Source organism: Shinella lacus (assembly GCF_010994755.1).
Classification (GTDB): Bacteria; Pseudomonadota; Alphaproteobacteria; order Rhizobiales; family Rhizobiaceae; genus Shinella; species Shinella lacus.
On record NZ_WHSB02000003.1, the window covers coordinates 57672 to 286303 of the forward strand.

At 64.4% G+C, this 228632-nt stretch carries 211 protein-coding genes (2 of these 211 cut by a window edge); 112 read left to right on the top strand and 99 right to left on the bottom strand.

The window, feature by feature from the left end; all coding sequences use genetic code 11:
* From ada to GB927_RS08430, 6 genes are all read left to right on the top strand, one after another.
* A protein-coding gene (gene ada / locus GB927_RS08405; RefSeq protein ID WP_256116262.1) for a bifunctional DNA-binding transcriptional regulator/O6-methylguanine-DNA methyltransferase Ada crosses the window boundary here: on the top strand, positions 1–1027 show its 3' portion. The gene continues 56 nt to the left of window position 1, outside the view; the window shows 1027 of its 1083 coding nt (coding positions 57–1083); its start codon lies beyond the left edge, outside the window; the stop codon is at positions 1025–1027.
* 37 nt (positions 1028–1064) lie between these two features.
* Complete coding sequence (locus GB927_RS08410) at positions 1065–1730, top strand: hypothetical protein (RefSeq protein WP_256116264.1); 666 nt, start codon at positions 1065–1067, stop codon at positions 1728–1730.
* A gap of 42 nt (positions 1731–1772) precedes the next feature.
* Positions 1773–3014: a tetratricopeptide repeat protein gene (locus GB927_RS08415; RefSeq protein WP_256116265.1), complete on the top strand. Its 1242-nt coding sequence runs from the start codon at positions 1773–1775 to the stop codon at positions 3012–3014.
* Positions 3015–3100: 86 nt separating this feature from the next.
* Positions 3101–3322, top strand: a complete 222-nt coding sequence (locus GB927_RS08420; protein WP_256116266.1) for a hypothetical protein — start codon at positions 3101–3103, stop codon at positions 3320–3322.
* A 175-nt stretch (positions 3323–3497) separates the two neighbouring features.
* On the top strand, positions 3498–3824 hold the full coding sequence (locus tag GB927_RS08425) for a DUF1236 domain-containing protein (RefSeq protein WP_256116267.1): 327 nt from the start codon (positions 3498–3500) through the stop codon (positions 3822–3824).
* A 131-nt stretch (positions 3825–3955) separates the two neighbouring features.
* On the top strand, positions 3956–4759 hold the full coding sequence (locus GB927_RS08430) for an alpha/beta fold hydrolase (RefSeq protein WP_256116268.1): 804 nt from the start codon (positions 3956–3958) through the stop codon (positions 4757–4759).
* A 3-nt stretch (positions 4760–4762) separates the two neighbouring features.
* On the opposite strand, the gene GB927_RS08435 is transcribed toward GB927_RS08430, so the two are convergent.
* A complete protein-coding gene (locus tag GB927_RS08435; protein ID WP_256116270.1) occupies positions 4763–5641 on the bottom strand; it encodes a LysR substrate-binding domain-containing protein in 879 nt (292 codons plus the stop codon).
* A gap of 108 nt (positions 5642–5749) precedes the next feature.
* Between GB927_RS08435 and GB927_RS08440 the strand changes: the two genes are divergently transcribed.
* The 5 genes from GB927_RS08440 (at position 5750) to GB927_RS08460 (ending at position 11870) form a co-directional block, all read left to right on the top strand.
* Positions 5750–7273, top strand: coding sequence for an ABC transporter substrate-binding protein (locus GB927_RS08440; protein WP_256116272.1), 1524 nt, complete (start codon positions 5750–5752; stop codon positions 7271–7273).
* A gap of 71 nt (positions 7274–7344) precedes the next feature.
* On the top strand, positions 7345–8010 hold the full coding sequence (locus tag GB927_RS08445; RefSeq protein WP_256116273.1) for a dimethylsulfonioproprionate lyase family protein: 666 nt from the start codon (positions 7345–7347) through the stop codon (positions 8008–8010).
* On the top strand, positions 8007–8960 hold the full coding sequence (locus GB927_RS08450; RefSeq protein WP_256116274.1) for an ABC transporter permease: 954 nt from the start codon (positions 8007–8009) through the stop codon (positions 8958–8960). The genes GB927_RS08445 and GB927_RS08450 overlap by 4 nt, the downstream gene beginning before the upstream one ends.
* Positions 8957–9844, top strand: coding sequence for an ABC transporter permease (locus tag GB927_RS08455; RefSeq protein WP_256116275.1), 888 nt, complete (start codon positions 8957–8959; stop codon positions 9842–9844). Before GB927_RS08450 ends, GB927_RS08455 begins: the two co-directional genes overlap by 4 nt.
* 1 nt (position 9845) lies before the next feature.
* Complete coding sequence (locus GB927_RS08460; protein ID WP_256116276.1) at positions 9846–11870, top strand: dipeptide ABC transporter ATP-binding protein; 2025 nt, start codon at positions 9846–9848, stop codon at positions 11868–11870.
* On the opposite strand, the gene GB927_RS08465 is transcribed toward GB927_RS08460, so the two are convergent.
* On the bottom strand, positions 11867–12655 hold the full coding sequence (locus GB927_RS08465) for a pseudouridine synthase (RefSeq protein WP_256116962.1): 789 nt from the start codon (positions 12653–12655) through the stop codon (positions 11867–11869). The genes GB927_RS08460 and GB927_RS08465 overlap by 4 nt on opposite strands.
* 106 nt (positions 12656–12761) lie before the next feature.
* Between GB927_RS08465 and prmB the strand changes: the two genes are divergently transcribed.
* A complete protein-coding gene (prmB, locus tag GB927_RS08470) occupies positions 12762–13679 on the top strand; it encodes a 50S ribosomal protein L3 N(5)-glutamine methyltransferase (protein WP_256116277.1) in 918 nt (305 codons plus the stop codon).
* A 3-nt stretch (positions 13680–13682) separates the two neighbouring features.
* Here the strand turns inward: prmB and GB927_RS08475 are convergent, their stop codons facing one another.
* Positions 13683–16133, bottom strand: coding sequence for a GcvT family protein (locus GB927_RS08475; protein ID WP_256116278.1), 2451 nt, complete (start codon positions 16131–16133; stop codon positions 13683–13685).
* A gap of 88 nt (positions 16134–16221) precedes the next feature.
* Positions 16222–17004 carry a DeoR/GlpR family DNA-binding transcription regulator gene (locus GB927_RS08480; protein ID WP_256116279.1) on the bottom strand — a complete coding sequence of 261 codons (783 nt, stop codon included), beginning with the start codon at positions 17002–17004 and terminating at the stop codon, positions 16222–16224.
* A 183-nt stretch (positions 17005–17187) separates the two neighbouring features.
* Between GB927_RS08480 and GB927_RS08485 the strand changes: the two genes are divergently transcribed.
* Positions 17188–18204 (top strand): GlxA family transcriptional regulator, encoded by a 1017-nt coding sequence (locus GB927_RS08485; RefSeq protein WP_256116280.1) that lies wholly within the window; start codon positions 17188–17190, stop codon positions 18202–18204.
* Between the two features lie 147 nt (positions 18205–18351).
* Here GB927_RS08485 and GB927_RS08490 read toward each other — a convergent pair whose 3' ends face one another.
* From GB927_RS08490 to GB927_RS08515, 6 genes are all read right to left on the bottom strand, one after another.
* Positions 18352–20358: a putative 2-aminoethylphosphonate ABC transporter permease subunit gene (locus tag GB927_RS08490; RefSeq protein ID WP_256116965.1), complete on the bottom strand. Its 2007-nt coding sequence runs from the start codon at positions 20356–20358 to the stop codon at positions 18352–18354.
* A 2-nt stretch (positions 20359–20360) separates the two neighbouring features.
* Positions 20361–21524, bottom strand: coding sequence for a putative 2-aminoethylphosphonate ABC transporter ATP-binding protein (locus GB927_RS08495; RefSeq protein WP_256116281.1), 1164 nt, complete (start codon positions 21522–21524; stop codon positions 20361–20363).
* An 80-nt stretch (positions 21525–21604) separates the two neighbouring features.
* On the bottom strand, positions 21605–22615 hold the full coding sequence (locus GB927_RS08500) for a putative 2-aminoethylphosphonate ABC transporter substrate-binding protein (RefSeq protein ID WP_439655484.1): 1011 nt from the start codon (positions 22613–22615) through the stop codon (positions 21605–21607).
* A gap of 266 nt (positions 22616–22881) precedes the next feature.
* A complete protein-coding gene (gene phnY, locus GB927_RS08505) occupies positions 22882–24336 on the bottom strand; it encodes a phosphonoacetaldehyde dehydrogenase (RefSeq protein ID WP_256116283.1) in 1455 nt (484 codons plus the stop codon).
* Between the two features lie 10 nt (positions 24337–24346).
* On the bottom strand, positions 24347–25609 hold the full coding sequence (phnA, locus tag GB927_RS08510; RefSeq protein WP_256116284.1) for a phosphonoacetate hydrolase: 1263 nt from the start codon (positions 25607–25609) through the stop codon (positions 24347–24349).
* A gap of 18 nt (positions 25610–25627) precedes the next feature.
* Positions 25628–26830 (bottom strand): 2-aminoethylphosphonate--pyruvate transaminase, encoded by a 1203-nt coding sequence (locus GB927_RS08515; protein ID WP_256116285.1) that lies wholly within the window; start codon positions 26828–26830, stop codon positions 25628–25630.
* A 198-nt stretch (positions 26831–27028) separates the two neighbouring features.
* Between GB927_RS08515 and GB927_RS08520 the strand changes: the two genes are divergently transcribed.
* Together GB927_RS08520 and GB927_RS08525 are read left to right on the top strand one after the other, a co-directional pair.
* Positions 27029–27904 carry a LysR substrate-binding domain-containing protein gene (locus GB927_RS08520; protein WP_256116286.1) on the top strand — a complete coding sequence of 292 codons (876 nt, stop codon included), beginning with the start codon at positions 27029–27031 and terminating at the stop codon, positions 27902–27904.
* A 203-nt stretch (positions 27905–28107) separates the two neighbouring features.
* Positions 28108–29193, top strand: coding sequence for an acyl-CoA dehydrogenase family protein (locus GB927_RS08525; protein ID WP_256116287.1), 1086 nt, complete (start codon positions 28108–28110; stop codon positions 29191–29193).
* Between the two features lie 27 nt (positions 29194–29220).
* Here the strand turns inward: GB927_RS08525 and GB927_RS08530 are convergent, their stop codons facing one another.
* The gene (locus GB927_RS08530; RefSeq protein WP_256116288.1) at positions 29221–29685 is read right to left on the bottom strand and encodes an RrF2 family transcriptional regulator; all 465 of its coding nucleotides are present in this window, start codon (positions 29683–29685) and stop codon (positions 29221–29223) included.
* A gap of 475 nt (positions 29686–30160) precedes the next feature.
* Between GB927_RS08530 and tauA the strand changes: the two genes are divergently transcribed.
* From tauA to GB927_RS08545, 3 genes are all read left to right on the top strand, one after another.
* On the top strand, positions 30161–31165 hold the full coding sequence (gene tauA / locus GB927_RS08535; protein ID WP_256116289.1) for a taurine ABC transporter substrate-binding protein: 1005 nt from the start codon (positions 30161–30163) through the stop codon (positions 31163–31165).
* 94 nt (positions 31166–31259) lie between these two features.
* The gene (locus tag GB927_RS08540) at positions 31260–32066 is read left to right on the top strand and encodes a taurine ABC transporter ATP-binding protein (protein ID WP_256116290.1); all 807 of its coding nucleotides are present in this window, start codon (positions 31260–31262) and stop codon (positions 32064–32066) included.
* Positions 32063–32908: an ABC transporter permease subunit gene (locus GB927_RS08545; protein WP_256116291.1), complete on the top strand. Its 846-nt coding sequence runs from the start codon at positions 32063–32065 to the stop codon at positions 32906–32908. Before GB927_RS08540 ends, GB927_RS08545 begins: the two co-directional genes overlap by 4 nt.
* 15 nt (positions 32909–32923) lie before the next feature.
* On the opposite strand, the gene GB927_RS08550 is transcribed toward GB927_RS08545, so the two are convergent.
* From GB927_RS08550 to GB927_RS08570, 5 genes are all read right to left on the bottom strand, one after another.
* On the bottom strand, positions 32924–33559 hold the full coding sequence (locus GB927_RS08550; RefSeq protein WP_256116292.1) for an RBBP9/YdeN family alpha/beta hydrolase: 636 nt from the start codon (positions 33557–33559) through the stop codon (positions 32924–32926).
* Between the two features lie 170 nt (positions 33560–33729).
* Complete coding sequence (locus GB927_RS08555; RefSeq protein ID WP_256116293.1) at positions 33730–34386, bottom strand: methionine ABC transporter permease; 657 nt, start codon at positions 34384–34386, stop codon at positions 33730–33732.
* Positions 34367–35437: a methionine ABC transporter ATP-binding protein gene (locus tag GB927_RS08560; protein WP_256116294.1), complete on the bottom strand. Its 1071-nt coding sequence runs from the start codon at positions 35435–35437 to the stop codon at positions 34367–34369. Before GB927_RS08560 ends, GB927_RS08555 begins: the two co-directional genes overlap by 20 nt.
* 82 nt (positions 35438–35519) lie before the next feature.
* Complete coding sequence (locus tag GB927_RS08565) at positions 35520–36368, bottom strand: MetQ/NlpA family ABC transporter substrate-binding protein (RefSeq protein WP_256116295.1); 849 nt, start codon at positions 36366–36368, stop codon at positions 35520–35522.
* Positions 36369–36613: 245 nt separating this feature from the next.
* Positions 36614–37441, bottom strand: a complete 828-nt coding sequence (locus tag GB927_RS08570; protein ID WP_256116296.1) for an SDR family oxidoreductase — start codon at positions 37439–37441, stop codon at positions 36614–36616.
* 129 nt (positions 37442–37570) lie between these two features.
* Between GB927_RS08570 and GB927_RS08575 the strand changes: the two genes are divergently transcribed.
* A complete protein-coding gene (locus GB927_RS08575; RefSeq protein ID WP_256116297.1) occupies positions 37571–38488 on the top strand; it encodes an AraC family transcriptional regulator in 918 nt (305 codons plus the stop codon).
* Here GB927_RS08575 and GB927_RS08580 read toward each other — a convergent pair.
* Positions 38485–39300: a MerR family transcriptional regulator gene (locus tag GB927_RS08580; RefSeq protein ID WP_256116298.1), complete on the bottom strand. Its 816-nt coding sequence runs from the start codon at positions 39298–39300 to the stop codon at positions 38485–38487. The two genes, GB927_RS08575 and GB927_RS08580, sit on opposite strands and share 4 nt — an antisense overlap.
* 201 nt (positions 39301–39501) lie before the next feature.
* On the opposite strand from GB927_RS08580, the gene GB927_RS08585 reads away from it, so the two are divergent.
* Positions 39502–40779 carry a 4-aminobutyrate--2-oxoglutarate transaminase gene (locus tag GB927_RS08585; protein WP_256116299.1) on the top strand — a complete coding sequence of 426 codons (1278 nt, stop codon included), beginning with the start codon at positions 39502–39504 and terminating at the stop codon, positions 40777–40779.
* A gap of 96 nt (positions 40780–40875) precedes the next feature.
* Positions 40876–42357 carry an NAD-dependent succinate-semialdehyde dehydrogenase gene (locus GB927_RS08590; RefSeq protein ID WP_256116300.1) on the top strand — a complete coding sequence of 494 codons (1482 nt, stop codon included), beginning with the start codon at positions 40876–40878 and terminating at the stop codon, positions 42355–42357.
* 35 nt (positions 42358–42392) lie between these two features.
* On the opposite strand, the gene GB927_RS08595 is transcribed toward GB927_RS08590, so the two are convergent.
* Genes GB927_RS08595 through GB927_RS08610 form a run of 4 tightly spaced genes read right to left on the bottom strand, consistent with a single transcriptional unit; the run spans position 42393 to position 44750 of the window.
* The gene (locus GB927_RS08595; RefSeq protein WP_256116301.1) at positions 42393–42788 is read right to left on the bottom strand and encodes a type II toxin-antitoxin system VapC family toxin; all 396 of its coding nucleotides are present in this window, start codon (positions 42786–42788) and stop codon (positions 42393–42395) included.
* Positions 42788–43027, bottom strand: coding sequence for a type II toxin-antitoxin system VapB family antitoxin (locus tag GB927_RS08600; protein ID WP_256116302.1), 240 nt, complete (start codon positions 43025–43027; stop codon positions 42788–42790). Before GB927_RS08600 ends, GB927_RS08595 begins: the two co-directional genes overlap by 1 nt.
* A gap of 57 nt (positions 43028–43084) precedes the next feature.
* On the bottom strand, positions 43085–43729 hold the full coding sequence (gene maiA / locus GB927_RS08605) for a maleylacetoacetate isomerase (protein ID WP_256116304.1): 645 nt from the start codon (positions 43727–43729) through the stop codon (positions 43085–43087).
* A gap of 4 nt (positions 43730–43733) precedes the next feature.
* Positions 43734–44750, bottom strand: a complete 1017-nt coding sequence (locus tag GB927_RS08610; RefSeq protein WP_256116305.1) for a fumarylacetoacetate hydrolase family protein — start codon at positions 44748–44750, stop codon at positions 43734–43736.
* A 113-nt stretch (positions 44751–44863) separates the two neighbouring features.
* Here GB927_RS08610 and GB927_RS08615 point away from each other — a divergent pair, with 113 nt between their 5' ends.
* Positions 44864–45424 (top strand): DUF2585 domain-containing protein, encoded by a 561-nt coding sequence (locus GB927_RS08615; protein WP_256116306.1) that lies wholly within the window; start codon positions 44864–44866, stop codon positions 45422–45424.
* A gap of 8 nt (positions 45425–45432) precedes the next feature.
* On the opposite strand, the gene hmgA is transcribed toward GB927_RS08615, so the two are convergent.
* Complete coding sequence (gene hmgA / locus GB927_RS08620; protein ID WP_256116307.1) at positions 45433–46773, bottom strand: homogentisate 1,2-dioxygenase; 1341 nt, start codon at positions 46771–46773, stop codon at positions 45433–45435.
* Positions 46774–46858: 85 nt separating this feature from the next.
* On the opposite strand from hmgA, the gene GB927_RS08625 reads away from it, so the two are divergent.
* From GB927_RS08625 to GB927_RS08650, 6 genes are all read left to right on the top strand, one after another.
* Positions 46859–47317, top strand: a complete 459-nt coding sequence (locus GB927_RS08625; protein WP_256116309.1) for a MarR family winged helix-turn-helix transcriptional regulator — start codon at positions 46859–46861, stop codon at positions 47315–47317.
* An 88-nt stretch (positions 47318–47405) separates the two neighbouring features.
* Positions 47406–47654 (top strand): WGR domain-containing protein, encoded by a 249-nt coding sequence (locus GB927_RS08630; RefSeq protein ID WP_256116310.1) that lies wholly within the window; start codon positions 47406–47408, stop codon positions 47652–47654.
* Between the two features lie 226 nt (positions 47655–47880).
* Positions 47881–49086 carry a plasmid partitioning protein RepA gene (repA, locus tag GB927_RS08635; protein WP_435266073.1) on the top strand — a complete coding sequence of 402 codons (1206 nt, stop codon included), beginning with the start codon at positions 47881–47883 and terminating at the stop codon, positions 49084–49086.
* Between the two features lie 2 nt (positions 49087–49088).
* Positions 49089–50114 carry a plasmid partitioning protein RepB gene (gene repB, locus GB927_RS08640; RefSeq protein WP_256116312.1) on the top strand — a complete coding sequence of 342 codons (1026 nt, stop codon included), beginning with the start codon at positions 49089–49091 and terminating at the stop codon, positions 50112–50114.
* 156 nt (positions 50115–50270) lie between these two features.
* Complete coding sequence (repC, locus tag GB927_RS08645; protein ID WP_256116313.1) at positions 50271–51593, top strand: plasmid replication protein RepC; 1323 nt, start codon at positions 50271–50273, stop codon at positions 51591–51593.
* Positions 51594–51687: 94 nt separating this feature from the next.
* Positions 51688–51981, top strand: a complete 294-nt coding sequence (locus tag GB927_RS08650; RefSeq protein WP_256116314.1) for a DUF6074 family protein — start codon at positions 51688–51690, stop codon at positions 51979–51981.
* Positions 51982–51983: 2 nt separating this feature from the next.
* Here the strand turns inward: GB927_RS08650 and GB927_RS08655 are convergent, their stop codons facing one another.
* Complete coding sequence (locus GB927_RS08655; RefSeq protein WP_256116315.1) at positions 51984–52565, bottom strand: LysE family translocator; 582 nt, start codon at positions 52563–52565, stop codon at positions 51984–51986.
* Between the two features lie 147 nt (positions 52566–52712).
* Between GB927_RS08655 and GB927_RS08660 the strand changes: the two genes are divergently transcribed.
* From GB927_RS08660 to GB927_RS08695, 8 genes are all read left to right on the top strand, one after another.
* Entirely contained in the window at positions 52713–53213 is a 501-nt protein-coding gene (locus GB927_RS08660) for a heme-degrading domain-containing protein (RefSeq protein WP_256116316.1), read from the top strand.
* A gap of 89 nt (positions 53214–53302) precedes the next feature.
* Positions 53303–55126 carry a sensor histidine kinase gene (locus GB927_RS08665; protein ID WP_439655476.1) on the top strand — a complete coding sequence of 608 codons (1824 nt, stop codon included), beginning with the start codon at positions 53303–53305 and terminating at the stop codon, positions 55124–55126.
* The gene (locus tag GB927_RS08670) at positions 55123–56478 is read left to right on the top strand and encodes a sigma-54-dependent transcriptional regulator (protein ID WP_256116317.1); all 1356 of its coding nucleotides are present in this window, start codon (positions 55123–55125) and stop codon (positions 56476–56478) included. The genes GB927_RS08665 and GB927_RS08670 overlap by 4 nt, the downstream gene beginning before the upstream one ends.
* 198 nt (positions 56479–56676) lie before the next feature.
* Positions 56677–57660 (top strand): tripartite tricarboxylate transporter substrate-binding protein, encoded by a 984-nt coding sequence (locus GB927_RS08675; RefSeq protein ID WP_256116318.1) that lies wholly within the window; start codon positions 56677–56679, stop codon positions 57658–57660.
* Between the two features lie 94 nt (positions 57661–57754).
* On the top strand, positions 57755–58216 hold the full coding sequence (locus GB927_RS08680) for a tripartite tricarboxylate transporter TctB family protein (protein ID WP_256116319.1): 462 nt from the start codon (positions 57755–57757) through the stop codon (positions 58214–58216).
* A 9-nt stretch (positions 58217–58225) separates the two neighbouring features.
* Positions 58226–59731 carry a tripartite tricarboxylate transporter permease gene (locus GB927_RS08685; RefSeq protein WP_256116320.1) on the top strand — a complete coding sequence of 502 codons (1506 nt, stop codon included), beginning with the start codon at positions 58226–58228 and terminating at the stop codon, positions 59729–59731.
* A 132-nt stretch (positions 59732–59863) separates the two neighbouring features.
* Entirely contained in the window at positions 59864–60748 is an 885-nt protein-coding gene (locus GB927_RS08690) for a helix-turn-helix domain-containing protein (RefSeq protein ID WP_256116321.1), read from the top strand.
* Positions 60749–60912: 164 nt separating this feature from the next.
* A complete protein-coding gene (locus GB927_RS08695; protein ID WP_439655485.1) occupies positions 60913–63108 on the top strand; it encodes a TonB-dependent siderophore receptor in 2196 nt (731 codons plus the stop codon).
* A gap of 100 nt (positions 63109–63208) precedes the next feature.
* Here the strand turns inward: GB927_RS08695 and GB927_RS08700 are convergent, their stop codons facing one another.
* From GB927_RS08700 to GB927_RS08740, 9 genes are all read right to left on the bottom strand, one after another.
* On the bottom strand, positions 63209–64231 hold the full coding sequence (locus GB927_RS08700; RefSeq protein ID WP_256116323.1) for an LLM class flavin-dependent oxidoreductase: 1023 nt from the start codon (positions 64229–64231) through the stop codon (positions 63209–63211).
* A gap of 135 nt (positions 64232–64366) precedes the next feature.
* Positions 64367–64726: a cupin domain-containing protein gene (locus GB927_RS08705; protein ID WP_256116324.1), complete on the bottom strand. Its 360-nt coding sequence runs from the start codon at positions 64724–64726 to the stop codon at positions 64367–64369.
* A gap of 19 nt (positions 64727–64745) precedes the next feature.
* Entirely contained in the window at positions 64746–66131 is a 1386-nt protein-coding gene (locus GB927_RS08710) for an NAD(P)/FAD-dependent oxidoreductase (protein ID WP_256116325.1), read from the bottom strand.
* A gap of 20 nt (positions 66132–66151) precedes the next feature.
* Positions 66152–67267: an ABC transporter ATP-binding protein gene (locus GB927_RS08715; RefSeq protein ID WP_256116326.1), complete on the bottom strand. Its 1116-nt coding sequence runs from the start codon at positions 67265–67267 to the stop codon at positions 66152–66154.
* Between the two features lie 2 nt (positions 67268–67269).
* Positions 67270–68055: an ABC transporter permease gene (locus GB927_RS08720; protein ID WP_256116327.1), complete on the bottom strand. Its 786-nt coding sequence runs from the start codon at positions 68053–68055 to the stop codon at positions 67270–67272.
* A gap of 5 nt (positions 68056–68060) precedes the next feature.
* Positions 68061–68882 (bottom strand): ABC transporter permease, encoded by an 822-nt coding sequence (locus GB927_RS08725; protein WP_439655486.1) that lies wholly within the window; start codon positions 68880–68882, stop codon positions 68061–68063.
* Positions 68883–69014: 132 nt separating this feature from the next.
* The gene (locus GB927_RS08730; protein ID WP_439655477.1) at positions 69015–70091 is read right to left on the bottom strand and encodes an extracellular solute-binding protein; all 1077 of its coding nucleotides are present in this window, start codon (positions 70089–70091) and stop codon (positions 69015–69017) included.
* A gap of 39 nt (positions 70092–70130) precedes the next feature.
* A complete protein-coding gene (locus GB927_RS08735; protein ID WP_256116331.1) occupies positions 70131–70748 on the bottom strand; it encodes a helix-turn-helix domain-containing protein in 618 nt (205 codons plus the stop codon).
* Positions 70749–70831: 83 nt separating this feature from the next.
* Positions 70832–72790, bottom strand: a complete 1959-nt coding sequence (locus tag GB927_RS08740) for an oxidoreductase (protein ID WP_256116332.1) — start codon at positions 72788–72790, stop codon at positions 70832–70834.
* 214 nt (positions 72791–73004) lie between these two features.
* On the opposite strand from GB927_RS08740, the gene GB927_RS08745 reads away from it, so the two are divergent.
* The gene (locus GB927_RS08745) at positions 73005–73607 is read left to right on the top strand and encodes a helix-turn-helix domain-containing protein (protein WP_256116333.1); all 603 of its coding nucleotides are present in this window, start codon (positions 73005–73007) and stop codon (positions 73605–73607) included.
* Positions 73608–73614: 7 nt separating this feature from the next.
* Here GB927_RS08745 and GB927_RS08750 read toward each other — a convergent pair whose 3' ends face one another.
* Both GB927_RS08750 and GB927_RS08755 read right to left on the bottom strand, forming a co-directional pair.
* Positions 73615–74313 carry an LrgB family protein gene (locus GB927_RS08750; RefSeq protein ID WP_256116334.1) on the bottom strand — a complete coding sequence of 233 codons (699 nt, stop codon included), beginning with the start codon at positions 74311–74313 and terminating at the stop codon, positions 73615–73617.
* Complete coding sequence (locus GB927_RS08755; RefSeq protein WP_256116335.1) at positions 74306–74680, bottom strand: CidA/LrgA family protein; 375 nt, start codon at positions 74678–74680, stop codon at positions 74306–74308. The genes GB927_RS08750 and GB927_RS08755 overlap by 8 nt, the downstream gene beginning before the upstream one ends.
* 326 nt (positions 74681–75006) lie before the next feature.
* On the opposite strand from GB927_RS08755, the gene GB927_RS08760 reads away from it, so the two are divergent.
* The 4 genes from GB927_RS08760 to GB927_RS08775 all read left to right on the top strand — a co-directional run bounded on the left by GB927_RS08760 (position 75007) and on the right by GB927_RS08775 (position 79099).
* The gene (locus tag GB927_RS08760; RefSeq protein ID WP_256116337.1) at positions 75007–76116 is read left to right on the top strand and encodes a phytanoyl-CoA dioxygenase family protein; all 1110 of its coding nucleotides are present in this window, start codon (positions 75007–75009) and stop codon (positions 76114–76116) included.
* A gap of 63 nt (positions 76117–76179) precedes the next feature.
* Positions 76180–77124, top strand: a complete 945-nt coding sequence (locus tag GB927_RS08765; RefSeq protein WP_256116338.1) for a sugar ABC transporter substrate-binding protein — start codon at positions 76180–76182, stop codon at positions 77122–77124.
* 77 nt (positions 77125–77201) lie between these two features.
* The gene (locus tag GB927_RS08770; RefSeq protein WP_256116339.1) at positions 77202–78323 is read left to right on the top strand and encodes an ABC transporter permease; all 1122 of its coding nucleotides are present in this window, start codon (positions 77202–77204) and stop codon (positions 78321–78323) included.
* On the top strand, positions 78323–79099 hold the full coding sequence (locus GB927_RS08775) for an ATP-binding cassette domain-containing protein (RefSeq protein WP_439655478.1): 777 nt from the start codon (positions 78323–78325) through the stop codon (positions 79097–79099). Before GB927_RS08770 ends, GB927_RS08775 begins: the two co-directional genes overlap by 1 nt.
* A gap of 195 nt (positions 79100–79294) precedes the next feature.
* Here the strand turns inward: GB927_RS08775 and iolE are convergent, their stop codons facing one another.
* Positions 79295–80194 (bottom strand): myo-inosose-2 dehydratase, encoded by a 900-nt coding sequence (gene iolE, locus GB927_RS08780; RefSeq protein ID WP_256116340.1) that lies wholly within the window; start codon positions 80192–80194, stop codon positions 79295–79297.
* A 115-nt stretch (positions 80195–80309) separates the two neighbouring features.
* Between iolE and GB927_RS08785 the strand changes: the two genes are divergently transcribed.
* From GB927_RS08785 to GB927_RS08810, 6 genes are all read left to right on the top strand, one after another.
* On the top strand, positions 80310–81422 hold the full coding sequence (locus GB927_RS08785) for a Gfo/Idh/MocA family protein (protein ID WP_256116341.1): 1113 nt from the start codon (positions 80310–80312) through the stop codon (positions 81420–81422).
* 20 nt (positions 81423–81442) lie between these two features.
* Positions 81443–82426, top strand: coding sequence for a Gfo/Idh/MocA family protein (locus tag GB927_RS08790; RefSeq protein ID WP_256116342.1), 984 nt, complete (start codon positions 81443–81445; stop codon positions 82424–82426).
* Between the two features lie 135 nt (positions 82427–82561).
* A complete protein-coding gene (locus tag GB927_RS08795) occupies positions 82562–83998 on the top strand; it encodes an NAD-dependent succinate-semialdehyde dehydrogenase (RefSeq protein ID WP_256116343.1) in 1437 nt (478 codons plus the stop codon).
* A 10-nt stretch (positions 83999–84008) separates the two neighbouring features.
* Complete coding sequence (locus GB927_RS08800) at positions 84009–84824, top strand: HpcH/HpaI aldolase family protein (RefSeq protein ID WP_256116344.1); 816 nt, start codon at positions 84009–84011, stop codon at positions 84822–84824.
* The gene (locus GB927_RS08805; protein ID WP_256116345.1) at positions 84825–85814 is read left to right on the top strand and encodes a hydroxyacid dehydrogenase; all 990 of its coding nucleotides are present in this window, start codon (positions 84825–84827) and stop codon (positions 85812–85814) included. It abuts the gene before it with no gap.
* A gap of 108 nt (positions 85815–85922) precedes the next feature.
* Positions 85923–86834 carry a MurR/RpiR family transcriptional regulator gene (locus tag GB927_RS08810; RefSeq protein WP_256116346.1) on the top strand — a complete coding sequence of 304 codons (912 nt, stop codon included), beginning with the start codon at positions 85923–85925 and terminating at the stop codon, positions 86832–86834.
* A 2-nt stretch (positions 86835–86836) separates the two neighbouring features.
* Here the strand turns inward: GB927_RS08810 and iolG are convergent, their stop codons facing one another.
* Positions 86837–87838 (bottom strand): inositol 2-dehydrogenase, encoded by a 1002-nt coding sequence (iolG, locus tag GB927_RS08815; RefSeq protein ID WP_256116348.1) that lies wholly within the window; start codon positions 87836–87838, stop codon positions 86837–86839.
* Between the two features lie 111 nt (positions 87839–87949).
* Between iolG and GB927_RS08820 the strand changes: the two genes are divergently transcribed.
* The 5 genes from GB927_RS08820 to GB927_RS08840 all read left to right on the top strand — a co-directional run bounded on the left by GB927_RS08820 (position 87950) and on the right by GB927_RS08840 (position 94225).
* The gene (locus GB927_RS08820) at positions 87950–89143 is read left to right on the top strand and encodes a Gfo/Idh/MocA family protein (protein ID WP_256116349.1); all 1194 of its coding nucleotides are present in this window, start codon (positions 87950–87952) and stop codon (positions 89141–89143) included.
* A gap of 89 nt (positions 89144–89232) precedes the next feature.
* A complete protein-coding gene (gene iolD / locus GB927_RS08825) occupies positions 89233–91074 on the top strand; it encodes a 3D-(3,5/4)-trihydroxycyclohexane-1,2-dione acylhydrolase (decyclizing) (RefSeq protein WP_256116350.1) in 1842 nt (613 codons plus the stop codon).
* A gap of 44 nt (positions 91075–91118) precedes the next feature.
* On the top strand, positions 91119–92171 hold the full coding sequence (locus GB927_RS08830) for a sugar phosphate isomerase/epimerase family protein (protein ID WP_256116351.1): 1053 nt from the start codon (positions 91119–91121) through the stop codon (positions 92169–92171).
* Between the two features lie 53 nt (positions 92172–92224).
* Positions 92225–93358, top strand: coding sequence for a Gfo/Idh/MocA family protein (locus GB927_RS08835; protein ID WP_256116971.1), 1134 nt, complete (start codon positions 92225–92227; stop codon positions 93356–93358).
* A gap of 60 nt (positions 93359–93418) precedes the next feature.
* Complete coding sequence (locus GB927_RS08840) at positions 93419–94225, top strand: SDR family oxidoreductase (protein ID WP_256116352.1); 807 nt, start codon at positions 93419–93421, stop codon at positions 94223–94225.
* A 16-nt stretch (positions 94226–94241) separates the two neighbouring features.
* On the opposite strand, the gene GB927_RS08845 is transcribed toward GB927_RS08840, so the two are convergent.
* Positions 94242–95306 (bottom strand): helix-turn-helix domain-containing protein, encoded by a 1065-nt coding sequence (locus tag GB927_RS08845; protein WP_256116353.1) that lies wholly within the window; start codon positions 95304–95306, stop codon positions 94242–94244.
* Positions 95307–95687: 381 nt separating this feature from the next.
* Here GB927_RS08845 and GB927_RS08850 point away from each other — a divergent pair, with 381 nt between their 5' ends.
* Positions 95688–96353, top strand: a complete 666-nt coding sequence (locus tag GB927_RS08850; RefSeq protein ID WP_256116354.1) for a hypothetical protein — start codon at positions 95688–95690, stop codon at positions 96351–96353.
* Between the two features lie 213 nt (positions 96354–96566).
* Here GB927_RS08850 and GB927_RS08855 read toward each other — a convergent pair whose 3' ends face one another.
* From GB927_RS08855 to GB927_RS08875, 5 genes are read right to left on the bottom strand one after another with little or no spacing between them, the layout of a single operon-like run.
* Positions 96567–97358, bottom strand: coding sequence for a shikimate dehydrogenase family protein (locus GB927_RS08855; RefSeq protein ID WP_256116355.1), 792 nt, complete (start codon positions 97356–97358; stop codon positions 96567–96569).
* Positions 97355–98869 (bottom strand): aldehyde dehydrogenase family protein, encoded by a 1515-nt coding sequence (locus tag GB927_RS08860; protein WP_256116356.1) that lies wholly within the window; start codon positions 98867–98869, stop codon positions 97355–97357. The genes GB927_RS08855 and GB927_RS08860 overlap by 4 nt, the downstream gene beginning before the upstream one ends.
* Positions 98866–100479, bottom strand: coding sequence for a GMC family oxidoreductase (locus GB927_RS08865; protein ID WP_256116358.1), 1614 nt, complete (start codon positions 100477–100479; stop codon positions 98866–98868). Before GB927_RS08865 ends, GB927_RS08860 begins: the two co-directional genes overlap by 4 nt.
* Before the next feature lie 55 nt (positions 100480–100534).
* Positions 100535–102103, bottom strand: a complete 1569-nt coding sequence (locus GB927_RS08870) for an acyl CoA:acetate/3-ketoacid CoA transferase (RefSeq protein WP_256116359.1) — start codon at positions 102101–102103, stop codon at positions 100535–100537.
* Between the two features lies 1 nt (position 102104).
* Positions 102105–103139 (bottom strand): LacI family DNA-binding transcriptional regulator, encoded by a 1035-nt coding sequence (locus tag GB927_RS08875; RefSeq protein WP_256116360.1) that lies wholly within the window; start codon positions 103137–103139, stop codon positions 102105–102107.
* Positions 103140–103298: 159 nt separating this feature from the next.
* Here GB927_RS08875 and GB927_RS08880 point away from each other — a divergent pair, with 159 nt between their 5' ends.
* The 5 genes from GB927_RS08880 (at position 103299) to GB927_RS08900 (ending at position 108740) form a co-directional block, all read left to right on the top strand.
* Positions 103299–104363: a sugar ABC transporter substrate-binding protein gene (locus GB927_RS08880; RefSeq protein WP_256116361.1), complete on the top strand. Its 1065-nt coding sequence runs from the start codon at positions 103299–103301 to the stop codon at positions 104361–104363.
* 36 nt (positions 104364–104399) lie between these two features.
* Complete coding sequence (locus tag GB927_RS08885) at positions 104400–105905, top strand: sugar ABC transporter ATP-binding protein (RefSeq protein ID WP_256116362.1); 1506 nt, start codon at positions 104400–104402, stop codon at positions 105903–105905.
* The gene (locus tag GB927_RS08890) at positions 105893–106882 is read left to right on the top strand and encodes an ABC transporter permease (RefSeq protein WP_256116363.1); all 990 of its coding nucleotides are present in this window, start codon (positions 105893–105895) and stop codon (positions 106880–106882) included. The genes GB927_RS08885 and GB927_RS08890 overlap by 13 nt, the downstream gene beginning before the upstream one ends.
* 3 nt (positions 106883–106885) lie before the next feature.
* Positions 106886–107638, top strand: coding sequence for an enoyl-CoA hydratase/isomerase family protein (locus tag GB927_RS08895; RefSeq protein WP_256116364.1), 753 nt, complete (start codon positions 106886–106888; stop codon positions 107636–107638).
* A 67-nt stretch (positions 107639–107705) separates the two neighbouring features.
* The gene (locus GB927_RS08900; RefSeq protein ID WP_256116365.1) at positions 107706–108740 is read left to right on the top strand and encodes a zinc-dependent alcohol dehydrogenase; all 1035 of its coding nucleotides are present in this window, start codon (positions 107706–107708) and stop codon (positions 108738–108740) included.
* A 234-nt stretch (positions 108741–108974) separates the two neighbouring features.
* Here the strand turns inward: GB927_RS08900 and GB927_RS08905 are convergent, their stop codons facing one another.
* Positions 108975–109208 (bottom strand): hypothetical protein, encoded by a 234-nt coding sequence (locus GB927_RS08905; protein WP_256116366.1) that lies wholly within the window; start codon positions 109206–109208, stop codon positions 108975–108977.
* A 251-nt stretch (positions 109209–109459) separates the two neighbouring features.
* Between GB927_RS08905 and GB927_RS08910 the strand changes: the two genes are divergently transcribed.
* Positions 109460–109861 carry a hypothetical protein gene (locus tag GB927_RS08910; protein ID WP_256116367.1) on the top strand — a complete coding sequence of 134 codons (402 nt, stop codon included), beginning with the start codon at positions 109460–109462 and terminating at the stop codon, positions 109859–109861.
* A gap of 43 nt (positions 109862–109904) precedes the next feature.
* Positions 109905–110240, top strand: coding sequence for a nuclear transport factor 2 family protein (locus GB927_RS08915; protein ID WP_256116368.1), 336 nt, complete (start codon positions 109905–109907; stop codon positions 110238–110240).
* Positions 110241–110326: 86 nt separating this feature from the next.
* Here GB927_RS08915 and GB927_RS08920 read toward each other — a convergent pair whose 3' ends face one another.
* Positions 110327–111286, bottom strand: a complete 960-nt coding sequence (locus GB927_RS08920) for a sugar phosphate isomerase/epimerase family protein (RefSeq protein WP_256116369.1) — start codon at positions 111284–111286, stop codon at positions 110327–110329.
* 11 nt (positions 111287–111297) lie between these two features.
* Entirely contained in the window at positions 111298–112311 is a 1014-nt protein-coding gene (locus GB927_RS08925) for a Gfo/Idh/MocA family oxidoreductase (protein ID WP_256116371.1), read from the bottom strand.
* 351 nt (positions 112312–112662) lie between these two features.
* On the opposite strand from GB927_RS08925, the gene GB927_RS08930 reads away from it, so the two are divergent.
* The 10 genes from GB927_RS08930 (at position 112663) to GB927_RS08975 (ending at position 126482) form a co-directional block, all read left to right on the top strand.
* Positions 112663–113688 (top strand): LacI family DNA-binding transcriptional regulator, encoded by a 1026-nt coding sequence (locus GB927_RS08930; RefSeq protein ID WP_256116372.1) that lies wholly within the window; start codon positions 112663–112665, stop codon positions 113686–113688.
* Positions 113689–114199: 511 nt separating this feature from the next.
* The gene (locus tag GB927_RS08935) at positions 114200–115228 is read left to right on the top strand and encodes a sugar ABC transporter substrate-binding protein (RefSeq protein ID WP_256116373.1); all 1029 of its coding nucleotides are present in this window, start codon (positions 114200–114202) and stop codon (positions 115226–115228) included.
* Positions 115229–115325: 97 nt separating this feature from the next.
* The gene (locus tag GB927_RS08940; protein ID WP_256116375.1) at positions 115326–116282 is read left to right on the top strand and encodes an ABC transporter permease; all 957 of its coding nucleotides are present in this window, start codon (positions 115326–115328) and stop codon (positions 116280–116282) included.
* 17 nt (positions 116283–116299) lie between these two features.
* The gene (locus GB927_RS08945) at positions 116300–117073 is read left to right on the top strand and encodes an ATP-binding cassette domain-containing protein (RefSeq protein ID WP_256116376.1); all 774 of its coding nucleotides are present in this window, start codon (positions 116300–116302) and stop codon (positions 117071–117073) included.
* A gap of 137 nt (positions 117074–117210) precedes the next feature.
* The gene (locus GB927_RS08950) at positions 117211–118047 is read left to right on the top strand and encodes an ABC transporter permease (RefSeq protein ID WP_256116377.1); all 837 of its coding nucleotides are present in this window, start codon (positions 117211–117213) and stop codon (positions 118045–118047) included.
* 172 nt (positions 118048–118219) lie between these two features.
* A complete protein-coding gene (locus tag GB927_RS08955; protein WP_256116974.1) occupies positions 118220–119503 on the top strand; it encodes an efflux RND transporter periplasmic adaptor subunit in 1284 nt (427 codons plus the stop codon).
* 10 nt (positions 119504–119513) lie between these two features.
* The gene (locus GB927_RS08960; RefSeq protein WP_256116378.1) at positions 119514–121451 is read left to right on the top strand and encodes a MacB family efflux pump subunit; all 1938 of its coding nucleotides are present in this window, start codon (positions 119514–119516) and stop codon (positions 121449–121451) included.
* A gap of 68 nt (positions 121452–121519) precedes the next feature.
* Entirely contained in the window at positions 121520–123382 is a 1863-nt protein-coding gene (locus GB927_RS08965; RefSeq protein WP_256116379.1) for a sigma-54-dependent Fis family transcriptional regulator, read from the top strand.
* A 161-nt stretch (positions 123383–123543) separates the two neighbouring features.
* Positions 123544–124617 carry a 2,3-butanediol dehydrogenase gene (locus tag GB927_RS08970; RefSeq protein WP_256116380.1) on the top strand — a complete coding sequence of 358 codons (1074 nt, stop codon included), beginning with the start codon at positions 123544–123546 and terminating at the stop codon, positions 124615–124617.
* A 65-nt stretch (positions 124618–124682) separates the two neighbouring features.
* On the top strand, positions 124683–126482 hold the full coding sequence (locus GB927_RS08975) for an NAD(P)/FAD-dependent oxidoreductase (RefSeq protein ID WP_256116381.1): 1800 nt from the start codon (positions 124683–124685) through the stop codon (positions 126480–126482).
* Between the two features lie 48 nt (positions 126483–126530).
* On the opposite strand, the gene GB927_RS08980 is transcribed toward GB927_RS08975, so the two are convergent.
* The 3 genes from GB927_RS08980 to GB927_RS08990 all read right to left on the bottom strand — a co-directional run bounded on the left by GB927_RS08980 (position 126531) and on the right by GB927_RS08990 (position 130015).
* The gene (locus GB927_RS08980; RefSeq protein WP_256116382.1) at positions 126531–127904 is read right to left on the bottom strand and encodes an aspartate aminotransferase family protein; all 1374 of its coding nucleotides are present in this window, start codon (positions 127902–127904) and stop codon (positions 126531–126533) included.
* Between the two features lie 11 nt (positions 127905–127915).
* A complete protein-coding gene (locus GB927_RS08985) occupies positions 127916–129412 on the bottom strand; it encodes an NAD-dependent succinate-semialdehyde dehydrogenase (RefSeq protein WP_256116383.1) in 1497 nt (498 codons plus the stop codon).
* A gap of 120 nt (positions 129413–129532) precedes the next feature.
* Positions 129533–130015 (bottom strand): Lrp/AsnC family transcriptional regulator, encoded by a 483-nt coding sequence (locus GB927_RS08990; protein ID WP_256116384.1) that lies wholly within the window; start codon positions 130013–130015, stop codon positions 129533–129535.
* Positions 130016–130117: 102 nt separating this feature from the next.
* Between GB927_RS08990 and ehuR the strand changes: the two genes are divergently transcribed.
* The 10 genes from ehuR (at position 130118) to doeB (ending at position 139833) form a co-directional block, all read left to right on the top strand.
* Positions 130118–131503 (top strand): MocR-like ectoine utilization transcription factor EhuR, encoded by a 1386-nt coding sequence (gene ehuR / locus GB927_RS08995; protein ID WP_500809270.1) that lies wholly within the window; start codon positions 130118–130120, stop codon positions 131501–131503.
* Positions 131504–131623: 120 nt separating this feature from the next.
* Entirely contained in the window at positions 131624–132409 is a 786-nt protein-coding gene (ehuA, locus tag GB927_RS09000; RefSeq protein WP_256116385.1) for an ectoine/hydroxyectoine ABC transporter ATP-binding protein EhuA, read from the top strand.
* A 56-nt stretch (positions 132410–132465) separates the two neighbouring features.
* Entirely contained in the window at positions 132466–133317 is an 852-nt protein-coding gene (gene ehuB / locus GB927_RS09005; RefSeq protein ID WP_256116386.1) for an ectoine/hydroxyectoine ABC transporter substrate-binding protein EhuB, read from the top strand.
* A gap of 209 nt (positions 133318–133526) precedes the next feature.
* Positions 133527–134186, top strand: a complete 660-nt coding sequence (ehuC, locus tag GB927_RS09010; RefSeq protein ID WP_256116387.1) for an ectoine/hydroxyectoine ABC transporter permease subunit EhuC — start codon at positions 133527–133529, stop codon at positions 134184–134186.
* 2 nt (positions 134187–134188) lie between these two features.
* Positions 134189–134851, top strand: coding sequence for an ectoine/hydroxyectoine ABC transporter permease subunit EhuD (ehuD, locus tag GB927_RS09015; RefSeq protein ID WP_256116388.1), 663 nt, complete (start codon positions 134189–134191; stop codon positions 134849–134851).
* The gene (gene eutA / locus GB927_RS09020; RefSeq protein ID WP_439655479.1) at positions 134851–135627 is read left to right on the top strand and encodes an ectoine utilization protein EutA; all 777 of its coding nucleotides are present in this window, start codon (positions 134851–134853) and stop codon (positions 135625–135627) included. The genes ehuD and eutA overlap by 1 nt, the downstream gene beginning before the upstream one ends.
* A 3-nt stretch (positions 135628–135630) precedes the next feature.
* Complete coding sequence (gene eutB, locus GB927_RS09025; RefSeq protein WP_256116389.1) at positions 135631–136632, top strand: hydroxyectoine utilization dehydratase EutB; 1002 nt, start codon at positions 135631–135633, stop codon at positions 136630–136632.
* Positions 136629–137621, top strand: coding sequence for an ectoine utilization protein EutC (gene eutC / locus GB927_RS09030; RefSeq protein ID WP_256116391.1), 993 nt, complete (start codon positions 136629–136631; stop codon positions 137619–137621). The genes eutB and eutC overlap by 4 nt, the downstream gene beginning before the upstream one ends.
* A gap of 34 nt (positions 137622–137655) precedes the next feature.
* Positions 137656–138837 carry an ectoine hydrolase DoeA gene (gene doeA / locus GB927_RS09035; RefSeq protein WP_256116392.1) on the top strand — a complete coding sequence of 394 codons (1182 nt, stop codon included), beginning with the start codon at positions 137656–137658 and terminating at the stop codon, positions 138835–138837.
* Between the two features lie 3 nt (positions 138838–138840).
* Positions 138841–139833 carry a N(2)-acetyl-L-2,4-diaminobutanoate deacetylase DoeB gene (doeB, locus tag GB927_RS09040; protein WP_256116393.1) on the top strand — a complete coding sequence of 331 codons (993 nt, stop codon included), beginning with the start codon at positions 138841–138843 and terminating at the stop codon, positions 139831–139833.
* A gap of 3 nt (positions 139834–139836) precedes the next feature.
* On the opposite strand, the gene GB927_RS09045 is transcribed toward doeB, so the two are convergent.
* The 9 genes from GB927_RS09045 to GB927_RS09085 form a co-directional block, all read right to left on the bottom strand.
* Positions 139837–141150 (bottom strand): aspartate aminotransferase family protein, encoded by a 1314-nt coding sequence (locus GB927_RS09045; RefSeq protein WP_256116394.1) that lies wholly within the window; start codon positions 141148–141150, stop codon positions 139837–139839.
* Positions 141151–141165: 15 nt separating this feature from the next.
* Complete coding sequence (locus GB927_RS09050; RefSeq protein ID WP_256116395.1) at positions 141166–141834, bottom strand: cysteine hydrolase family protein; 669 nt, start codon at positions 141832–141834, stop codon at positions 141166–141168.
* A complete protein-coding gene (locus tag GB927_RS09055; protein WP_256116397.1) occupies positions 141831–142859 on the bottom strand; it encodes a branched-chain amino acid ABC transporter permease in 1029 nt (342 codons plus the stop codon). The genes GB927_RS09050 and GB927_RS09055 overlap by 4 nt, the downstream gene beginning before the upstream one ends.
* A 12-nt stretch (positions 142860–142871) precedes the next feature.
* A complete protein-coding gene (locus tag GB927_RS09060; RefSeq protein WP_256116398.1) occupies positions 142872–143762 on the bottom strand; it encodes a branched-chain amino acid ABC transporter permease in 891 nt (296 codons plus the stop codon).
* A 3-nt stretch (positions 143763–143765) separates the two neighbouring features.
* Positions 143766–144473, bottom strand: a complete 708-nt coding sequence (locus tag GB927_RS09065; RefSeq protein WP_256116399.1) for an ABC transporter ATP-binding protein — start codon at positions 144471–144473, stop codon at positions 143766–143768.
* On the bottom strand, positions 144466–145200 hold the full coding sequence (locus GB927_RS09070; RefSeq protein WP_256116400.1) for an ABC transporter ATP-binding protein: 735 nt from the start codon (positions 145198–145200) through the stop codon (positions 144466–144468). Before GB927_RS09070 ends, GB927_RS09065 begins: the two co-directional genes overlap by 8 nt.
* Before the next feature lie 54 nt (positions 145201–145254).
* Positions 145255–146427 carry an ABC transporter substrate-binding protein gene (locus GB927_RS09075; RefSeq protein WP_256116402.1) on the bottom strand — a complete coding sequence of 391 codons (1173 nt, stop codon included), beginning with the start codon at positions 146425–146427 and terminating at the stop codon, positions 145255–145257.
* A 124-nt stretch (positions 146428–146551) separates the two neighbouring features.
* Positions 146552–147202: a cysteine hydrolase family protein gene (locus GB927_RS09080; RefSeq protein ID WP_256116404.1), complete on the bottom strand. Its 651-nt coding sequence runs from the start codon at positions 147200–147202 to the stop codon at positions 146552–146554.
* Positions 147192–148007, bottom strand: a complete 816-nt coding sequence (locus GB927_RS09085) for an N-formylglutamate amidohydrolase (RefSeq protein WP_256116406.1) — start codon at positions 148005–148007, stop codon at positions 147192–147194. The genes GB927_RS09080 and GB927_RS09085 overlap by 11 nt, the downstream gene beginning before the upstream one ends.
* Before the next feature lie 147 nt (positions 148008–148154).
* Between GB927_RS09085 and GB927_RS09090 the strand changes: the two genes are divergently transcribed.
* The 3 genes from GB927_RS09090 to GB927_RS09100 all read left to right on the top strand — a co-directional run bounded on the left by GB927_RS09090 (position 148155) and on the right by GB927_RS09100 (position 150663).
* The gene (locus GB927_RS09090; protein ID WP_256116407.1) at positions 148155–149051 is read left to right on the top strand and encodes a MurR/RpiR family transcriptional regulator; all 897 of its coding nucleotides are present in this window, start codon (positions 148155–148157) and stop codon (positions 149049–149051) included.
* Positions 149041–150354 carry a type I glutamate--ammonia ligase gene (locus GB927_RS09095; RefSeq protein WP_256116409.1) on the top strand — a complete coding sequence of 438 codons (1314 nt, stop codon included), beginning with the start codon at positions 149041–149043 and terminating at the stop codon, positions 150352–150354. Before GB927_RS09090 ends, GB927_RS09095 begins: the two co-directional genes overlap by 11 nt.
* Before the next feature lie 75 nt (positions 150355–150429).
* Positions 150430–150663, top strand: coding sequence for a DUF2171 domain-containing protein (locus GB927_RS09100; RefSeq protein ID WP_256116410.1), 234 nt, complete (start codon positions 150430–150432; stop codon positions 150661–150663).
* A 46-nt stretch (positions 150664–150709) separates the two neighbouring features.
* Here GB927_RS09100 and GB927_RS09105 read toward each other — a convergent pair whose 3' ends face one another.
* Positions 150710–151471: a DeoR/GlpR family DNA-binding transcription regulator gene (locus tag GB927_RS09105; protein ID WP_256116412.1), complete on the bottom strand. Its 762-nt coding sequence runs from the start codon at positions 151469–151471 to the stop codon at positions 150710–150712.
* Positions 151472–151704: 233 nt separating this feature from the next.
* On the opposite strand from GB927_RS09105, the gene GB927_RS09110 reads away from it, so the two are divergent.
* From GB927_RS09110 to dmeF, 7 genes are all read left to right on the top strand, one after another.
* The gene (locus GB927_RS09110) at positions 151705–152670 is read left to right on the top strand and encodes an ABC transporter substrate-binding protein (RefSeq protein ID WP_256116413.1); all 966 of its coding nucleotides are present in this window, start codon (positions 151705–151707) and stop codon (positions 152668–152670) included.
* A 98-nt stretch (positions 152671–152768) separates the two neighbouring features.
* Positions 152769–153785, top strand: coding sequence for a quaternary amine ABC transporter ATP-binding protein (locus GB927_RS09115; RefSeq protein WP_256116414.1), 1017 nt, complete (start codon positions 152769–152771; stop codon positions 153783–153785).
* A 4-nt stretch (positions 153786–153789) separates the two neighbouring features.
* Complete coding sequence (locus GB927_RS09120; RefSeq protein WP_256116415.1) at positions 153790–155820, top strand: ABC transporter permease; 2031 nt, start codon at positions 153790–153792, stop codon at positions 155818–155820.
* Positions 155820–156731: a choline/ethanolamine kinase family protein gene (locus GB927_RS09125; RefSeq protein WP_256116416.1), complete on the top strand. Its 912-nt coding sequence runs from the start codon at positions 155820–155822 to the stop codon at positions 156729–156731. Before GB927_RS09120 ends, GB927_RS09125 begins: the two co-directional genes overlap by 1 nt.
* Complete coding sequence (locus tag GB927_RS09130) at positions 156728–159169, top strand: GcvT family protein (RefSeq protein ID WP_256116417.1); 2442 nt, start codon at positions 156728–156730, stop codon at positions 159167–159169. Before GB927_RS09125 ends, GB927_RS09130 begins: the two co-directional genes overlap by 4 nt.
* Positions 159170–159255: 86 nt before the next feature.
* Positions 159256–159528 carry a metal/formaldehyde-sensitive transcriptional repressor gene (locus GB927_RS09135; protein WP_256116418.1) on the top strand — a complete coding sequence of 91 codons (273 nt, stop codon included), beginning with the start codon at positions 159256–159258 and terminating at the stop codon, positions 159526–159528.
* 28 nt (positions 159529–159556) lie between these two features.
* On the top strand, positions 159557–160468 hold the full coding sequence (dmeF, locus tag GB927_RS09140) for a CDF family Co(II)/Ni(II) efflux transporter DmeF (protein ID WP_256116419.1): 912 nt from the start codon (positions 159557–159559) through the stop codon (positions 160466–160468).
* Positions 160469–160477: 9 nt separating this feature from the next.
* Here the strand turns inward: dmeF and GB927_RS09145 are convergent, their stop codons facing one another.
* The gene (locus tag GB927_RS09145) at positions 160478–161119 is read right to left on the bottom strand and encodes a class I SAM-dependent DNA methyltransferase (RefSeq protein WP_256116420.1); all 642 of its coding nucleotides are present in this window, start codon (positions 161117–161119) and stop codon (positions 160478–160480) included.
* Positions 161120–161199: 80 nt separating this feature from the next.
* On the opposite strand from GB927_RS09145, the gene GB927_RS09150 reads away from it, so the two are divergent.
* The 10 genes from GB927_RS09150 to GB927_RS09195 all read left to right on the top strand — a co-directional run bounded on the left by GB927_RS09150 (position 161200) and on the right by GB927_RS09195 (position 174308).
* Complete coding sequence (locus GB927_RS09150; protein WP_256116422.1) at positions 161200–162105, top strand: choline/ethanolamine kinase family protein; 906 nt, start codon at positions 161200–161202, stop codon at positions 162103–162105.
* A gap of 203 nt (positions 162106–162308) precedes the next feature.
* Positions 162309–163337, top strand: a complete 1029-nt coding sequence (locus GB927_RS09155) for a substrate-binding domain-containing protein (protein ID WP_256116423.1) — start codon at positions 162309–162311, stop codon at positions 163335–163337.
* 66 nt (positions 163338–163403) lie between these two features.
* A complete protein-coding gene (locus GB927_RS09160; protein WP_256116424.1) occupies positions 163404–164930 on the top strand; it encodes a sugar ABC transporter ATP-binding protein in 1527 nt (508 codons plus the stop codon).
* A 22-nt stretch (positions 164931–164952) separates the two neighbouring features.
* Positions 164953–165942, top strand: coding sequence for an ABC transporter permease (locus GB927_RS09165; RefSeq protein ID WP_256116425.1), 990 nt, complete (start codon positions 164953–164955; stop codon positions 165940–165942).
* Position 165943: 1 nt separating this feature from the next.
* Positions 165944–166951: a sugar-binding transcriptional regulator gene (locus GB927_RS09170; protein ID WP_256116426.1), complete on the top strand. Its 1008-nt coding sequence runs from the start codon at positions 165944–165946 to the stop codon at positions 166949–166951.
* The gene (locus GB927_RS09175) at positions 166948–167943 is read left to right on the top strand and encodes an aldo/keto reductase (protein ID WP_256116427.1); all 996 of its coding nucleotides are present in this window, start codon (positions 166948–166950) and stop codon (positions 167941–167943) included. Before GB927_RS09170 ends, GB927_RS09175 begins: the two co-directional genes overlap by 4 nt.
* A 12-nt stretch (positions 167944–167955) precedes the next feature.
* Positions 167956–169704, top strand: a complete 1749-nt coding sequence (locus GB927_RS09180) for a glycerol-3-phosphate dehydrogenase/oxidase (RefSeq protein ID WP_256116428.1) — start codon at positions 167956–167958, stop codon at positions 169702–169704.
* Positions 169677–170519: a class I fructose-bisphosphate aldolase gene (locus GB927_RS09185; protein ID WP_439655480.1), complete on the top strand. Its 843-nt coding sequence runs from the start codon at positions 169677–169679 to the stop codon at positions 170517–170519. Before GB927_RS09180 ends, GB927_RS09185 begins: the two co-directional genes overlap by 28 nt.
* Positions 170520–170547: 28 nt before the next feature.
* Positions 170548–172077, top strand: coding sequence for an FGGY-family carbohydrate kinase (locus GB927_RS09190; RefSeq protein ID WP_256116429.1), 1530 nt, complete (start codon positions 170548–170550; stop codon positions 172075–172077).
* Between the two features lie 221 nt (positions 172078–172298).
* Positions 172299–174308, top strand: coding sequence for a putative bifunctional diguanylate cyclase/phosphodiesterase (locus GB927_RS09195; RefSeq protein WP_256116430.1), 2010 nt, complete (start codon positions 172299–172301; stop codon positions 174306–174308).
* Positions 174309–174322: 14 nt separating this feature from the next.
* On the opposite strand, the gene GB927_RS09200 is transcribed toward GB927_RS09195, so the two are convergent.
* On the bottom strand, positions 174323–174985 hold the full coding sequence (locus tag GB927_RS09200; RefSeq protein WP_256116431.1) for a GntR family transcriptional regulator: 663 nt from the start codon (positions 174983–174985) through the stop codon (positions 174323–174325).
* Positions 174986–175226: 241 nt separating this feature from the next.
* On the opposite strand from GB927_RS09200, the gene GB927_RS09205 reads away from it, so the two are divergent.
* From GB927_RS09205 to GB927_RS09225, 5 genes are read left to right on the top strand one after another with little or no spacing between them, the layout of a single operon-like run.
* The gene (locus GB927_RS09205) at positions 175227–176489 is read left to right on the top strand and encodes an NRAMP family divalent metal transporter (RefSeq protein ID WP_256116432.1); all 1263 of its coding nucleotides are present in this window, start codon (positions 175227–175229) and stop codon (positions 176487–176489) included.
* 13 nt (positions 176490–176502) lie between these two features.
* Positions 176503–177270 (top strand): LamB/YcsF family protein, encoded by a 768-nt coding sequence (locus GB927_RS09210; RefSeq protein ID WP_256116433.1) that lies wholly within the window; start codon positions 176503–176505, stop codon positions 177268–177270.
* A gap of 9 nt (positions 177271–177279) precedes the next feature.
* A complete protein-coding gene (locus GB927_RS09215; protein ID WP_256116434.1) occupies positions 177280–178089 on the top strand; it encodes a putative hydro-lyase in 810 nt (269 codons plus the stop codon).
* Between the two features lie 6 nt (positions 178090–178095).
* The gene (locus GB927_RS09220; RefSeq protein WP_256116435.1) at positions 178096–179691 is read left to right on the top strand and encodes a 5-oxoprolinase subunit B/C family protein; all 1596 of its coding nucleotides are present in this window, start codon (positions 178096–178098) and stop codon (positions 179689–179691) included.
* 4 nt (positions 179692–179695) lie between these two features.
* Positions 179696–181417 (top strand): acetyl/propionyl/methylcrotonyl-CoA carboxylase subunit alpha, encoded by a 1722-nt coding sequence (locus GB927_RS09225; RefSeq protein ID WP_256116436.1) that lies wholly within the window; start codon positions 179696–179698, stop codon positions 181415–181417.
* Positions 181418–181442: 25 nt separating this feature from the next.
* On the opposite strand, the gene GB927_RS09230 is transcribed toward GB927_RS09225, so the two are convergent.
* The 19 genes from GB927_RS09230 to GB927_RS09320 all read right to left on the bottom strand — a co-directional run bounded on the left by GB927_RS09230 (position 181443) and on the right by GB927_RS09320 (position 197828).
* The gene (locus GB927_RS09230) at positions 181443–182288 is read right to left on the bottom strand and encodes a cupin domain-containing protein (protein WP_256116437.1); all 846 of its coding nucleotides are present in this window, start codon (positions 182286–182288) and stop codon (positions 181443–181445) included.
* Between the two features lie 16 nt (positions 182289–182304).
* Positions 182305–182868, bottom strand: a complete 564-nt coding sequence (locus GB927_RS09235) for a TetR/AcrR family transcriptional regulator (protein WP_256116438.1) — start codon at positions 182866–182868, stop codon at positions 182305–182307.
* 30 nt (positions 182869–182898) lie between these two features.
* Entirely contained in the window at positions 182899–183984 is a 1086-nt protein-coding gene (locus GB927_RS09240) for a Gfo/Idh/MocA family protein (RefSeq protein ID WP_256116440.1), read from the bottom strand.
* Between the two features lie 14 nt (positions 183985–183998).
* Entirely contained in the window at positions 183999–184838 is an 840-nt protein-coding gene (locus GB927_RS09245; protein ID WP_256116442.1) for a carbohydrate ABC transporter permease, read from the bottom strand.
* 1 nt (position 184839) lies between these two features.
* Complete coding sequence (locus GB927_RS09250) at positions 184840–185742, bottom strand: carbohydrate ABC transporter permease (RefSeq protein WP_256116443.1); 903 nt, start codon at positions 185740–185742, stop codon at positions 184840–184842.
* 1 nt (position 185743) lies between these two features.
* Positions 185744–186817, bottom strand: a complete 1074-nt coding sequence (locus GB927_RS09255) for an ABC transporter ATP-binding protein (protein WP_256116444.1) — start codon at positions 186815–186817, stop codon at positions 185744–185746.
* Positions 186814–187737 carry an ROK family protein gene (locus GB927_RS09260; RefSeq protein WP_256116446.1) on the bottom strand — a complete coding sequence of 308 codons (924 nt, stop codon included), beginning with the start codon at positions 187735–187737 and terminating at the stop codon, positions 186814–186816. Before GB927_RS09260 ends, GB927_RS09255 begins: the two co-directional genes overlap by 4 nt.
* On the bottom strand, positions 187734–188519 hold the full coding sequence (locus tag GB927_RS09265) for a 6-phosphogluconolactonase (RefSeq protein WP_256116447.1): 786 nt from the start codon (positions 188517–188519) through the stop codon (positions 187734–187736). The genes GB927_RS09260 and GB927_RS09265 overlap by 4 nt, the downstream gene beginning before the upstream one ends.
* Positions 188516–189391: a sugar phosphate isomerase/epimerase family protein gene (locus tag GB927_RS09270; RefSeq protein ID WP_256116448.1), complete on the bottom strand. Its 876-nt coding sequence runs from the start codon at positions 189389–189391 to the stop codon at positions 188516–188518. The genes GB927_RS09265 and GB927_RS09270 overlap by 4 nt, the downstream gene beginning before the upstream one ends.
* Before the next feature lie 28 nt (positions 189392–189419).
* On the bottom strand, positions 189420–190688 hold the full coding sequence (locus GB927_RS09275) for an ABC transporter substrate-binding protein (protein ID WP_256116449.1): 1269 nt from the start codon (positions 190686–190688) through the stop codon (positions 189420–189422).
* A gap of 104 nt (positions 190689–190792) precedes the next feature.
* Positions 190793–191968: a glycerate kinase family protein gene (locus GB927_RS09280; protein WP_256116450.1), complete on the bottom strand. Its 1176-nt coding sequence runs from the start codon at positions 191966–191968 to the stop codon at positions 190793–190795.
* Positions 191969–192112: 144 nt separating this feature from the next.
* Positions 192113–193513, bottom strand: a complete 1401-nt coding sequence (locus GB927_RS09285) for an SLC13 family permease (RefSeq protein WP_256116452.1) — start codon at positions 193511–193513, stop codon at positions 192113–192115.
* A 111-nt stretch (positions 193514–193624) separates the two neighbouring features.
* Positions 193625–193996 carry a hypothetical protein gene (locus tag GB927_RS09290; RefSeq protein ID WP_256116453.1) on the bottom strand — a complete coding sequence of 124 codons (372 nt, stop codon included), beginning with the start codon at positions 193994–193996 and terminating at the stop codon, positions 193625–193627.
* A 178-nt stretch (positions 193997–194174) separates the two neighbouring features.
* Entirely contained in the window at positions 194175–194891 is a 717-nt protein-coding gene (locus tag GB927_RS09295; RefSeq protein ID WP_256116454.1) for a DUF6065 family protein, read from the bottom strand.
* A gap of 85 nt (positions 194892–194976) precedes the next feature.
* Positions 194977–195270, bottom strand: a complete 294-nt coding sequence (locus GB927_RS09300; RefSeq protein WP_064329371.1) for a DUF6958 family protein — start codon at positions 195268–195270, stop codon at positions 194977–194979.
* Positions 195263–195799, bottom strand: a complete 537-nt coding sequence (locus GB927_RS09305; protein WP_256116455.1) for a GFA family protein — start codon at positions 195797–195799, stop codon at positions 195263–195265. Before GB927_RS09305 ends, GB927_RS09300 begins: the two co-directional genes overlap by 8 nt.
* A gap of 1 nt (position 195800) precedes the next feature.
* Entirely contained in the window at positions 195801–196433 is a 633-nt protein-coding gene (locus GB927_RS09310; protein WP_256116456.1) for a TetR/AcrR family transcriptional regulator, read from the bottom strand.
* Between the two features lie 130 nt (positions 196434–196563).
* Positions 196564–197289: an anti-sigma factor family protein gene (locus GB927_RS09315; RefSeq protein WP_256116457.1), complete on the bottom strand. Its 726-nt coding sequence runs from the start codon at positions 197287–197289 to the stop codon at positions 196564–196566.
* Positions 197286–197828, bottom strand: coding sequence for an RNA polymerase sigma factor (locus tag GB927_RS09320; RefSeq protein ID WP_064329375.1), 543 nt, complete (start codon positions 197826–197828; stop codon positions 197286–197288). Before GB927_RS09320 ends, GB927_RS09315 begins: the two co-directional genes overlap by 4 nt.
* A 99-nt stretch (positions 197829–197927) precedes the next feature.
* On the opposite strand from GB927_RS09320, the gene GB927_RS09325 reads away from it, so the two are divergent.
* On the top strand, positions 197928–199316 hold the full coding sequence (locus GB927_RS09325; RefSeq protein ID WP_256116458.1) for a S8 family serine peptidase: 1389 nt from the start codon (positions 197928–197930) through the stop codon (positions 199314–199316).
* A 3-nt stretch (positions 199317–199319) separates the two neighbouring features.
* Here GB927_RS09325 and GB927_RS09330 read toward each other — a convergent pair whose 3' ends face one another.
* The 6 genes from GB927_RS09330 to GB927_RS09355 all read right to left on the bottom strand — a co-directional run bounded on the left by GB927_RS09330 (position 199320) and on the right by GB927_RS09355 (position 206086).
* Positions 199320–200186, bottom strand: a complete 867-nt coding sequence (locus GB927_RS09330; RefSeq protein WP_256116459.1) for an ABC transporter permease — start codon at positions 200184–200186, stop codon at positions 199320–199322.
* Positions 200187–200188: 2 nt separating this feature from the next.
* Complete coding sequence (locus GB927_RS09335; RefSeq protein ID WP_256116460.1) at positions 200189–201058, bottom strand: ABC transporter permease; 870 nt, start codon at positions 201056–201058, stop codon at positions 200189–200191.
* 5 nt (positions 201059–201063) lie between these two features.
* Positions 201064–202137, bottom strand: a complete 1074-nt coding sequence (locus GB927_RS09340; protein WP_256116461.1) for an ABC transporter ATP-binding protein — start codon at positions 202135–202137, stop codon at positions 201064–201066.
* Positions 202138–202233: 96 nt separating this feature from the next.
* Positions 202234–203310 (bottom strand): extracellular solute-binding protein, encoded by a 1077-nt coding sequence (locus GB927_RS09345; protein WP_256116462.1) that lies wholly within the window; start codon positions 203308–203310, stop codon positions 202234–202236.
* A gap of 183 nt (positions 203311–203493) precedes the next feature.
* Positions 203494–204981: an aldehyde dehydrogenase family protein gene (locus GB927_RS09350; protein ID WP_256116463.1), complete on the bottom strand. Its 1488-nt coding sequence runs from the start codon at positions 204979–204981 to the stop codon at positions 203494–203496.
* Between the two features lies 1 nt (position 204982).
* Complete coding sequence (locus tag GB927_RS09355) at positions 204983–206086, bottom strand: mandelate racemase/muconate lactonizing enzyme family protein (protein WP_256116464.1); 1104 nt, start codon at positions 206084–206086, stop codon at positions 204983–204985.
* 172 nt (positions 206087–206258) lie between these two features.
* Here GB927_RS09355 and pdxR point away from each other — a divergent pair, with 172 nt between their 5' ends.
* The gene (gene pdxR / locus GB927_RS09360) at positions 206259–207776 is read left to right on the top strand and encodes a MocR-like pyridoxine biosynthesis transcription factor PdxR (protein WP_256116465.1); all 1518 of its coding nucleotides are present in this window, start codon (positions 206259–206261) and stop codon (positions 207774–207776) included.
* Here pdxR and GB927_RS09365 read toward each other — a convergent pair.
* The gene (locus GB927_RS09365; RefSeq protein ID WP_256116467.1) at positions 207773–209389 is read right to left on the bottom strand and encodes a GMC family oxidoreductase; all 1617 of its coding nucleotides are present in this window, start codon (positions 209387–209389) and stop codon (positions 207773–207775) included. The two genes, pdxR and GB927_RS09365, sit on opposite strands and share 4 nt — an antisense overlap.
* Positions 209390–209591: 202 nt before the next feature.
* On the opposite strand from GB927_RS09365, the gene GB927_RS09370 reads away from it, so the two are divergent.
* Positions 209592–212174: an AMP-binding protein gene (locus tag GB927_RS09370; RefSeq protein ID WP_256116468.1), complete on the top strand. Its 2583-nt coding sequence runs from the start codon at positions 209592–209594 to the stop codon at positions 212172–212174.
* Here the strand turns inward: GB927_RS09370 and nadE are convergent.
* Genes nadE through GB927_RS09395 form a run of 5 tightly spaced genes read right to left on the bottom strand, consistent with a single transcriptional unit; the run spans position 212155 to position 217979 of the window.
* The gene (nadE, locus tag GB927_RS09375) at positions 212155–213129 is read right to left on the bottom strand and encodes an NAD(+) synthase (protein WP_256116470.1); all 975 of its coding nucleotides are present in this window, start codon (positions 213127–213129) and stop codon (positions 212155–212157) included. The genes GB927_RS09370 and nadE overlap by 20 nt on opposite strands.
* Positions 213126–214637, bottom strand: coding sequence for a class I adenylate-forming enzyme family protein (locus tag GB927_RS09380; protein ID WP_256116471.1), 1512 nt, complete (start codon positions 214635–214637; stop codon positions 213126–213128). The genes nadE and GB927_RS09380 overlap by 4 nt, the downstream gene beginning before the upstream one ends.
* A gap of 14 nt (positions 214638–214651) precedes the next feature.
* Positions 214652–214906: an acyl carrier protein gene (locus tag GB927_RS09385; RefSeq protein WP_256116472.1), complete on the bottom strand. Its 255-nt coding sequence runs from the start codon at positions 214904–214906 to the stop codon at positions 214652–214654.
* Positions 214907–214908: 2 nt separating this feature from the next.
* On the bottom strand, positions 214909–216864 hold the full coding sequence (gene asnB / locus GB927_RS09390) for an asparagine synthase (glutamine-hydrolyzing) (RefSeq protein WP_256116473.1): 1956 nt from the start codon (positions 216862–216864) through the stop codon (positions 214909–214911).
* Positions 216865–216869: 5 nt separating this feature from the next.
* Complete coding sequence (locus GB927_RS09395; RefSeq protein ID WP_256116474.1) at positions 216870–217979, bottom strand: hypothetical protein; 1110 nt, start codon at positions 217977–217979, stop codon at positions 216870–216872.
* A 283-nt stretch (positions 217980–218262) separates the two neighbouring features.
* On the opposite strand from GB927_RS09395, the gene GB927_RS09400 reads away from it, so the two are divergent.
* Genes GB927_RS09400 through GB927_RS09415 form a run of 4 tightly spaced genes read left to right on the top strand, consistent with a single transcriptional unit; the run spans position 218263 to position 223287 of the window.
* Positions 218263–219798: an FGGY-family carbohydrate kinase gene (locus GB927_RS09400; RefSeq protein ID WP_256116475.1), complete on the top strand. Its 1536-nt coding sequence runs from the start codon at positions 218263–218265 to the stop codon at positions 219796–219798.
* Positions 219795–220571, top strand: coding sequence for a DeoR/GlpR family DNA-binding transcription regulator (locus GB927_RS09405; RefSeq protein ID WP_256116476.1), 777 nt, complete (start codon positions 219795–219797; stop codon positions 220569–220571). Before GB927_RS09400 ends, GB927_RS09405 begins: the two co-directional genes overlap by 4 nt.
* Positions 220572–220603: 32 nt before the next feature.
* Positions 220604–222292 carry a glycerol-3-phosphate dehydrogenase/oxidase gene (locus GB927_RS09410; protein WP_256116981.1) on the top strand — a complete coding sequence of 563 codons (1689 nt, stop codon included), beginning with the start codon at positions 220604–220606 and terminating at the stop codon, positions 222290–222292.
* On the top strand, positions 222289–223287 hold the full coding sequence (locus tag GB927_RS09415) for a hypothetical protein (RefSeq protein ID WP_256116477.1): 999 nt from the start codon (positions 222289–222291) through the stop codon (positions 223285–223287). The genes GB927_RS09410 and GB927_RS09415 overlap by 4 nt, the downstream gene beginning before the upstream one ends.
* On the opposite strand, the gene GB927_RS09420 is transcribed toward GB927_RS09415, so the two are convergent.
* From GB927_RS09420 to GB927_RS09455, 8 genes are all read right to left on the bottom strand, one after another.
* Positions 223284–223490 carry a hypothetical protein gene (locus tag GB927_RS09420; RefSeq protein WP_256116478.1) on the bottom strand — a complete coding sequence of 69 codons (207 nt, stop codon included), beginning with the start codon at positions 223488–223490 and terminating at the stop codon, positions 223284–223286. The genes GB927_RS09415 and GB927_RS09420 overlap by 4 nt on opposite strands.
* Before the next feature lie 92 nt (positions 223491–223582).
* Entirely contained in the window at positions 223583–223846 is a 264-nt protein-coding gene (minE, locus tag GB927_RS09425; RefSeq protein WP_256116479.1) for a cell division topological specificity factor MinE, read from the bottom strand.
* Entirely contained in the window at positions 223843–224658 is an 816-nt protein-coding gene (gene minD, locus GB927_RS09430; RefSeq protein ID WP_256116480.1) for a septum site-determining protein MinD, read from the bottom strand. Before minD ends, minE begins: the two co-directional genes overlap by 4 nt.
* A gap of 33 nt (positions 224659–224691) precedes the next feature.
* On the bottom strand, positions 224692–225456 hold the full coding sequence (gene minC / locus GB927_RS09435; protein WP_256116481.1) for a septum site-determining protein MinC: 765 nt from the start codon (positions 225454–225456) through the stop codon (positions 224692–224694).
* Between the two features lie 316 nt (positions 225457–225772).
* Positions 225773–226621 (bottom strand): sugar phosphate isomerase/epimerase family protein, encoded by an 849-nt coding sequence (locus tag GB927_RS09440; RefSeq protein WP_256116482.1) that lies wholly within the window; start codon positions 226619–226621, stop codon positions 225773–225775.
* Between the two features lie 11 nt (positions 226622–226632).
* Positions 226633–227619, bottom strand: a complete 987-nt coding sequence (locus tag GB927_RS09445; RefSeq protein WP_256116483.1) for an ABC transporter permease — start codon at positions 227617–227619, stop codon at positions 226633–226635.
* A complete protein-coding gene (locus GB927_RS09450; RefSeq protein WP_256116484.1) occupies positions 227616–228617 on the bottom strand; it encodes an ABC transporter permease in 1002 nt (333 codons plus the stop codon). Before GB927_RS09450 ends, GB927_RS09445 begins: the two co-directional genes overlap by 4 nt.
* Positions 228610–228632, bottom strand: the 3' end of a protein-coding gene (locus tag GB927_RS09455) for a sugar ABC transporter ATP-binding protein (RefSeq protein WP_256116485.1). It continues 1486 nt past the right edge of the window; only the last 23 of its 1509 coding nucleotides appear in the window; the start codon falls outside the window, past its right edge — the gene reads right to left on this strand; it ends in the stop codon at positions 228610–228612. The genes GB927_RS09450 and GB927_RS09455 overlap by 8 nt, the downstream gene beginning before the upstream one ends.

Here is a 228632-nt window from a genome sequence, read left to right on the forward strand (position 1 = left end):
GGCGCGCATCGTCGCCCGCGACAAGGCGGCCGATGGGCGCCTGTGGTATTCGGTGGCGACGACCGGCGTCTATTGTCGCCCCTCCTGCCCGTCCCGCCGGGCCAATCCGCGCAACGTGATGCTGCACGACACGCTGGAAAGCGCACGGGCGACCGGCTTCCGGCCCTGCCAGCGCTGCAATCCCGAGGGGCCGTCGCTCGAAAGCGAGAATGCGGCGCTCGTCGCGCGCGCCTGCCGGATCATCGAGGACAGCGAGGAGGAGCCGGCCTTGGAGGCGCTGGCGGAGGCGGTCGGCCGCAGCGCCGGCTATTTCCACCGGGTGTTCAAGGCCGCGACCGGATTGACGCCCAAGGCCTATGCCGCCGCCGACCGGGCGAAGAAGGTTCGCGAGGGCCTCGAAACCGGCAACAGCGTCACCGCGGCGATCTACGATGCCGGCTTCAATTCCAGCGGACGGTTCTACGAAAAATCCACCGGCATGCTCGGCATGACGCCGACGCAATATCGCGCGGGCGGTGCCGACGAGGCGATCCGCTTTGCCGTCGGCCAGACGTCGCTCGGCGCGATCCTCGTCGCCTCCAGCACGAAGGGCGTCGCCTCAATCCTGCTCGGTGACGATCCGGATGTGCTGGTCCGCGATCTCCAGGATCGTTTTCCGAAAGCCCGCCTCGTGGGCGCCGACAAGAACTATGAGGCGCTGGTCGCCCGCGTCGTCGGCTTCGTCGAAAATCCCGGCATCGGGCTGGACCTGCCGCTCGATGTGCGCGGCACGGCGTTCCAGCGCCGTGTCTGGCAGGCGCTGCAGGAAATTCCGGCCGGCGCGCGAATCTCCTATTCCGAGATCGCGCGGCGCATCGGGTCGCCGACAGCGGTGCGCGCGGTGGCGGGCGCCTGCGCGGCGAATGCGCTTGCCATCGCCATTCCCTGCCACCGCGTGGTGCGCACCGACGGGGCGCTCTCCGGTTATGCCTGGGGTGTCGAGCGCAAGCGGGTGCTGCTGGAGCGGGAGGCAGCGCCGTCGATTTAAGGTTATGGTGGTGGTTCGAGTGCGCCAGGAAAACGCCATGCCCCTGCAAAACCGTGTCACGCCCTTCGGCGAGATCGTCGCCCTCCCGCAACGCGGCCTGTTCACCGGCAATCGCGGCATCATCCACGATCCGGCGACCAAAACCCTTCTCACCAAGCGCTGGTCGAGCAAGGCCTGGCTGATCTGCGTCTGCGAATATAAAGGCCGCCGCCGCGCGGTGATGGGCGGGCGGAGCTGGACCGAACTGTTCTTCCTCGACGAGGCCGTGGCCCTCGCCGCCGGCCATCGCCCCTGCTTCTTCTGCCGGCGGGAGGCTGCGGAAGGTTTTCGCGCCTCTTGGGCCGCCGCGCGGGGCGAAGCGCCGCCCCTGGCCGGCGTGATGGACGCCGTGCTCCATGCCGAGCGCGTCGCCCGTCGCCGCAAACGCGTGCATCCGATCGCCGGGCCGTTGGCGGCACTGCCCGACGGGGCGGTCGTCGCGCGCGGAACGGAAGCGTTTACGCTTCGGGGCGGCCTTGCCTATCGCTGGACGGTGGAGGGATATGCCGCGCCGCAGCACCTCGCCAGCGCCGATGGGCTGCTGACACCACCCTCTACGGTTGGGGCGCTCAGTGCCGGTTACAAGCCTGTCTTCCATCCGACGTTGGAAAATTGCGGGCCGGCTGCCATCGTGGATTGCGGATTGCCGGAAGTTGAAGCATAGTTCTAATTCAACTTCACCTATCGTGACAAAGGGCCGTGTCGCATGCCGGCTTACCCGCTTGGTCCCGAGCATTCCGCCGCCCGCTCGACGGGGCCTGCGTCCTTTGCCGGTGCGCCGCTTGAGGCGCCCAACCAGTTCCTGCCGAACCCGCGCATCGCCCTCCTGCCGCCACTGACCCGCAAGGCGAAGGCCGCCGAGGTCGCGCTCGCCCGTGCGCTCATCGACGACATCACCATGGGCCTGTGCGCCATGCGCACCGTTTCCGTCGTCGCGCCCCATACCGCAAGCTGCCTGCGCAACGAGCCCGACTGGCTCGACCATCTGGAGCGCAACAAGGTCCAATATATCCTGGACGCGCGCAGCACGCCGGAAGGCCTGCTGCTTCAGCTCGTCTTCCTGCCCTCCGACACGATGATCTGGGCGGCGCGGTACGCGCTGCACGTCGCGGTCCTGCCGGATCAGCGCCGGGAAATCGCGCGGGCGGTGACGGTGCAGCTCGCGCAGGAGCTTGAGCGCAACGAGGTGTTCTACGCCGATTATGTGCGAAACGCCCGCGCCTACCACCTCTATCTCCGCGGTCTGGACCGGCTGAAGGCCGTGACGCTCGCCGATAGCCTCTGGGCGCGAGAAGCCTTTTTGCAGGCGCTGGAGGAGCACAAGGATTTTGCCCCGGCGCTGAGCGGGCTGTCGCGCACGTTCACCATGGAATGGCTGCTGCGCGGGCGCGATGACCAGGCGCTGTTGCAGGCCGCCGAAAATGCGGCATGCGAGGCCATCCGACAGAACCCGCTTTCGCCGCTCGGCCATCGCGAGCGGGGCGTCGCGCGTCTCTACCAGGGCGGAGTCGAGGAGAGCGTCGAGGCGCTTTCGACATCCGTCAGCCTCGGCCCGCACTATGCGGATGCCATCTACAGTCTTGCGGACTCGCTCGTGCACGCCTCCCGCCCGCTGGAGGGGCTGGCGACCATCGAGCGGGCGCTTGCGCTCAATTTCATCCCGCCGGACACCTATCTCTGGAGTGCTGCCGGCGCCTGCTTCTTCCTCGAACGATACGAGGAGGCGATCGACTTCGTCCAGCGCATGAAGGTTTCCGCCCCTGCCGCGCGCCTTGCCGCTGCCGCCTGGGGCATGCTCGACAATGTGCAGGAGGCCGCCGCCGAGCGTCGGCGCGTGCTTCAGCTCAATCCGGATTTCGACCTGGAAACATGGCTCGCCGCCATTCCGATCAAAGAGCGGTGGCAGAAGGACATGTACCGGACCGGCCTGAAGAAAGCAGGTTTCTAGCACTAAGTGGTGCGAGAAAACAAAGAGATGGAGCCTTTTCGCGATCCCGCGAAAAGCTTCGGCAACCCGAGAGAAAGGAAAGCAATATGGCAAATACCGTTGTGATCGGCGTGGAAGGCGATGCGGCTCTCTACATGATCGACCTCGATGCGAAGACCGTCGAGCCCATCGAAGCGCTCGGCCAGGACGCCCTGTTGAAGGCGAATGCAATCCGCTCGACGGGTGCGCCCGTCATCAATGGCATCAATTTCGCCGTGAAGGTCGCGCAGGCCCCGGCCCTTTCGGCCGGCCATTTCGACGGTCACTAAGACCGGCGCGATCGGCGAACGTCCGGTCAGGATCGACAAACATCGAGACGACGGGAGGGTTTTACGACCCTCCCGTTGCACGTTTCTAGAGCATCGGTTTCGCCGGAGATGACGGTTACGGGGAACCGTAGGCGGACATTGTCGTTTCTTCTGCATCCAAAAGAGGAGAACGACGATGAAGACCAAGCTCATTCTTGCCACGGCGGCGCTTCTGACCCTGTCGGCAACGGCCTATGCGCAGGATACCGTCATTATTCAGCAGACCGACCCGGTGACCACGGAATCGACGGTCGTCGTGCCGGGTGAAGTTCGCACCTACGTCCTGGAACAGCAGGTTCCCTCGGCCAGCTATGAAGGTGACGTCTTGATCGGCCGGGTGATGCCCGACACCGTGGAAATCCACAGCGTCGATGGCCATTCCGACTATGGTTATACGGTCGTCAACGAACAGCGGGTGATCGTGGACCCGCAAACGCGCACGGTCATCCAGGTGCTGGAATAATTCAGGTGCTGGAATAATTGACAAAGCCCGGCGGTCTCCGCCGGGCTTTGTCTTTGTCTTTGTCTTTTCTCACAAGCTGTCGGAAAGCCGCCCATGCGATCGTCCTTGCCTTGAAGGACAAGGAGGCACCCATGCAGGGGACGGATGACGAGCTGGTGATGTTCGAGAGGGACGGCGCGCCGCCGCTCCCGGCCTCCACCGCAGAAGGTTTTGTCGCGAATGACGGTGCGCGCATCTGGTATGCCGTCCATGGCGCCGGCCCGGCCGTCATCCTGCTGCATGGCGGATTGGGAAATGCCGGAAACTGGGGCTATCAGGTGCCGGCGCTCGTGCAGTCCGGCCGCATGGTCGTCGTGGTCGACAGTCGCGGCCATGGCCACAGCACGCGCGATGCCGTGCCGTTCGGCTATGCCCGCATGGCGGGCGACGTGCTGTCGGTGATGGATCATCTTGGCCTTGAAACGGCGAGCTTCGTCGGCTGGAGCGATGGTGCCTGCACGGCGCTCATCCTTGCCGACAAGCACCCGCAACGCGTCTCCGGCGTGTTTTTCTTTGCCTGCAACATGGACCCGAGCGGCGCGCTTCCCTTCAAGCCGACACCGGTAATCGACCGCTGCTTCAGCCGCCACCGGCAGGACTATCAGGCACTGTCTGCGACGCCGCACGATTTCGAGACATTCGTGGCCGACGTATCGCACATGATGGAGAGCGAGCCGAACTACAGCGCCGAGCAGCTCGCCGGTATCAAAGTGCCCGTCGCCGTGGTGATCGGCGAGAACGACGAATTTATCCGGCGCGACCATGCGGATTATCTGGCCCGCACCATTCCCGGTGCCGAATTGGTGGTTCTCCCCGGCGTCAGCCATTTCGCGCCGTTGCAACGACCGGAGTTGTTCAACCGCGCGGTTCTCGATTTTCTTGACCGGATCGATTGAGGCTTACACCTGGCTCTGGAGCCATTGCACGAATTTGCGCAGCGCCTTTTCGTTGCCGCGCCGCTCCAAATGGACGAGATACCAGCCGCCGGGCTGCATGACGTCGGAGGCGAGCGGGGCGACGAGCGCGCCGCTGGCGATATCGCCTTCCACCAGGAAGGCCGGCACGACGACGAGCCCCTGCCCGTTGATCGCCGCCTCGATGGCGAGCAGGTTGCTGTCGAAGAGCGGCGAGGATTTTTGCGAGTGGGCGGTGGCACCAACGCTCGCTGCCCAGGTCGCGGCGTCCTCGGTGGTGCCGCTGACGGCGAGGAACGAGAAATGCCGAAGGTCCTCCGGCGCCTTGATCGCCTTGGCGATGGCGGGCGAACAGACGCCGACGAGCCGCTCGCGGCGCAAAAGCGTATAGGTCAGGTTCGGCCGGTTCGGCGTGCGGGTGTAGATGAAGCCGATATCGGCGCGGTCGGGATTGAACTCCCAGTCGAGCAGGCTCGCATCGAGGCTGACGGCGACTTCGGGCGAGGCTTCCTTGAAGGTTTGCAACCGCGGGATCAGCCAGCGCACGGCGACGGTCACATAGACCTGCACCGTCAGCGCGGCCGGCGTGTTGGTCTGGCGGATGAGGTCCGTGGTGAGCGCGATCCGGTCAAGCGCGTCTTGCACGACGGGAAAGTAGATCGCGCCCGCCTCGCTCAGTTCCACGCGGCCGGGCAGCCGAAGGAACAGCGGCGTGCCGAGATTGCGCTCCAGCGAGGCAACCTGATGGCTAATCGCGGATTGCGTGACGCGCAACTCCTCGGCGGCCGCCTTGAAGCTCAGGAGCCGCGCCGCCGCCTCGAAGGCCCGCAGCGTCGTCAGGGGCGGCAGGATTCGCCGGACCATTTTTGCAACCCATATGAATTTTACTCATGTAGACGTTAATTCTAATCGTTTGCAAGCCGGGCGCCCCGTTTTCATACTCCCGCCATAATCCGAAAACGGGGAACCGAAATGAAACGAGATCTTCTGAGAATCACGGCGCTCGCCGTGGCCATGGCCGCCTGCGCGCTTTCGACGGCCGCCTTCGCCCAGCAAAGCTGCGTGCGCGTGCTCGGCTACGAATCCGATGGCGAAAAGCAGACGATGGACCCGGCAGCGCTGATCGGCACCGACAGTGTTTACCACATCCGCGCGGTCTACGAGCCGCTTGTCGACCGCAGCAACACGATGCAGCCGGTGCCGGTGCTTGCCGAATCCTGGGAAGCCAATGCCGACGCGACGGAATGGACCTTTCATCTGCGCAAGGGCGTGAAGTTCCACGACGGCTCGGATTTCGACGCCAAGGACGTCGTCTACTCCTATCGCCGCCTGCTCGACCCCGCGATCTCGCCGGGCGGTTTTTCCACCCTCGCCTTCCTCGATGCAGACGGCATCACCGCCGTCGACGACCACACGGTGCGCTTCAAGGTGAAGCAGCCCGTCGTCGAGCTACCGATGTTGATCGCCACCAAATATGCGCTGATGGTGCCCGAAGGGGCCAAAGCGGAGGATTTGCGCGTCAAGGGCAACGGCACCGGCCCGTTCGTGCAGGAGACCTTCACCATCAACGGCGCGGTGCGTGTGATGGCACGCAACCCGGCCTATTGGCGCGCCGGCCTGCCGAAAGCCGATTGCCTGGAGATCACCACCAGCCTGGAGCCGACCTCCCGTCTTTCCGCGCTCTTGTCCGGCACGGTCGACCTGTCGCTGACGGTCGATCCGGCGAGCCTCATCACGCTGAAGGACAATCCCGCCGTGGAGCTTGCCGCCACGCCCGGGGCGACTTCGCTCTATCTCGCGGTGTGGACGGATACGCCGCCCTTCGACGACGTCAGGGTGCGCCAGGCGATGAAGCTGGTGATGGATCGCCAGAAGATCGTCGATACCGTGCTGCTCGGTTATGGCGAGGTCGGCGGCGATACGCCGATCCCGCTCTCCTCGCCGCTCGGCCTCGGCACACCGGCCCAGACGGCCGATATCGAGAAGGCCACGGCGCTGCTCGCCGAGGCCGGTCACGCGGATGGCATCGACTTCGATCTCTACACGTCGGATTCCTATCCCGGCATGATGCTGCTTGCCCAGGTCTATGCCCAGATGGCGGCACCCGCCGGTATCCGCGTCAATGTCATCACCTCGCCGGCCGAAGGCTATTGGGACACGATCTGGCTGAAGAAGCCGGCCGTCATTTCCTACACCAGCGCCCGCCCGCCGGCCGAAGCCCTGACGCTGTCGCTGAACAGCAAGTCCGAATGGAACGAGACGCACTGGAAACGTGACGATTTCGATGCGCTGGTCGTCAAGGCCGGGCAGACGGCAGACGAGACGCAGCGCAACGTGCTCTACCGCGATGCCCAGCGCATCGTCGCCGATGAAGGCGGCATGATCCTGCCGGTTTTCACCTCCGTCGTCGCAGGCCTGCGCAAGGGCTGCACCGGCTACCAGCCGAATGTCGACGTGAACCGCATCGACTATGCGAACCTGAGCTGCGGCGAGTAACCGCCCATTTTACCCAAGCCCAAGACAACCGCATCCACGGGGCAATCCGCCCCGTGGAAGAGGATAGCTGCATGACCACTTCCGCCCTGACCACCTTCCTCATCTGTTTCGCCGATGCGCTTGAGCAGGACGCGCGGCCCGTCTCGCGGTCGCATGCCGCCCGGCTCCGCCGCCTTGCCGAGCGCCTGCCGCCCATTCGCGACGTGGTGCCGGCCCGCGTGCCGATCCAGGCGGCCTGCGAGACCGAACTCGCAGCGACCGAAACGCCGCTTGCCCGGGCGCTTGCCGCCCTCCTGCCGGCCGTCCACATTACCCGCAGCACCAGCTATCTCGCCAACCCGCCCAGCAGCGATTTCGGCGCGAACTACGGTTACGGCGTCATCTGCGGCCCGCAGGGTGGCCCGCCGACGCTGATTGAGGATCCCGATATCGCCTTCGGGCTGATGTTCCTGGGGCCGAAGACGCATTATCCGCTGCATCACCACCCCGCCGACGAGCTCTACTATACCGTCACCGCCCCCTCTTTCTGGCGGGCGGGTACGGCGGACTGGACCCGGCGCGGGATCGATGAAATCATCCACCACCCGCCGTGGCTGCCCCATGCGACGCTTGCGGCCGAGCGGCCCCTGGTGCTGCTCTACATCTGGGAGGGCGACCTCGAGACCGATGCCGCCTTCATTCCCGACACCGTGACGGCGGACGCCGCCCTCATTTCCGTGGGATTGGATGCGACATGAGCGTTTTTCGCCTGCTTGCCAGCAGAATCCTGTTCTCCGCGCTGACCCTGCTTCTCGTCTCGGTCCTGATCTTCCTGATCCTGGAGGCGCTTCCCGGCGACGTTGCCACCCGCATCCTTGGCCGTGACGCGACCGCAAGGGCGCTGGAGGTGCTGCGCAGCCAGCTCCACCTCGATCAGCCGGCGCTGGTGCGTTATTTCCACTGGCTCGGGGATTTCCTGCGCGGCGATCTCGGCGTGTCGATCGCCACCGGCCGTCCGATCGCCGACGTGCTCGGCCCCCGCATTGTCAACACGCTGCTGCTCTCGCTCTTCGCCTTCGTGATCTATCTCGTGCTGGCATTGGTTCCGGCGATCATCCAGGCGACGAACCGCGGCAAGGCCGTCGACAACGTCATCTCGGTCATCACGCTCATCCTGCTCTCGCTGCCGGACTTTTTGCTGGCGACGATGTTGCTCTTCCTGTTTGCCGTCGCCGTGCCGATCCTGCCGGCGCTGGCGACGATCTCGGAGGCCAGCACCTGGCAGGAGACGCTGCGCGCCATGGTGCTGCCTGCCGTCACGCTCGCCATCATGATGGCGGTCTATGCCATCCGCGTGCTGCGCGACAGCCTGATCGAGGTGTTGCGCTCGGACTATGTGCGCCTGGCGGAATTGAAGGGCCTGCGCCCCCGCGCCGTGCTCTTCCGCCATGCCCTGCCGAACGCCATCGTGCCGGCGCTCAACGTCACGGCGCTGAACCTCGGCTTTCTCATCGGCGGTGTCGTCATCGTCGAGCGGGTGTTTTCCTATCCGGGCTTCGGCACGCTGCTGATCGATGCGCTGCAACTGCGCGATATTCCGCTGATCAAGGCGACCGTGATGATCAGCGCCGCCGTCTATGTCGCTGCCAATCTCGTGGCGGACGTTCTCGCCATCCTGCTGCAACCGCGCCTGAGGGCAAGCCGATGAGCACGATCACCTCTTCCCCCGCCAAGCGCTTTGCCGGATTCGATGCCGCGCGCTGGCGCGCCACGCCCGGTCCCTTCAAGGTCGGCGCGATCATCCTTCTCGCCCACGCGCTCTTCGCCATCATCGGTGTCTTCTGGACGCCCTACGGCTTTGCCGAAATGGGCGCAGGCCTGCCGCTCTCCGGCGCCTCCTGGCAACACCCGATGGGCCTCGACCAGATCGGCCGCGACGTTTTCAGCCGCTTCATGCATGGCGCGCATATCGTGCTGCTGCTCGCCTTTGCCGGCACCATTCTCGGCATGGTCGCAGGCACCGCGCTCGGTCTTCTCTCCGGCTATATCGGCGGCTGGTTCGACGAAATCACCCAGCGCATCGTCGAGGCGATGATCAGCATTCCCTTCCTCGCGCTCGCCCTGGTCATGATCATCGCCGCAGGCCCGGCGCTTGCCGGCGAGCCAGTTCTCATCGTCTTCGTCGTCGGCCTCGTCTATGCGCCACGCATCGCCCGCATCGCGCGCGCTGCCGCCATGGAGATCGCGACGCGCGAATATGTCGCCGTGGCGGAGCTGCGCGGCGAAGGCACCTGGTCCATCGTCTGGCGCGAAATCCTGCCGAATGCCGCCAATGTGCTGCTGGTCGAGTTCTCGCTGCGCCTCAGCTATGCGCCCATCCTCATCGGCGCGCTCGGCTTCCTCGGTTTCGGCATTCGCCCGCCGACGCCGGAATGGGGCCTGATGATCAGCGAGAACCGCAACCTGCTGATCGCCTCGCCCGTGACGGTGTTCGGCCCGGGCCTCGGCCTCGCCTCCCTCGTCATCGGCTTCAACCTGTTCACCGATGGCCTGTCGCGTATGCTCGGCCAGCGGGCCGTCGCGGGAGCGTAAAATGCAAAAACTCATCGAAGTCCGCAATCTCAACATCGCCTATGGCAGCCCCGCCGGCTGGACCAATGTCGTGCAGGGCGTCTCCTTCGAGATCGCCCGCGGCGAGGCCTTCGGGCTCGTCGGGGAATCCGGCTGCGGCAAGTCCACCGTCGCCTATCGCCTGCTTGGCTACGGCACCGTCAACAGCCTGGTGCAGACCGGCGAGGTGCTGTTCGACGGCACCGACCTGCTGAAACTCGACGCGAAATCGCTCAGACGAATGCGCGGCAACCGCATCGCGCTGGTGCCGCAGAACCCGACGACCTCGCTCAGCCCCGGCATGCGGGTGGGCTCGCAGATCCGCGAGATGATCGCCACCCACAAGGCCTTGCCGCCCGGCATGAGCATGCAGGCGCGCATCGCCGAGCTTTTTGCGCTGGTCGGCCTGCCGGATGTCGGCCATCGCTATCCGCACGAGCTTTCCGGCGGCCAGCAGCAGCGGGTGACGATTGCCATGGCGGTCGCCTGCAATCCCGACCTGCTGGTGCTGGACGAGCCGACGACCGGCCTCGATGTCACCACGCAGCGCCAGATCATCCAGCTTCTCGGCGATCTCAGAAGCCGCATCGGCATGGCGATGCTCTACGTGACGCACGACCTCGCGCTGCTCGCCCAGATCGCGGACCGGGTGGGCGTCATGTATGCCGGCCAGCTCGTCGAGGTCGCGCCCTGCGATCAATTGCTGGCGGCACCGGCGCATCCCTATTCGCGCGGCCTCATCGCCTCGATCCCGACCGTCGCCGGCACGGAACGGCAGGCGCGCGGCCTGCGCGGCGTGCTGCGCCGCGACCAGATGTCCACCGGCTGCAAATTCGAGCCGCGCTGCGATTTTGCGAGCGCCGCCTGTCGCAGCACGCCGCAGGTGCTGGAGCCAGTGGCGGAGACCCGCACTGTCGCCTGCATGAAATGGCGGGAGTCGGCGGTGCCGGAGACACCGGCCGTCAAGCCGCGGCTCGACGCCAAGGCCACGGCCAAGCCGGAGCGCCTGCTCTCGATCGCCGACCTCGATCTTACCTACCGAAAACCGGGCCTTTTCGACAAACTCCTCGGCCGCACCAGCCCATCCGTGGTGCGTGACATCGATCTCGAACTGCGGGCCGGCGAGGTGGTGGCGCTCGTGGGCGAATCCGGCAGCGGAAAATCCACTATTGCCCGCGCCATCAGCGGCCGCCTGCCGCCGCGTGCGGGCCTGATCAGCCTCGATGGCGGCCTGCTCGATCCGGCGCTGAAAAGCCGCTCGGTCGAGCAGTTGCGGCAGATCCAGTACATCTTCCAGAACCCCGACGTCTCGCTCAATCCCCGCCGCCGCATCCGGGCGATCCTGGAGCGCCCGCTCGACCATTTCGGCATCAAGGCCGACGTGAAGACGCTCGAAGGCGTGCTCGAAAATGTCGGCCTGCATGCCGGTTATCTCGATCGGTTCCCAGAGCAGCTTTCCGGCGGCGAGCGGCAGCGCATCGCGATTGCGCGCGCGCTGCTGGTCAATCCCAAACTGCTGATCTGCGACGAGATCCTGTCGGCGCTCGATGTCTCGGTGCAGGCGCGCATCGTCGAACTGCTGCGCTCCCTCAAGGAGAAACACGCCGTTGCCATGCTGTTCATCTCGCACGACCTCGCCGTCGTGCAGCAACTTGCCGACCGGGTTGCGGTGCTCTATCGCGGCGAGTTGATGCAGCTGGCCGAGACCGAAACCCTGCTCGCGGCACCGCTGCATCCCTATACCGAGATGCTGCTGGAAGCGGCACCCGGCCTCAGCAAGGACCATTATGTCTCCCGCCCGCCGGCCATGCCGGCCTCGAAGCCGGTGCCGGGCATCGGCTGCCCGCTCGCCGGCCGCTGTCCCCGGCAGGTCGGCAGCGTCTGCGCCGAGACGCGGCCGCCGGTGCAGGCGACCGGCAGCGGGTTCATCCGCTGCCATGTGCCGGTCGAAAAACTGGCGACCCGCGCGGCACCGCCGGTGGAAAAACGGCCGGCCGCCGTGGTCTAGCTAATACGGGACGCGACGAGTCGGCGCAGGCCCTCGACCTCGCCGTCTTCTAGCGCCCGGACCGCACCCTTTTCCAGATCGCCGAGCGCGAGATTGCCGATCGAGACGCGCACGAGCCGCAGGCAGGCGATGTTCATCGCCTCCAGCATGCGGCGGATCTGGCGGTTGCGGCCTTCATCGAGCTCGATTTCGAGCCAGGAGTTCCTGTCGCCTTCGCGCAGTTTCCGCACGCTTTTCGCGCGCAACAACTCGCCGTCATGGCGCACACCGGCCTGCAGGGCGGCGAGAAGCGTGTCGTCGGCGAGGCTGTCCATCTGGACGTGATAGGTCTTCGAAACATGGGTTTCGGGATCGAGCAGCGCCTGGGCGAATTCCGTGTCGTTGGTAAAAAGCAGCAGGCCTTCGCTCGCCTTGTCGAGACGGCCGACGGGCGAAAGATGCGCGTGGTCGAGCTGTTTCAGGCAATCGTAGACCGTCGGCCGGCCTTCCGGATCGTGCCGGGTGGTGACGAGGCCGCGCGGCTTGTTGAGCATCAGGTAGACCCGCTCTTCCGCTGCGACGGGCTTGCCATCCACGGCGATCACGGCGTTCGAAAGGTCCACCCAGGTCGCCGGATCGGTGACCAGGCGGCCGGCGAGCACCACCCGTCCCGCCAGGATCAGCTCCTCGGCCTGCGTGCGCGAACAATAGCCGAGCTTGGAGAGCGCGCGCGGCAGCGTGACCCGCTTGCCGCCCGGCGCCGGCTCGACCTTTTGACCGGCGGCCGGTTTCTGCCGCTTGCGGATGTCCTTCATGACGCCGTCCTTGAAACCTGCCATATGTCCCGGGATCGGTTGACCCGCCGGCCTTTCTGATTCTAAAGCACCGTCTTAGCAAATAAGTGAGAGTGCGTTGACCCAGGACGATATTACCCGCGAATTCGTGACGCTGCGCGATTACTGGCGCTATGCGATTTCCCGCTTCAACGCCGCCGACCTCAGCTTCGGCCACGGCACGACGACCGCCGGCGACGATGCCGCTTTCCTGCTGCTCGATTCGCTGGACCTGCCGATCGATGCGCTCGATCCCTTCCTCGATGCCCGGCTGCTGCCCTCGGAACGCAAGCTGCTCGCCGAGCGCATCGAGACGCGCGTGACGACCCGCAAACCGTCCGCCTACATCACCGGCCGCGCCTATATCCAGGGCGTGCGGTTCCTTGTCGATGAGCGGGTGATCGTGCCGCGCTCGCATATCGGCGAGATCCTGTTCAATGAATATGTGAATTCGCCGGGTTCGTCCTTCCTGCCCGACCCGATGGCGGTGATCAGTGCCGTCGACATCTGCACCGGCTCCGGCTGCCTGGCGGTGCTGGCGGCGAAGTTCTTCCCCTATGCCGCGGTCGATGCGGTGGATCTCTCCGCCGACGCGCTGGACGTGGCGCGGCTGAACCTCGCGGAACACGAGGTGGAGGATCAGGTCACCCTGCATGAAGGCGACCTCTTCGCGCCGCTTGCCGGCCGGACATACGACCTGATCATCACCAACCCGCCCTATGTCGACCACGCCGCGCTCGGCGCTTTCCCCGCGGAGTTCCGCGCCGAACCGCAGATGGCGCATGACGGCGGCGAGGATGGGCTCGATCTCGTGCGCCAGATCCTGGCGACAGCAGGCGATCACCTCAATCCCGGCGGCGGCATGATCTGCGAGATCGGTTCGGGCCGGGAAATCCTGGAAGAGGAATTCCCCCATCTGGAGTTCCTCTGGCTGGAAACGGCGGAATCCCAGGACGCGGTGTTCTGGATTTCCGCCGAAGCGCTGGGCGTTGCGTGATCGCTACGCCTTGACCCGCAGGCTTTTCGGGTCATAGGCCGGCGAAAGCCAGGCCGTGACCGCGAAGCGCTCGCCGGCCAACTCGACCTCGAAGCGGCCGCTGGTCAAAAAGTCCTTGTCGACGCCGGACGGATGTTCGATCAGGCCAAGCGCCACGGCGCGGCCGAGCGTGTGGCCATAGGCGGCCGAGCGCACTTCGCCGACCGGTTTGCCATCCCGCAGCACCAGCTCGCCACCCCACAGCATGGGCGATGGATCGTCGACCGTGAACTGCACGATGCGTCGCGTCGGGGTGCCATTGGCCTTGGCTTCCACAAGCGCCTTCCGGCCGATAAAGCCGCTCGGCTTGTCGAGCGAGACCGCGAAAGCAAGACCCGCCTCGTAAGGGTTGATATCCGGCGTCAATTCCCGGCTCCAGGCGCGAAAACCCTTTTCCAGCCGCAGTGCTTCCAGCGCGTAATAACCGCAATCCATAAGGCCGAAGTCACGACCCGCCTCCTGCAAGGCCTCGTAGACGCCGACGGCGAATTCCGTCGGCACGATCAGCTCCCAGCCGAGTTCCCCGACATAGGTCATCCGGTTGGCATAGGCTGTGGCATAGCCGATATCGATCTCGCGCACGGTCGCGAAGGGAAAGGCCTCGTTCGAGAGGTCCGCGGAGGTGAGGCGTCCGAGAATGTCGCGCGATCGCGGCCCCATCAGTGCCAGCACGGCATAGGCGGAGGTGACATCGGTCAGCGTGACATGGGCGTCGGCGGGAATGTTCTTGCGGATCCAGTCCGCATCATGCACCGCCTGCGCCGAGCCGGTGATGAGGAGAAAGCGGTCTGCCGCAAGGCGCAACACCGTCAGGTCGCTTTCATAGCCACCGCGCGCGTTCAAGAGGCCCGTATAGATCGACCGACCGATGGCGACGTCGATCTCGGCGGCGCAGATGCGGTTCAGCGCCGCGGCGGCATCGCGCCCCTGCACGAGGAGTTTTGCAAAGGAGGTCTGGTCGAAGAGGCCGGCGGCCTCGCGCGTCGCGGCCATCTCGCGCTTCACGACATCGTGCCAGTTCTGCCGGCCGAAGGCATAGTCCGTCACCGGCGTCTCGCCTTCGCCGGCAAACCAGTTGGCGCGTTCCCAGCCCATTTTCGAGCCGAAGCAGGCACCCTTTGCGGCAAGCCGGTCGTAGAGCGGCGAGCGGCGGAAGGGCCGCGCGGTGTCGAGCTCCCGGTTCGGCCAGGGCATGGCATAGTGCAGGCCGAGCGTTTCCTTGACGCGGTCGTGCAGCCAGCGCGGATTGTTGTTGAAGCCGGCAAAACGGCGGATATCGACCGGCCAGAGGTCCATGGTCGGCGCGCCGTTGACGATCCACTCCGCCAGTGCTCGGCCCGCGCCGCCGGCACTCGCGATGCCCATCGAGTTGAAGCCGGCGCCGACATAAAAGTTCTTCAGCTCCGGCGCCTCGCCGAGGATGAAGTTGTTGTCGGGGGTAAAGCTTTCGGGGCCGTTGTAGAACTTCTTCACCTCGGAGGTCGCGAGCTGCGGCACGCGTTCCAGCGCGCTCTGCATGAGGATCTCGAACTGGTCCCAATCATCCGGCAAGAGGGCGAATTCGAAATCGTCCGGAATGCCCGCCATGCCCCAGGGTTTGGCCTCCGGCTCGAAGCCGCCCATCACGAGGCCGCCGACCTCCTCCTTGAAATAGATGTAACCGTCCGGATCGCGCATGACCGGCAGGTCAGGATGCACGCCCTCGATCTTGCCGGTGACGATATACATGTGCTCGGCCGAATGCAGCGGCACCGAGACGCCGCACATCTGGCCGACCTTGCGCGCCCACTGGCCGGCGCAGTTGACGACGATCTCGGCGGCGATCGCGCCGCGGTCGGTTTCCACGCCGGTGACGGCGCCGTTCCTGGTCGTGATGCTGGTCACCCGCACGCGTTCGAAGATGCGAGCGCCGCGGTTGCGCGCGCCCTTGGCGAGCGATTGCGTGAGGTCGGTGGGGTTCGCCTTGCCGTCGCCCGGCAGCCAGACGGCGCCCGCGAGATCGTCGATCGCCATGACCGGCCAGAGGTCCTGCGCCTCCTTCGGCGAAATCACTTCGATGTCGACGCCCTGAGCGCGGGCCGAGGCGGCGGTGCGTTTCAGCACGGTCATGCGGTCGGCGGTGCGGGCCACGGAAACGGAGCCGCAATTCTTCCAGCCGGTGGCGAGGCCGGTTTCGGCCTCCAGCTCGCTATAGAGCTGCGTCGAATATTTGATGAGGCTCGTCATGTTGGCATGGCTGCGCAACTGGCCGACGAGACCGGCCGCGTGCCAGGTGGTGCCGCCGCTGAGCTGTCCCTGTTCGAGCAGCACGACATCGCGCCAGCCGAGCTTGCTCAAGTGATAGGCGACCGAACAGCCGATGATGCCGCCGCCGATGATGACGACCTGTGCCTGTGTTGGAAAATCCTGTGCCATGTGACGACCTCCCGGAACCATGGAAGGCCGCACTGTAACAAGGTGCCGGCAGATAACAAGACAAAAAGTTACAAAAGATTACATTATCTCACGTCGAGACGATCAGGCTCGGCCCTTTCCGCTCCAGCGCCTCGCAGATCGCCTCCGGTGGACGGCGGTCGACGATGACCCCGGCGGCCAGTTCGAAACGCGGAATACGCAGCGGTGTCAGGCGGCCGAACTTGGAACTGTCGAGTACGAAATAGGCTTTTCCCGCCAGTGCTGCCATGCGCGAGCGCTGCTCGGCGCCGCTGCGGGTAAAATCCGTCACCTCGCCGTCCGGCGACAGGCCGCCGCCGCCGAGGAAGGCGACATCCACCCGGAAATGGCTGATCGCCTCCAGCGCATCAATGCCGACGGCGGCCTCCTCCACCGGGTCGATCTCGCCGCCGAGCATGTGCACGCGCACCAGCGGCTGGCGGCACATCAGCAGCGCGATGGACAGCGACGTGGTGCAGATTGTCAGGTTCTTGCGCTCGATCAGCGCCTGCGCGACGGCGAGCGTCGTCGTGCCGGAATCGAGGAAGACCACCATGCCGTCGCGCACCAGATCCGCAGCCGTGCGGCCGATTGCGGCCTTGGCCCCGGCATTCTCTTCGCGCCGTTCCGTGAACGCCGCCTCGGTCGGTTCGAACAACGTGGCGCCGCCGTGCACGAGATCGAGCTGGCCGCGGTCCGCCAGGTGTTTGAGGTCGCGGCGGATCGTCTGCCGCGACACGTCGAAGAAGTCGGCGAGCGCAGTGATGCTCACCGTTCCATCCGCAGCGAGGCGGCGAAGAATCTCGCCATGGCGGCGGGGCGCGAGGGCGCGGGTGTTTTGAGACTCTGACATGGTCCTATCTGCGATCATTTTTGTCGCTTTGACAAGCAGGGCGGGAAAATCCTCGATTTGTGGCGGTTTGACGCCTTTGCAGCGCAGGAAATTCGGCCGAAAGCGCCCTCTCCACGTCCAAATATGTTGCAAAATGTAATTATTATTTGCATTATTCGCCCATACCGCATTGGGAGGAAAACGATGCAACAGGCATGTGCACAGACCGGCAGCTTCACCTTCTATCTGCTCGATGGTTATGCGCTGCATGCCTTTTCCGCGGCGACCGAGGCGCTGCGCCTAGCCAATGAAGCGGCCGGCCGGGTGGTCTATGACTGGCGGATCGTGACGGGGGATGGCGGGCCGGTCCAATCGTGCTGCGGCTCGCGCCTTGCGGCCGATGGTTCGCTCGCCGAGGCGCGCGACCGGCTGCACCAGGCCGGGCATCCGCGCGTCGTCATCTGCGGCGGACGCGCCGTGCCGCCGTCCGACCGGGCGCTTGAAGGCTGGCTGCGGCTTTGCCGGCGCTGCCGCGTTCCGCTCGCAGGCATTGCTGGCGGGCTTTACAGCCTCGCGCGGGCCGGCGTGCTCGATGGGCGCCGTTCGGCCGTGCACTGGGAGCATTTCCCGGACTTTTCGGAACGGTTTACAGCGGTCGATGCCCGCCAGACGGCGTTCGAGATCGACGGCGATCTTTTTACCTGTGCCGGCGGCAATGCGCCGTTCGACATGATGCTCGGTATCGTCGAGGCCGATTTGGGGCAGGATATCGCCAACCGCATCTGTGAGATGGCACTTTGCGAGCGCGTGCGGCCGGCCGGTGAGCGCCAGCGCCTGCCGCTTCAGGCGCGCCTCGGCATCGACAATGCGGTGTTGATCGCGGTCATCGAGCAGATGGAGGCCAACCTATCCGAGCCGCTGAAGCTCGCCGACATCTCGCCGGCAACCGGTCTCTCCCGGCGCAAGATGGAGCGCCTGTTCCGCCGTGAAATGGGGCGGTCGCCGGCGCGCTACTATCTCGACATGCGTCTGGAACGGGCGCACCTGCTGCTGCAGAACTCGTCGCTGCCCGTCATCGAGATCGCCATGGCCTGCGGCTTTTCCACCGCCTCGCACTTCTCGCGGACCTACCGGGAGCATTATGGCTGCACGCCGCAGCAGACGCGGATGGCGGAAACGGAACGGCGCCGGCTCGACCGGCCGGAGCGACGCGTTGCCTGAAAGGGAAGGTGCCGGGTGCTCCAGAGCATTTCCAGCCGAAGCGGCATCGCTTGGGCGTCGGATAATGCGGCAAAAACAAAAACCTAGAGCATTTCCGGTGAACCGAAGTTCACCGGAAATGCTCTAGCACCCGGCATGGGCCGTGTGCTATCGCCAGGCCTGGGTGCGGGCCAGCAGGCCGCGCGCGATCAGCGCGTGGATCAGCTTGGCGGCGACATTCGTGTAGAAGATCATCATGCCCATGGCCGCTGCCGGGGCGATATCGCCGGCATCGTCCATGTTGAGCACGGCGACGGAAGCGAGCTTCGTATCCGTGGCGTAGAGGAAGACAACCGCCGAGACCGTCGTCATCGCATTGACAAAGAGATAGATCGCGATGTTGAGGATCGCCGGCAGGCAGACCGGCACGGTGACCCGGAAGAACAGCCGGTGGAACGGCTGCTTGAGGGAGGCCGCCACGGATTCGAATTCCGGGTCCATCTGTTTCAGCGCTGTCAGCGCCGTCAGGTGCGCGACGGTGTAGAAGTGCGTCACCGTCGAGACGACGAGGATCGTCATCGTGCCGTAGATGGCGTTGAGCGGATTGGCCGGATTGTTGAAGAAGAAGATATAGGCAAGGCCCAGCACCATGCCCGGCACGGCCATCGGCATCATCGCGAGAAAATGGAAGATGCCGCGGCCGAGGCGGAAACCATCCGCCTTTTCCACCATATAGGCGCCGGCGAAGACGACGAGCGAGCCGAACAGCGCCGTCAGGAGGGCGAGTTGGATCGAATTGCCATAGGCCGCCCAGCCGCCGCCATCCATCAGGTCGAAGGCGAAATTCTTTGTCGTCAGCGTCAGGTCGTAGGGCCAGAATTTCACCAGCGCCGCGATCTGGCACATGGCGATCATGCCGAGGATGAACAGGCTGACGAGGCAGGCGAAGGCAAAGCAGATCGCGTCCAGCCGGGCGTTGGGCTTCGGCGAATAGGGCACGGCGCGTGCGGAGAGCAACGCCACCTGGCGCTTCTGCATGCGCCGGTCGACGGCGAAGGCGAGGATGGCCGGCACCAGAAGGATGACGGAGACGACCGCGCCCATTTCGAAATTCTGCTGGCCGATCACCTGCTTGTAGATGTCGACGGCGAGCATGCCATATTGCCCTCCGATTACCTTGGGCAGGCCGAAATCGGTGATGACCAGCGTGAAGACGACGAAGGCGGCCGAGACGAGGCCGTAGCGCGCGCCCGGCACCGTGACGGTGGTGAATGTGCGCCATTTGCTGGCCTTCAGCGAGGCCGCCGCTTCGTAATGCCGTGCATCGGCGACGGAGAGCGCGGTCAGGATGATCAGGAAGGCGTGCGGCAGGGTGAAGAAGACCGAGCCGATGACGATGCCGATCGGACCATAGATGGAGTAGCCCATCAGCCAGTCCTTGAAGACACCCTGGTTGCCGAAGAGGTAGACGAGAGCGATGCCGGGCAGCAGCGATGGCACGAGGATCGGGATCGTCAGGATGCCGCGAAACAGGCCCTTCAGCGGCATGCAGCTTCGCGTCAGCCCATAGGCGAGCGCGAAGGCGATGGAGATCGTCACCACCGTGCTGATCGCCGCCATCAGCACCGAATTGTAGATGGAACGGGCAAGGGCCGGCGTCGAAAAATAGGTCTTGAAGTTTTCCAGGCCGAGGCTGCTTGCCGGTCGCAGAACGACGCGCCGGAACGTGCCGGAATCGTATTCCCGCCATTCCGTGCCCTTTTCCAGCGTCGAGCCCGCGAGGAAAGCCGTGTCGGCGCTCGTGCCGCGGATGCGGTATTGGACGGGGCTGCGGAAGCTGAAGTCCGGGAAGAATTTCGTGGCGGCAAGCCGGCCGTCGGAACTGCTGTCGAGCTCCTCATCCGTGATGGCGCCGAGCTGTTGGTTGAGCGCCTCCGCGGTGACGACCGGACCCCAGTTGGCGCCCGTCTCGTCGCTCACCTGGAATTCGAAGGCGGCGAGGTCGAAGCGGTAGGTCGATAGCGATTTCGACAGCATGACGGCGAGCGGCGCGCCAAGTGCGATGATCAGGTAGAGTCCGATGACGGCCATGAAGCCGAGCTTGATGCGGTCGTCGCGCGAGGATTCCTGCCGGACGCGCTTGCCGGGCGGGGCGAAGTCGAGTGCAAGCGTCATCGTCATGCCCCCCTCGGAAAGAGCAGCAGGCGGTCTTGCGGGATCTCCACCTGGATGACGCCGCCCGTCTCGATCTGCAGCCGGCGCACCGCGTTGACGGAGAAATCGGCGACGAGCGTGCGCTCGCCGAGCCGCGGGGCCGTCAGCCGCGTGCGCCAGAACATGCCGAGGAATTCCATCTCGCGCACTTCGGCATCGATGAGGTTCTGCGGCGTCGTCGGCCGGTCGATGGCGTTGACGGCATGCGCATAGGCGCCATGCGGAATGATATCGACCGGGCGCACGACGGAGGTCGCGGTGTCGCCCGTCGCGAAATCCTCCGTCAGACAGCGGAAGGCCGAATGGCCGATCTCGACCTGGCCGTCAGGCAGCACTTTCGCGGGAAACTGGTTGGTCTCGCCGATGAAGTCCGCGACGAACAGGGTTTTCGGATGGCGGTAGATTTCGGTCGGCGAGCCGACCTGCTCGATGACGCCGTGATTCATCACCACGATGCGATCCGCCATGGCGAGCGCTTCTTCCTGGTCGTGCGTCACCATGATCGTCGTGACGCCGAGCTTGCGTTGCAGCGACTTGATCTCGTGGCGCAGGTGCACGCGCACCTTTGCATCAAGCGCCGATAGCGGCTCGTCGAGCAAAAGCAGGCCGGGGGAAATGGCGATGGCGCGGGCAAGCGCGATGCGCTGCTGCTGGCCGCCGGAAAGCTGGGCGGGATATTTTTTGCCATGCGCCGAAAGGCCGACCGTTTCCAGGAGTTCCGTGACGCGCGCGGTAATCTCCGCCCGGGAGCGGCCGGCGTTTTCCAGGCCGAAGGCGATGTTCTGTTCGATCGTCAGGTTGGGGAAGAGCGCATAGGACTGGAAGACGATGCCGTAATCGCGGCTGGAGGCCGGCAGGCTTGAAATGTTGCGGCCGCCCTGGAGAATTTTTCCGTGGGACTGGAGATCGAGGCCGGCGATGGCCCGGAGCAGGGTCGTCTTGCCGCAGCCGGAAGGGCCGAGGAAACAGACGAATTCGCCCTTGGCGATACTGAGGGAAATGTCGCGCAGCGCTACGAAATCGCCATAACTCTTCCAGAGATCGGTGATTTCGAGATAGGAAGCCGCCTCTCCGGGCGCGCGGTGAATGCTCGTGGGTGTCGGTTCGATCGACATGGCATGTCTCATCTGCAAGCTCCGCTGGCTGTCAGGCACGTTTCGAGAATGCGAAGGGCGGAGCGATTGGCGCCCCGCCCGGCCGATCGATCTCAGCTCTTCGGTTCCGACTTGGCGTCGTAGCGCTTCTGCCATTCCTTCAGGATGGTGGCGCGGTTGTTCGCGGCCCATTCGAAGTCGTTTTCGATCATCTTGGAGGCGATGTCGGACGGCAGGTGTTCGACTGCCTTGGCGACGCCCGGATAGGCGACCACGGCGTAACCGACATTGTACATCTCGTTGGCTTCCTTGGTGACGGACCAGTCGACCAGGGTCTTTGCGGCCTCGAGGTTTGCCGTGCCGGCGATGATCGCCGTCGCCTCGGCTTCCCAGCCCGAGCCTTCGGAGGGGAAGATGATGTCGATCGGCGCGCCGGCGCTTTTCGCCTTGGCGCCGGGGAACTCGAAGGACACGCCGATCACCGCTTCGCCGGCGCCCGCCATCTTGCAGGGTTTCGAGCCGGAATGGGTATAGGCCGAGATGTTTTCGTGCAGCTTGTCCATGAAGGACCAGGCCTTCTCCTCGCCCCACATCTGCACCCAGCCCGAGACATCGAGGAAGCCGGTGCCGGAGGAGGCCGGGTTCGGCATGACGATATGGCCCTTGTATTCCGGTTTCGTCAGGTCTTCCCAGCTCGTCGGCGCCTTGAGGCCGAGCTTTTCGCCCTCCACGGTGTTGTAGCAGAGGGCCGCGACATAGGCGTCCATACCGACCCAGCTCGGCGGGTTGTCCTTGTCGACGAATTTCTTGTCGAGTGCCTCGACGCCCTTCGGCGCATAGCCTTCCAGCATGCCCTCGGTCTTGAGGAGCAGCAGCGACGTCGCGGCCAGCCCCCAGACGACGTCGGCCTGCGGATTGTCCTTTTCGGCGAGCAGCTTTGCCGTCATGACGCCGGTGGAATCGCGCACCCAGTTGATCGTGATGTCGGGGTGGGCCTTCTCGAAGGTCGCCTTGTAGCGATCGAGATCGACGGCCTCGACGGCGGTGTAGACGGTGAGTTCACTCTGGGCGAAGGCAATGGTCGGAAAGACGGCGGACATGGCGCCGGCAAGCAGAAAAAGCATGCGTCTGTTCATGATTGAAAATCTCCTCTGAAGGCCTGGAAAAACCGGGGAAGCGCGGCGGGTGATCTAGCTGTCGCCCTTTGATGATCGGCTTCGAGAGGCATTCTGCGCAGGGGTTTTCGGTAAGTAAAATTTATTATTCTTATCGTTCGGAAGGTAGAATCTATAGGTTACGGGCCGCGAAAACGGTCCTTTTCGGCAACGAAAAAAGGGAGCCGCGCGAAGGCAGCTCCCAGAAAGGGTGATCTCGCAGGGGTTTACCTAGATCACCAGGGCAGGGAAAAGGTCTTGACGTTGGTAAAGCTCTTCATCGCCTCGATGACGCCTTCCTTGTAGCCGTTTCCGGAATCCTTGATGCCGCCGAAGGGGGACATCTCGATGCGGTAGCCAGGCACTTCCCAGATGTTCACCGTGCCGACCTTCAGCCCCGCAATGTATTTCTGCATGCGGCGGAAATCGTTGGTGCAGACGCCGGAGGAGAGGCCGAAGGCGGTCGAGTTGGAAAGCGCGATCAGCGCATCGTCGTCATCCGGCGCGCGGACGATCGGGATGATCGGCGCGAAGGTTTCCTCCATCACCAGCTCGCTTGCATGCGAGACGCGGTCGATGACGATCGGCGGCAGCAGGGCGCCCTGCCGGCCCGGATTGTACAGGATCTCCGCCCCCTCCTCCGCCGCCTTGTGCACGCGGCGTTCGAATATCTCCGCGGCCTTGGCATGCACGACCGTGCCGAGATCCGTCTTGCGGTCCATCGGATCGCCGAACCGGAGCTTCTTCGCCCGCTCCAGCACCAGCGGCACGAAGCGATCGGCGACGCGCTCCTGGCAGAGGATGCGTTTGACGGCCGTACAGCGCTGGCCGGAATTCTTCGTCGCACCCGCCACCGCGAGGTCGGCGGCTCTGGCGAGATCGTCGTCCGATAGGTCGTTGAGGATGATCAGCGGGTCATTGCCGCCGAGTTCGAGGATCTGGCGCTTGTAATGCGCATGCGAGGCGATCAGCTTTCCCACCGGCACGCTGCCGGTGAAGGTGATCAGGTCGAAATTCGGGTTGGTAATCATCTCCATGCCGATATCGCCCGGCCAACCGGTGACGACGGAGAGCATTTCCGGCGGCAGGCCGGCTTCATAGAGAATGTCGGCCAGTACCAGCGCCGTCATCGGCGTCAGTTCCGTCGGCTTCAGCACCACGCAATTGTTGGTGGCGATGGCCGGCGCCACCTTGTGCGCCACCATGTTGAGCGGATGGTTGAAGGGCGTGATTGCCGAAATGGCGGTCAGCGGCTCGCGGGTGGTGAAGATCTTGCGCGCCTTGCCGTGCGGGGTGAGGTCGCAGGAGAAGATTTCGCCGTCGTCATGGATGCACATCTGCCCGGAAAGCGTGAAGACATCGAAGGCGCGGCCCACTTCATAGAGCGAGTCCTGCTTGGAAATGCCGAGCTCCAGCGTGATGAGATCGGACACTTCCTCCTTGCGGGCGACCAGCAATTCGGCCGCCTTGAGCAGGATGCGCTGCCGCTCGTAGCGCGTCAGCTTCGGCTGGTAGGTGGCGGCAATCTCGAAGGCCTTGCGGGCATGTTCGGCATTGCCCGCCGGAACGGTGCCGATGACGGCATCGTTCCAGGGATAGTGCACCTCGACCACGCCTTCGGTATCGACCTTCTTGCCGGCGATCCGCATCGGTTCGTGGCGGATCGCGAATGTCGTTTCGACCTTGGTCATCATTCGCTCCCTATTGTGCCGGCTGCGCGGCTGCGACGAGCGCGTAGTAGAAGGCATCGAAATTGCGCAGCGTGCCGGCGGAAAGAAGCTCCGGCAGCGTGCGGTTGGCGATGAAGGGCACTTCCTGCTCGGTGAGGCCGCCATGGGAGCGCAGCGGTTCGTTGAGTGCTGCAAGGTCATGCCGGTGCTCGCTGGTGCCGAGCGTCTTGTTTTCCGAGGAGACGAGCACGATGTCGCCGATGCGATCGTCCGGCAGTTCGAAGCGCACGCAGGCTTCCGGGCGCGACAGCACCACGTCGATGCCATCGATCGCCTTCAGCCGCTCGATTATCTCCTCCTTGTCCGTGCCTTCCGGCAGATAGGCGGTGGCGAAGGAACCGAGCGCGCCATGGTGCACGACATAGGGGTCGGTGATCGGCAGGATGACGCGGGCGGCGTCCTTGCCGAGCCATTGGTCGAGCAGGTCCTGCACATAGATCACGTCCGGCGAGCCATCTGCCTTGTGCTTCGGCTTCATGCCATGGTCGGCCGTGACGATGATTGCGGCACCCAGCGCGTCGAGCTCGGTCAGGTACTTGTCGAACATCTCGTAGAAGGCATTCGCCTGCGGCACGCCGGGGGCATATTTGTGCTGCACATAGTCCGTCGTCGTCAGGTACATGACGTCCGGGCGGAACTCCTTGAGCAGCTTGACGCCAGCTGCGAAGACGAACTCCGAGAGTTCCGCGGAATAGACTTCCGGCACCGGCCGGCCAAGCCAGGCCGAAGCATTGTCGATGCCGTGTTCCGCCTTGGTCGTCGTGTCGGACTTTTCCGAGGAAAAGCAGATCGCCCTGCCCTCATCAAACTTCAGGCCGTGGCCGAGCAGCGCGCGCAGCTTGTCCTTCGCCGTCACCACCGCGACCTTGGCGCCGGCGTCGTAGAAGGCCTTGAAGACGGTCGGCGCGCGGAGGAAGCGCGGATCGTTCATCATCACTTCCTTGCCGGTCGCGGGCTCATAGAGATAGTTGCCGCAGATGCCGTGGATTGACGGCGGGCGGCCGGTGGCGATCGACAGGTTGTTCGGGTTGGTGAAGCTCGGGATGACGCTGAGCGCGGTGCGCTCGGTTCCCGTCTTGCGGATGCGGGCGAGCGTCGGCATCAGGCCCGCCTTGATGGCCTCGTCGAGATAGGCCGGCTCGCAGCCGTCGAGGCAGATGGCGATGGCCGGGACATTCGGCCAGGGATAGGTGCGCCGGTTGGCGACGACGGTAAGCTTGGACATGTGGTTCATCGGAAATTCCATCCTTATTCAGGCCGCGAGGCGGCTGCGTTCTTCAAGGGCGATGGCCGGGGGCGCGGCGTTGTCGACGCCCATTTCGGCAAGGGAGGAGCGGGCGGCGTCCACCACACGGCGCATGACATATTCGTCCATGCGGCCGATGCAGCCGACGCGGAAACTGTCGACGACCGTCAGCTTGCCGGGATAGATGATGAAGCCCTTGTCCTTCATCAGTGCGTAGAAGCGATCGAAGGCGAAGGCCGGATGGGCCGGGCTGAAGAACGTCACGATGATCGGCGACAGCCACCGGTCGGCAAGCAGCGTCTCGAAGCCGGCCTCGCGCATGCCGGCGACCATGACGTCGCGGTTGCGGGCGTAGCGGGCGCCGCGGGCGGCAACGCCGCCTTCTTCGCGATGCAGGCGTAGCGCCTCCAGGAAGGCGGCGACGACATGGGTCGGCGGCGTGAAGCGCCACTGGCCGGTCTTGTTCATGTAATCCCACTGGGCGTGGATATCGAGGCTTAGTGAATGGCTGCGGCCCTTGGCGGCCTCCAGTTCGCTCTTGCGGGCGATGACGAAGCCGAAGCCCGGCACGCCTTCGATGCACTTGTTGGCGGAGGAGACGATCGCCTCGTAGCGGAAGTCGGCGATGCCGGCGGGCACGGCGCCGAAGGCGCTCATCGAGTCGACGATCAGCTTGCTGCCGCGGGAATAGACGGCGTCGGAAATTTCCTTGAGCGGGTTGAGGATGCCCGAGCTCGTTTCGCAATGCACGACGACGACATGGCTGATGGCGGGATCGGCATCCAGCGCGGCGACGACCTCGGGGCCGCGCGGCGGCATGTAGTCGCCCTTGTCGATCGTCACATGGTCGCGGCCGAGATAGGCGAGCGTCTGGGCGATGCGCTTGCCATAGGCGCCGTTGCTCAACACCAGCACCTTGCCATCGCGGGGAACGAAGCTTCCGAGCATCGCCTCGACCGAGAACGAGCCGCTGCCCTGCATGGGCACGCAGTCGAATTCCCCAGTTGTATCGCCGGCAATGTCCAGAAGCTGGCGGCGCAGGTCCGCCGTCATGGCGCGGAAATCGGCATCCCACGAGCCCCAGTCCCGCAGCATCGCTTCCTTGACCGAATATGCTGTCGTCAACGGGCCGGGCGTCAGGAGATAGGGTTCGCCGAGCCTCGGCGTTTCCAGCGGCGCGGTGGTTCTGTCAGAAGCGGTGTTTGGCATGGTCCGTCCTCGCATTGGCGTCTCTGGAGCGACAATGCGGCGGGCAGACATATATGTAAAATCGTTCTTTTGTATGAAAATATAGGTTTAGCTTATGATCGTGTTGGCGGCGACGGCGGATGCGCCTTTTGCCCTTTACATAAGAGGAATCGTTCGGTCTGATGATTGCATCATCTTGATCGATCGAAAGACGGTTCCATGCGCTATGTCCAGCTTCGCGCTTTCCATAACGTGGCCATCCACGGCGGCTTTTCGCGCGCGGCGGAAGCGCTCTTCCTGACCCAGCCCGCCATTTCCGACCAGGTGCGCAAGCTGGAGGAGGAATATGACGTCCTGCTCTTCAACCGCAACAAGAAGCAGGTGACGCTGACCCAGGCCGGCCAGCAGCTTCTGGAAGTCACCCGCCGCATGTTCGACGTGGAGCAGCAGGCGCTCGACCTCTTGTCGGAATCGCGCGCGCTCCGGGCCGGCAAGCTGCGGATCGTCGCGGACGCCGCCCACCATCTGCTGCACATCCTCGCTGCCTTCCGCCGCGCCTACCCGACCGTGCAGGTCTCGATCGACGCCGGCAATACCGAGACGGTCATCACCAGCCTGCATGCCTATGAGGCGGATATCGGCGTTCTCGGCGAAATCCCGCAATCCAGCGACTTCGAGATCCTGAAGCTCAATTCGACGCCGATCATCGCCTTTGCCAGCCGCGATTATCCTCTCGCAGGCGAGACGGAGATCACGCTTGCCGAACTCGCCAAGCACCCCCTGGTCTTTCGCGAGCGGGGCTCCAAGACCCGTCAGAAGCTGGAAGCGATGGCGGCGCAATGCGGCGTCACGCTGACGCCGCTCATCGAGGCGGAGGGGCGCGAGGCGGTTCGCGAGATCGTCGCGGCGGGCGGCGGGGTCGGTTTTGTCTCTTCCGCCGAATTCGGCCAGGACAACCGGCTCGTCCCGATCCGCATCGATGCGCCGGAAATGCTGATGGACGAGGCGCTCATTTGCCTGCGCGAGCGCAGCAACGGCAAGCTCGTCAACGCCTTCTACGAAATCGCCCGCAAGCTGGCGCAAACGGCGGGTTGAATGGTCCACCAGCCGCGCAGTGCGGCTTCTCAAGAAAAAGCCGAGGGTTTTTCGCGAGGCGATCGCCGCTTTTTCGTGGTAGCGTGAAGGCGGTTTCATCGATCGGGTGGCGTAAAATCAATCTATACAATCTCTATAGAATGTGATCTTTTTGCCCCGGTTAAGCCTGTGCGCCTGAAACGGCATCCGCAAGGAGAGACGACATGGGTATGATCTCGTCAGCACTCGACCGCCCAACGCGAACCGCCGCCGTCATCAGCACCGAGGATGAGGCGCTGACCGTCGTCGGCACGATCGCCGGCATTTTCAGTGCCGCCGCGGGCGGCACGCTGGCAACGGCGGAAGCCCGCCTGGACCTTCTGTCCCGTTCGGGCCTGTTCGGCATTTCCGTGCCGACGGAGTATGGAGGCATCGACGTTTCCAACACGGTGCTGGCGGATGTCTGCGCCGTGGCGTCAGCGCAATCCGCCACGCTGGGCGAGATTCTCGCCGCCCATTTCGTCGTGCTCGAAGAGCTTCGCAGCCATGGCACGGACGGCCAGCGCAGCGGAGTCTTCTCGGCCGCCCTGTCGGGCGCGCGGCTCGCCCGCGCCGTCCCACGTCGCAATGGCGAGGAAGCCGAAACGCTGCCGCTCGCCGCGAGCGGCCTTGCCTGGCGGCTCAGCGGTGAAGCGCTCTGTACGCCGTGCACCCGCCACGCCGACTGGCTGCTGGTGCCGACGCGCAACGACGGCGGCAAGGCCGCAAGCCTGTTGCTGCCGACGCGTATCGACGGCCTGCACTATGTCGCCAACAATTGCGAGCCGGCAAACGGCGCGCCGCAATCGGCCGAACATGTGCTGTTCAAGGACGTGCTGATCGATGGCGATGCCCTGCTGCATGCGCCCGGCGAGGTGGCGGTGCCACAGTCTCTCGGCCTGCTTCTCGGCGCCGCAAGGCAACTGGGCGCCGGCCAGCGGTCACTCGGCCGTGTGCTGGACAAGGCGGATGGCGATATTTTCGAGGCCGGCCTGCTTTCCGCCCGCCTCGCCGCCGCGCAGGCCATGGTCGCCGAGGCGGGTCGCGCCATAGACGCGGCGCAGATCGGGATTGCCGACCAGCACAGGACGAACGCTTTCCTTGCCGCCACCGCGGCCCGCGCCGTGGCGCAGGAGGCCGCCGATCATCTTCGAGCGGCAGGTGGCGGGGCGCAGCAGGAAGGCCTGCCGTCGCATCTCGCCGAAGCGCTCAGGCAAAGTGGGAGGCTGCGGCGCGAAGCGCACCGCAACCCTGAGGACGGGGAAAACTAGTTTTTTCGCGGATTTGCGGGCGCGGCTTCAGCCGACCCGCTTTTCCAGCTCTTCGTCGTCGATCATCGCGGCAGCACCCGGCACGGCGACGAACTGTTCGAGCGTCATCGTGTCGAGAATGGCGGCGATGGCGTCGCGCACGTCGGTCATCGCGCGGCGGACCTGACAGGTTTCCGGATCGGCACAATCCTCGCAGGCCTCATAGGCGGTGCGGCTTGCGCAGCGGATGGGCGCCAGCGGGCCGTCGAGCACGCGGATGGCGTGGCCGATTCGGATTTCCGAGGCCGGATGGGAGAGCGAATAGCCGCCGCCGGGGCCCTTCTTGGAGCGCAGCATGCCGGCATTGCGCAGTTCCAGGAGAATCGTATCGAGGAACTTTTTCGGAATGTTGTTTCGAAGCGCGATCTCGCTGACGAAAGCGGTTTGGCCCGGCGCCAGCCGAGCGAGGTCCACCAAGGCCTTCAGTCCGTATTTTCCCTTTTTCGTCAGCATTTCAGCCTGCTTTCCATCAGCATATGTGCATTACCCGGATATGCCCGGCAGCGCGGACGCGCACGCCGCGTCCCGCTGTTTCCATCCGTCGTCCTCGGGAAGATCGATCGGCTCACCTTTGACGGGTGATTCTGGCTCATTCTTGGCACCGGAGTGCGAAAAACATATAAAAACAATATAATTTATTTATGAGCATAACGCCATGGAAATTGGCATTCTCCGTCAACCCCTTATGCCGATTTTTGGCCCCGGCGTGCCCATTTCGCATCATTTTTCGCGACAATCGGTATTTCTTCTGCTCGTCATCAATTTTGCGCCAGGCGCGCCGTTCCAACCGAACCGCAGAAAAAAGCAAAACCAATTGCGGCAAGGCCGGCAAATTGAGGCAAATATTTCTCTACTAAATTTATGGAATGGATAGCCTGAATTGCCGGCCCGCGGCAGACCGCGGCAACGGCAATTTGAGGAGAGGACCATGACCATCAACCGCAGAACCCTGCTTGCCGCGACCGCCGCCCTTGCCATGGCCGCGTCGTTCGGCAGCGCCTTCGCCCAGGAGGTGACGCTCAACATCGGCTACCAGCCGATCGTCGAGCCGTCCCGCGTGCCCCAGGCTGACGGCACCTATGAGAAGGTGACCGGCGCCAAGATCAACTGGCAGAAATTCGACGGCGGCGCCGACGTGATCGCGGCGATTGCCTCCGGCTCGCTCGATATCGGCTATGTCGGCTCCTCGCCGCTTGCCGCCGCCTCCAGCCGCGAACTGCCGATCGAGCTGATCTACATCGTCGGCCTGATCAGCGAGGCCGAAGCGCTCGCCGTGAAGTCGATCGAGAAGCCGGAAGATCTCGTCGGCAAGAAGATCGCCACGCCCTTCGTCTCCACCGCCCATTACAGCCTGCTGACGGCGCTGAAGCACTGGAAGGTCGATCCGAAGTCGGTCGAGATCCTCAACCTGCGTCCGCCGGAAATCGCGGCCGCCTGGGAACGCGGCGATATCGACGGCGCCTATGTCTGGGATCCGGTTCTGGCGCAGCTCAAGAAGAGCGGCACGGTGCTTGCGACCTCGAAGGATGTCGCCGACTGGGGCGGCCCGACCTTCGACGCCTGGATCGTCAGCAAGAAATTCGCGGAAGAGCATCCGGACGTCGTGACGGCCTTCGTCAAGGTGACGGGCGATGCGACCGCCGCCTACCGCGCCAATCCGGACGCCTGGAACGCCACCTCGCCGGAAGCCGAGAAGATCGCGCGGCTGACCGGCGCCAAGGAGGATGAGGTTCCCGCACTTCTCAAGGGCTACGTCTTCCCGACGCTGGAAGAACAGGCCGGCGAGGCGCTGCTCGGCGGCGGCACGGTGAAGGCCGTGGCCGACACCTCGGCCTTCCTGCTGGAACAGGGCAAGATCCCGTCGGCGCTCTCCGACTACAAGCCTTACATCTCCACGCGCTGGGTCACGGACGCGACGAAGCTGTCCTACTGATCGGCGAAAAATCCTGCGGCGGAGGTGGCCCGGCGGCGTGAAAGCGCTGCCGGGCCATCGCCGACAGATAGGCCAAGACACTTCCGGAGGTTCCATGAGCATCCTGACATTCCGCAACGTTTCGCTGCGTTATCCGCCGAGGGCGGGACGGGGCGGCGCCGCTGAAAAACTCGTCCTCGACGGCATCAACCTGCAGGTCGCCTCGGACGAACTGGTCGCCATCATCGGGCGTTCCGGCTCCGGCAAGACGAGCCTGCTCAACCTCGCCGCCGGGTTTCTGGAGCCGACCTCCGGCTCCATCACCGTCGACGGCGTGCCGATCAAGGGCCCGAATGCCGACCGGGCCGTGGTCTTCCAGGACGACGCGCTCTACCCCTGGCTCGACGCCCGCGACAACATCGCTCTTCCCTTCAAGCTCAAGGGCGTTCCGCTTGCCGAACGGCGCGAAAAGGCCCAGCAGCTTCTCGAACGCGTCGGCCTGGCGGATGCCGGCGACCGACGCATCTGGGAGCTTTCCGGCGGCATGCGCCAACGCGTGGGCATTGCACGCGCTCTTGCCGCCGAGCCGCGCTTCCTGCTGCTCGACGAGCCGCTCGGCGCGCTCGATGCGCTGACCCGCACGCGCATGCAGGCCTTCTTGCTGCGCATCAAGGCGGAAAGCGGTGCGGGCGCGCTGCTCATCACCCACTCGATCGAGGAGGCGCTGCTGCTCGGCACGCGCGTCGTCGTGCTGTCGCCCAATCCCGGGCGCCTGACGGCAGAGATCGAGGCCGGCTTCAATGCGGAGGTGCTGAACGGCACTCCGGTTGCCACCGTCAAGGCCTCGCCGCTCTTCAAGCGCATGCATGCCGGGCTCAACGGCCTCATCCAGTCCACCACTGACGAGGAGTTGGCCGCATGACGCTCTCCACTGATATCGAAGCCCTGCCGCAGCCGGTCGAGACCACCACGGAGGCCGCCCTCCCCCGCGCATCGCGCCCTGTGCCGATCGCCGTCATTTCGACCATCACCGTCGTTGCGATCATCGGGTTGTGGGGCCTTGCCTCCGCCTATGCGCTGGTCTCGCCCGTCTTCCTGCCCTCGCCGCGGCAGGTGGTCATTGCTCTCTATAACCTCGTCGTGACCGGCTTCGTCGATTCGACGCTGGCCGAGCATGTCGGCGCCAGCCTCTACCGCATTTTTGGCGCGCTGATCGCGTCCATCCTCATCGGCATTCCCGCCGGCATCGCCATTGGCACGAGCCGGGTCGGCCGCGGCATCCTCGATCCGATCGTCGAATTCCTGCGCCCGCTGCCGCCGCTCGCCTACCTGCCGCTCGTCATCATCTGGGTCGGCATCGGCGAGGCGTCGAAGATCACGGTGATCGCGCTCTCCATGCTGCCCTCGATCATCCTGTCGACATCCGCCGGCGTACGCGGGGTCTCGAAGGACCATGTCAACGCGGCCCGTTCGCTCGGCGCCAGCAAGCGGCAGGTGCTGACGGAGGTCGTGCTGCCGAGCGCCGTGCCATCGATCCTCACCGGCATCCGCATCGCGCTCGGTGCCGGCTGGACGACGCTGGTCGCGGCCGAACTGGTGGCGGCGACGAGCGGCATCGGCTTCATGATCCAGTCGGCGGCACAGTTCCTCGTCACCGACATCGTGATTGCCGGCATCATCGTGATTGCGCTGATCGCGATCCTGCTGGAATTCATCGCGCGGCTGATCGAGCGGCGCCTGGTGCCCTGGGCGTCGCACCGCTGAGAGCGATGCCGGCGCTCAGTTGAGCGCCAGCCCCATGCTCGCGACGGCCGCCGTGAACAGGCGGCCGTCCTGCGTTGCGGCGAAGGGATCGCGCTCCGCCCGCGCCTTCAGCAATTCCAGGAAGTCATAACCCGCTGTCCAGCGGCCGAAGCCGCTCGCAATATTGATATGGCCGGCATTGCCGATATCGACGAGATCGCTGCCCCAGGCCTTGGCGCTCTGGCGCAGCCGGTCGACCGGCATATAGGGATCGTTCAGGCTGCCGACGACGAGCGAGGGAAACGGCAGGCGCTTTGCCGGCATGGCGCCGAAGCGGACCACGCAGGGGTGCAGGGTTTCCGTCGTGTCGAGGTCGCAGGGGGCGACGAGCAGCGCGCCGCGGATGCGGGAAGCCAGCGGGCTTTCGGCGAACTGCGCCGCCAGCACGCAGCCGAGGCTGTGGCCGACGAGCCAGATGTCCTTGCCGATCATATCGACCTGCCGTTCGAGCTGCACAAGCCAGCTCTGGCGGTCCGGGCAGTTCCAGTCGAACTGTTCGACCACGCGGCTTTCGGGATTGTCGCGCGCCCAGTGACGCTGCCAATGATCGTTCGCGGAACCGTTGAGGCCCGGCAGGATCAGCGTGTCGACGGGGATATCGAGTGACGGCATGGCGGCGGCCTTCCTTCGCAAACCAGATCTGTCCGGAAGGATGCGCGACACAACGCGGAATGGTAAGGAAACCGCTGCTAAACTCTTCAAAATCCATAAAAATTCTTTGCATCATGGCGATGATGCAAAGCATCGGGCGGCAACTGCGCCCGATGCCTTTTAGAGGTTTCTCAGCCGCGATGGTCGAGGCGCGCGACGAGCCGGTCGCCGAGCCACTGGATGCCGCAGACGAGCACGATCAGCACGGCGACGACCGCCACCATGACCGTCGTCTCGAAGCGCTGGTAGCCGTAGCGGATCGCCAGGTCGCCAAGACCGCCGGCACCGATGGCGCCCGCCATTGCGGAGGCGCCGATCAGCGTCACGAGCGTCACGGTGAAACCCGCGACGATGCCCGGCAGCGCCTCGGGGATCAGCACCTCGCGCACGATCGTCCAGCGGTTGCCGCCCATGGCGCGCACGGCCTCGATCAGCCCGCGGTCAACCTCGCGCAGCGACACTTCGGCGATGCGCGCATAATAGGGCGTCGCGGCGATCGACAGCGGCACGATCGCCGCCCAGGTGCCGATCGACGTGCCGACGATGAGCCGCGTGACGGGGATGAGCGCCACAAGCAGGATGATGAAGGGCACGGAGCGGAAGCCGTTGACGATCGCGCCGAGCAGGCGGTTGGTCCAGAGGTTTTCCGCAATGCCGCCGCGCGCGGTCGCGACCAGCGCCAGGCCGAGCGGCAGGCCGAAGGCAAGCGAGATGACGCCGGAGGCGGCCGTCATCACGACCGTTTCCCACAGCGAGCGGACGAGAAGCTCAAGCATGATCGGCGACATGGCCGAGGACCTCCACCTGTGCGCCGAGGCGCTCTGCAAACGAAACGAGGCGCGCGGCTGCATCGGCCGGCACCGCGATGAAGAAGCGGCCGACGGCCTGCTCCTGGATATGATCGACGCCGCCATGCACCAGGCGATAGCCGCCCGGAAACTCTTCCGACAGCTTCTGGAACAGCGGCCCGGTGGCGGCGGGGCCGGCAATGTCGAGGCTGAGAATGGCCTCGCCTGCAATATCCGCCGTGAGGCTTTGCGCGATATGGGCGGGCAGTTGCGGGCGGATGCCGCTGAGCAGGCTCTTCGTCGTCTCCGCCTGCGGTCGTGAAAACACCTGCCAGACGGGACCTTCCTCCACGATGCGGCCGGCATCGAGCACGGTGACGCGGTCGGCGATGTTCCGCACCACTTCCATCTCATGGGTGATGAGCAGGATCGTGAGGCCGAGCTTGCGGTTGATGTCCTTGAGCAGCGCCAGGATCGAGCGCGTCGTTTCCGGGTCGAGCGCGGAGGTCGCCTCGTCGGAGAGCAGCAGCGCCGGGCTTGCGGCAAGCGCGCGAGCAATGCCGACGCGCTGCTTCTGGCCGCCGGAGAGTTCCGAGGGATAGGCCTTCGCCTTGCCGGTCAGGCCTACAAGGTCGAGCAGTTCGGCGGCGCGCGCCAGACGCTTGGCTTTCGCCCAGCCCTCGATCTTCAGGGGCAGCGCGACATTCTCCTCCACCGTCTTGGCGGAAAGTAGGTTGAAATGCTGGAAGATCATGCCGATGCGGCGGCGCAGCGGCTGAAGCTCTGCCTCGCTGAGGCCGGTGATCTCGCGGCCCTCGATCTCGATTGTCCCGCTGTCCGGCCGCTCCAGGCCGTTGAGGCAACGGATCAGCGTCGACTTGCCGGCGCCGCTGCGGCCAATGATGCCGAGGATCTCGCCGCGGCGCACATCGAGCGAAACGCCGTCCAGCGCCGGCGTCGCGCCAAAACGGCGGCGGACGTCCGACAGGCGGATGACGTCTTCTTCGCTGGCCGCGGTCTGCGCCGGCTTGCCTGTCACATGTTTGTTCATGCGCGGTTCCCTTCCGGAAACGGAAAGACAGCCCGCGGCGGCTGGGCGCATCGCGGGCTGTCTCTGCTGGTTGTCGAATGCCTTAGTAGGCGCTGATGCCCGTGCCCTTGTAGACGCGGTCGAATTCGGCCTTCACGACGTCGTTCTGATAGGCCTCGACCAGCGGCTTGACCCAGGGCTCATCCGTGGATTCCTCGCGAACCGCGATGAAGTTGCGGTACGGATTGTCGGCGACCGGCTCCTGCGCGATGCGGTTTTCCGGGGTGAGGCCGCTCTTCAGCGCCCAGTCGGTGTTGACGATCGCCGCATCCAGGTCGTCGACCGAGCGGCCGACGATGCCGGCGTCGAGTTCCTTGATCTCCAGCTTCTTCGGGTTTTCCGAGATGTCGGCGATGGTGGCGAGAATGCCGGTGCTGTCCTTCAGCTTGATCAGGCCCTCATTCTGCAGCACGCGCAGCGCCCGGCCCTCGTTCGACGGATCGTTCGGCACGCCGACGACAGCGCCGTCCGGCAGGTCCGCAACCTTGGTGTGCTTCTTGGAATAGAGGCCGATCGGCCAGACCGCCGTGTAGCCGACGGGTACGATCTTGTAGCTGTGTTGCTGGATCTGGTTTTCCAGATAGGGCAGGTGCTGGAAGGCGTTGGCGTCGATCTCGCCGCGGGCAAGTGCCTCGTTCGGCTGGGTATAGTCGTTGAAGACGACCGTCTCGATGGTCAGGCCCTTCTTGGCCGCTTCGGCAACGACGACGCGCCAGACATCCTCGTCCTCACCGGAGATGATGCCGACCTTCAGCTCCTTGTTGTCTTCGGCGAAGGCGGGCGCGGCGACGGAGAACGTGGAAACGGCGACGGCCGCCACCGCGAGTGCCGCAAGGGCGGAGCGGCGGGAGAAAAGCGCGCTTTCGAGGAGTTTCTTGCTGATTTTGGACATGCTGGCCTGCTTTCGCGATGGGGAGGATCGACTGCGAAACAACGTTGTTTCTACCGCTAAAATCGCAAATGCCGCTTTTGTGGACAACGAATGGCGGTTTATTAGGCAGGCGGAACGGGAACTTTCGCTCTCTGATATCGAAGCAGGGCGGAAAATATTTTCTACTGTTTTAGTGGAATACAGCGGAGGCGCCAGGAACGGCGATCCGGACCTCTCGGGAGAGGTCCGGATTAAGCTACGGTCGGCTACTCGGACGCAGGTGCGAATATTGCGCGCATGCGATCGCGATAATGGTCCTCAGAGGTCGACCAACGCAGCGCGGCGAGCATCTTGGTATCGGCACCGGCCGGATAGCGCAGCCGTTCCCCTTCGTCGGTCGCCGCCGCATAGGCAGCCTCGGCAACTTCCGCCTCGGTGCAATAGGCCGTCGGATAGTCGGCCATCCGCGCGAATGCGGCCTGGGCGAAGGCGCCGTAATCCTTCGGGATCAGGCCCTGCATGCGCGGGCCGCCATTGGCGGTGAAACTGGTCGTCGGCGCATAGCCGGGTTCGACCAGCCGCGCCTTTATGCCGAATTGCTCCAACTCATAGGAAAGCGACTCGGTAAAACCCTCGACGGCGAACTTGCTGGCGGCATAGGCCGCGACCAGCGGCATGACGCCGATCGCGACGCTGGAGGTGACGTTGACGATCACGCCGTGCCCCTGCCTGCGCATCTGCGGGATGATCTCGCGGCAGGCGTTGAACACGCCGAACGTATTGGTTTCGAAAAGCTCGCGGATCGCGCTGTCCGGCGTCGCCTCCACCGCGGATGCCATGCCGATGCCGGCGTTGTTGATCCACACGTCGATCGAGCCGAAGGCCGCGACGGCTGCGTTGATCGCGGTGCGGATCGTCTCGGGGCGGGTGATGTCGAGCGGGATGATCTTCAGCCGTTCGGCCGGGCCTTCGATAAGGCCGGCTTTCGGGGTGCGCATCGTGGCGACGACGTTCCATCCCCGTTTGAGGAAGAGTTCCGCGGTTGCCCTGCCGTAGCCGGACGAGGTTCCGGTGATCAAAACCGTGTTTGTCATCTGTATCTCCTGTCTGAATGACCCGATGATATCGGTTGGCGGGAGATGTTGAATAATTCAAAGTCCATTTTGCATTACTGATCGTCCAGATGATATAGTCAACCAAACCCACGTTATGGATCGTGCAAAATGGATGCTTTCACCGATGTCGTGCAATTGCTGCGCCCGAAAACCGTGCTGATGGGCAGCATGGTGGCGCATGGCACATGGGGCGTGCAGTTGCCACCGCAGCCGGGGCCGATGCTCTATTTCATCACGGCCGGCCAATGCTGGTTCCGCGCGGACGGCGGTGCCGCCCTCCAGGTCGGGGCGGGTGACTTCGTCCTTTCGGCCAGGCCGGTGATGGATACGTTCTCCAGCGCGCCCGGGCAGAAGACCGTGCTTTCCGACGATGGTTTCAAGGCGCGGCACATGGTCGACGGCGAGATCCATATCGGCGACGCGCATCGGGGCGACGCGACGCGCGTCCTCGGCGGCGTCATCATGTGCGATCCGACCAATGCGGACCTGCTGGCGGAGATGATGCCACGGCTCGTGCATGTCTCGGCCGAAGACGGTGTCGGCGCGCGGCTCGGCACGCTCATCGGCCTCATCCGCGGTGAGGCAGCGCTGGCGGGACCGGGCAGCGATCTCATCCTGTCCCGTCTGATCGAGGTTCTGCTGATCGAGACGCTGCGGCGCGAGGCGGCGACGCTGCCGCATCCCGGCATGCTGCGCGGCCTCGCCGATCCGCAGCTCGCCCGGGCACTCGCCGATATCCACGCCGATGTTTCCCGGGACTGGACGATCGCCGAACTGGCGCAGAAGGCGGGCATGTCGCGCTCGGCCTTCGCGCGGCGTTTTTCCGAGGCCGTCGGGCTCGCACCGGTCGAATATCTGCTGCGCTGGCGCATGGCGATCGCCAAAGATGCGCTGCGCCATCGCCAGGGAACGCTGGAGGAGATCGCCGAGCGGATCGGCTACCGCTCCGCAAGCGCCTTCAGCACGGCCTTCAGTCGCAAGGTCGGCTGCCCGCCGCGGGAGTTCGCGCGCAGCAGCGCGGCCTAGAAGGTCGGTGGCGTGTTGATCCAGATCAGGACCGTCTCGCCGTCATGGCGGTTGCGCCAGGCGTGGCGGCGGCAGCTTTTGAAATAGAGGCTGTCGCCGGGGCCGAGGTCGTGAAACTCGTGGCCGTCGAGCACCATCTCGACCCGGCCCGAGAGCACATGTACGAATTCCTCGCCCTCATGTTTGTAGGCGCCGTCGCTGGAGGCGCCGGGGGCGAGCACGAAGCGGTGGCAATCCATCATGTTGCGGCCGTCCGCCAGTACCTGCACTGTGACGCCTGGCGAGGTTTCCGGCCAGAACTTCCATTCCCCTGCCCTGACGACCGACCGGTTGGCCTCTTCCTCTTCGCCGGAGAGTTTTGAGACGGTCGTGTCGTAATAGGCCGCGAGATCGTGCAGCACGCGGAACGTCACGCCCTGCGAGGTGCGTTCGAAGGTTGAGAGCACCGAGGTCGCAATGCCGATGTCGCCGGCGACTTGCTCCAGCGTCTTGCCTGTGGCGTGGCGCAGGCTGCGCAGCTTGCGGCCGACACCCTGCGGCGCGTCGCCTTCGGAAACCGTAGTTTCGCCGGCGGGTTCCTCCGCTTCCAGCGCCTCGCGAATGGCGGCGGGGTTGAGGCCGCGCTCCGTCCTGTACCAGGCGATACGCTTCAGCCGGGCGACGTCGTCGCCGCTATATTGACGGTGGCCGGTCTCCGAGCGCCCCGGCACGACGAGGCCCTGCGTTTCCCAAAGCCTGAGCGTGGACGCGGAAACGCCGGCAAGCCGCGCGGCCTCCGCCACCTTATAGTGCACCGGTTCTTCCGAACCCATCGCGCCAATCCCTGATTCTGGTTATAGTTTCTTATAGCATTCCCGGTGGGCTGCGCCCGATCTTCGCACCCCTGAAAACCCATCGCATTCCCGTCTTAAAATGACCGTTGCATTCTTGCAGAAAAAATGTAGGAATTCCACTCAAGGCTTGCAGAAAAAATGCAAGTTATTAATTGAAGCCTCCAGACCCAGGATAGCGCCATGACCGCAACGCCCCTCACCGATCGCAAGAACGCCGCCATTTCGCGCGGTGTCGGCATGACCACGCAGATCTACGCCGACCGTGCGGAGAATGCGGAGATCTGGGACAAGGAAGGCAATCGCTATATCGATTTCGCCGCCGGCATCGCCGTCGTCAACACCGGCCATCGCCATCCGCGCGTCATTGAGGCCGTCAAGAACCAGCTCGACCGCTTCACCCACACCTGCCACCAGGTCGTGCCCTACGAAAACTATGTCGAGCTTGCCGAGCGCCTGAACGCCATCACCCCCGGCAACTTCGCCAAGAAAACGATCTTCGTCACCACCGGTGCCGAAGCCGTTGAAAACGCCGTGAAGATTGCCCGCGCCGCCACCGGCCGCCAAGCCGTCATCGCCTTTTCAGGCGGCTTCCACGGCCGCACCTTCATGGGCATGGCGCTGACCGGCAAGGTCGTGCCCTATAAGGTCGGCTTCGGCGCCATGCCGGCCGACGTTTTCCACGCGCCCTTCCCGGTTGAAATGCACGGCACGACCGTCGAGCAGTCGCTCGGCGTGCTGAAGAAGCTGTTTGCCGCCGATGTCGATCCGAACCGCGTTGCCGCGATCATCATCGAGCCGGTGCAGGGCGAAGGCGGCTTCTATCCCGTCCCGGTCGCCTTCATGAAGGCGTTGCGCGAGATCTGCGACCAGCACGGCATCCTCTTGATCGCCGACGAAGTGCAGACCGGCTTTGCGCGTACCGGCAAGCTCTTCGCCATGGAACACTACGGCGTGGTGGCCGACATCACGACGATGGCCAAGGGTCTCGGCGGCGGCTTCCCGATCGCAGCCGTCACCGGCCGTGCGGAAATCATGGACGCCCCCGGCCCGGGCGGCCTCGGCGGCACCTATGCCGGCAGCCCGATCGGCGTTGCAGCGGCCCATGCCGTGCTCGACGTCATCAAGGACGAGGACCTCTGCAACCGTGCTGAAAACCTCGGCGCCCGCCTGAAGCAGCGCCTCGCCTCGCTGCAGGACAAGGTGCCGGAAATCGTCGACATCCGCGGCCCGGGCTTCATGAACGCCGTTGAGTTCAACGACGTTTCGACCAAGCTGCCGAGCGCCGACTTCGCCAACAAGGTGCGCCTGAAAGCCCTCGAAAAGGGCCTGATCCTGCTCACCTGCGGCGTGCACGGCAACGTCATCCGCTTCCTCGCGCCGATCACCATCCAGGACGAGGTTTTTGCCGAGGCGCTCGACATTCTCGAAGCCGCGATGGTCGAAGCCCGCGCCGCCTGATCGGCGACGCTAAAGACGAAAAAAACATCCTCCCAAGGAACACCTGGAGCACATGCTCCGGGTGAACGACCTTCCACGTCCGAAAGGAACGAAATCATGGCATTCTACGATGCGCTCACGAAGCACCTGAAGTCGACCGACTTCCTGCGCGATGCAGGGTATGTCAACGGTAACTGGATCGGCGGCAACGGCGCCGAGACCTTCGACGTCTTCAACCCCGCGACGGGCGAAAAGCTCGCGACGCTGCCCGAAATGGGCGCGACCGAGACGTCTGCTGCGATCGACGCCGCATACAAGGCGCAGCAGGTCTGGGCCGCCCGCCCGGCCAAGGACCGCAGCGTCCTGCTGCGCAAATGGTTCGACCTGATCGTCGCCAATGCGGACGAGCTGGCCGCCATCCTGACCGCCGAAATGGGCAAGCCGCTGCCGGAAGCCAAGGGCGAGATCCTCTACGCCGCCTCCTATGTCGAGTGGTATGCGGAAGAGGCCAAGCGCATCAACGGCGAAACGATCCCCGCACCCTCCGTCGACAAGCGCATGCTCGTCATCAAGCAGCCGGTCGGCGTCGTCGGCACGATCACGCCGTGGAACTTCCCAGCCGCGATGATCGCCCGCAAGGTGGCGCCTGCGCTCGCCGTCGGCTGCACGGTCGTCTCAAAGCCCGCCGAGCAGACCCCGCTTTCGGCGATCGCGCTGGCCGTGCTCGCCGAAAAGGCCGGCCTTCCGGCCGGTGTCTTTAACGTCATTCTCGGCACGGACGGCCCGGCGATCGGCAAGGAGCTTTGCTACAATCCGAAGGTCCGGAAAATCTCATTTACAGGCTCGACGGAAGTCGGACGCATCCTGATGCGCCAGTGCTCCGACCAGATCAAGAAGGTGAGCCTGGAACTCGGCGGTAACGCGCCCTTCATCGTCTTCGACGATGCGAATCTCGATGCTGCCGTCGAAGGCGCGATGGCCTCGAAGTACCGCAATGCCGGCCAGACCTGCGTTTGCGCCAACCGCATCTACGTGCAGTCGAACGTCTATGACGCCTTTGCCGACAAGCTGGCGAAGAAAGTCGCCGAGCTTTCCGTCGGCAACGGTTTTGACAAGGGCATCACGATCGGCCCGCTGATCGAGGAAGCCGCCATCGAAAAGGTCGAGGCGCATATCGCCGACGCCGTTTCCAAGGGCGCGACGGTGGTTGCCGGCGGCAAGCGCGTCGAGGGCAAGGGTACGTTCTTCGAGCCTACCGTGCTGAAGGGCGTTTCCCGCGGCATGACGGTCGCGCGGGAAGAGACTTTCGGCCCGGTCGCCGCTCTTTTCCGCTTCGATACGGTCGAGGATGTCATCGCCCAGGCGAACGACACCGAATTCGGCCTCGCCGCTTACTTCTTTGCCGGCGATCTGAAGAAGGTCTGGCAGGTGACGGAAGCGCTGGAATACGGCATGGTCGGCGTCAACACCGGCATCATCTCCTCGGAAGCCGCCCCCTTCGGCGGCATCAAGCAGTCCGGCCTCGGCCGCGAAGGCTCCGCGCACGGCGCCGACGATTATCTGGAGATGAAATACGTCTGCATGGGCGACGTCGCCTGACATTTATGAAACGCCCCGCTTCGGCGGGGCGGTTTTCACGCGGTTTCGATATCCGTCTGCGAAAAGTCGTCGCCCTTGTAGAGCAGCGGGACGTTGAGGTGCCTTGCACAGGCATAGGCGAAACAGTCACCGAAATTGAGCCCGGCCGGATGGCGGCCTTTGCCGTAGCGATGGTAAGCCTCGACGGCGGCAGCGGTCGCTAGCGACGAGATCGCGATGACCTCGATTTCAAGCGGGCGAATGTAGGCTTCCACCTCACGCAATGCCGCTTTCGGTTCGACGCCGGAAATGCGGCTGTAGGCGACGGAGGCCTCCCAAAGCGCCATCGGTGACGTTGCGCGCGAAATTGCCGTCATGAGGCGTGCCGAAAGCGACGCGGCGTCGCTTTCGTTTGTCATCATCGCGACGATAGCGGAAGCATCGACGAACATCAGTCTTCGTAGAGGCTGTCGATGAAGGCCTTGTCAGCCTTGAGGCCCGTCGGGGAATACTTTCTGTTCAATTCCCGCGTCATGGCAACGGCCTTCTCCACCAGCGTCGGCTCGTTTTCCGCGCGCTCCAGCTCATGCGTCAGCGCTTGCCGCACCGCCTCGGTCTTGCTGACCTTGCGCAGCGTGGAGAGCTTTTCCGCAAGCCTATCGACCTCCTGATCTTTCACGTAGAGCGGCATGGTATATCCTTCCTCTTGTGGAGGTATATATAGCATCCCAGCCCCGCAAATGAAAGTTCAGGCAGGTTTCGCGGCATCAGGATGCGCCGCCTGGAAGGCCGGGAGGGCGCGGCAGGTTTCCGTGATGCGACGGACCCGCTCGAGGCCGGCTATGTCGGCGCCCCAGCGCTCGGCGTTGTAGACCTGCGGCACGAGGCAGAAGTCGGCCATGGTCGGCGTGTCGCCGTGGCAGAAGGCGCCGGTCGCCGGATTGTCGAGCAGTGTTTCGACGGCGGCGAGGCCTTCGCCGATGAATTTCTTCATCCAGTCGGCGCGCACCGCCTCCCCGTCCTCGATCAGCGTCATGAGATGGCCGACGACGCCGGTGTTGCAGACGGCGTGGATTTCCATGGCGATGGCATAGGAGATCGCCCGCACCCGCTGCCGGCCGAGCGGATCGGCGGGCAGGAAACGCGCCTCGGGGCGCGTCTCCGAAAGATATTCGATGATCGACAGCGATTGCGTTAGCATGTGCCCGTCGATCGCAAGCGCCGGCACGAGGCCCTGCGGATTGCGGGCGCGGTGCTCCGGCGAGCGCTGTTTCCCGTCGAGCAGGTCGACGGATTCGCGCCGATAGGCGAGACCGAGGCTTTCGAGCGCGATGCGCACGCGGTAGCTCGCAGACGAGCGCCAATAGTCGAAAAGCACGATCTCGCCGCTCATCGGTTCAGTCCTTCTCGTAGGCTTTGACGGTCTGCTCGATCGCACCGAAGATCGAATGGCCGGTCTTGTCCTTCATCTCGATGCGCACGACGTCGCCGAATTTCATGAAGGGCGTTTTGGGCGCGCCGGTGGCGATCGTCTCGATGGTGCGGATCTCGGCGATGCAGGAATAACCGGCGCCGCCCTCCGCGACAGGCTTGCCCGGGCCGCCGTCGAGCTTGTTGGAGACGGTGCCGGAGCCGATGATCGAGCCCGCGACGAGCGGCCGGGTCTTTGCTGCATGGGCGACGAGCTGGCCGAAATCGAAGGTCATGTCGACGCCGGCATCGGCCTTGCCGAAGGCCTTGCCGTTGAGCGAAACGAGGAGCGGCAGGTGCAGTTTGCCGCCGTCCCAGGCGTCGCCCAGTTCATCCGGCGTCACGGCGACGGGCGAGAAGGCGGAGGAGGGTTTCGACTGGAAGAAGCCAAATCCCTTGGAAAGCTCGGCCGGGATCAACCCGCGCAGCGACACGTCGTTTACGAGCATGACGAGGCGGATCGCCGCGCGCGCTTCCTCGACGCTTGCGCCCATCGGCACGTCGTCGACGATGACGGCGATCTCGCCTTCCATGTCGATGCCGAAGGTCTCGTCAGCTGCCAGGATTGGGTCGCGCGGGCCTAAAAAGCTGTCGGAGCCGCCCTGGTACATCAGCGGATCGGTCCAGAAGCTCTCCGGCATGTCGGCATTGCGGGCCTTGCGTACCAGTTCGACGTGGTTGACATAGGCCGAACCGTCCGCCCACTGGTAGGCGCGCGGCAGCGGCGAGGCGGCGTCGTGCTCGTGGAAGCGGGTGGTGGGCTGCGCGCCGGTTTCCAGCCCCTCGGCGACCCGTTCGAGCCGTGGCGCGACATGCGCCCAGTCGTCCAGCGCCGCCTGCAGCGTGCGGGCGATGTGCCCGACTTCCGAGCAGAGCGTCAGGTCACGCGAAACGACGACCAGGCGGCCGTCGCGGGTGGAATCCTTCAGTGTCGCAAGCTTCATGCGTCTCTCTCCCGATCTTGTTTCCGGCCGCAAGGATGTGTCATCTTCCGGCCGCCTGTCTCCACCCTCGTGCGCCGCTTTGCGCGGCGCATCGTTTTTCAAGGAAATTCCGCGTGAACCGCAAGGTCCTGAATTCCCTGCTGCTCGCCGCCGGCTTCATCGGCGCGACGGCGCTTCTCCTTTATACGATGGGTCAGCCGCTCATCTGCAAGTGCGGATATGTCAAACTGTGGCATGGGGTCGTGGTTTCCTCGGAAAACTCGCAACATCTCTCCGATTGGTACACGCCGAGCCACATCATCCACGGCATCCTGTTCTTCGGCCTCTTCACGCTGATCCTGCCGAAAGCCGGCATCAACCTGCGCCTGACGCTCTCCCTCGTGCTCGAATGCGCCTGGGAAATCCTCGAAAACACCGACATGATCATCAATCGCTATCGCGAATCGACGATCTCGCTCGATTATTTCGGCGACAGCGTCATCAATTCGAGCGCCGATATTCTGGCGATGGTCGTCGGCTTTTTCTTGGCCTCGCGCCTGCCCGTCTGGGCAAGCATCGCGATCATCGTGGTTTTCGAGGGCGTGACCACCTACCTGATCCGCGACGGCCTGGCGCTCAATATCCTGATGCTCGTCTGGCCGCTCGAAGCGGTGAAGGCCTGGCAGGGGGGCTGAACGACCGGTCACTTGATGCCCGGCGTGCCGTCGAATTTGCGCTCAAGCCCGTCCCAGCATTCGAGATAATTGTCCTGCAGCGTGTCCAGCTCGGCGGCGAATTTGGTGAGCTGCTGCGGGTAGCGGGTCTCGAACATGAAGGCCATGGTGTGGTCCAGTTTGACGGGCTTCAGCTCGCTGTTCGACGCCTTGTCGAAACCCGTCGCATCCGGCCCGTGCGGCAGCATCATATTGTGCAGGCTCATGCCGCCGGGCACGAAGCCTTCTTCCTTGGCGTCGTACTGACCATGGATCAACCCCATGAATTCGCTCATGATATTGCGATGATACCAGGGCGGACGGAACGTGTGTTCGGCCACCAGCCAGCGCGGCGGGAAGATGACGAAATCGATATTCGCCGTGCCGGCCTCTTCCGTCGGCGCCGTCAGCACGGTGAAGATCGACGGGTCGGGATGGTCGAACAGGATGGCGCCGACCGGCGAATAGGTGCGCAGGTCATATTTGAACGGCGCATAATTACCGTGCCAGGCGACGACATCGAGCGGCGAATGGCCGATCTCGGTGACGTAGAACTTGCCGCACCATTTGACGTGGACTCGGCACGGCGTCTCCTTCTCCTCATAGGCGGCGACCGGTGTCTTGAAATCGCGCGGATTGGCAAGGCAGTTCGCGCCGATCGGCCCGCGGTCGGGCAGGGTGAATTTCGCGCCGTAGTTCTCGCAGACGTAACCGCGCCAGACGTCCCCCTCGCCGAGGCGGGAGACCTTGAACATCATGCCGCGCGGGATGAGGCAGATTTCCAGCGGTTCGACATCCATGATGCCCATTTCGGTGAAGACGCGGATCGCGCCCAGCTGCGGAACGACAAGCAATTCGCCGTCGGCATCGAAGAAATAGTCGTCCACCATGTCGGCGTTGAACGTATAGGCATGCGCCGCCATGCCGACCTGGGTCAGCACGTCGCCGGCCGTCGTCATCGTGCGCATGCCGTCGAGGAAGGTGAGCGTCTCCTTCGGCGCCGGCAGCGGGTTCCAGCGCAATTGGCCGAGTGGCAGGGAGTGGTCGTCGAGGCAGGGCGCGCTCTTCCAATGCGGGTAGCTGGCGTTGGAGAAGCGGCGCGTGTGGCGCACGCTCGGGCGGATGCGGTAAAGCCAGGAGCGCTCGTTGGTGCCGCGCGGCGCGGTGAAGGGCGAGCCGGAAAGCTGCTCGGCATAGAGGCCGTAATTGCATTTCTGCGGGCTGTTCTGTCCTTGCGGCAGGGCACCGGGCAGGGATTCCGTCTCGAAATCATTGCCGAAGCCGGTCATGTATTTCAGGCTGTTGGCGATCTCCGCGGCATGGTCCGGCATGGCTTGGCCTCCTCTTGCTAAGCGCCCTTGTCGTCAGGTGGTTACAGATGTAACTGTCCATTTTGTAACCATCAAGGCGCCACCCATGGACTTCCGGCTCGAAACATTCCTGCCCTACCGCCTCAACCAGGCGGCGGAACTGGTTAGCCAGCGTTTTGCCGCGCAGTACCGCGCGCGCTACCGCATGACCCGGCCGGAATGGCGGGCGCTGGCCGCGCTCGGCTCCTACGGCCGCATGACCGCGACGGAAATCGGCGCCAATTCCAGCATGCACAAGACGAAAGTATCGCGCGCCGTGCGGGCGCTGGAGGAAAAGCGCTGGCTGAAGCGCAGCGAGGATGCCGCCGACCGCCGCATCGAACATCTCGACCTGACACCGGCGGGCCGGCGCATCTATGGTGAAATGATCGCGCTGGCGCATGAATACGAGCAGGAACTGGCCCGGCTTCTTGGCGCAGACGGCCTGGAGCAACTTGAGGCAGGCCTCGCCACGATCGAAGCGGCGCTGGCGGTGCAACCGGCGCGGCGCGGACCAAGCGACTGACGATCCATCACGCAGATGAATCGATCCGTCCGGATCGATTCAAAGCTTTCGTTGGACGGTGATTCGGGGCTTCGGCAGAATCCCGGGCATGCCGAACACCACTCCCTCCCCTGCCTATCGCTTCCGCCGCATCGACGCGACGCGCAACATGGCGCGCTTCTACATGCTCTCACTGGAGCCGACGCTGTTCGGTGAGATCGCCGTGCTGCGCCACTGGGGCCGTATCGGCACGCGCGGCCGGCAGGTGTCGAGCCTGCATGCGACAATGGCCGAGGCCGAGACGGTGCTCGCCCGGCAAATCGCTCGACGGCGGCGGCGCGGTTACACCGAGGCGTAGGAGTGCGGAAAAGGTTAATTTTCCGGAGTTTTCCCCAATCGAATCGGGGCATGCCGATAGGCGTGCGATGGTCAATACGCTAAAGTCTCATTCATGGACGTACCAGCGCCGGTCGAGCGCGGTGCGTTAACCATTATTGCCTTGCCCTCGATTCAGAATCGGTTCTAAATGCGGTTTAAACCCCAAGGTGGGCTTGAAATCGCATTTTGAGATTCTCGACATGAATATGGCCGCAATGTTCGGACAGGCAATTTCCGAGGTCGATCAGCTGATCATCGGGCAGGCGCATGAACTGTCAGACAAGCTGAAGCAGCATCGGCTGGAGATGTTTCCGCCTGTTGCCCAGAAGAGCCTGCGCCAGTTCCAGCTGAGCGAGGCGGCGCATTTTCTCGGGGTCACCAGTGGCTACCTGCGCAATCTTTCGCTGGAATCCAAGGGGCCATTGCCGCAGGTGACGCCCTCCGGCCGCCGTTCCTACTCGGCCGAGCAATTGCAGGAAATGCGGGAATATCTGGAGCAAAACGGCCGCGGCGGCCAGCGTTACGTGCCGCGCCGGCGGGGCACCGACCATCTCCAGGTCATCGCCGTGGTGAACTTCAAGGGCGGCTCCGGCAAGACGACGACGACGGCCCATCTTGCCCAGCACCTGGCGCTCACCGGCCACCGGGTGCTCGCGGTCGATCTCGACCCGCAGGCGAGCCTTTCAGCGGTGCATGGTTTTCAGCCGGAATTCGACGTCAACGAGAACGAGACGCTCTACGGCGCCATCCGCTACGACGACCAGCGTCGGCCGCTGAAAGAAATCATCCGCAAGACCAATTTCCCCGGTCTCGACATCGTGCCCGGCAATCTCGAACTCATGGAGTTCGAGCACGACACGCCGCGCGTTCTGGCGCAGGGCGACCGGAGCGATTACGGCCGGATCTTCTTCGCGCGGCTTGACGAGGCGCTCTCCTCCGTCGCCGACGATTACGACGTGGTGGTGATCGACTGCCCGCCGCAGCTCGGCTTTCTGACGATGAGCGCGATCTGCGGCGCGACCGCGGTGCTCATCACCGTGCATCCGCAGATGCTCGACGTTATGTCGATGTGCCAGTTCCTGCAGATGCTGGGCGAGGTGCTGAACACGCTGAAAAGTGCCGGCGGCAACATGAACCTCGACTGGCTGCGGTATCTGGTTACCCGCTATGATCCGGCGGATGGCCCGCAGACGCAGATGGTCGCCTTCATGCGCTCGCTGTTCAAGCAGCATGTTCTCACCAGTCCCATGGTGCGCAGCGTCGCCATTGCGGATGCCGCGCTCACCAACCAGACGCTCTATGAGGTCGACCGGAGCCAGTTCACGCGTGCCACCTATGACCGAGCGCTGGAATCCATGGAGGCGGTGAACGCGGAAATCGTCGAACTGATCCACAAGGCATGGGGGCGTTGATCATGGCGCGCAAGAACGTTCTTTCCAATCTGATGTCGCCGAGCGCAGAGAAGTTGACGCCGGTAAACCCCGTTCCCGACGAACAGCGCCATCACGTGACCTACAAGGGCATCGGCGCGCTCGGCGCCGTGACGCGCAGCATCGATGCGCTCGCCGCCAAGGCGGATGCCGCCAAAGAGATCGAGGCGAAGCTGACGGCCGGCGAAATCGTCATCGAACTTGAGCCGGACGAGATCGAAGAATCCTTCATCTCCGACCGTCTCGCCCATTCGGACGAGCAATTCCAGGAACTGGTCGAGGCCATGCGCGTGCGCGGGCAGGATTCGCCGATCCTCGTGCGCCCGCATCCGGCAAAATCCGGCGTCTACCAGATCGCTTTCGGCCATCGCCGCGCGCGTGCTGCGCGCCTGCTCGGCCGCCCTGTTCGCGCGGTCGTCAAGGCGCTCACCGACCGGGACCACGTCATCGCGCAGGGCCAGGAGAACAGCGCGCGCGCCGATCTCTCCTTCCTTGAGCGGGCGACCTTTGCCGGGGAGCTGGAAACGCGCGGCTTCGATCGCGAGACGATCATGGCGGCATTGAGTGCCGACAAGACGACCGTCTCGAAAATGCTGTCGGTGGTGAACCGTATCCCGAAGAGCGTGCGCAGCGCGATCGGCCCGGCGCTGAGCATCGGCCGCGACCGCTGGCATGAGCTCGCGACGCGTTTCGATGAGCCGTCCAACGAGGACAAGGCCGTGGAGTTTCTTGCCCGCGAGCGGGTAAAGATCCGCACGCCGGAGGACCGCTTCAACCTTGTCAGCGGCCATCTTTCGAAGAAGGAGGCCGCGGGAATTGCCAAGCCGGCGCCGGCGGAATGGTCGCGCAAGGACGGTGCGGTCAGCGCCAGCATCAAGACGAACGGCCGCCAATACACGATTGCCCTGAAGGCCGCCGAAGCGCCCGCCTTCGGCGCCTATATTACCCAGAACCTGGACCGTCTCTACGAGGCGTTTCGGACTGAAAACAAACAGAAATCGGGAGATTGATCCGCAAAAGAAAAAGGCCCCCTCAACGTTACCGTCGCGGAAGCCCTTCTCATCGTTTAGCAACCTGAGAATCGCACTTCCCCGAATCACAGTCAAGCCTTTTCGGCGCCGGTTTCGGTGATGGGGTCTCTTTTGCCTGTTGAAAGGTGAAGAGAGATGGAGACGGACGGCATAACGACGCCCTTCGGGCGGCGGGCTATGACGCTTGGCATGTTGGCAAGCCAGGCGATAGCCAAGACGGTCTCGCCGGAGGCGAGCATCGACAAGTGGAAGCTTTATCGCTGGCTTTGCGAGGCCCGGGTGAAACTCGGCATCAGCGATCGGGCGCTCTCGGTGCTCAACGCGCTGATGAGTTTTCACCCGAAGACCGAACTCAGCGGCAGCGACGGCCTGGTTGTGTTTCCTTCCAACACGCAGCTTTCGCTGCGCACGCATGGCATGGCCGAAACCACGCTGCGCCGCCATCTTGCAGCGCTGGTGGAAAGTGGCCTGCTCACACGCCGCGACAGCCCGAACGGCAAGCGTTATGTGCGCCGCGACCAGCAGGGCACGATCGGCGAAGCCTTCGGCTTCTCGCTGGCCCCCTTGCTCGCCCGGGCAGGGGAAATCGAACAACTCGCCGCCGCAGTCACCGCAGAACGCGTTTTGCTGCAGCGTCTGCGCGAGCGGGTCACGCTAGTCCGTCGTGATATCGCCAAGCTGATCGAGACGGCGTTGGAAGACGGCCTTGCCGGCGACTGGATGCGTTACGAAGCCGAATACCGCCGCGAGGTCCAGGCCTTGCCGCGTTTGCGGACGCGCGAAAACCTGACGCCGGCGCTCACCGCACTCGAAGCCTTGCGCGTCGAAATCCTCAAGTGCCTGGAACAGCAGATTATTTTACAAGAACCAGATGGCAATGCCGGCCATACTGAGCGGCACAAACAGAATTCAAAACCCGACTCTACTTCTGATCTTGAACCAAGCTTCGAAACGAAGCAGGGCGGCAAAGCTGAGGCCAGACCGGACCGTTCGACCCCGCGGCAGATGGAGCAGGATGAAAAACCGGATGCCCGGTATTCGCAATGGCCTGTCGATGTGCCGACGGCGGCCAAGGGGGTTTACCCCCAGCCGGCGAATGCTTCGGATCCGCAAAAGCCCTATCCGCTGGGACTTGTGCTGCGGGCTTGCCCGGAAATGGTCGCCTTCGGTCCTGGCGGTGCGATTTCGAGTTGGCGTGACCTGATGACGGCGGCGGTGGTGGTGCGCTCGATGCTGGCGATCAGCCCCTCCGCCTATGAACAGGCCTGCGCGGTGCTCGGGCCGGAAAATGCCGCGACGGTGATCGGCTGCATCCTGGAGCGATCCGGCCACATCAACTCCGCCGGTGGCTATCTGCGCGACCTCACCCGCAGGGCCGAGCGCGGCGAATTTTCACTCGGGCCGATGCTGATGGCGTTGATGCGGACGAACGGTATTCCGGCCAAGCAGGCGGGATGAGGGTCGCAGGTTGGCACAGCGAAATTCATCGCGGAAACCGCACGTTAACCATGAGGCTCCTAATCATGGGGGGAAGATAAGGAAGCCCGAATCAATGCCCCCTCACGCCTCGGTCCAGCCGCGCCGCCGTTCCATTTCCGTCGAGACCGGACCGGTCGTCCCGTTTCCTGCCGAGCGCCGCACCGCCCATGTGCGCCGCTGTGCTGGAGAACTTGGCGGCTTGCATGGCGAGGATGCCCGGCTTTACTGGCTGAAGGTCTGCCGGGAACTGGCGGAGGAATTGCGCAAGCTCGGATCGAACGAGAACCAGGCGCGCGCCGCCGTTTTCGCGTTTCAGGATGAGGTCCAGCAGGAGCTCATGCGCCAGCACGAACCGGACGATGTCTGATTTCAGATAAGGCCGGATGCGCTGCCCGCGAGACCGAGTGAAAAGACCACGAGGAAGGCGGCCGCAACCCGGTAGACCACGCGCGGCGACAGAAGCGGCGCCCGCCCGACGAGGCTGCCCAGCACGAGAAAACTCGTGCCCGCGCCAGCAACCAGCAGACTGAAAAGTCCAAGCGCCGGCGCGATCTCCATCAGCGGGCCATGCGGCATGATGACGAGGCCGATGATCGGCGCTTTCGGATTGAGCACGGTCGTCAGGAAAACCTGGCCGATCGTGACGGGCGATGAGGCGTCCCGGTTCTCCTGGGTGGATGACAGGCGCCACAGCCGGAACGCCAGAAACAGCACCCAGCAGGCGGCGGCGAGACGAAGGGCAATTGCGAGCGCCGGGCGCCCATCCAGCAGCGCGGCCGCGATCGTCGCAAGCGGCACCACCACAGCGAGATAACCGGCGAGTTCTCCCAAAAGTAGCGGAAGGCTGGCGAGGAAACCGCACGCCGCCGCCCCGACCGTCAGCAAGGTGTTGGTCGGGCCGGGCGTCAGCAGCAGCGCGAGGATGGCGAAGACGAAAAAACTGTCCGGCATGATGACCCCGGGAACGGATGATGTGATCTCCCCTACCCTATGGCTTCCCCTCCCCGCAACCTTGATCTCCATCAAGTGCAACACACCCTTCCCCTTGCACGAGACTCCCGGTAAGGATCGATCACGACAATCCGGATGGGGGACATGATGGCGGAGACGATTGCGGAAGATATCCGGCGGTTGGAAGAACAGGAACGGCTTCTGCGCTTCAGCCGGTTCAGCCCCGACGACGCCTGGGCGCTTGGCAATCGCGTGCGCGAAACGGCTCTGGCTTTGGGCGCCGGCGTGGCGATCGATATTTCGCTGCGCGATCGCCCGCTCTTCCATTGCGCCCTGCCCGGCACGTCTACGGACAATGTCGAATGGATCCGCCGCAAGCGCAACACCGTGTTGCGGCTATGGCACTCCTCCTATCTCGTCGGACGGCGGCTGGCGCTGTCCGGCCGCGAGCAGCAGGAGGCGCACAATCTCAGCCTCACCGATTATGCCGTACACGGCGGCGGTTTTCCGCTCTTCGTCGCCGATCTTGGCTGCGTCGGTGCGGTCACGGTTTCCGGCGTTCCGCAGCGCGTCGATCATGCGATCGTCACCGATGCGATTGCCGCGTTCCTGAATGTCGACCTCGGCGAAAGCCGGCTGACCGACTAACCCCCTCCCCTCTAGGAAAGAGGCAAGCGGCTGATTAGGATAGGCGGCGGCCAGCCGGCCGCGAGGAAGCGGAGAGGAGCCGTCGTTCCGTGAAGCTGCGTCATGCCCTGGCCTTCGCGATCCTGCCGGTCGTCGTCGTGCTCGCCATCCTGCAAGGGGGCATGCTGCTGACGCGCAGCTATATGGATGAGGCGTCGTCGCAGGCGGGATCTGCTTTGCGTCTCGCAGTCGCCGCGCTTGGCGGTCATCTCAGCCGCTACGAGCCCCTGCCCGCGCTGATCGCCGATCACGACGACATCGAGGCGCTGCTGCAAGCCCCGAACGATCCGGCGCTGCGCCGCATCGCAAACGAATATCTGAATGAAATCAATGGCCTGCTGGAGTCCTCTGACATCTATGTGATGACGCCGGACGGCAATACGATTGCTGCCAGCAATTACGAAATGCCCGGGACGTTCGTCGGGCAGAATTTCGATTACCGCCCCTATTTTCAGGACGCCATCGCGGGCCGCCAGGCGCGGTTCTATGCGCTGGGCACGACCTCGCTGAAACGTGGTTACTACTTTTCCTCTCCCGTGGATGTCGACGGCAGGATTCTCGGCGTCATCGTGTTCAAGGTCGATATCGATTCCATCGAGAGTTCCTGGCGCGGCGGTGAATACAAGCTTTTCGTCGCGGACCCGGAAGGCATCATCTTCATGACCGGCAGCCCTGAATGGCTTTATTCCGGAATCCTGCCGCTCGATGCCGCGCGCCTTGCCCGCACCCAGGCCTCGCGGCGTTATGCCGAGGCCGAGCTTCGGCCCCTGCCCGTCGCCGAGAGTGTTTACTACGGTCAACACCTGATGCGGATTGCCGGAGAGGGCACGACGCGGGAATATCTTCGTCTGTCGCACTACATGCCCGAAGCGGACTGGACCGTGAACGTGCTGCTCGACACGGCGTCGGTTCGAACGCAGGCGCGCACCGCGCTCATCGCCATCCTGCTGTTCATCTGCCTTGCGACCCTCGGTCTTGCTGTATTGTGGCAGCGCCGCGCGCGCATCGAGGAGCGGCTACGCTTGCAGGAAGAAACGCGCAACGAGCTGGAACGTCGGGTCGACGAACGCACGGCGGACCTCGCCCGCGTCAACGAACAGATCGAGCTCGAAATTGCCGAGCGTCGCCTGACCGAACAGGAGCTGCGCAAGACCCAGGCCGATCTCATCCAGGCCGGAAAACTCGCAGGCCTCGGCCAGATGTCGGCGGCGCTTTCCCACGAATTCAACCAGCCGCTCGCCGCGGCGAAAACCTATGCGGATAGCGCCGCGCTGCTGATCGACCGTGGCCGTGTGCCCGAAGCGCAGGACAATGTCCGTCGCATCTCCAGCCTGATCGACCGCATGGCCTCGATAAGCCGGCACTTACGCAATTTTGCCCGCAAGCCGAACGAGAAGCTTGGGCCGGTCCCCCTCCCCGACGTGATCGCCGACACGCTGGAAATCGTCGCGCCACGATTGAAGGCAGCGGATGCGAAGCTCATCGTGCAGCTCAGCGAAGAGACGCTGATTGTCAAGGCTGGCCCGGTTCGCCTGCAACAGGTGCTGGTCAATATCATCAGCAACGCCGCCGATGCGGTGGAAGGGTTGGATGACCGGCGGATCATGCTGTCGGCCCGTCGTGAAGAGGATCGGGTGATCGTGGAAGTGCGGGATCATGGGCCGGGCGTGCCGGCAGCGATCGCCGAACGCATCTTCGATCCCTTCTTCACCACCAAGGGCGTGGGCAAGGGTCTCGGCTTGGGTCTCTCGATTTCCTATAATATTATCAAGGACTTCGGTGGAAACCTCTCCGTTGAGAACCATCCGGAAGGCGGCGCTGTTTTCCGCATCGTGCTCGATATAGCGGCCTCCGTGCGGGCGGCGGCGGAATGACGGGGCCGCGCATTCTGTTGATCGACGACGAGGAGGAGATGCGGCGGTCCTCTGCGCAGGCGCTGGAATTGTTCGGCCTTGAGGTCGATACCTTTGCCAGTGCCGAACCGGTGCTCGAACTCATCGGCTTTGCCTTCGACGGCGTCGTGGTCAGCGATATCCGCATGCCGGGCATGGATGGCATGACGCTGCTTCAGCGCATTCGCGATGTGGATCCGGAAGTGCCGGTCATTCTGGTGACGGGCCATGCGGATGTGCAGCTTGCGGTGAGCGCCATGCGGGCAGGCGTCTACGACTTTCTTGAAAAACCGTTCACGGCGCAACACCTCGCCGGCATCATCCGCCGCGCCATGGACCGGCGGAGCCTCGTTCTGGAAAACCGCCGTTTGCGTGCCGTCGCCGGGAAGCGAGACGATATCGAGGCGCGCTTGCCGGGCCGCACCCAGGTCATGGTGGACCTGCGCTATAGACTGCGGGCAATCGGTGCGACGGATGCCGATACGCTGATCATCGGCGAGACGGGGGCCGGCAAGGAGGTCGTGGCGCGGGCGTTGCACGATATCAGCGCGCGGGCAAACCGCCCGTTCATCGCCATCAACTGCGCAGCGCTGCCGGAAAATCTCATCGAGAGTGAACTGTTCGGCCATGAGGCGGGCGCGTTTCCGGGCGCGCTTCGGCCGCGTTACGGCAAGTTCGAACATGGCCGCGGCGGCACGATCCTGCTCGACGAAATCGGCTCGATGCCCTTTGATCTGCAAGCAAAATTTCTGCGCGTGCTGCAGGAGCGCGTCATCACCCGGCTCGGTTCCAACGAGCCCGTGCCGCTCGATGTGCGCTTCGTCGCGACCAGCAAGGTCAACCTGGAGGCGGAGGTCGCCGCCGGCCGTTTTCGCGCGGACCTGTTCTATCGGCTGAACGTCGCGACGTTGCATGTGCCGTCCTTGGCACAGCGGCGGGCGGATATTCCCCTGCTCTTCCTTCAGCTCGTGCGTGAGGCCGCGGCGCGGTATGTCCGCAACGACGTCGAAGTGCCGCCCGAGCTGATGACGGAAATTGCCGGCCGAAGCTGGCCCGGCAATGTGCGGGAGCTACGCAATTCCGCCGATCGGCTGGTGCTCGGGCTCGACACCTCGCCGGAGGATGGTTCACCGGAGACAGGCCCGCAGCGCCTTGCCGACAAGGTGGCGGCCTATGAACGGGGGCTGATTGCCACTGCTTTGGCGGCTCATGGGGGCAGTCTCAAGCCGGTTTACGAGCAACTCGGGGTGTCGCGAAAGACGCTTTACGAGAAGATGCAGAAATACGGACTCGATAAAAACATCAGCGCGACGGCCTTTCAGGACGATCTCTGATGCCTCAATGGGTGGATTTCCACCCATGGCTCGTCCGCTTTGTCCCCCATCCCACCCATACGCCGCGGTTTACCGCCGTAAACTCACCCGTATATTCCCCTCGCCGCTTGCCGACTCGGCCTGGCAAGCCCCTTCTAGGCCATCCAGAACCGACGCGGGAGGAGCCACGTCGGCTGGTCATTTCATCGGGAGGATTTGATGAAGACCTTGAAAACCCTGTTCGGCATCTCGGCTGCATTCGCCGTATCGCTGCTCGCCACCTCTGCGCTTGGCCAGACCTATCCGGAACGCACCATCACCATGGTCGTGCCCTTCGCGGCCGGCGGCCCGACCGATACGGTGACTCGCCTTGTCGCGGAAGCCATGTCGAAGGATCTCGGCCAGCAGATTGTCGTCGAGAATGTCGGCGGCGCCGGCGGTACGCTGGGTGCTGGCCGCGTGGCGAGCGCCGATGCGGATGGTTACACGCTGCTGCTCCACCATATCGGCATGGCGACCAGCGCGACGCTCTATCGCAAGCTTGCCTATGACACGCTGAACGCCTTCGAATATGTCGGGCTCGTCACCGACGTGCCGATGGCGATCGTCGCCCGCAAGGATCTGGAGCCGACCGACCTCAAGGGCCTGATCGAATATATGAAGGCCAACAAGGACACGGTGACGGTCGCCAACGCCGGCATCGGCGCGGCGTCCCATCTCTGCGGCATGATGCTGATGAGCGCCATGCAGACGCAGTTCGTTACTGTTCCCTACAAGGGCACCGGCCCGGCGATGACAGACCTGCTCGGCGGCCAGGTCGACGTGATGTGCGACCAGACCACCAACACGACGAAGCAGATCCAGGGCGGCACGATCAAGGCCTATGCCGTGACCTCGCCGGCGCGCCTCTCCAACCTGCCGGATCTTCCGACGGCGGAAGAGGCTGGCTTGGCCGGCTTCCAGGTCGGCATCTGGCACGGCATCTACGCGCCGAAGGGCACCCCGGCCGAGGTGACCGAACGTCTCTCCAAGTCGCTGCAGGGCGCGCTGAAGGACCCGAACGTTATCGCCCGCTTCGCCGAACTGGGCACGGTTCCCTCCGCCGAAGCCGACGCGACGCCGGCCGCCCTCAAGGCGAAACTCGAAGGCGAGATCGCGCGCTGGAAGCCCGTGATCGAGGCTGCCGGCCAGTACGCCGATTGAGGTTCGCGCGGATCGGATCGTGACGGCGGTCAACGCCGTCACGATCCCTGACCGCCTGCGCGGCCCATTCCGGCCGCAGGATGAGGGGGATCCCATGAAACAATTCGAGTTCGACAGCACCAATGCGATATGCGGCCTGACCTTCATCGCGCTTGGTGGCTTCTTTGTTTATCAATGCCTTAACCTTGAACTTGGCACGGCGTTCCGCATGGGGCCGGGCTATTTTCCGCTGGTTCTGGCGTCGATCCTGACGGTGCTCGGCGTCGTCGTGCTGGTGCAGGCGACGCGGGTCAAGGGCGAGCCGATGGGGCCGTTAGCCCTTCGCGGCATGCTCTTCATCCTGCCCGCCCCCGTCTTCTTCGGGCTCACGGTGCGCGGCCTCGGCTTCGTGCCGTCGCTGTTCTTCACCGCGCTTATTGCGGCCTTTGCCTCCAGCCGCATGACGCCGCTGATGGCGCTTCTGCTCGCCATCGCCATCACGGTCTTTTCCGTGGCGGTGTTCAGCTATGCCCTCGGCCTGCCGTTCGAGCGGTTCGGCCCCTGGACCCGGCTGTAGGAGGCGACGATGGATCTTATCAGCAATCTCGCCCTCGGTTTCTCGACGGCCGCATCGCCGGAGAACCTGTTCTTCTGCCTCATCGGCGTGCTGCTCGGCACGCTGATCGGCGTGCTGCCCGGCATCGGCGCCACGGCGACCATCGCCATGCTGCTGCCCATCACCTTCCAGCTCGAGCCGGTCTCCTCGCTGATCATGCTCGCCGGCATCTACTACGGCGCGCAATATGGCGGCTCGACGACGGCCATCCTCATCAACATGCCGGGTGAATCCTCGTCCGCCGTGACGGCGATCGACGGCTACCAGATGGCCCGCAAGGGCCGGGCAGGGGCCGCCCTTTCCATCGCCGCGCTCGGTTCGTTCTTCGCCGGCACGGTTTCGACCTTCCTCGTCGCGGTCTTTGCCATTCCGTTGACTGCCGTCGCGCTGGAATTCGGCGCGGCTGAATATTTCTCTCTGATGGTCGTCGGCCTCGTCTCCTCGATCGCGCTGGCGCACGGCTCCATCGTCAAGGCGCTGGCCATGGTGGCGCTCGGGCTGCTGCTCGGCCTGGTGGGCACGGATATCTATACGGGTACGCCGCGCTTCACCCTGGGCATCCGGGAATATGCGGACGGGCTCAACTTCGTGGCCGTGGCGGTCGGTGTTTTCGGCATCGCCGAAATCCTGCGCAACCTCGAAGGCGAGAAGACCCGCACGGTGTTGATGGCCAAGGTCAGCGGTCTCTGGCCGACGAAGGACGACTTCAAGCGCATGGTGGGTCCGGTGCTGCGCGGCACGGCGATCGGTTCCGCGCTCGGCATCCTGCCGGGGGGAGGGGCGATCCTTGCGGCGTTTGCCTCCTACACGGTCGAAAAACGCGTTTCCGATCACCCGGAAGAGTTCGGTCACGGCGCCATTGCCGGGGTCGCAGGACCGGAATCGGCCAACAATGCCGGTGCCCAGACCTCGTTCATCCCGCTGTTGACGCTCGGCATTCCGGCCAATCCGGTCATGGCGCTGATGGTCGGCGCGATGATCATCCAGGGCATCGTTCCCGGCCCGAACGTCGCGACGGAGCAGCCGACGCTGTTTTGGGGCATCATCGCGTCCATGTGGATCGGTAACCTGATGCTCGTGGTGCTGAACCTGCCGCTGATCGGCCTGTGGGTGAAGCTGCTGACGGTGCCCTATTACGTGCTCTTCCCGATCATCATGGCCTTCTGCTCGATCGGCGTCTACAGCGTGAACTCCAACGTCTTCGACCTCTATGCGGTCGCGATGTTCGGCCTTGGCGGCTACCTGCTGGTCAAGCTGCGCTGCGAGCCGGCGCCGCTGCTGCTCGGCTTCGTGCTCGGCCCGCTGCTGGAAGAGAACCTTCGCCGCGCCATGATCCTGTCGCGCGGTGATCCGACGACCTTCTTTACGCGCCCGATCAGCGCGGTCCTGCTGGCCATTGCGCTCGCGGTTCTCCTCGTCGTCTTCCTGCCGTCGGTCAAGGCCAAGCGTGAACAGGTTTTCCAAGAAGAAGACTAACTTAAGAAAAAACCTGCGGGGGAGGGAGGGGTGGCGCAAGCCGCCCCTCCTGCATTTTGGCGATATTGCAACGCCGCAAGATTCGGGTTACAAAAACTTGACCAAAAACAGAAGGAATAGCCGGTAGGGAAGATGACGTTCCAGCCGCGCATGCAGAACAGGATCGAAGGCTTCTCCGTCGTCGGCGACCTCAGCCGGCGGTATTGGAACGGCATCGTCGCCGATGTCTGGGATGTGGAATGCGCCGCCAATGCCGGCGGGTACTATGTCGGACGGGATCCGCGTCTCTTCATTCTGCTCGACAAGCGCGGCCCCGGCGAATCCCGCATCCGCCTGGCGCCGCGCGGCGAGGAGACGGTCGAGGACTGGCGGCATTGCCCGATCGCCTATATTCCCGCCGATTTCGAGCTCTGGGCCGATCTTGCGGACCACCAGTTCCTGCGCCATCTCGATCTGCATTTCGACGTAGAGACCATCAGCCGGCGGCTGGCGGAAGATCTGGATCCCGAGCGGCTCGCCACGCCGCAGCTGTTCTTCTCCGACAATCGCCTGCTCTCGCTGGCGCAGCTCATCGCCGCCGAATGCACCAATCCGCAGCCGCTGCACGACCTCTATGGCGACGGCCTGTCGCTGGCGCTGATCATTGACGTGATGAAGCTCGCCAAGGCGCCGAGCCGCAAGCGCAGCAAGCTTGCCGGCTGGCAACTGCGCCGCGCGACCGATTTCATTGAAGAAAACTGCTTGCGCAATATCCGGCTGGAGGAGCTTGCGAGCCTCATCGGTCTGTCGCAATCCCATTTCAGCCATGCCTTCAAGGCCTCGACCGGCGTCGCCCCTCACCAATGGCAGGTGAATGCCCGGCTCAGGCGCGCCAAGCAGTTGCTTTTGAATGGTAATCAGCCACTGACGGAAATCGCCGCCGAGACCGGTTTCGCCGACCAGGCGCATTTCACCCGGGTTTTCCGGAAGAATTTCGGCACGACGCCGGCCCATTGGCAGAAGGCGCAGCTCGCCTGAGCTCAAGCCGCCGGGCGAATATTCATTATTCGGAAAATTGCCCAAGAACGTTCTATTTTCGGGGAATGTGACAAGCCCGACCATTAAAACTGAGTTAAGCACTCATCTTATCTTTGGAAGACCGTCCAGGCGGCGGACGGGTGAGTGGGGACGCGCAGATGATGATGAAGTCGAAGAACCAGCGGCGGTTGAGGCTGGCGCTTGCTTGCGGCACGGCGGCCATTGGCCTCCTGACGCCGCTTTCCACCTTCGCACAGGACGCGGAAGGCACGACGCGGCTGGAAGAGGTCCGGGTCGAGCAGGGCGATCCGAATGCAGTCGTCGATACGGGTGTCGAACCCGTGCGCGGCGTCGTCGCGAAGACCACGCGCACCGGCACCAAGGCTGCGACGGACCTCAACGAGATCCCGCAATCGGTCTCCGTCGTGGGCCGTGAGCAGATCGACGACCAGAGCCCGCAGAAGATCGACGAGGCCCTGCGCTACGTCGCGGGCGTGAACGCCTCCACCTACGGCACGGATTCCGACACGGACTGGCTCTTCATCCGCGGCTTCCAGGCCGAGCAGACCGGCGTCTTCCTCGATGGGCTTTCGCTTTTCCAGACCGGTTTCGGCACGTTCCTCGTCGATCCCTTCTTCCTGGAGCGCATCGAAGTCATCAAGGGGCCGAGTTCCGCGCTCTATGGCGGCGCCAATCCGGGCGGTTTCGTCAACTTCGTCAGCAAACGCCCGACGGATGATCCGCTGCGCTATGTCGAAACGGGCATCAACAGCTTCGGCAACGGCTATCTCGGCCTCGATTTCAGCGACAAGCTCGGCAGCGACGACGTCCTGAAATACCGCCTGACCGGCAAGATTTCCGGCGGCGGCTGGGAGACGGACAAGTCGAACGATTTTCGCGGCACGATCGCGCCGAGCCTGACCTGGCAGCCTGACGAAGACACCAGCCTCACCATTTTCAGCTCGTACCAGCACATCGACCTGACCCACACCAGCACGGGTTTCCTGCCCTATTTCGGCACGGTCAAGGATCAGCCGGGCGTTGGACGCATCCCGACCGACCTGTTCTACGGTGACAAAAGCATCGATGAATACGATCGCCGGCAGGCCATGATCGGCTACGAGTTAGAGCATACCTTCGACAACAACTGGACGGTCCGTCAAAACCTGCGCTACGCCAGCGTCTCGCTCAAGGAAGACGCGCTGTACGCGAACGGATGGTCGCTAGCCGACCCGACGAAGCTCGCCCGTTATCGGTTCGCGCATGACACGGATGTCGGCATTTTCACGGTCGACAACCAGCTCGAAGGCGAGTTCGCGACTGGCGCACTCGACCATAATCTTCTGCTTGGGCTGGACTACCGGCGCTATTCCATCGATCAAGCGCAGGCCGTCGGCTTCGGCGACCTGGACCTCGATCCGCTGAACCCTGTTTACGGCGTCGACCCTCCGGCGCTCGCAGCGCCATACCTGGATCAGGACCTGACACGAGACCAGCTCGGCCTCTATGCGCAGGACCAGATCAAGTTCGGCGGCGGGTGGATTGCCACGCTCAACGCCCGCTACGACTTCGTGAAGACCGAGCTCGACGACAACATCAACGCGGCCAACTCGACGGAAAGCGACGAGGGCGAGTTCACCTGGCGTGCAGCGCTCGCCTATGAGCTTGCAAACGGCCTGACGCCCTATGTCAGCTATTCGACTTCGTTCAACCCGACGACCACGACGGACAATGACGGCGACCTGCTGAAGTCGGAGACGGCAAAGCAGTGGGAAGTCGGCATCAAGTATCAGCCGGACTTCATGGATGCCCTGATCACGGCCGCCTATTTCGACATCACGCGTGAAAACGTGCCGAGCACGATCACCGTCAATGGCATTCCGGAGACGGCTGCCATCGGCGAGGTGGAGGCCCGCGGCTTCGAAACCTCGATCCAGGCGAATGTGACGAATGGCCTGAAGATCATCGGCGCGCTGACCTATCTCGACCTGGAAGTCACCAAGGCGACGGGCGGCGCGTTCGACGGCACGCCGGCCGGCAACACGCCGATCCAGGTTCCGGAACTCACGGCGTCCCTCTGGGCGGATTATACCTTCCAGGACGATATGCTCCAGGGCGTCAGTGTCGCAGCGGGCGTTCGCCATATCGGCAAGTCCTGGGCGGACCGCGAGAACACGCTGCGGGTGCCCTCGGCCACGCTGGTCGATGCGGCCATCCGCTACGAGAAGGACAATTGGGGCGTCGCGCTGAATGTCTCCAACCTGCTCGACAAGGAATATGTCGCGACCTGCCAGGGCGCGAATTCCTGCGGCTATGGCGCGGGCCGCACGTTCATGCTGAAGGCAAGCACGTCGTTCTGATCCTGCCCGAAGGGCACAAGACAAAAAGCGCGCCAGGGGCTCCCTGGCGCGCTTTTATCGTTTTTGGCTTGCGTTGTAGCGTTCGCGCTGGAAAACGCGCCTAGCGCCAGCCCAGGGCCGGTGCGATGTGTTTCAGGATCGCCTCGATGACATGCGCATTATATTCGACACCCAGCTGGTTCGGCACGGTCAGGAGCAGCGTATCGGCTTCCCGGATCGCCTCGTCGGCCGCAAGCTGCTGGATCAGCTTTTCGGGCTCGTCGGCATAGGAGCGGCCGAAGATCGCCCGCGTCTGGTCGTCGATATAGCCGATCGAATCCGCCTCCTTGCCGCCGCGGCCGAAATAAGCCCGGTCGCGGTCGTCGACGAGGGCGAAAATGCTGCGGCTCACCGAGACGCGCGGCGTGCGGGCGTGGCCGGCTTCCTTCCAGGCCTCGCGATAGGCGCGGATCTGCGCCGCCTGCTGGACATGGAACGGCTCGCCCGTCTCGTCGTTCTTCAGCGTCGAGCTTTGCAGGTTCATGCCGAGTTTCGCCGCCCAGACGGCGGTGGCGTTCGAGCTCGCACCCCACCAGATGCGCTCGCGCAGACCCTCGGAGTGGGGTTCGAGACGCAGCAGGCCGGGCGGGTTGGGGAACATCGGGCGCGGGTTCGGCTGTGCAAACCCTTCGCCCTTCAGCACGTCCAGGAACACCTCGGCGTGGCGGCGGCCCATGTCGGCGTCGTTCATGCCTTCCTGCGGCTCGTAGCCGAAATAGCGCCAGCCATCGATGACCTGCTCGGGCGAGCCGCGGCTGATGCCCAGCTGCAGGCGCCCTTGCGAAATGAGGTCGGCGGAGCCGGCATCTTCCGCCATGTAGAGCGGGTTTTCGTAGCGCATGTCGATGACGGCCGTGCCGATCTCGATCTTGCTCGTCCGCGCGCCGACGGCGGCGAGCAGCGGGAAGGGCGAGGCGAGCTGGCGGGCGAAGTGATGCACCCGGAAATAGGCGCCGTCAGCACCAAGCTCTTCAGCCGCGACGGCAAGGTCGATCGACTGGAGCAGCGTATCGCCGGCCGAGCGGGTCTCGGATTGCGGGGAAGGGGTCCAATGTCCGAAGGACAGGAAACCGATTTTCTTCATGGATATGGGCCTCGACGCGGGAGCGTCCGTTGGAGAGGGTCTCACCGCCGAACATGGGATATCGAGGCAGGCTTTAAAAGGCGCGGAACGAGAACGCAGCGTTCACAGTTTGAACCCGTCCCGCGCCGGACCGTTTTAGACGCCCCTTGCGACCATCGTGTAGATCTTGCGGGTCCGCTCGTGGATCGTCCATTCGCCGCGCCAGCCGAGCGGCAGCACGAACATTTCTCCAGCCGCGATATCGCGGCTTGTGCCGTCGGCATTGTGCAGCGTCACCCGGCCCACGAGCAGGTGGCAGATTTCCGCATTTTCGCTGCGGTCCGCGGTGAAGCGGCCGGGCGTGCATTCCCAGATGCCCGTTTCCATCTTGCCGTCCGCGCTCTCCCACAGGGGCAGGGTGGCCTCCTCCTGGTTACCTTCGATGGAGGTGGGCTTCGATGCGAAAGCGCCGATGTCGAGCGCGAGCAGATCGCCGAAATTCTCAAAACTGATCATGATCTATCCTTGAAAAGGCTCAGTGGCCGGTGATGCCGTCGGCAAGGGCCGCGAGCTTGGAGGTCTTCGGCAGGCCGGCGAATTCGCGCTCGTCGGCCATGCGGTAGAGCTGGTACATGGAGTGCACGCCGAGCCAGCGGAACGGCTCCGGCTCCCATTTGCGCACCGTGCGGTTGACCCAGGGCAGGCCGGTCAGCGCCGTCTCGCGGTTGAGCACGAGGTCGGTCAGCGTGCGGCCGGCGAGGTTGGAGGAGGAAACGCCGAGGCCGACATACCCGCCGGCCCAGCCGATGCCGGTGGAGCGGTCGAAGCCCGCCGTCGTGCACCAGTCGCGCGGCACGCCGAGCACGCCGCACCAGGCATGGTCGATCTTCAGCGATTTCGTCTGCGGCAGCAGGCGCGTCAGGATGCCGTGCAGCGCGTCGATCGTCGCCTGCTGCGTCTGGCCGTTGACGTCGGTCTTCGAGCCGTAGCGGTAGGGCACGCCGCGCCCGCCCATGGTGATACGGCCCTCGCGGGTGCGCTGGGCGTAACAATAGGCATGCGCCGCATCGCCGAGCAGCTCGTGGCCGGCCCAGCCGATTTCCTTCCAAAGTGCCTCAGGCACGGGTTCGGTGACGATCTGGGCGCTGTTCAGCGCCAGCCAGGTGCGCTCATAACCCGGCAGGCCGGCGGAAAAGCCCTCCGTGGCGCGGATGATGGATTTGGCGCGCACCGTGCCGCGATCGGTGGAGACGCGGCCCTTTTCAAACGAGGTGACGCTCGTTCCCTCGTAGATCGCCACACCGAGGCTTTCGACCACCTTGGCAAGGCCACGCACCAGCTTGGCCGGCTGCACGCGGGCCATGTTTCGATAGAGCACGGCGCCCTTGACGTCGGCGATGTTGATGCGCTTGGCTGCCTCCTGCGCCGAGAGCAGTTGCAGACGCTCCGGCGGCATCTGCCAGTCGAGGGCGAACTGATACTCCTCTCGCACCCGCGCAAGCTGCGCCGCATTGGTGGCGGCGACGAGCTTGTCGACGCGGATGAGGTCGGCATCGATGCCCTCGGCCCTGGTGACGCGTTCCACCTCGTCGACCGTTCCGGCCATGGCGTTCTGCATGTCCACCACCGCGCCGCGGCTGGAGGTCTTGGCATATTTCTCCCGCGACCAGCTGAAGCCGCCGGAAAGCCATCCGCCATTGCGGCCCGAGCCGCCGAAGCCGGCGAATTCGCGCTCCAGCACGACGATGTTCAGCGTGGGATCGGCCTTCTTCAGGTAGTAGGCGGTCCACAGGCCGGTATAGCCGGCGCCGATGATGCAGACATCGGCTTCGCGGTCGCCCGGCAGGGGAGGGCGCTTTTGCGGAATGCCGCCGATATCGGCATACCAGAAGGAAATGTTGCCGTTGGTCTTGACGTCCATGGGATGTGCTTTCGGTGGGTTCAGGTCAGCGTCACGTCGGCGCTGGCATCGTCGGGAAGAAGGGTAAGGTCGGCGGGCGTGAAGGTGACGTCCACCGGGTCGCCGATCCTGAAATCGGCGCCACCAAGGGGGCTGCGCACGACGGCGGTGGTGCCGTCGGTCAGCCGCACCTCGTATTTCGAGCCGGAGCCGAGATAGATCGCCTCCTCGACCGTGCCCGAGAGCCGGTTTTCGCCGGTGACGGCGTCTGCGCCGGGGCGTTTCAGCGCCGTGCGCTCGGGTCGGAGTAGGATCACCGGTCGCGCATCGCCGGGCAGGCGGCCGTGCGCTACGACCTTGTCTTTGCCGATGGTCATCACGGTGTTGCCGTCCACGGTCTCCGTCGGGCCGCGCAAAACGGTGGATTCGCCGATGAAGCGGCCGACGAACAGCGTTGCCGGGTGGTCATAGAGTTCGCGGCCCGTGCCGATCTGCTCGATGCGGCCGCCGTTGAAGACGGCGATGCGGTCGGAGAGCACCAGCGCCTCTTCCTGGTCATGGGTGACATAGACGAAGGTGGTGCCGAGTTCGCGGTGGATGCGCTTGATTTCGAGCTGAAGCCATTCGCGCAGCTTCTTGTCGAGCGCGCCGAGCGGCTCGTCCATCAAAAGCAGCGGCGGATCGAAGACCAGGGCGCGGGCAAGCGCCACGCGCTGCTGCTGGCCGCCGGAAAGCTCGTTCGGGTAGCGATGGGCGAAATCGGTCATCTTCACCATGTCGAGCGCGCGTTTTACGCGCCGCTCGCGGTCCTCGCCCTTGATGCCGCGCAGCGTCAGCGGATAGGCGACGTTCTTGCCCACCGTCATGTGCGGAAACAGCGCGTAGTGCTGGAAGACGACGCCGATATTGCGCTTGTGCGAGGGCAAGCCGGTGACGCTCTTGCCGCCGATTTCCAGCGCGCCGGAGCTGATATCGGTAAAGCCGGCGATCAGGTTCAGCGTCGTCGTCTTGCCGGAGCCGGAAGGGCCGAGCAGCGTCATGAACTCGCCGGGGCGGATGTGCAGGTCGATATCGTTGAGGGCCGTGAAGGCGCCGTAGCGCTTGGAGGCCTTGCGGATTTCGATCGCGGCGCCGGCGGAGCGTTGGGGTGCATTCATGGTCATGTCCTTCCGCGGCGCATGCCGAAGAGCAGGCCGGCAACGATGATGAGCGAGGTCGCGATGAAGAGCAGCGTGCCGACGGCGGCGACCGTCGGGTCGGCGTCGCGGGTGATCGAGGTGTAGATCTGCACCGGCAGGGTCTTCAGGTACGGGCTCGTGATGAACAGCGCGACGATGATCTCGTCGAACGAGGTGATGAAGGCGAAGAGCGCGCCGGAGAGGATGCCCGGCAGGATCAGCGGCAGCGTCACCGTGCGGAAGACGGTGAGCCGCCCGGCGCCGAGGCTCGATGCGGCGGTCTCCAGTCGGCGGTCGAAGACTTCAAGGCTCGCCTGCACGGCGATCAGCACGAAGGGGATGGCGAGCATGGTATGCGCCAGCACGAAGCCGACGACGGTTCCGACCAGATGTGCGTCGAGATAGACCGCATAGATGCCGATCGCCAGCACCACGCCGGGCACGACCATGGGCGTGATCAGCAAGGCCCTGAGCAGCCCGCCGGTGCGCGCCGCAGCCCTCGTCACGCCGAACGCGGCGAGCGTGCCGACCACGGTCGCGACGACGGCGACGATGAGCGCGATGATCAGCGAATTGGTGAAGCTCGTCGTCCAGTCGGGATTGCTGAAGAAGTTGGCGTACCATTGCCAGGAGAAGCCCACCGGCGGGAAGGCCAGCGACTTGTTGCCGTTGAACGACATCGGAATGACCACCAGCGTCGGCGCCAAGAGCAGCACGGCGACAAGCAGGCAGAACAGGCCGAGGAAAACGCGCGGGAAGGAGGGCATAGGTCTCAGGCCTCCCTGCGATTGCTGGTGTGTTTCTGGCGCATCAGCGGCGCTGCGATGGCGAGCAGCAGGAAGGTCGCGACCAGAAGCACCACGCCCATGGCGCCGCCGCGGCCCCAGTTGAGCAGGCTCAGCACCTGGTTCTGTACGAGCGACGACAGCATGGTGCTGCGCGGGCCACCAAGAAGGGCCGGCGTGATGTAGAAGCCGAGCGACAGGATGAAGACGATGATCGCGCCGGCATAGACGCCGGGCAGCGATAGCGGCACGTAGATCTGCACGAAGGCGCGCCAGGGTTTCGCGCCGAGGCTGCGGGCGGCCTGCAACAGGCGCGTATCGATGCCCCGCATCACCGAATAGATCGGCAGGATCATGAAGGGCAGCAGCACCTGCGTCATGCCGATGATGACGCCGGGCAGCGTGCGGATGAGCTTTACGGGGGAAAGCCCGATACCGCGCAGCATGGAATTGATCACGCCGGAATCCTGCAGCAGGATGACCCAGGCGAGCGTGCGCACCACGCCGCTCAGCCAGAAGGGCACGAGCACGCAGAGGATGAGCGCAAGCCGCACGTTCCGGCCGACGATGGTCATGGCATAGGCATAGGGGTAGGCGCAGATCAGCGAGGCGAGCGTCACCCAGGCGGCGACGACGAAGGTTCGTTGCAGCACGTTCCGGTTCACCGCGGACTGGAAGAACCAGATGTAATTGTCGATGCCGGGCGCCGGATCGGTAAAGCTGCGCACCACGACGATCGCCAGCGGATAGGCGAGCGCCACGAGCAGCACCAGCACGGCAGGTGCTGCCAGCCACACCGCGCCCCGCAGCTGGAAGCGCGACAGGAAGGTGGGTCGTTCGGAACCGGTATGCGCGCCTTGGTCGGGTATCGCTGTCAAGGAAACCTCCCGTGCTGGGGAAGCAAGCCCGGCATCACGCCGGACTTGCATGGGATCACGCTCTTAGTTGCCGGAAAGAAGGGCGGACCACTTTTCCGCGGCAAGGTCGAAGTTCTTCACCCAGAACGGGATGTTCTGCTGGTAGCCCTGGCCAATGCGCTCGGGCGTCGAGGTGAGGAAGGCCGCGGTCACGTCGTCGACCTTCGGCTTGGCGTCGAGGTTGATCGGCGTGTAGGAGGTCTTTTCGGTGAGGATCGCCTGGGCGTTCGCGCCGAGATAGGCATTGAGCAGCGCATAGGCGGCGTCCGTGTCCTTGACGCCGACCGGAATGGTCATCTGGTCCATGACGACCAGCCAATCCTGCCAGACGGGCGTATAGGCGGCGCCGTTCTTCACGGCGGTCATGGCGCGGCCGGTCCACATCATCACCATGTCGGCCTCGCCGGATTCGGCGAGCTGCTGGGATTCAGCACCGGTTTTCCAGTAGATCGTGTCGGGGCCGAGATCGCGCAGCTTCTGGATGCCCTTCTCGATATCGTCCGGCGTCATCGCCCTCGGGTCGCCGCCGGATGCCTTGAAGGCCTGTTCGATCAGGCCGCCGGTCGGATCGCCGCTGCCGTCGATGGCGCGGATGCCGGGGAATTTCTCCGTGTCGAAGAAATCGACCCAGTTCTTCGGCGGATTGTCCTTGTAGGTCTCGTTCTTGTACATCAGCACGACGCCGTAGTTCATCGCCGGAACCGAGCACTCGCCGACCTGGCCGGGCGGGATTTTCGAGACGTCGAGCTTGGAGAGGTCGAGCTTCTGGAACAGCGTGCCGCAATGCACGTAAGGCGGCAGGTCGGCGGTATCGACCACGTCCCAGGTGACGTTGCCGGCATCGACCTGGGCCTTCAGCTTGGCGATTTCCGTCGGACCGTCGTTCAGCAGCGTCACGCCGGATTTCGTCACGAAATCCTGCAGCGCGGCGACCTGGCCGTCCTGGTAGATGCCGCCATAGGAGACGAAGGTCAGCGTCTTGCCCTTGAGCGAGCCTTCCTTCACTTCGCCGGCGACCGGCTTGTCCTGTGCGAACGCCGGCAACGCCAGGGCGCACGTCATCGTCAGGGCGAAAGCCCTCGCAAAATTCTTCATCGTCATTACTCCCAGTAGCGCTCGCGTGCGTTGTTCCTGCCGCGGTTACGAGCCCGGCCGTGGCAGGTATTTGTCGAGGTCATCCGCGACGCTGGTGGGCGGCGCGATCATCCAGAGGACTTCAGCCGTTTCCGTGCCGATATTGACGGTCTTGTGCGGAACCGAGGTCGGATATTCGATGCTGTCGCCGGCCGACAGCACATGGCGCTCGTCGCCGAGGGTGAGTTCCACCTCACCCCGCAGCACAAAGAACAGTTCATGCGAATCCCCATGGCTGTAGGGCTTTTCGCCCGTCGAGCCGCCGGGGTCGAATTCGCCGATATAGACTTCCATGTCGCGGATCGGGCGCCGCGACAGCAGCATCTTTCGGTAGCCTTCGGCCGGCGGCAAGGCCGGGCGTTCGTGCTTGCGCAGCACGCGGCCGACGGGCGGGGCGGTCTCTTCGAACAGGTCGGTCAGGCTGATGCCGAGCGCGCCGGCAATGCGCATCAGCGTGCTGATGTTGACTCCGCTCAGCCCCCGCTCCAACTGGCTGAGGAAGCTCGCCGTCGTTCCCGTGGCGTCGCCCAGCGTGCGAAGCGACATGCGCCGGGCAGTGCGGAAAGTCTTCACCTTCTCGCCCACAGCAGCCTGATTCTTCGTCGCAACCGCGATGTCGTCCATGGCCTCACCCTTCACTTAACAGCGTATTAAGTGAAGGGCACTTTGGCAACTGCTAAAATCACCGGCCGGCTATTTTGTGTGTCCTACAGCGCCGCGCCGGCCTTCAGCCCGTCATAAACCGCCTCTTCCGCGGTGCGCGGGGCGAGACAGTCGCCGATGAGATGGATTTCAGGCACGAGGCCCGCCAGCGCGGCCTTGAGCGCGTCCACCGGCGCGTGCCCGAGACAGAGCACGAGCGTATCGATATTCTCGAAGACGATCGGCTGTTCGCTGACGGTGTGTTGCAGGTAGACGGTGCCGCCATCGCAGCCGTAGAGCCGGGCGTAGGGCGTGATGCCGATGCCCTTCTTGTGCAGTTCGGCGGCGATGTTGTCGCGCACATAGAGTGGCAGCAACTCGCCGGGATGGGTGCCGTTGACCGCGAGCTCGACGCTGCATCCGTCATTGACCAGCAATTCGGCAATGCCGGGGCCGATCCAGTCGCAGCGCCAGTCGGCGACGACGACGCGGCTGCCGGTCTTCACCTCGCGGCGCAACACCTGCCAGGCATCGACCACCTGCACGCTGTCGTCTGCGGGAATTTCCGGCAGATAGGGTCTTCCGCCGGTCGCGAGCACGACGGCATCCGGCTTTTCTCGCTCGACAAGCGCCGCATCGACGCGCACGCCCTTGACCACGCGCACCTGCGCCAGTTCGAGCTCACGCGATAGATTGGTGATGATGCCGCCGAATTCCGCGCGGCGCGGCAATTGCTGGGCGAGCAACGCCTGTCCACCAAGCTGGCTGGCGGCCTCGTAGAGCGTGACCTGATGGCCGCGCGCGGCGGCGATGGCGGCGGCCTTCATGCCGCCCGGCCCGCCGCCGATCACCATGACCTTTTTCGGCCGCGTGGCGGGTGTGAGCGTCCCGAATTTCAGCTCGCGGCCGGTTTCCGGGTGCTGGATGCAGGAGATCGGAACGCCGCGATGGAAATGGCCGATGCAGGCCTGGTTGCAGGCGATGCAGGCGCGGATGTCGTCGGTGCGGCCTTCCTCGGCTTTCACCGGCATGTCCGGATCGCAGATCAGCGCGCGCGTCATGCCGCAGACGTCGGCGGCGCCCTCGGCCAGCACGGCCTCGGCCTCATGCGGCTGGTTGATGCGGCCGGCGACGAAGACGGGGACTTTCAGCGCGCGGCGGAAGCGGGCCGCATCGCTGGAAAGATAGGCGTTGCGATAGGCCATTGGCGGCACGATATGCACGGCGCCGCCAAGCGAGGCCGAGGTGCCGGCCGTGACGTTGACATAGTCGACCAGCGGTTCGAGCAGGCGACAGCTTTCCAGCGCCTCGTCGGAGGTGAGGCCGTTTTCATCCCGATCCCCGGCGCTGATGCGCAGGCCGACGACAAAATCCTCCGACGTCGCCGCGCGGATCGCTTTCAGTGCCTCGGCAGCGAAGCGCAGCCGGTTTTCCAGCGGTCCGCCATAGACGTCCGTGCGCAGGTTGACGCGCGGGTTCAGGAACTGCGCCGGCAGATAGCCGTGGCTTGCCACCAGCTCCACGCCGTCGAGACCCGCCTGGTGCATGCGCCGTGCCGCCGCACCATAGCCGGCGACGATCTCGTCGATCATCGTCTGGTCGAGCGCGCGCGGCATGACGCGAAAACGCTCGTTGGGCGTGACGGAGGGCGCGTAGGCGACGGTCAGCAGCCCGTCGCCACCCTCCATGATCTCCCGTCCGGGATGAAAGAGCTGCGAAAAGAGGGCGGTGCCATGGGCGTGACAGGTCTCCGCCAGCCGGCGATAGCCGTCGATGCAGTCGTCTTCCGTGGCCATCAGCATGTGCGAGGTATAACGCGCCGTCTCGTGCACGCCGGCAACCTGGGAGACGATGAGCCCGACGCCGCCCGCTGCCCGCGCCTCGTGATAGGCGATGAGCGCCTCGTTGACGAGGCCATCGGTCGGCAGCGTCGTGTCGTGTCCGGTGGACATGATGCGGTTCTTCAGCAGCACGCCGCGGATCTGCAAGGGCTGGAAAAGGTTCGGAAAGGGAGAGGCGGTCATGCTTACGCGACACCTCCCGTCTTCCGACAGAGGCGCACGAAGCGCTTGAAAGGTTCAATCCCGGCCATCCAGTCCTCCCATCCTGAGCGAGCGAAACGAGACCGCTTCTATTTTATCTTGAGTAAAAAATCGACTGATTTTTTTACTAGCGGCAAAATCTGTTGCCATTACCCGCAATCTGAACGACTTTGCCGGGGACACGAGGAATGAAACGATGGCAGACGAGAACGCTCCAGAGCCGGCCATGGATGCCGCCGCCGGCGAGGATCCGGTGCTCGGCGAGCGCATCCGCGGCCTGCGCAAACGGCGCAGGATGACGCTCGCCCAGCTTGCAGACAGTGCCGGCCTTTCGACCGGCTATATCAGCCAGATCGAGCGCAACCTCGCCTATCCATCGATCCCCGCGTTGGTCGGCATTGCCCGGAGCCTCGGCGTGACGGTGCAATGGTTCTTCGGCGGCGCGGCGCCCGTGCCGCAGGCCGAGCATGGTTATGTCATCCGGCGCGGCAATCGCCTGAGGATCCAGTACGACCACGGCATCGTCGACGAATTGCTGACGCCGAAGATGAGCCTGCAGGTCGAGATGATCTACACGCGCCTGCCGCCGGGCACCGAGAGCGCGGAGAGCTACAGCCATGCGGGCGACGCGGTGGGCTTCGTGATGGCGGGCGAACTCGAAATCTGGATCGGCGAGCGCCATTTCCACCTGCGCGAAGGCGACAGCTTCTCCTATTCCGCCGGCGAGCCGCACCGCTACCGTAACCCGGCAGAGCGCGAAGCCATCGTGCTCTGGGCAATCAGCCCGCCGAGTTTCTGAGGGCCTTTCAGAGAAAGAGGTGGACGATCAGGGATGTGAGGACGGCGTTCAGGCCCATGGCGATGCCGGAAAACAGTCCCGCGACCGGATCCACCGAATAGGCGCGCGCCGTGCCGATCCCGTGCGAGGCAAGCCCGACCGCAAACCCGCGCGCGCTGAAATCCTTGATGCGCATGGCGTTCATCATCGGCGTGACGACGATCGCGCCGCAGATGCCGGTGAGGACGACGACGGCCGCCGTCAGGGCCGGGTCACCCTGCAAGCCGGAGGAGATCGCCATGGCGACGGCGGCCGTCGTGGATTTCGGCGCCATCGAGGCGACGACTTCGGGCGAAAAGCCGAACAGGTCGCTGAAGAACACCGTCGAGCCGACCGCCGTGAAGCTGCCGACGACGAGCGCGCTCAGCATGGGCACGAGATTGCTCTTCACCAGCGAAAGTTTTTCGAAGAGCGGGATGCCGAGCGCCACGGTCGCCGGCCCCAGCAGGAAGTGGATGAACTGGGCGCCCTCGAAATAGGTGGCATAGTCGATGCCGGTCACGCAAAGCACGGTAGCGATGGCGGCGATCGAGATCATGATCGGGTTCAGCAGCGGATTGCCGGGGGCGAGCCCGGAAAGGCCGGTGGCTGCCAGCCAGACGACCAGCGTTCCGGCGAGCCACAGAAGCGGCGAGGTGGCGAGATAGACCCAGAGCCCGTCAGTCATTGGCATAGCCCCCGGAAAGCCGCTTGACGAGGATGAAGACCCAGACCGTCACGGTGAGGGTGATGACGGTCGACAACAGCACGATCGCCATCAGCGCGAAGCCGCGGTCGCGGATGAGATCCAGATGCTGGATGATGCCGACGCCTGCCGGCACGAAGAGCACGCCGAGATTGGCGAGGATCGCCTTGGACGTGTCGATGGTCCGTTCATGGGCCGGTTGCAGGAAAGCCGAGCCTTTCGTCAACGTGAGCACGATGGCGGCCATCGCCATGCCGATGACGGGACCGGGCACGAAACCTCCGAGGAAATAAGCGGTGACTTCGCCAACGAGCTGAAAAACAAGAAGAATCGTTATTCCGACGAGCATGTGCGCACTCCCGAGCCTGGCATTGTTTCGAAGGCGGCACGGGGCCGCTTCCTGGCAGGATTAAAGGCGTTCCGCCGTTAAATCCATGGCCATGCCCGGCCCGTTGCGCTCGCATGGCATGCTTTCCTCGACCGCGAAGACGAACATCGCGCCGCAGGTTGCACGATCTATTGACACCGGCAAAATTTCACAATTAATATTGCTGATAGTTGATGGCCGCAATTTTTGATCTGCGCTTGCGGCTCGCGGTGCCCGAGGAGGGGTGCCGCGAGAAGGATGCATGCCGCCATCAAACCGGGTTTCACGCATCGGGTAGGAGGATTTCGATGAACGATATTGCAACGGTGATCGACCTTGCGCAATTCCGGCGTCAGGTGGAGACCGAGACCACCATGGCGATGTGCCCGACGGCGATCGCCATCGAGAAGAACATTCCGATCTATGACGGCGCCTCTGTCAATGACGAAATCGGCCCGGAATGGGCGTCGATCATCGGCGAGGGGCCGGGTGTGTTCGTGGTGAAGCGCGCCTTTACCGATCCGGGTGCCATCGATGCGGCGAGCGAGGTGTTTCGCCAGATCATCGCCGACGAGCGCGCGGCCGGCACGGCAGCAGGCGACCATTTCGCCAAGGCCGGCGCCAATGACCGCATCTGGAACAGCCTGCAAAAGCTCTGCCTGCGCGATCCCGCCGTTTACGCCCGCTACATGGCCAACCCGGTGATCGATATCGCCTGCCGCGCTTGGCTCGGCCCGGGCTACCAGATCGCCACGCAGGTCAACCAGGTGCGCCCCGGCGGCAAGGCGCAGGCGCCGCACCGCGATTACCATCTCGGCTTCATGAAGCCGGAGCAGATGGCGGAATATCCGAGCCACATCCACGCCACCGGTCCGACCCTCATCCTGCAAGGCGGCGTCGCCCATTGCGACATGCCCGTCGAGAGCGGCACGACGAAGCTGCTGCCGCATTCGCAGCGCTACCTGCCGGGCTATGTCGCCGCCACGCGGCCGGAATTCCGCGATTATTTCGAGGAGAACTATGTCCAGCTCGCCCTCGAAAAGGGCGACGCGATCTTCTTCAGCCCCGCGCTGTTCCACGCTGCCGGCGAGAACCGGACCGCGGATGTCGTGCGCATGGTCAACCTCATCCAGACGGCCTCGGCCTTCGCGCGCCACATGGAAAACCTCGACCGTACCGCCATGGCCCGCGCCGTCTACCCGCATCTGGCGGCACTCTCGCCGCAGGGTCGGCGCGCGGTGATCGCCGCGACGGCGGACGGCTACCCGTTCCCGACCAATCTCGACACCGATCCGCCGCTCGGCGGTCTTGCGCCGGAAAGCCAGCAGGAGCTGCTCGCCCGGGCCGTCGCGGAAGGCTGGGACCAGGCGAAACTGGACGCCGCTTTGTCTGCACAGGGCGCCAAGCGCGCGGCCTGACAGTTACCCGCAACGGCTTCGGGCGGGGAGGAACAGGAAGCCAATTTCGGGAGGAAATCGTTCATGAAGAAAATTCTGCAATCGCTCGCCCTCGGCGCGCTGCTCGCCACGACGGCCTTTGCCGGTGTGGCCAATGCGGATGGCGAAAAGTTTGTCTGGATCAGCCATGGCCCGGATAGCGACAGCTGGTTCAACGTCATCAAGAACGCCATCAAGGTCACGAACGAGCAGATGGGCGTCGAGACCGAATATCGCAATCCGCCGACGGGCGACCTCGCCGACATGGCGCGCCTCGTGCAGCAGAGTTCGGCTGCCGGCGTCGACGGCATCATCGTCACGATCGCCGACTTCAACGTGCTCGAAGGGCCGATCAAGGACGCCATCGCCAAGGGCATTCCGGTTGTGACCGTCAATTCGGGCACGGTCGAGGAAAGCCAGAAGCTCGGCGCGCTGATGCATGTCGGCCAGCCGGAATTTGAAGCGGGCCTCGGCGCCGGCAAGCGCGCCAAGGAAGCGGGCATCAAGAGCTTCCTCTGCGTCAACCACTACATCACCAACCCGGCCTCCGTGGAGCGGTGCCGCGGTTTTGCCGAGGGCATCGGCGTGGAACTCGGCAACCAGATGGTCGATTCCGGCATCGACCCGTCGGAAGTACAGAACAAGGTGAAGGCCTACCTCACCGCCAATCCCGATACCGGCGCGATCCTGACGCTCGGCCCCAACTCGGCCGAACCGTCGATCCGGGCGGTCAAGGAAATGGGCCTCGACGGCGATCTCTATTTCGGCACGTTCGACCTCTCGGCCGAGATTTCCGCCGCCATCAAGGACGGCACGATCAACTTTGCGATCGACCAGCAGCCGTTCCTGCAGGGCTCGATCCCGATCCAGGTGCTGACGAGCTATGTGCGCTACGGCGTGGCGCCGGCCAACTCCATCTTCACTGGCCCCGGCTTCGTTACGAAGGACAATATCGCGCTCGTCGAGTCGCTGGCGGGCCAGTACCGTTGATCTGACGGGTTTTTTGGCGCGCCGGGCGACCTGCCCGTGCGCGCCAAAAGTCTTTTTCGAGGGAGGAGAATGCATTCATGACGGACGTCATTCCAGACGCGCTGAAGGACGAGCGCATCAAACCCGTCTCGCCGCTTCGGCGCGCGCTGATCCGGCCCGAGCTCGGCGGCATCTGCGGCACCATCCTGGTCTTCCTGCTGTTTGCCGTCATTGCCGGCGACAGCGGCATGTTCGCCGCGGAAGGCGTGATGAACTGGACGGTGGTCTCGGCCCAGTTCATGGTGATCGCGGTCGGCGCCTGTCTCCTGATGATCGCCGGCGAGTTCGATCTTTCGACCGGCTCGATGATCGGCTTTTCCGGGGTGATGATCGCCATTCTCTCGGTCCATATCGGCGTGCCGCTGTGGCTCGCCATCATCGCGACCTTCGTCTTCTGCATCCTGCTCGGCGGCGTGAACGGCTGGCTGGTCATCCGCACCGGCCTGCCGTCCTTCATCGTGACGCTCGCCTTCCTCTATATCCTGCGCGGGCTGACCATCTGGGGCTCGATCTACTTCACCCGGCAGACCATCATCGGCGGCGTCGCGGAGAAGGCGGCGACCGATTGGCTAGCGCCGATCTTCGGCGGCAAGGTTCTGGGCTGGCTCTTCACCTGGATGGGGGAGGCGGGCTGGATCGCCACCTTCACCCGCGGCAACCGCGCCGGCCAGCCGGTCATCGACGGCATCCCGATGCTCGTCGTCTGGGCGATCGTGCTGGTGATCTTCGGCCATTGGCTGCTGACGCGCACCAAGTTCGGCAACTGGATCTTTGCGGCCGGGGGCGATGCGCTCGCCGCGCGCTACGTCGGCGTGCCGGTGAATCGCGTCAAAATCCTCATGTTCATGTTTTCCGCCTTCTGCGCCTGCGTCTTTGCGACCTGCCAGGTGATGGAATTCGGCTCGGCGGCGGCCGACCGCGGTCTCCTGAAGGAGTTCGAGGCGATCATCTGCGTGGTCATCGGCGGCGCCTTGCTGACCGGCGGTTACGGCTCGGTCATCGGGGCCGCACTTGGCGCCATCATCTTCGGCGTGGTGCAGCAGGGCCTGTTCTTCGCCAATGCGGAAAGCTCGCTCTTCCGGGTGTTCCTCGGCCTTATCCTGCTGACGGCCGTGATCATGAACACCTATATCCGCCGCATCATCACGGGAGAACGCTGATGGCCGCCATCGTGGAGATGAAAGACATCACCAAGCATTTTGGCCATGTCATCGCGCTGGCCGGCGTCTCCTTCGATATCCGCGCAGGCGAATGCCATTGCCTGCTCGGCGACAACGGTGCCGGCAAATCGACCTTCATCAAGATCATGTCCGGCGTCTACAAGCCGAGCGGCGGCGAGGTGCTGGTGGAAGGCACGCCGACGCTGTTCCAGAGCCCGCGCGATGCCATGACGGCGGGCATCGCGACGGTCTACCAGGACCTCGCCATGATCCCGCTGATGAGCGTCAGCCGCAATTTCTGGATGGGACGTGAGCCGGAGCGCGGCGTCTGGCCCTTCCGGACCTTCGACACGGCCAAGGCCGACGACATTACCGTCAAGGAAATGCGCAAGATGGGCATCAGCCTGCGCGGCCCCGACCAGGCGGTGGGCACGCTTTCCGGCGGTGAACGCCAGACGGTCGCCATCGCCCGCGCCGTCTATTTCGGCGCCAAGGTGCTGATCCTCGACGAACCGACCTCGGCACTCGGCGTGCGCCAGACGGCGAATGTGCTGAGCACCATCGACCGGGTGCGCAAGCAGGGCATCGGCGTCGTCTTCATCACCCACAATGTCCGCCACGCGCTCGCCGTCGGCGACCGCTTCACGGTGCTGAACCGCGGCCAGACGCTGGGCACCGCCGAACGCGGCACGGTGGATGCAGCGGCGCTGCAGGACATGATGGCCGGCGGGCAGGAGCTGGCGCTGCTGGAATCCTCGCTCGGCGGGACGATCTGAGAAGCGCACGCCGGACAGACAATCCGGCGTGCATCGCATTGCATGCGGGGTCTGGTTTGCGGGGTTGCGAGCCTTCCTACCCTCCAACGTCATCCTCGGGCTTGACCCGAGGATCCGCGCAGTACCCGCGGCATGGATGGTCGGGTCAAGCCCGACCATGACGGAGGAAAGGGCGGAGTCCGGAGGTTCTCGCGCTCAGCAGACAACCTCGTAACCGGCGGCAGCCATCACGCGGAGGAGTTCCTTATGGCCGATCTTTGCCATGTCGAGCGGCGGATTGTGGGTGGGGTCCTGCTCCGCCTCGACGACGAACCAGCCCTCGTAGCCGTAGGAGGCGAGGCGCTTGACGATGGCCTCGAAATCGAGGCTGCCATCGCCGGGAACCGTGAAGGCGCCCTTGATCACGGCGTCGAGGAAACTTTCCCGCGTGCGGTCGAGCGCGTCGATCACCGGCAGGCGCACGTCCTTGGTGTGCACGTGGGTGATGCGCGTGTGGTGCTTGTCGATGACCCGCAGCACGTCGCCGCCGGCGAAGGCCATGTGGCCGGCGTCGAAGAGCAGGGGGAGGCCCTCGCCGGAATGTTTCATCAGGAGGTCGAGTTCTTGCTCGGTCTCGATCGGGGCGGCCATATGGTGGTGGTAGGAAATCGGCATGCCCTGGTCGGCGCACCATTCGCCAAAGGCCGTCATCTTGCGGCCATAGGTCTTGATCTCGTCCTCGGAGAGCTTGCGCTTCGTCGCAAGCGGCGCCGTACGGTCGCCCTGGATCGTGCCCGCCGTCTCGCCATAGACGATGCAGGGCGCGCCGACGGCCTTGAACAGGGCCATCTGCGCTGCGATCCGGTCCTTTTCTGCCGCGATGTCACCGTCGAGCAGCAGGCCCGAGAACCAGCCGCCGCACACGCTCATGCCGTGCTGGTCGAGGATCGGGCGCAGCGTCGCCGCATCCATCGGGAAACGGCGGCCGGTCTCCATGCCGGTGAAACCCGCTTCGCGCGCTTCGGCAAGGCATCCTTCCAGCGAGATATCGCTGCTGATTTCCGGCAGGTCGTCGTTCCACCAGGCGATGGGCGCAATGCCGAGTTTGGCTTTCATGGTCGGGCTCCAGGTTCGAGGGAAGGCGTCTTGCAAAACAAATATTGACACTTTCATATTTTTGCAACGATAATTGCATTCAACAAACTGCGCATCATCTGAGGAAACACAGAGAATGAAAAAGAAGCTCCGTCTTGGCCTTATCGGCTCGGGTTTCATGGGCAAGACGCACGTCTTCGGCTTTGCCGCCGCCGAGCGGGTCTTCGATCTGCCCTGTGACGTGGAGCTGGCGACGATTGCCGACGTGACCCTGGCGCAGGCGGAAGCCGCACGCGCCGCCTTCGGTTTCGCACGGGCCACGGATGACTGGCGGAGCCTGGTGGCGGACCCGGACATCGACGTGATCGACATCACCGCCCCCAACGCCCTGCACAAGGAGATGGCGCTCGCGGCAATCGCCGCCGGCAAACACGTCTATTGCGAAAAGCCGCTCGCCCCGCTTGCGAGCGACGCGCGCGAAATGGCGGACGCCGCGGAAAAGGCCGGCGTCAGGACGCAGGTCGGCTTCAACTATCTCTGCAACCCGATGCTCGGCCTCGCGAGGGAGATGATCGCCGGCGGGGAACTGGGGGACATCCGCGGCTATCGCGGCCTCCATGCGGAGGACTATATGGCCGATCCGGCCGCACCCTTCACCTTCCGGCACGATCCGGCGGGCGGCGGGGTGCTGGCGGATCTGGGCAGCCATGCGCTGGCGACGGCCGAGTTCCTCGTCGGCCCGATCACCAGGGTCATGGGCGATTGCGTGACGGTGATCGCCAGCCGCCCCGACGGCAAGGGCGGCGTGCGGACCGTCGAGACGGACGATATCGGCCGCGCCTTCCTGCGCTTCGAAAACGGCGCGACGGGCTCGATCGAGGGCAACTGGGTCGCCACCGGCCGCAAGATGCAGCACGATTTCGAGGTCTACGGCACCAAAGGCGCGCTCGCCTTCTCGCAGGAGCGCTTCAACGAACTTCATTTCTATTCGACGGGCGATGCCAAGGGCCGCCAGGGTTTCCGCCGCATCGAGGCCGGTCCAGACCATGTGCCCTATGGTCGCTTCTGCGTCGCACCCGGCCACCAGCTCGGCTTCAATGACCTGAAGGCGATCGAAGTCGCCGGTTATCTCGACGCGATCGCCGGCCTCAGGCCAGAACCGTTCAATTTCCGCGCCGGCCTGCGCATTCAGACGCTGGTGGAGACGATCCAGACATCGTCGCGCAACGGCGCCTGGCTTGCGGTTTGACGCGGATGGGAGGAAGAACCGTGAAAAGCATCGGAATTGGCGTCATCGGCGCGGGCGTGATGGGGGCGGAGCATGCGCGCATCCTTGCCAGCGATGTTTCGGGCGCGCACCTCGTTGCCGTGGCCGATGCCGACCCTGCCCGTGCCGAGGCGGCCGCGCGCGGGGCGAGGGCGACGACGGACGCCGAGGCGCTGATCGCCGATCCCGCCGTCGAAGCAGTGCTCATCGCCTCGCCGGATGCGACGCATCACCGGCTCGTGCTGGCGGCGATCGCGGCGGGCAAGCCGGTCCTCTGCGAAAAGCCGCTCGCGACAAGCACCGCCGAATGCCTGGAGATCGTCACGGCCGAGGCGCGATCCGGCCGGCGGCTGGTCCAGACCGGCTTCATGCGCCGCTTCGATCCCGCCTATCGCGAAATGAAGGCAGCGATCGACGACAACACGCTCGGTGCCGTGCGCATCCTGCATTGCCAGCATCGCAATGCGGCAGCGCCATCGTGGTTCACCGGCGCGATGGCCGTCACCAATTCGCTGGTGCACGAGATCGACGTCTGCCGCTGGCTGCTCTCGACGGAATACACCGCCGTCACCGTCATTCCCTGCCCGTCTGAGGCGAGCAACGACCCCGCCATGTTCATCTTCGAAACGGCGGCGGGCAGCCTCGTTTCCGTGGAACTCTTCATGAATGCCGACTACGGCTACCACGTCCACGCCGAAGCGGTCTGCGCGGGCGGCACGATCGGCATGGCGCATCCGGCCGTCACCCGCACACGGCGCAACGGCGCGGAGGAGGGGTCTTTCCCGGCAAACTGGGTGCCCCGCTTCCGCGATGCCTATCGCCTCCAGAATCAGGCCTGGATCGACGGTATCCGCGGCGGCACGCCGGCGGCGGATGGCTCGACGGCCTGGGACGGGCTCGTCGCCACCTGCCTCGCGGACCAGATTGTCGTCGCAATGACGACACGCGAGCGCACGCGGCTGACGCTGCCCGAAAGTCCAAGCTGAATAGTGGGCGGGAATGCGGGTCCGCACCAAACGTTGCGGATAATTCTTGACTTGCAATAAAGATTGCTTCTTTTGTGAATGGGAAATGCTGCTGGCGGATGCGGCCTTTTGCACCGCCGGCATGGAGGAGGTGACATGTACGGTTCCTACGGTTTGTTCATTGACGGCGCCTGGTCGGGGCCGGCGCGCGGGGCCTCCACCGAGATCACCGATCCCGGCAATGGCGAGGTTCTCGGCGTGGTGCCCGCCGCCGCCGTGGAGGATACGGAAAGGGCGATCGCCGTTGCCGAACGCGCCTTCCGCAGCTGGAAGGCGACGCCCGCCTGGGCGCGCGCGGATGCACTGCACAAGGTCGCCGATGTCATGGCTGCGCGCGCTGCGGAAGCGGCCCGCCAGATCACGCTCGAAACCGGCAAGCCGCTGGCGCAGGCCGGTCGTGAATGGGGCCTCGCCGTCGACCAGTTCCGCTGGTACGCGGAAGAGGCCCGTCGCATCTACGGCCGCATCGTCGAAAGCCGCGCGCCGGGCGGCCGGCTGGAAGTGTCACATGAGCCCGTCGGTGTCGTCGCGGCCTTCACGGCGTGGAATTTCCCGGCGGCGCTGATCGCCCGCAAGGTCGCGCCCGCACTTGCGGCCGGCTGTGCCGTCATCGTCCGGCCTTCGGTCGAGGTGCCGGGTGTGGCGATGATCCTGTTCGATTGCCTGCGCGAGGCCGGCCTTCCCGCAGGCGTCGCCAATCTTCTGATCGGCCCGACCGGCAATACCTACAAGCCCATTATGGCCTCGGCCCTCGTGCGCAAGGTTTCGCTGACGGGCTCGACCCGCGTCGGCCAGCAGATGATCCGCGACAGCGCCGAGACGGTGAAGCGCGTCAGCATGGAACTCGGCGGCAATGCGCCGATGATCGTCTTCGACGATGCCGATCTCGACCGGGCGCTCGACCTCGCCGTGCCGACGAAATACGCCAATGCCGGCCAGGTCTGCGTCACGCCGGACCGCTTCTACGTGCACGAGTCGCTGCACGATCGCTTTGCCGATGGTTTCGCGGCGCGGGCAAAAGCGCTGAAGCTCGGCCATGGCCTCGACGAGGCGACGCAGATGGGGTCGCTGATCAACGAGCGCCGCAGGCTGGCGATCGAGGAGATCATCGCCGACGCCAGCGACCGCGGCGGCAAGATCCTTGCCGGCGGCCGCCGCCCGGCCGGCATGAATGCCGGCTTCTTCTTTGAGCCGACCGTCGTCACCGGCCTGCCGGACGATGCCAAGGCGATCGCCGAGGAGAATTTCGGCCCGATCGCCGCCATCACGCCTTTCTCCTCGGCGGACGAGGTCTTCGAGCGGGCGAACGCCTCCGAGATGGGCCTCTCCGCCTATGTCTTCACGCGCGATGCCGGGCGCGCCCGAGAGGCGGCGGCGCGGCTGGAGGCGGGCATGGTCGGCGTCAACAGCTTTGCGCTCGCGGCGGCCGAGGCGCCCTTTGGCGGCATCAAGGCAAGCGGCATGGGCCGCGAGGGTGGCACCGAGGGCATTCTGGATTATTCCAATGTCAAACTCGCGCAGATGACGGTTTGAGGAGAGAGCCATGATCAAGAACGGTGTCAAGCAGCGCTGGGCGGAGGGCAAGCCCGTCATCAACGGCTGGCTTTCGATCGGCAATTCCTTCAGCGCCGAAATCATGGCCGGTCAGGGCTACGATTCGCTCACCATCGACATGCAGCACGGCATCGTCGGTTATGACGGCACGGTGCCGATGTTGCAGGCGATGCGGGCAAGCGGCGTGACGCCGCTGGTGCGTGTGCCCTGGCTTGACCCCGCCGATATCATGAAGGCGCTGGACGCCGGCGCCTACGGCGTCATCTGCCCGATGATCAACACGCGCGCCGAGGCCGAACGGCTGGTCTCCTACGTGCGCTATCCGCCCGCAGGCGTGCGCAGTTTCGGGCCGAGCCGGGCACTCTTCTCCGCCGGCCCCGGTTATGCCGCGGAAGCCGATGACGAGATCATCTGCCTCGCCATGATCGAGACCGCGCAGGCCTATGAGAACCTCGAAGACATTCTCGCCACCCCCGGCCTCGACGGCGTCTATATCGGCCCGGCGGACCTGACGCTCGGGCTTCAGGGCAAGCGCTATGCGCCCGGCTTCGACCGCCGCGAGCCGGAGATGATCGAGGCGATCAAGCGGATTCTCCATGCGGCGCACAAGGCCGGCAAGCGTGCGGCCCTCCACAACGGCACCCCCGAATATGCGGCCGAGGCCGTCGGCTGGGGCTTCGATTTCATCACCGTCTCCAACGACGTCCGCCTGCTTGCCGCCGCCGCCGATGCGAGCGTGCGAAAATTCCGCGAGCTCGTGCAGGAGGTCGCTCCCGAAAACAAGATCGATACGGGAGGCTATTGAATGCCGAGGATCCTGGTGGCCGGCAAGATCCATGCGGATGGACTTGCGGTCCTGCACTCCGCGCCGGGCGTGACGGTCGATTATGTCGAGGAGGTTTCCGCGGCGAGCTACCGGCCGTTCCTCGCCGCCGCCGATGCGCTGCTCATCCGCACCCAGCCGCTGCCGGCGGAGTTCATCGCCGGCGCGCCGCAGCTCAAGATCGTCTCGCGCCACGGCGTGGGGTATGATTCCGTCGATGTTGAAGCGCTGAACGGCCGCGGTATACCGCTTGCCGTCGTGGGTGACGTGAATTCGCGAGCCGTGGCCGAACATGCCGCGATGCTGATGCTGTCGGCCGCACGCCGCACCGTGCTTTTTGACCAAAAAATGCGGGCCGGCGACTGGAACTACCGCAACACCCTCGATGCTGACGAACTCGACGGGCGGACCCTGCTTGTCGTGGGTTTCGGGCGCATTGGCCGGAGACTGGCGCAGATCGCGATGGTGCTCGGCATGGCGGTGCTGGCCTATGACAAGTTCCAAGACGCCGCCGAGATCGCGGCGGCCGGCGTGACCCCGGTCGCAGACCTGCGCGATGGCCTCCGGCAGGCCGACGTGGTGTCGCTGCATGTGCCGAAATCCGGCGCGGAACCGCTCATCGGGGCGGCGGAACTGGCGGTGATGAAGCGCTCCGCCATCCTCGTCAACACGGCGCGCGGCGGGCTGATCGACGAGGCGGCGTTGCTCGCCGCGCTCAACGAGGGGCGCCTGTCCGCGGCCGGCCTCGACGTGCTCGATTCCGAACCGCCGGCGCGCGACGACCCGATGCTCGCCTGCGAGCGCGTCGTGCTCTCGCCGCACAATGCCGGGCTGACCGAAGCCTGTGGGCGGCGCATGGCGATCTCGGCGGCGACCAACATCCTCGATTTCTTCAAGGGCACGCTCGATCCGGCGCTCGTCGTCAACCGCGACGAGATCGCGGCGCATGCCCGTTCGAGTGTCGGCGCCTGACGCTTTTGAGTGCTGTTTCCCGGCTTCGGCCAAAACGTTGCAGACTTTTGATTTATGCAATACTGCACGGTTTCTGAAATGACACGAACTCTGGGGAGTGGAGGCTCAATGCCGCGGGTAAAACAGTCCGACCAGCCGCCACCGAAAACGGCGAACTACGAGACCTTCTTCAACATCGTCACGGAAGCCTATCCCAACCTCAGCGACCGGTTCCAGCAGGTCGCGCGGTTCATCACGCAGAACCCCAACGTCGTGGCCATGCAGTCGATCAATGCGATTGCCGAACAGTGCGGCGCGCATCCGTCCATCCTCGTGCGTTTCGCGCAGAATTTCGGCTTTTCCGGCTTCAAGCAGCTCCAGTCGGTGTTCCAGAGCCGGCTGTCGACCGCCGCACCCGGTTATCGCGAACGCATCAGCGCGCTCGACGTCGATCTGGAAAAGACCAAGCGCAAGGGCAATCTCGGTTTCCTGCACGATCTAGTCGTGCGCGACATCGCGACCTTGCAGGAGCTTTTGAACACGACGACGGAGGAGAGCCTTTCGCAGGCCGCCCGCGCGCTGAAGAACGCCAACACGATCTTCATCGCCGGCCAGCTGCGGTCGGAGCCGATTGCGAAATTCCTGCGCTACGTGCTCTCCATGCTGCAATGCCGCGTCATTCTTCTCGATCCGGCTGGCGGGCTTGCGCCGGAAATGGCGAAGGTGATGGGCAAGAAGGACGTGCTGGTCGCCATCGCCTTCCGGCACTATGCCAAGGAAGTGGTGACGATCGCCGATGTCGCGGCGGAAAACGGCACGCCGATCGTGGCGATCACCGACAGCCAGCTCTCGCCGCTCGCCAAGAATGCGACGGTGCTCTTCACGATTCCGGAAGACGAATATTCGTTCTCGCGCTCGCTCGCCGCACCCATGTGCCTGACGCAGACGATTGCGGTGGCGCTCGCCGCGCTGCTTCAGGAAGACAAGAAGGGCTCGCCCGAGATCCCGACAGTCACGGGCAAGCAGCGGCGCAAGCATTGAGGTCAGCCGGTAATCTCGCCGACCTTCACGAAGCGGCCTTCCGCCTTGGAGCGAATGGCCGCCTCGGCCAGCACCAGTGCCTTCTCGCCATCCTCGAAGGTGGCGTCCGGCCTGGTGTTTGAGGCGACGCAGGCGAGGAACGACTGGAGGCCGAGTTCGAAGGCTTCGACGTAGCGTTCGATGAAGAAGTCGAGATAGGGCTCGCCCGCACCCGTCGTCGTGGCATTGAAGCGCTCGACATGGTGGGCGCGGCGGTTGCCGGAGATCAGCATGCCCTTCGAGCCGAAAAGCTCGACGCGCTGGTCGTAGCCATAGGCCGCGGCGCGGGAATTGTTGATGTGGCAGAGCTTGCCGCTTGCGGTGCGCATGACGATCATCGTGGAATCGACGTCGCCGAATTCCGCGAGCGTCGGATCGACGAGCGTGCTGCCGGTGGCGAAAACCTCGACGGGCTCTTCGCCCAGCATGAAGCGGGCGAGGTCGAAGTCGTGGATGGTCATGTCGCGAAAGATGCCGCCGGAGACCCTGAGATAGTCGCGTGAGGCGAGGCCCGGATCGCGCGAGGTGATGATGACCTGCTGGAGATCGCCGATCTCGCCGGCGCGCGTCGCATCGTGGGCGGCGCGGTGGCCGGGGTCGAAGCGGCGGTTGAAGCCGATCTGCACGGGCCGTTCGAAGCCCGCGATGGCCTGGCGGCAGGCGATGACGCGGTCGAGCGACAGGTCGATCGGCTTCTCGCAGAAGATCGCCTTGCCGGCCTTGGCGGAAGCTTCGATGAGGTCCGCATGGGTCGCCGTCGAGGTCGCGATCAGCACGGCGTCGGCGAGCGCGATCGCCTCCTCAGCGCTGGCGGCGACGGTGCAGCCGTAGCGCCGGCCGATCTCTTCGGCGGCGGCTGCGACCGGGTCGTAGACGGCGGTGAGTTCGGCGCCTTCGGCGCGCACGATGGTGGCCGCGTGCATTTTGCCAATGCGGCCGCAGCCGAGCAGGGCTATTCTCGTCATCGGTTCCTCCCGGAAAATCGGAATGCAAAATTCGTTGCACTTTTGATATTCTGTCAATAATAATTCTGCAAGCCCGTTTTCGGGCCAGCGAGGATTTTGAGGGAGGTGACAATGGCAGAGGGTTCCGACAAGGCAGAATTCCCGTTGGCCGAGCGCCGCTTGCGGCTCGGTGTCGTCGGCGGCGGGCAGGGCAGTTTCATCGGCAAGGTGCATGCGCGCGGTGCGCGGCTCTCCAACCGCTGGGATGTGGTTGCCGGCGCGCTGTCGTCCCGGCCGCAGGTCGCAAAGGAATCCGGACGGGCCTGGCTGCTCGCCGACGATCGCATCTATACCGACTACCGCGTGATGGCGGAGCGCGAGGCGGCGCGGCCGGACGGCATCGATGCCGTCGCGATCACCACGCCCAACAATTCCCACCATGCCATCGCCGTCGCCTTCATGGAAAAGGGCATCGACGTGATCAGCGACAAGCCGCTGACCACGACGCTCGACGATGCGCTCGATCTGGTGCGCCGGCAGAAGGAAACGGGCCTCGTCTTCGGCGTGACCTATGCCTATGCCGCCTCCGCCATGGTGCGCCAGGCCCGCCAGATGATCCGCGAGGGCGCGCTCGGCAAGTTGCAGCAGGTGCATGTCGAATATCTCCAGGAATGGGCGCTGACGCCGCCGAAGGATGCCGGTGCCGGCGCGCAATGGCGCGTCGATCCGTCTATCGTCGGCCCTACCTTCACGACCGGTGATATCGGCACCCATTGCCACCATCTCGGCGCCTTCGTCTGCGGCCGCCCGGTCACGGCGGTGCGCGCCGAGTTCCACACGCTCGGGCCGCCGAAGGCGCTGGAGGACACCGCCTTCATGCATGTGCGCTACGAGGGCGATATTCCCGGCACGATCATGATCTCGCAGGTCGCGCCCGGCGCCCATTGCGGCCTGCGCATCCGCGCTTTCGGCGACAAGGCGAGCCTGGAATGGAACCAGGAAGAGCCGGAACTCCTGCATTTCCGCCGCTTCGGCGAACCCGCGCGCATCCTCACGCGCGGCGAGGGTGCCGGCATCGGCGTGCATGCGGCGCGTTTCGTGCACATGCCGCGCGGCCATCCCGAGGCGTTGAGCGATGCCTGGGGCAATCTCTACGAGGAATTCGCCATCGCCGTCGAGGCGCGGCGCCTCGGCCGGACCTTGCCCGAAGGGTTGCTGGAATATCCGACGGTGGAGGATGGTGCGCTCGGCGTGAAGTTCATCGAGGCGGCGCTGGCGTCCAGCCAGTCGAGCGGCGCCTGGGCGGATTGCACCCTGCAGTTCTGATCTGCAATAAGTATTGCAAAAAATAATTACATGAAATAAAAGTTTCTCAATAGGAGCCGGCGCCGGAGGCCAGCTCAGGGAGGTTTACCATGTCCACCATCCGCCTGACCATGGCACAAGCCCTGGTGCGCTACCTCTGCAACCAGTTCACCGAGATCGATGGACAGCGCGAGCCGCTGTTTCCCGGCGTCTTCGCCATCTTCGGCCACGGCAATGTTACATGCCTTTCGGAAGCGCTGGAAGCGGTCAAGGACACGCTGCCGACCTGGCGCGGCCAGAACGAGCAGTCGATGGCGCTCGCCGCGATCGGCTTCGCCAAGGCGACGCGCCGCCGCCAGATCATGGTCGCGACCAGCTCCATCGGCCCCGGCGCGCTGAATATGGTGACGGCCGCGGGCGTGGCGCATACCAACCGCCTGCCGATCCTGCTTCTTGCCGGCGACAGTTTTGCCAACCGTCGTCCCGACCCGGTCATGCAGCAGGTCGAGCATTTCGGCAATCCGACGATCACCGTCAACGACGCCTTCAAGGCCGTGACGCGCTATTGGGACCGCATCGTCCATCCGGAACAGATCCTTTCCTCGCTGCCGCAGGCCGTCGCCGTCATGCTCGACCCGGCCGATTGCGGCCCCGCCTTCATCGGCTTGCCGCAGGACGTGCAGGAAGTCGCCTGGGACTATCCGGAGAGCTTCTTCGCGCCGACTGTCCACAAGGTTCCCCGCCCGCGCCCCGATCGCGACAGCCTTGCAGAAGCCGTGCGCGTATTGAAAGCGGCAAAACGCCCGCTGATCATCTCCGGCGGCGGCGTGCGCTATTCCGGTGCGGAAACGGCACTCGCCGCCTTCGCCGAAAAACACGGCATCCCGCTCTGCGAAACCATTGCCGGCAAGGGCACGGTCACCCACGACCACCCGGCCCATGTCGGCCCGATCGGCATTGTCGGCTCCACCTCGGCCAATGCGCTAGCGGCGGAAGCCGACGTGGTGCTCGCCGTCGGCACGCGGTTGATGGATTTCACCACCGGCTCCTGGACGGCCTTTTCGCCGGACGCCCGCTTCGTCTCGATTAACGCCGCGCGCTGGGATGCCAACAAGCACCGCGCCGTCGCCGTCGTCGGCGATGCGCTGGAAACGGTGGGCGAACTGGAAGCAGCGCTCGGCGACCACAAGGCCGATGGCGCTTGGACGGAAAAGGGCCGGCTGGAATTCGCCAAGTGGAACGATGCGCTCGACGGCTACCAGAAGCCCACGAATGCGCCGGTGCCGACCTATGCCCAGGTCGTCGGCATCGTCAATTCCAAGGCGAAGGACCGTGACCTGATCATCACCGCCGCCGGCGGCCTGCCGGGCGAGGTGATGAAGAACTGGCGCGTCAAGGCGCCGAACACCTTCGATTGCGAGTTCGGCTTCTCCTGCATGGGCTACGAGATCGCCGCCGGCTGGGGTGCCGCCATGGCTGACTCCACCCGCACGCCCATCGTCATGATCGGCGACGGCACCTATATGATGATGAACTCGGACATCTATTCGACCGTGCTCTCCGGCCACAAGATGATCCTCCTCGTCTGCGACAATGGCGGCTATGCGGTGATCAACCGCCTGCAGAACGCCAAGGGCACGCCGGGGTTCAACAATCTCATCAAGGATTGCCGCGTCAAGGAACCCTTCGCCGTCGACTTCGCCAAACATGCCGAGGCGATGGGCGCGCTGACGCGCCGCGTCGAAAGCCTCGCCGATCTCGGCGACGCCGTCGAATGGGCGCAGACGACCGACCGCACCACAGTCATCACCATCGTCTCCGACGCCTTCACCTGGACGCCGGGCGACGCCTGGTGGGATGTCGGCGTGCCGCAGGTGAGCGAGCGGGCGGAAGTCAACGCCGCTTCGAAGGACCAGCTTGAAGGTCGCAGGAAACAGCGCGTCGGCGTCTAATCGCGGCACTGCCTCGACACCATTTTGATCTGAGGACGACAAGCATGAGAACCATCAAGGGTCCCGGCGTGTTTCTTGCGCAATTTGCCGGCGATGAAGCGCCTTTCAACTCGTTGAAGGGCTTAGCGGGTTGGGCTGCCGACAAGGGGTTCAAGGGCGTACAGATCCCGACCTGGGACAGCAGGGTGATCGATCTCGAACGTGCGGCGGATAGCCAGGACTATGTCGACGAGATCAAGGGTACTCTTGACGCGCATGGCCTCGTCGTGACGGATCTTGCCAGTCACTTGCAGGGACAACTCGTCGCCCTTCACCCATCCTTCAACCTGCCGGCCGATTCTTTTGCGCCTGCCAGGGTGCACCGTGATCCCAAGGCCCGGCAGGAATGGGCTGTCAACCAGTTGCTCTGCGCTGCCAAGGCCTCGCGCCGGTTCGGTGTCGATCGTCATACGACGTTCAGCGGAACGCTTCTGTGGCCCTATTTCTACCCCTATCCGCAATGGCCGGACGGGCTGATTTCCGATGGCTTCGATGAACTGGCGCGGCGATGGCGGCCGATCCTCGATGCCTTCGACCAGGAGGGGGTCGACGTCTGCTACGAAATCCATCCGACCGAGGATCTGCATGACGGCCTGACCTTCGAGATGTTCCTGGAGCGCGTCGACAACCATGCGCGCTGCAACATCATGTACGATCCGAGCCATCTGGTGCTCCAGTCGATCGACTACCTCGCCTACATCGATCATTACCACCAGCGTATCAAGACCTTCCACGTCAAGGATGCGGAGTTCCGGCCCACGGGCAAGACGGGGGCCTATGGCGGGTATCAGCCTTGGGTCAACCGCGCCGGCCGCTTCCGCTCGCCGGGAGACGGACAGGTCGATTTCGGCGCCATCTTCTCGAAACTCACGGGCTACGGCTTTGACGGATGGGCAGTGCTCGAGTGGGAGTGCTGCCTGAAAAACTCGGAAGACGGTGCGGCCGAGGGCGCACGCTTCATTCGCGACCATATCATCAAAGTTTCGGATCGCGCTTTCGACGACTTCGTGAAGTCCGGCGCGGACCGGTCCGTCAACAAAGAAATTCTCGGGATCTAAGGGCCTTGTCCGTGTCGAAAACAAACCTGTCCGACCGTCGTCTTCGTCTCGGCATGGTCGGTGGCGGCGAAGGGGCCTATATCGGCGGCATCCATCGCTTTGCCGCACGTCTCGATAACCACTACGATCTCGTCGCAGGCGCGTTCGATGTCGATGCCGAACGGGGGCACAGTTTCGCCTCTACTAACTTCATCGACCGGGACCGCTCTTATGGCGACTATCTCGCTATGGTCGCGGGAGAGCGCACACGGGATGACCGCATCGATGTCGTTGCGATCTGCACGCCCAACCATACGCACTTTCCGATCGCCAAAGCGTTTCTCGAAGCCGGGTTCGACGTCATCTGCGAGAAGCCGATGACGACAACCGTCGAGGATGCGATCGCTCTTCATGACCTGGCGCAAACGACGGGGCGTTTCCTCGGGGTGACCTACACATACAGCGGTTATCCGATGGTTCATGAGGCGCGCGCAATGGTTGCGCGCGGGGACCTTGGCAAAGTCCGCGTGGTGCAGGTCGAATATCCGCTGGAATGGATGGCCACAGGGATCGAACTGCAAGGCAACCAGCAGGCGGCCTGGCGCACGGATCCGAAGAAGAACGGGCGCGGCGGTTCGATTGGTGACATCGGCACTCATGCCTATCATCTCGCGGGTTTCGTAAGCGGATTGAAGGCCGAGGCCGTCGCCGCCGATCTCGCGACTTTCGTCGAGGGGCGAGCACTGGACGACAACGCCCACGTGATGATCCGCTACGAAGGTGGTGCGCGGGGCCTTCTGTGGTCTTCACAGGTGGCGATCGGCCAGTCGAACGGCTTGAGGCTGCGGGTCTTCGGCGAGAAAGGCAGTCTCGTCTGGCATCAGGAGCAGCCGAATGAGCTGGTCTTCACCGGGCTCTTCGGCGCTCCAGCCACGATCAAGCGCGGCCGCGACGATCTCACCGATGGTGCGCGCATTCGAACCCGGACGCCGCCGGGCCACCCGGAAGGCTATATCGAAGCCTTCACGAACCTCTATTCCGGCTTCGCCGCCGCCATCCGGGAGAAGGAGAGCGGAGCCTCGGCCGGGACGTTCGGGGAGGGACTACCGTCGTCCTATGACGGACTTAAAGGCGTCGCCTTCGTCGATGCCGTCGTCGACAGCCATGAGAAGCACAATGGTGGATGGTTGTCGTTGCAGTTCGCTTAGAGCGCGCACCGGACAAGCCGAACCGCAAGACAACGCGTAAGCGCAGGAGAGGAAATCCGAATGGCACAGTTTGAAAACAAGATCATCGTCGTGACAGGCGGCACCCAGGGACTCGGTGCCGCAACTGCAAAGCTTCTTGCGGAACGCGGCGCGAAGGGGCTGGTCATTTGCGGGAGATCTGAAGAAAAAGGTGCGGCACAGGCGGCCCAGCTTGGAGCTCTGGGTGCCGAGACCGTTTTCGTCAAAGCCGATCTATCGAATGTGGAGGATTGCAAGGCCGTCATCGCTGCGGCGGACAAAAGGTTCGGTCGGCTCGACAGCTTGGTCAATGCTGCCGGCATGACAAATCGCGGGACCATCCTCAGCACTAGCCCGGAACTCTTCGACCAGCTGTTTGCGGTCAACACCCGGGCGCCGTTCTTCCTCATTCAAAGCGCGATCGAGCTTTTCAAGCGCGACAGCATTGCGGGAACCATCGTCAACATTTCGACGATGTCCTCGATGGGCGGACAACCGTTCCTGGCCGCCTACAGCGCCTCCAAGGGCGCCCTTGACACGCTCACACGCAACACCGCTTACGCCGCACTTCGGAACCGCATCCGCGTCAACAGCCTCAACATCGGCTGGATGGCCTCCGAGGGAGAAGACAGGACGCAACGCGAACTGGACGGCCAGCCGGCCGATTGGCTCGAGAAAGCCGTCGTCGCCCAACCAAATGGCCGCCTGATCGAGCCCGAAGAGGTCGCCCGGGCAATCGCGTTCCTTGCGTCCGGGGAATCCGGCCTGATGACCGGTGCGATCATAAACTTCGACCAGGCGATCTGGGGCGCCTATGACAGCCTGCCGCACGCGAATTCGGCTCTGTGATGCAGGCGAAAAGGGCCTAGCTTTCAATATGCCGCGGCACCAGCGGATGGATATAAGGGATCGCTTCCGGCGATACCGGGAACGGAATGTCCTTGCCGGCCGGGCGGATGGCGAGCGTCCTAACATCCTTGGGCGTCAGGCCGAAAAGCGCCTTAAAGGAGCGCGTAAAGGTCGAAGCATGCGCAAAGCCAAGTTCGAATGCCATGTTCGAGACGCGCAGGTTTTTTTCGGAAGGGTCGGTCATCCGGCGGAACGCATGCCGCAATCGTCGCTCGGTGATGTAGGCGGTGACGCCTCCAAGCGGCTCGAAGGCGCGGTACAACGTCGAGCGCGTCATGCCGAACTCCTCGAGCAATGCCTGGACCCCCAAATCGGGATCGGTCAATCTACGTTCGATTGCAGCTTTCACGCTTGCAAGCGACACGGTGCTCCCCTGTATGTCGGGCGTCACCTTTGAATGTGATATGGTTTCAAGGCAGGATTTGACGAGCAGGATCATCGCCTCGGCGATCGGGCTTGCGTGCGGCGATTGTATCGCCGGCCCCATCTCCATGGTGTGCTCCATGATGCCGATCAGTATTCTTGAGAGTGCTCCTGGCCGGACCACAAGACCATGCGCGCTGTCAAGCAGCGGAATGGCCCGCTCCAGTTTCCGCCGTTGAATGGCGAGGCTGATATTCTCGACAGACGGTGCCTCGATGACGATCTCCTGTGAGAGATCGAAGAACGCAAGTTCTCCTTGCTCGACCCGCCGGGTTTTATCGCCGATACGATAGGTAAAATGGCCGCTCGTGTAGCAAACGACCAGGATATCGTCGGTCGCCGACCTGGCAATCGTTCGCACTGTCCGCGTAAACCGGGAGGCGGTCGCTCTTGCACGCGAAACGGTGACGTCCGGTAGGCAATAGATCTCTGACTCAGAAGAGAACGGTGTCATTCCGCCAGAATCCGGCACCTCGAACTCGAACAGCGGAAGCATCATTTCACTGTATGCTGCCAGCGCCTGGGGATCGGCCTCGGGGAAGATCATCTTGAAGCAATCGATGGTCGAGGCGGCGTTGGGAAGCGAATGTTTTGTCATGAAACTTTCGACGGGTGGAGATGTACATCCAGCTAAATAATAGGCCCGACCTCCGACGATATTCAAGGACCATGTCAGGGGCATTTCTCGCCGATTGGTGACAGGGCAGTCCGGTCTCTATACCGCCCGTCCCAGATGCTTATCACAGCGTCCAAACCGCCTTTATGCGTCTTGACTGTAACGTCGCTCCATTCAGACAGTCTCCTCCGCGTGGAGACGGTGTCCGTGCCGGCCATGAGTTGCATAAGTCATCATGACGCGAAGAGAAGAGAGACCTATCCGGTTCCGGAGACATTCGGATCGCGGGAGAATAGCGACCTCTTTGAAGAACAAACCGGATCGACCTGCACTTGGCCATCCGCCATGATATTCGAGGGGAAAATGTACGTTACGCAGAGTTATATTGATGTTGACGAAGCCGCAGAGAACCCAGATCTTGTTAATGGGAGTGTTACGATCGGCATCACCTTGATCGACAATAAAACGTTGATAAGGCCCATGGTAACCGACTTTGGACCCAGAAGTGGCAATAGTCTCGTTCTGTTTGCGAAGGACATGGACACAATCATCCGGGGACTGAGCGCTTATACCGGCAGCTCGTCCATTGCTCTCACGGGACCGGTCGCCGCTCTTCCAATGGTGTTTGGCGATCCGAGGAAGCGACAGAACGTCACTGCCCAGTACATCAAGGGTCAGGTCCAGAATGTTGGCAATAATGTCAAAGGATTACGCGTAAAGGCGATGGGGACGTTCGAGCGCTGGCAGAACAAGAGGGGAGGCACGCCGAACGCGAAACTGATGGAGATGCAAAGATTTGGCAACAGGATCGGCTTCGATGGACACCTTTGGCATGACGGCCCGAAGAACTACGGTGGCACCAAAGATACTGTAAGGGATTACAATCTTGCCGTGAGCCACGCTCTCGTCTACTTGTTTCCTGCCTCTTACCGAATGTCATTTAACCGCAATGTCGTCTGCGCCATAGATGGCAAAGGGGAAACTTCACTTGCAGCAATTGCCAGGCTTTTGAGAACCGTCAAGCTCTAGCGCATCGGGCTTTGTGGTTCATCATCCGCCGCCTAAGGGGTTCCCGAAGCCCGAGACGTTCCGACAACAGGTTAGGAAACTTCTGGCCAATGCAGGTGGTTGCAGAGTGGGAATGCGCTTGGAAATAGCGTGGCTACGCTTGAACCGTGCGGCGAACGGTGTTGCGATTATCAACCGCGCTGCAATGCTATTGAACAAGGGTTGAGTCCTTCGTTATACGCTGTCCTCGGCACAGGAACCGGGAAGACGAAAGAAGTTCCAGATCGCTTCCACCTGGTAGTCGAGCATGTGACGGCCCTCCTGGATGGGGTGTCCCAGATTTTCGGCTTCTGCCAGCAGGCGCGTCTTCGGCGGCTTCATAATGGCCTCGCACACCAACGCCCCCGGTCGCAGACCTGCCGGGTCGAAGGGGAGCGCGTCGGTGGGGGACATACCGGCTGAGCTTGCATTGATCGCAATGTCATCGAGTGCGGATGGTGGACCGACGGTGATGGGGACTGCCGTATGCGCGGCAAGCCGCGCGCTGAGGCGTTCGGCGAGTGGCTGGTTGATGTCGAAGATCCGGATTGTCGCCGCATCCCGGTCGATGAGGGAGAGCGCTATAGCCGTGCCCGCCCCACCTGCACCGACGATAGCGCAGCGCCGGCCCGCGATGGGTCCGTGTCTGGCCTCCACCCCGATGGCAAATCCTTCGCCGTCATAGAGGTCGCCCGCCCACCCGTCTTTCGTCGGGCGGATCACATTGGCGGCGTGCGCGATCTCGGCGCGATGCGAGGCATCCGACAAAAGCCGCGCGGCGGCGAATTTGTGGGGGACCGTGATCACCAATCCCCCGAGGTTGCGCATGTGTCGCAGGCCCTTCAGCGCGTCCTCGAAATCGCCGGTCGTGACGTGCATGGGAACCATGACGGCATCGATACCCCTTTCCCGAAAGAGCGCGTTGAAGACTTCGGGGGAGCGGGCCTGTGCGATGGGATCACCGACGATGCCGAAGATCGTTGTCATTGCCGACCTACTCCAGCCGCCGGCACCCAGAGATTGGTCCGCGGTCCCTGGTGGAACAGCACCGACTTCGTTTCCATGAAGTCTTCAATCGCGTGTGGACCCTGTTCCCGGCCGATTCCGCTTTCGCGCATGCCACCGAAAGGCATTTCGGGAAAACCGTCCATCCAGCAATTCACCCAGATCGTGCCTGCCGAAAGTTCGCGACCTGCTTTGAGAGCGCTTTCGTAGCGGCTCGTCCAGATGCCGGCGGACAGGCCATAATGCGTGCCATTGGCAATCGATATGGCGTCATCGAGATCCTCGAAGGTCAGTGTCGAGAGCACCGGGCCGAAGACTTCGTCGGTTGCAATCGGCATCTGGCGGGTGACGTCGCTGACGACCGTCGGCGTCATGAAGAGGCCCTTGGCGGTCTCCATGCGCGTCCCACCGAGGCGGACTTTCGCGCCGTCGCTACGCGCGCCGCTGACGAAGCCGAGGATGCGGTCCATCTGGTTCTGGTTGACGATTGCGCCAACCTTGGTCGCTTCGTCGAGCGGGTCGCCGACGGTTACGCGCTTCGTCAAGGCCTCGACGCGGGCGAGGAATTCCTCGCTGATCGACTTTTCGACGATGAGGCGGCTTGACGAATTGCAGCACTGGCCGGCGTTGAAGAAGACGCCGAACACGACGGCATCTGCCGCAGCGTCGAGATCGGCATCCGCGCAGACGATCTGCGGGTTCTTGCCGCCGAGTTCGAGTGCGACACGCTTGAGGTTGCCTGCCGATGCGCGGACGATACCCTTGCCGACGGCGGTGGAGCCGGTGAACGAGATCATGTCCACATTCGGGTGCTCGGCAAGCCGCTGGCCAACGGTTGCGCCATAGCCAACGATGATGTTGACGACGCCGGCAGGCACGCCCGCTTCGTCGAGGATGGCGCCGAGCCGCAGTGCCGATCCGGGGGTGAGTTCGCTGGGCTTGACGACGACGGTGCAGCCGGCCGCCAGCGCGAAGGGCAGCTTCTGGCTGAGGATCACGAAGGGGAAGTTCCAGGGCGTGATGAGCGCGACAACGCCGACCGGCTCACGCGTCGTCAGGCCGAGCATGTGGGGACCGAGGCTGGAGTTGCTTTCACCATGCTGGGAGCGGGCCTGCCCGGCGGCGTAGCGCCAGAGGTCGATCGCGCCCGCGATCTCCGCGCGGACCTGCGTGATCGGCTTGCCGCCTTCCAGGACGTCGGCGAGGACCAGTTGGTCCTTGTGGGTCTCGACGAGATCGGCCACGCGAAAGAGGACGCGCGAGCGCTCAGCGCCGCTCATGCGTGGCCATGGGCCGGTGTCGAATGCCTTGCGCGCGGCGGCGACCGCGCGGTCCGTGTCGGCGACATCGGCGAGCGGATAATCGCCGACCACGATGTCATGGGCAGGGCTCGAGCGGGTGAAGCGCTCGCCGGAGGCCGCGTCGCAGGCGTTCCCGTCGATCCATTGCTGGTAGGATTGGGCCTTGATCCCGGTTGCCTGGTCAATCGTCATCGTGCGGTTCCTTTCACACTGTGACCCGCTGCGGCCAGGATGAGATCCGATGCCTTCTCAGCGATCATGATGGTGGGTGCGTTGGTGTTCGCACTGATTTCGAGCGGCATGACCGAGGAATCGCAGACGCGAAGGCCCTCGATGCCGCGCACGCGCAGTTCGGGATCGACGACGGCGAGGTCGTCTGTTCCCATCTTGCAACTGCCGACCGGGTGGTAATCGGTCTTTGCCCACTGGCGCACATAGGCTTCAAGCTCCTGGTCCGTCTTCATCTGCGGGCCGGGCATGCGTTCGGTCTTGAGGTACGGGCGCATCGACGGGGCGGCCATGACCTCGCGTGCCAGTTTCAGGCCGGCAACCGCCATGCGCATATCGTCCGGGTGCGACAGGTAGTTGGGATCGATGAGTGGGGCGGTCGTTGGGTCTGCGCTTGCAAGCCGAACCGTTCCCCGGCTCTTCGGCCTGAGCAGATTCGTATAAAGACAGACACCATATCCCGGGATGCGCATGAGGCCATGATCGACGACATAGGCCGGTAAGAAATGGAGCTGGGTGTCGGGAATTTCCGATGTGGGATCGGCCTTCACGAAGGCGCCGGCCTCGACGATGTTGGTGGTAACCGGACCGTTGCGAAACAGCAGATACTGCAGCACCCACCACGCCTGGCGGATATGCTGGTCAACCCCATAGTAGCTGTGCGGGCCGCTACAGTCGTAGACTGTGTAGCAGTCGAGATGGTCTTGCAGGTTTTCGCCAACACCTTTGATATCGGCGACGACAGGGATGCCATGTTTGCCAAGGTGCTCCGCCGGGCCAATTCCGGACAGCATGAGCAGTTTCGGCGAGCCGATGGCGCCGCTCGTCACGACGATTTCGCGGCCAGCATGGGCGCGCTCGATACTGGTGGAACCATCGACACGATATTCGACGCCAACGGCGCGACCGTTCTCGAGGATCAGCCGGCCGACCTGCGCCCGTGTGATCACCGTGAGGCCCTTGTTCTTGCGCGCAGGCCGCAGGTAGGACACCGCAGAACTTCCTCGCCGGCCGTCCCGGGTAGTCGTCTGGTGGTAGCCGACACCTTCCTGTTCGGCGCCGTTGAAGTCGGGGTTGTAGGGAATGCCGGCTTCCTGCGCGGCCTTGATGAAGGCGGCAGAAATCTTCAGGGGGCTGATCGCATCCGAGACGGCAAGCGGTCCATCGACGCCGTGGTACTCGTTGGAAAATCGCGCGTTCGATTCCGCCTTCCGGAAATAGGGGAGCACGTCGTCGTAGGACCAGCCATGCGCACCGCCGGCTGCCCATCTGTCGTAGTCGGTGCGATGGCCGCGGGTATAGATCATGGCGTTGATGGAGCTGCCGCCGCCGAGCGTCTTACCCTGCGGATACCACATGTCGCGGTTGTTGAGGTGTTTCTGTGGAACGGTGCGGAAGCCCCAATTGACGCGCGGACCACTCAATTTGGTAAAGCCGGCAGGGACATGGATGAACGGGTGGTTGTCCGGGTAGCCCGCTTCGAGAAGAAGAACGGTCGCACCCGAATCGCTCAATCGCGCCGCCAGAACGCAACCCGCGGCTCCGCCGCCCGCAATGATATAGTCATAAGTCATTGAAAAGCCTCTTCCCATGCGGCGGCCCTGCTGAGCGCCGAAACACGGTCTCCTATTATGCGGAGACGGAAATTTCTCCGGTATCGTTCAACGATGCGGGTGCGAAATGGGCCTTGTCCATTTCGACCGGGTTGCGCACGATCGGCGCGAAGGCCATGCGTTCGAGAATATCTGTGCGGACATCGACGCTGGGCGCATGCTCGATCAGTTCCACGCCGCCATCCGTCAGCTTGAAGACCGCGCGTTCGGTGACGTAGTGGACGGTCTGGCCGCGTTTGATCGCTTCGCTGCCGCTGAAGGTGATCCCGGCCACCTGCTCGACCAGCTTGGTGATCTGGCCGTGCCGCTCGATCTTCAATCCACCGTCAGCGAGGCCAATGCTTGCGCCCTTGGCATCGAAGCTACCGCAGAAGACGACATTCTTCGCGCCTTGCGAGATGTCGATGAAGCCGCCGGGACCGCTGATCTGGCCGCCGAAATGCGAGACGTTGACATTGCCGAACCGGTCCATCTCGGCAAGGCCGAGGAAGGTCTGGTCAAGGCCACCACCGCTGTAGAGATCGAACTGTTCGCTCGCAGACAGGATTGCGACCGGGTTGGCGGCGATGCCGAACAGGTCTCCGGTTAACAGGTCGCCGCCGTGGATGCCTTGTTCGATGGTGAACCAGTAGTGACTGCTTTCGCCTGCCCGCACAATGTGCTCGGCAACACCGGCCGACATGCCAAAGCCGAAATTGATGGTCGCACCCTTGATCAGCTCGACGGCGCCCCGACGCGCCACGATCTGGCGCACGATATCTGCGGTCGCGGGCAGCTCGACGGGCGTCTCATGCGGACCAAGGCCGGCGAGCGCGAGGTCATAGGGGCCGTGATAGGTCTGGGCCTGATCCGGGTCGGCGAAGACATAATCGACGAGGTTGCCGGGAATGGACACTTCGCGCGGTCGGAGCCTGCCCTTCGGCACCACCTCCCGAACCTGCGCGATGACGATGCCGCCGCTGTTCTTGGCGGCAAGGGCGATCGAGTAGGAATCGAGATCCGCCGGTTCTTCCGACGCACTGATATTGCCGAGCTCGTCGCTGAAAGTGCCGCGGACAACTGCGACATGAACGGGGAATGGCTTATAGCGAAGCACTTCCCGACCGTCGATTTCAAAAAGCTCGATGATTTCTTCCGTGGTCCGATCATTGCAGCGCCCGCCGCCAAGACGCGGATCGACGAAGGTGCCGAGGCCGACATGAGTGAAAAGACCCGGCCGCCGGGCGCCGATCTCACGGAAAAGATTGGTGATCGCGCCGCTCGGCAGGCAATAGGCCTCGATCTTGTTTTCCTGGGCGAGGCGGAGCATGCGCGGCGACCAGATCCAGTGGCCTCCGATGACGCGCTTCACCATGCCTTCATAGGCGAAACGGTTGGTGCCTTTCTCGATGCGATCGCCCATGCCGAGTGCGTGGATCAGTGTAAGCTGCGAAGGGCGACCCGTCGAAAGGAACGTCTCCTCGAAGGCGCCGAGAATGGTTTCCGGTTCGAGCAGGCCGCCGCCTGCGCCCGAGATCGCAACCGTTGCGCCCTCGGCGATGGTCTCGATCACCTGCCGCAAGCCGGCTTTATCGACGATCTTCATTCTAATTCTCCGTGCCTGACCGACAGCCGCAAGAGCGTCGGATGCAAAGCGTAGGTTGGAGGACCATGCGCACCTGCCGGCTTTCGGCCGGCGTGCGCTGGTCCCGTTCGATGCGGTCGATGAGAAGCTGGAGGGCGCGCTGGCCCATGATCAGCCCCGAGCCATCGACGCTGGTAAGCGGTGAGAGTGAAACCGCGCCGAAAGGCACGGCGTCGAAGCCGACGAGAGCCAATTCGCCCGGGATGGTGCGGTTCATCTCGTCGCATGCCTGCATGATCCCGAAGGCAAGGTTGTCGGTTGCCGCAAAGATTGCGGTCGGTGGGTTTTCCAGCCTCAGAAGTCTGAGACCTGCCTGATGACCGGCCTCGACATCCATGCGATCGAGCGACAGTTCATGCATGGCCGGGGGCTCGATGCCTGCCTCGGCAAGGGCGCCCTTCCATCCTTTCAAGCGATCCTGGAACTGGGCAATGCTGAGGGGACCGCCGACATAGGCGATCGATCTGTGACCGTGCTGCAGGAGGTGATTGACGGCGAGCTTGGCACCCTTGACGCTGTCGACGAGCACCATGTCAACCTCCGCATCCGGCAGATGGCGGCTTGCGAGAACAACGTTGACGCCGTCCTTTGCAAGCGCCGTCACCTCGCGGTCCGCAAGCCTGACGGAGGCGAAGGCGATGCCGTCCACCTGACGCTGACGCATCGCATTGACGATCGTGCTCTCGCGTCTTGGCTCGCCGTCGGTGCTGGCGAGAAGGAGCGTGTATCCGCGGGCAGCGGCCACTTCCTCGGCGCCACGAATAAGCTCTGCATAAAAGGGGTTGCCGATATTGGCGACGACGAGGCCGATCGTGTGGCTGCGCTTAAGGCTCAGCCCCTGTGCCACCCTGTTCGGCGCATAACCGAGCTCGGACACGGCAGCCGCAATACGCTCTTTGGTTTCCTGCGAGACGTAATGGGTGCCGTTCAGAAATTTCGAAACGGTCGCCTTCGACACGCCCGCCGCCTTTGCGACGTCTGTAATTGTCACTGCCATAGCATCTTGGCCTCCTCGGATTCTGGTACCATAACGGATTTTGAAAGGAAACCGGTTTCTTAAATCATCACTTTTTTGTCTATTGCATCGTTCAATTGCAGGAACTATAGGTAGGAAACCGGTTTCCGGTCGATCATCGTTCTTGGAGGAGAAACTTCGATGGCCTACACCAATACGACGTCCCGCCTGCGGGTTTCCGCTATTGCCGCGCTTGCATGCGGCGTGGCGCTGTTCGCATCTCATTCGTTCGCCGCTGACTACACCTATAATTCCGACAAGCCCGAGGCCAAGCAGATCGTCGGCGCCGAGCTGAGCAAGACGCTGGGTGCGGCGCCGAAGAAGGAAGGCGTCAAGATCGGCGTCGTCCTGAAGAGCCTCACCAACCAGTATTGGCAGGGCATCGCGAGGGGCGTGGAAGCGGCTGCGAAGGATCTCGGCGTCGAGGTCACCATCCAGGCCGCCAACAGCGAGGCGGACCCGACCCAGCAGCTCACCATCGCCCAGACGATGATCGGCCGCAATTTCGATGCCTACGTGCTTTCGCCGGTGTCCGTCTCAAACCTCACGCCGGCCGTGCGCGAGCTGCAGAGCCGCAACGTGCCGATCGCCAATGCTGACGATGCGCGCATCGCTGCAACGGTCTATATCGGCCCGAACCACGAGCTGAACGGCGTGGTTGCGGCCGATTACATGGCCGAGCACTTGCCGGATGGCGGCGAGGTGGCGCAGATCGAGGGCCAAGCCGGCTCGAGTGCTGCAATTCTGCGCATCAAGGGCTTCAAGGAAGGCATTGCGAAACACGCGAACCTGAAGCTCGTGGCGAGCGTTCCGGGTAACTGGGATGGAACCCAGGCTTATAATGCGACCCAGACGATCCTGCGCAAGAATCCCGACATCAAAGCGATCTACGCCAATAACGACACGATGGCCGTTGGCGTCGCCAAGGCGGTCACCGACATGGGTCTGACCGGCAAGATCATCGTCATTGGCACGGACGGCATTCCTGCCGCACTTGACGGCATCAAGAACGGGACGATCACCGCAACGGTCACGCCGCTTCCCTACTACCAGGGCTATTGGTCGGTGGAATCGCTTGTTCGCCTGCTCGGTGGCCAGCAGGTCCCGGACTGGATCGTTGCGCCCGCGCAGCTCATTACCAAGGACAACATGACCGAGTTCTTCGACGACAAGTATGAGGTGAAGGAAGGTCTCTACAACAAGTAGGCGCGGCCTCACGCTCAATCTGGTCCGGAGTGCATCATGTCCGCATCCACCGCAAAGCCGCTTCTGAGCCTCAAGGGAATCTCGAAGAGCTTCCCGGGCGTCAAGGCACTGCAAAACGTCCATCTCGATCTCTATCCGGGTGAAATTCATGCCCTGATGGGGGAGAACGGAGCTGGCAAGTCGACGCTCCTGAAGGTGATGTTCGGTGCTTATTCCGCGGATGAAGGTGCGTTCGAACTCTCAGGCGAGCCGGTCTCGATTCGAGGCCCCGTAGATGCCCTGCACAAGGGCATCTCGATGGTCCATCAGGAACTGAGCCTCGTGCCGCAACTGTCGGCTATCCAGAATATCGTCCTCGGCTGGGAGAAGTCGGTTGCCGGGTTCATAGACTGGTCGGCGGCGCGGCGCGAGGCACTTGCCGCACTCGCGCGGCTGGACTTCCAGGGTAACCCGCATGTCCCCGTATCGCGCCTCAGCGTGGGCCAACAGCAGACGGTCGAGTTGGCGAGGGCCATTGCGGCGAATGCCAAGATCATCATTCTTGACGAGCCGACAGCGAGCCTGAGCACGAAGGAATCGGAGAAGCTCTTCAGCATCCTGCGCGAGCTGCGGGCAGACGGGCACGCGCTCGTCTATGTCTCGCACCGCCTGGCGGAAGTGTTCGACCTTGCGGACCGGGCGACGGTGCTGCGGGATGGCCAATATGTTGGAACACTCCTGCGTGGCCCGGATCTCAACGAGACATCCCTCGTCAAGATGATGGTGGGTCGATCACTCGAAGATTTCGCAATCCAGCATGAAGCGACGCTCGGCGCCGTGGCGCTGAAGGTCGATGGCCTGGCGCGCAACGGCGTTTTTCAGAACGTCAGCTTCGAGGTGCGCCGCGGCGAAATCGTCGGCATGGCCGGTATGGTCGGCGCCGGGCGAACGGAAGTCGCGCGCTGCATCGCCGGTGCCGATCGTATCGATGCGGGATCGGTCTCCGTCAACGGCAAGGCTCTCTCTCTTTCATCGCCGAGCGATGCGGTGCGTGCGGGCATCGCGTTCCTCACCGAGGATCGCAAGCATCAGGGGCTCGCCTTGCGCATGTCACTTGCCAAGAACGCGACGCTGACCCGCGTACCCACCCGCATGGGGTTCATCAACCGCACGAAACAGGCGGCTGACGCGAAAAGCGCGCTCGCGTCGGTCGGTGCGCGAATGCCGACGACGCGGCTTGCGGGCCAACTCAGCGGCGGAAATCAGCAGAAGGTCGTGCTCGCGAAATGGCTTCTGAGCGGATGCGACATCTTCATCTTCGACGAACCGACGCGCGGCATCGACGTGGGCGCAAAGGCCGAAATCTACGCGCTCATGCGCGATCTCGCCGATAAGGGCGCGGCTATCCTGATGATCTCGTCGGATCTTCCCGAGGTCCTTCGGATGAGCGACCGCGTCCTCGTCATGCGCGAAGGCACGCTGTCCGGTGAAGTCGCGCGCGCTGAAGCAACGGAAGAGCGGATCATCGCATTCGCGAGTGGAGGAAATACATGGCAAAGCTAGAAGCGGCCAATGCGTCACCTGGAGCAGCTGCGACCGAGAAGTGGTCGGTCCGTCGGCTGTTCAGCGAATGGCGCGAGCTCGGGATCATCGCCGCTCTGATCATGACCGTGCTGGTCTTCACGGCGATCGATCCCGAATTCCTGAGCAGCTACAACCTGGTCAATATCGTGCTTCAGGCATCGGTAACGGCCATCCTCGCCATGGCTGTCACCTTCGTCATCATCACCGGTGGCATTGATCTGTCGATCGGTACGGCGCTGGCACTCTCTGCCGTCGTCAGCGGCCTGTTGATGTCACAGGGCTATCCCTTGCCCGTCGTCGTGCTCGGCACGCTTGCTACGGGCGCGCTCGCAGGGCTTTTTAACGGCACCATTATCACGCTCAGCGGCATCACGCCCTTCGTCGTGACGCTGGGTTCAATGAGCATCTTCTCGGGACTTGCGCTGATCGTCTCCGGCGGCCAGACCGTTTATGGCATACCGCCCGAGTTCAGCGACCTGCTCGCCGGGAAGATCGGACCGATACCGACGCCGATCGTTATCGCCTTTGTGGTCCTTGTCGTCTCCTCCGTCGTCATGCGGATGACGAAGCTCGGAGAGTATCTGATCGCACTCGGCGGTGCCCGCGAAGTTGCGCGCCTTGCCGGCATCAAGGTAGGCTTCTACACCGCAATCGCCTATGTCATCTCAAGCTCGCTCGCCGCCGTCGGCGCTATGGTGACGGTGGGGCGCCTCGGCGCGGCCGATCCGGCGCTCGGCGCGGACCTTCTCCTGCCCGCGATCGCCGCGGCCGTCATGGGCGGTGCCGATCTCAACGGTGGGGAGGGCAGCATGCTCGGCGCTGTCATCGGCGCTCTCCTGATCGCCACGTTGCAGGCGGGCCTGACCTTCCTGAACGTACAAGCCTTCTACCAGCAGGTCGCAATCGGTGTGGTCATCATCCTCGCACTGCTGTCCAACCGGCTGCAGAAAGCTTGAACCGTGTCCAATCTCAAGATTGAAACTGACCCGCGTGGCTGCCGGAGCCTCTGGCTCGACCGTCCGGCGAAAAGAAACGCACTCGACGAGGCTCTGCTTTCGGACCTGCTCGACGCGGCGATTGACACACGGATGACGCCTGACCTTCGGCTCGTGGTTCTCCGGTCCACGTCGCCCCTTTTCTGCGCGGGCGCGGACCTGAACGACTGGGCGGACATAACGCCTGCAAAGGCGCAACGCCTGTCCCTGCTCGGTGCAAAGGCATTTCAGGAGCTGGCGGATCTGCCCGTTCCGGTCGTCGTGGTGGTGGAAGGTGCTGCGCTCGGCGGTGGCTTCGAGCTGGCGTTGGCGGGCGATATCCGGATTGCGACGACGCAGGCGCGGTTCGGTTTCCCCGAAGCCCGTCTCGGTAACACGCCGGCCTGGGGCGGCGTGCCGCGCCTTACCAAGCTTTGCGGTGTGGGGACTATCCTTGATGTGCTTCTCACTGGCGATCCGATCAACGCGGAGCGCGCCGAACGTCTTGGGATCGTGCAGCGACTGTGTGCGCCGGACGATCTGGATAGGACGCTGATGGGTCTGATCGACAGCCTTCTGTCGTGCGATACCACCACGCAAGGTTACATCAAGGCAATGTTTGGCAATCCCAGCGTGCTGATCGCGGCCAAGGAGGCCGCGTTGGCCGGCTTTACCGCAACGCGCGAGGAGGCGAGCGCCCGCAAGCAGGCATTCCTGGATAGCCGCCGCAAGGCATAGGGCGCCGACTGAAGTCGCCAGCGGCGCCCATAGAAGGTTGGCGGCGCCACGGAAAAGAGGAGTTTCCATGTTGCCGAAAACGATGACCGCCGCTGTGCTGGTCCGTCCGGGAGCCTTCGAGATACAGATGGTGCCGATGCCGCAGATTGGCCCCGGTGACGTGCTGATCAAGGTGGCGCGAGTAGGGGTCTGTGGCACCGACATCCATATTTACCGTGGACACTACGCGGCCGGCTGGTTGCCGCTCATCCCCGGCCACGAGTTTTCCGGAACGGTCGCGGCAGTTGGCGATGGCGTCATAGCGGTCGATGTCGGCATGCGGGTGATCGCGGATATCAATATCGGTTGCGGTCACTGTTTCTACTGCCGCAAGAACGAGGTGATGAGTTGCTCGGAGGTGAAGCAGCTAGGCATCCACATTAACGGCGCCTTCGCGGAATATGTGAAGGTCCCACAGCGCCTCGTCATTCCGATTCCCGATGACATGCCGTTCGATGTCGCAGCTCTGGCCGAACCGCTGGGCTGCACGGTACGCGCCGCGAAAAAGAGCGCGATCCGGTTCGGTGAGAGCGTGCTCGTCATCGGCGCCGGGCCGGTCGGCAATTTTCATATCCAGCTTGCGCGCGCAATCGGGGCGGCGCCGATCATAGCCGCCGACCTCAATCCCGAGCGGTTGCGTTTGGCGAAGAAATGCGGCGCGGATGTTGTCGTTTCCGATATGAGCACGCTCGATTCCGCTGTGCGGGCGGTGACCGGTGGGCGCGGCGCCGATGTCGTCATCGAAAGCGTCGGCTTGCCTGCGCTTTACGAAAGGGCATTTGATCTCGTCCGGCCGGGCGGGCGAATCGCCGCCTTCGGTCTCGGGGGCGAGGATGCGGTGGTCCGGTTCGCACCGCAGAAGATGGTGCTGAAAGAGACCGGGATACGAGGCTCCGTGGCGGCCATGGGCGACGACATGCACGACGCCCTGACCCTCCTGCGTTTCAAACGCATAGACGTGCGGCCCTTCCTGCAGGAGACCCGCACCCTTTCCGAAGTGCAGGACGCGATCGAAGCCTTTGCCGCAGATCCCGGCATCCTGAAGATGCAGATCATCGTATGAAAGCTTGGCGTAGTGCTTGCTGAGCGCCCCGAGACCATAAAAGGAAGTCTTTTCCAGAGAACATCCGACGAATTGCCTGCCTACACCGGCAGATGAGGTGAATCATCGAAACACTGTCTCGCGCTTCCGTCATCTCTGTGCGGCGACCTTGCGGGTTGGGATCGGCAGCTTATCGATGGCCCTGCCAAAAAGGAGATCGGTCATCATACTGCGGTTTGCCTGACGCCATAAGGCTCAAGATGCCGAGTATTTCACCGTTACGCCGCGTTGTCGGAAATAGGCCTGCATCAGCTTCCTGCCAGAACGGTTATTGTGCGCGAGCCTAGCCGGGTCGAATGTCGCTTCTTTTAAACCTGCCCGCGTCAACGCTGCCTTGAGGGTCGCGATATGCACATCAATGTCGGCATTGTCAGCCTGAAGCGATTCATAGATGCGGTTTGTTGCATCTTCCACGGTCGGTTCGCTCACTACTAAACTCCTGCTATTGTTTGACTGCGACTACCACATTTTTCCGATCGGCCCAATTCTGATAAGAAATGCCGACATCATGTTTTCACAGAATGTCTGGGGTCGGGCTGCCGCAAAGCGGGGGCAGGCCCATTTTCAGAGCGCAGAAGTTGGCGAACGCGGAACATAAGACCAAATCGTTGGCGGCAAAGGCGGCATGGCCTCTGCTCGTTCTCACGGCTGCACTGCAGGTATATGTAGGTCTGTCGTCCGTGGCCTACGTCTTCATGGGGGTGGCGAACCCGGCCTCTGGGCTTGGTGGATGGACAACTGCCGCTATGGGTGGGCTTCAGTCTCTCGCCGCCGTCGCGGCGTTCGTCTTGGCCGCTCGACGCGATCTTCGCGGCACTACCCTTGCAGTTGCCGGCAGCATAGTGCTGGGCTGGCTTTCGACGTTGCCGTCCGTCGTTGAGCAAGGGCTCGACTTTCATGGCGACGATAGAGTCACCCCGGTTTACTTCGTCGTATCGCCTCTTTTTGCAATCGCTGCGGCAACGCTTGCATGGCGCAACGTTTATCCGATCGCGGCCGCCCTCTTCGTGAGCGCGATGACCTTCGTCGGCATTTTGATCGTTGCCGCCTTCGCAATCATCATCGCGATGTACGGCTTCTAAGGCACTGGTCCTGGATGCGAGACGTCGTCGTTCCAGCGCCGCGATGCCTCTGCGACGCCTCTACGCCGACGATTACATCCAGCACAATCCGAACATTCCTCAGGGCAGGGACGTGTTGCGGCGCCTCGTCGAGATCCTGTCACCTTCCGTCCACTACGAACCGGGATTGATCATCGCCGAAGGCGACTTGGTCGCTATCCACGGCCGTATCTGGAGCTGGGCGGACGAGCCCCAGATTGTGGTTGATATCTTCCGGGTCGAGGGTAGCAAGCTCGTCGAACACTGGGACGTGTTGCAGAACGAAGTGCCGGTAACCGCTGGCGTTGCCGGCCTTGCGATGTTCGATCCCGAAGAAAGTGCCAGCCGCGCTGGACAATAACCTGTTGCGTTTTTCCACGCCTCCTACATCCGCGGCGACGCTCTAATTTCGTCGTCCGCGGAACTTCGCTTTCGATGGCATGGCCGTCAAATCGCTTGCAGTTTGAAATCGCTTGCGGCGACGGGCATGACGGTCTTCAGCAGTACCACCGATTTCTCCAGCCCTTCGAAACTGTTGAGCAGTACGTCTTCGTGCTCGATCGAAAGCCAGCCGTCGTAGCCTGCCATCTGCAAGCGGTAACAAAATTGCCGCCACCAGGCTTCGCCGTGGCCGAAACCGAGTGTGACGTAGGACCAGCTTCGAGCCGGAACGTTCATCAGGGAACCATTTTCCAGAAGCGAGGTCGTCGCCTGAACCGGCGCATTCAGCATCGTGTCCTTGGCGTGCACATGGAAGATGGCATCTCCGAGCGCTTCGGCCGCCATCAGCGGATCAGCACCCATCCAGAAAAGGTGCGAGGGGTCGAGATTGGCGCCGACGACTGGACCGATGGCGGCCCGCAGCTTCAAAAGCGAGGGGACGTTGTAAACATATTGATTGCCATGCAATTCCAGCGCGATGCGCTCGACGCCGCATTCCTTTGCGAGATCGGCGATCTCCGCCCAGAATGGCAGAAGCTTCTCTTCCCACTGGTAGCGCAATACTTCCTGTGTTTCCGGCGGCCAGGACGAGACGACCCAGTTAGGCATGAGATCGCCTTCACGCCCGGCGGGCAGGCCGGACATGGTGCAGACGGTCTTGATGCCCATTTCTCCGGCAAGCCGGATCGTATCCTTGAGGCACTCGCCCTGCTTAGGCTGGGTCGGGTGCAGTGGATTGCCGTTGGCGTTGAGTGCAATGATCTCTAGGCTACGCTCCTCGAAGGCTCTGGTGAAGCGCCGACGCGAATCGGCGCTGCCTTTCATCGCCTCGAGATCGAAATGTGGAGCCGTGGACCAGCCGCCGGTGTTCACCTCGACGCCCGAGACGCCGAGTTGCGCGGCACTGTCGAGGAGGGCGTCGAAAGGCATGCCGCCAAGGCTGTCGGAGACGAAACCGAGCTTCATTATCGAATTCCTTATCGTGCGTTGTAGAGAGGGGGCCTGACCATTGGGTCGAGGCTGACGCGCTTGCCCGTCCGCAGTGCCTCGACGCCTGCTTCTGCGACGAGAGTGGCGCAGTAGCCATCCCAACTGTCGGAGGCGATTGGGGGGAACGTGCCAGTTCGGACGAAATTCACAAAGGCCTTGTTCTGCAGCCGGTAGGCTTCCGCAAAGCGCGGCCGCCAGTCGGATGGATAGTGCTCGAAAGCCATGAGATGGGCGTTGCGGCGCGTGTGGACAGGGGCGTTGAGCAGGATCGAGCCCCTTTCGCCCACCAATTCGCCGCGCACGTCGTAGCCATAGGCAGCGTTGTTGTTGACCTCGATGTTGACGATGTGGCCCCGATCGGTTTCGAGAACCATGAAGACCGGAGCGCCGGTCTTCGATGCATCCACTCCGCTCGGCTGGAAGACGGATATCGCGGTGTAATCGGCGTCGAGGATGAAGCGTGCGACATCGAATTCGTGCGGGGCCGAGTTGGTGATTGCCATCTGGCCGGTGAAGTTTGCGGGCGCTTCGACATTCCTGTGGGTGTTGTGCATCATGATCGCCTGGCCGAGCGATCCATCCGCGAGCGCGGCCTTCATGTCGCGATAGGACGGGTCGAAACGGCGCATGAAGCCGAGCTGGACAAACCTGCGACCGCGCGCGACTTCCGCGTCGATGACCGCGCGGCATTCTCCGGAATTCTGCGACAGGGGTTTTTCGCAGAGCACGGGTTTGCCCACCTCGATTGCGGCAAGCGACAAGGGCGCGTGGGTTTGGTCCGGGCTGGCGATGATCACGGCGTCGATGTCTTCGCGCCGGATCGTCTGAAGTGGGTCGGTGGAGATGTCGGCTGCGCCGCAATCCTCGGCTATCGCACGGGCGCGCGTTTGGGATGCGTCGCAGACGACCTGCAACACGGCTCCGGGCAAATCCTCAGACACGATCCGTGCATGGTCGGCACCCATGATGCCTGCACCGATAATTGCAATTCTGACCGACATTCCATGTTCCTTGTTTTCGAAGCGCGATGGGCACAACGACGGGTCGCTATGAGCGAGTTCCTATTGCGACAATTCAAGTTTGAAGCCTCGCGGCGGGCCCTGAGCTGGAGCAAGGCACTCGTCGATGAGAAGCAATGCCAGCTTCGAGGGTGAGGATTTTCTTCAATTGATTGGTTGGATTATCTGGATTGAAATGCCATCATTCAACGAAAGCGAAGGACGAATTTCGATGTCTTTCACATCAAATATATCGCACCGCACAAATCCAGACCGACGTCGTCGTCTTCTTGGTAACACGCGGTCACTCAGTCGATTCCATGATTTAAATCGCATCAGACTGTGAGAGGAAAAATGCCAAAACCGGCAAAGCCTGGAACATGGAAAGGGCCATCGGTCCAAGCGATCGCGAAGATTGCGGCTGTGGGCTCCGCGACGGTCGACCGAGTGCTCAACAACCGTAGCGGTGTGCGGGAGAAGACCCGTGCACGGGTTCTCGCGGCGCTTGAAAAACTCCGCCATGAGAGCGCCGACAGCGACGTTCCCGTCCTCATTCGCCTGTTCTGTGAATCGGGTGAAACATTCAATGCGGCCATGGCGGCGGCGGTGTCAGAGGTGAACCGCACGCAGGCCGGCATCGACATACAAGGCGTTTACGTAACAACAAGCGACGCCGAACCGCTCGCCTTCGCGCGGCGGATCGAGCAGGAAGGCGGAGAGGGAGACGGCGTCGTCGTCATTGGCCGGGAGCATCCGGCAACGAACCGGGCCATTCGAAAGCTCCGGACGATCGGCCGGCCGGTGGTCTGCCTTACAACCGATCTGCCGAGTTCACGACGAAGCACTTATGTCGGGAACGATCAGTATGCCGCCGGCAGTGTTGCGGCACTCTTGATCGGCAATGCGCTGCCGAAGGAAAACAGCAGCATTCTGGTTGTCATGAGCGTGCCGTTTCGCTGTCAGCAGGAGCGGGAGATGGGCTTTCGGCGAGTTCTGCGGTCCGATTTTCCGTACCTGAAGATCGAGGAACGCATGATCTCGGACGAAAGGCCCGAGAGCACATGCGAACAGCTAACGCGATACTTCGAGACGAATGGGCATCCCGCGGCAATTTACAACGTCGCTGGCGCCAATCGCGGCATTGCCAAGGCGCTGGAAAATGCGGGCAAGGCGAATGAGACAGTGTTCGTCGGTCATGAATTGTCCATCCATTCCCGCGCGCTTCTGGAGTCCGGAGTGATGGATTATGTCATTTCGCATGATTTCGCGGCCGAACTCGCCTCGGCAGCAAGATGGATAAAAAGCAATTTGAATGGCGTGACCAGCGAGCCAAGCTATTCGCAGGTTCTCGTCCACACGCGATACAATTGCGGCCCTTAGCGCCTTCTGTGGGCATCTAAGTGGTGCCGGCCCGGGTGGCCTTGCTGCCCATCGGCGACGGGGGAATATCCGTTCGTTTCGTCGATGATGCTCTATTTGAAGCTTAAAAGCTGCAAACGTACGATGTAGTTTACATCATTCTCATTTCTCCTTTCAGAATAAATGAAATATTTTCAATATGTTATGTGAAGTATGCTCTCCACGCCAATTTGATGAAGAGAAAATCAGAATTCATCCCATGAAAACCTTGCGATCCTTCATCTTCATCAATGAAAATACGTCCAAGCGATCTGGTTGCCAGGTCGCCCCAGATAGTCACGAACGCCCACCGCAACGCCGACTTCGGTCCGAATCTGGAATAAATATTGACTATCTGAATCTTGTGCAATAAATGTTGCATCGAGGAGTTCAGCAGGCAGCGTGGAGGTTGCCTGTGATGCCGTCTGAAAACGACTGAGCCAGGCGCTCGCATCGAAGACTCCGTTGCTTCAAATCAAGGAGGAGGAACCTTATGAAAATTGCAAAGAGCATCCTGTACTCTGCGCTTTTGACGTCTGCTGCGCTTGGCATCGCCCACGCCCAGGATGCCGAAAAGCAGTATCGCTTCGTCATGGTATCTCATATCGGTTCTAACGATCCGAACATGAATTGGCTGACGACATCCTTGAAGGAGTTCGAAGCGAAGTATCCGGACGTGAAGACCGAATACATCTCCACGAACAACTATTCCGTTCAGGAGCATGTCCGTCTGCTCGAACAAGCGATCGCAACCCAGCCGGATGGCATTGCGGTGCCGATCGTCAGTTCCGATGCCTTTGAAGGCCCGCTGCGCAAGGCGATCGAAGCCGGCATCCCGGTCGTCGCCTTCAACATTCCTGACGGTCGTCCGGACGGCGAGCGCATTCCCTATCTGACCTATGTCGGCGGCGACGAGTTCCTGACGGGCAAGAAGCTCGGCGAATATGCACTTACGAAGGTCGAGGCCGGGGAAATCCCGAAGCCCACGCATGTCGTCTGCGCAAGCCATGACTCGGCACATCAGGGCCTCAAGGCGCGCTGCGCGGGCATGAAAGAGGTGATGGAGAAGGCGGGCGCCAAGTTCGACGAACTCTTCATCGGCGCGGAGCCAGCAACGGCGCGCAACACGCTGCAATCGTTCCTGCAGGCCAATCCGGACACCAACTATATCTTCACGGTTGCCGGCTGGTCGTCTCCCTGGGCCTGGGGTGTGGCGAACGAAATGAAGCTCGATCCGGACGTCGATGACAAGGGCGTCACCGTCCTGACCGTCGATGAAGGTCCTGTGTCGATCGAAGGCGTGCGCGCGGGCCATATTCTCGCGACGAACAGCCAGGGCTTTTGGTTGCAGGGCTATGCTCCCATGGAGTGGCTCTATTGGAACAAGAAGTTCGGATACGCGCCCCAGCAAAGCATTCTGACGGGTCCGCTCGTGATCAACAAGGATAATGCGGATCAATGGGCAACGCAGGTCCGCGGCGTGTTCGGCGACAAGGCCTACGACGAACAGAACACCTGGTAACCGGTACCCTCCCGGGCGAGGGCGGCTGGCCTTTCGACAGGCTGGCTGCCCTCATTTGCGCATCCCGCGGCGCATATCAACGAGCAGGACCAGAACCATGAAATACCTTGTCCGCAGCCAGGGTTTTGGCGCGACGGTTGGCGTCATCGCCATGCTGGCCGTTTTCACAGTGATCGATTTTTCTGGCTGGTGGACGGTGCAGACGCTGTCCAACGTCACGCAGTTTACGGCGATCCTCGCCCTTGTGGCATTGGGTCAAGCCCTCGTGATCATGACGAAGGAAATCGATCTGTCCGTCGGTTCGATCTATGGGCTGACGGGCGTTGCATTCATAACGCTGGAGCCCTCTTTGGGCGTGCCGGGCTCTCTGGTCGTGGCTCTGGGCATTGCGGCTGCTGCGGGGTTTCTTCAGGGAACCGCTGTCGTCAAAGGTGAACTCCCGTCGATGATCGTCACGCTTGGCGGCCTGTTCGCGGCGCGCGGCATCATCTATGTCTGGACAGGCGGCTCCGTCCACAATTTCTCTCCCGATGCCCGTACCCACGCCCTGACCCGCCTCTTGGGCGGAGAGCTCTTCGGCATTGCAGCGGCAATATACTGGGTGGGCATCATTTCCGTCTTGTTGTCCATCATGCTCTGGGGCACCCGCTTCGGGAACCGGCTGTTAGCGACCGGCGGCAGTCGGGAAAGCGCTGAATCACGCGGCGTCCGCACCGACCGCATCAAGACGGCAGCCTTTGTCCTATGCTCGCTGCTCGCTGGCTTTGCCGGCATCCTGACGCTGTGCAATCAGCCGCAGACCCATGTTACGCTCGGCGAGAACATGGAACTTGAGGCCATCTCGGCAGCGGTGATTGGTGGGTGCCTGCTGACCGGCGGGCGGGGATCGATCCTCGGTGTCATCCTCGGCGCCTTGATCGTCGTCGGCTTCCGCTACGAGTTGATCGCGCTCGGCGCGCCATCGTCCTGGTACATCACATTCGTCGGCGCCGTTCTCATCGTGGCGGTTATTTTCAATCAGAAGCTTGCCCGCTTTATCGGGCACAGCGTTTGACGCGGGAGGACGCTCAAATGACCCAACAACCTCTCATCCAGGTGAAAAACCTCGACCTCTATTTCGGTGCCTTCCACGCCCTGAAAAACGTCTCGGTCGATTTTAACGCGGGCGAACTGATCGGCCTGGTCGGCGACAACGGTGCCGGCAAGACCACACTGATCCGCGTTCTGTGCGGCATCCACCCCCCGACAAAAGGGGAGGTGTTCTTCGATGGCAAGAAGGTGGAAAAATTCCATCCGAAGCTCGCCATCGATCAGGGTATCGAGACCATTCAGCAGTCCGTTGGCCTCTGCGACAACCTTTCGATCGCGCGCAACTTCTATCTCGGCCGGGAGCCGGTCAAACGGATCCTCGGCATACCATTCCTCGATTTCGCGAAGATGCGCGAGAAATCGAGCCGCGTTATCCGGCAATTCGGCCTTCGCGAGAATGTCTCGGCGGACGACGAGGTGGAACGGCTGTCGGGTGGAGAGCGTCAATCGGTCAAGATCGGCCGGGCCGTCGAGTTCAAGAATCGCGTCGTGATCATGGACGAGCCGACCAACCACCTGTCGGTTCGCGAACGCGAGCATGTCAATGAACTGGCGGTGCAATTGAAGGAGCAGGGCTTGCTCGTCATCTACATCACGCACGACATCTTTCAGGTGCACAAGCTCGCCGATCGCATCGTTATCATGGAAAACGGCGAAAAGGTCGCCGATGCGTCGACGGACAGCATATCGGCGGAGGCGCTCGAAGACGTCATCCGCCAAGGCGGCCGTCTTGTCGAGAAGCAGGAGGCGGTCTGATGGCGCTGTCCGCGGCAAAGCCGGTCATTCGCCGTCACACGGAAATCGGCATCTTCCTGATCGGCGCCATCCTGATTGTCATTTTCGCTTCGACCTCTGAGGGGCGTTGGGCAAACCTCTATAATATCGGAACGATCATGCAGGTGACCGCGACGCTCGGCTTGATGAGCCTAGGTGTTGCCATCGTGATCGGGACCGGCGAAATCGACATTTCGGTCGGCTCGACCTTCGGCATGGGTGCGCTCGCTCATCTCTGGCTTGCCGTCCGCGTTGATCCCGTATTTGCCGCTTTGGCCGCCATCGTCGTGGGCGCGGCGATCGGTTACGTGAACGGCTGGCTGGTAACCAGGACCAAAACGCCTTCGCTGATCATCACGCTTGGCACGCTGATGATTTTCCGCGGCATCGCCATCGCTTTGACGGACGGCTTTTCCTTTTCCATTCCCTATGCTGCGCGCAACGGTTGGACCTACTTCCTTCTCGGTGGTGGTGACCTTCTCGGCTTCAACACTGCCCTGTTCTGGTTGATTGCCGCCTTTGCCGTGCTCATCGTCGTCCTGAAGGCGATGCCATTCGGCAACCGGCTGCTGGCCGTTGGTGGCTCAGCCGACAGCGCGCATTCGCGCGGTGTGCGTGTCGATCGGATCAAGCTCTCCGCATTCGTCATCTGCGGCACGCTCGCAGCCTTTGCCGGTGCGCTTGAGGCTGGAAAGCTCGGGTTTGCGGATGGTTCCATGGGGCGCCTGATGGAATTGCAAGCCATCGCTTCCTGTGTTCTGGGCGGTTGCTTGTTGGCCGGCGGACGGATTTCACTGATCGGAGCGCTGATGGGCGCTTTCGTCCTGTCCTCCATTCAGTCTTATCTGGTCGTCACAGGCGTTCAGCCGCAATGGTTCATCCTCATTCTCGGCCTCATCGTCGTTGGGGCGGCCTATGGAGACAAGTCACTGCGAAATTGGGCGATCCGAAAATAGCGAATATTTGCCTAGTCAAGGCTCGGCGGCGGAGCCTAAAGAGGACTTCTAGGTCTGCTCCGGCGAACATTACGAAAATATAATGATCACAAGGGCTTCTCCTTTGGCGGTTACGGTGCCACCTTTCTTTTAAAGGGACGGCAGAGGCATGGCCTCGACCTATGGGAAGCCGATGACCAAGACCGCACGACCGCAAAAGGACGACAAGCCTGCCGATGAGGCGGGCCGGACCAATGTGACCTTCATGCCCGGCGCGACCCCGCCCGCCCGGCGCAAGCGGCGCTCGCGCGCCTGGATTTGGCTGCCGGTGATCGCCGTGCTTGCCGGCGCCGGCTATTATGCTTGGACCCGCTATGCGCCGGCCGAGACGACGACCGCGGTCATCACGCAGGCCGTCGTGCGCGGTGATGTCGAGAATGCGGTGACGGCGGTCGGCACGCTGGAGGCGGTCAAGTCCGTCGATGCGGGCGCGCAGGTCTCCGGCCAGCTCAAGGTTCTGCATGTCGAGATCGGCGATACGGTCACGAAGGATCAGCTCGTCGCCGAGATCGACCCCGCGACCATCGAGAACCGCATCGAGATCAACCGCGCCGAACTTGCCAATCTCCAGGCGCAGCTTCAGTCGCGCAAGGCGCAGCTCGTCTTCAAGCAGGCCAACATCACCCGCCAGCGCAACCTCATCGCCGGCAATGCCGTGGCCCAGCAGGCGCTCGATCAGGCCGTGGCCGATCTTGCGGCGGCGGAAGCCGACGTCAACGCCATCGACGCGCAGATCCGCAAGCAGCAGGCGACGCTGGCCGGCGACGAGGTCGATCTCGGCTATACCAAGATCTTTGCGCCCATGGCGGGCACCATCGTCGCCAATCCGGTGAAGGAAGGCCAGACGCTGAACGCCAGCCAGACCGCGCCGACCATCGTCACCATCGCCGATCTCTCCACCATGACGGTGCGCGCCGAAGTCTCCGAGGCCGATGTCAGCCGCCTGAAAGTGGGCATGGAGGCCTATTTCACCCTGCTCGGCCAGCCGGGAAAACGCTTTGCCGGCAAACTCCGCCAGATCCAGCCCTCGCCGACCGTCGAGAACAATGTCGTGCTCTACAACGCGCTGTTCGACGTGCCGAACCCGGAGGGCGAGCTGATGATCTCGATGAGCGCGCAGGTATTCTTCGTGCAGGCGGCCGCGCGCGACGTGCTGGTCGTGCCGAGCGGTGCCATCAGCCTGAAGCGGAACGAGGCGGGCGGCAAGCCGGAAACCGAGGTGACGGTCGTCACCGCATCCGGCGCCACCGAGACACGCAAGGTCGAGACCGGCATCCGCAACCGCGTCAGCGTCGAGGTGAAGAGCGGGCTTCAAGAGGGCGACCGAGTCGTCATCGGCGCAGGCGCCGACAGCGGGCGCCCGGCCGGCGGCAACCGGGGGCAGCGCCGCGGCATGCGCATGCCGCCGATGTTCTGAGGGCGATGCCATGACCGCACTCCTCTCCCTTCGGGACGTCACAAAGACCTTCTTCAACGACGGTTTCGCCGTGGAAGTCCTGCACGGCGTCACGCTCGATATCGAGGCGGGAGAATTCGTCGCGATCATCGGCCAGTCCGGTTCCGGCAAGTCGACGCTGATGAACATTCTCGGCTGCCTCGACCAGCCGACCTCCGGCGACTACCGCATCGACGGCGAGCCGGTGTCGGATTTCGAGACGGATGAGCTCGCGGCGCTGCGCCGCCGCACCTTCGGCTTCGTCTTCCAGAGCTACAACCTCATCCCGACCGCGAGTGCCCGCGAAAATGTCGAGGTTCCGGCGATCTATGCCGGCCTTCCGGCGCGCGACCGGCAGGAGCGGGCGGAGGGGCTGCTCCAGTCGCTGCGCCTCGGCGACCGGCTCGACCATCGCCCGAACCAGCTCTCCGGCGGCCAGCAGCAGCGCGTGTCGATTGCCCGCGCGCTGATGAACGGCGGCCGCGTCATCCTCGCCGACGAGCCGACCGGCGCGCTCGACAGCCAGAGCGGCGAGGAGGTGATGTTGCTGCTGCGCAAGATGCACCAGGACGGCCATACGATCATTCTGATCACCCACTCGCGCGAAGTGGCCGAGGCCGCCGACCGTCTGATCGAGATCCGCGACGGCCGCATCGTTTCCGACCGCGCCCGCAAACCGCGGCCCTCCTCCGAGGCGGCGGCTGGGTTGCATGCAGCGGGGAAGGAAGGCTCCGCTGCGATCGCCGATATTTCCGAAGCGATCAAGATGGCGCTACGGGCGCTGCACGCCAACCTGTTCCGCACGGTGCTGACCCTGCTCGGCATCGTCATCGGCGTCGGCTCCGTGGTGGCGATGCTGGCGATCGGCACGGGCGCGCAGAATTCCGTGCTCGACCGCATCTCCTCGATGGGCTCGGACCTGCTGCTGGTGCGGCCCAACATGGCGAATTTCCGGGGCACCGGCCAGCCGGTGACGCTTATCCCGTCCGATGCCGACGCGATCCTCACTGTGCCGAACGTCAGCTTTGCGGTGCCGGAAATGACGAGCTCCGTCACGCTGCGCTCCGGCAATATCGACTACCAGACGACGGCCAACGGCACGGTGCCGGACTTCCCGCGCGCCAAAAGCTGGTCGGTCGCTTCCGGCGAATTTATCAATGCCGACGACATGGACACCTATGCGCCTGTCGCCGTGCTCGGCCAGACGGTGGCGAAGACGCTGTTTCCCGATGGCGGCAATCCGCTCGGCCAATATGTGCTGGTCAACAAGATCCCCTTCCAGGTGATCGGCGTGATGAGCGAGATGGGGGCGAGTGCCGGCGGCAACGACCAGGACGACGTCATCCTCGTGCCGTTGTCGACCGGCAGCATGCGGCTCTTCGGCCAGCGCAACGTGCGCACCATCACCGTGCAGGTGGAGGATGCCGCCGCGATCGACCAGACGCAGGAGGCCGTGCAGGCGCTGCTTAACGAGCGCCACAAGGCCGAGGATACGCAGATCACCAACATGTCCTCGGTGCGCGAGGCCTTCACCGAGACCTCCAACACGATGAAGCTCTTCCTCGGCTCGGTCGCCGCGATCTCGCTGCTGGTCGGCGGCATCGGGGTGATGAACATCATGCTGGTGAGCGTGCGCGAGCGCACCCGCGAGATCGGCGTGCGCATGGCGACGGGCGCGCGAAGGCGCGATATCCTGCTGCAGTTCCTGATCGAAGCCCTGGTCGTCTCGGCGATCGGCGGGGCCATCGGCGTCGTGCTGGGGCTGTCGGTCGGCGGGCTGGCGCAGGCCTTCGGCATGCCGGTGAGCTTCACGATCGGCCCGGTCGCGCTCGCCTTCGCCTGCTCGTTCCTGACCGGGCTGGTCTTCGGCTACCTGCCCGCCCGCAACGCCTCGCACCTGCAACCGGCCGTGGCGCTCGGCGCGGATTGAGTGGCCCCGACGAGATGGATTGTCGTCAAGCGCCTCCTGTGCGACCATGCGCGCGGGAGGATGGATGCATGGTGTCGACGCTGTCGCACATTCGTGAGATCGAACGCGTCGCAATGGGCGCGGTCAGCCCGCGCGATGCGCCCGTCATCCAGTCCTGGCTGCGCTGCCTGCACGATTACAAGCTCGATCCGACCGTCGCGCAGGAAGCCTATATCGTTCCGGAAGTGAAGCTGCGCGAGCATCGCGAGCAGGCGGAAGAGCTGATCCGCATCGGCCGCTCTGGTCTCGAAACCCTGTTCAACCAGATCGCGGAGCAGAACTATGTGCTGCTGCTATCGGATGCGCGCGGCGTCACCGTCGATTTCATGGGCGATCCGACCTTCGACAACCAGTTGCGCCGGGCAGGGCTCTATCTCGGCTCGGAATGGTCGGAGAACCGGGCCGGCACCTGCGCTGTCGGCGCCTGTATCGTGTCGGGTGAACCCGTCATCATCCACCAGGACGACCACTTCGACACCAGCCATATCGGACTGACCTGCACCGCGGCCCCTGTCTTCGATACGCTGGGCGCCCTCACGGCCGTGCTCGACATATCGCAACTTCGCTCGCCGACCGCCAAGGCGAGCCAGCAACTGGCGCTGCATCTCGTGGCCTCCACCACGCGACGCATCGAGCTTGCCAACCTGATGACGCGCACGCGCAACGACTGGGTGCTGCGCCTTGCCCGCTCGCCGGAATTCCTCGATGTCGATCCGGATGCGGCCATCGCGCTCGACGGCAGCGGCCGCATCACCGGCATGACCCATGGCGGTTTCGGCGCGCTCGCCCGCTCGATGAACATGCATGGCGTCGCAACGCGCGATTTTCTCGGCCAGCCGATTTCCGAGGTCTTCGACATGGATGTCGACGACCTGCCGCGTTTCATGCGCGGGCGGCCGAACGGCGAGCGGCTGCTGCGCGCCCGAAACGGCCTGGTGCTGTTCGCCAGCGCCATCGCCCCCGCCGTCAGCATCCGCGCGCCGGCCGTGCCGGAGCCGCGCCTGCCGCGGGCGCTGCGTGATCTGAGCAACGGCGATACCGCGATGGAAAGGGTGCAGGCCCGCGCCGCAAAACTTGCGGCGCGCGATATCCCCATTCTCATCCAAGGCGAAACCGGCAGCGGCAAGGAATTTCTGGCCCGCGCGATCCATGACAGTTGCGGCAACCCCGGCAATTTCGTCGCGGTCAATTGCGCGGCGATCCCCGAGCATCTCATCGAATCCGAACTCTTCGGCTACACGCCCGGCGCCTTCACCGGCGCCAGCCAGAAGGGCAAGCGTGGCCTCATCGAGGAGGCGAGCGGCGGCACGCTGTTCCTCGACGAGATCGGTGACATGCCGCTTGCCCTGCAAAGCCGGCTGCTGCGTGTGCTCTCGGAAAACGAGGTGCAGCCGGTCGGCGCGCTGAAGGCGCGGGCGGTGCGCCTGCGGGTGCTCTCCGCCTCGCACCGCGATCTCGCCGAACTGGTGAAGGAAGGCCGCTTCCGCCAGGACCTCTATTATCGCCTCAATGCCGCGACGCTGACCTTGCCCTCACTGCGCGACCGGCAGGATCTCGGCTGGCTGCTCGACCAGCTGCTCCGCCGCATCGAGAAGGAAAACGGCCAGACCTACCGCATCGACAAGGCGGCGCGCGCCGCCCTGCTGTCGCATGACTGGCCGGGCAATCTGCGTGAACTCTCCAATGCGCTGCGCGTGGCGGCCGCCCTTGCGGAGGGCGATCTTATCGACCTCGATTGCCTGCCGGAGCACCTGTTTGCCGAACCCGCGGCGCAGGATGACGACGAACTGCGCCGCGCACTCAGCGATTGCGGCAACAACGTCTCCGCGCTCGCCCGCAAACTCGGCGTCAACCGCTCCACCATCCACCGCCGCCTGAAGCGTCTGAACTGATGCAACAGCTGCAACACCTGTTGCGCGCGACCTGTTGCATCGGCTTTGCCTGCCAAGCCGCCTGTTTCGTAAATCATTGAAAATGCGGAAAGAACGAGCCGCTTGCCGTTCTGGCACGCCGCTTGCTGACCTCCTGTGCAAGAATAACAGGAGGAAAACCAATGAAGGCTCTGCGCTTTCACGCTGCCAAGGATCTGCGCATCGAGGAGGTCGATACGCCGCCCACGCCCGGTCCGGGCGAGGTGCTGGTCGAAAACAGGTTCTGCGGCATCTGCGGCACGGACCTGCACGAATATGCCTATGGCCCGATCTTTGTGCCGAAGGAACCGCATCCCTTCACGGGCGCGCACGGGCCGCAGATCCTCGGCCATGAATTCGGCGGCGTCGTCAAGGCGGTGGGCGAGGGTGTCAGCCATGTGAAGGCCGGAGACCGGGTGTCGATCCAGCCGCTGATCATGCCACGCAGCGGCGACTATTATGCCGATCGCGGCCTGTTTCACCTGAGCGGCAATCTCGCGCTCGCCGGCCTGTCCTGGCATTCCGGCGGCATGGCGCAGGCCGCCCTTCTCAACGACTATAACGTCCAGCCTATTCCTGACGCGCTTTCCGATCAGGAAGCAGCCCTCATCGAGCCGACGGCCGTTGCCGTCTATGCCTGCGATCGCGGCGGGGTGGCGGCCGGCAACAGCGTGCTCGTCACCGGCGCCGGGCCGATCGGCATTCTCGTCGCCATGGCCGCGCGTGCCGCCGGGGCCTCGCAACTCTTCCTCTCCGACCTCAACGATACCCGGCTGGCGCTGGCGCGGGAGGCGCTCGGCGAGGTACGCACGATCAACCCAAGGACGGAAAAGGTCGGTGATGTCATCCGCGCCGAGACGGAAGGCGGCGTCGGCTGCGATGTTGCCATCGAATGTGTCGGCAACGAACATGCGCTAAAGAACTGCGCGGATGCCGTGCGTAAGCAGGGCGTTGTCGTGCAGACGGGGCTTCACCCCGGTGAAAATCCGCTGAACTGGTTCGACGTCACCTTCAAGGACATCGATATCCGCGGCTCCTGGGCCTATCCGACCCATTACTGGCCGCGCGTCGCGCGTCTCATCGCCAGCGGCCAGATCCCGGCGAGCCGCATCGTCACCAAATATGTCTCGCTCAGCGAGGCCGTCACGGAGGGTTTCGACCAACTGCTCGACCCGGCCGGCAAACACCTGAAAATCCTGATCGACCTGTCCCGATAGGCGATCCGTCTTGCAGGGCGGTTGAGGAGCCGTCCCGTTTTTGAAACTGAGCAGGAGGAGAAACTATGCTCGACAAGACCCCGACCACCCGCATCCAGGCGCTTCTCGATGCCTTTGGCGCGGCACTCGAAGCCGGCCGGATCGACGACGCCGTCAGCCTGTTTGCCGAGGAATGTTACTGGCGCGACCTCGTCGCCTTCACCTGGAACCTCAAGACCGTCGAGGGCCGCGACCAGGTGCGCGACATGCTGCAAGCGCAGCTTTCCACCGCAAAGCCGTCTAACTGGCGCGTCGCCCCCGGCGAGGAAGCGACGGAAGCGGATGGCGTTCTTGAAAGCTGGATCACGTTCGAGACGGCGACCGGGCGCGGCTATGGCCTCGTGCGTTTCAAGGACGGCCTGATCTGGACGCTGCTGACGGCCCTTTCCGAGCTGAAGGGCCACGAGGAGAAATCCGGTTTCACCCGCCCGCTCGGCGCAAAACACGGGCAGAACCTCGGCGCGAAAACCTGGAAGGAGGAGCGCGAGGACGAAGCCCGCACGCTCGGCTACGAGACGCAGCCCTATACCGTCATCATCGGCGGCGGGCAGGGCGGTATTGCGCTTGGCGCGCGGCTGCGCCAGCTCGGCGTGCCGACCATCATCCTCGAAAAGAACGAGCGGCCGGGCGACAGCTGGCGCAAGCGCTACAAGTCGCTCTGCCTGCACGATCCCGTCTGGTACGACCACCTGCCCTATATCGATTTCCCGAAAAACTGGCCGGTCTTCGCGCCGAAGGACAAGATCGGCGATTGGCTGGAATTCTACACCAAGGTGATGGAGCTGAACTACTGGACCCGCTCCACCGCCAAATCCGCCAAATGGGACGAGGCGGCGAAGGAGTGGACGATCGTGGTCGATCGCGACGGCGAGGAGGTCGTGCTCAGGCCGAAACAACTGGTCTTCGCCACCGGCATGTCCGGCAAGGCGAACATCCCGGATTTCAAGGGCCGCGAGCGGTTCCAGGGCGAGCAGCACCATTCCTCGCAGCATCCGGGGCCGGATGGCTACAAGGGCAAAAAGGTCGTGGTCATCGGCTCGAACAATTCGGCCCATGATATCTGCGCCGCGCTCTACGAGGCGGGCGTCGACGTCACCATGATCCAGCGCTCGACGACGCATATCGTGCGCTCCGATACGCTGATGGATATCGGCCTGGGCTCGCTCTATTCCGAACAGGCGCTGGCCAATGGCGTGACAACGGCCAAGGCCGACCTGATCTTCGCCTCGCTGCCCTACCGGATCATGCACGAGTTCCAGATCCCACTCTATGACAAGATGCGCGAGCGCGACGCCGACTTTTATGCGGCGCTGGAAAAGGCCGGCTTCCAACTCGACTGGGGTTCGGATGGCTCCGGTCTCTTCATGAAGTACCTGCGCCGCGGCTCCGGCTATTACATCGATATCGGTGCCTCGCAGCTCATCATCGACGGCAAGGTGAAGCTCGCTGCCGGGCAGGTGGAGGAGATCACGGAGAATTCCATCAAACTCTCCGACGGCAAGGAAATCCCGGCCGACGTCATCGTCTATGCCACCGGCTACGGCTCGATGAACGGCTGGGTCGCCGATCTCATCGACCAGCAGACGGCGGACACGGTGGGCAAGGTCTGGGGTCTCGGCTCCGATACGCCGAAGGATCCGGGGCCGTGGGAAGGCGAGCAGCGCAACATGTGGAAGCCGACGCAGCAGGAGGCGCTGTGGTTCCACGGCGGCAACCTGCACCAGTCGCGGCACTATTCACAATATCTGTCGCTGCAATTGAAGGCGCGCATGGAAGGCATCCCGACGCCGGTCTACGCCCTCCAACCGGTTCATCACCGGAAGTAGGCCGGCAACGGCGGGCAGCGCTTTACGCTGCCCGCCGCTTTTATAAGCTTAACCGAGAACCGACTTGATCGCGTCGGCGGCGGCCTTCACCACGATATCGGCTTCGTCCTTCGTCAGGCAAAGCGGCGGCGCGAAGCCGAGGATATCGCCCTGCGGCATGGCGCGGCCGATGACGCCGCGTTCCAGAAGGGCGGTGGAGACCTGCGGGCCGATCTTCTTCGAGGGATCGAAGAAGGCCCGGTCGTCCTTGTCCTCGACGAATTCGATCGCCGCCATCAGGCCATCGCCGCGCACCTCGCCGACGTGCTTGTGACCGCCGACGGCCTTTGCCAGTTCGCCACGGAAATAGGCGCCCGTCGAGCCGGCATTTTCGACGAGGCCGAGTTCGTCGATCAGTTCGAGATTGGCGACACCGGCGGCGGCGCAGATCGGGTGCGAGGAATAGGTCCAGCCATGGCCGATGGCGCCGAGTTCGTCCGAGCCCTTGACCAGAACCTCCCACATCTTGTCCGAGACGATGGTGCCGGAGAGCGGCGCGTAGGCCGAGGTGAGACCCTTGGCGATGGTGATCAGCGCCGGCTTCATGCCGTAATGGTCCGAGCCGAACATCGTGCCGAGGCGGCCGAAGCCGGTGACGACCTCGTCGGCGACGAGCAGGATGTCGTACTTGTCGAGCACGGCCTGGATCTTCTGCCAATAGCCCTTCGGCGGCGGCACGATGCCGCCGGTGCCGAGGATCGGTTCACCGATGAAGGCGGCGACCGTGTCCGGGTCTTCCGCGAGGATCATCTCCTCCAGCTTGTCGGCGCAATATTGCGAGAACTGTTCCTCGTCCATCGAGCGATCCGGACGGCGGAAGAAGTAGGGGGCTTCCGTGTGCAGGATCGGCGCGCGCGGCAGGTCGAAGGCATTGTGGAAGAGGTGAAGGCCGGTCAGCGAGCCGGTCATGACGCCGGAGCCGTGATAGCCGCGCCAGCGCGAGATGATCTTCTTCTTCTCCGGCCGGCCGAGGATGTTGTTGTAGTACCAGATCAGCTTGATGTTGGTCTCGTTGGCGTCAGAACCCGAAAGACCGAAATAGACACGGCTCATGCCCTCCGGCGCGCGGTCGATGATCATCTTGGAGAGCGTGATCGAGGCTTCCGTCCCGTGGCCGACATAGGCGTGGTAATAGGCGAGGTTCTTGGCCTGCTCGGCGATCGCATCGGCGATCTTCTGGCGGCCGTAGCCGACATTGACGCAATAGAGGCCGGCAAAGGCATCGAGGCTCGTCTTGCCGTTGCTGTCCGTGATGTAGACGCCTTCGCCGCCCGCGATGACGCGCGTCGGCGTCTCGCCGCGGGCGTGCATGCCCATATGGGTAGACGGGTGGAAGAAGTGATCGCGGTCCCAGGCGGTCAGTTCGTTGCGTTGGTCGAGCATGGTCTTTCCTTTCAAGCAGCCGTATCGATGCAGAGATATTTGAGTTCGGTGAAGGCCTCCATGCCGTGGCGCGAGCCCTCGCGGCCGAGGCCGGATTGTTTCCAGCCGCCGAAGGGGATCGGGCCACCGGTGATTTTTACGCGATTGACCGCCACCATGCCGTATTCCAGCGCGCGGGCAAGCCGCATCTGGCGGGCGCCGTTTTCGGTTACGACATAGGCGACGAGGCCGTATTCGGTGTCGTTGGCGCGCGCGATCACTTCGGCCTCGCTGTCGAAGGCGGTGACGGCGGCGACGGGGCCGAAGGTTTCTTCGCGCATGATCAGCATATCGTCGGAAACGTCGGCCAGCAGCGTCGGCTCGTAGAACAGCGGCCCGGCCTTGTGGCGCTTGCCGCCGGTCAGAAGCGTGGCGCCCTGCGTGAGCGCGTCGGCCACCTGTTCCTCCACCTTGGCGATGGCGCGTTCGTGCATCAGCGGGCCGATTTCCGCACCCGCTTCAAGCCCGGCGCCAACCTTCAGCGCCTCGATGCGCGCCTTGAAGGCTTTCGTGAAGGCGGCAAGCACGGGGCGCTCGACATATATGCGGTTGGCGGCGAGGCAATCCTGGCCGGAGGTGGCGAACTTGGCGTTGATCGCGATGGCGGCCGCCTTGTCGATATCGGCATCGGCGAAGACGATCAGCGGCGCATGGCCGCCCAGTTCCATCACGAGGCGCTTCATGGTCGGCGCGCACTGGCCGGCGATCAGCTTGCCGATCTCCGTCGAGCCGGTGAAGCTTAGCGCCCTTATGCGGGCATCGGCATTCATGCGGCCGACGATGGTCGCAGCATCGCCCGTCACGACGTTGAAGACGCCGGCCGGGAGGCCTGCCCGCTCGCCCAGTTCGGCAAGGGCCAAGGCTGAAAGCGGCGTCTCGCTGGAGGGGTGCGCGACCACGGTGCAGCCGGCGGCAAGCGCTGCGGCGGCCTTGCGGGTGATCATCGCGCAGGGGAAATTCCACGGCGTCACGATGCCGACGACGCCGAGCGCTTCGCGGCGCACGATCATCTCGGCGCCGGGCAGGTGGCTGGTCACGCTCTCGGCATTGAGGCGTTTGCCTTCCTCGGCATACCACTCGATGAAGGAGGCGGCATAGTCGATCTCGCCACGGGATTCGGCAAGCGGCTTGCCCTGTTCGAGCGTCATCAGCAGCGCGAGGTCTTCGCGCGCTTCGAGGATCAGCCCATGCCATTTGCGCAGAATGACGGCGCGCTGCTGCGGCAGCAGGTCCCGCCAGGCGGAAAAGGCCTGCGCCGCGGCTGAAATGGCCTCCGTGGTCTGCTCGGCATCGAGTGCGGCGACCCAGGCGAGCGTCGCGGACGAGGCCGGGTCCGTCACGGCAAAACTGTTGCCCTCGCGGCCCGCCACCCAGCGGCCGCCTATATAGGAGAGTTCGCGCAGCAGATGAGGGTCGGAGAGGCGGGCAAGCGCGTCGTGGAAAGTCGTCCGGGCGAATACGGCGGTCATGGCGGCCTCCTCTGGCTTCAGTGGCCGGGAGTCTGCCAGAGGCGGGGCGACAGATTGTCTATTGCCGGGGTGGCAGGCAGAGACTTTGGCCAAATGGGCGACGTGCCGTAGACAATCTCTCTATTCGGGGGAGGGCAGCAGCGTCGTCAGCGGCAGCACGGTCTCCTCCTTCACCGTCTTGGTGACGATGTAGGTGAAATAGCGGTCGATGCCGAGTTCGCGGTCGAGCAGACTGTCGACGAGGCGCTGATAGGCGTCGATGTCGGGCGCCATGATCTTCAGGATGTAATCGACGCCGCCGCCGACCGACCAGCAGGCGACGATCTCCGGCGTCGTCGCCACCGCGCGCTCGAACCGGTCGAAATCCGCCTGCCGGTGGTTGGCCAGCGTCACCTCCATCATGACGCTCGCGACCGGCGCCAGCCGCCGCACCGCGACCCGCGCGTGATAGCCCGTCACGATGCCCGCCTTCTCCAGCTTGCGCAGCCGGAGCCAGCACGGGGTCGGCGAGAGGCCCGCCTTTTCCGCCAGCGACAGCTTGGTGATGCGCCCGTTCTCCTGGATCGCTTCCAGGATGCGCAGGTCGATGGCGTCGAGTTTCATGCGGTCGCCCTCCGGGCGGGTATCATGTCAAATACGGGAAAAAGACCATGGAAAGGCATTTTGGCGTTGTCAATTGAACTGAATTTGAGCACTGTTGAAATCATGACAAATTGGCGTCCCGATATATCCCAATTGCGCCGGCCGGCCTACCTCTCCCTTGCCGAGCAGATCGCCCGCGCCATCCAGGAAGGGCTGCTGCCGAACGGTACACGCCTTCTGCCACACCGCAAGCTCGCCGACGACCTCAAACTGTCGGTGCAGACCGTCAGCCGCGCCTATGACGAGCTGATCCGCCGCGGCCTGATCTCCGGCGAGATCGGCCGCGGTTCCTTCGTGCAGACCCGGCCGAAGGAACCGGAACCGCCCTATCTGCCCGAACGCCTCGGCGAGCTGGTGGACCTGTCGATCCTGAAGCCCGTCTGCGAACAGCTGCACTTGGAGCGCATGCGGGAGGCCTTCGGCTGGTTGGCGGAAAACCTGCCGTCGAGCTCGGCACTGTCCTTTCGGCCGAACATGGTGTTCCCACGCCATCGGGCCGTTGCCGCCGAATGGCTGGCGCGCTGCGGCCTCGACATTTCGCCGCTTAACATCAGCCTCACCAATGGCGCGACTTCCGGCATGACCGTGGCGCTGATGAGCGTCGCCCCGCCCGGTGCCACCGTCGCGACCGAGGCGATCAGCCACCACACGCTGGTGCCGCTCTCCACCTATCTCGGCCTGCATCTGGAAGGCCTGCCGATCGACCATGACGGCATGATCCCCGAGGCGCTCGACGAGGCCTGCCGGAAAGGCGTGGTCCGTGCCGTCTTCCTCCAGCCATCCGTCATCAACCCCACAGCCACTCTGATGAGCGCCGGGCGTCGGCAGGCGCTGGCCGAGGTCGCGCGGCGCAACGATATCGCGATCATCGAGAACGATATTCTGGGGCCTTTGGTCGAAAACAGGGCGCCGCCGCTGGCGGCTTATGCGCCGGAGCGCACGCTCTACATCACCAGCTTCACCAAGATCACCGTGCCGGGCCTGCGCATCGGTTATCTCGCCGCGCCCGACCGCTATGTCGCGGCCGTCGCCAACCGGCACCTCGTCTCGAACTGGATGGCGACGCCGTCGATCGCCGAGATCGCGACGCGCTGGGTCAGCGATGGCACGGCCATGGAACTCGTCAACTGGCAGCGCCGGGCACTCGCCGCGCGGCACGCCATTGCCGAGGAAACCTTCGCGGGCCTGCCCTACCGCTCGCATCCGCAGAGCCTGCATGTCTGGCTGCCGCTGCCGGAGGGACACACGGAAGAGGGCTTCGTCTCGCAGGCCCGCCTGCGTGGTGTCGCCATCGCCCCCGGCTCCTCCTTCCGCACCGCCGATCAGGGCTGGCACCCGGCCGTGCGCATCTCTCTCGGCTCGACGACCGAGCAGGAACTTCGCACCGGGCTCGGCATTCTGGCTTCGTTGGCCAGCGGAAATCCGGAGGCGTTGCTGCTCGCGATTTGAGGCAAATGCCTGCCAAAGAGGCGGCGAGACAATAATTGTAATGATATTATTATTCGGATTGACATGATTTAGATCGCCGCGCATCGTTAGGCCATCACGTCTCAACAGGGAGAGACATGCATGGCTGCACCGATCATCCGCATCGACAACATCACGAAGCGCTACGGCCCGCTGACCGTGCTCGACGGGTTGTCGATGGAGGTGCTGCCGGGCGAAAAACTCGCGCTCATTGGCCCGTCCGGCTCCGGCAAGACGACGATCCTGCGCATCCTGATGACGCTGGAGACGATCAGCGGCGGCCATATCCAGGTCGACGGCGACCAACTCTACCACATGCCGAAGAACGGCAGCCTCGCGCCGGCCGACGAACGCCACCTGCACCGGATGCGCGAGAAGATCGGCATGGTCTTCCAGCACTTCAATCTCTTCCCGCACAAATGCGTGCTCGATAATGTCACGCTCGCGCCGATGCTGACGAAGGGCGTGCCGAGGGCCGCGGCGGAGAAGCGGGCGATGGAGCTTCTCGACATGGTGGGCCTCGCCGACAAGGCGAAGAACATGCCCGCCCAGTTGTCCGGCGGACAGAAGCAGCGTGTCGCCATCGCCCGCGCTCTCGCGCTTTCGCCCAAGATCATGCTGTTCGACGAGGTCACCTCCGCGCTCGATCCCGAGCTTGTCGAGGAGGTGCTGAACGTCATGCGCAAGCTCGCCGCCGAGACCGATATGACCATGCTGCTCGTCACCCACGAAATGGGTTTTGCGCACGATTTCGCCGACCGTGTGCTGTTCTTCGATCGCGGCAAGATCGTCGAGGAAGGCAAGCCGGACGACATTTTTACCCATCCCAAGCAGGAGCGCACACAAAGCTTCCTGCGCAAGATCATCGCGGCAGGGCACCGCGTCTGAGGGCTCAGAAACCTCAAGAGAATTGCTCCAAGCAACAACCAGAGGAGTTCGGAACAATGAAGAGCAGACATTTTTGGACCATAGCCGCGGGTGCCAGCGCACTGATGGCAATCGTTGCCGCAGCCCCGGCCTCGGCCGACGACGGCAAGCTCGCGGAACTGAAGGAACAGGGTTTCGCCCGCGTCGCCATCGCCAATGAGCCGCCGTTCACGGCAGTCGCCGCTGACGGCAAGGTTTCGGGTGCAGCTCCCGACGTCGCCCGCGAAGTCTTCAAGCGCCTCGGCGTTGCCGATATCGTCGCGTCGATCTCGGAATATGGCGCGATGATCCCCGGCCTCCAGGCAGGCCGCCACGACGTCATCACCGCCGGCCTCTTCATGAAGCCGGAGCGTTGCGCGGCCGTCTCCTATTCGGAGCCGATCCTCTGCGACGCCGAAGCCTTTGCGCTGAAGAAGGGCAACCCGCTCGGCCTCAAGAGCTACAAGGACATCGCCGACAATCCGGATGCCAAGATCGGTGCGCCGGGCGGCGGCACGGAAGAGAAGCTTGCGCTCGAAGCCGGCGTGCCGCGCGACCGCGTCATCGTGGTGCCGGATGGCCAGAGCGGCCTGAAAATGCTGCAGGACGGCCGCATCGACGTCTATTCGCTGCCGGTGCTGTCGATCAACGACCTCGTTTCCAAGGCGAACGACCCGAATGTCGAGGTCGTCGCTCCGGTCGAAGGCGCCCCGGTCTATTGCGACGGCGCCGCCTTCAAGAAGGGCGACGAAGCGCTGCGCGATGCCTTCGACGTGGAGCTCGCCAAGCTGAAGGAATCCGGCGACTTTGCCAAGATCATCGAGCCCTACGGCTTCTCCGCCGCCGCCGCCATGTCGACGACGCGCGAAAAGCTCTGCGCGGCGCAGTAAGGAATGGCGGATCTGCCCCTCATCCCGCTGCCGCGACCTTCTCCCCGTAAACGGGGAGAAGGGACTGGTGGCTCCGTTTTCTCATCCCCGATGGCTTTGCGGGGGAGGAAGCCGGTTCCTGTTTCCCCTTCGCCCCGCTTGCGGGGAGAAGGTGCCGGCAGGCGGATGAGGGGCATCGCTCCGCTGTCTTCAACGGGATTGCACGCACCATGACCGACTGGTCCGGCTATATAGGGCTGATCCTGCAAGGCGCGCTCGTGACGCTTGAGCTCACCCTCATGGGCTCGGTGCTCGCCGTCATCATGGCGTTCGTCGCCGGGCTTGGCCGCGTCAGCCGCTTCATGGCGGTCCGGGCGCTTGCCACCACCTATATCGAATTCTTCCGCGGCACCTCGATCTTCGTCCAGCTGTTCTGGGTCTATTTCGTGCTGCCCTTTGCCGGTGTCACGCTGTCGCCGCTCCAGGCCGGTGTGCTCGCGTTGGGGCTGAATGTCGGCGCCTATGGGGCGGAGGTGGTGCGCGGCGCCGTCAAGGCGATCGGCCGAGAGCAGCGTGAGGCCTGTGTGGCGCTCAACCTGACGCGCGGCCAGGCGATGCGCCATGTTATCTTGCCGCAGGCGCTGCCGCTGATGCTGCCGACCTTCGGCAACAATGCGATCGAGCTTCTGAAGGGCACGGCCGTCGTATCGCTGATCTCGCTCACCGACATGACCTTCCAGGCGCAGGTTGTGCGCGCCCAGACCGGCAGCACGCTGATCCCCTTCGCGGTGATCCTCGTGCTCTACTTCCTGATGGCGCTGGCGATTTCCACCGGCATGCGCTGGCTGGAGCGTCGCGTCACCCGCGGCCTCGATGGCGTGAGGACCTGACGATGGAATGGGACTGGAATTTCGTCTGGGAGATCATGCCGACCCTGCTCGAAGGGTTGAAGATTACCATTCTCGCCACCGTGCTCGGTGCCGCCGTCGCCGCCGTGGTCGGCCTCGTCTTCGCCATCCTGCGCATGACCGCGCCGAAGCCGATCGCGCGCGCAACCAGTTTCATCGTTGAGTTCATCCGCGGCACGCCGCTGCTCGTGCAGCTCTATTTCATCTTCTACGTGCTGCCGGATATCGGCATCCGCCTGCCGGCGCTACTGGCCGGCGTCATCGGGCTCGGCGTGCACTACGGCACCTATGCGGCGGAAGTCTACCGCGCCGGCATCGAGAACGTGCCGCGCGGCCAGTGGGAGGCGGCGAAGGCAACGAACCTTTCCGCGCGCCAGACCTGGATCCACGTCGTCCTGCCGCAGGCCATTCCGCCGATGATCCCGGCGCTCGCCAACTACTTGATCGCCATGTTCAAGGAGACGCCGCTGCTCTCCGCCATCACCGTGCTAGAGCTGATGAACCAGGCAAAGAGCGTCGCCAACAGCAGCTATCGCTATATCGAGCCGATGACGATGGTCGGCATCTTCTTCCTGATCATGAGCCTCATCTCCGTCGTCTTCCTGCGCTGGCTGGAAGAGCGTTATGCCCGCGTGGAGGAACGCTGATGCAGAGCCTGGACCTTGCTCTCGCCTCCCGTGCGCCAAAACTCGATGACCGCCCGCTCGCAAAGCGCATCGGCCTGATCATCCTTGCCACCGACCACACGACGGAAGTGGATTTCCAGCGCATGGTGGCAAATGAGCGGATCGGCGTCTATGTCACCCGCATTCCCTATGCCAATCCGGTGACGCCGGAGAACCTGCGTGCCATGCAGCCGTCGCTGACGGCCGGCGCGGCGCTCATCCTGCCGGACGAGCCGCTCGACGTTGTGATGTATTCCTGCACCTCGGCCTCGGTCGTCATCGGCGACGCTGCTGTGAAGGCGGCGGTGAAGGCGGCCAAGCCGACTGCGGCCGTGGTGACGCCGACCGCCGCTGCGGTGTCAGGCCTGAAGGCCTTCGGTGCGAAGCGGATCTCTGTCCTGACGCCCTACACGATCGAAACCAGCAAGCCGATGGCGGACTATTTTATCGCGCTCGGTTTCGACATCGCCCGCTTCACCTGCCTCGGCCTGACGGACGATCGCGAGATGGCGCGGATTTCGCCGGCGGAAATCGTCGCCTTTGCGAAGGAGGCGACTGCGCCCGACTGCGATGCGCTCTTTATCTCCTGCACGGCTGTACGCGCGGCGGGTGTTGCGGCTGAAATCGAGGCCGCCATCGGCAAGCCGGTCGTGACCAGCAATCTTGCCACGGCCTGGGCCTGCCTGCGGCTGTGCGGCGACGATGCAGCGCGGCCGGAACTCGGGCGGCTGATGACGCTCGCCTATCCGGGTCGGTAAGCCATGACAAACCTTCCCGTGACATTGGCCGATATCGAACAGGCTGCCCGGCGCATCGAGGGCCGCATCCTGCGCACGCCCTTCGTGCTGTCGGCATCGCTTTCCGAACGCTGCGGCGTGCCGGTGGGCCTCAAGCTCGAACACCACCAGACGACCGGCAGCTTCAAGCTGCGGGGCGCGACCAATGCGGTGCTTTCGCTTTCGCCGGAGGAGCGCGCGAGGGGCGTCGTTGCCGCCTCCACGGGCAATCATGGCCGCGCGCTTGCCCACGCCGCCAAGGCCGAGGGCTCGGTCGCGACGATCTGCATGTCCCGGCTGGTGCCGGAAAACAAGGTGGCGGAAATCCGCCGACTCGGCGCGAGTGTCCGCATCGTCGGCCGGTCGCAGGACGAGGCACAGGTCGAGGTGGACAGGCTGATGGCGGAAGACGGTCTCGTCATGGTGCCGCCCTTCGACAATCCAGCCGTGGTGGCGGGGCAGGGCACGCTTGGCCTGGAGATCGTCGAGGCCATGCCGGATGTCGCCACCGTGCTCGTGCCACTCTCGGGCGGGGGGCTTGCCGCGGGTGTCGCTGCCGCGGTGAAGGGGCGCTTGCCGAAGGCGCGCGTCATCGGCCTCACCATGCAGCGCGGCGCGGCGATGAAGGCGAGCCTTGATGCGGGGCGGCCGGTGCAGGTCGAGGAGGTGGCAAGCCTTGCGGATTCGCTCGGCGGCGGCATCGGGCTCGACAATGCGGTGACCTTCCGCATGTGCCGCGACCTGCTCGACGAGGTGGTCCTGCTTTCCGAAGCCGAGATCGCGGCCGGCATGCGGCATGCCTATACGCAAGAACGCGAGGTGATCGAAGGGGGGGCTGCGGTCGGCATCGCGGCGTTGCTTTCCGGCCGCCTCGGCAAACTCGACGGCCCCGTGGCCGTCATCTTTTCCGGCCGCAACGTCGACATGGGCCTGCACCAGCGGGTCATCAACGGCGAGGCCGATCCGTTTGCGGAGGACGCGGCGTGACGAAGATGAAGATACTGACAGAAGCGGACCTGCGCCGTATCGTCCCGCTCGACCTGGAGGCGATCGCCTGCGTGGAGGAAGCGTTCCACGCGCTCGCCACCAAGGCCGTCGTCATGCCGCCGATCCTGCGGCTCGACATGCCGGAGCAGCGCGCGGAGGTGGACGTGAAGACCGCCTATGTGCCCGGCCTCGATGGTTTTGCCATCAAGATCAGCCCCGGCTTCTTCGACAATCCGAAGATCGGCCTGCCGAGCACAAACGGCCTGATGGTGCTGTTTTCGACGAAGACCGGCCTCGTACAGGCCGTGCTGCTCGACAACGGCTACCTGACGGATGTGCGCACGGCCGCCGCCGGTGCCGTGGTGGCGCGATACCTTTCGCGCACCGATGCTTCGGTCGCCGCCATTTTCGGCGCCGGCATGCAGGCAAAGCTGCAACTGGAGGCGCTGAGCCTGGTGCGCCCTATCCGCGAAGCCCGCATCTGGGCGCGTGATGCGGCGAAGGCAGAGGCAGTTGCGGCGGAGTTGACGCTGAAGCTCGGCTTCCCCGTCCGTGCGGAGACCGATGGCCGGACGGCGGTCGATGGGGCCGACATCATCGTCACCACCACGCCCTCCGAAACGCCGATCCTTAAGGCGGAATGGCTCCAGCCGGGCCAGCATATCACCGCCATGGGCTCCGATGCCGAGCACAAGAACGAGATCGAGCCGGCGGTGATCACCGGTGCCGCGCTCTATGTCGCCGACAGCCTGAAACAGACGCGCCGGCTCGGCGAGTTGCACCATGCCATCGAGGCGGGGCTTGTCACCGAAGGCACCACCTTCCCCGAACTCGGCGAGATCATCGCCGGGCGCAAACCGGGCCGCAGCGGCCCCGAGCAGATCACCGTGGCGGATCTCACCGGCACGGGCATCCAGGACACGGCCATCGCAACGCTTGCCGCCGCCCGCGCGGCTGCGGCGGGTGCGGGCACGACTTTCGAGAGTTGAGACCGGCTTTTCGCCGGGTATAGAGGAAACACCGATGAAACAAGCGAACCTGAAGTTCTCACTTCCGGAGTATGAAGCACGTCTTCAAAAGACGCGGAAGGCCATGGAGGCCAAGGGCATCGACGTGCTGATCTGCAGCGATCCGTCGAACATGAACTGGCTGACGGGCTATGACGGCTGGTCCTTCTATGTGCACCAGTGCGTCGTCGTGCCGCCGACGGGCGAGCCGATCTGGTATGGCCGTGGGCAGGATGCCCCCGGCGCGAAGTTCACCGCCTATCTCAAACACGAGAACATCATCGGTTATCCAGACCACTACGTGCAGTCCACCGAGCGCCACCCGCTGGATTACCTCTCGGCCAAGCTCACCGAACGCGGCCTCGACAAGCTGACGATCGGCGTCGAGATGGACAATTACTGGTTTTCCGCGGCCGCCTTCGCCTCGCTTACAAAGCACCTGCCGAATGCCCGCTTCGTCGATGCCACCGCACTCGTCAACTGGCAGCGCGCGGTGAAAAGCGAGACGGAAATCAAGTACATGCGCAATGCCGCGCGCATCGTCGAAGCCATGCACCAGCGCATCTTCGACAAGATCGAGGTCGGCATGCGCAAATGCGACCTGGTGGCCGAGATCTACGATGCCGGCACGCGCGGCGTCGATGGCATCGGCGGCGATTATCCGGCGATCGTGCCGCTGCTGCCATCGGGCGTCGAAGCCTCCGCGCCGCATCTCACCTGGGACGACCGGCCGATGAAATCCGGCGAGGGCACCTTCTTCGAGATCGCCGGCTGCTACCATCGCTACCATGTGCCGCTGTCGCGCACCGTCTTCCTCGGCAAGCCGACGCAGGCCTTCATCGATGCGGAAAAGGCGACGCTCGAAGGCATGGACGCGGGCCTTGCCGTCGCCAAGCCCGGCAATACCTGCGAGGACATCGCCAACGCCTTCTTCGGCGTGCTGAAGAAGTACGGCATCGTGAAGGACAACCGCACGGGCTACGGCATCGGCGTCTCCTATCCGCCGGACTGGGGCGAGCGCACGATGAGTCTGCGCCCCGGCGACAGGAGCGAGCTCAAGCCCGGCATGACCTTCCATTTCATGACCGGCCTCTGGCTGGAAGACATGGGCTTCGAGACGACGGAAAGCATCCTCATCACCGAAACCGGCGTCGAGTGCCTGGCCAATGTGCCGCGCAAGCTTCTCGTGAAGGACTGAGCCATGCGTGCCTCTCCCATCAGCCCCACGGTCGATTTTTCGGCCGAGGGCGTGCAGCACGGCTTTCTGCGCCTGCCCTACAGCCGGGACGATTCCGCCTGGGGCTCGGTGATGATCCCGGTAACGGTGGTGAAGAACGGGGAGGGGCCGACGGCCCTTCTCACCGGCGGCAACCACGGCGACGAGTACGAAGGCCCGATCGCGCTCTTCGATCTTGCGCGCACGCTGAAGGCCGAGGATGTTTCCGGCCGCGTCATCATCGTTCCGGCGATGAACTATCCGGCCTTCCTTGCCGGTACGCGCACCTCGCCGATCGACAAGGGCAATATGAACCGCAGCTTTCCGGGCGCTCCGGATGGCACGGTCACGCCGAAGATCGCCGATTATTTCCAGCGCATGCTGCTGCCGCTCGCCGATATCGTGCTCGACTTCCATTCCGGCGGCAAGACGCTGGATTTCCTGCCCTTCTGCGCCGCGCATATCCTGCCGGACAAGGCGCAGGAGGCAAAAGCCTTCGCCCTCGTCAGCGCCTTCGGCGCGCCCTGGTCGATGAAGATGCTGGAGATCGACGCGGTCGGCATGTACGACACGGCGGCCGAGGAGATGGGCAAGGTCTTCATCACCACCGAACTCGGCGGTGGCGGCACGGCGACGGCGAGAAGCGCCGGCATTGCCAAGACCGGCGTTGCGAACGTGCTGAAGGCGGCTGGGATCCTGAAGGGCTCGGTCGAAGCCACGGACACGACCTGGCTCGACATGCCGGACGGCAATTGTTTCTCCTTCGCCGAAGACGGAGGCCTCATCGAGCCGCTCTACGATCTCGGTAACCGGGTGAAGAATGGCGACGTCGTCGCCCGCATCTACCCGGTCGGGCGCACGGGCGTGGCCCCTGTGGAGGTGAAGGCGAAGATGGACGGCATTCTCGCCGCCCGCCACTTCCCCGGCCTCGTCAAATCCGGCGACTGCGTCAGCGTGCTGGCTGATATCGTCGACTGATGGCTACCAGCCGGCAAATTCTGCGAGAAGGCTTTCGTCGACGCGCCCTGCCGCGACGTCGGCGAGCGCCTGGTCGAGCATAGCGACGCCCTCCTGTGCCTGGTTTTCCGTAAGCGTCAGGGGCGGGGTGAATTCCAGCACGTTGGAGCGGACCCCGACATAGTAGAGCACGAGGCCGAGCTGGAAGGCACGGTAGACGGTGAGCGCCGTCTGCCGCGCGGCCGGCTCGCGGCTCACGCGGTCGGTGACGAGCTCGACGCCGAGCGCGAGGCCTCGGCCGCGTACATTTCCGATGAGGGAATGGCGGGCGGCGAGGCGGTAGAGAGCCTCGCGCAGCACATGGCCTGTCCTTTCAGCATTCTGCACGAGATGATCGCGCTCGATCGTCTGCAACACGGCGAGCGCCGCGGCCGCGCAGACCGGGTTTCCATGCACCGTTTGCAGTGAGAAGGCGACGGCGTGGTTCATGATGGCTTCCGGGCCGACCACCGCCGAGATCGGCAGGCCGCCGCCAAGGCCCTTGCCGAAGACGACGATATCCGGCTCGATATCGGAATGTTCGAAGGCGTTGAAGCGGCCGCTGCGGCCGAGGCCCACCTTCACCTCGTCCGAGACGAGCAGGATGCCATGTTTGCGGCAGAGCGTTTCCACCGCCTTGAAGTAGCCGTCCGGCGGCACCAGCATGCCGCCGTCCGACTGGATCGGCTCGATGAAGAAGGCGGCAACCTCTTGCGGCGGCACCTCCGTCGCAAAAAGCTTTTCGAGATGGGCGAGGGCGGCGTCCTTTGCGGCGTCGGGGCTGCCGGCGGCGTAGCTGTTCGGGTAGGGCACGAGCGTAAGGCCCTCGGCCCGTGCGCCCTGCTGCGCCGGGTGGCCGGAAACCGCCATCGAGCCGACGGTGCCGCCGTGATAGGCGCCGCTGAAGGCGAGGATGCGCGGCCGGCCGGTGGCGACCACCACCATGCGGGCAACCGTCTCATTGGCGTCCGAGCCGGAATGGCCGAACCAGACGCGGCCACGGGCACGCTCGGGCACCAGCGAGAGCAGCTTTTCGGCCAGCAGCACGCAGGGTTCGTTGGCGGTTGAGAGGTAGCTCGCGCCCGCCTGGTCGGAGAGCGCGCGGTTGACGGCCTCGCGGATGGCGGGGTGCGAATGGCCGAGGCTTGCCGCACCCCAGGAGGCGGCGAAGTCGAGAAGCTGCCGCCCGTCGTCGCCCGTCAGATAGGCGCCGCTGCCGCCGACGACCGCCTGCGGAAAGAACCGCAGATGCGCCATGGTGGAGACGGATCGGCTTTCGCGGGCATAGAGACCGGACATGGCGCGTTTCCTCGTTTATTTGAAGAAGGTGATGACCTCGTCGAGCTGGACGACATGGCAGTAGATCATGTTGATGATCTCCAGCTCCCGCTTGTGCAGCTCGTCCGTCGCCGCCGCACCGCAATCATCGACGACCACCACGCCGAAGCTTTCGTCGGCGAGGCTGCGCACGGTCGAGGAGACGCACTGGTCGGTGAAGATGCCGCAGCAGATGACGTCCTTGATGCCCATATTGTGCAGGATGAGGCGCAGGTTCGTGCCGGTCAGCGCGCTGTCGGTCGTCTTGGTGATGACGATCTCGTCCGGGCGCGGCTCCAGCTCGGGCACGACCTGGCCTTCCGGCAATTCCTTCGGCAGCAACAGGTAGTTGAAGCCCGGCTTCTTCTGGCTCAGCGACCGGTCGCGGCCATCCGGCTTCTGGCAGGCGATGCGCGCGTAGATGACCTCCACCTTGCGCTTGCGGCATTCGTCGATCAGCCGCGCGGTGTTGGGGATCACCGTTCCGCGCATGCGGTCGTAGAAGGGCTGCCAGCGGGCGGTTTCCTCCGGCGTGTCCTTCGGGTCGAGATAGGTGTTCTGGATGTCGATGACGAGCAGCGCGGTCGTTTCCGGGTCGAGCACGATGTCGTCCGGCTCGTCGGCGTTCGCGTAGTAGAAGGAGCGGTAGGCGGTCTTCCAGGTCATGGGGCGGGTTCCTTCTTGCGGCGGGCGCGGGTGAGGATGTGGCCGATCTCGCGGTTGGGGAAGAGACCGCCGGGTTTCAGGATCATCACGGCGATCATGGCGAGCGCCAGCACGATTTCGGTAAGGCCGATGACCTGGCCGGCGCCGAAGGAGGTGGCGTTGAGCGCGCCCTCGGTGCTGCGCAGGCCCTCATAGGCGACGGTGATCAGCACCGTGCCAGCGACAGCGCCGGTGACCGTGTTGGCGCCGCCGATCACCAGCATGGTGATGATCAGGAAGGTTTCCTTGAGATAGAAGGCTTTTGGCGCAAAGGAGGTGATGAAGTGGCCCCAGAGTGCGCCGCCGATGCCGGCTATGAAGGCAGCGAGGATGAAGGCGCGCCAGCGCAGATGGGGGATATTGGCGCCGAGGGCTGCGGCCGCCACTTCGTCCTCGCGCGAGGCGCGCAAAAGCTTGCCGGTGCGCGATTCCTTGAAGAGCAGGGCCACGATGACGACGATGCCGGCGACGATGGCGGCGATCGGCATGTCCGTGGTCTTCGGCAGGCCGAAGAGTGTGCGCGGCCCGTTGGTGAAGGCGCTCCAGTTGTTCATGACCGTGTAGAGCACGACGAGCAGCGCGAAGGAGGTGATGACCGACGCCGCATCCGAAAGCCGCATCAAGGGGTAGGCGACGACGGCCGCCACCGCCGCCGCCAGCACACCGGCTGCCAGCATGGCAAGCAGCGGCGAGACTTCCACGATCTTCATGAACTCGTAGAGATCCGGCAGCGCCATGCCCTTCATCTGTGCCGGAATGGTGAGCACGGCGGAGGTATAGGCACCGAGCCCCATGAAGCCGATATGGGCGAAGGACAGCAGGCCGGAATTGCCCATGAAGGTCTGCAGGCCGACGACGAGCACCAGCGAAATCAAGAGGTTGGTGGCGATGCGGTCATAGAGGCGGATGCCGAGAAGCTGGCTGCCGACGCCGATGACGAGGATGACGGCGATGAGGATGAGGGCGGTGAGATAGGAATGTTTCATGGGTTCCGCTCCTCAGGTCCGCTGGCCGCTTGCCGGACCCTTGATGAGGCCTTGCGGGCGCCAGAGCAGGATCAGGATGACGAGGCTGAAGGTGAAGGCGTCGCGGAATTTCAGGAGATCCTGCGACAGGGTGTAGTTGAGCGTCGTATCGATCAGCGCCAGCAGGAAGCCGCCGACGACCGCGCCCGGTAGGCTGCGCATGCCGCCGATCACGGTGGCGATGAAGGCGACGAGCAGCGGTTCGAGGCCGACGCCCGGCACGACCGTGCCGATACGGCCGATCCAGAGAATGCCGACGACGCCGGCCAGGAAGCCGGACAGCGCGAAGGCCGACGAAATGATGAGGTTTGCCGGCACGCCCAGCATGCGCGCCATGGTGAAGTTCGTCGCCGCCGCGCGCATGGCGATGCCGAGCGTCGTCTTGCGCATCAGGAAGGCGACGGCGGCGAGAAGCACGATGGAGGCGGCGATGGTGATGAGGTTGCGTACCGGCGTGATCGCGCCGCCGATCGTGACGGTCTGCGAGAAGATTTCCGGCAGCGGCACGTTGCGCGGGCGCGGTGAGATGAAGAGCAGGGCCGCGTTCTGCAACAGGTTGGAGAAGGCGAAGGAGGTGATCAGCACCGCCGTTACCGACTTGGCGCGCACCGGCCGGAAGGCGACGTAGTCGGTGAGGATGCCGAAGACGATCGCCATGACAACGGCGAGCAGCGCCATGATGATCCACGGCAGGCCGGAGCCGCTGGCGAGGAACATGGTGTAGCCGGCGACCATGATGAGTTCGCCATAGGCGAAATTCACCAGCCGCAGGATGCCGTAGACGATGACGAGGCCGAGCGCCATCAGCGCGTAAGCGCCGCCAAGGCTGAGCACATCGATGGTGAACTGGATCGCGAAAGCCATGGGTCAGCCTCCCAGATAATGCGCGCTGAGATCGCTCGTCGCGCGGATCTCGTCGGCCGTGCCGGATGTGACGATCGCGCCGAGCCGCATGACATAGGCGCGGTCGGCGACGGCGAGCGCCTGGTTCACGTTCTGCTCGACGAGCAGGATGGTGAGGCCGGATTTTTTCAGCGTTTCGATCATCTCGAAGATGCGCTCGACGATGGCCGGTGCGAGGCCGAGCGAGGGTTCGTCGAGCAGCAGCACGGTGGGGCGGGACATCAGTGCGCGGGCGATGACGAGCATCTGCTGCTCGCCGCCGGAGAGCGTGCCGGCCGGCTGGTGCGAGCGTTCGGCAAGACGCGGGAACAGCGTGTGCAGGCGGTCGAGGTTTTCCCGGTTGCCGGCCTGGTCGCGGCGGTGGATATAGGCGCCGAGCATGAGGTTTTCCGCGACCGTCAGGTCCGGGAAGACGTCGCGGGTTTCCGGCACGGTGGCGAGGCCGGCGCGCACCACCTGTTCGGGGCTCGCCGCCGTGATGTCCCTGCCTTCGAGGGTGATGGAGCCACCGGACGCCTTCAGCGCGCCGGCAATGCATTTGATGGTCGAGGACTTGCCTGCGCCATTGGCGCCGAGCAGGCTCACCAGCTCGCCCTTGCCGACGGTGAAGCTAATGCCGCGCACTGCGCGGATCGTGCCGTAGCTGACGGAGAGGTCGCTTATATCAAGCATGGACCGCTCCCTTGCCGAGATAGGCCTCGATGACGGCCGGGTGGCTGCGCACATGGGCGGCGTCGCCCTCCGCGATGGTGCGGCCGGTAGCGAGCACATGCAGCCGGTGGCAGAGGCGCATGATCAGCCCCATGTCGTGATCGATGATGAGAAGGCCGAGGCCGCGTGTCTTCGGCAGCTCGGACAGCGTGTGCAGCAGGGTCTCGGTTTCCGCGTCGTTCATGCCGGCCGCCGGCTCGTCGAGCAGCAGGAAACGCGGTTCCGCGGCGAGCGCACGGGCGATTTCGACGCGGCGCTTGTCGCCGTAGCTCAGGCTTTCGCCGAGCTCGTCGACCTTGGCGGCAAGGCCGAGTTCGTTGAGCACTCCTTTCGCGCGCTCGGTGGCGACGGCCAGCGAGGCGCCCTTCGCGAGTGCTGCGGCCTCGACATTTTCCAGAACCGTCATCGTGTTGAACAGCCGCACGATCTGGAACGAGCGGCTGACGCCTTGCAGCGCGATTTCGCGCGGCGAGAGGCCGGAGAGCCTGGTGTCGCCGGCGGTGATCGTTCCGCCTGCCAGTTTCACCTGACCGGTAATGGCATTGATGAGCGTCGTCTTGCCGGAGCCGTTCGGCCCAATAAGGCCGACGACCTCGCCGGTCAAGACGGAGAGGGATACATGGTCGAGGGCGCGAAGGCCGGTGAATTCCACCGACACGTCGTTTACCGCGAGGCGCGTTTCAGACATGGCTTTCCCGATAGTAATGGGCCGGCCACAAGGCCGGCCCGCAGGCAGGGGCGATCAGGGCTTCGGCAGGGATTCCGGCTTGCGCCATCCGACGAAGGTCGGCTTGCCGCCCTTGAGCTCGATGAGGGCCGCCGCCTTGTTCGGAACGTGGCCTTCCTCGTTGGTGCCATAGTCGAGATCGCCGGTGAGCAGCTTGAACTGGCCGTCTTCCAGCGCCTTGGCAACGGCCGCGCCATCGGTCGAGCCGGCCGCCTTGATCGCCTGGGCGATCATCATGATCGTATCCCAGCCGGTCGAGACGAAGGAGGTGTCCGGGTCCTTGCCGAACATCTCCTTGTAGAGGCCGATGAACTTCTCCATTTCCGGATCCGCTCCCGCGCCCATCCAGGTATGCGTGACGAAATAGACGTCGTTGCCGAACTTTTCGCCGAGCGCCTGGTGCATGGCCGGGTCGTCATAGGCATCGCCGCCGAGGATCGGCGCATCGTAGCCGACTTCGCGCAGCGCCCGGATGATCACGCCGATATCCGTGCCATAGGACGAGACGAAGATCACGTCCGGCTTCTTGCCGAGCGCCTGGAGACGCGCCAGCTGGGCGGAAAAGTTGTTGTCGCCGTTCGTGTAGGTGTCTTCGAGGATGACCTCGCCGCCATCCGCCTTGAACTGCTCGACGAAATATTTCGAGAGCGACTTGGTATAGGCGATGAACTGGTCGGTGACGACATAGGCCGTCTTCCAGCCCTTTTCCTTGAAGGCGAAGTCGGCGGCCGTCGCCCCCATCGTGGTGTTCCACATGGAGAGCGTGAACTGCTTGTCGCCGAGCGACCAGGAGGAATAGAGCGGGTCGGAGGCGCAGGTCGAGATGCCGACGAGGCCGGCGGACTGCGCCTCGCGGCTGGCTGGCGAACCGAAGTCGAAGTCGCAGGGCGCGACGATGACCTGGGCGCCCTTGTCGATCAATTCGACGGCGACATTGCCGACCGTCACGGGATCGGACTTGCCGTCGATGTTGATGAACTCGATCTGCTTGCCGAGCACGCCGCCATTGTCGTTCAGGAATTTCACGGCGACCTGCGCGCCGTTATAGCCGGGCGTGTCGAGCGGGGCCTGGATGCCCGTCATCGACAGCGCGCCGCCGATCACGATCTTGTCGTCGGCGGCAAGGGCCGCTGTAGAGGCCAGCGCGAAACTCGTCGCCGCCAGAAGCAGTCTGGAAGTCTTCATCATGGTCGTTCCCCTTTTGTGGTGCCTTTTCGGCAGTGAATGGATCGGCGGTCCGGCCTTTTTGTTTTGTTCTGCGGCCCGCCCTGGAATGCTCCTTGTGTCCGTCCCGTCGTTTCCGTGTGCGGGCTTACTGCCCGATTTCGTTCAGCAGCGCGTCGGTCGAGATCTGCCGGCAATAGCCCTTGATCGTGCGCAGCGAATTGTCGTGGCGCTCCTGCGAATAGGTGCCGCAGGCATCCGGCACGAGGGTCACGAGATAGTTGAGGTCGCAGGCGTCGCGCACCGCCGATTCCACGCACTGGTCGGTCAGCAGTCCACAAAGCACAAGTTGTTTGACGCCGAGATTGCGCAGCACATAGTCGATATGCGTGGAGACGAAGACGCTGGACGAGCTCTTCGGGAAGACGATCTCGTCGTCGAGCGGCGCCAGTTCGTCTATCACCTTGCCGTCGGACGAGCCTTTCGGCACGTTGAAGCCGGTGATCTTGTAGTCGAGGCCGCGGTCGCGGCCGTCCTTGGTGAGGCTCTCGATCGTCGTGTGCAGCACTTCGATGCCGGCCTGGCGGAAGCCCGCCAGCAGGCGCTGCATGTTCGGGATCGCCACCTCGTGGATGCGCTTGAAATAATAGCCGTACTGGCCCGCAATATCCGCGTCGGAAACGTCCTTGAACTCGCCGCCGTCGCGCCGCACGGAAAAGTTCTGCACGTCGATGAAGAGGATGGCGGAGGCGGCCGGATCGAGCGGCACGTCGCGGGTGGTCAGATGGTCAGCGGCCATCGGTGGGTCCTTCGAGGGTTTCTGCTGCGAGAAGCAGGGGGCCGGCCAGCCGGTCGGCCCATTCCTGTTGCCCGCGGGCGTCGTTGATGAGGTCGTTGCGCACTTCGAGAAGCACATGCGGAATGCCGCGCCGCTCGCCGTGCACGGGGATCGTGTAGTCGGAGATATCGTCGACGTGATAGGGCGCGTTGAGCTTGACGGTGACGTCCGGATTGGCGGCGTGGAAGGTTTCCGCCAACCGCTCGGCAAGGCGCGCATCGTGATTGTAGAGCAGGCCCAGTTCGAAATCCCGCACCGCACCGGTTGCGCGCATCACCGGCGTGAAACTGTGCACCGAGACCAGGAGAAGCGGCTTGCCGCTCGCCTGCCGCTGGTCGAGCGCCACCGCGATCGCCTCGTGCAGCGGCTGGTGGATTTCCACATAGCGGCGCTGGCGTTCCTTGTCGGTCACGTCGGCATTGACCGGCACGACAGTGCCGTCGCTGGTCGTGACGATGCAGTCCTTCGCCTCGAAGGGCCTGTTGCAGTCGATGACGAGCCGGCTGTAGCGTTGCAGGATGAGGGCGGCATCGAGGCGTTCGGAGAGCGCGCGGGCGACCCCTTCCGCACCGACGTCATAGGCGATGTGGCGGTCCATCTCGTCCGCCGCAATACCGAGATCGCCGAGGGCTGCCGGGACGGCGCGGCCGGCATGCTCGCAGGTGAGGAAAATCGCCGATCGCCCTGTGGAATTGATCCATTCCACGGGATCGGGGTCTCCCGCCTGCAGCAATCTCGTCGTGTCGCGGTCTGCGAACCTCAGCATGAAATGGGATCCGTCCTGCAGCCCGAGGCGCGGGCTTCTATGGCGAGCAGTCAAAGAAATTTTCCGATCATAGTCAATCGAATTTTTCCATTTGACTAATTTTTTTCAAGGCGCGAATATTCGTTTCAGCAAAGGGAACGAACGCCAATGAGCGATGGTAAGTCGTCGACGACGATCCGCACGAGAATCCGCGATGCCGCAGCGCAGCTCACCGCCAGCGAGCGCAAGATCGCCAATGCGATCCTTGCGGACTACCCGTTCACCGGGCTTGAAAGCATTCAGGAGCTGGCGGCGAAGACCGGGGTCAGCGCGCCCTCCATCACCCGCTTCGTCAGCAAGATCGGTTGCGGCGGCTTCCAGGACCTGCAACGCCAGCTCATCACCGAACTGAAGGAAGGGCAGCGCTCGCCGCTCGACCTGAAATCCAGCCAGAAGCCGGTCGGCCATTCGGAATTCCTGTCGGAATATGTGGCGCGCGTCTCGGCCGTCATGCAGGAAATGACGGCGACGGTGTCGCAGGCGCAGTTCGACATCCTCGCCGACCTGCTCGCCGATCCGTCGCGCAACATCTTCCTGCTCGGCGGGCGCGTCAGCGACAATGTCGCCTCGTTCCTGTCGATCCACCTGCGCCAGATCCGCAGCGGCATCTACCACATGGCCGACAACCCGGAAATGTGGCCGGAGCATGTGCTGCGCATGCGCAAGAAGGACGTCGTGCTGCTATTCGATTTCCGGCGCTACCAGCTGAGCCTGTCGCGCCTTGCCGAGACGATCGCGGAAAAACGCGGCGCGACCATCGTCGTCGTTACCGACAAGTGGATGTCGCCGGCCGCCCGCAGCGCCGATCATATCGTGGCGCTGCCGATCGATGCCGGCACGGCCTGGGATACGGTCGCCGCCGCCATGGCGCTCGTCGAGGCGCTGATCGTGCGCGTCTCCGAGGCCGATTGGGAGGCGACGCAGAAACGCATCAAGGATTGGGACGGCATCCGCTTTTCGATGCCGGGTTATGACCAGATCAACGGGGACGCAGATGAAACGTGAGGAAATGATGGTCGCCTGCTGCGGCGACCTTTCGGGCAAGGTGCGTGGCAAGGCCTTTCCGCTGGCGCAGATGGAAAAGCGCCTGAAACGCGGCGTCGGCTGGACGCCGACCAATGTGCAGATCACCTGCTTCGACAATATCGCCGAAAGCCCGTTCGGCTCGCTCGGCGACCTCGTGCTCATTCCTGACGCCGCGACGAGCGTCAGCATCGAGAGCGAGGAGGGTGCGCCGAACGAAAACTTCGTCATCGGCAACATCCGCTATACCGATGGCCGGCCGTGGGAATTCTGCACACGCTCGATCCTCGAAGCGGCGCTTGAGCGGCTGGAAAGGGTGGCGGGCGTCACGCTCTACGGCGCCTTCGAGCACGAATTCCAGATCAAGCACCTCGTCTCGGATGTCGGCAAGGCCTTCACGCTCGGCGGTTTCCAGGAGGAGCGGCATTTTTGCGAGGCGATCGTCGCCGCCATGCGCGCGGCAGGCGTGACGCCCGATACGATCCTCAAGGAATTTGGCGCCGGCCAGTTCGAGGTGACGATGGGGCCGCAGAAGGGCGTCACCGTCGCCGACCATTCGCTGATCACCCGCGAACTCGTCCAGCTCGTCGCCCGCGAACTCGGCTACGACCCCACCTTCACGCCGATCCGCGACCCGGCCGGTGTCGGCAACGGCGTGCATGTGCATATCAGCATGTTGGATGCCGCCGGCAATCCCGTGACCCATGATCCGAACGGCAAACACGAGCTTTCCGACGTCGCGGGCAAATTCGTCGCCGGCATCCTGAAATATCTCGACTCGATCATCGCCATCACTGCGCCGAGCGTCGTCTCCTACCTGCGGCTTACCCCGCACCGCTGGAGTGCGGCCTTCAACAATCTCGGTTTCCGCGATCGCGAGGCGTCCGTGCGGATCTGCCCGGTCTCGGACATCAGCGATATCGCGCGCGCCGCCCAGTTCAACTTCGAATTCCGCGCCGCCGACGGTGCCGCCAATCCGCACCTCGCGCTCGCCGCGATCGTGCATGCCGGCGTGCAGGGCATCGAGGAGGGGCTGGCGGTGCCGGAGGCGACGCAGGAGGACCTGTCGCTGCTGAATGTCGAGGGGCTGGCCGCGCGCGGCTACGTGCGCCTGCCGCAGACGCTCGAAGCAGCACTCCAGCGTTTCCGGGGCAATGCGACGGTGTGCGGCTGGTTTCCGGAAGGGTTCGCCGACGTCTACGTCAAGCACAAGGAGGGCGAGATCGCCTATCTTGCCGGCAAGACGCAGGCCGAGATCTGCGCCGCCTACGAGGCCGCCTACTAGCACAGCGGGCGCGGGAACCACGCGAGGGTCCCCGCGTTTCTTCCGGGTGACGTTTCACCTGAAAGGAGAAGTCCCATGGTCGCTGCAAGCGAAATCCGTGAACATATGGAAGTCCGGGCCGCCGATGGCGGTCACATCGGCACCGTCGACCATATGGAGGGCGAAAGCCGCATCAAGCTCACGAAGAGCGATTCGAAGGATGGCCAGCATCATCTGATCCCTCTTGACTGGGTCGATCATGTCGATGCGCATGTGCACCTGAACAAGGACGTCGAGGAAGTCGAGCGGCAGTGGTCGACAATGAACTGACGTGATTCGAGCGGTCCGGCGGGATTCCTGCCGGGCCGCTTTGTGTTCAGCGTGCCAGGACGACGTTGACGCCGGAGGCCTTCAGCGACGACGAGACGTCGCGCGGCGGGGCTTTGTCGGTGAAGAGGTCGGTCAGCGCGCTGAATTCACACACCCGCACCAGGCCCTGCCGGCCGAATTTCGTGTGGTCGGTGACGACGATCGCGCGTTTTCCGCGCGATACGACGGCGCGGGCGAATTCCGCCTCTTCCAGGTCGTAGTCCATCACGCCGATCCCGGCATCGATCGCGCCTGTGGAAATCACCGCATGGCCGACGGTGAAATGGCTGATGAATTCGATCGCCGAGACGCCGAAGGCGGCCCCGTTGTCGCTGCGCAGCTCGCCGCCCGCCATGTAGACGCGGTTGTCGTTGACCGTCGAAAGCGTGCGGGCGATGTCGGAGGAGTTGGTGACGACGGTCAGCCGCCGGTGTCCCAGCAATTCACGGGCGAGATAGCTCGTCGTCGTGCCCGTATCCAGCATGATCGAATCACCGTCGCGGATCGTCGCGGCCACGGCGATGGCGATCGCCTTCTTCGCCTCGCTGTTTTCGCGCATGCGCTTTTCGAAGGGCGCTTCGCCCACCACGGAGGGCAGCGCGACCGCGCCGTGCATCTTAAGTACGGTGCCATTGGTCGTCAGCGGCTTGATGTCCCGCCGCACGGTTTCCAGCGAAACCTCGAGTTTCTTTGCGAGATCGGCGATCGTCACCGTGCCGTCCTGCTGGAGCAGGCGGAGAATGTCGTTGTGGCGCTTGGAGTGGTTCATCGTCGTCGTGTCCGCATGCGTTCTCCTGCTTCATAATCCTAGACGGATCATCTGGCAAGAAAGCCGCAAAAGCAGGCATAAAGACATAAAAAGCCACAGTGCAGGATTGACAGGCGCTTTCATCCCGCGTGAGATTGGCAGCGTGCACGGGTCGATAGATACAAAAGTACGGGGAACGGCCTCCTGCGCACGCAGAACAGCATCGACTTCAAAGTGCGACCGGGAGATCACGCATGTTTCAACCTATTCGCCTGTCAGGAATGCTTGCCGCGACGCTCTGCCTGTCCGCGGCCCTCACGATGGCGCCCGCCAGGGCGCAGGAATCCACCGATCCCATCAAGCTCACGCTGCATGACTGGACCGGCCAGCTCATCACCACGGAAATCATGGGCGAGGTGCTGAAGAAGGCCGGCTATTCGGTCGAATATGTCCAGGCCGACTATCTCGCGCAATTCGCGGGCCTTGAGACCGGCGACCTGCATGTCGCCATGGAAATGTGGGAAACCACCGGCCGCGACGCGATGGACGCCGCAACAGCCACCGGCAAGGTCGAGAATTTCGGCGAGACCGGCATGCAGGCCAAGGAAGAGTGGTGGTATCCGGACTACATGAAGGAGAAATGCCCCGGCCTGCCGAACTGGGAAGCGCTGAAGAGCGAAGCCTGCGCCGAGGCCTTCTCCATTCCGGAAACCGCGCCGAAAGGCCGGTATCTCGGCGGCCCGGTCACCTGGGGCGGTTTTGACGACGAGCGCGTCGAGGCGCTGGACCTGCCCTTCGAGGTGATCCATGCCGGCACCGACGCCGCGCTCTTCGCCGAGCTCGAAAGCGCCTACCAGCGCCAGGCGCCCATCCTGCTCTGGATCTACGCACCGCACTGGGCGCCGGCCAAGTACAAGGGCGAATGGGTGGAATTCCCGCCCTATTCGAAGGAATGCTACACGGACCCGGCTGTCGGCGTGAACCCGGATGCCGCCTATGACTGCGGCAAGCCCTTCGGCCCGATCTGGAAGGTCGGCTGGTCGGGCGTCAAGGACAAGTGGCCGGGCGCCTACGCGGCCATCAAGGCGTTCAACATCAACAATGACGAGATGGGCGCGATGATCACCAAGGTGGACCTCGACGGCAAGAAGGTCTCGGAGGTGGTCGCCGAATGGATGGCGGCCAACGAGCCGCGCTGGTCCGGCTGGATCAAGAAGTAGAAGCGCCAGGCCCGGCTCCCGCCAGCGGGGGGCCGGGTCGTTTCCTTGAGCGTGCGGCCCCGGAAGGGCTGCGTTTCGATTACGCGACCGGAAGAACGATGGCTTCTCACGAACCGAAACTTGTCTGCCGCGGCGTCTGGAAGATTTTTGGCGCCGGCGGCAAATCCCTGATCGGCACGGCTTCGCGGCCGACGAGCGCGGACCTGCGTGCGGCCGGCGCCGTCGGCGCAGTGCGCGACGTCAATATCGAGGTCCGCGAGGGCGAGATCTTCGTCATCATGGGTCTGTCCGGCTCCGGCAAGTCGACGCTGGTGCGCTGCCTGTCGCGCCTCATCGAGCCGACCTCCGGCGACATCCTCTTCAACGGCGAGAACCTGCTGGCGGCCAGCGAAGCGCGGATGATCGAAATCCGCCGCCACCAGATGGGCATGGTGTTCCAGCATTTTGCGCTTCTGCCGCACTTGACGGTGCTGGCGAATGTCGCCTTCCCCCTGGAAATCCAGGGCATCGAGCGGGCGGCACGCGAGGAGCGGGCGCGGCGCATGATCGACCTCGTCGGCCTCGCCGGCAAGGAGACCGCCTTCCCGCGCGAACTTTCCGGCGGCCAGCAGCAGCGCGTCGGCATTGCCCGCTCACTCGCCGTGGAGCCGGAACTCTGGTTCCTCGACGAGCCGTTTTCCGCGCTCGACCCGCTGATCCGCCGCGAAATGCAGGACGAATTCCTGCGCCTGCAATCCGTGCTGAAGAAAACCATCGTCTTCATCACCCATGATTTCGACGAGGCGATCCGTCTTGCCGACCGCATCGCCATCATGAAGGACGGCGAGATCGTGCAGGCCGGCACGCCGGAAGACCTCGTGCTGAATCCGGCCACGCCCTACGTGGCGGAGTTCACGCGCAGCGTTGCGCGGGCCAAGGTCGTCAAGGTTGCCTCGCTGATGCGGCCGCTCAACGGCGTGCTGCCGCCAGCCTCCATCCGCGCCGCCGCACCCATCGCAGAGGCCGCGCCGCTCTTTTCCGCCGGCAACGAGGCGCTGGCCGTGCTGGACGGTGCGGGAAAACCAGTCGGCCTGATCGACCGCGCCGCGGTCGTCGACGTGATGATGCGGGGTTGACGGCATGAGCGCCTCCTTCCCCTTCCTCCAGCCTGTCTCCGAACCGATCCCGGAAAACCCGTCGATCGCAACGGCGCGGGCGCGCTGGCTGTGGCCGGCGGCGCTCGCGGCCTTCGTCCTCTTCTGGCAGTTCGGCGACGGGCTGGCGAAATGGGCCTTCTCCTATCCGCGCGCCTTTGAAATTCCCGCCGCGCGCTGGATCGGCAAGGCAACGAAATGGCTGCTGGACGAGGCGAGTTTCGGGCTCTTCACCTTCACGGACCTCACGCGGTTCGTCGCCCAGATCATCGACCTGCCCTACCGTGTGGCGCTCGGCCTTTTGTCGACCGGGCTGCTTTCGGGGCAGGGATCGAGCGCGGTGCAGCAGGTGCCGCCGCTCTCCTGGCTGGCGGTGCTCGCTATCGTCGCGCTGATCGGCCATCACGCCGGGGGTGTCCGGCTGGCCGCCCTCGTCACCGCCTGCTTCGGCTTCCTCGTGCTCTTCGGCCAGTGGACGAGCGCCATGGTGACGCTCGCCTCCATCGTCGTCGCCGTGCCGATCGGCGTCGTGGTGGGTCTGCTGCTCGGGCTTGCCGCCTGGCGCTGGCCGGTCTTCGAACGGGTGCTGGTGCCGGTGCTCGATCTCATGCAGACGATCCCGGTCTTCGCCTATCTCGTGCCCGTCCTCGTCTTCTTCGGCTTCGGCCCGACATCGGCGATCGTCGCCACGCTGATCTATGCCCTGCCGCCGATGGCGCGCGTCACCATCCTCGCCATGCGCTCGGTGCCATCGGAAATCCGCGACCTCGGCAACATGGTCGGGTGCAGCCGGCGGCAGATGACGTGGAAGATCATGGTGCCGTCCGCCAAGGACAGCCTGATGGTCGGCGTCAACCAGGTCATCATGCTCTCGCTCAACATGGTCATCATCGCCTCGATGATCGGCGCCGGCGGCCTGGGTTTCGACGTGCTCGCCGCCCTTCGCCGCCTCGATATCGGGGCCGGGCTGGAGGCGGGCCTTGCCATTGTCGCGCTCGCCGTGGCGCTCGACCGGCTGAGCCAAGCCTATGCGGAAAAAGCGGGAAAACCGGCGGCCGGCATTCCGGCTGGGAACGGCTTCGTCTCGCGCCACCCCTATCTCGCCGCCGCACTGGCAATTATCGTCGTTACCTTCATTGCGGGCCTTGCCGTGCCTGCGCTCCAATCCTTCCCCGAAGCCTGGCAGGTTTCCACCGGCACCTTCTGGTCCGAGGTCGTGCGCTGGATCAACATCAACTTCTTCGACGCGCTGGAGGCGATCCGCAACGTCATCCTGCTGAACCTGCTCGTGCCTCTGAAACGCCTGCTCGCCGACCTGCCCTGGGCCGGCGTCGTCGCACTGCTGGCTTTGGCGGGCTATCGGCTGGGCGGTCTGCGCCTCGCCCTGCTGGTCGGCGTGCTGGCCTTCCTGATCGCGGCGACGGGTCAGTGGGAAAAGGCGACGGTCACCGTCTATCTCTGCGGCGTCTCGGTCGTCTTCGCCTGCCTGATCGGCGTGCCGCTCGGCATTCTCGCGGCGGAGCGCGACCGGCTCTGGCGCTGGCTGCAACTCGTCATCGATACACTTCAGACGCTGCCCTCCTTCGTCTATCTCATGCCTGTTGTCATGCTGTTCCGGGTCGGCGACTTCACCGCGATGATCGCCGTCGTCGCCTATGCCGTGGTGCCGGCGATCCGCTACACGGTGCTCGGCCTCCACCGCGTCGATCCGCGGGTGGTGGAAGCCGGCCGCGCCATGGGCTGCACGCCGCGGCAGATCCTTACCAAGATCAAGCTGAAGCTGGCGCTGCCGGAAATCCTGCTCGGCCTCAACCAGACGATCATGTTCGCGCTCTCCATGCTGGTGATCACCGCGCTGGTCGGCACGCGTGATCTCGGGCAGGAGGTCTATATCGCGCTCACCAAGGCCGATACCGGCCGGGGCATCGTCGCCGGCCTGTCCATCGCCTTCATCGCCATCATCGCCGACCGGCTGATTTCGGCCGGCGCCAACCGCATCCGCGAGAGGGTGAGCTGATGGAGGGACATATCGAGATCAGCCGCGCCGTCGAGGACCGTATTCGCGCTCTGCCCTGCTGGACAGGCCGCATCGAGATCGCGCCTCTGAAAGGTGGCATCAGCAACGAGAGCTATCTTGTGAGCGATGGGGCCGGGCGCCATGTCGTGCGCTTCGGCCGGGACTATCCCTTCCACCACGTTTTTCGTGAGCGCGAGCTGATGACCGCGCGGGCCGCTCATGCCGCCGGTTTCGGCCCGGAGGTTCAATATGCCGAGCCGGGCCTCATGGTCTCCGCCTTCCTCGGCGCAAAAACCTTTGGCGCAGAGGACGTCGCTGCGGAACGCCGGCGCGTGGCGGTGCTGCTGCGCCGCTTCCATACCGAGATGCCGGCGGAGATCAGCGCCGCCGCCTTCCTCTTCTGGCCCTTCCATGTGGTGCGCGACTATGCCCGCACCCTGAAGGACGGCGGCAGCCGCATGAAGCCGCATCTGCCGGGCTACCTTGCGCTCGCCGAGGAGCTGGAGGCGGCCCAAGTGCCCCTGCCGATCGTCTTCGGCCACAACGACCTGCTGCCGACCAACATCCTCGATGACGGCGACCGGCTCTGGCTGATCGACTTCGAATATGCCGGTTTCTCCACCGCCATGTTCGACCTTGCCGGCGCCACCTCCAATGCCGGGCTTTCACCCGAAGAGGCGGAGGATTTCCTCGACGCCTATTTCGGCGGCGCGCCGGACCCCGCGATCCGCCGCTCGCATGCCGCCATGCAATGCGCCTCCCTGTTGCGCGAGGCGATGTGGAGCATGGTCTCCGAACTCCATCTCACCGCGCCCGGCGCCGACTATGTCGGCTACACGGCGGACAATCTCGATCGCCTAGACAGGGCGCTCGACCACTACAGAACAAAATACGGGAAACACACCAAATGACCCTGCCATCCCATGCTGAGATCGTTGTCATCGGCGGCGGCATCATCGGCTGCTCGACGGCCTATCATCTCGCCCGCGACCACAAGGCGGATGTGATCCTTCTGGAACAGGGCACGCTGACCTCCGGCTCCACCTGGCATGCGGCCGGCCTCGTCGGCCAACTCCGCTCCTCGGCCTCGATCACCCGCGTGCTGAAATATTCCGTCGATCTCTACAAGGGCCTCGAAGCCGAGACGGGGCTTGCCACCGGCTGGAAGATGACGGGGTGCCTGCGCCTTGCCACCAACCAGGACCGCTGGACCGAGTTCCGCCGCCTCGCCACCACCGCGAAAAGCTTTGGCATGGACATGCACCTGCTGACGCCCCAGGAAGTGAAGACCATGTGGCCGCTGATGGAGGTCGGCGACCTCGTCGGCGCGAGCTGGCTGCCGACGGACGGGCAGGCGAGCCCTTCGGATATCACCCAGTCGCTTGCCCGGGGCGCGCGCATGCACGGCGCGAAGATCGTCGAGAACGTGCGCGTCACCGGTTTCGATATCGAGGACGGCCGTATCCGGCGCGTGCGCACGACGCTCGGCGACATTGCCTGCGAAAAGGTCGTCAATTGCGCCGGCCAATGGGCGCGGCAGGTGGGGGCCATGGCGGGCATCAACGTGCCGCTCCAGCCGGTCAAGCACCAATATATCATCACCGAAAAGGTGCCGGGGCTCGCCACCGACGCGCCGACGATCCGCGACCCCGATCGACGCACCTATTTCAAAGAGGAGGTCGGCGGGCTGGTGATGGGCGGCTACGAACCCAACCCGCAGCCCTGGACGACCGGCGACGTGCCCGCCGACTTCGCCTTCCGCCTCTTCGATGACGATTTCGACCATTTCGAGCAGCATATGGAGCAGGCGATCGCCCGCGTGCCGGCGCTGGAAAAGGTCGGCGTCAAGCAGATGATCAACGGGCCGGAGAGTTTTACGCCGGACGGCAATTTCATTCTCGGCGTGGCGCCGGAATGCAAGAACATGTTCGTCGGGGCCGGATTCAACGCCTTCGGCATCGCGTCCGGCGGTGGGGCGGGCTGGGTGCTGGCGCAATGGGTCGTCGATGGCGAAGCGCCGCTCGATCTCTGGGTGGTCGACATCCGCCGCTTTTCCGGCATGCACCGCGATCGCCAATGGGTGCTCGACCGCACGCTGGAAGCCTATGGCAAGCACTATACGATCGGCTTCCCGCATGAGGAATATGAAAGCGGCCGCCCGCGCGTCGTCTCGCCGCTCTATGAGCGTCTGAAGGCGCATGGCGCGGTGTTCGGCTCCAAGCTCGGCTGGGAGCGGCCGAACTGGTTCGCGCCCAAGGGCGCCGAGCCGAAGGACATCTATTCGATGGGCCGGCAGAACTGGTTTTCCGCCGTCGGCGACGAGCACCGCCACGTGCGCGAGGCCGTCGGCATCTTCGACCAGTCCTCCTTCGCCAAATACGAGATGACGGGGCCGGATGCGTTGAAGGCGCTCGACTGGATCTGCGCCAACGATGTCGGCAAGCCGGTCGGCCGCCTCACCTATACGCAGCTTCTCAACACCCGCGGCGGCATCGAGGCGGACCTGACGGTGGCGCGGCTAGCCGACGAGACATTCTACGTGGTCACCGGCACGGGTTTCCGCACCCATGATCTCGGCTGGATCGAGGACCATATCCCCGACGATCTCGACGTGACGCTCCGCGACGTCACGGAGGATTTCGGCACGCTCTCGCTGATGGGGCCGAAGGCGCGCGACGTGCTCGCCGCCGTCACGGATGCCGACGTCTCCAATACCGGCTTCCCCTTCGGCCATGTGCGGGAAATCGCGATCGCCGGCCATGTCGTGCGCGCCTTGCGTGTCACCTATGTCGGCGAGCTCGGCTGGGAGCTGCATGTGCCGATCGACGCCATCGGCACCGTCTTCGATGCGCTGATGGCGGCGGGTGCTCCCTTCCATATCCGCCCGGTCGGCTACCGTGCGTTGGAATCGCTGCGTCTTGAAAAGGGCTATCGCGCCTGGGGATCGGACATCACGCCGAACGATACGCCGCTCGATGCCGGCCTCGGCTGGGCCGTCAAGCTGCGCAAGAACACCGACTTCCTCGGCCGCCGTGCGCTGGAGGCCCTGCAGGGCGAAAAGCGCAAGAAGGCGCTCGCCGGGTTCACGGTGGATAATCCGGACGTCGTGCTCTTCGGTCGCGAGACGATCCTGCGCAACGGCGAGCCCGTCGGCTACCTCACCAGCGGCGGCTACGGCTACACGCTCGGCAAGAATGTCGGCTACGGCTATGTGCGCCGCGCCGAGGGCGTGGATGATGATTTCCTGACGGGCGGCGACTACGAACTCGTCGTCGCCATGGAGCGCACGCCGGCAAAAATCCATCTCGAACCGTTCTACGATCCGGCGGCCGTGCGCGTGAAAGCCTGAGCGCACGGTCGGGAAGGCCTTCGGGCCTTCCTTGATCGTCGAGTCTATAGTATAGAGGGCTATACTATAAGGCCAAAGGTGATGACGTGAGCCATACCATCCAGCAGAAGGACAAGCTGATCGCCCGTGTGCGCCGCATCCGCGGCCAGCTCGATGGCATCGAGCGGGCGCTGGAGGGGGAGGCGGGCTGCGGGGAGATCATGCGCCAGCTCGCGTCCGTGCGTGGCGCGCTCGGCGGGCTGACGGCGGAGGTGATGGAGGATCATCTGCGCCACCATGTCATCGCCGCCGAAAGCAAGGAGGACTGTCTTCAGGGCGGTGAAGAGCTGATCGAGGTCATCCGGACCTATCTGAAATAGCGCCGCCCGTAACGAAAGGGGCAAACCCATGGCCACGCACGACCATGTCTTTCTCGGTTCCGATCACAGCCGCAACGAACGCAAGGTCTGGCTCGTCATCGCGCTGACCGCGAGCATGATGGTAGCGGAGATCGTCGCCGGCACGCTTTACGGCTCGATGGCGCTGGTGGCGGATGGCTGGCACATGTCCACCCATGCCGGCGCCATGCTGATCGCGGCGCTTGCCTATGCCTATGCCCGCCGCCATGCGCGTGACCCGCGCTTCACCTTCGGCACCGGGAAACTCGGCGATCTCGCGGGCTTCGCCAGCGCCATCGTGCTGGCGCTGATCGCGCTGCTCATCGGCTGGGAGAGTTTCGTGCGCCTCGCCAATCCGGTCGCGATCGGCTTCGAACAGGCGATTGCCGTCGCCGTTGCCGGCCTTGCCGTCAATCTCGTCAGCGCCTGGCTGCTGCGGGACGACCATGCGCACCACCACCATGGCCACGATCACGACCATCACCATCATGAACACCACGCGCAGGACAACAATCTGCGTGCCGCCTATCTGCATGTGCTGGCCGATGCGCTGACCTCGATCCTCGCCATCGTCGCCCTGCTGCTTGGTCGCAGCTACGGCTGGCTCTGGGCCGATCCGCTGATGGGTATCGTCGGCGCGCTGGTCATCGTGCGCTGGTCCTGGAGCCTGATCCGCGAGACGGGCGGGGTGCTGATCGATGCGGCGCCGGAAGGGGCGGGGCTCGCCGATGAGATCCGCGCGACGCTGGAGCGTGGCGAGGAGCACATCACCGACCTGCATGTTTGGCAGGTCGGACCCGGCCATCACGCCGCGATCGTCGCGCTTTCCTCGCCACATCCCAAGGCGCCGTCCGACTACAAGGCGCGGCTTGCCCATCTCGGCGCGCTGTCGCACGTCACCGTCGAGGTCCAGCCGGCCTAGTTTTGCCGCTCAGGCGTGGCGCAGCACTTTCAGCACCACGCCCCGGCTCGGCACCGTGCCGGTCTCGCCGGGCATGGAGACGTAGGGGATGGTTTCCTCCGCCCGCAGCAGAGTACCCTCCCGCTCCAGCGCGGCCAGCCGGTCGGCGAAGCCGTCGTTCCAGAGCGTGTTCTTCACCGTCAGCACAATAATGCCGCCCGGCTGCGTGATGCGCAGGAGTTCCGGCAGGCCTTCTACGCCGACATGGCCGGAGGTGAAGACGCCGGCCGAGACGACGCCGGCGAAATGCCGGTCCGGGAAAGGCAGGGGATTGCCCAGCGCGGCGCGGTGCAGGGCGGCATAGACGTTCTTCGCCGCCGCCCGCGCCAGCATGCCTTCGGAAATGTCGAGGCCTTCGACATGGGCATAGCCGAGGATCGACAGCCATTCGCCGATGAGCCCGGTGCCGACGCCGGCATCCAGCAGCGGTGAAGCACCGCGCGGCAGGTGGCGCGCGAGGAGGCCGAGGCAGATCGACGGGTGGCGATAGCCGGCGCTCGCCATGTCGGCGTCGTAGGTCTCGGCCCAGCGGTCGTAGAGGGCCGCCACCTCTTCCGTGCCGCTTGCATTGTAGACTGCACCGAGTGCACCCTCATGATGTCCGTTTGCCATGGCCTTCCCTCGTGTTTTGATGATGATAGCGAAAGGGCGAAATCTGTGGAACCGTCATCATCGGCCAAAAGGAGGTGTTCATGAACGAAGAGCAGCAGGCGATGGAAGCGATTGCAGGAATCCCGCTCCTGAAAGGCTACGACGGCCCTGTCGAGCGGCTCGGCGGCCTCACCAATCTCGTCTTCCGTGCGGGGGACTGGTGCCTGCGCGTGCCCGGCAAGGGCACGGAGGAATATATCGACCGCGGCAACGAGGCGATCGCTGCGAAGGAGGCGGCGCGGGTCGGCGTCGGCCCGGAGGTTTTTCACGCGGATCCGGCGACCGGGCTGATGGTCACCCGCTTCATTCCCGGCGCGACGACGATGACGCCCGAAGGCTTCAAGGCCGTATCCGGCGCTCCGGCGCGGGCGGGGGAGGCCTTCCGGCGTCTGCACGACAGCGGCGCGGTCTTCCCGGCGCGCTTCGAGCTCTTCGCGATGATCGACGACTACCTCGCCGTGCTCTCCACCAAGGACGTCGCCCTGCCGGAGGGGTATCACGACGGGTTGCGCGAGGCGGAGACGGTGCGAGCAGCACTTGCCGCCCATGCACTGCCCCTCGTCGCCTGCCATTGCGATCCGCTCTGCGAGAATTTCCTCGATACGGGGGAGCGCATGTGGATCGTCGACTGGGAATATTCCGGCATGAACGACCCGATGTGGGATCTCGGCGATCTCTCCGTCGAGGCGGAATTCACCGGCGCCCAGGAGGAGGAGATGATCCGCGCCTATTTCGGCGGCGAGCCGAAGCCCGCGGAACGCGGCCGCATCGTCATCTACAAGGCGATGTGCGACCTGCTCTGGACGCTCTGGGGCCTCATCCAGCTCGCCAACGGCAATCCGGCCGCCGATTTCCGCGCCTATGCGGACGGGCGGTTTGCCCGCTGCCGCGCGCTGATGGCCGATCCGGTCTTTACAGCCTATGTGGCCGCGGTCGCGAAGGGGTGAAAGATATTTCACCCTGCGGGCTTGATTTCAGGGTATAATCCTGAAATATATTTCAGATCATGAATTATATTGACAGGGGCCGCGTCATGCGGTTACCTGCCCATACCGGACTTCGAGGAGGAAATCCGGATTTCAACGCGATCATCGGCGTCGTTTCGGCGCCAACGGGTTTTTGGGAGGGGTCTTTGCCCCGAGGAGGACACTTGCGCACTTTTCTGAGCACGACCGCGATGGCGGTCCTCGCAGCAACGCTTTTTGCCGGTTCCGCGGCGGCCGAGACGGAAAACCCGTTCCGCTGCAAGCCGGGCGAAAAATACGTCATGAACGTCATGGTCTCGGGCGTCGAATACTGGTTCCCGGTCTATGAAATGTTCAAGCAGGCCGGCCAGCAGCTGGGCTGCGAGACGGAATACACCGGCACGCCGGAATATGACGTCAACAAGCAGATCGCCACCTTCGACCAGGCGCTCGCGCAGAACCCGGCCGGCATTCTCGTGCATCCGATGAACTCCGACCCGTTCATCGAGCCGATCAACCGCGCCATCGACCAGGGCACGGCTGTCGTGACGTTCGCGGCCGACTCGCCGCTCTCCAAGCGCGTTTCCTTCATCACCTCGGACAACACCCGCGAAGGCACCTACGCCGCCGACGCGATCGCCGAGAAGCTGGGCGGCAAGGGCGAATATGCGGTTCTGGAAAATCCGGGCCAGGACAACCACGACAAGCGCATCGCCGCCTTCATCGCCCGCATGGAAGAGAAGTGGCCGGACATGAAGCTGGTCGGCCGCGCCGCCTCCAACCAGGATCCGACCAAGGCCTATCAGGGCCTGTCGAGCCTCATCCAGGCCAATCCGAACCTCGGCGCCGTCTTCATGCCGGAAGCCAACTCGGCGATCGGCGCGGCGCAGGCCAACAAGGAAGCGGGCGGCAAGGTCCTCGTCATGTGCGCGGACGTCAACGCCAATATCCTCGACATGATCAAGGCCGGCGAAGTCTTCGGCTCGATCAACCCGAACCAGGGCATGCAGGGCTATATGGGCTTCATGCTGCTGTGGCTTGCCAAGCATCCGGAACTGATCGACCCGATGAACGACGCCAAGCGCTCCGGTTTCAACCCGATGAGCATCCCGGTCGTCGACAACGGCCTGTCGATCGTGACCGCCGAAAACGCCGACGACTTTTATTGGGACAAATACCTGAAGCGTCGCGGCACCAAGGGCATCGAGGAGTAAGCTCCTAAGCGAACGCCATCCGCGCCTCGCGGCGCGGATGGTCTCGAAAGGAGAGGGAGGAAGACGATGGCGGAGCCGGTGCTCACCATTCATGGCGTGACCAAGCATTTCGGGGCAGTGAAGGCGTTGACCGACGTCGATTTCACGCTCGAACGCGGCGAGGTCCATGCGCTCTGCGGCGAAAACGGCGCCGGCAAGTCGACGCTGATGAACATCATCGCCGGCGTGCTGCAGCCGACCGAAGGCGAAATCCGCGTCGATGGCAAGGCCGTGCGCATCGCATACCCCGCCGCCGCCCAGTCACTCGGCATTGGCCTCGTGCATCAGGAAATCGCGCTCTGCCCGGATGCGACGGTCGCCGAAAACATGTTCATGGCAGCCACTAACCGCCGCCGCACGCCCTTCATGAATTACCGCGCGCTGGAACGCGACGCGCAGGCGGTGATGAACCGTCTTGCCGCCATCGACGTTCGCCGCAAGGTGGCCGACCTGCCGATTTCCAGCCAGCAGCTCGTCGAGATCGCCAAGGCGCTGACGCTCGACTGCCGCGTGCTGATCCTCGACGAACCGACTGCCGCATTGACCGAAACCGAGGCGCAGCAGCTCTTTTCGATCATCCGTGACCTCAAGGCGAACGGCATATCGATCATCTATATCAGCCATCGCATGGCCGAGATTTTCAGCCTTTGCGACCGGGTCACCGTCTTCCGCGACGGCCGCTATGTCTGCACCGATCGTATCGCGGATGTGACGCCGGACGACGTGGTGCGTCGCATGGTCGGGCGCGAGATCACGCAGCTCTATCCGGACAAGCTCGGCGCGGACGAAGCGTCCGGCACCACCATCCTCGAAGTGGACCGCATCGGCGACGAAGCGCGCTTCCAGGATGTCAGCTTCAAACTGCGCAAGGGCGAAATCCTCGGCATCGGCGGCCTCATCGGCTCCGGCCGCACGGAAATCGCCGAGGGCATCTGCGGGCTTCGTCCGCGCACGGAAGGCACTGTACGCCTGCATGGCGACACGCAGAAGATCAAATCCTATTCGGACGCCGTGAAAGCCGGCATCGTCTACCTGTCCGAGGACCGCAAGGGTTCCGGCGTCTTTCTCGAACTGTCCATCGCGCAGAACATTTCCGTGCTCGACCTGAAAGCGCTGACGAACCCTGCCGGCCTGCTGAAGCGCCGTGCGGAGACCGCACTCGCGGAAGATTTTGCCCGGCGGCTCGGGGTGCGCATGAGTGGCGTCGATGCGCCGGTCAAATCGCTCTCCGGCGGCAACCAGCAGAAGGTGGCGATCGCCAAGCAGCTTGCGGTGAAGCCGAAGGTCATCCTGATGGACGAGCCGACGCGCGGCATCGATGTCGGCGCGAAAACGGAAATTCACCGCCTGCTGCGCGATCTTGCGCGCTCGGGCATCGGCATCATCGTCATCTCTTCGGAAATGCCAGAGCTGCTCGGGCTTTGCGACCGCGTGCTTGTCGTGCGCGAAGGCCGCATCGCGGGTGAGCTCGGCGCGGACGAGATGACGGAGGAGGCCGTGATCCGCCTGGCCTCGGGCATGGGCACGGCAAAGGCGGCGAACCATGCCGCGTGAGAAGAAACTGGGAGAGACGGGAATGGCAATCGACACGATGGCGGCAGGTGCGCCGAAGACATCGTCCTTCAAGCGCATCGGCACGATGCGCGAGGCCGGGCTGATCGCGATCATCCTCGCGCTCTGCGTGATCATGAGCTTCGCCTCGCCGCACTTCCTGACGCTCGGCAATTTCCGCGCCATGCTGATGAGCTTTTCCGTCGAAGGCATCGTCGTCGTCGGTATGACGATCCTCTTGATCGTCGGCGGCATCGATCTGGCGGTCGGCTCCGTCGTCTGCTTCGCGATGGTGCTCTCTGGCTCGCTGTTCCTCGCCGGGCTCGATCCGTGGACGGCCTCGCTGATCGGCATTCTCGCGAGCAGCGCTATCGGCGGCATCATGGGCTTCTTCGTGACGGTGGTCGGCCTCAACCACTTCATCACATCTCTGGCGGCCATGGTGATCGTGCGCGGCCTCTGCCTCATCATCACCAAGGGGACCCCACTGTCGCTCTTCACGCTGCCGGCCGGCTTCAAGGCGGTGGGGCAGGGCACGTTCTACGGCGTGCCCTATGTCATCCTGATCTTCGTCGCCGTCGTCGTCCTGTTCGATTTTCTGCTGCGCCGGGCGACCGCCTTCCGCAAGGTCTTCTACACCGGCAGCAACGAGAAGGCCGCGCTCTATTCCGGCATCAAGACCAACCAAGTGAAGTTCTGGGTGACGGTGTTGTGCTCGACGCTCGCCGGTGTCGCAGGCGTTATCTACATGTCCCGCTTCGGGGCCGCGACCCCCACCTTCGGCGCCGGCATGGAGCTCAACATCATCGCCGCGGCCGTCATCGGCGGGGCCTCGCTCAACGGCGGCTCGGGCACCATTCTCGGTGCTATCCTCGGCATCGCCCTGCTCTCGGTCGTCACTTCGTCGCTCATCCTGCTCAACGTCTCGGTCTACTGGCAGGACATGATCAAAGGCTGCATCCTGCTCGCCGCCGTCTCCATCGACCATTTCATGCACAAGCGGAAGGCCGCCTGACATGCCGATCGCCAAGCTGAAACCCAAGACCACGGCGCCGCGCGAAGAGATCGTCATCGCCCGCCAGATGCACCAGGCGCTCGTGCTGCACTTCCTGGAAGGCCTGACGCAGGCGCAGATCGCCGACCAGCTCGGCCTCTCGCACGCCACCGTCAACCGCCTCATCAAGCGCGGCCGCCAGCTCGGCCTCGTCGAGATCAAGATCAAGTCGCCGGTCGAGCCCTTGGTCGACATGGAAGAGCGGCTTCTGGCGCTCGGGGGCATCAGCCGCGCCGTCGTGGTGCCGACGGTCTCCGACAATCCGCAGACAGCGCTGCAAGCGGTCGGCGAGGCAGCGGCCCGGCTGCTGCTCGAAGAGATCGCCGATGGCGACACGATCTGCATCACCGGCGGCAAGGGCGTCAGCGCCGTCGTCGCCGGCCTGCAGGCGCCGCGCCGCTTCGATGTCGAGGTCATTCCCGGCACGGGCTGCGTGCAGGGCAAACACTATACCGACGTCAACCACGTCTCGACGATGATGGCCGACCGGCTCGGCGGGCGCTCCTACCAGATCCACGCGCCGCTCTTTGCCGACGATGCCGAACAGCGGGAAATGCTGATCAACATGCGCTCCGTCGCGGACGTGTTTCAGCGGGCGCGGGAGGCGAAGGTGGCGGTGGTCGGCATCGGCTCGATCCTCACGGACGATTCGAGCTATTACGACCTGCACCCGTCCTCCAGCACCGACCGCGCCGCAATCGAGCGCTCCGGTGCGAGCTGCGAACTGCTCGCCCATCTGCTCGATGATCACGGCCGGGTCTGCGACTACAGCCTCAACCGCTCGCTGGTCTCGCTGACGCTCAAGGAATTCGCCTCGATCCCGACGAAGATCGGCGTCGCGAGCGGCCCGAACAAGGCCGGGCCGATTCTCAGCGTGCTGCGCGGCAATCATCTCGACACGCTCGTCACCGACGAGGCGACCGGCGCGCGCATTCTAGACATGGCATCCCAGGAAGGATTTTCCGCATGAGCGGCGAACAATTGACCCGTGACATCGGACGCTCCGGCGTCAAGGCATCCGCCGTCGGCCTCGGCACCTGGGCGATCGGCGGCTGGATGTGGGGCGGCACGGACGAGGCGGAATCCATCGCCGCCATTCAGGCCTCGCTCGATGCCGGCGTGACCCTCATCGACACGGCGCCCGCCTATGGCCTCGGCCGCTCGGAAGAGATCGTCGGCAAGGCGCTCGCCGGCCGGCGCGACAAGGCGGTGATTGCCACGAAATGCGGGCTCGTTTGGCACACGCAGAAGGGCAATCACTTCTTCGACCAGGACGGCAAGCCGGTGCACCGCTATCTCGGCCGGGATGGGATCATCCACGAGGTCGAAGAAAGCCTGCGCCGGCTCGGCACGGACTATATCGACCTCTACATTACCCACTGGCAGGACCCGACGACGCCGATCGAAGAGACGGTCGCGGCGCTGGAAGAGCTGAAAAAGGCCGGGAAGATCCGCGCGATCGGCGCGAGCAACGTCAACCGCTCGGAACTCGAACAGTATATTGCAACCGGGTCGCTCGACGCGATCCAGGAGCGGTTCAGCATGATCGATCGCGAGATCGAGGCGGACCTGCTGCCGCTCACTATCAAGAACGGCGTGTCGACGCTCAGCTATTCCTCGCTGGCGCTCGGCCTGCTGTCGGGCACGATCGGCCCGGATAGGGTGTTTTCCGGCGACGACCAGCGCAAGGACAATCCGCGCTTCTCCGTCGCCAACCGGCAGAAGGCCAAGGATTTTTCCGAGGCGATACGGCCGGTCGCGGAACGCCACGGCGCCAGCATCGCGCAAGTGGTGATCGCCTGGACGCTGGCGCAGGAGGGCGTGACCTTCGCGCTTTGCGGCGCGCGAAACCCGGCGCAGGCGCTCGACAATGCGCGGGCCGGAACGCTCAGGCTTTCGAGTGACGATCTTGCGGCGATCAACGCCGCCATATCGGCGCAACTCGCCACCATGGACGGATAACGGGCTGCCATCATGAACCGTGCAGAGACAATGGACGGGCTTCGCCGGAGCCCGAAGGTGGACGTGTGCGTCCTCGGCGGCGGCATCAACGGGCTCAGCGTCTTCCGCGAGCTGGCGTTGCAGGGCGTCGACGTGCTCCTCGTCGAGAAGGACGACTATTGCTCCGGCGCCAGTGCCGCCCTCTCGCGCATGGTTCACGGTGGTCTGCGCTATCTGGAAAACGGCGAGTTCAGTCTGGTGCAGGAATCGCTCGTCGAGCGCGACCGGCTGCTGCGCAACGCCCCGCACTATGTCGCGCCGCTGCCGACGACGGTGCCGATCTTCGATGTCTTTTCCGGTCTCGCCAACGGCATCGTGCGTTTCCTCGGCCTCACCCGCCGCCCGAGCCGCCGCGGCGCCATCGCCATCAAGACGGGCCTCGGCATCTACGATTTCCTGACGCGCAAACGCGCCTTGATGCCCAAACACCAGTTCCGCGGCCGCAAGGCGACGCTGGAGAAATGGCCGGCGCTCAATCCGGCGATCCGCAATTCCGCGACCTATTACGACGCCTGGGTCAGCCACCCGGAGCGCATCGGCATCGAGCTTCTGCGCGACGGCCTCTCCGCCGGCCCGAACGCCAAGGCGCTGAACTATGCGACGGTCGAACAGGCCGGTGCGGGCGAGTTCTTGCTGCGCGACGGCGTGTCCGGCGAGACGCTGTCCATCCAGCCAAGGCTAGTCATCAATGCGACCGGCGGCTGGATCGACATCGCGAATGGCACGCTCTTCCCGGAGGAGGCGCGTCCCGCGCCGCTGGTGGGCGGCACAAAGGGCTCGCATCTGATCATCGACAATGCCGGCCTGCGCGACATGCTCGACGGGCACATGATCTACTACGAGAACGAGGATGGCCGTATCTGCATTCTCTTCCCCTATCTCGGCAAGGTGCTGGTCGGCTCGACGGATATCCGCGTGGACGACCCCGGCACGGTGCGCTGCGAGGCGGATGAGCGGGATTATATCCTGCAATCGCTCGCTTTCGTGCTGCCGGTCGTCAAAATCCGGCCGGAGGAAATTGTCTTCCAGTTCGCCGGCGTGCGCCCGCTGCCGGCGAGCAACGACAGCTTTACCGGCCGCATCCCGCGCGACCATTTCTGCACCGTGCTGGAAGGCCAGGACGGCGGGCCGCCGGTGCTCTGCATGATCGGCGGCAAGTGGACGACCTTCCGCTCCTTCGGCGAGATGGCGGCCGATATGGCGCTGGAACGGCTTGGAAAGTCGCGCCGCGTCGATACGGCCGAGCGCACCATCGGTGGCGGCCGGGCTTTTCCGAAGGACGGCAGCGGCTGGGTTCGCGACCTCGCGGCCTTGACGGGCATTTCCACGGAACGGGCCGCTTTGCTGTTCGAGCGCTACGGCACGGATGCCGCAGATGTGGCCCGCTTCATCGCCGCGGCGCCGGACCATCCCTTGCCCCATGGCGGCTACAGCGTCCGCGAACTGATCCATCTCATCCGCTGCGAAGCAGTCGAGCATCTGGACGACCTGCTCGCGCGCCGCACGACGCTTGCCATTACCGGCGAACTTTCGCTGGCCATGACCGAGGCCGCCCTCGGCGTGCTGGCCGCCGAAAAAGGCTGGTCCGCCCAGCGGGCCGGCGAAGAGCGCAGCCGTTTTCTAACCCTCATGGGTGAGCGCCACGGCGTCACCGAAAAAAGCCTTTCCGCAAGGAACGAACAAAGGAGTGAATTATGCGAGACAACCGCAAGGTCCGGATGAACCGGCTGTTCGGCAACGGCCGTTGCCTGGATGTGGCGATCGATCACGGCGTGTGCAACGAGCCGTCCTTCCTCGACGGGCTGGAGAACGTGCCGGCCGTGGTGAAGGCGCTGGTCGATGCCGGGCCGGATGCCATCCAGATGAACTATGGCCAAGCCGACCTGTTGCAGGACATTCCCGGCAAGGACAAGCCGGCCCTCGTTATGCGCATCGACATGGGCAATCCCTATAACCGCATCCGCCACCGCGATATGTGGGCGGTGTTGCAGAACGACGCCGAGCCGCTGATCGGCGCCTTGCAGATGGATGCCGCCTGCGTGGTGGTCAACCTCTTCATGCTGCCGGACGAGCCGGACCTCTTCCGCCAATGCGTGCAGAACATTTCGCGCGTGCGGGCAGACTGCGAGAAATACGGCATGCCGCTGATGATCGAGCCGCTCGTCATGCAGCCCGTCACCGAGCGAGGCGGCTACATGGTCGATGGCGATGCGGAAAAGATCGTGACCCTGACGCGGCTTGCCCGCGAGATGGGCGCCGATATCGTCAAGGCCGATCCGACGACCAATGCGGAGGATTTCCACCGCGTTGTGGAAGCCGCGCGCTGCCCGGTTCTGGTGCGCGGCGGCGGCAAGGAGGATCTTCGCGCCGTGTTCGATAAATCGGCGGCCTTGATGCGGCAGGGCGCAGTGGGCATGGTCTATGGGCGCAATATCTACCAGCATGCCAATCCGAGTGCGGTGGTGCGCGGGCTGATGGCGATCATCCACCAGGATGCGAGCGGCGAGGAAGCCTTCGCGCTGTACCAGCAGGCTTGATGACCTCGAACCTTGGGAGGGGTTCCGAATGGAAAAATATCTGCTGGGGCTCGACGCCGGCAACACCGTCATCAAGGCGGTGATTTTTGACCTGACGGGCAGGGAAGTGGCCTATGCGGGGGAGGAAGGTCATAGCCGCATGCCGCATCCCGGCCATGTCGAGCGTGATCTCGGTGAACTCTGGGCCAATGCCCGGCGCGTCATCCGCACCTGCCTCGACAAGGCGGGTATCGCGGCGAGCGACATCGCCGCGATCGGCTGCGCCGGCCACGGCAACGGGCTTTATGCGCTCGACCGGGCCGGCGAGCCGCTCATCGGCATCCAGTCGCTCGATACGCGGGCGACCGGCCTCGTTGAAGAATGGGCCGCGCAGGGCGTCGGCGACCGGACCTATCCGCTCGCCCGCCAGCGCCCCTGGCCGTCCCAGACGCCGACCTTGCTCGCCTGGCTGAAGCGCCACCGGCCGGAGCTTTTCCAGCGCATCGGCACGGTGTTCTTCTCCAAGGATTTCGTGGTCAACCGGCTGACGGGAAAGCGCGTCAGCGAGGTCTCGGACATGTCCGGCGCTGGGCTGCTCGATCTGGCAGGGCGCCGCTACGACAAGACGTTGATGGAGGCCTATGGCCTTGGGGACTGCATGGACCTGCTGCCGCCGCTCATCGAAAGCGCCGACATTGCCGGCACGGTGACGGAAGAAGTGGCGCGGGAAACCGGGCTTGCCGCCGGCACACCCGTCATCGGCGGCCTGTTCGACGTCGTCGCCTCGGCGCTGGGATCCGGTGTGTCGCGCACCGGCAGCGCCTCGATCATCGCCGGCACCTGGAGCATCAACCAGGTCATCATCGACGGTCCGGATCTCGACGGCCCGGTCTTCATGTCCTCGACCTTCGACCGCACGCGCTACATGGCGATGGAAAACAGCGCCACCTCGGCCGCCAATCTCGAATGGCTGGTGCGGGAGTTCTTCGAGGGCGAGCATGAGGAGGGCGTCTCGCCTTTCGATGCCTGCTGCGCCTTTGCCGCGGCGGTGGAGCCGGCGGCGGATGATCCGCTCTACCACCCCTATCTCTACGGCGCCCAGCAGGATGGCCATGCGCGGGCCGGCTTTTACGGCATTGCCGGCTGGCACACCAAGGGGCATCTCGTGCGCGCGCTGCTCGAAGGCGTCGCCTTCGGTCATCGCCACCACATCGAGACGATCCGCAAGGCGGGCGCCACCTTCGACGAAGCGGTGCTGTCGGGCGGCGGGTCGCGCAGCAAGCTCTGGCCGCAGATCTTTGCCGATGTGCTCGGCGTGCCCGTGACCGTCGCCGTCTCACGCGAGACGGGGGCGCTCGGTGCGGCAATCGCGGCGGGCACGGGCGTTGGCCTCTTTGCCGATTTCACGGAAGGGGCGAATGCCATGGTGCGGGTCGAGCGGCATTACCGGCCGAACGGCGCGCTTGCCGCGCACTACAATCGCCGCTACGCGCTCTACAAGGACATCACCGAGGCCATGACGCCGCTCTGGCGGCGGCTTTCGGCGAGCGAGCCGAGGGCGACGGACGCCGCGGCGTGATCACTTCGGGCAGGGCACCGGCGATTTCATCGCCGGTGCCGGCTCGTTCGATCTGTGCCAAATAACGCCCGATAGAATGCAATCTCAAGGTTGTATTAGCACTTTCATCACTCTCTTGTGCTCCAATCGTCTGTACCGAAGCGATGGCATGGAATGAACGTGGTGAGACGGGTACGGCCTTTGGACGGGACGACAGCGACCGCTAACGCCAGAGGGCGGCCATGAAGCGATCCCCCAGGAGCACGCTTCGCCTGATTTCCGTCGCCTGGCCCTTCGTGCTGATCGTGCTTCTGCAGACGGCGCTTGCGACATTCAGCCTTGAGGTCACCTCGTCGCTGCGCGCCTTCGTGACCGGCGAAAGCCTGTGGTCCAAGGGCCAGCACGACGCGCTTTATTACCTCAACCGCTATGCCGAATCCGGCAATCGCTCCTTCGTCGATCGTTACCACGAGGCGATGGCGATCCCGATGGGAGACCGCGCGGCGCGCCTGGCGCTGGAGGCGAGCCCGCCGGATATCGAGGCCGCATACCAGGGCTTCCTCGATGGCGCCAACCATCCGGACGACATACCGAGCGTCATCTGGCTTTTCCGCTATTTCCGGTGGCTGCCCGTCATGGAGGCCTGCATTCGCGACTGGCGCACGGCCGAAGGTGTCCTGATGCAGTTGCTGCCGATCGGCGAGGCGGTCACGTCCCAGCACGTCAACGAGGTCGACCGCCGCGACATCACGCGCCAGCTCGACGAGATCAACGCGCTGGTGACGCCGCTCACCAAGCGCTTCTCCGATCGTCTCGGCGAAGGCACGCGCCAGGTGCAGACCGTGCTCCTCGTCAGCAATGTGGCGATGGCGCTGATCTTCATCCTGCTCACCGTCTGGCGGCTGAACAGCTTCCTTGCGCACCGGCGCAGGATCGAGGAGCAACTGTCCTTCAGCGCCCATCACGACGACCTCACCGGCCTGCCGAACCGGCGGCTCTTCGAGGACGAGCTCGGCCGCATGCTGGATGGGCCGCAGACCCGCCATGCGCTGATGTTCATTGATCTCGACCAGTTCAAGGCGGTCAACGACAATGGCGGCCATGCAGCGGGCGATGAGCTTCTGCGCCGGGTGGCGCGCGATCTCGTCAAGGCGATCCGCGGCACGGACCTGCTCGCACGGCTCGGCGGCGACGAGTTCGGCATCGTTCTGCCGAATTGTTCGCCGGAAGACGCGCTACGCATCGCCATGCGGCTTCGTGAAATCACCGAGGCGATCGACTTCGTCTGGAATGGGCACCGCTACTCGATCAGCGCCTCGGTCGGCGTGGTGCATCTCGCCGAGCGCAGCTACACGCTGCAGGAAGCGCTGCGTGCCGCCGATATCGCCTGCTATATGGCGAAGGAGAAGGGGCGCAACCGCGTGCATGTCTTCGAGACGACCGACGCGGCGCAGACCCAGTTCACCGCCAATCTGCACTGGGTGCAGCGCCTGCACCGCGCGCTGGAGGAGGACAGCTTTCGGCTGTTCTCCCAGGCGATCGCGCCGGTCGACGGGACGGGCGAGGCGGAAGAACATTGCGAAATCCTGCTCCGGCTGGAAGAGAACGGCAAACTGCTGGCGCCCGGCGCCTTCATTCCGGCCGCCGAACGTTTCGGCCTGATGCCGTCGCTCGACCGCTGGGTGGTGCGCAATGCGCTTGATATCATCGGCCGACGCCGGGGCACTATCTCCGGCACCTATTCCATCAATCTCAGCGGGCTGACGCTGAAGGACGATACCTTCCTGCCGTTCCTGCGCGATGCACTGCGCCGCAGCCGGGTGCCGGCCGACGTGCTGTGCTTCGAGATCACGGAGACGAGCGCCATCGAGAACCTCGACGAGGCCATCGCCTTCATGAACGCGATGCGGGCCATGGGCTGCCGTTTCGCGCTCGACGATTTCGGCGTGGGCATGTCGTCCTTGACCTACCTGAAGCGCCTGCCGGTCGATTACGTGAAGATCGACGGCAGCTTCGTGCGCGACATGCTGAAGGACAAGGCGGACTGGATGACCGTCGAGATGATCAACCAGATTTCGCATCTCGCCGGGCGCAAGACGATCGCCGAATTCGTTGAAAACACGGAGATTTTCGCCGCGCTGCAAACCATCGGCGTGGACTACGCGCAGGGCTATTCCATCGGCCGTCCGGAGCCCTTTCGCGCGGAGGCGACGGGTCTCGTCGTGCCGCTGCGCTGCGCCGACGTGGCCTAGGCGCAGGGCACCCGCTACGCCTGTTCCGAGGCCCGCTCCAGCGCCTTCAGCATCGTGCGTTCGGCGAGGTTGAGATAGGTCTCCATCTGCGCCGCCGCCTCATGCGGCTTGTTCGTCTCGACCAGCGTCGTGATGGCGTCGTTCATGTCGACGAAGGGGGAATGCAGGTGTTCCGGGTCGTTCAGGAGCCCGAAGCACAGGCGCAGTTCGGCTGCGATGCGCTCATAGAATTCGTTGAGCCGCACGCTGTCGGAGAGGTCGATGATGGCGGCGTGGAACGTCATGTTGGCGCTGCCGACGCCGATCCAGTTTGCCTGGTCGCGCTCTAGCCGCGCCATGGTCACGGCCTCGCGCATGACGCGGATGGCCGGGTGCTGCTGCCAAGCCTGGCGCAGCGCGCCACATTCCAGCATGCGCCGCACGCGGTAGATATCGATGATCGACGCCATGGAGGGCACCGCGACGAAGACGCCGCGATTGGCCTCGTGGCGCAGCAGCCCATCCTTGGTGAGCAGGCGGAAGGCTTCGCGCAGCGAGTTGCGCGAGACGTCGAAACGCTCGCTGAAGGCGGCCTCCGACAGGCGCTGGCCGGGCGCAAGCTCGCCCGAGATCAGCAGCGTGCGAATGCGCCGCGCCAGTCGATCCGCAAGCGGCAGGCCATCTCCGTCGTCCGTCATTCCACTCTCCCTGGCCCGGCATTTCCGCGTCCGAACCCTCTTTCATCGCTGCCATTAGCACGAATGCGGGGGCAGTGGAGCCGGAAATTGTCCCGAATCTCGCGCTATGTGGTTGGTAAAAAGGCATAAATAAGGAACGATACAGAAATATTGTTGAACAATATTGACATTTTTGTGTAGCAGTTCATCATTCGGTCATGGAATCCGCGAGGGGCGGATGGAGTGAGAGCGGAGAAATCTCATGGAACAGAGTTCAGCTGTGCCTGCCGGCCAGGGTGTGGTCGCGCAAGGCATTCATACGGTGAAATCCCGTCGGTCGGCGCTCGTCGCCGCAATCTTCCTGATGGCGACATCCGCCATCGGCCCGGGCTTCATCACCCAGACGGCGACCTTTACCACCAAGCTGGGTGCCGCCTTCGCCTTCGGCATTCTTGCCTCGATCCTCATCGACTTCGTCGTGCAGCTCAATATCTGGCGCATCGTCACCCTGACGCGCATGCGCGCCTCCGATGTCGCCAATGCCGCCATTCCCGGTTCCGGCCATCTGCTGGCCGTGCTCGTCATCGTGGGCGGGCTGTTCTTCAACATCGGCAATATCGGCGGCACGGGCCTCGGCCTCAACGCCATCTTCGGCCTCGATCCGAAGATCGGCGGCGCCATCAGTGCCGTTTTCTCGATCGGCATCTTCCTGTCGAAGCGCGCCGGGCTTGCCGTCGACCGCTTCATCATCTTCGCCGGCATCCTGATGATCGTGTTGACGCTCTACGTCGCCTTCGTCTCCGGCCCGCCCGTCGGTGACGCCCTGTTCCAGACGGTCCTGCCGGACACGATCGATTTTGCCACCATCACGACGATCGTCGGCGGTACGGTCGGCGGCTATATTACCTATTCCGGTGCGCATCGTCTGCTCGACCGCGGGATGGTCGGCGTCGAGAACCTGCCCGCCGTCAACCGCGCGGCACTGACCGGCATCACCGTCACCGGCCTGATGCGCTACGTGCTGTTCCTCGCCATCCTCGGCGTTGTTGCCAGCGGCGTTGTCATCGATACGTCCGGCCAGGGCGCAAACCCTGCCGCGCAGGCCTTCCAGGCGGCAGCCGGCAATGTCGGCCTGCGTCTCTTCGGCATCATCTTCTGGGCTGCGGCCATCACCAGCGTCATCGGTGCGGCCTATACGTCGGTCTCTTTCATCACCGCCTTCAAGCAGGACATCAGCGAACATGCCCGCAACATGGCAACGGTGGTCTTCATCGCCATCTCGCTCGTCTGCTACCTGCTGATGACGACTCCGCCGGCCGCGATGCTGGTCTTCGTCGGCGGCCTCAATGGCCTCATCCTGCCGATCGGCCTTTCCATCTTCCTCTTCGCCGCCTGGAAGCGCGAAGACCTAATGGGCGGCTATCGTTACCCGCGCTGGCTGCTGGCCCTCGGCGTCCTGGTCTGCGCGCTGACATGGTATATGGGCTACAAGTCGGCCGGCACGATCTTCAGCCTGCTCGGTTAAAGGGAGAAAGACCATGGTAGCGATCGATCTCAACAGTGATCTCGGCGAAAGCTATGGCGCCTGGCGCATGGGCGACGACGCCGCCATGCTCTCCGTCGTCTCCTCGGCCAACATTGCCTGCGGTTTCCACGCCGGCGACCCGGCCGGCATCTACCGCACGGTGAAGGCGGCGGCGGACAACGGCGTCGTCATCGGCGCCCATGTCTCCTATCCGGACCGCGTCGGCTTCGGCCGGCGTGACCTGGATGCGACCTCGGAAGAACTGATCGCTGACGTGATCTACCAGATCGGCGCGCTGAAGGGCGTCGCCGCAGCGGCCGGAGCGACAGTGCGCTACGTCAAGCCGCACGGCGCGCTCTACAACCGCATCGCCCATGACGCCAAGCAGGGCCAGGCGGTGATCGACGGCATCAAGGCGATCGATCCGTCGCTCGTCCTGATGGGCCTTGCCAATGCGCCGATCCTCGATCTCGCGCGCCGGGCGGGCCTTGCCGTCGTCGCCGAAGCCTTCGCCGACCGGGCCTATACGCCGAAGGGCGAGCTCGTCTCCCGCCGCGAGGCCGGTGCCGTGCTGCACGATGAGCAAAAAATCGCCGACCGCATGGTGCAGCTCGCCCGCGAAGGCACGCTGGAGGCGATCGACGGCAGCGTCATCCGTGTCGAGGCGCAGTCGATCTGCGTGCATGGCGACAGCCCCGGCGCGGTCGCCATCGCGCAAGAAATCCGCCGTCGTTTCGAGGCGGAAGGCATCGCCATCCGCTCCTTCGCCGACAAGAGCTGAGGCGCGGCCATGACGATCCCCACAGCCTATCTCAACCACACAGATGCCACAGCCGCCCGCGATGCGCGAAAAACCTATCGTGACGGCCGCATCGAACCGACCTCCGGAGTGGCGCCCGGCTTCACGCAGGCCAACATGATCGTGTTGCCGCGCGACTGGGCCTTCGATTTCCTGCTCTACGCGCAGCGCAATCCCAAACCGTGCCCGGTTCTGGATGTTTCCGACCCGGGCGCGCCAACCACGCTGCTGGCGCCTGATGCGGACCTGCGCACCGACCTGCCGCTCTATCGCATTTGGCGGGACGGCAAGCTTGTCGAAGAGACGCCCGACGCGACTGCGGCCTGGGCGGAGCGCGACGACCTCGTCGCCTTCCTGATCGGTTGCTCCTTCACCTTCGAGACGCCGATGGTGGAGGCGGGTATCGAGATCCGGCATATGACGGACAAGAGCAACGTGCCGATGTACCTCACCAACAAGGCCTGCCGCCCCGCCGGGCGCCTCAAGGGCAATATGGTCGTCTCCATGCGGCCGATCCCGGCCGCGCGGGTGGCGGATGCGGCAACGATTTCCGGCCGTTTCCCGGCGGTACACGGCGCGCCGGTACATGTCGGGGCACCCGAAGAGATCGGCATTACCGATCTCGCTAAACCGGATTTCGGCGACGCGGTGCGCATCGAACCTGGTGAAGTGCCGGTGTTCTGGGCGTGCGGCGTCACCCCGCAGGCGGCCGTGATGGCCTCCGGCGTTCCCTTCGCCATCACGCATGCTCCCGGCTACATGTTCATCACCGATATCCCCGATTCCGCCTATCATGCGTGAGGGTTCATGCGCTTTCTTCCCGTCAGCCTGACCACCATCCTCGTCGAGCTCGCCGATCTCGACGAGACGCTCGCCCTCTTCGCCTCGCTTCAGGCGGAGCCCGTCGCCGGCATCGCGGAAATGGTGCCGGCCGCCCGCACGCTGATGATCCGCTTCCACCCGGAAAAGGTCTCCGACGCGGAACTCGCGGCGCGCATCGGCACGCGTGACCTTTCGGCGAGGATTGCGCCCTCCGAGCACCTGGTCGAAATCCCGGTGCTTTATGACGGCGAAGACCTGGCCGACGTGGCGGAGCTTACCGGCCTTAGCATCGACGAGGTCATCCGCCGCCACACCGAAAGCGAATTCACGGTCGCCTTTTGCGGCTTTGCGCCCGGCTTCGGCTATCTCGTCGGCGGCGATCCGGCCTTGCATGTGCCGCGCCGCAAGAGCCCGCGCACCCGTATTCCCGCCGGCTCCGTGGCAATCGCCGGTGCCTTCAGCGGCGTCTACCCGCAGGCAAGCCCCGGCGGCTGGCAGATCATCGGCACGACGCCGGTCAAAATGTGGGACATCGACCGCGATCCGGGCGCACTGTTCCAGCCCGGCTACCGCGTCCGCTTCTTCGACCTCGAAAAATCGGGCAAGACGGTCAGTATTCCCGCATCTGCGCCGCGTGCGGAGCGCTCCGTCGCCGCGAATGCACCGCAATTCAAGGTGCTCGCAGCCCCCATGCCGGCGCTGTTCCAGGACCTCGGCCGCTTCGGCCAGACGGGGCAGGGCGTTTCCGCCTCCGGCGCGCTCGACCGCGGCGCCTTCAATGCCGTAAACCGCATCGTCGGCAATCCGGCAAACACGCCGGCCCTCGAACTCACCCTCGGCGGCTTCTCCTTCGAGAGCAATGTTCGTGCGGTGATCGGCCTAGCCGGCGCGCCATGTCCCGTGACGGTGCGTGATGCTTCCGGCCGCGAAAACCAGTTCGAGATCCACCAGCCGATCTCGCTGGAGCCGGGTGACATCGTGACGGTCGGCCATCCCCGCAAGGGCATGCGATCCTACCTCGCCGTGCGCGGCGGCTTCGATGTCGCGCCGGTTCTCGGCAGTGCGGCGACCGACACGCTGGCGGTGGTCGGCCCCGAGCCGGTGACGGCCGGGACCGTACTCGTGTTGAAAGACCGCAAGGACGGGCTCAAGAGCGTTACCATCGATGAAAACCCCGCCTTCAACCTACCCTCTGCCGGCGACGTGGTGACGCTTGACGTGGTGCTTGGCCCGCGCACGGACTGGTTCACGCAGAAGGGCATCGAGACGCTGACGGGCCAGCTCTGGCAGGTGACGCCGCAGTCGAGTCGCGTCGGCATTCGCCTTGCCGGCGATACCCCGCTGGAGCGCAAGGACAGCGCCGAACTGCCGAGCGAGGGCACGGCGACCGGAGCCATCCAGGTGCCGCATAGCGGCCAGCCGGTGCTGTTCCTCGCCGACCATCCGCTGACCGGCGGTTATCCCGTTATCGGCGCGGTGGCCGAATATCATCTGGATCTCGCCGGCCAGATTCCCATCAACGCCAAGATCCGCTTCCGCCCGATCGGCCCCTTCGCCGATATCGCGAACCGCCAGGAGTAACGCCATGAAGAAAGTGCTGATTGCCAATCGTGGCGAAATCGCCGTGCGCATCCTGCGCGCCTGCCGCGACCATGGCCTCCAGTCGGTCGCCGTCTATGCCGATCCGGATGCCGACGCGCTCTTCGTGCGCCTCGCCGACGAGGCTTATGGGCTCGGCGGTGTGCGCCCGGCGGAAACCTATCTCGACATCGAAAAGCTGATCGCCGTCGCCAAGCGCGCCGGCGCCGATGCCGTGCATCCGGGTTACGGTTTCCTCTCCGAGCGGGCAGAATTCGCCAAGGCGGTGCAGGATGCCGGTCTCACCTGGATCGGGCCGGACCCGCATGTGATCGAGGCGCTCGGCGATAAGGTCGAGGCGCGGCGCATTGCACAGAACGTTGGTGCCCCGCTTGTTGCCGGCAGTGATGGCCCGGTTTCCTCCGCGGCGGAAGTCGTCGCCTTTGCGAAAGAACACGGCCTGCCGGTCGCCATCAAGGCCGCCTATGGCGGCGGCGGGCGCGGCATCAAGGTCGCCTGGAAGATGGAGGAGGTCGCCGACCTCTACGAATCCGCCGTGCGCGAGGCGACTGCCGCCTTCGGCCGCGGCGAATGTTTCCTCGAACGTTTCCTCGACCGGCCGCGCCATATCGAGGCGCAGGTCATCGCCGACAAACACGGCAATGTGCTCGTGCTCGGCACCCGCGACTGCTCGGCGCAGCGCCGCAACCAGAAACTCATCGAAGAGGCGCCGGCGCCCTTCCTGACGCCGGAACAGCGCCAGAAGATCCACGATGCGGCCAAGGCGATCTGCGCCGCCGCCGGCTATTCCGGTGCCGGCACGGTCGAATTCCTGCTTGGCGTCGATGGCACGATCTCCTTCCTGGAGGTCAATACCCGCCTCCAGGTCGAGCACCCAGTCACCGAAGAGACCACCGGCATCGACCTCGTCATCGAGCAGTTCCGCATCGCCGAGGGTGAGCCGCTGCGCATGTTGGAAACGCCGACCCCTCGCGGCCATTCCATCGAGTTTCGTATCAACGCGGAAGACCCGGGCCGCGGCTTCCTGCCGACACCGGGCACGATCACCACCTTCGATCCGCCGTCGGGTCCGGGCGTGCGCGTGGATAGCGGAGTCGTCAGCGGTTCCAGCATCCCGGGCGTCTTCGACTCGCTGATAGCCAAGCTGATCGTTACCGGTGCGACGCGCGATGAGGCCTTGCGCCGCGCCCGCCGGGCGCTGAAGGAATTCCGCATCGAGGGCGTGGCGACGGTGCTGCCGTTCCACCGCGCGGCGATCGACACCGCGGATTTCATCGGCACCGACGGTTTCAAGGTGCATACCCGCTGGATCGAGACCGATTTCGCCGCCATGCCGGACGCCGTGGTGCGGCCGGAACCGGCAAGCGATCCGTCGCTGATCCGCACCCACCTGGAAATCGACGGCAAACGCGTCGCGCTGGCGCTGCCGAGCCTGTTGCTCGCGGGCTTCGGCACGGCCGGCCAGGGCGTGGCCACTGCCGGCAGCAAGCCGGTCGAGGATGGCATCGCCGCCCCGGTTTCCGGCACGCTGCAGAGCTTCAAGATCGCCGATGGCGCGAGTGTTGCCGAAGGCGAGCTGGTGGCGGTGATGGAGGCGATGAAGATGGAAACGCAGGTTCTCGCCCCGAAGGCCGGAAAACTGCGCCTCCGCGTCAAGGAAGGCGATTACTTGCAAGCCGGCGACACGCTGATGGTGTTCGAAGGCTGATGTCCCTGGGCTTCCGCGTCCCGGATCAATAATCCGGGGCGGTGCCGAAGACGAATTCGCAGGGCGTGTGCGCCATGTTGAAATACTGGTGGTCGAAGCCGGCGGGGATGTAGAAGCCGTCGCGCGGGTTGAGCTCGAACCAGGCCTGGCCCTCGGCATCGGGAATGTGGATGTTGAGCACGCCGGAGACGACATAGAGGCATTCGTCGCCCTTGTGACGCTCGATGCGCGTGCGCTTGCCGCCGAGCACCGTCGTCTTGCCGACGGTCAGCTGGTCCGTCGCGCAGTAGAAGCCGGTATAGGCGCCCTGCGTCTCCGCATCGAGGCTCCAGAGCATGTCGCCATCGCGCTTCGGGTGGATGGTGCGAGCCTCGCGCTGCGCCTCCGCCGCCATCGGCCAGCGGCCCAGAAACTCCTGCTGGATATAGCGGTTTTCGGAGAGCAGCGGCTTGGTGCGGGCATAGGGGCCGGAGGTGCCCTTGGCCGGCGGCGGCGCGAAGAATTCCAGCACGCGCACCTGCTCCTCGCCAAGGTTGAAGCCGTGGTGCCAGGTGTCCTTGCGGAAGAACAGCGCCTCGCCCTGCTTGGCAATGCAGACCTCGCCGGTTTCGGGATTGGCAAGGCCCAGCGTGCCGCTGATCACATAGAGCAGTTCATCCGCGCCAAAAATCGTGCGGAAGGCGTCGGTGTGCTTGAAGCAGCCGCCGGGCTGCATGCCGAAGACGATCTGGTGGATGTTTTCCGTGGACGCATAGATCCAGTCGTCGACGAGGCCGGCATTCTCCTCGCCCCACAGATGGCGCGTGACGCCGGCATAGGGAATGTGGCTCGGCCGGTCGAAGACGGGACGGGGGGAAGGCTTGTAGCCCATGGAAAACTCCTTTGTTTCAAGGCGATGAAGCAGGGCGGGTGCGGGTGATCAGCCGCTCGATGACGGCCTGCTTCATGGCGGGGTCGAGATGCATGACGTTGAAGACCTCCGCCATCCACATGCCTTCGATGGCAAGGCGGATGATGGTGGCTTCCACCGGATCGAGGCCGTCCTTTTCGACGGCCGCCTGGCAGCGGATGTTCTGCTGGTGGACGATTTCGAGAAGATCGGGAAAGTTCGACAGCGCCGCGGTGATGCTGGCGCCGAGGCGGTCGTACTGGTCGCCCGTGCTGGCGGCGTCGCCCATGGTGGCGGCGACATAGGCGCGCGTGTAGCGGCCATGCGGCTCGGCGTCCGTGCCCTCAAGCCCGGCAAGGCCGGTCTCGAAGCGGTAGACGAAGCGCTCGACCATGGCGCGCACCAGCGCATCCTTGCTGGCGAAGTGGTAGAGGATGCCGCCCTTGGAAAGCCCGGTCACCTCCGCCACCTTGTCGAAGGTCAGCGTCGAGACGCCGTCCTTGACGACGATCTCCTCGGCCGCGGTGAGGATGCGTTCGCGTGCGGTGCCACGTCTTGCCATGTCGATACCCATGCTGTTGCGATCTTCCCGCTATAGCTGCGAACTCTCGCGCAGGCGACCGACGATATCGGCCATCAGGGCGAGGTCCTGGCGGGAATCATCGAGCGTTGTCTTCGGCGTCGTGCCGTTCACCAGATGATCGTGGAAGGCGCGCAGCTCGATGGCGAAGGGGTCGGTGTAGTTCGGGCCGAAGACTCGCGTTTCTGTCTCTGTGTCGGTCGAGTCAGTCACTTCCAGCGAGGTCGGCAGGTTTCGGATGTAAGGCGTGTCGTAGCCGAAGCTGAGGCGGCGGCGGTCGGAGTACACCTCGATGCGGGCGTCGAAGCGCGCGACATTGTCGATCAGCGCCTCGTAGATTGCGGTAAAGTGGCCGTAGTCGAAGAGCGCGACGATCTGCTCGCCATTCTGCTTGTGATGGGCGGCGATGACCCGCTGTGGCAAGCCGATCAGCTCGCGCATGGCCGAGAGGCTGTGCGAGGAGAGGCCCGTCAGCACCTGGTAGGCGCGCATCAGGCTGGGGGAGGCGTCCTTGCCGGCGACGTCGCGCAGCAGCGCCTCCGTGTCCGAGCGCGACTGGGCGAGGAAATCTGTATCGAGATCGCGCGGATAAAAGATGTTGCGGGTCTGGCGGATGAAGAAGGGGCCTTCGCAGATGAGATCGCGCACGCGCACGTAACGCAGTTCCTCGCGCGCCGGCATCATCTCCTTCGCCTTCAGGAAGCTTGGCGAATAGCGCCGCATATAGGCGACGAAGACGAGGAGGCCGGACGCTTTCGCCAGCGGCGCCACGTCGTCGATTTCGCCGAGCGTCAGGCAGGCGGGCTTTTCGAGGAAGACATGTTTGCCGGCTTTCAGCGCCAGGTCGAGATAGTGGCGATGCGTCTGGTCGGGCGTCAGGATGAAGACCGCATCGATATCCGGCGAAGCGACCAGCGCCTCGGCGCTGTCATAGGCGCGGGCGGTCGCATAGCGCTCGGCGCAATGGGCCGTCAGGCTCGGCGAAACGTCGAAGACGCCGGCCACTTCGAACAGATGGCGGTGATCGGCGAGGATCGGCAGGTGCATCAACTGGCTCACCTCGCCAAGACCGATGAGACCGACACGGACGATACGCATGAAAAGAACCTTTCCTAACCCTTGACCGCCCCGGCCGTGAGGCCGGAGACGATGTATTTCTGAAAGAGCAATGCCAGCACGATCAGCGGCACGGTGACGATGGTCGAGGCGGCCATGATGGCGCCATAGGGGAACTCGTAGCGGCTGGAGCCGGAGATCAGCGCGATCGCGACAGGGACCGTGCGGTTCTCGTCCGTCAGGATGAAGGTCAGCGCGAACATGAATTCGTTCCACGAGGCAATGAAGGCGAGCAGGCCCGTCGACATCAGCGCCGGCCCCATCATCGGCAGGAAGATGCAGCGCACGATCCTGAGCGGCGAGCAGCCGTCCATGATGGCGGCCTCCTCGATCTGGCGCGGCAGGCTGCGCATGAAGGTGGTCAGCACCCAGATGTTGAAGGGCAGCGTAAAGATCATGTAGGCGAAGATCAGCGAGCCCAGCGTGTTGTAGAGCCCGAGCCAGCGGATCATCTCGAAGAGGCCGGAGAGCAGCGCGATCTGCGGGAACATCGAGACCGCGAGGAACAGGAACATGATCGGCGAGCGGCCGCGGAAATCGATGCGGCCGAGCGCGTAGGCGGCGGCGATCGCGAGCCCCAGCGACAGCACCACGACGGAGGCGGCGACGATCAGCGAGTTCATCAGGCTGCGCAGGAACACGCCATCCGACAGGATCGCCTCGTAATTGTTGAACTTCAGGTCCGGCAGGAAGGTGACGTCGAAGATCGCCTGGCCGGATTTCAGCGACGAGGCGATCATCCAGTAGAAGGGAAACAGCGTGTAGAGCGCGACCACGGTGAAGAGCGAGTAGATCGCGATGCGGTGGAGGCGTCTGTTGGCTCTGCTGCGCACCATGTCACACCCCCAGGAGCCGGCGGTTGAGCCGGAAGACGGTCACGTAGATCGCGGTGACGATCGCGATCATCAGGAAGATCGCGGCACTTGCCGCCGAGCCGACGCCCATGTCCTGGAAATTGACCAGCACCTCGCGGGCATAGATCGACACGGTCTTCGTGTCGTCGCTGTTCGAGGACAGCACGAAGCTCAGATCGAACATGCGCAGCGCATCAAGCAGCCGGAACAGCACGGCGACGGCAATGCTCGGCGCCAGCAGCGGCAGGGTCAGCGCGGTGAACTGCCGCCATTCCGAGACGCCATCAATGGAGGCGGCCTCGTAGATGCTCCTCGGCAGCATCTGCAGCCCGGCGAGGATGAGCAGCACCATGAAGGGCGTTGTGATCCAGACGTCGACGGCGATGATGACCGGCATGACGAGATCCGGATTGGCGGTCCAGGCGATGCCGTTGTCGATGAGGCCCATGAGCTTCAGCACATGGTTGAGGATGCCGAACTGGTCATGCAGCATCCATTGCCACATGCGCGCGCTGACGACGACGGGAATGGACCAGGGGATGAGGATGACGGCCCGCATCAGGCCGCGGCCGCCGATGTGGGCGTTCAGCAGGAGCGCGATGGCGAGCCCCAGAGCCGTCTCGATCGACACCGAGATGACGGTGAAGAACAGCGTGTTGCGGACCGACTGCCACCAGAGTGGATCCTCGAACAGGGTGAAGTAGTTCTCGAAGCCGATATAGTCGTAGATGTCCGGCTCGGTGAGATAGGCATCGGTGAAGGAGAAAAGGAAGGTCCGCCCGAGCGGCCAGAGCGCCACCGCGAAGAGCACGACGAGGCTCGGCGCGAGAAACAGCCAGGCCGTTCGCGCCCGCATCGCATTGAGGCCGATGCGCATCGTCGCCATGTCAGGTCCTCCCCGGAAGAAGCGCGCGGTCGTCCTTGCCGAAGAGATGCGCGCGCTCGTGTTTCCAGCCGACGAGGGTCGTGGTGCCGGGCCGGATATTCGGCTTGCCCTGCGCCTTCACGACGATGGACCGGCCATCGCCGACATTGAGGTGGACGAGGGATTCACCGCCGAGCGGCTCGACAAGCAGCACTTCTGCCTCCAGCGTTGCCTCGCCGCCGCCGAGCATCAGGTCTTCCGGCCGGATGCCGAGCGTGACGTCGCCGGCATAATCATGGGCTGCAAGCCGGTGACGTCCGCCGGAGAGCGACAGCACGCTCTCCTCGCCTTCGCGAGCCAGCAGGCCCGGCAGAAAATTCATGCGCGGAGAGCCGATGAAGCTTGCGACGAAGCGGTTGGCCGGGCGCTCGTAGAGCTCCATCGGTGTGCCGATCTGGGCGATGAAACCGTCCTTCAGCACGACGATGCGGTCGGCGAGCGTCATCGCCTCCATCTGGTCGTGCGTGACGTAGACCGTGGTGGCCTTCACCTCGCGGTGGATGCGGGCGATCTCGACGCGCATCTCCATGCGCAGGTCCGCATCGAGATTGGAGAGCGGTTCGTCGAAGAGGAAAAGTTTTTGCTGGCGTACGAGGGCGCGGCCGATCGCGACGCGCTGCTGCTGGCCGCCGGAAAGCTGCGCCGGCCGGCGCTCCAGCAGGTGGTCGATCTTGAGGAATTTTGCGGCCTTCGTGACGCGCTCGCGGATCTCGGCGGTCGGCAGCCGGGCGGTCTCCAGCGCGAAGCCAAGATTGCGCTCGACATTCATGTGCGGATAGAGCGCGTAGGACTGGAACACCATGGCGATGTTGCGCTTGGCCGGTGGCGTCTCGTTCATGCGGTTGCCAGCGATGCGCAGCTCGCCATCGGAGATTTCCTCCAGCCCGGCGATCATGCGCAGCAGCGTGGACTTGCCGCAGCCGGAGGGCCCGACGAAGACGACAAACTCGCCCTCGGCGATCGCGAGGTTGAGCTTGTCGATGATGGTCAGCGCGCCGAAACGTTTGACGACATTGATGAGATCTATACCGCTCATGACCGTTCCATCTTGAATGTTCTGTGGGCCAGCGCCGCCACGCCGATGGCGCAGGCCGTGTCGCCGATGAGGCTCGCCACGATCGGCATGTCCCGCGCACCCTCGGCCCAGATGAAGTCGCGCGTCAGCGCGGCGAGCCGCGGGGTCACTTCGGGATCGCTGCCGATGCCGCCGCCGAGCACGAGCACGGCGGGGTCCAGCGTGTTGATGAGCTGGCCGAGATAGGAGGCGAGCGAGAGCAGCGCGTTCTCGACCATCTCGGCCGCCCGCGGATCGTGCACCTCCGCCTCGAACAGCGAGAGCGCGGTGGCATCCGGCCGGCCGATGAGCGCGCCGTAGCGCTCGCCGAGCGCCTTGCCGCCGGCGAAAAGTTCCAGATTGTGCCGCACCGCGCGGTCGCGCGCCGGGCCGTCGAAGGCGACGAGATCGCTGCCGGAAAAGTGGATGGCAAAGCCGCGCGCACCCTCATAAGGCGCGCCGCCGATCACCAGCGAATGGGAAAGGCCGGTGGAAATCGTGACGTAGACGAAGGGATCGATGCCCTGGCCGGCCCCCATCCAGCCTTCCGCCAAGGCCGCGGCGCGCACGTCGCTGTCGATGTGCAAGGCGCCGAAACGGCTGAGGCGGGCGCGATAATCGAGCCCGCGCCAGTCGAAATTCCAGGCCGAAGCCGGCTCGCCGTCGCGCGTCACCAGTTCCGGCAGGCAGATGCCGAGTGCCGCGGCCTCCCGTGCCTCTCCGTCCGCGCGCTCCCGCATGGCGGCCGCCAGGTCGCAGACGAGGTCGAGCACCGCGCCGCCGCCATTCTGGCAGGGCGTCGCCTCCGTGCGCTCGGCGACGACGGCGCCATCCGAGAGGCGCACGATGCAGGCCTTCGTCTTGGTGCCGCCGACGTCGATGCCGATCGCGTGCCGTGTCATGGTACCGCTCCGGCCGCCGCATCGGCGTGCAGCTCGGCGTTGCGGCATTCGACGGCAATGGTCGCCGGCCAGCCCGGATCGTAGCCGGATGCCGTCGAAAGCCGCCGGAAAGCTTCACGTTTTCCCTCGCCCCAGACGATCATCGCGACCGCCTTGGAGAGGTTTGCGATCGAGCCGGTGCCGATGGTGAGGCCGTGCGTCGGCACCTCGTCCAGCCCATGGAAATCCGGGAACGTCGCGAGATTGTCGCGCCGCGTCTGTTCGGCGAGCGTCACGATGCGTGAGCGGCTGTCGCGCATGGAACCCGGCGGGTTGAAGGCGATGTGGCCATCGCCGGCACCGGAGGCGAGCAGGAAGAGATCGATGCCGCCGAGGCTTGCGAGCCCGGCGTCATAGGTTTCCGGCGCGGCGAGGGAGGGCATGCGGAAGTTTACTTCCGGCATGCGCAACGCCGCGGGCAGCGCCCGGTTGATCCGGCCAACGATTTCCCGCTCGCCAAAACCGCGGCAGGAATAGTGCGCGGAAGCCGGTGGCGGGGAGAGGCCGTCGGGGCCGGACAGCAGGTATTCGTCCATCATCGCGACGATCAGCCCGGAGCAATCGACCGGATTGGCCGCAAGCTGCCGCTCCAGCGCCTGATAGACCGGCATGGGGCTGCGGCCGCCCGGGCAGCCGAGCACATAGGGTCGGCCCGCCGCGTTGGCGGCGCGCAGTTCCGTGAGGATGCGGGTGGCAAGATGCTCGCCGATCGCCTCGGGATTGTTATGGATCATAACCTTCATCGGCCGGCCTGCCCTTGAAGCAGAGAGGAGACAAACCGGTAGTTCCGCGCGGCGATCGCCTCCGGCGTTTCGGGATGTTTCGGTGCAAGGTCCTGTTCGATGACCAGCGGGCCGTCGTAGCCATGTGCCAACAGCGTCGCCATGAAATCGGCGATGTCGACCACGCCACGGTCGAGATCGGTCATAATGCCGTCCTCGAAGGCGCGGTCGCAATGGATGTTTTCCGCCAGGACCTTTTCGCGGAACGCGCCATCGACGTTCTTCAGGTGGATGGAATTGATGCGCGCCTGGTGACGCAGGAAGAAGGCTTTCGGATCGGCCTTCCAATAGGCATGGTGGCCGGTGTCGAGGCAGAGGCCGACCAGCGCCGGGTCCGTCTCGGCAAGCAGCCGCTCGATCTGGCTTTCATGCTCCACGCAGGTGCCGACATGGGGGTGGAAGCTGAATTGCAGGCCATGTTCGCGGGCGATACCGGCGGAGAGCATGGTCAACTCGACGACGCTGCGCCAGCCCGCTTCGTCGACGACGCCCATCCGGTCCTTGGGGTAGAATTCGGACTCGTCCATCAGGATGAAATGCGTGCCGCCGATGGCCGACAGCAACGCGCAGATCTGGTGCGTCTTGTCCGCCAGCGCCGAGGCCGTATCGGCGTCCGCCAGCGTGTGGACATGGGCCGCCGCGACCACGGAGAGGCCACGGCGGTCGAGTTCGTGCGAAAGCACTTTCGGGTCTGTCGAGAAATAGCCGTAGGGGCCGAGCTCGGTGTGGCGGTATCCGGCCGCCACGATGCGGTCGAGATAATCGGTCCAACCGAGGTCGTTGCCGGTGGGCCAATAGACGCCCCAGCAGCACGGTGCGATCGCGATATTCACTGTCATGTCCTCGATGGGGTGGCGCGGCTTACCAGCCGCGCTTCTTCAGCCGTTCCAGATCGCTGCTGACCTTGGTCAGCGCCTCTTCCGCGCCTTCCTTGCCGCTCAGCACGTTGTGCACGCCGTTGAAGATGCGCTGCGATACGCGGTTGTAGGAGGCGCCCGTCACCTGCGAGGGGCGGGAAGCGCTTTCGGCATAGGCCTTTTCGGCAAAACGCAGCGCCGGGTTTGCCTTCAGGATTTCCTCGTCCTGGTAGAGCGCCTTCAGCGTCGGGCTATAGGCCTGCAGCGCGCGGCGCTTCTGCTCCTTGGCGCCCGTGAGGTAACGCACGAGGCTCACCGCCGCGTCGGTATCCTCGGCATATTTGGAGACGCCGAGCAGGCCTGCGCCGTAGCAGCCGCTCGATTTCTCGCCTTCGGCGCCGACCGGCAGCGCCATCACGCCGACCTTGCCGGCGAGCGCCGACCCTGCGGCCTGGCTGGTGCCCCAGACATAACCCCAGTTGCGGTGGAAGACGGAATTGCCGGCCTCGAAGACGCCGCGGGAGCCTTCCTCGTCATAGTTGAGCACACCTTCGGGGCTGATGCCGCCGATCCAAGAGCGGGCAAGGTCGAGGGCCGCGACGGCCTTCGGATTGTTCGCGGTGATCGTGCCGTCCGGCGCGATGAAGGTGCCGCCGCCATAGGAGGCGACCCATTCCAGCGCGTCGCAGGTCAGGCCCTCATAGGCGCGGCCCTGCCAGACATAACCCCACATGTCCTTGGTGCCGGCGGCGCGTTCCTGCTCCTGGATGGACTTGGCCGTCTCGGTCAGTTCCGCCCAGGTCTTCGGTTCGGCTTTGCCGTATTTTTCGAGCAGGTCCTTGCGGTAGAACATCAGGCCGGCATCGACGAACCATGGCATGGCGAGCAGCTTGCCCTCGATGGTGCTGTCGGCGAGCGCGGAATCGAAATGCGCCGCAAGCTCTTCCGCCGGCACCTTTTCCTTGAGGTCGATGAGATGGGCGGCGAGCGCGCCGACCCAGATATTGTCGAGTGTCAGGACGTCGATGTCGCCGGACTTGCCGGCGAGAAGCTGCTGGTAGAGCGGCAGCGCCTCACCCCAGTTCGCCGGCATCTTGTTGATCTTGACCGTGTTGCCGGTCTCCTTCGCCCAGGCCTCGGAGGCCGATTGGCAAAGTTCCAGTTCGGCGCCGGCCGAGCTGCAGAAGATCGATACTTCCGCTGCGCCCGCAGAGCCGCCCCACAGGACGGCGCCAGCCAGCGCCGTCGTCCTCAGAAATCCATCCCAATGCACTGTGTTCTCCTCCCACACCGCGTTAAGTTCGCAAAATTACTATACCGTCTGGTCGGTAAAGTAAAGTGGACGAAATTGCCCTGTGGAAAGTCGTTTCGGTGCGGCTATGCGGCGTCGTCCAGCCGGTTCTTCAGGCTCATGCCGACCATCACCATGCGGGCGGCATCTTCGGCTGCGCGGGCGAGCAGCTTCGGCGCCGAGGAAATCGCGTCCTCCAGCGAGCAGGGCCGGCTGAGGATGGAGGCAAAGGCATCGATGCCGTGTTCGAAGTTGAGGCGCACGCCCTTGCCGATGGTGCCGGCGAGCGCGATGACGGGCACGCCGGCGCGTTTGGCGCGCTGCGCCACTTCGGCCGGCACCTTGCCGAAGGGCGTCTGGCCGTCGAGGCTGCCTTCCGCGGTGATGACGAGATCGGCCTTAGCGATGAACCGGTCGAGCTCCAGATATTGCATGACGATGTCGTAGCGCGGATGCAGCCTGCCGCCGACGAGGCCGAGCACTGCGGCACCAAGCCCGCCGGAGGCGCCGGCGCCGGGTGCGGCGCCGACATCGATGCCCGTCGTGCGCCGGATGGCGGCGGCATAGGTCTCCATGGCGGCGGCGAGGACCTCCACCTGTGCCGGCGTGGCGCCCTTCTGCGGCCCGAAGATGCGCGCGACGCCGCACTCACCCAGCAGCACATTGTGCCAGTTGACGGCGGCATCGATGCGCACGCGGTCAAGCCGCGGATCGCGACCGCTGATATCGATGGCGGCGAGGCGGGCGAGCGCAGCACCGCCGCGGGGCAGGAGGTCGCCCTCTTCATCGAGAAGCCGGATGCCGAGCGCTTCCGCCATGCCGGCGCCGCCATCGTTGATGCCGCTGTCTCCGCAGCCGAGCAGGATGCGGCGTGCACCCTTGTCGAGTGCGGCGCGCACCAGTTCGCCGACGCCGTAGCTCGTCGTCAGGCACGGATTACGCCGGCCGCGCGGCACGAGGCTGAGGCCTGCGGCGGCCGCCATCTCGATGACGGCGGTTGGCTCGCCGCAACCGCCGAGGAAACCGAAATGCGCCTCGACCGGGTCATTGATCGGGCCGGTCACCGTCAGGTGATGAAGGGTGCCGCCGGTCGCCTTGACGAGCGCCCTCGTAAAACCCTCTCCGCCATCGACCATCGGCGCCTTCAAGACGGTGGCGCCGGGGAAGGCGCGCTTGACGCCGCTTTCGATGCAATCCGCTGCCTGATCGGCCGAGAGGCTCTCCTTGAAACCGGAGGGGGCGACGAGAACCGTGAAAGACATGGGGACGTTCCTTTTACTATGACAATCATGTGACAGGGGAGGAACGGGATGGTTCGGCATCTATTCCGGCAGAATGAAAATAAATTTAGTCGGCTAAATAAAAAGACCGCACATGGCGGCCTTTTTATTTTTCATGTGCGTGGTTCAGTGCAGTGGCAGGCCTTGCAGTGGCCAGACGAGCGTGGCGAAGACGATGAGCAGCACCACGAAGGGCACGACCAGCACCATGGCGAGCCGTAACAGGTCGGCCTGACCGAAGGGTGGCGGGTCCATCGCGCCGAACAGCGCCACCGGCTTGGCGGAGACCATCAGCGTCTGGCAGAAGCCGCTCGCCAGCGTCACGACCATCACCAGATTGAGCGGATCGACGCCGAGGGCGGCGAGCGGCAGGGCAAGGGCGGGAATCAGCACGGTTGCCCGCGCCGTGCGCGAGGTGATGACGAGGTGGGAGAGGGTCGCGACGATGGCGGCAAACCCGATGACGAGCGCGGGCCAGGCCGCGATGCTGCTGCCGGCGAGACCGACCACCCGCTCGGCCAGCACCTGCGCCGTGCCGGTCGCCAGCAGCGCCTCGCCGATGACGAGCGTGCCGGCGAGGAACAGCAGCAGGTTCCATTCGACGCCCTTGAGGGCAGCCTTCAGCGGCAGGCCGGAGACCCGCTCGGTCGCCAGCAGCAGGGCGGCGGCGATGCCGATGAGCGGCATGCCGATGCCGTGCAGGGGCTGGGCGGCGAAGAGCAGGATCATCGCGCCGGTGATGGCGAGCACGGTCCATTGCTGGCGTGTCAGCGGGGTGGGAGTCTCGTCGGAGCTGCGCGCTGCGATCGCCATCGTCCGTTCCTCACGGGTGAGGAAAAGCCTTAGCAGCACGGCGCAGGCAAAGAGCGAGCACAGCAGCGAGAAGGGGCCGGCAAGCGCGATCCAACCGAGGAAATCCGGGCTTTGGCCGCGCAGGCGCTCCATCATGCCGGCCGCGACGAGATGGGCGCCCGCACCGATCAGCGAGGCGCCGGCCGAAAGCAGGATGACGGAGGGAAAGAGCAGTGCTAGAGCACGGCTGACCCGCGCATTACCGATCGCCGCCGCAAGGCCGAGATAGACCGGCGCCAGCATGGCGGCGCGCGCGGAGGTCGAGGGGATGATGAAGGCGGTGGCGAAGATCAGGAGCGTCAGCGCCCAGAACAGGCCCTGCACGGTGGCGAGCCGGGCAAGCAGCCGGCGAATGATCTGCTCGATCACGCCGACCTGCCGAAGCACACCGGCCACGACGAAGGCCGCCAGCATCAGCCAGACGATATCGTTGCCGAGCGAGCGGTAGAGCACATCCTCGTTGATCGCGCCGACGACCGGCAGGAGTGCCGCACCCGCCAGCGCCACGGGCGTATCCGGCAGGTCGAGGATGGTCCAGGCGGTGATCGTCGCCACGAAGACGGCGAGCGTCAGCCGCATGTTCAGGGTGAGGCCGTCGATCGCGAGGAAGATCAGCATGGCGCTGAAGGCGAGCACGATCGCCGCGACGATCTGTTTGACGCGGGCGAGCGGCATGCTCGGCTCCAGCGTCGGAGACGGTTCCCCACGCCGATCGGCGTGGGGTCCGGGAGGGGCGATTGCATAAAGGGCCACGATCGCCCTCCTTTCGGTCTTTCAGGCTGCGGCTCAATCGTCGTCGGACGACGAGTTCGACGAACCGTTCGAATTCGAGTTGCTGTTCGAATTGGAATTGCTGTTGGAATTCGAGTTTGAGTTTGAGTTTGAGTTCGAGTTCGAGTTCGAATTGGAGTTGGAGTTGGAATTCGAATTCGAGTTGCGGTTCGAGTTGGAATTCGACGAGCTGTTGGAATTGCGGTTCGAACTCCAGCTGCCGCGACGGTCGTCGTCGCGGTCGCGGCCATAGCGCGCCTGGCTCGCCTTGCTGGTGCGCGTCATCTTCTGCAGGAAGCGGTAAACCGGGTCGTCGGCGACGGCGGGCGCGGGGGCTGCGGCGCCGACCACCAGGAATGCGCTCAGGATTGCGATGACCTTCTTCATGGTGTTTCTCCTTTGAGTGACAGCCTCGTTGGCTGCGAGGGAGAAACGGCGGCGGACAATTCTTATTCCCGATAAAACGGAAATAATTTCAATATGATAGTCTGTATCTTCGGCGCATGCGGCATCGCCGCCGCTACGGGGCGCAGCGACGGCCAAGGCGATTTATCCGGCTCAAAATCTACCGCTGGGCGCGGGCGAACTTGCGATACCAGCCGTCGGCGGCGAGCGTCTTGCGCAGGATCGTCTTGCGCACGGCGCCCTCCGGCGGGCTTTCTGCACGAATGTCCGCGTCGAGATCCGAGGCATCGCGGCGGAAGGGGATGACCTGGACGATCGGCGTGCCGCGTTCCAGCATATGCAGGCCGTCCTCGCCGATGGCGAAGAAGGGGAAGTGGATTTCCGACTGGTAGGTATCGGTGTCGACCACGCCGGCGACGATCTCGAAGACGCCGTTCGGCCGGTTGAGCGGCGGCACGAACAGGCAGCTCCAGCCGGGCGGCGTGCGGATGGTCCAGTAATTGTGGAACTTGCAGGGCGGCAGCGGCTCGCGCGGATTGCCGGCGACCTGGTGGCTGGCATGGTTGCTGACCAGCGTGCGGTCGAAATCCCAGCCGCAATCGACCGTCTTGCCGCCGTCGGAGATTTCCATGCGCACGCTCGCCGCGAGCCCGATCACCCAGCCGGCGGCCATGGCGTCGAGGAAAGGCATGCAGCGCTTCACGGTGATGCCGCTGTTGGTGGGCGAGACCTGCGTCTCGTCGATCGCGGGCAGTTTGCGGAACCAGTCGGGCAGCGCCGTCTTGGCACGCACGGGGGCGGGGATCACGCCCTCGTCCTCCTTGCGGCAGAGAAAGGTCAACCGGGGCTGCGGTTTCTTCAGAAGGGCCAGTGCCATCGCTGTTCTCCTCATCAATCGATGGAAGAAGAACGGCGACGGACGAAGCCTATTCCCGGCGGTGCGAAAAATTTTCGACCGGGCGTCAGGTGACCCGGTAGAGTTGGACCGGCCGCTTCGGCGCGCGCTTGATGATGCCCTTGGCCTCAAGGTCGAGCTGCACGGCCTTCATCCACCAGCCCGCCTTCTGCCGCTCGGGGAAATCCGTCTCCGAGAGGTGCGGCAGCAGAGCCTCCTGCGCCTGGGCGACCGTCATGCCCGGCGCCGTGTCCGGCAGGGCGGCAAGCAGCGCCGCGCGCATCGCCATGTATTTCGTGCGGTCGAGCCGTTCGGTGCGGCCGGGCGTGTTGATGTTTTCGACTTCAATCTTGTCAGACATCGATCGTCCCCCCGACAGCGATTTTCGGATTGCGGAAGCCCATGGCGATCCAGGCCGCCAGGAGCTTTCCATAGAAGGCGACCGTGTGGGTCTTGAGGTTGGGCATGTCGGCCGGCAGGCCGGACCGGTCGGCGAGGTCGCTCGTCATGGTGCGCAGCTCCACCTTCGGTCTCTGGGCTTCCGGCCAGAGGTGCAGGTAGAGGCTCAGCCAGTGCGCGCCCTTCATCTCCAGGAACATGGGCGTGTTGCAGCAGGTGGCGACAACGCGGCGCGAGCCGGCGGTGGGGGAGAGGCGGAATTCCTTGAGGTTTTCCGCGCCCGACAGGATGCGGACCCGATCCTTGCGGTATTCCGCGGCCGGTGTCGCGTGATAGGCGGTCAGCGTGTTCTTCGCGCCGGGAAGGGTTGCAAGCCTACCGGCGGCGGCCCGGCAACTGTTGCACAGGCATTCGGAAACCAGGATCGGGCTTCCCTGCACTTCAAGGCGCGTCTGGCCGCAGGCGCAGCCGATATGGGTTGTTCTGCGCATCTCAGTCATCCTCCGTGACGTTGAACAGGTATCGAATGTATCGTTCCAGATGGTCGAGGCTTTCGCGGGCGAGCGCGGGGTCGTTGGCCGCCTTCGCCAGGATGAAGCCGCCCTGGAGAACGGCCTGCGTGTGGCGCGCCAGGCTCTCGGCCGTCCAGCCGGTCGTCGTGATGCCGCGCTTGCGCCGCGCCATCTCGATATCGGCCTCCAGCGTTGCCGTGTGACCGAACATGCTGCGCCCGCAGGCATCGCGAATATCGGGCGAGCTCACAAAAACCTCCTGCGCCATCGTGCCGACGAGGCAGGTGAATTCCTGCAATTCGCCCGCGATGATCGCCTTGCGGAAGGCGACATAGGCGAGCACCCGCGCCAACGGCTCGCTCGGGCCGTGATAGGGCGCAGCGGCGAAATAGGCCGACGTCGTCTCGCCCCAGAACTCCGCGGCGGCCACCCCGAGAGCCTCCTTGCTCCCGAAGTGATGGAAGAAGGCGCCCTTGGTAACATCAGCGGCCTTGCACAGGTCTTCGATGGTGGTTGCCGCGAACCCCTTTTCGCGAATGATGTCGCGTGCGGCCTCCAGGAGGCGGATCCGCGCATTGCCGCGTTCGGGCGATTGTTTGGTCGGTCTGGACATGCGGAAAACATACCATACGGTCGGTATGAGTCAAGCATGAATTGATATCAACATATTTGCATCTTTCTACCGAACGCAAACGGCGCTGAACCGGCCTCGAAGGAAGCCGGTTCAGCACGTTGTATCGAGTTTAGGGTGCGAGCGCCTTGAGTTCCTCTTCGGCGGAAAGCGGGGCGCCGGCCTGGATCGAGGTGAGATAGGCGTCGATCGTCTCCTGCGAGGAGGCGGGCACGTAGCCTTCGGCCTGCGGGGTCGTCAGCGCCAACCGCGTCGCCCAGGCGCCGTTCTGGCGGCAAGCGACGGTCAGCGTGCTGCTCGCCTGCCGCTTCAGCTCGTATTCGCGGCAGAGTTCGCCGCGCTCGTCGCGGAAGGAGGCGACGACATGCAGCACGGCGCCCGAAAGCGTCACGTCCCGGCCGGACGCCTCGCGATCAAGGGCGGCGGCAATCTCGGTGCTGGCATCCGTCGCGGACGGCCCCATGCGGCCGAGCGTGAAACCGATGACACCTGTCACCACCGCCACGAGACTGGCCGCAACCGGCATGAGCCAGCGCCGCGCCATCGGCTGCGCCGCCTGTTGCGGTTTCGGGCGGAAGGAAACGATATTGTCCCGAGGTGCCTGCGCGTCCGCCGCCATCTTGCGCACCGAGGCCAGCAGCGCCTCGGGCACCGGCTCGTCGATCAGCGGCTTCAGCGCGTCGCCCACCAGCCGGCGGCTGTCGAGGAAGACGGCGAGCCGTTCGGCCAGCGTCTCGTCGGTTGCAAGCGCCTCTTCCAGCGCGAGGCTTCGTGCCTCGTCCAGCTCGCCATCGGCGAAGGCCATCAATGTCTCGTCGTCGAAATCGTCTTTGTTCATGAAACGCCGCCTTTCGTATCGGGCGAACGTCTCTCGCCAAAACTTATTCCCGTCAGCTCCATCAGATTTTTTCGCGCGCGGGCGAGACGGCTCATCACGGTGCCGATCGGGATGGCGAGAACCTCGGCCGCATCGCGGTAGCTGAACTCCTCGACGCAGACCAGCACCAGCACTTCGCGCTGTTCGTCCGGCAGCTTCTGCAGGGCGATGGTCACTTCGGCGAGATCCATGCGGGCATGGGCGGCGGCCTCGCCGGAGGGCACGGAGACGTCGCGCGCCTCGTCGATGTCGTCATGCGGGCCGGCGGTCTTCAGCCGGCGCAGGTGGTCGATCCACAGGTTGCGCAGGATGCGGAACATCCAAGCGTCGAAGCGGCTCTCCGGCGCAAAACTGTCGGCGGCAAGGATGGCGCGCTCGCAGGCTGCCTGCACCAGATCGTCGGCGAGCTCCCGCGACCGGCAGAGCGAGATCGCGAAGCGTCTGAGGTTCGGCAGGAAGGCCACCAGCCGTTCCGGCACCGTCGGCATGTCATTCGTCATGCGATTTCTTTGGCACGCCATGGAATAAGCTGTCGAGTCAAACGTATGTCAGGATACCAGTCACCGATCCGGCCCACCCATCCGCCACGGAGAACGACCATGCCGAGCCGCCTTGCAGCCCTCTCCGGACGCCTCTCCCTCCTCGCGGCCCTGACTCTGGCCGGCACGGTGGCGCTGCCTGCGCCGGAGGGCGGCTTTGCGCCCGGCGTCCCCTTGGCGCTCGCCGACGACGATGATGATGGCGGGGACGACGATGGTGGCGGCAGCAGCCGCGGCGGTCGCGGCGGCGAGTGGCAGCCGAAAGCGCGGGGCGACCTGCGCTCGCTGTTCCGCTGGCCATCGCGCGACGTGCGGCGTGCGCCCGTGCGCCGTGCCGTGGTGGCGGTGCCGGACCAGACGCCGAACGAGATCGTCGCGACCGGCCTTGACGACGATGCCATTGCCGGCCTGGCGCAGGACGGTTTCGTCGTGGACGACCGGGTCGAGATCGCGCTCATCGGCGGCGAAATGGTACGCCTCATCGTCCCGCAGGGCATGACGCTCGATGCGGCCCGCGCCGCCGTCTCGGCCCGCAGCGCTTCGGCGACGGTGGATTTCAACCACTTCTATCAGCCGCAGGCCGGGGAAAACGCTGCCTGCGTGCGGGAAGGCTGCGCGCTGGTGCGCCATATGGTGGGGTGGCCGACCGGAGAGGCGGGAAGCGGTGTGGCCTGCCTCAAGCCGCAGCGCATCGGCCTCATCGATACGGCGATCAATGCCAAGCACACGGTTCTCGCCAATGCTCGGCTGGAGGTTCTCGACCTCGGCGGCGGGGAGGGCGCGCCCTCGGGCGAACAGCACGGCACGGCCGTGGCGGCGCTGCTGGTCGGCGCGCCGGGCAGCCGCGTGCCGGGCCTGCTGCCGGGCGCGGAATTGATCGCCGTCGATGCCTTCCAGCGTTTCCGCAAATCCACCGACATCGCCAATGTCTACGACCTCGTGCGCGCGCTCGACCTGTTGATCAAGCGTGACATCAAGGTCGTCAACCTGAGCCTGACGGGGCCGGAAAACCTGATCCTGAAGCGCGCCGTCGAGGCCGCCGCCGACCGGGGAACGATCCTCGTCGCGGCCGCCGGCAATGATGGACCGAATGCCAAGCCGGTCTACCCCGCCGCCTACGAGGACGTGATCGCGGTGACGGCGGTGGACACGGCGCGCAATCCCTATCGCCGGGCCGTGCGTGGGGACCATATCGATATCGCTGCTCCCGGCGTCGGTGTGTGGACCGCGGCGTCGATTTCCGGCGCGCGGCAGAAGAGCGGCACGTCCTTCGCTGCCCCCTTCGTGACGGCCGCCGTCTCCATTCTGCTTGCCGAAAAACCCGGCCTCTCGCCGCAGGAGGTCGAGGCCGAGCTAATGAAATCCGCCGAGGATATCGGCAAGCCCGGCAAGGACGCCATCTACGGCTGGGGGCTGCTCAATGCGCGCACACTTTGCGGCAGCGGCTGAAATTCAGGCTTCCTTGTTCCCGCCGCGCTGCACCACCACGCTCAGCAGGGCGAGCAGGCCCGATCCCACCATCAGGAAGAACGAGACGGCGTTCAGCACCGGCGTCGAGCCGACCTTCACCATGCGGTCGTACATGGTGATGGTGAGCGGCGCGTCAGAGCCGACCAGCATCAGCGTCGTGTTGAAATTCTCGAAGGAGACGAGGAAGGCGACGACGAAGGCGGAAAACAGCGCGGGCATCAGGTAGGGCAGCGTCACCGTCATCAGCACGCGCAGCCGCGTGGCACCGAGATTGAGTGCGGCCTCTTCCAGCGCTATGTCGAATTTCCGGAGCCGCGCGCCGATCACCAGCGAGGTGATGGTCGTGAGGAACGAGAACTGGCCGAGGATGACGAGGAAGATGCCAGGGCGCAGGAAGTCCCATTCGATGCCGAAAGTTTCTTCGAGGCCGTTGGCGATCATGCTGGCGAAGACGAGGATCGAGATGCCGAGGATGACACCGGGAATGACCAGCGGCACGATCATCATGATGTAGAAGATGTTCTTGCCGGGGAACTGCTTGCGCTCGAACAGGAAGGCGTTGCAGGTGCCGGCGGCGACCGCGAGCGCGGAGACGGCGACGCCGATGATCAGCGAATTCTGCAAGCCGCGCAGCAGGCGCCGGTCATGGAACATGCCGATCTTCGGCTCGGTGCTGCTGAAGAACCAGTCGAGCGTAAAACCGTTCCAGGGCAGAGCGGGGAACATCGAATCGTTGAAGGCGAACATGCCGGCGGCAAAGAGCGGTGCCGCCAGATAGACGAGGAACGCCAGCATATAGAAGCGATAGACCCACCGGAGGAAGGACGATTGGGGAGCCGCGACGTTCATGCTCAGTCCTTTGCGACGGTGGAGGCGAGGTTCTGGCCGGTCAGCCGCAGGCCGAGCCAGACGACGAACGAGGTGAAGACGAGCAGCAGCACGCCGAAGGTCGCGCCGGACTCCCAGTTGTACCGCGTCACGAACTGCTCGTAGATCTGCTCGGTGAACCACATGCTGTTCTTGCCGCCGAGCAGGATCGGCGTGAGATAACTGCCGGCCGTCAACATGAAGACGATGATGCAGCCGGCGACGATGCCCGGCATGGCATAGGGCACGACGATGCGGCGGAAGACCGTGAGCCGGCTGCCGCCGAGATTGTAGCCGGCCTCGATCAGCGAATTGTCCATGCCGTCGAGCGTCGAGACGAGCGGCACGATCATGAACAGCACGACCGTGTAGACGAGGCCCATCACCACCGTGGCGTCGTTATAGAGAAATTCCACCGGGCCGCTGATCAGGCCGATCTTCTGCAGGAAGGACGAGACGAGGCCGGTTTCGCGCAGGATGACGATCCAGCCGAAGGCGCGCACGAGGTCGCTCACCCAGAGCGGGATGAGGCACATCAGGAAGAGCGCGGCGCGCGAGCGGCGCTGCGCGATCTTGGCGATGTAATAGGCGACGGGAAAGCCGATGATGAGCGCCATCACCGTGACGAGGATCGACATCCAGGCGGTGCGCAGCAGCGTGTTCCAGTAGATCGGCTCGCTGACGAAGGCGGCGTAGTTGGCGAGCCCGAAGGTGTATTCGCCCGGCCCTACTTTTTCCCGCAGCGAAATATAGCCGATGCCGAGCTGCGGCAGGATGATCAGCAGCACGATCCACAGCGCGAAGGGGGCGAAGAGCAGGATGAAGGAGAGTTTTCCGATGTCCGTGCGTGGCATCGCCGTTACCTCGACACGCTGAAGCAGCGGCCGTGGCCGTGGCTCCAGCCGATATCGACGGCCGCACCCGGCACGATGCGGCCGGTGCCGTCCATCACGGCCTGGCCGACCTCGACGAGGTTGCCGCCCTGGCTGCGCACGAGGATGCGGCTGCTGGCGCCATTGAAGAGCAGGCTTTCGACGGTGCCCGCCAGCCGGTTCTCGCTGCCCGCACCGACCGAAAGCACTTCGGGCCGCACGAACAGCTCGACCGCGCTGCCGGCCGCAATCCGGTCGTCGCCCGCCTGCGCGATCGCCTCGCCGCCGCCGTCGAGCGCCACGCGCACCTTGCCGTCCGAAACGGAAAGCGCGCGGCCCGGCCAGCGGTTGCTGTCGCCGACGAAGCCGGCGACGAACCCAGTCTTCGGATCGTTGTAGAGCTCCTGCGGCGAGCCGATCTGCTCGAACTGGCCGGCATTCATCACCGCCACATTGTCCGACATCAGCAGGGCTTCCGACTGGTCGTGGGTAATATAGAGGAAGGTCGTCTCGAACTGGTGCTGCAACTGCTTGAGCTCGATCTTCATGCGCTCGCGCAGCTTGAGGTCCAGCGCGCCGAGCGGTTCGTCGAGCAGCAGCACGTCCGGTTCGAGCACCATGCAGCGGGCAATCGCGATGCGCTGCTTCTGGCCGCCGGAAAGCTGGGCGACCTGCTTTTCCTGCGTGCCGGGCAGGCCAACGCGGTCGAGCACGGCGGCCACCTTGCGGCTGATATCGGCCTTGTTCTCGCCGCGGCAGCGCAGGCCATAGGCGATGTTCTCGCCGACATTCATCATCGGGAAGAGGGCGAGATGCTGGAAGACCATCTTGACGGGGCGCTTGTTCGGCGGCGTCGAGAGCACGGATTTGCCCTTGATGCGAATGTCGCCGCTCGTCGGCTCCTCGAAGCCGGCGATCATGCGCATCAGCGTGGTCTTGCCGCAGCCCGATGGCCCGAGAATGGAGAAGAACGAACCGCGCGGAACGTTGAAGGACACGCTGTTGACGGCGGTATAGGCCCCGAAGCGCTTGCTCAGGCTTTCGCATTGAAGGTCGTGCATGGAGTGCTCGCAAATCAGAGCCGCAGGGCGGCTTATTCTGACGCCAGCCGGCCGAGGGAAGGCCCCCGACCGGCTGGCGTCAAGTCCTGGGACGGATCAGTTAGACGTGGCGGCCTTGATGCGCTCGAGCGCCTTGCCTTCCATGTCTTCAAGCCCTGCCGGGATGTTGGCGAAGAATTTCAGGTTCGCCAGATCCTTTTCGTCGAAGGCGGCCTGCACGGCGGCCTTCTTGTCGTCCGGCAGCAGGTCGATGCCGTTGCTGACGGCCGCGATCGCACCGGTCGAATCCGACATCAGCTTGACTATCTCGGGCTTCATGACGAAGTTGATCCACTTGTAGGCGGCGTCGTCAGCTTCGCCCTTGCGCGGGATGACGAAAGTGTCGATCCAGGCGAGCGCACCGGTTTCCGGCGGCACGTAGACCAGGTTCTTGTTCTGGCCGTAGAGCTTGAAGGCCGTCGAATCCCAGGCTTCCGAGACGACGACTTCGCCGGAGAGCAAGAGCGTCGACAGGTCGTCGCCGCCGTTCCAGTAGGTCTTGACGTTGTCCTTGCAGGAAATCAGCTTTTCCGTGACCTCGTCGAGCATCGTCTGGTAGGCCGCCTTGTCGCCGTAGAGCGCGAAGGGGTCCTTGCCGAGCGCGAAGGCCGTGCCGAGCAGGATGGTACGGCGCAGGCGCATGGAGGTGCGGCCCTTGTATTCCGGGTTGCAGAGGTCGCCCCAGCCCTTGACGTCCGGCGCCTTGGAAACGTCTGCGACGATGCCCGAGGTGCCCCACTGGTGCGGCACGGCATAGAGCGCGCCGTCGATCGTCGCATTGGCCTTCACACCTTCGAGAAGGTTCGGCGCGAGCGAGGCCGTGTCGATCTTCGACAGGTCGAGCGGCTTGTAGATGTTGTATTCCTGCTGGGCTGCGAAGATGCGGTCATGGCTCGGCTGGGCGAGGTCGTAGCCGGCACCGCCGGTGGCGCGGAGCTTGGCGACCATTTCCTCGTTGTTGGAGAGCGTCACCTCGACGGTGATGTCGGGGTTCGCTTCCTCGAAAAGCTTGATGACGTTGTCTGGCGCGTAACCGCCCCAGGTGAGCAGGCGCAGGGTTTCGGCCTGGGCTGCGGTGCTTGCGACGAGCAGGGCAAGCGCCGTCGTCGCGGCGAGCGCGAATTTGGTTTTCATGCTGTTCTCCTCTTCCATTTGGCTGTTGAAAGTCGCCGTTTTTCCGGCGTTCTTTTCTGCTGAGGACCATCTCACTCCCGACGATGGTGCTCGATTCCCGATTTTTTAGCCGTTGGCATCAAAGAGTGAGATTGGCTTCCCCGAAAGGTCCATTATCTCCTTGCCGTAAGACCATTATGACGTTCAGTTTATCTTCGCCGCTAAGCTCTTGGTCCGCGTGTAGCTCTTGAGCGCCGCAAAGCCCTTTTCGCGGCCGAAACCCGACAGCTTGTTGCCGCCGAAAGGCACCTCGATGCCGCCGGCAAAATATTCGTTGATGAAGATCTGGCCGGCGTCGATGTCGCGCGCCATGCGGTGGGCGCGGCCGAAATCGCGGGTGTAGATGCCGGCGACGAGGCCGAAATCGGTGCCGTTGGCGATGGCGACCGCTTCTTCTTCTCCGTCCACGACCTGCACGGACAGCACCGGCCCGAAAATCTCTTCCTGGATCACCGGGTCGTCCGCCTTGACGGCATCGAGAATGGTCGCCTCGAAGAACCAGCCCGTGCCGCTCTCCTGATCCAACGCGCGACGGCCACCGGCGGCGACCGTTATGCCGCGCTCGCGTGCCCCGTCCACATAACCGGCGACCTTGTCGAGATGGGCGGCGGAGCTCAGTGCCCCGACCTGTGGTCGGCGCAGGCCATGGCCGATTTTCAGGGCGCCGGCACGTGCTGCGATGCGCTCCACCAATTCCGCATGCACGCCACGCTCGACGACGAGGCGGGAGCCGGCTGAGCAGATCTGCCCGGCATTCTCGTAGATCGCGCCGAGCACGCCTTCGACGGCGGCATCGAGGTCCGCATCGGCCATGACGATGACCGGCGACTTGCCGCCGAGTTCCAGCACGACGCTGGTGACGTTGGCGGCCGCCGATTGCATCACCCGGATGCCCGTCGGCACGGAACCGGTGAAGGTGACGTGCCGGACATCCGGGTGCGACACCAGCGGTCCGCCAGCTTCAGCGCCGGTGCCGGTAACGACGTTGCACACGCCGGCGGGAAGGCCGGCGCGGTGGAGGATGTCTGCGAGCATCAGCGCCGTCAGCGGCGTCTGTTCCGCCGGCTTGGCGACCACGGTGCAGCCGGCGGCAAGCGCCGGTGCGATGCTGCGGGCCGCCGTCGACAGCGGATAGTTCCATGGGATGATATGGCCGGTGACGCCCACGGGCTCCTCGATGGAATAGCCGATATAGTCGGTGCCGAGCGGGAAGGTGTCGCCCTGTATCTTGTCGGCCGCGCCCGCGTAATATTCGAAGCAGCGCGCCGCACCCGCGACGTCGCCTTCCGCTTCCTGCAAGGCCTTGCCACTGTCTAGGCTTTCCACCACGGCAAGCCGCGCGGCTTCCGCCCGGATGATCTGCGCGGCGCGGAACAGGATCGCACCCCGGGCGCCGGCCTTGGTGCGTCCCCAGTCGCGCTGCGCCTTGCGGGCGGCAGCGACGGCGCGGTCCACGTCGCTCTCATCACCGGCGGCGAAGGCATGGAAGGCGCGGGCGGAGCCGGGGTCGAAGGTCTCCATCGTGCGGTTGCCGGAGGCGGCCACGAAGGCGCCGTCGATGAAATGGCCGTCGGGCAGGCCGGTGAGCGTGCCGGTCGAAAAATACTCGCTGACGAGGGTTTCGGTGCTCATGTCAGTTCGCCTCGCTTGCCTGGTAGCTCGACTTGGCGAGCCATTCCGGATCGATTTCCACGCCCCAACCGGGTTCGTCCGTCACGGTCGCCTTGCCGTCGACGATGTCATAGGGCGACTTGCGGAACAGGCCGTCCTGCCAGGGGTAATAATCCTCGCCCTCGATCGAGAATTCGAGATATTTGCCGGCATTCGGGATGGCGCGCAGCAGGTGCATGGTGAAGAGCGTCACCATGGAGAGGTTGGCGGCATGCGGCGTCACCGGAATTCCGGCGACTTCGGCCATGCGCACGACCCGCAGCGTGCGGCTGATGCCGCCGAGATAACAGATGTCGGGCTGCACGACATCGACGGCCTTCATCTCGATCATGCGGCGCCAGGTCGGCAGGTCGCAATCCTGCTCGCCGCCCGTCACGTCCATGTCGAGCGCCTCGGCCACTTCCTTCGTCTGTTCGAGTTCCCAATAGGGGCATGGTTCCTCGTAATGCACGAGGCCGTTGTCCTGCATGATCTTCCCGACCTCGATGGCGCGGGCCGGCGAGTAACAGGAATTGGCGTCGGCCAGCAGGGCGGCACCTTCGCCGACGGCCCTGGCGATCGTCGGGATGATCTCTTCCGTGCGGCCCGGCCATTCGTCCTGGTTGCGCCCGCACTCCGCGCCGACGCGGAACTTGAAGGCATCAAACCCGTATTCGCCCCGCAGTCGCCTGAAGCGCTCGGCCTCGTCGGCTGGCGTGATGTCGCGCTTCATCGAGGAGGCATAGGCGCGCAGCGGACCGGCGGAACCGCCGAGGAGCGCCGCCACAGGCTTGCCGGCATGCTTGCCGCGCAGGTCCCAGATCGCGGTGTCGAGGCCGCACATGGCACGGTAGAGATAGGAGCCCGGAAACTTGTGCTCGCGCTCGAAGATGCGGTCGAGATGGTCGTCCAGGTCGACGATCTCGGCGCCGATCGTATAGGGCGCGACCTGGCGGTGCAGCACTTCGGAGGTGATGTCGGAATTGTAGGTCGAAACCTGGCCCCAGCCGGTCGCACCGGTCTCGTCGGTCACCCGGACGAAGCCGACATACCGGTTGCAGAAGGTCTCGATGCGCTTGATCTTCATGACGCTCTAACTTGTCTCTGGGCCAATCCGGCTGGCGGATGGCGTAATGTGGATGGGCACTTGACGCCGCGAATTGGTATGACAATCATCGCAAAGTCTTTGAGCGGTAAGGTCCACTTTGCATTATGTAGCGGACCATTATTGCGGGCGGACGACAGGTCGGGAGTGGGGAATGGTGAAGTATCCGGGCGGCGCGCTGCTGCCCACGTTGCATTTCGACCGCACGTCCCGCACGCCGATCAGCGCGCAGCTCTGTTCGGCGCTGCGCGAGATGATCCTGTCGGGCGAGCTGCCGCCGGGCGAACGCCTGCCCTCCAGCCGGACGCTGGCGAAGGACCACGCGGTCTCGCGCACCACGGCGATCAGCGTCTACGAGCAACTGGCCGCCGAAGGGCTGATCCGTTCCAGCATCGGCGCCGGGGCCTATGTCGCCGAGACGCTGCGCGACGGCCGGCCCGTCGCGCCGCCGGAAAGCAGACCGGACGAGATCCGCAGCCCGCCGCGCCTCGCGCAATTGAGCGCCGATGCCTCGGAACACTATTTCCCCCGTCTGGCGCATCCGGAAAACCCGCGGCCCTTCATCACCGGCATTCCGGCCTTCGACGAGTTTCCGATGGCGCTCTGGGCAAGCATGGTCACGCGCTACTGGCGCCAGCCGCGCAACCTGCTGCTGGGTTACCCGCCGCCGGAAGGGCTGATGGAACTGCGCCGGGCCGTGGCGATGCATCTGCGCGCCAATCGCGGCATTACCTGCGAGCCCGAACAGGTCTTCATCTTCAACGGCGCGCAGGATGCCTTCAATCGCATCGGCAACACGCTGCTCGACCCCGGCGACACGGTCTGGATCGAGAATCCCGGCGCGATCGGCGCACGCAACAGCCTGATTTCCTCGGGCGCCAAGCTCGTGCCGCTCAGCATCGACGAGGAGGGCATCAACGTGGCCGAGGGGCTGGAGGTCGCGCCGGATTTCCGCCTCGCCTTCGTGACGCCCGCCCACCAGCATCCGCTCGGCGTGACGATGAGCCTCCAGCGTCGCTTCGAGCTGTTGCGCGCGGCGGAACGCGCGGGGGCCTGGATCATCGAGGACGATTATGTCGGAGAATTCCACTATGCCGGCCATCCGCCGCCGACGCTGAAGAGCGTCGATACGTCCGGCCGCGTCATCTATGTCGGCAGTTTTTCGAAGACTCTGTTCGCCGCCCTTCGCCTCGGCTACGTGGTGGCGCCGCCCGAGCTGGTCGATATATTCTACCGGATCGCCGGGGCGACGTTGCAGGGCTCGGCCGCCAGCCTGCAATCGGTCGTCGCGAATTTCATCGAGTGCGGGCATTTTTCCAGCCACATCCGGCGCATGCGCCGGGTCTATGCCGAACGGCTTCAGGCGCTGCTCGATGGTGCTGAAAAACACCTTGGCGGCATGCTGGAGGTCGCACCGACGGAAACGGGTTTCCATACGGTCGGGCGCCTCGCGCCGGATTTCGACGAACTCGCCGTCGCCCGCCGCGCCGCCGAGCGCAACGTGCTCGTCTCGCCGATCAGCCGCTTTGCGATCACCCCGGTCAGCCAGCGCGGCCTGATCCTCGGCTTCAGCTCAGCCCCGCCGCGCATGATCGCAAGTGCTGCGGAAACCCTCGCGCTTACCCTCAAGGAGATGCGCAAGGAACAGGCGAAGGGCCGCCTGACCGCCTAGCGGGCGGCTGCCAGGATGAGGTCTGCGCCCTTTTCGCCGACCATGATCGTCGGTGCATTGATGTTGCCGGCGGTAATGCGCGGGAAGATCGAGGCATCGACGACACGCAGCCCATCGACACCATGCACCCGCAGACGCGGGTCGACCACCGATGTCGCCGGCTCCGGCCCCATGGCGCAGGTGCCGCAGGGATGGAACACCGAGCCGGAGCGCTGGCGGATGTCCGCGACAAGATCCTCGTCGCTGGTGATGTCGGCGCCGGGCTTGATCTCGTGCTTGATAATCTCGCGCATCGGCCCGGTTCCAGCCAGCCGCCGCAGGAAATGCGCGGCTTCCAGCAGTTCCTGCACGTCCTCGTCCGTCGAGAGATAGTTCGGCCGGATTTCCGGTGCTGCGAAGGGATCGGCGGAGCGGATAGCGAGTGCGCCGCGGCTGGTCGGGTGGCAATTGGAGACGCCGACGAGAAAGCCGGAGAACGGGTCCGGGCTCATCAGCGCGCGCCGGCCGGGGATCGCCCGCGTATAGCTGACGGGCGAGAAATAGAGCTGCATGTTCGGCCGCGTGCGTTCCGGGCTGGTGCGGAAGAAGCCGCCGCCCTGGTTGACGCTGAGCGACAGGGGGCCGCTCCTCGTCAGCACGTAACGCAGCCCCACCGCCAGCCGGCCCCACCACGGCCGCAGCACGTCATTCAGCGTCGGCCGCTGGCTCGCATAGAGATGGTCGAAGCCAATATGGTCCTGAAGGTTGCGCCCCACCTGGTCCGCCGCATGCACGACCTCGATGCCGTGGCGCTTGAGCATCGCCGGCTCGCCGATGCCGGAAAGCTGGAGGATCTGCGGCGTGTTGACGGCGCCGGCGGAGAGGATCACCTCGCGGCGCGCACGGATCTGGCGGATTTCGTTGCCCCGCCGGTATTCGACGCCCTTCGCGCGGCGACCCTCGAACAGCACATGCGTGACATGCGCGGCCTTGATCACATGCAGGTTCTCCCGGTCGCAGGCGGGCGCCAGATAGGCCGTCGCGGTCGAGCAACGAAAACCGTTGCGCGTGGTGATCTGGTAGATGCCGATGCCTTCCTGCGTCGCGCCGTTGAAATCCGGATTGCGCGCCAGCCCGGCCTCGATGCCGCCGGCGAGGTAGTTTTCACAAAGCGGATGCACGACCTTTTCGATGTTGGTGACCGTCACCGGTCCGCCCGCGCCGCGCCAGGAATCGGCACCGGCGACATTGTCTTCCATGCGCTTGAAGACGGGCAGCACGTCGTCATAGCCCCAGCCCGGATTGCCGAGCGCCCGCCATCCGTCAAAATCCTGCGCCTGGCCGCGAATGAAGACCATGGCATTGATCGAGCTAGACCCGCCGAGCACCTTTCCGCGCGGCCAGTAGCTCTGCCGGTCGGCGATGCCGGGTACCGGTTCGGTCAGGTACTTCCAGTTCAATGTGTTGTGGTAGAAGGCCTTGCCGTAGCCGATCGGCATGCGCACCCAGAAATTCAGATCGCTGCCGCCGGCCTCCAGCAGGGCCACGCGGTATTTGCCGTTTTCCGAAAGCCGGTTCGCCAGCACGCAGCCCGCCGATCCCGCGCCGACGATCACGTAGTCGAAGTCTTCCATGTCCCTGCCAGGTCTCCCGCCATGCGATGTCCAAGCCTATTGCTATATCGGAATTGGCCTTTGCGTCAGCGTCCATTGCGAAAGGTTCAGGATACCAGTCCGGGCGCGCCAGGAAGCTTTTCTTGACATATAATGTCATGTTAAATTAAGCGCGTGCCGAGACGGTCGCGGACGGCCGTTCCATGTTCAAGGCGTTCTGGCGATGTCGCTGTCCTTCATTCCCGAATTTACGGCGCGGGGCGACCGGCCGGCCCTCGTTTTTCCCGGTCATCGCATCGTTACCTATGCGGAACTCGCCCGGCGCATTTCGCGCCGCGCCGCTCTGTTCGGCAACGGCCGCCGGCTCGTGGCGATCGAGGCGGGCACCTGCGAACACGCCATCGTCTCCTATCTTGCAGCCCTTGCCGCCGGCCATGCCGTGGCCCTGCTGCCGCCCGGCCAGCCGGCGCTCACCGAGCGTTTCTGCGAGGATTTCCGGCCCGAAACCGTTTGCCGCTTCGTCGGTGAGCGCTGGCGCACGGATGCGGACATCCACCTCGCACCCGAACCGCTCCACCCGGACCTCGCCCTGCTGCTCTCGACCTCGGGCTCCACGGGCGTCAGCAAGAGCGTCCGGCTCTCCGCCAACGCTTTGGAAGCAAACGCCCGGTCGATCGCCAGCTATCTGGAGCTTTCCGAGGCCGACCGGGGCCTGCTGCTGCTGCCGCTGCATTACTCCTACGGGCTCTCGGTCCTGAACTCCCATCTCGCCGTCGGCGCCAGCCTGTTCGTGCCGCGCCATTCGGTGCTGGAGGATGGTTTTGCCGAAGACCTCGCGGCGCACGGCGTCACCAATATTGCCGGCGTGCCCTTCAGCTACGACCTCTTCGAGCGCATAGGGCTGCGGGCGCACGCCCTGCCGGCGCTGCGCTTCATGACCGTCGCGGGCGGGCGGCTCTCCCCCGATCTCGTCACCCGCTATCGTCGGCACATGGAAGACCGCGGCGGTCGGTTCTTCGTCATGTACGGCCAGACGGAAGCGACCGCCCGCATCGCCTACATGCCGCCTGAGCGCCTTGCCGGGCAGGAGGATTGCATCGGCGTCGCCATCCCGGGCGGCCGGCTCTCGCTGATCGGCGAAGATGGCGCGGAGATCGTCGGGGCGGGCGTTTCCGGCGAGCTGGTCTATTCCGGCCCGAACGTCATGATGGGCTACGCGACCGGCCGGGACGATCTTTCGCGCGGTGCGGATATGGACGACCTCAGGACCGGCGATCTTGCCGAGCGCACCCACGACGGCGTCTTTCGCATCGTCGGGCGCCTCAAGCGGCTGTCGAAGATCGCCGGCCTTCGCATCGCCCATGACGCGATCGAACAGGCACTCGCGCGCGATGGCCTGGACGTCGTCGTCACCGGCACGGACAGCCGGCTCACCGCCTTCTTTACCGGCACAGCGCGGGAGGAGGAGGTTCGGGCGAAGCTCGCGGCGGCAAGCGGGCTGACGCTGCTGCATGTGGCGACCCGGCGCATCCCCGCATTGCCGCGCACGGCCAACGGCAAGCTCGATTATGCCGCACTCGCCGCCCTGCCGCCGCATGAGGACCCCGCATCCGGCGGCGTGCGCGAAGCCTTCCGGCGCGCCTTCTTCCCGAAAGCCATCACCGGCACGGACAGTTTCACCACCCTCGGCGGCGATTCGCTGCGCTTCGTCGAACTTTCGATCGGGCTGGAGCGCGCGCTGGGCGCCCTGCCGGAGGGCTGGGAGCGAATGACGGTCGAAGCGCTGGCCGCCCGCGAGCCGCAGAAGGCCGCCATGCCGCGCGTCGGCATCGATATTCCACTCCGCGTCGCCGCCATCCTGCTGGTGGTGCTGCACCATGAGATGCTCTGGCCGATCCCCGGCGGGTCGGCGCTGATGCTGGTTCTGGTCGGCGTTTCCCTGGCGCGCTTCCAGCCCGGCAATTTTGCGATTGGCGACTGGAAGGCGATGCTCAGGCCGCTGATGACGGTGCTGGTGCCCTATGCCGGCGTTCTGGCCGGCTATGCGGCGGCCTGGGGACAGGTGCCCTGGGCCTCGGTGTTCCTCGTCGGCAATTTCGGCTTCGCCGACCCGGAAAGCCACACGATGCTGCCCTATCTCTACTGGTTCGTGGAACTGTTCACGCAGATCCTGCTGATCTTCACCGGGCTCGCCTTCCTGCCGCGGGCGCGCGCCGCCGTGGCGCAAAATCCGTTCGCGGCGGGGCTTTGCGCGCTGGCCATCGCGCTTGCCGCACGTTTCATCGCACCGTTCTTCGTCGATATCGGCAACCGGCAGATTTTTACGCTCTACTGGAACCTGTATCTCGTCGCACTCGGCTGGTGCGCCTTCCACGCGCCGGGGCCGCGCAGCAAGGCCTTGCTCGTCGGGCTGGCGGCGGTGCTGTTCTTCATCCTCGGTTTCGTCGATGGCGTGTGGATCGGCACGGCGATCAAGTATCTCATCGTCTTTGCCGGCTTCGTCGCGCTCGTCTATGTGCCGGCGGTGCCCATGCCGCGCTGGCTGTTCCTCCAGCTGATGCCGGTGGCGGCAGCCAGCTACCACATCTACCTGTTCCACCGGCTGGTGCCCGACGTGATGATGGTGCCGCTGCACGGCACCGGCATCGCGCCCGCTCTCTTCCACATCACGGCGATTGCCGGCGGGCTGGCGCTCGGCATGGCGGTCTGGTTCGTCCAGCGCACCGCCATCCGCCGGCTTGCGGCATGGCGCTTTGAGGCGCCGTCGGCCTCCATCCTGACGGCGGTCAGGTCGCCGCGGCCATGACGAGCGGGGCTGCGTGCAGGTAGCGGGCAACCTTGCGCTTGGCGGCGATATCCGCCCAGACCAGCTCGACCTCGGCTTCCTTGAGGCCCGTTGCCGCGGCGATCTCTGATGGCGGCAGGGCGTTTTCCACGCCGTAGAGGCAGACGTCCATCTTGTCGTAGGGCAGCGCGAAGTAGAACTCTTCCTGCGTCTGCGGCAGCGAATAGGTGTCGGTCGTCGGCGGGCGGGAGAGGATTTCGGCCGGCACGCCGAGATGGGCGGCGAGCTGGTAGACCTGTGATTTGTAGAGATGGGCGATCGGCTTGATATCGGCCGCGCCGTCGCCGTTCTTGACGAAGAAACCCTGGTCGTATTCCAGCCGGTTCGGCGTGCCGAGCACGGCGAAGTTCAGCCGGTCGGCGTGGTAATATTCGAGCTGCTTGCGGGTACGCTGCTTCATGTTCGTCGCCGCGACGATGCCGAGATACGCGCTTGCCGAAAGTCGCACCTTGCGCATCTCGCCCTCCGGCGAGCGCACGACGAGCGAGGAGATATTGTAGCCGCCCGTCGTCATCGTGCTGTCGAAGACGATCTTGGAGGCCCAGCCGGTTCCATATTCCGGCACGGCCTCGCGGATGAAGGCGTCGCGCCGCTCATAGCAGCCCATGGCGGCGAGCGACGGGCCGATATCCTCCAGAATGCTGTCGATGCCGAATGTTTCCGCCACGCTGCGCCCCAGCCGCAGGCTTTCCGGGTCGGAATCGTTTTCCGGCATGAAGAGGGCGAAGACGTTTTTCGCGCCGAGTGCGCGCACGGCAAGGGCCGCGCAGAGGCTGGAATCGATGCCGCCGGAAAGGCCGAGCACCAGTCCGCGTTTGCGTAAGTCGAGGCGCAGCCGCTCGCGCATCCAGCCGGTGATGCGCTCCACCTCGGCGGCGGGATCAAGCACGAGCGGGGCGAAGGAGGGGACGGTCATGCGGTCGATCCTGTCGTGTTGGCGGCGAGCCGGCGGCTTGCCTTGCCGGTGTCGGTTCTGGGCAGGGTGTCGCGGAATTCGACGGTCTTCGGGACCATGTGGTCTTCGAGGTTCTGGGCGCAGAAGCGCAGGACTTCGCGCTCGGTGAGCGCCGCATCGGAGGCGACGATGATCGCCTTCACGGCCTGCCCGAGCACCTCGTGCGGAACGCCGACGACCAGTGCCTCGGCGATGCCGGGCATGCGGCACAGCACGTCCTCCACCGCCTGCGGCGCGACCTTCTCGCCGCGTGACTTGATGATGTCGTCCGTGCGCGCGACGAAGGTGAGGTAGCCGTCAGCATCCGCGGTGAAGAGGTCGCCGGTGTGGAGGCGCAGCGCGCCGGTCCGCGGATCCGGCCGGAGCGCGCGGCGGGTCGCGGCCTCGTTCTGCCAGTAGCCGCGCATGACATGCGGCCCGCTGATCACCAGCTCGCCAACGGTCCCGGGCGCCACCGGCTCGGCCGCTGCGTCGACGACTTCGGCGCGTGTGCCCGGTATGGCGATGCCGACCGATCCGCGCCGGGCGTCGATTTCCGCCGGCGGCAGGAAGGTGGCGCGGGTACATTCGGTCTGGCCGTACATGCAATAGAGCGAGACGTGCGGCAGCAAGGCCCGCAGCCCGTCGAGATGGGCGAGCGGCAGCGGGGCCGCGGCGCTCGTCACGTAGTGCAGGCTGGCGAAGAGGGAGGGATCGAGATCGCGGGCCTGCAGCATCATCGCGGCCATCGCCGGCACGAGCGGAAAGCCGGTGACGCGTTCGTCGCGGATGCGCTCGAAAATGGCTTGCGGAAAGGCAAAGGATTTTTCGATGACCAGCGTCGCACCGGTGAGCATGGCGGTGACGAGCTGGTTGAGCCCGTAGCCGAACGACATCGGCAGCACGACGACGATGGTGTCGGAGGCATCGTTTTCGAGATAGGCGGTGATGGAGCGGGCCGCGGCGTCGATGTTGTCGTGGGCGAGCATCACGCCCTTGGGTTCGCCGGTCGAGCCGGAGGTGTAGATCAGCGCGGCGAGATCGGTATCCGGCAAATTTTCGGAGGCGAACGGGAGGGCCTCAACCCCAGCATCGAAACTGCCGGCGTCGCCAGTTACGAGGCGGGGCAGGGAGGCAAGTTCGGCAACCTCCTTGACGCGTGCTTCGAGCCGGCCTTCCACGATCGCCAGTGTAGGGCGGCAATCGCGTGCGATCTGCGAAAGCCGCACAGTCTTGGTCGCCGGATTGACCGGGCAGATGACCGCACCGGCAATCCAGGTCGCGAAGACGGCCACGGCGGCCTGCCAGCCGTTGTCGAGCAGGATGAGCACGCGGTCGCCCCGCCCGACGCCTCGGCTGCGCAGCGTCGTCGCCATGCGGCTCGCAAGATCGAGGAACCGGTCGTAGCTAAGGCGCATGTCCCCCGCGACGATTGCCGTCTTGGCGCCGTCCCGGCTGGTACTGTCCTCAAGATATTGCTCGATCCGCATGGCCGTTTCCGCCGTCAGGCCGCCTGTTTGCGGGCGATGAAGCCGGCTATGCGTTCGATCGTGTCGAGATTGGCCGGCACGATATCGGCATCGGCGACTGTGATGGCAAACCGCTCCTCCAGGAAGCCGACGAGTTCGAGGATGCCGGTCGAATCGATCAGGTCGTTGTCGATCAGCGACAGGTCGGCGGGCAGCGGATGGCTGGTGTCGCCGAACAGGAAATTATCCACGATGAAGGTGCGGATGGCGTCTCTGGTCTCGTCGGACATTTTTAGTGTTTCCCGATCTCTGATAGAGGTTGGTGTGAGTGCGCCTTGCCGGCGACGCGCAGCAGTTCCGTCGACAGGATGCCGATGAAGGCCACGTTGTCGCGGAACCCGCTCACCTGGCCTTTCACGACTTTTTCCTTGAGCTTGCCGACCGCCTGAACGTTGAACAGCCCGCTTTCCGCCAGCCGTTCCGGCGACAGGACGGCGTCGAGATAGGCGGGCGTCTCGGGGCTCGCGAAAACCTCGCTGTCCGGCGCCCGGTAGGGCTGTTTCGGGCGCTCGATGATGGCGGCCGGCACGAGGCCGCGCGCAGCCTGCTTGAGGATGTGCTTTTCCTTGAGGCCGTTGAGCTTGGCATCCGGCGAAAGTTTTGCGGCAAAATCGACGACCCGGTGGTCGAGGAAGGGAAAGCGGCCCTCCACCGCATTCGCCATCATCACCCGGTCACCCTGGCTGGAGAGGATATAGCCGGGCAGCAGGAAGGCCGTTTCGAGATATTGCGCCTGGTGCAGCGGATGCCAGCGGCGGAAATCGGCCGGCAGCTGCGCCGCAAGGTCGGCCGCGGCATCGTAGTCGCCGATTTCCTGCCGCAGGTCGGCAGAGAAGAACAGCTTTGCCGCGGCCGTCGAGCGGAAGCGCGGGCGATGGGAATAGAGCGGATCGTCGAGCGCCTCGGCGCCGAAGGCGAAGAAGCGCGCGAGATATTCGGGCGACTGCTGCTTGAGGCCCGGCAGATAGGGGTAGAGCCGCTGGAAAAGGCGGGGCCGCCGGGTGGAACCCGGCTGCCGCCCGCAGAAACGCCGCACCCGCGCCTCGCGGAAAAGATCGTAGCCGGCAAAGATCTCGTCCGCGCCCTCGCCGGTGAGCACCACCTTCATGCCCTGTTCGCGCACCCGCGCCGAGAGCAGCGAGAGCGGAACGGGGGCAGTGCGCAGGATCGGGCACTGGATGTGGCGCATGACATCCGGCAGATGCCGGGCGATCACCGCCGTGGTGCATTCCACGCTGTCCGACGCCACGCCGAGTGCCGCCGCCATTGTCCGCTGCCAGCCGCTTTCGTCATGCTCCGCACTGCGGAAGGTCAGCGAGAACGTCTTGAGCCCGCGCGCCACCTTCGGCGCGGCGAGGGCGGCGATCAGCGAGGAATCGAGGCCACCGGAGAGATAGGCGCCAACCGGCACATCGGCGCGCAGGCGGATGCGGGTCGCATCGTCGAGCAGTGCCCGCAACGCCTCCACCGTGCCATCCCCGCTGCCAGCGAGCGGAGCATCGTTGCGATCGGGATAGGAAAGCTGCCACCACGGCCGGATCGTGCGCCGGCCATGCTCAACGATCATCACATGGCCGGGCGGCAGTTCGTGGATGTTGCGGTAGGCGGTGCGCGGCGGGATCGGGCACCAGAGCGTGAAGATCTGGTCGAGCGCAATCGGATCGATATCGGCCGTTATGCCGGGAAGCGCCAACAGCGCGTGGATCTCGGAGGCGAAGAACAGGGTGCCGTCATGCTCCGTATAGAACAGCGGGCGCACGCCCATGCGGTCGCGGGCGAGCAGCAGCGTGCGGGTTCGCGCGTCATGCAGCGCGAAGGCGAAGTCGCCGTTGAAATCGGCAAGGCAAGCGGCGCCCTTTTCGGCATAGGCGGCGAGTAGCACCTCGGTATCCGAAGTCGTGCGGAAAAGATGGCCGCGCGCTTTCAGGTCGTCACGCAGCTCGACATAGTTGAAGATCTCGCCGTTGAAGGAGACGGCGAGCGTGTCGTCCTCGTTCACCATAGGCTGGGCGCCATCGATGAGGCCGACGATGGAAAGCCGGGTATGGGCAAGGCCGGTGTCGCCGCGGATCAGGGTGCCTTCGGCGTCCGGCCCACGGTGCCGCAACGCCGCCACCATGCGGCCGAGGCAATCCGCTGCCCGCTCGGGCGCGATGTTTCCTCCATGATATCCGGCGATCCCGCACATGGCCGCTACCCGAAACGATCGCCGATGAGGCGCGTCCAGCCTTCGCCGGCAAGGCCGTTGAGAAAGGCCCGGCCGTTCGTCATGGCGGCGAGGAGATCGGGATTGCGGGAATGCACGATGGTCGAGGAGGCATGCAGGAAGGCGCATTTCTTGCCCATCATCGCCTGCAGCAACGTGGGCTGTGTACGGCCGCGAATGGCGCAAAGGCCGCGCGCGTGGGCATTTCGCATCAGGCAGTCGATGACGATCGCTTCCTGCCCCGGCTCCGCCATGACCTGCACCGTGCGGCCGATCCCGCCGGTTTTGCCATAGTAGAGATAGAGGCCGATCGCCTTGCCGGTGCGGGTCTTCACGACATGCTGCACCCGCTCGCCGTGCAGCGCCTTGCGCGCGACATGCCGGAGCATGGTTTCCATCACCGGCTGGTCCCAGACGGGGTGCAAAGCATATTGGCGCACGAACTGTCGGCACAGGCTCGCGAATTCCTCGTCCGTCGCCGGCGCATCGACAAGCGCGTCCGCCTTGCCGGCAAGCGGCGTGTAATGGGACCAGGCCTGCTTTTCCCCGCGCCGGCAGACAATGGCGTCGGCGCCCCTTGCCAAGGGGCCGAGCAGCCGCAGAGCCGACAGGCGACCGGCGGCGGCTTCCAACGCAAAGGAGGCGGGCCTCAGGATGCGCAGCCATTCGAGGCTGTAGGGCGCGAGAATGGTCGCGCGCATGGAGCGCCACATGTCGGTGGAGACGTCGTTCGACGTTTCGGTGAAGGAAAGATCCTGCGGGCCGGAGAGCACGTCGCGCAACAGGCGCGCGCCGGCGAAGGGATCGCTGTCGCGGTCGTCGCAGGCGAAGGTGCCGCAATTGGCGGCCCGAACCCGGCGCCCCTCGAATTCCATCTCGACCGGCAGCACGCCGATAAAGCCGGAGATGCTGCCATCGGCGCGCACATGGACGCGCGAGCGGATATCCGGCTCGCCGGCGGTAAAATCGAGGAAGAGCGAACGGAGATAGGCCTTCAGGTCTTCGCTTGCCGGCTCGCCGGTCTTGCGCAGCAGGCGCTGGAACAGATCCGCGACCGCACCGACATCCCCGACCTCAAATGAACGTACGCTCGACATCGCGACCCACGTAGAACCTTTTCCCATTGCGGTGTCGGCGGACAAAACCGCCTCGATCTGCTTACGCGAGGAGCGTGAACAAACGGTCAAGACGCAACCTTGCGACTGCGGCATAACGTCAGGGCGCCAGGGACCGGCAGCCTGTCGGGTCGTCGGGTCAGAACATTTCGCACTAGAAGTTTGTAACTTGCATTTTTGATATAATAACGTATATGTATGTTACATATGGCGTTGGACGACGAAGCCGTTTTCCCGTGCGCAACCCGTGGCTATGGAGACGATCATGGCGCTGCTTCTGGGCATCGATAACGGCCTGACGGTCACCAAGGCCGTCATCTTCGAAGAGGACGGCACGCCGATCGCGGTGGCGCGCCGGCGCGTCCCGCAATCCTTCCCCGCGCCGCGCCATGTCGAGCGCGATATGGACGGGCTATGGACGGCGACAGCGGAGGCGATTCGCAAGGCGATCGACAAAAGCGGGCGGCCGGCTAGCGATATCAAGGCCGTCGCGGCGACGGCTCATGGCGACGGCCTCTACCTGCTCGACCGTGAAAAGCGGCCGCTCGGCCCCGGCATCCTTTCGCTCGACAGCCGCGCCGGCGCGATCGTCGAGGCCTGGGAAAAGGACGGCGTCGCGAAACGGGCGCTGGAACTGACCGGCCAGACCGCGCATGCTTCCGCACCCTCGGCGTTGCTGGCGCATATAAAGCAACATGAGCCGGAGCGTTACCGCGCCATCGGCCATGTTTTCAGCTGCAAGGACTGGCTGCGCTTCTGCCTCACGGACGTCGTCGGCACGGACCTGACCGAGGCGAGCACGAGTTTTCCGGATGTGCGCACGCAGGCCTATGACCTCGCCGCGCTGGAGGTCTTTGGCCTCGGCGACCTCTGGCCAGCCTTGGCGCCGGTCTCGCGGCCGGATGAGATCGTCGGCACGGTGACGCGGGCCGCGGCGGAAGCGACGGGCCTTGTCGAGGGCACGCCGGTGGCTGCGGGCCTGCATGACGTGACGGCTTCCGCACTCGGCATCGGCGGCCATGCGCCGGGCGCGCTTGCGGTCGTTGCCGGCACCTATTCTATCAATGAGCTCGTCACCGAAACGCCGATGGTCGATCCGCGCTGGTTCTGCCGCAACGGCATTCGCAAGGGCTGGTGGAATTCCATGGCGATCTCGCCCGCCTCCACGGCCAACTACGACTGGTTCCTCGACAATTTCTGCCGCGACCTCTCGGAAAAGGCCGAGCGCGAAGGAACCGACATTCACACCCTGTTGCGGCCGGAGCTTGAGCGCGCGCTGGAAAAGCCGTCGGATATCCTCTTCCATCCTTTCCTCTTCGGCTCGCCTTTCGGCAGCGGAGCGAGTGCCGGCTTCTTCGGCGTGCACGGCTGGCATGAGCGCGGCGATTTGCTGAAGGCCGTGCTGGAAGGCATCGTTTTCAACCACAAGCTCCACATTGAGGAGCTGCTCTCAGCGGTTCCGGTGAAGCGCATGCGCATCAGCGGCGGCGGCGCGAGAAGCACGGTTCTGGCGCAGATGTTTGCCGATGCGACCGGGCTCGTCGTGGACGTTTCTTCCGCAGACGAGGCCGCTGCCTGGGGTGCAGCACTTGTGGCCGGTGCCGCCGTTGGCCTCTATCCGAGCCCGGAGGAGGGGGCAGCCGCAACGACCCGCATCCTGCGCTCGCATGAGCCGGATCCGGTGCGGGGCGCTGAACTTGCCGAACGGTACAATCTCTATAGACAGCTTGCGGATGCGATGGCGCCCCAGTGGCGGGCCATCGAGGATCTCGCAAAACGGTCGGGGGAGGCCCGGGGATGAAGGCGGACACACGGCGCGAAGAGATTGCCGATTACATCATGCGGGCCGGCCAGGCGCGCATGGAGGACCTCGTCGAACATTTCGGCGTCTCGCGCATGACCATCCACCGGCATATCGATGCGCTCGCCCAGCAGGGCGTCCTGCGCAAGCTGCATGGCATGGTCACCGTCCAGCCCTCCGGCCTTTACGAAAGCACCTTCCGCTACCGCGAGACGATCGGCAAGGCGGAGAAGGAAGCGCTCGCGCGCGCCGCCATGAGCTATGTCGAGGCGGGGCAGGCGGTGATGCTCGACGATTCCTCGACGGCCTGCGCGCTCGCCGATCTGCTGCCGGAAGCCCATCCGCTCACCGTCATCACCAACAGCTACGTCTCGGCCGGCAAGCTGATCGATGCGGACGAGGTGGAACTGATCAGCCTCGGCGGCAAATATCACCGCAATTACAATGCCTATATCGGCATCACCTGCGAAAAGGCCGTGGCGAGTCTTCGGGCCAACGTCCTGTTCTGTTCGGCGTCCGCCATCGACGGCGTGACGGCCTTCATCCAGGACGCGCAGGTCACCAAGGTCAAGCAGGCGATGATGGCGTCTTCCAGCCGCAAGATCCTGCTCGTCGATTCCTCGAAATTCGGCAAGGTCGCGCTCAACGTTCTGGGCGACCTCACCGCCTTCGACGTCGTGCTGACGACGGACCGTGTTGGCGAGGACGACCGGGCGCGGCTCAAGCGGGCCGGCGTCAATCTTGAAATCGTGAAAGTGGGCAAGAGTACATGAATGCGACGGCAGCAGGCGCCTTTCCCGGCGGCATGGGCGAACGAATGGCGGCGATGGCCGCGCGTGTCGAGATCGATGTGCTGATCGTCGGCGCGGGCGTGAACGGGGCGGGCCTCTTCCGCGACCTGACGGCCCAGGGGCTCGATTGCCTGCTCGTCGAGAAGAACGACTATGCCGCCGGCACGAGCGCCGCCCCCTCCCGCCTCATCCATGGCGGCCTCAAATATCTCGAAACCGGTGAATTCCGCCTCGTCGCGCAATCGACGCTGGAGCGCAACCTGCTGCTCGCCAATGCGCCGCATTACGTTAAGCCGCTGCCCACGCTGATCCCGATCTTCTCCTGGACGAAGGGCATCGGCGCCGCCTTGCGCACCCTCTTCGGCTCGAAGAGCGCGCCGCGCAGCCGTGGCGCCCTGCTGATCAAGATCGGCCTGATGCTCTACGATTTTTATGGCGCCCGCCACCGCGTCATGCCCAAACACTCGACCGCCGGCCGCGCCGCCTCGCTCCGCGATCTGCCGGCGCTTACGCCAGATATCGTGGCGACGGGCACCTATTACGACGCGACCGTTACCCATCCAGAGCGCCTGATCCTAGAGCTCGTGCGCGACGGCCTTGCCGACAGCCCACGCTCCGCGGCGCTCAACCATGTCCGGCTGGAGCGCGCGGCGGATGGCGCGCTGATGGTGCACAGCCTCACAGGCGAGGCGGTCGCGAGCGTGCGGCCGAAAATCGTCGTCAACGCAGCCGGTCCGTGGATCGACGAGGTCAACGCCATCCTCGGCGAGCCCTCGCGCATGATCGGCGGCACCAAGGGCTCGCATATCCTGCTCGACCATCCCGATCTCCTGAAGGAGTTGAAGGGGCGGATGATCTATTTCGAGGCGGATGACGGGCGCATTTGCCTGGTGTTCGAATATCTCGGCCGCGCGCTTGCCGGTTCCACCGACATCAAGGCCGCCAATCCGGATACGGTGCGCTGCGAGGCCGACGAGGTCGACTACCTGCTCGAAAGCCTGCGCAAGCTCCTGCCAAAACTGCGTTTTACCCGCGACCAGATCGTCTATGTATACAGCGGCATCCGCCCGCTGCCGGCCTCGGACGCCAAGGACCCCGGTCTCATCACGCGTGACCATGCCACGCCGATCCTCGAACCCGCCAAAGGGCGCCCCTATCCGGTCTATTCGCTGGTCGGCGGCAAGTGGACGACCTTTCGCGGTTATGCGGAAGAGGTTGCCGACATGCTGCTCACGCGCCTGTCCAGAACGCGCAAGGTTTCCACCCGCGACCTCGCCATCGGCGGCGGACGGAACTATCCGAAGACCGATGCCGAGCGGCATTCTTGGGTCGCGAAGCCTTCGCTCGAAAGCGGCCTTCCAGAAGCCCGCATAGGCGAGTTGCTCGCGCATTATGGCACGGGTGCAAGCGCGGTTGCCGTCCATATCGCCGCGTTCGCCGGTGACGCACCACTTCCCGATGCACCGGACTACAGCACCGGCGAAGTGGACTACGTGCTGCGCACTGAACAGGTCGGCTCGCTTTCCGACCTCGTCTTCCGCCGCACGACGCTCGCCGTGACTGGCAGGCTGACGGCACGGCTGGTGGAAGCTTTGGCGGGGCAGACGGCGGAAACCTTCGGTTGGGACGTGGCCCGCCGCAACGAAGAAATCGCAGCCGTTCGCGAGCGGTTGAAGACGTTCCATGGAGTTGACCTGAAATGACCCGCAAGAGCTACGACGAGAAGATGGCGCGCATCCGCGCCGGCGCCTATCGGGCGGGCGATTTCATTCTCGTGGATGCCAAGGACGCCGACATTTCCGGTGGTATCCTGACGACGGGCCAGCGGCGTGGGCCGGAGGGCGCGATTGCCGGCAACCGCACGCGGGAGGAATTTCTGGCGGAAATGGAGACGCTCGTCGCGGAAAAGGCTGTCGATGTCATGCTCGCCTCGGCGGGCAATATCGAGCGGCTCGTCGAGCGCGGCGTTTTCGAGGGCAGTTCCGTCACGCCGGCCTTCCGCGCCAACGAGACGACCGACGTCTGGCTCAACATCCGCGGCAGCCGCTACCGCGAAACGCCGGCGCAGCCCTATCGCGGCGCCGATCTGTCCCGGGCGCGAGCCGATCTCTGCCTGTTCTCCATGACCTTCAACAATGATGCCGCCGCAGATGTCGCCATGCTGGAGGCTTACCGCACCTTCCGGGCGGATGCGCGCACTGCCGGCAAGCGGCACTTCCTTGAAGTGTTCAACCCGAATGCCAATACCGGCTTCGGCGTGACAGAGACCGGCGCCTTCGTCAGCGACTGCATCGTGCGGGCGTTGGCAAGCCTGACGCGCGCCGAACGGCCGGAATTCCTGAAAATCGTCTATAATGGTCGCCGGGCGCTCGAAGAGTTGGTCGCGCATGACGACACGGTCGTCGTCGGCGTGATGGGCGGGGCGAGCGGCACGCACCGCGATGCGCTGGAAATGGTTGCCCGCGCGCAGGCGAGCGGTGCGCGTCTCGCCATCTTCGGGCGCAAGATCAACCTGGCGGAACACCAGCTGTCGCTGACAAAATGGATGCGGGCGGTTGCCGATGGCGATGCGAAGCCGGACGAGGCAGTGCGGGGCTATCACGGCGACTTGCAGCGCCTGGGTCTCCGGCCGGACCGCGAACTCGGTGTCGACAACACGATCACCGATGCGGCCCTGCGGGAAGACGGAAACCTTTAAGCGGAGGCGGTCGGCGTTCCGGCCGCTTTGCCGGCCGTGGCTACGGGCGGCGGGACGATGCCGGCTGCCTGTTCGCAGACGTCGACATGCCGCGCGAGGGCCTGGTTCGACAGCACGGCGCTGATGGTGGTGATATCGCGCCCCTGATATTTGGGCATCTGCTGGACGGTCTTCAGTCTCTCCAGAAGTGCGAAACGGCTCATGATATCTCCTGCTCTGAATGGTGTGTGGTGGTCGGTGGAAGCCCTTTGAAGTGCTGGATCGGTAAGAGGTGACCAGAAGGGTGGGGCGGCCGTCAGGCCGCCTTCTTGCCCGCGTCGAACGGGATTTCGATGTCGACGGCAAGCGTCGAGACCTGGGCGCCGCGTTCCATCTTGATGGTGACTTTCTCGTCGTCGACCTGCATGTGCTTCGAAATCGCCTTCAGGATTTCGTCGCGCAGTTTGTTGATCAGGTCCACGTCGCCGGTCGAGGCGCGCTCATGGGCGAGCAGCACCTGCAGCCGCTCGCGCGCGGCTGGCGCCGATTGGGGGCGGGAAAAGAAACGGAACAGATTCATGCCGCTTTCCTTCCGAAGATCTTGCCGAGGAAGCTGCGCTTGTCGCCCGGAATGGTGACCGGCAAGTTTTCGCCTTTCAGCCTGCGCACTGCCTCGAAATAGGCAAGGGCCGGGGCACAACGGTTGTCGGCGAGGGTGACCGGGGCGCCGACATTGGAGGCGCGCAGCACATCCGTGCTTTCCGGGATGATGCCGAGCAGCGGGATGGAGAGGATTTCCAGCACGTCGTCGACCTTCAGCATGTCGCCGCGCTCGGCGCGGGCGGCGTCGTAGCGGGTCAGGAGCAGGTGTTTTTCCATGCGCTCGCCGTTTTCGGCCTTCAGCGTCTTGGAATCGAGCAGGCCGATGATGCGATCGGAATCGCGCACCGACGAGACTTCGGGATTGGTCACGACGATCGCCACATCCGCATGGCGCATGGCGAGCGTGGCGCCGCGTTCGATGCCGGCGGGGCTGTCGCAGATCACCCAGTCGAAGGCGTTCTTCAGGGCGGCGATGACCTTCTCGACGCCTTCCGGCGTCAGGTTGTCCTTGTCGCGGGTCTGGGACGCGGGCAGCAGGTAGAGCGTCTCGACGCGCTTGTCGCGGATCAGCGCCTGGGTCAGCTTGGCTTCGCCCTGAATGACGTTGACGAGGTCATAGACCACGCGGCGTTCGGCACCCATGACGAGGTCGAGATTGCGCAGGCCGACGTCGAAATCCACGACCACGACCTTGTCGCCACCTTGCGCCAGCGCGGCGCCGAGGGCCGCGGTCGACGTCGTCTTGCCGACGCCGCCCTTGCCCGATGTAACCACGATTACCTTGCCCATTGACCTCTCCAGTTATGTGAACACGTTTTCGGTTCAGCCGAGTGTTGCCGCCTTGATCGTCTCGCCTTCCAGCCAGATCTGTACCGCCTTGCCGCGCAGCTCCGGTTCCATGTCGTCGGCCGTCTTGTAGAAGCCGTCGATGGCGATCAGCTCCGCTTCGAGCTTGCGGCAGAAGATGCGCGCCGTGCCGTTGCCCGTCGTGCCGGCCATCACCCGGCCGCGCAGCGGGCCATAGATGTGGACCGAGCCGCCGGCGACGACTTCCGCGCCGGATGCGACCGAGCCGATGATGGTGACATCGCCTTCGGGGAAGAAGACGGACTGCCCCGAGCGCACGGGCCGGGTCACGACGATCGACGGCGTCGCCATCGGCATGGCCTGGGCCGGCGCCGCGCTGATCGGGGCTGCCACGGCAGCCTTTGCCATCGGTTCGGACGTCTCTGCCTTGTCGGTGGCGTCCGTAGCCGGGGCCTCTATATCCGCCGTCGGGCGCCCGTCGGTCATTGCGGGCGGCATGTCGGCGCCGAGCATTGAGGAGCGTGCGCCCTCGATGCCCATGACCCGCACATTGCGGGCATTGAGCTGGCTGACGAGTTCGCGAAGCTCAGCGCGGTCGATCTCCAGCCCCTCGACATCGAGCACCACCGGGCGGCGCAGGAAGAAGCCGGCGGAACGGGCAGCCAGGTCGTCGAGTCGCACCAGCCAGTCCTCGAAGGGAAGCTCCGGGGTCAAGGCGAGTGCGAGGAAGGAGCGCCCCTTGAGGCGGATCGGCCGTGGTTGAGTTAACACGTCAGTCATCTTGGTTAATTTTCGGTTGCTTTGGTGTAGCCGTGAAATGGTTAACAAACCATTAATTCGCAGGTCTAACTGGCGCGAGGCATGACGATGCGACCGTCCGTGCGGGATGGACAGCGCGGAAGTCGGTGGCTTCAGCTAATCTTTTGAAAATAAGATATTTTTTGCTTCGGATTTTTTGTCCGTAGCGCGCTCGAAACAGGCCGTCCGGCAGGGCGCAATGTCGCGATTCGAGCGGCGGCAGGGATGGCGGCACCGGGGCCGCCATCCCTGTGATTCTCTCGCCGCTGACAGGCCTCAACCCTTGGCGGCGGAGCGGTCAGATGAGGCCGTATTGCTGCGCCTTGTTGCGCAGGAAGGGCAGGCCGTTGCCCATGACCTCCTCCATGTCGCGCGCGACGGGGCGCCAGACGGCGAGGCCGTAGGCCACTTCCGCCGGCATGTTGATGAAGCTTTCCATGGCAAGCCCGCCCTTGAAGCCGATGGCGGCGAGCGCCGCGTAGATCTCGTCCCAGGGGATGTTGCCATAGCCCGGCGTGCCGCGGTCGCTTTCGGAGAGGTGGATGTATTTCAGGTGGTCGCGGGCGATGATGATGCCGTTGGCCGCACCCTTTTCCTCGATGTTCATATGGTAGGTGTCGAGATGGACGAAGACATTGTCCGCGCCGACGCGCTCCACCATGTCGACGGCCTGCTGCGCCGAGTTGATCAGGTGGTTCTCGTAGCGGTTCACCGCCTCGACGCCGAGCTCGATTCCGTATTGCTTGGCGTGTTTCGCGGCCGCCTGGAGCACGCGCGCGATATTGTCGTATTCGGCCTGCGTCGGCGGCACGCCGGTGCGCTCGCCGATGCCGCCGAAGATGACGCCGGACAGCGCCTCGGCGCTCATTTCCGCGGTCTTCTCGATGGCGACCTTGAGGTGCTCGATCGCCGCATCCGGGCGGACGGAGGCCCAGGCGCGCTCCGGCAGGCCGAGCGAGCAGACGGCGCGCAGCTTGTTCTTTTGCAGGAGGTCGCGGGTGTGCTTGGTGTCGACCGCGGGTGCGTTGAGCAGCGCGATCTCGATGAAATCCATCTTGTAGTGCACTGCGCCGGCAATCGCCTTTTCGGCGCCCGCGCGATCCCAGTTCATGGTCCACATGCTGGTATGAACGCCGAAACCTTCCATGGTCGTCTCTCCTATTTTGTAAGCTTGATGAACTTGGCCGAGGCCCAGCGCAGCACCATCACCACGATGAGCAGGATGCCCCAGACGGCGGTCGCCAGATGCTGGTTGGCGCCGAGCAGGTTCAGCCCCGAGGACAGGAGCTGCAGCACGACCAACGCCACGAAGACGGGAAGCACCCGGCCGAAACCGCCGAACGGATTGATGCCGCCGAGGAAGCAGGCGAGCACGGTGATCAAGAGGTAGGATTCGCCGTGGCCGATGCGCACCGAATTGAACCGCGCCAGCATAATGATGCCGGCAACCGCCGCGATTGCGCCCGAGAGCATGTAGACTAGCACCAGCACCTTTCGGGTGTTGATGCCGGAATAGCGGGCGGATTCGATGTTGGAGCCGATCATGTAGGTGGAGAAGCCGAGCTTGCTGCGCGACAGCAGGACATGGCACGCCAGCACGCAGGCGATCAGGATGAGCAGCGGCACGGGAATGCCGAGAAGGCTGCCGTGGCCAATCGGCGCGATGAAGCCGGGAAAGCCGGAAATGTCACCGCCGCGCGTGAGAAATTCTCCCAGGCCGCGGAGAAAAATCATCATCGAGAGCGAGACGAGGATGGGGTGGGCGCGGGTAAACGCGATCACGAGGCCCATGACGAGGCCGCTTGCGGCCCCCACGCCGAGCGCCAGGAGCGAGCCGAGCAGGAAGGCGCCGGGGCCGGCGTCGGCGCCGCCATTGGCCTGCAACACCCAGGCGAGCGTCAGGCCGGCCATGTTGGCGGTGAAGGTGATCGCGAGGTTGAGGCCGCCCGTCAGGATCGGCAGCAGCATGGCGAGCGTCAGGATGCCGAGCTCGGGAAGCTGGAAGGCGACCGAGCCGAAGGTCGCGGCGGTGAAGAATTGCGGCGAGGCGAGGCCGAAGACGATGAGCACGGCGGCAAGTGCTGCAAACGGGCCGGCCATGTCGGCACCGAAGATCGCGTTGAAGCGGGTGGCAAGCGCGTTCATCGGTCGTCTCCCTTTCTGGTGCGCATCGGCAGCAGGTTTTCCAGGCGGGCGCTCGACAGCGTAATGGCGACGAGGATGATGGCGCCGACGATCATCTTGAAGGCGAAGGGCGAGACGCCCATCAGGTTGAGGCCGTTCTGGGTAATCGAGACCAGCAGCACGCCGAGCACGCAGCCGAGCACCGTGCCCTTGCCGCCGCCAAGCCGCGCGCCGCCGAGCACGACGGCGGCGAGCACGTCGAGTTCGCGGCCATAGAGCGCGTTGGGCACGACCTCCTGCGCGTAATGCGCCTGCATGAGCCCGGCAATGCCCGCCATCATGCCGAGCCAGCCGAAGGCGATGAACTGCATGGCGCCGATATTGATGCCGAAGCGGCGCGCGCCCTCCGGATTGTCGCCGAAGGCGTAGAGCTGGCGGCCGGTCGTCGTGCGGGTGATGAAGAGCCAGGTAACGGCGACGCAGACGGCCATGACGACGACGGGCAGCGTGATTTCCGCCCAGCTGCCATCCGCCATCTCGCGCTCGTAGACGATGACGCGTGTCGTCAGCCAGTCCGGCAGGTTGTAGATCGACACGCCGCGCGTGAAGAACATCAGCAGGCCGAAATAGACGTTGAAGGTCGCGATCGTGGCGACGATCGAGATGATGCGGAAGCGGAGGATGAGGAAGGCGTTGATGAGCCCGAGCCCGATGCCGGCGCTTCCCGCGATGAGAAGGCCGGAGACCCAGCCGCCCCCGCCGATGCGCTCCAGCAGGAGCGCCGTCACATATTGCACGACGGACGCGGCGACGGCGAAGGAGATGTCGATGCCGCCGGCGATGAGCACCACGAGCAGGCCGACGGCGAAGATGATGTTGACGGCGCTGATGTTGAGCAGGTCGAAGGCATTGCCGAGGGTGAAGAAACGCTCGGTCGCGAAGGACAGCACGATACTGATCGCGATGATGACGGCGAAAAGCACGGCTTCGGTGGTGTGGGCGGCGACGAGTTTACGCATAGACGGCCGCCTCGA

Coding starts and splice junctions, on each gene's coding strand:
- GB927_RS08410 (WP_256116264.1), top strand. CDS start 1,065: ATGCCCCTGCAAAACCGTGTCACGCCCTTCGGCGAGATCGTCGCCCTC.
- GB927_RS08415 (WP_256116265.1), top strand. CDS start 1,773: ATGCCGGCTTACCCGCTTGGTCCCGAGCATTCCGCCGCCCGCTCGACG.
- GB927_RS08420 (WP_256116266.1), top strand. CDS start 3,101: ATGGCAAATACCGTTGTGATCGGCGTGGAAGGCGATGCGGCTCTCTAC.
- GB927_RS08425 (WP_256116267.1), top strand. CDS start 3,498: ATGAAGACCAAGCTCATTCTTGCCACGGCGGCGCTTCTGACCCTGTCG.
- GB927_RS08430 (WP_256116268.1), top strand. CDS start 3,956: ATGCAGGGGACGGATGACGAGCTGGTGATGTTCGAGAGGGACGGCGCG.
- GB927_RS08435 (WP_256116270.1), bottom strand. CDS start 5,641: ATGGTCCGGCGAATCCTGCCGCCCCTGACGACGCTGCGGGCCTTCGAG.
- GB927_RS08440 (WP_256116272.1), top strand. CDS start 5,750: ATGAAACGAGATCTTCTGAGAATCACGGCGCTCGCCGTGGCCATGGCC.
- GB927_RS08445 (WP_256116273.1), top strand. CDS start 7,345: ATGACCACTTCCGCCCTGACCACCTTCCTCATCTGTTTCGCCGATGCG.
- GB927_RS08450 (WP_256116274.1), top strand. CDS start 8,007: ATGAGCGTTTTTCGCCTGCTTGCCAGCAGAATCCTGTTCTCCGCGCTG.
- GB927_RS08455 (WP_256116275.1), top strand. CDS start 8,957: ATGAGCACGATCACCTCTTCCCCCGCCAAGCGCTTTGCCGGATTCGAT.
- GB927_RS08460 (WP_256116276.1), top strand. CDS start 9,846: ATGCAAAAACTCATCGAAGTCCGCAATCTCAACATCGCCTATGGCAGC.
- GB927_RS08475 (WP_256116278.1), bottom strand. CDS start 16,133: ATGGCACAGGATTTTCCAACACAGGCACAGGTCGTCATCATCGGCGGC.
- GB927_RS08480 (WP_256116279.1), bottom strand. CDS start 17,004: ATGTCAGAGTCTCAAAACACCCGCGCCCTCGCGCCCCGCCGCCATGGC.
- GB927_RS08485 (WP_256116280.1), top strand. CDS start 17,188: ATGCAACAGGCATGTGCACAGACCGGCAGCTTCACCTTCTATCTGCTC.
- GB927_RS08490 (WP_256116965.1), bottom strand. CDS start 20,358: ATGACGCTTGCACTCGACTTCGCCCCGCCCGGCAAGCGCGTCCGGCAG.
- GB927_RS08495 (WP_256116281.1), bottom strand. CDS start 21,524: ATGAGACATGCCATGTCGATCGAACCGACACCCACGAGCATTCACCGC.
- GB927_RS08500 (WP_439655484.1), bottom strand. CDS start 22,615: ATGCTTTTTCTGCTTGCCGGCGCCATGTCCGCCGTCTTTCCGACCATT.
- phnY (WP_256116283.1), bottom strand. CDS start 24,336: ATGACCAAGGTCGAAACGACATTCGCGATCCGCCACGAACCGATGCGG.
- phnA (WP_256116284.1), bottom strand. CDS start 25,609: ATGAACCACATGTCCAAGCTTACCGTCGTCGCCAACCGGCGCACCTAT.
- GB927_RS08515 (WP_256116285.1), bottom strand. CDS start 26,830: ATGCCAAACACCGCTTCTGACAGAACCACCGCGCCGCTGGAAACGCCG.
- GB927_RS08520 (WP_256116286.1), top strand. CDS start 27,029: ATGCGCTATGTCCAGCTTCGCGCTTTCCATAACGTGGCCATCCACGGC.
- GB927_RS08525 (WP_256116287.1), top strand. CDS start 28,108: ATGGGTATGATCTCGTCAGCACTCGACCGCCCAACGCGAACCGCCGCC.
- GB927_RS08530 (WP_256116288.1), bottom strand. CDS start 29,685: ATGCTGACGAAAAAGGGAAAATACGGACTGAAGGCCTTGGTGGACCTC.
- tauA (WP_256116289.1), top strand. CDS start 30,161: ATGACCATCAACCGCAGAACCCTGCTTGCCGCGACCGCCGCCCTTGCC.
- GB927_RS08540 (WP_256116290.1), top strand. CDS start 31,260: ATGAGCATCCTGACATTCCGCAACGTTTCGCTGCGTTATCCGCCGAGG.
- GB927_RS08545 (WP_256116291.1), top strand. CDS start 32,063: ATGACGCTCTCCACTGATATCGAAGCCCTGCCGCAGCCGGTCGAGACC.
- GB927_RS08550 (WP_256116292.1), bottom strand. CDS start 33,559: ATGCCGTCACTCGATATCCCCGTCGACACGCTGATCCTGCCGGGCCTC.
- GB927_RS08555 (WP_256116293.1), bottom strand. CDS start 34,386: ATGTCGCCGATCATGCTTGAGCTTCTCGTCCGCTCGCTGTGGGAAACG.
- GB927_RS08560 (WP_256116294.1), bottom strand. CDS start 35,437: ATGAACAAACATGTGACAGGCAAGCCGGCGCAGACCGCGGCCAGCGAA.
- GB927_RS08565 (WP_256116295.1), bottom strand. CDS start 36,368: ATGTCCAAAATCAGCAAGAAACTCCTCGAAAGCGCGCTTTTCTCCCGC.
- GB927_RS08570 (WP_256116296.1), bottom strand. CDS start 37,441: ATGACAAACACGGTTTTGATCACCGGAACCTCGTCCGGCTACGGCAGG.
- GB927_RS08575 (WP_256116297.1), top strand. CDS start 37,571: ATGGATGCTTTCACCGATGTCGTGCAATTGCTGCGCCCGAAAACCGTG.
- GB927_RS08580 (WP_256116298.1), bottom strand. CDS start 39,300: ATGGGTTCGGAAGAACCGGTGCACTATAAGGTGGCGGAGGCCGCGCGG.
- GB927_RS08585 (WP_256116299.1), top strand. CDS start 39,502: ATGACCGCAACGCCCCTCACCGATCGCAAGAACGCCGCCATTTCGCGC.
- GB927_RS08590 (WP_256116300.1), top strand. CDS start 40,876: ATGGCATTCTACGATGCGCTCACGAAGCACCTGAAGTCGACCGACTTC.
- GB927_RS08595 (WP_256116301.1), bottom strand. CDS start 42,788: ATGTTCGTCGATGCTTCCGCTATCGTCGCGATGATGACAAACGAAAGC.
- GB927_RS08600 (WP_256116302.1), bottom strand. CDS start 43,027: ATGCCGCTCTACGTGAAAGATCAGGAGGTCGATAGGCTTGCGGAAAAG.
- maiA (WP_256116304.1), bottom strand. CDS start 43,729: ATGAGCGGCGAGATCGTGCTTTTCGACTATTGGCGCTCGTCTGCGAGC.
- GB927_RS08610 (WP_256116305.1), bottom strand. CDS start 44,750: ATGAAGCTTGCGACACTGAAGGATTCCACCCGCGACGGCCGCCTGGTC.
- hmgA (WP_256116307.1), bottom strand. CDS start 46,773: ATGCCGGACCATGCCGCGGAGATCGCCAACAGCCTGAAATACATGACC.
- GB927_RS08625 (WP_256116309.1), top strand. CDS start 46,859: ATGGACTTCCGGCTCGAAACATTCCTGCCCTACCGCCTCAACCAGGCG.
- GB927_RS08630 (WP_256116310.1), top strand. CDS start 47,406: ATGCCGAACACCACTCCCTCCCCTGCCTATCGCTTCCGCCGCATCGAC.
- repA (WP_435266073.1), top strand. CDS start 47,881: ATGGCCGCAATGTTCGGACAGGCAATTTCCGAGGTCGATCAGCTGATC.
- repB (WP_256116312.1), top strand. CDS start 49,089: ATGGCGCGCAAGAACGTTCTTTCCAATCTGATGTCGCCGAGCGCAGAG.
- repC (WP_256116313.1), top strand. CDS start 50,271: ATGGAGACGGACGGCATAACGACGCCCTTCGGGCGGCGGGCTATGACG.
- GB927_RS08650 (WP_256116314.1), top strand. CDS start 51,688: ATGCCCCCTCACGCCTCGGTCCAGCCGCGCCGCCGTTCCATTTCCGTC.
- GB927_RS08655 (WP_256116315.1), bottom strand. CDS start 52,565: ATGCCGGACAGTTTTTTCGTCTTCGCCATCCTCGCGCTGCTGCTGACG.
- GB927_RS08660 (WP_256116316.1), top strand. CDS start 52,713: ATGGCGGAGACGATTGCGGAAGATATCCGGCGGTTGGAAGAACAGGAA.
- GB927_RS08670 (WP_256116317.1), top strand. CDS start 55,123: ATGACGGGGCCGCGCATTCTGTTGATCGACGACGAGGAGGAGATGCGG.
- GB927_RS08675 (WP_256116318.1), top strand. CDS start 56,677: ATGAAGACCTTGAAAACCCTGTTCGGCATCTCGGCTGCATTCGCCGTA.
- GB927_RS08680 (WP_256116319.1), top strand. CDS start 57,755: ATGAAACAATTCGAGTTCGACAGCACCAATGCGATATGCGGCCTGACC.
- GB927_RS08685 (WP_256116320.1), top strand. CDS start 58,226: ATGGATCTTATCAGCAATCTCGCCCTCGGTTTCTCGACGGCCGCATCG.
- GB927_RS08690 (WP_256116321.1), top strand. CDS start 59,864: ATGACGTTCCAGCCGCGCATGCAGAACAGGATCGAAGGCTTCTCCGTC.
- GB927_RS08695 (WP_439655485.1), top strand. CDS start 60,913: ATGAAGTCGAAGAACCAGCGGCGGTTGAGGCTGGCGCTTGCTTGCGGC.
- GB927_RS08700 (WP_256116323.1), bottom strand. CDS start 64,231: ATGAAGAAAATCGGTTTCCTGTCCTTCGGACATTGGACCCCTTCCCCG.
- GB927_RS08705 (WP_256116324.1), bottom strand. CDS start 64,726: ATGATCAGTTTTGAGAATTTCGGCGATCTGCTCGCGCTCGACATCGGC.
- GB927_RS08710 (WP_256116325.1), bottom strand. CDS start 66,131: ATGGACGTCAAGACCAACGGCAACATTTCCTTCTGGTATGCCGATATC.
- GB927_RS08715 (WP_256116326.1), bottom strand. CDS start 67,267: ATGAATGCACCCCAACGCTCCGCCGGCGCCGCGATCGAAATCCGCAAG.
- GB927_RS08720 (WP_256116327.1), bottom strand. CDS start 68,055: ATGCCCTCCTTCCCGCGCGTTTTCCTCGGCCTGTTCTGCCTGCTTGTC.
- GB927_RS08730 (WP_439655477.1), bottom strand. CDS start 70,091: ATGACGATGAAGAATTTTGCGAGGGCTTTCGCCCTGACGATGACGTGC.
- GB927_RS08735 (WP_256116331.1), bottom strand. CDS start 70,748: ATGGACGACATCGCGGTTGCGACGAAGAATCAGGCTGCTGTGGGCGAG.
- GB927_RS08740 (WP_256116332.1), bottom strand. CDS start 72,790: ATGACCGCCTCTCCCTTTCCGAACCTTTTCCAGCCCTTGCAGATCCGC.
- GB927_RS08745 (WP_256116333.1), top strand. CDS start 73,005: ATGGCAGACGAGAACGCTCCAGAGCCGGCCATGGATGCCGCCGCCGGC.
- GB927_RS08750 (WP_256116334.1), bottom strand. CDS start 74,313: ATGACTGACGGGCTCTGGGTCTATCTCGCCACCTCGCCGCTTCTGTGG.
- GB927_RS08755 (WP_256116335.1), bottom strand. CDS start 74,680: ATGCTCGTCGGAATAACGATTCTTCTTGTTTTTCAGCTCGTTGGCGAA.
- GB927_RS08760 (WP_256116337.1), top strand. CDS start 75,007: ATGAACGATATTGCAACGGTGATCGACCTTGCGCAATTCCGGCGTCAG.
- GB927_RS08765 (WP_256116338.1), top strand. CDS start 76,180: ATGAAGAAAATTCTGCAATCGCTCGCCCTCGGCGCGCTGCTCGCCACG.
- GB927_RS08770 (WP_256116339.1), top strand. CDS start 77,202: ATGACGGACGTCATTCCAGACGCGCTGAAGGACGAGCGCATCAAACCC.
- GB927_RS08775 (WP_439655478.1), top strand. CDS start 78,323: ATGGCCGCCATCGTGGAGATGAAAGACATCACCAAGCATTTTGGCCAT.
- iolE (WP_256116340.1), bottom strand. CDS start 80,194: ATGAAAGCCAAACTCGGCATTGCGCCCATCGCCTGGTGGAACGACGAC.
- GB927_RS08785 (WP_256116341.1), top strand. CDS start 80,310: ATGAAAAAGAAGCTCCGTCTTGGCCTTATCGGCTCGGGTTTCATGGGC.
- GB927_RS08795 (WP_256116343.1), top strand. CDS start 82,562: ATGTACGGTTCCTACGGTTTGTTCATTGACGGCGCCTGGTCGGGGCCG.
- GB927_RS08800 (WP_256116344.1), top strand. CDS start 84,009: ATGATCAAGAACGGTGTCAAGCAGCGCTGGGCGGAGGGCAAGCCCGTC.
- GB927_RS08805 (WP_256116345.1), top strand. CDS start 84,825: ATGCCGAGGATCCTGGTGGCCGGCAAGATCCATGCGGATGGACTTGCG.
- GB927_RS08810 (WP_256116346.1), top strand. CDS start 85,923: ATGCCGCGGGTAAAACAGTCCGACCAGCCGCCACCGAAAACGGCGAAC.
- iolG (WP_256116348.1), bottom strand. CDS start 87,838: ATGACGAGAATAGCCCTGCTCGGCTGCGGCCGCATTGGCAAAATGCAC.
- GB927_RS08820 (WP_256116349.1), top strand. CDS start 87,950: ATGGCAGAGGGTTCCGACAAGGCAGAATTCCCGTTGGCCGAGCGCCGC.
- iolD (WP_256116350.1), top strand. CDS start 89,233: ATGTCCACCATCCGCCTGACCATGGCACAAGCCCTGGTGCGCTACCTC.
- GB927_RS08830 (WP_256116351.1), top strand. CDS start 91,119: ATGAGAACCATCAAGGGTCCCGGCGTGTTTCTTGCGCAATTTGCCGGC.
- GB927_RS08835 (WP_256116971.1), top strand. CDS start 92,225: ATGGTCGGTGGCGGCGAAGGGGCCTATATCGGCGGCATCCATCGCTTT.
- GB927_RS08840 (WP_256116352.1), top strand. CDS start 93,419: ATGGCACAGTTTGAAAACAAGATCATCGTCGTGACAGGCGGCACCCAG.
- GB927_RS08845 (WP_256116353.1), bottom strand. CDS start 95,306: ATGACAAAACATTCGCTTCCCAACGCCGCCTCGACCATCGATTGCTTC.
- GB927_RS08850 (WP_256116354.1), top strand. CDS start 95,688: ATGTACGTTACGCAGAGTTATATTGATGTTGACGAAGCCGCAGAGAAC.
- GB927_RS08855 (WP_256116355.1), bottom strand. CDS start 97,358: ATGACAACGATCTTCGGCATCGTCGGTGATCCCATCGCACAGGCCCGC.
- GB927_RS08860 (WP_256116356.1), bottom strand. CDS start 98,869: ATGACGATTGACCAGGCAACCGGGATCAAGGCCCAATCCTACCAGCAA.
- GB927_RS08865 (WP_256116358.1), bottom strand. CDS start 100,479: ATGACTTATGACTATATCATTGCGGGCGGCGGAGCCGCGGGTTGCGTT.
- GB927_RS08870 (WP_256116359.1), bottom strand. CDS start 102,103: ATGAAGATCGTCGATAAAGCCGGCTTGCGGCAGGTGATCGAGACCATC.
- GB927_RS08875 (WP_256116360.1), bottom strand. CDS start 103,139: ATGGCAGTGACAATTACAGACGTCGCAAAGGCGGCGGGCGTGTCGAAG.
- GB927_RS08880 (WP_256116361.1), top strand. CDS start 103,299: ATGGCCTACACCAATACGACGTCCCGCCTGCGGGTTTCCGCTATTGCC.
- GB927_RS08885 (WP_256116362.1), top strand. CDS start 104,400: ATGTCCGCATCCACCGCAAAGCCGCTTCTGAGCCTCAAGGGAATCTCG.
- GB927_RS08890 (WP_256116363.1), top strand. CDS start 105,893: ATGGCAAAGCTAGAAGCGGCCAATGCGTCACCTGGAGCAGCTGCGACC.
- GB927_RS08900 (WP_256116365.1), top strand. CDS start 107,706: ATGTTGCCGAAAACGATGACCGCCGCTGTGCTGGTCCGTCCGGGAGCC.
- GB927_RS08915 (WP_256116368.1), top strand. CDS start 109,905: ATGCCTCTGCGACGCCTCTACGCCGACGATTACATCCAGCACAATCCG.
- GB927_RS08920 (WP_256116369.1), bottom strand. CDS start 111,286: ATGAAGCTCGGTTTCGTCTCCGACAGCCTTGGCGGCATGCCTTTCGAC.
- GB927_RS08925 (WP_256116371.1), bottom strand. CDS start 112,311: ATGTCGGTCAGAATTGCAATTATCGGTGCAGGCATCATGGGTGCCGAC.
- GB927_RS08930 (WP_256116372.1), top strand. CDS start 112,663: ATGCCAAAACCGGCAAAGCCTGGAACATGGAAAGGGCCATCGGTCCAA.
- GB927_RS08935 (WP_256116373.1), top strand. CDS start 114,200: ATGAAAATTGCAAAGAGCATCCTGTACTCTGCGCTTTTGACGTCTGCT.
- GB927_RS08940 (WP_256116375.1), top strand. CDS start 115,326: ATGAAATACCTTGTCCGCAGCCAGGGTTTTGGCGCGACGGTTGGCGTC.
- GB927_RS08945 (WP_256116376.1), top strand. CDS start 116,300: ATGACCCAACAACCTCTCATCCAGGTGAAAAACCTCGACCTCTATTTC.
- GB927_RS08950 (WP_256116377.1), top strand. CDS start 117,211: ATGCAGGTGACCGCGACGCTCGGCTTGATGAGCCTAGGTGTTGCCATC.
- GB927_RS08955 (WP_256116974.1), top strand. CDS start 118,220: ATGACCAAGACCGCACGACCGCAAAAGGACGACAAGCCTGCCGATGAG.
- GB927_RS08960 (WP_256116378.1), top strand. CDS start 119,514: ATGACCGCACTCCTCTCCCTTCGGGACGTCACAAAGACCTTCTTCAAC.
- GB927_RS08965 (WP_256116379.1), top strand. CDS start 121,520: ATGGTGTCGACGCTGTCGCACATTCGTGAGATCGAACGCGTCGCAATG.
- GB927_RS08970 (WP_256116380.1), top strand. CDS start 123,544: ATGAAGGCTCTGCGCTTTCACGCTGCCAAGGATCTGCGCATCGAGGAG.
- GB927_RS08975 (WP_256116381.1), top strand. CDS start 124,683: ATGCTCGACAAGACCCCGACCACCCGCATCCAGGCGCTTCTCGATGCC.
- GB927_RS08980 (WP_256116382.1), bottom strand. CDS start 127,904: ATGCTCGACCAACGCAACGAACTGACCGCCTGGGACCGCGATCACTTC.
- GB927_RS08985 (WP_256116383.1), bottom strand. CDS start 129,412: ATGACCGCCGTATTCGCCCGGACGACTTTCCACGACGCGCTTGCCCGC.
- GB927_RS08990 (WP_256116384.1), bottom strand. CDS start 130,015: ATGAAACTCGACGCCATCGACCTGCGCATCCTGGAAGCGATCCAGGAG.
- ehuR (WP_500809270.1), top strand. CDS start 130,118: ATGACAAATTGGCGTCCCGATATATCCCAATTGCGCCGGCCGGCCTAC.
- ehuA (WP_256116385.1), top strand. CDS start 131,624: ATGGCTGCACCGATCATCCGCATCGACAACATCACGAAGCGCTACGGC.
- ehuB (WP_256116386.1), top strand. CDS start 132,466: ATGAAGAGCAGACATTTTTGGACCATAGCCGCGGGTGCCAGCGCACTG.
- ehuC (WP_256116387.1), top strand. CDS start 133,527: ATGACCGACTGGTCCGGCTATATAGGGCTGATCCTGCAAGGCGCGCTC.
- ehuD (WP_256116388.1), top strand. CDS start 134,189: ATGGAATGGGACTGGAATTTCGTCTGGGAGATCATGCCGACCCTGCTC.
- eutA (WP_439655479.1), top strand. CDS start 134,851: ATGCAGAGCCTGGACCTTGCTCTCGCCTCCCGTGCGCCAAAACTCGAT.
- eutB (WP_256116389.1), top strand. CDS start 135,631: ATGACAAACCTTCCCGTGACATTGGCCGATATCGAACAGGCTGCCCGG.
- doeA (WP_256116392.1), top strand. CDS start 137,656: ATGAAACAAGCGAACCTGAAGTTCTCACTTCCGGAGTATGAAGCACGT.
- doeB (WP_256116393.1), top strand. CDS start 138,841: ATGCGTGCCTCTCCCATCAGCCCCACGGTCGATTTTTCGGCCGAGGGC.
- GB927_RS09045 (WP_256116394.1), bottom strand. CDS start 141,150: ATGTCCGGTCTCTATGCCCGCGAAAGCCGATCCGTCTCCACCATGGCG.
- GB927_RS09050 (WP_256116395.1), bottom strand. CDS start 141,834: ATGACCTGGAAGACCGCCTACCGCTCCTTCTACTACGCGAACGCCGAC.
- GB927_RS09055 (WP_256116397.1), bottom strand. CDS start 142,859: ATGAAACATTCCTATCTCACCGCCCTCATCCTCATCGCCGTCATCCTC.
- GB927_RS09060 (WP_256116398.1), bottom strand. CDS start 143,762: ATGGCTTTCGCGATCCAGTTCACCATCGATGTGCTCAGCCTTGGCGGC.
- GB927_RS09065 (WP_256116399.1), bottom strand. CDS start 144,473: ATGCTTGATATAAGCGACCTCTCCGTCAGCTACGGCACGATCCGCGCA.
- GB927_RS09070 (WP_256116400.1), bottom strand. CDS start 145,200: ATGTCTGAAACGCGCCTCGCGGTAAACGACGTGTCGGTGGAATTCACC.
- GB927_RS09075 (WP_256116402.1), bottom strand. CDS start 146,427: ATGATGAAGACTTCCAGACTGCTTCTGGCGGCGACGAGTTTCGCGCTG.
- GB927_RS09080 (WP_256116404.1), bottom strand. CDS start 147,202: ATGGCCGCTGACCATCTGACCACCCGCGACGTGCCGCTCGATCCGGCC.
- GB927_RS09085 (WP_256116406.1), bottom strand. CDS start 148,007: ATGCTGAGGTTCGCAGACCGCGACACGACGAGATTGCTGCAGGCGGGA.
- GB927_RS09090 (WP_256116407.1), top strand. CDS start 148,155: ATGAGCGATGGTAAGTCGTCGACGACGATCCGCACGAGAATCCGCGAT.
- GB927_RS09095 (WP_256116409.1), top strand. CDS start 149,041: ATGAAACGTGAGGAAATGATGGTCGCCTGCTGCGGCGACCTTTCGGGC.
- GB927_RS09100 (WP_256116410.1), top strand. CDS start 150,430: ATGGTCGCTGCAAGCGAAATCCGTGAACATATGGAAGTCCGGGCCGCC.
- GB927_RS09105 (WP_256116412.1), bottom strand. CDS start 151,471: ATGAACCACTCCAAGCGCCACAACGACATTCTCCGCCTGCTCCAGCAG.
- GB927_RS09110 (WP_256116413.1), top strand. CDS start 151,705: ATGTTTCAACCTATTCGCCTGTCAGGAATGCTTGCCGCGACGCTCTGC.
- GB927_RS09115 (WP_256116414.1), top strand. CDS start 152,769: ATGGCTTCTCACGAACCGAAACTTGTCTGCCGCGGCGTCTGGAAGATT.
- GB927_RS09120 (WP_256116415.1), top strand. CDS start 153,790: ATGAGCGCCTCCTTCCCCTTCCTCCAGCCTGTCTCCGAACCGATCCCG.
- GB927_RS09125 (WP_256116416.1), top strand. CDS start 155,820: ATGGAGGGACATATCGAGATCAGCCGCGCCGTCGAGGACCGTATTCGC.
- GB927_RS09130 (WP_256116417.1), top strand. CDS start 156,728: ATGACCCTGCCATCCCATGCTGAGATCGTTGTCATCGGCGGCGGCATC.
- dmeF (WP_256116419.1), top strand. CDS start 159,557: ATGGCCACGCACGACCATGTCTTTCTCGGTTCCGATCACAGCCGCAAC.
- GB927_RS09145 (WP_256116420.1), bottom strand. CDS start 161,119: ATGGCAAACGGACATCATGAGGGTGCACTCGGTGCAGTCTACAATGCA.
- GB927_RS09150 (WP_256116422.1), top strand. CDS start 161,200: ATGAACGAAGAGCAGCAGGCGATGGAAGCGATTGCAGGAATCCCGCTC.
- GB927_RS09160 (WP_256116424.1), top strand. CDS start 163,404: ATGGCGGAGCCGGTGCTCACCATTCATGGCGTGACCAAGCATTTCGGG.
- GB927_RS09165 (WP_256116425.1), top strand. CDS start 164,953: ATGGCAATCGACACGATGGCGGCAGGTGCGCCGAAGACATCGTCCTTC.
- GB927_RS09170 (WP_256116426.1), top strand. CDS start 165,944: ATGCCGATCGCCAAGCTGAAACCCAAGACCACGGCGCCGCGCGAAGAG.
- GB927_RS09175 (WP_256116427.1), top strand. CDS start 166,948: ATGAGCGGCGAACAATTGACCCGTGACATCGGACGCTCCGGCGTCAAG.
- GB927_RS09180 (WP_256116428.1), top strand. CDS start 167,956: ATGAACCGTGCAGAGACAATGGACGGGCTTCGCCGGAGCCCGAAGGTG.
- GB927_RS09185 (WP_439655480.1), top strand. CDS start 169,677: ATGCGAGACAACCGCAAGGTCCGGATGAACCGGCTGTTCGGCAACGGC.
- GB927_RS09190 (WP_256116429.1), top strand. CDS start 170,548: ATGGAAAAATATCTGCTGGGGCTCGACGCCGGCAACACCGTCATCAAG.
- GB927_RS09195 (WP_256116430.1), top strand. CDS start 172,299: ATGAAGCGATCCCCCAGGAGCACGCTTCGCCTGATTTCCGTCGCCTGG.
- GB927_RS09200 (WP_256116431.1), bottom strand. CDS start 174,985: ATGACGGACGACGGAGATGGCCTGCCGCTTGCGGATCGACTGGCGCGG.
- GB927_RS09205 (WP_256116432.1), top strand. CDS start 175,227: ATGGAACAGAGTTCAGCTGTGCCTGCCGGCCAGGGTGTGGTCGCGCAA.
- GB927_RS09210 (WP_256116433.1), top strand. CDS start 176,503: ATGGTAGCGATCGATCTCAACAGTGATCTCGGCGAAAGCTATGGCGCC.
- GB927_RS09215 (WP_256116434.1), top strand. CDS start 177,280: ATGACGATCCCCACAGCCTATCTCAACCACACAGATGCCACAGCCGCC.
- GB927_RS09220 (WP_256116435.1), top strand. CDS start 178,096: ATGCGCTTTCTTCCCGTCAGCCTGACCACCATCCTCGTCGAGCTCGCC.
- GB927_RS09225 (WP_256116436.1), top strand. CDS start 179,696: ATGAAGAAAGTGCTGATTGCCAATCGTGGCGAAATCGCCGTGCGCATC.
- GB927_RS09230 (WP_256116437.1), bottom strand. CDS start 182,288: ATGGGCTACAAGCCTTCCCCCCGTCCCGTCTTCGACCGGCCGAGCCAC.
- GB927_RS09235 (WP_256116438.1), bottom strand. CDS start 182,868: ATGGCAAGACGTGGCACCGCACGCGAACGCATCCTCACCGCGGCCGAG.
- GB927_RS09240 (WP_256116440.1), bottom strand. CDS start 183,984: ATGCGTATCGTCCGTGTCGGTCTCATCGGTCTTGGCGAGGTGAGCCAG.
- GB927_RS09245 (WP_256116442.1), bottom strand. CDS start 184,838: ATGGTGCGCAGCAGAGCCAACAGACGCCTCCACCGCATCGCGATCTAC.
- GB927_RS09250 (WP_256116443.1), bottom strand. CDS start 185,742: ATGGCGACGATGCGCATCGGCCTCAATGCGATGCGGGCGCGAACGGCC.
- GB927_RS09255 (WP_256116444.1), bottom strand. CDS start 186,817: ATGAGCGGTATAGATCTCATCAATGTCGTCAAACGTTTCGGCGCGCTG.
- GB927_RS09260 (WP_256116446.1), bottom strand. CDS start 187,737: ATGACACGGCACGCGATCGGCATCGACGTCGGCGGCACCAAGACGAAG.
- GB927_RS09265 (WP_256116447.1), bottom strand. CDS start 188,519: ATGAAGGTTATGATCCATAACAATCCCGAGGCGATCGGCGAGCATCTT.
- GB927_RS09280 (WP_256116450.1), bottom strand. CDS start 191,968: ATGTCTTTCACGGTTCTCGTCGCCCCCTCCGGTTTCAAGGAGAGCCTC.
- GB927_RS09285 (WP_256116452.1), bottom strand. CDS start 193,513: ATGCCGCTCGCCCGCGTCAAACAGATCGTCGCGGCGATCGTGCTCGCC.
- GB927_RS09290 (WP_256116453.1), bottom strand. CDS start 193,996: ATGAAGAAGGTCATCGCAATCCTGAGCGCATTCCTGGTGGTCGGCGCC.
- GB927_RS09295 (WP_256116454.1), bottom strand. CDS start 194,891: ATGGCACTGGCCCTTCTGAAGAAACCGCAGCCCCGGTTGACCTTTCTC.
- GB927_RS09300 (WP_064329371.1), bottom strand. CDS start 195,270: ATGTCTGACAAGATTGAAGTCGAAAACATCAACACGCCCGGCCGCACC.
- GB927_RS09305 (WP_256116455.1), bottom strand. CDS start 195,799: ATGCGCAGAACAACCCATATCGGCTGCGCCTGCGGCCAGACGCGCCTT.
- GB927_RS09310 (WP_256116456.1), bottom strand. CDS start 196,433: ATGTCCAGACCGACCAAACAATCGCCCGAACGCGGCAATGCGCGGATC.
- GB927_RS09315 (WP_256116457.1), bottom strand. CDS start 197,289: ATGAACAAAGACGATTTCGACGACGAGACATTGATGGCCTTCGCCGAT.
- GB927_RS09320 (WP_064329375.1), bottom strand. CDS start 197,828: ATGACGAATGACATGCCGACGGTGCCGGAACGGCTGGTGGCCTTCCTG.
- GB927_RS09325 (WP_256116458.1), top strand. CDS start 197,928: ATGCCGAGCCGCCTTGCAGCCCTCTCCGGACGCCTCTCCCTCCTCGCG.
- GB927_RS09330 (WP_256116459.1), bottom strand. CDS start 200,186: ATGAACGTCGCGGCTCCCCAATCGTCCTTCCTCCGGTGGGTCTATCGC.
- GB927_RS09335 (WP_256116460.1), bottom strand. CDS start 201,058: ATGCCACGCACGGACATCGGAAAACTCTCCTTCATCCTGCTCTTCGCC.
- GB927_RS09340 (WP_256116461.1), bottom strand. CDS start 202,137: ATGCACGACCTTCAATGCGAAAGCCTGAGCAAGCGCTTCGGGGCCTAT.
- GB927_RS09345 (WP_256116462.1), bottom strand. CDS start 203,310: ATGAAAACCAAATTCGCGCTCGCCGCGACGACGGCGCTTGCCCTGCTC.
- GB927_RS09350 (WP_256116463.1), bottom strand. CDS start 204,981: ATGAGCACCGAAACCCTCGTCAGCGAGTATTTTTCGACCGGCACGCTC.
- GB927_RS09355 (WP_256116464.1), bottom strand. CDS start 206,086: ATGAAGATCAAGCGCATCGAGACCTTCTGCAACCGGTATGTCGGCTTC.
- pdxR (WP_256116465.1), top strand. CDS start 206,259: ATGGTGAAGTATCCGGGCGGCGCGCTGCTGCCCACGTTGCATTTCGAC.
- GB927_RS09365 (WP_256116467.1), bottom strand. CDS start 209,389: ATGGAAGACTTCGACTACGTGATCGTCGGCGCGGGATCGGCGGGCTGC.
- GB927_RS09370 (WP_256116468.1), top strand. CDS start 209,592: ATGTCGCTGTCCTTCATTCCCGAATTTACGGCGCGGGGCGACCGGCCG.
- nadE (WP_256116470.1), bottom strand. CDS start 213,129: ATGACCGTCCCCTCCTTCGCCCCGCTCGTGCTTGATCCCGCCGCCGAG.
- GB927_RS09380 (WP_256116471.1), bottom strand. CDS start 214,637: ATGCGGATCGAGCAATATCTTGAGGACAGTACCAGCCGGGACGGCGCC.
- GB927_RS09385 (WP_256116472.1), bottom strand. CDS start 214,906: ATGTCCGACGAGACCAGAGACGCCATCCGCACCTTCATCGTGGATAAT.
- asnB (WP_256116473.1), bottom strand. CDS start 216,864: ATGTGCGGGATCGCCGGATATCATGGAGGAAACATCGCGCCCGAGCGG.
- GB927_RS09395 (WP_256116474.1), bottom strand. CDS start 217,979: ATGTCGAGCGTACGTTCATTTGAGGTCGGGGATGTCGGTGCGGTCGCG.
- GB927_RS09400 (WP_256116475.1), top strand. CDS start 218,263: ATGGCGCTGCTTCTGGGCATCGATAACGGCCTGACGGTCACCAAGGCC.
- GB927_RS09405 (WP_256116476.1), top strand. CDS start 219,795: ATGAAGGCGGACACACGGCGCGAAGAGATTGCCGATTACATCATGCGG.
- GB927_RS09410 (WP_256116981.1), top strand. CDS start 220,604: ATGGGCGAACGAATGGCGGCGATGGCCGCGCGTGTCGAGATCGATGTG.
- GB927_RS09415 (WP_256116477.1), top strand. CDS start 222,289: ATGACCCGCAAGAGCTACGACGAGAAGATGGCGCGCATCCGCGCCGGC.
- GB927_RS09420 (WP_256116478.1), bottom strand. CDS start 223,490: ATGAGCCGTTTCGCACTTCTGGAGAGACTGAAGACCGTCCAGCAGATG.
- minE (WP_256116479.1), bottom strand. CDS start 223,846: ATGAATCTGTTCCGTTTCTTTTCCCGCCCCCAATCGGCGCCAGCCGCG.
- minD (WP_256116480.1), bottom strand. CDS start 224,658: ATGGGCAAGGTAATCGTGGTTACATCGGGCAAGGGCGGCGTCGGCAAG.
- minC (WP_256116481.1), bottom strand. CDS start 225,456: ATGACTGACGTGTTAACTCAACCACGGCCGATCCGCCTCAAGGGGCGC.
- GB927_RS09440 (WP_256116482.1), bottom strand. CDS start 226,621: ATGGAAGGTTTCGGCGTTCATACCAGCATGTGGACCATGAACTGGGAT.
- GB927_RS09445 (WP_256116483.1), bottom strand. CDS start 227,619: ATGAACGCGCTTGCCACCCGCTTCAACGCGATCTTCGGTGCCGACATG.
- GB927_RS09450 (WP_256116484.1), bottom strand. CDS start 228,617: ATGCGTAAACTCGTCGCCGCCCACACCACCGAAGCCGTGCTTTTCGCC.